The following is a 230,686-nucleotide window of genomic DNA, read 5'->3' as shown; positions in this document are numbered from 1 at the left end:
CGGGTGTTGTCATCGAAGGCAACCTCGTCGGAGGCTACCTCACGCAACTCGCCGATGACGGATTGGTCACTCCGGTCGAGGGCGAGTTCTTGATGGATTGGAAGTCGATGTACGACATCCTAGCGCACCCCGACTACGGCCAACTGAGCGAAGTTCTCCGAATCCCAGCTTTCACCGAGTTCCGTCAGTACCTTCGTAGCAGTCATTCATTGACCGACCGCGAATTCTCTATCGCAATAGATGCGTGGCGAGTCGATGGTGGCGGCGAATTTCAGGGCACCATCACTGGGCCAGTGATGTCAGTTGGCGGCGAAGAGACGCTGATGCGCCCGGCACAATGGAAACTCTTTAACGCCGTGGTCGCGTTTTCACGCCGTGGTGATGAGGACCGCTCTGATTTGGCCAACCGGCAAGGTTGGGGTCAAATTCGCAACCTTGCGCTCGACGGCGGAGCACGACTTGATGACTTTCTCTATCGCTCAGTCGTGTTGAGTCCGGAAAAACTCAATATTGGCCTAAGGCGCTCTGCCGAAGTCGTGGACGACCACGTAGTCGAAATTGAGCCGAGCTTCGATGGTGCGCCTAGCGACTGGCTCGACGCGTTCGACAGGGCCCGCGACATTCGCGACCGCTATGACATAACGACCCAAGACGGAATCGTCCAGGTTCTTGTCACGCCGAAGGTGAAGACTGTCCTACGCGAAATCAAGCGTTTGCCCGGGCGCCGGGTGGCAGGGTCCAGAGCTCAGGCATTTTTGCTCAACCCCTACGCCGCACTCGGCGCGGATGCAATTGATGTCATCGAAGAATCTCAATTCGAACGTGCTCGCGAAGACGCTGGACTTGATTACGAACGCTTTGTACCAACGTTCGAGCGAAACACCGTGGGTTATCCGATGCGCGTCGGTTTGCTTATTGAATCGGCGGTGGAAAGCGGGCCAACTTCCTCGAAGACGCATTGGCTGAACGACGACGAACTTTCCAGATTCGTTGACGCCCTATCTAAATCGATGGCACTTGGCCACCAACTGCTTGCATGGCAGGGCTATGACCTTGCCCTACAGGGAGATTCGGAGCTTCACCTCAATGAGCTATCCGCCGCGTTAGCTCAGCGGCGAACACCTCCGACGCTGGTCTCTTACGCTCAAGTCCACGACTTGGGAGGTTACTCCGCTCGCATAGAATCGATTGGCCTGGAAAAGCCATACCACTCCCCATACATCGCGAAGAAAGATGAGAGCGAAGGATGGTTTCCCGACAACATTTTCCCAGTCATCGTCTATAGGCCAAAGGATGGTGGCGAGCCGGTCGCCGTTCCGACCAACAAACAGGCTATCGAGAAACTAAAGAGTGACGTACAAGTTGCTGAAGCGAGCGGTGCGTTGCAACTCGACGTTTCCTGGCTCGAAAACTCCATTTCACTTACCGATGCGAAAGAAATCGTCTCGACCTTTGAACGCCTCTTTTTAGATTTGGAGTCGGGTAAGCCGTTCGACTCGAATATCGACCATAAGCGGCCTCGTGATGGCAATACCAAAAAGCAGTTGGTTCTGCGCGCAAACATTCAGGCATTGGAATACGAAGAGATGCGTCGCGAAGCGCTTCAGTCAGTGCCGACTCGTCCGAAACTTCCGCAGAGCATTCGCCCTGAGTTCGCATTACTGCCTCACCAACAGGCCGGGCTAGCATGGATGCAACACCTCTTCAGTCTGCAATCCGATTATCAGGTTCGCGGCGCAATCCTCGCGGACGACATGGGTCTAGGCAAAACCTTTCAGTTGCTGACACTCATGGCCTGGTTGCTCGAGACAGACCCCACAATGAATCCCATGCTGGTGGTCGCTCCTGTGTCATTGCTAGAGAACTGGGCCGAGGAAGCTAACAAGTTTTTTCAGCCCGGTGCGTTACCTTTGTTGACAGCATATGGCGACAATCTCGCTGAGTTTCGCGTGCCTCGTAGCCAGATAGACCAGCGACTTCAGACCGAAGATGGCTTGGTCAAGTTTTTGAAACCAAATTGGATAGGAGACGCCAAGGTGGTTTTGACAACGTACGAGACACTGCGAGACCTGGAGTTTTCGTTCGCGGCGCAGAAATGGGCATTAATGGTATGTGATGAGGCCCAACGAATTAAGAACCCAGCGGCGATGGTGACCCGCGCCGCCAAGAAGCAAAATGTGGAGTTCAGAATCGCATGCACCGGCACTCCGGTGGAAAACACCTTGGCCGATATGTGGTGTCTCTTTGACTACGTTCAACCGGGATTGCTTGGCGCGCTGAACGATTTCGGCGAGCGGTACCGGAAACCAATTGAAGCGAAGACGGACGAAGAGAAGGCTCGCGTCGAGGAATTGCGCGCCCGAATCTCGCCGCAGATTCTCCGGCGCCTGAAAACCGAGGTCGACACAGGACTTCCCCCGAAAATCGTGGTCGAAGATTGTCGACGGCTTACGATTTCCAACGCTCAGCGAAACTTCTACGCAAAGGCAGTGGACAGCTTCAAGCGACGCCATGAGCCCGGCCACACGACGCCGTTCAAAAATCACCTCGGCTTGCTGCACTATCTAAGGCTGGTATGTACTGACCCGCGAGCGCATGGCCTAAGTGTTTTCAAACCAGAGCCGTTGGATGAATATCGCTCGAAATCTCCGAAGCTCGATTGGTTGCTCAAACAACTCTTCGAAATCAGAGCGAAAGGCGAGAAGGCAATCGTCTTTTGCGAGTTCCGGGAGATTCAGCGGCTGCTGCAGCACTACATCGAAGCCGAGCTCGGATTCCGTCCAGACATCATTAATGGGGATACGAGTGCATCGTCGACTCACGTTGCCAGTCGACAAAAGAGAATCAAGGCCTTTCAGGACGCACCGGGCTTTGGTGTTCTAGTGCTTTCTCCGGTAGCCGTCGGATTCGGTGTAAACATCCAGGCCGCGAATCACGTTATCCATTACTCGCGCACGTGGAATCCGGCCAAGGAAGACCAGGCCACCGACCGCGCGTACCGAATCAATCAGAAGAAACCTGTCTACGTGTATCACCCAACTGTTTGCGCTGACGATTTTCTGACCTTCGACGTCAAACTCGACCAGTTGCTATCCTACAAAAGAGGGCTGTCAGCGGACATGCTCAACGGCTCAGGAGACGTGGCGCCATCCGACTTTGACCTCACAGACGTAGTACCGCATTCACAGAGCGGCGGTCTGGATGAGCGTATCACGCTGGATACGGCACTACGTATGGGCTGGCAACATTTCGAATGCCTTGTGGGCGCCCTTTGGAGCAAGCGTGGTTACGACTGCTACCGGACACCCGGGACAAATGACAACGGTGTTGACATCGTGGCCATTGACGGAAATCGAGGTCAACTCATTCAGGCCAAGACTAGCGGAATTGAAGGCACAAGACTCGGATGGGATGCTGTTAAGGAGGTCGTGGCCGGCGAGGCGTTTTACCGACGCAGACATCCGAATGTATCGTTTGAAAAGGTCTGCGTAACGAATCAATTCTTTAATTCGCAGGCGCAGGAAAACGCAAATTTGAACTCCGTCGAGCTGCTTGACCAGACACGCCTCGGCGACCTGCTTCAATTACATGAAACAACCATGCTCGAGGTCGAGCGCATGCTCTTTTCTGAATGGGAATCGGCGAACGTTTAGCATCTGAACGCGTCAGTCGCCCCCCCCTCCGGGCTGGTGCGACTAGGGTGCCGGCGCGCTACGAAGCTGACTATTCGACTCACCTGACAGTGGCTCGTGGCGAGTTACCCTCACCACAGAATCGCCAGCTACCTGGGTTCGCTTGCACTAGGAGACTCACTGGCCGGCAGATTGTCCTGCCAAGCCGCATAGGTAATCGTCGTTCCTCTGAGCCGCCACGAATTCCGTCCGTTGTCCGTTCTGCCAAGGACCGTCGCTGAGGCAGCACTCGGGCTGACGAAATTTACGTCCTGAGTGAATACCAGATGTGAGCCATCATGCGACGGTTGCAGTGCTCCATAACTCAGCAAACTCTCTCGCAGCTGCTGGTAGGAGTGAGGTTGCCCCCTCCAATCAAGCCGGGCCTGCGACCGTGCGAGGATGGTGAACGTGCTACTGCTTTTTCGGGCCAATGCAGCGAGGCCGTGCTTGGCGCTTTCGAGCTCGAAGTAAATGCCATCGCTATCGGACGACAACTCGGCCAGTAATTCCTTCGCGATTTCCGACTTACTCTTTCGGTCGTCCAGCCGCCAATGCGTCTCAAACACGTCCATCACTGACGCTTGTTGAGCGTGCATAACATCAATGGTCCACTCCGAATGCCGCAGCACTTGAGTTGTCAAGGCGAAACCGGAGACGCCACCCTTGGTGAAATATGAGTTCTTCTTCCAGGAAAATTCGCGATTGCTAGCGGAGCTATTTTTCTTGCGGCTCAGCAATACCAAGTTACCAAGCCGATGAACCCAGCTCTGATAGAGCTTTGTATCAGGCACCCAAGTCGCCCATTGACTGTTTGGTGCAGGCTGTTGCGGCATCACATGTTCGACCGACACGACAGCGTGCTCATATAACGCGGCACCATCAGAGAGCAATCGGTCCAGGCGCAAAAGCAGTAGTGCGACCGCGCGCGCCGAGTGCGTGTCGTAAAGTGGGCCGTTCAGTACCGAATAAGTGTCGTATTGCTCACCCGGAGTGAGTTGCAGTGGCGACGCCTCAGCAAATAGGTTCTGGTCGTTTTCAACAGCACCCGTTAGCGCGGAAAAGCGCTCAATGCGACCGTTGACTCCAGTTTTTCGCGTAAGCATCGAATACGCGAGACGCTCTAGGTCACGGAAAAATGCGAGCATTAGTGCAGGTTGCTCGGCGTGCCGCACATAAAATGCCAGGGCAGGTGGCAACCAGTCTTTGAACTCGAGCTTGTTAAGCCAACGCAGGTGCTCGTTGACGAGCTCCGCGTGCATCGAACTAGTGTAGTCAGCATCACTCAGAGCTGCCAACGCTTGTGCCATCGGGAGTAGCACAGTGTCAATGAACGCTTGCGGCCTAGTTGCCTGTGTAACGTGCTCTTTGAACTCCTTCAGCAATGTCCCTTGAGGTTTTGCTTTGCGGTACACCATCCGGATATGGCTGAATAGCTCACCGAACTCATCGCGCCCAAGGTCTTCCTCTGCGTCTTCCCATTTTTTCGTGTACGCCTCACGCAGGCCGGGTTCTATCCCGCCGATAATCTCTGCCTTCAGAATATCCGTGGCGCTCAAATCGAGGCCTCGGCTATTGAGAACGCCAAAAATACGATATGCGGAATCGAGGTCCGGTGTTGCAACGGTAACGAGATAGCAACGCGTAATGATGAATTGAACCAATCTTCTCAACTCGGATTCGTCCATTTCCGCCAATCGCTTTGCAAATACCCTGGCATTTTCTCTCAAATGGTCTTGCGCACTGGTGGGCAGTGTCGAATTGAGCTCGATGAGCTTCGAGAATCCATCTTCATGCTGGATGAACTGGCGGAAAAAGTCTCTGTCTCGCTCGCGCAACGACAGGCGATAACTGGCGTCGGTGGCTGAAACAACATCGCCGTGCTCGTATATGCGTTTCGTGATGCCGGCCTGTACTTTACCGTCACGAATTGTGGCTCTAATCGCGGAGAGAAGCAGTGTCAGCGTAGTCAAACGCTGCTGACCATCGACAACCGTCGCCTCCGGCGAAGCTTCGTTCTTTATGAGAACAATGCTGCCGAGAAAATAGGGCACACCGTCTCCGAGTTGCTCCGGAGATGCTTCAAGCGCGCTCAGCAAGTCGTCCAATAGCTCCTGCGCCTGGTCATTGCCCCAAGAATAGGGGCGTTGGTAACCCGGAATCGTAAATACGTATTCATCGCTGAAAATCTTTTGGAGCGTTTGTTCTTTTGCTGTGAGTGTGTGTGGCACGCGAAATCCCCGGCGAATAATTTGAATCTATTTAAGAATGTGAATATACCGTCTTTTGCGGAATCCTATCTGGCATCGAACTCCATCAGGAGGAGTTCGAACGTGGAATTGCGCACCATGTAGAAGGCAGCACAATGGCGTGGTCGAAATTGCTCGTGTATGGCGGAGGTCAACGGACAGTCCTCCCAAAATAGGTGGCCGAGTATGTCAGGCTAAGCCACTGAAAAACTGCTCAGCTCGGCAATACGCCGCAAAGCACCATCCGAATTTAATGGTGGAGTTCTAGTCCATCATTACCATCACTCCTCTCGACCAATAGCCATTCAGCCCAGCCGTAACAGCGTGACAAATGTCGTCCGCGTACCGCCTGCGTCGTCCACACTTTGTGAAAACTGGCAGCAATTAAAGCGATTTTATCTTGCTTCCAGCTCGCAGGAACGCCGCATTGCCCGCCTCGAAGCATTGTCCACTTGGCTTATCAGGCATCGCGACTAATATGGTTTGTACGGAGACGGAGGGCGGTCACTTGGTGGAGGTCAAACGTGAAGCCAGTACCCGAGGATTTTCCAAGAGATGACACCGTTCCGGCGATGCCCGGCTATCAACCAAAATTAGGAGCCCGCCGAATCGACGGAAAATACATCGTTGGGTTGACCGATGATGAACTACACGAGCGCTATGCTGAATGCTCTCGCGTGGTAGACCAACTCGTGGCGTACACCAAACGAAAGGCATCGGAAAATGGCTGGGCAATTGAGAATGCGTTCGAACGCGTTGCTTCGGCAGTCCGGTCCAAAATTGCGTCTCGGGAGTGGGGGCTTACCCATCAAGAGTGCGAATGGGTGCTTCAGAAGGTGAGGCATCAGTTCATCGATGATTCGACGTAACCCCTGAGTTATCTTTGCGACTTTGGGTGCCCACCTGCAAGCCCAAAAGGCGCACGTCATGCCTATGGCGAGTGCCTATACTCTGCTGCAAGACCGTCGCATTACGCGCCGCGCAAAGGGCCGCCGCGTAGATTAGCGAGCGCATCCATTGAAGCGCGTGCGCTGCACGGCCTTGCCGCCCGGGCGGACGAGGTGAGTACCGCCAGCGCCTGGGGGAGACCGGACTCTGGGGGGCAGTTCTGAGAGGTTCGGCGCGCTGGCGAAGGCAGAGGCGTGGAACGAAAGTCTACCGGGCGAGGCCGGCTCCATACCGTAGTATCGAGGATGGCGGCTGAGTGAAGGCTCATCCCAGGCGTCGGCCAGGGAGGGCTGGGCTCAGCCTCACCATCCGTAGCCATACTGTAAGTTGTTCATTTGCTTCTCTGGCTGAGCCCTTCGGTAAACAAAATGGCGATGAACCTACTTCTGGTCCGGTTGGTGCTTTTTACAACTGACAAACAAGGCAACATTCGGGCGAACGTGGGCATTCGACCGTATGCAGACAGACCACCTGGAACATCCCGACGCGGGCAACCGCCGGTGCTTCCCCTCTGCAGAAGAATTTTCCGTTGCAATTCGTCAGAAGCCATTCCTCTGCCCGCGACGTCCAGGAACATCTCGCATCATTACGTCAACGATTGAAGAATTGGCGTTCGAGAGGTGCTGAAGCTCCGTGTGGTATCCGTAAAGTTGACGCAATGCGACAGCAATGGCGCATGAACGCGAGTATCCCCCCTCACAGTGAACGACCACTGATGAGATTTCATCGGGTAGCGCCTCCACGAACGAGCGAATGGAGTTGCGGTGCTCTTCAGAAAATGCGTGGATAAGCTTTCCGCGAGCTCGCTCGGATAGGTTCGGACTGAGGAAATCAACGTCAGCAAAGGTGAGGCGAAGCAACCGCGTGAATCCGTCAAGATTCGCCGGCGGTCGCTCGGGAGCAGTGATGGAGATGACGGCGACCGACGGCAAGCGAGGGAGTTTCTCTGCATCCGCTCTCGATAGAGCGAACACTTGGCGCCCGCCGTCGGTGGGAGGCTTATACAAGCAGTCAATAACTTCTTTCAAGCGTTGCGGCATCTCGTTTCCTCACTATTCCATGAAGCTCGTCGGAATGCACCTTCGGGCATTCCTAGTGACTATCATTGCTCCACATCGCTGACACTCGTAGACATCGTCATCACGATTGACAACGCGCCGCAGGACCTTCGAGATGCAAGCCCCCCAAGTCATGGCAGCGACGAAGCGGGCACAAACAGGTCGTGCCCGGCTCTCGCACCGATAATCGCCAGCCGGCCCAGGTCGGCGATGCGAATCAACCCGCCTCGCATGGCACCATCAGGAAGCTGCTTTGCACCGACCAGCTCAACGCCGTGCAGCAGGCGCGATAGCGCTGACGACTTCGTATCCATCGCGCGAGCCAGGTCTGCGAGCGGTACATACGCTTGTCGGAACGACAACAATTGATGCGGCAGCACGACTCGACAAGGCTGACCACGTCGTTGAATACGTTCTGATGCCAGCAGGCCTTCGTCCACCCAGTTCTGGATGGACTCCCATTTCCACCCAGTCGCTTTGGCCAGTTGCTGAATCGACATACCGGCCTCAAGCAGCGGCGTGCCGAAATATTGCGACACGTCCGACCTCAGGAAAGACATTTCCCCCAGTGTTCGACCATGCCCGACGGCTTTCACCTTACCTCCTGCGATGGCCCGCATCAGCGACTCGATTGCGCGTCGGTCGCCCATGCGCCGGCTCGTCAACTCCGCCCATGTGAGCGTCGAATCCTCGCCCGGAGCAACAGACTGCGTCGACCGCCCCACACACTCGCGTAGGTCCAAGATGGATTGCCGTTCGACTGGGCCGCCCTTAAGCAGGTCTTCACGCCAACGAATATCGGACCGGATTACAGCTGACGTTTTCATCCGCTCAAGCACAACAGGGGAGACGCCCGCCAGCTCACAGGCAACGACGTCGGAAATCCATTCCGAGCGTTGACGCCGAATGCGCTTAACTTCGGTACACGGGATTTCGAACAGCTGACCACGCGTTCCAGTGCGTCGCGCGCGATGCACGCACTCTCCGGCAACCATGGAGTCGTGCAGACGTGAAACGCTGATGCCGATAGTTTTTGCGGCCTGTGGCGCGCGTACGTACCCGGTCGCATCCTCTGCCATTGCTTTGGCCGAATCCATGCCCAGGACACATTCAGAATTCTGGGCAGCAACGTCGATGATGATTTGTAGAAGAGGCTCAAGCATCGTGCCTTGGCAGAGCTTGCGCAGATTGATGTACCACTCACCGAGCAACGTATTCAGCGTTCGGGCGTCCTTGCGGCCTGAGGCGATGCGTTGTTCGACATGCGTCCGAAACCCCACTGGCCAGTCGACCAGTAAGGTTTCGAGCGGCGAAAGAAATTCAACCGCTTCGGAGACAAACTTCGGCAATGCCGCGTTGCGTGGCAATCCGGGTCGAGTCGGGTCAGCATATTGGCAGAGAGTGCGGATGGTCTTCATCAGCACGTGAACGTCAATACCATCTACAGGCGGCTCGACACCGCCAGACTGCTGCCCGTCGCTCGCAATTAGGGTAGAGAGCCACTGCTGTGCCCTTGCCGCCGGCGTGCATGGCAGGCTGCTCAAGTCATGACCGCACGAGCATAATCCAATGTACAACCGTTCTGACGATAGATGCTTCCCACAAGCATTGCACTGGTCGACCAGCAGGATTCGATGCTGCGGACATGCAGTAACGTAGGCGTGTTCCCAGGAGCATCGCAGATAAGGCGATTCAGCGATGCACTTAGGGCACACCGCTTCAGATTGTGCACGGTGCAAACGGCCCCAGCCTCGACAGAGATTTTCCTGATGCCGGGCAAATTCGGTCCACGACCGTTCCAGGCCGAGGTTACGAGCTACGTCGTCCGTTCGTGTGAGGAGGGCACGGCGATTTCGCTCGACGCCTGCCGTACTTGCCAAGTCACGCCAGTTGAAAAGTGCATTGGCGGCGGCCAGACGTCGGTAATAGCCCATCCCGGACTCGTCGTCCTTAGGCGCGTTAGTGAGAACAAGGCTCATTGTTTTGCTCCGATTTTCTTACGAACGGGTACAGATGCCGCATTGCTGCTCAAGACGTGAACGTATGCCTGTTTCAGTGCGGCAGGCTCTACCCCTGCATCGTCAATGCCAGCGTCATCGAATGCCAATCTGTGTGGCGAACCCGCATGACTGACATCCTCGAGCGCCTTCTGGCAGTCCGTGTATGTAATGGCGCGCGGCGCTTCGTACGCCATCAAGCTAGCAAGCTCACGCATGAAGTCCGCGAGTACCCCAATCAATCCCCCCGTCAACAGATAGCTTTGCTGCGTCAACACACGCGCGGGCATGTCGATGGGATAGCCGCCCGCCGCGAACAGGCGGGCGTAATTTGCAACACATGAGTGATAAGCCTTCATTTGGTCACTATCGTTCGCGTCGTACGGCAAAAAGACACGTGCAGGGCAAGCACGGTTGCGCAGTTGTTCATTTGCAGCAAACAGCCGTTCGAGTCGCGGGATGCCGAAGAGAATCAGTGTCATGTCAAGGGTGTCCATCAGCGTCTTTAGCCAATCGCTGGCGGCACGCGGCGGCACGCGCGAGCCTTCCTCAACGAGATGCGATATTTCGTCGAAAACCACGGCTCGTGTACGAGCCAGACGTAACTGCTCCACCATCAGGTCGAACATCGAACCTGCGGTCATGCTGCTGGGAACCTGAATGCCTAACGAGCGAAGCACGCTTTTGGGGAGCAATTTGGCCGTTGCGGATGGAGGCACCTCAACAACTAGGACGGGCACGTGACGCCGCCCATCAATGCGAGTTTCAGGGTAGTCACGCGACAATTTGGCGATGAGCGATGATTTACCGACACGGCTAGGCCCGGGAACACGAACGATTTTTGGCGAAAATCCAGCGAGTGCATCATCTATGCGCCGCTTGAGCGCGGTGAGGTGTTCCACGAACATGAGATGCGGGAGTTCGCATTCCTCAATGTCCTTACGCAATAGTTGGGCTGGCGTCACAGCAGCTTTTCTCCCGTGTTTCTGTTCACTATGTGCATTGACGGCGCGTCGTCATACGAGATAGCACCGGATTGAAACTCTTCCGCTGGCAACGACACCTTGACCGAAGGTGCAGGTCCAAACGGCGCATCTGCAGAAAGCGGGCGGTCGATGGCCCTCTGGACAGCTGAATTGTCTTTGGCGCGGCGTACGGTTTCCTTGTTCTCCTCGCGCCTGCCGCGAGTCTTGGACTTACGACCTTTGGCGGTAGCAATAACTGCCGCGTCCATCTCCAACTCGAATTGGAGCTTCTCGGTTGGTACCGTCCAGTCGTCCATGCCTGAATCAAAGCGTTCTTTGGCTTCGGCAAAGGTCCACGCCGGTGTGGCCGGACGAACGTGGTTGTGCGTCAGCGTGACCAGCGGAAGGTCATCACTCTCGTACACATACACCTGGCGGAAATCATCCGGGTTGTAGAGCACGTGAAGTTCAGCATGGTCGCCATACTTGGCCAGCAGATATGACATCGCCTCGCCGTTGTACCTAAACCCATGCCCAATCGAGATGCCTGTCTTGGCGCTCAGCACACACACCTTGTGTTCGAAAAGCGCTGCCATCCATTCATGGCGCGGCGGTGGCAAAGTAATGGGCTGTCCCATTTCTTCGGTCTGGTAAGTCAGGCGCTCCAGCGGCGTCTTACCCTTGACCGAATCGACCAAAAGTTCATCCCAACGCAATCGGTCGAGCGGATTGTTGGCCCAGTCCTTATAGAGCCACCCGACAATCCATTTTTCGAGTGATTCGACGCTCATCAACTCATCGCCGAGCGCGATAGGGTCACGCACACCGTCCTTGCCTTCGAAGCGAGTGCATCCCGGAAGACGCTGCATCGCCTCTTTGAGAGACCGGTTCAAACGCTCGACGAACGGTTTGCCCTGAGCTTCCTTGGCTTTGCAATGCTTGACGTCCATTCCTAGTCGCTCAAGGCGAACGATTCGAGCGCCCTTCGTCTCCCCACCGTTGTCAAAAATGACCTGTGCGGGCGTGCCGAAAATATTCAGGGCACCCGCGATGCCAAGCTCCGCAAATCGGGCTGCCTTGGCTGGCGTGAGATATGTCTCAAGGCACAACAGTGAATCCATCTCTCGCGGCGAACCGATGACCAGATGCCATCCCACGGGATACCCAGTGCAGACATCAATCGCGAGAACCAGATAAACAGTCCGGGCGATGCCATGACCAGTTTTTACGACGAACGGAAGGTGTAGAGCATCTTGCTCAATTCGAGCGAACGGGAATGCAGCCCGAATGCGCTTTTTCGCGAATGATTTGCCGGCAACCCTATTAAGCGGGTCCATTCGGTCGTATTCCGCATCGACGGTCACGTCGTCAATCCTAGAGCAGATGAACTTGCGACTTATAGCGTGGTCGGCAATATGCAAACCGCTACGACGTGCCTCGCGATTGACGAATTTCGTCAGGTCGAGAACCGTCCATCTGGATTCCGTGACCAGGAATTGCTCGTGGATGACGTCCGTAACGAACTCAACAAGCTCTTTTGAATATCTGGCCGTCGCATTTCCCTTATTCTTATCACCCTTGAGGACCGGCAAGCCCAGTAGTTGATTCGTGTGAGCCCGGTACAGCGTTGCGGGCGACGGAAACGGACAAACGAAGGGCTTATCTGTGCTCTCTGCCTGGTAAGCGTCGCGCGCCAACGGAATCGCTGCGTGAAACGAGAGACCACGTTGGTCCCGGATGGAATCAATGCGACGCAAGATGTCATTCAGCAATCGGACCTTGCTGTGCAACTTCGTATTGTCGTACTGGGCAGCGATGCTGACGCGTGGCATGCCTTTTCGATGAAGGACTAGGCTTCCCTCCGAAATCCGGACGCGAATGTCGTCGTATTTGACGTACTGCGCCACACGTTTCTCGGCGTCAAAGAGTTCGATTGAACCGGCGTGCAGACGACCGTCCAGCACCTCGAAGTAGCTATCGGCTTTGCCGGGCAGCGCCAGCCTGTCGCCAGCGCGCAGGTCGGACATCATGGCAGCAACTCCTCAATCAGAAAGAGGTGGCCCAGGTCGCCAAATGCGGCGGTCAATTCCAGCGCGCCGCTAATATGGTTATGAGCGAGGTCGGCCTGCAAAACGCCCATGGCGAGGAGCGGAGGAATTAGGCCAGTCGAAATCTGGAGTTCGGCGCACAGCCTGCGCTGTAGCACGGGACCAGATTCGCAAAAACGTTCGACGCGGTCGATGAGCTCCCGCGTCAGGTATTCGCGAGCGCGTGCTATCGCCGGCTTCAAGAGCTGGGCGTTGACGATGGCTGGGTGCCGTTCGTCCGCGGGCACGATGACCGTGGATAGCGGATAACAGTACGCGTCCATGATTTCCTTGGCCCGCTCTACCTTTGCCCAGTACTGGGCCTCGCCCTCGAAGCCTTGGCACTTAACCTCGTACGCGCGCTGGAACCCGTCGGCCTGGACGGTGGCAAAGTCCGGTGTGTATTCCATCTCCCCGGCGCGGCCGCCACGCATCCTGCGGGCCTCTAACAGTTCCTCACGTGTGAACAGCAACCGTTCGCCGACCAGGTCGACCGTGAACGGTTGCTGCCGGAACGAGCGTACGCGCGGGTCCACGCACAGCATATGTGCGACCACCCGCTCCGCATCGGATTCGACAGTGATGTGACCGTCAGCTTTTTTGGCATATGTGCCGATGCGGGCCTTGCCATAAGTACGGGCCGTAGGCCGGACGCCTGCGCTCGCAGCGCTCCGGCGGCTGCGGACGCCATATGTCGGCGCGCTCCTCATTTCGCACCTCCGCCGTGTGTCAGCGACTGGCAGCTGGTCAGGCTCGGCGTCCGGAGCTCGGTTGGCTCCCGTGGAGCCGTCAAATTGGGTTGCAGGGGTATGTGCAGCATTCGGTTCTCGCAAAAAAATGGCCTACTGAGAACGTGTAGTGCTGCCGAACCCCATGCCGGTCGTATACGACCGAAAATTCTCATGAGAGAATCGCAACTCCAGAAAAGCGGGCACTCGAACGAGGCCGAAGGGAAATGATGGAAGAGCTGCCACTCAAGCTTGGTCGGCGGTCGGCCGCGCCATACGGGAAGTGGGAAGAAGAAGCGAAGGGATTGATTGAGGAAGAGATGTTGCGCCGCCGCATTCGCTATAAGCAGCTCTCGCGAATGTTGGAGACCCAAGGCGTCTATGAGTCGCCGGACCAGATAAACCGCAAAATCAATCGCAAACGCTTCTCGGCGGCGTTTTTGATTGCTTGCTTGCGCGCCATGGGCGTGACGACTATCACGCTTTTTCAGAGCAATTAGGCACAGAACGTTACGAATTAGGCGACTGACTATCCACTTCGCCCGATTTGCACACCGAAAGACCTTTTCCATCGCCGACTCCGCCATACCCTCTCATAAATAGAGGGCCTGACCTGTCGGGAGGCCAACGCGTCGAAAAAAGCTCGTTCATGCTTGGTACTGCGTACCGGTATTGCGCCGGACTGGATTTACTAACATAGGCAATGCCGCCGGAATCTTCAAGTTGGAAGCGCGTTGCCTAGAGGTGCTTCCTGGCAGGCTGGCCCAACACCATCAGCAATTGGGGCCAATCAAAGCACCGCAGGTAAAATCGGTCTGCCCCAGCTCATTGCGCAATGAGCGATATACGAATTTCTGCTGCACCCACGGATACCAATGAATCATCAGGCCCTTTCTTCATTTATCTGGTCGGTCGCCGACTTGCTGCGTGGCGACTACAAGCAGTCTGAATACGGCAAAGTCATCCTGCCGTTCACAATCCTTCGTCGCCTCGACTGCGTGCTTGAGGCCACGAAGTCAAAGGTCCTTACCGAAGTCGCGTCCATCAGTAAAAGCGGGCTGAATCCCGACCCTTTCTTGCGTCGGATTACCGAGCAGGCGGTATACAACACGTCTCCACTCGACTTAGTGAAACTGCTTGGCGACCAGGACAACATCCGCAAGAACCTGTATGACTATGTCGGGGCGTTCTCGCCCGATGCAAAGGACATCTTTGAGCGCTTTGAATTTCATGCGCAGATTGAACGGCTCGCCAGGGCTGACCTGCTGTATCTCGTAGTCGAGAAATTCGCGAACATCGACCTGCATCCAGAGGCTGTGGATAACACGCAGATGGGGCTGGTCTTTGAGGAACTCATCCGCAAGTTTGCGGAAATCTCGAACGAGACGGCTGGGGAGCATTTCACGCCACGTGAAGTGATTCGCCTGATGGTGAACTTGCTGTTCATCGAGGACGACGAGGTGCTTCAGCCCGGGAACGCGGTCGTGCGCACAATCTATGACCCAACTGCGGGTACCGGTGGCATGCTTTCCGTCGCGGGCGAGTTCCTGCTCGAGCACAATCCTGCCGCGCGCCTGAACATGTTCGGCCAGGAGCTCAATGACGAGTCGTACGCCATCTGCAAGGCCGACATGCTCATCAAGGGGCAGGACGTCGGCAATATCATGGCCGGCAATACTCTGTCCGACGATGGCCATGCTGCGCGCAAGTTTGACTACATGCTTTCGAACCCACCGTTCGGCGTCGAATGGAAGAAGGTTGAAAAGGCCGTGCGCAAGGAGCACGAGGACAAGGGCTTCGATGGCCGCTTCGGTCCTGGCCTGCCGCGGGTTTCGGATGGTTCGATGCTGTTCCTGCTGCACCTCATCTCGAAGATGCGACTCGCTGTTGATGGTGGTTGCCGTTTCGGCATCGTGCTGAACGGCTCACCGTTGTTTACGGGCGGCGCCGGTTCGGGCGAGAGCGAAATCCGACGTTACGTGCTGGAAAATGACCTGGTCGAAGCCATCGTAGGTCTGCCGACCGATATGTTCTACAACACGGGCATCGCTACCTATGTGTGGATTCTGTCGAACAAGAAGTCGACAGCGCGCAAAGGAAAAGTGCAGCTAATCGACGCTTCAAGCTTCTGGCAGAAGATGCGCAAGTCGCTCGGCAGCAAACGCAAGGAGATGTCGGACGCGCAGATTGCAGACGTGACCCGTCTGTTCGGCGGTTTTGTGGAAGCGCAGCTCGCGACTGTGTTCGATACGAGTGGCAGAGAAGTCGCGCGTCATGTTGTGCCGGAGGGTGAGCAGGTTCCCGAGGTCAAGGCCAGTGAGACAGTCAAGCTCGCACCGATATCGCGAATTTTCAAGAACGAGGATTTCGGGTACACGACCATCACGGTCGAGCGGCCGCTGCGTGATGAAAACGGCGAGATTGTGCTCGGCGTAAAAGGCAAACAGAAAGGAAAGCCGCAGGCCTACAGTGCGTTACGCGATACCGAAAACGTGCCACTTTCCGAGGACATCGCAATGTACTTTGAGCGCGTGGTGCTTCCGCATGCGCCGGATGCCTGGATTGACGAGGAAAAGAGCAAGGTCGGCTACGAAATCCCGTTTAACCGGCATTTTTATGTCTTCGAGCCTCCGCGCGACCTGCACACCATTGATGAAGAGCTGAAGGCTGTGTCGGCCAATATCATGAAGATGCTCGAGGAGTTGGCGGAATGAGCTTTCGAAAGTACACACAATACAAGTCCAGCCACGTGGAATGGCTTGGCGAGATACCTGCCCATTGGGACGTCTTTCGCCTGAAAGATATAGCCGAAATTATGAATGGGTATCCTTTTGACTCGAAAAATTTTGAGCCATCAGGCGATTTTCCCCTTCTGAGGATCCGAGATTTGAACTGCGCGGAAAGTGCGATTCGTTACTCAGGTGAATATGTTGCCTCGGCAGAGGTCACGTCTGCCGACGTATTAGTCGGTATGGACGGCGACTTTGAAGTCGGTCGATGGTTTGGAAGAGAACCGGCCCTTCTCAATCAACGGATGTGCTGCGTTCGGACCCCTTGCTCATCGCTTTCAACGATTCTTGAACATGCGTTGCCGACGCCACTGAAAGCTATAAACGAAATAACGTATTCGACGACCGTAAAACACCTATCGTCATTTGACGTGGCAAAAATTCGGATTGCCCTACCTGGGAGCGACGCCGAATTGGAAGCGCTTGCAGTATTCCTCTACGCCGAAACCAGAAAAATTGATGCCCTGATTGCCGAGCAGGAAAAGCTCCTCGAATTGCTTGCTGAAAAGCGTCAGGCGACCATCTTGCATGCCGTTACGCGTGGTCTCAATAGAGACGTGCCGATGAAAGATTCGGGCGCGCAATGGTTGGGGATGGTGCCAAAGCACTGGGAAGTGATTCCGCTCAAATACCTAGTAACCCTGAGAAGCGGTGGCACGCCGAGTAAAGATAATCTCGACTATTGGGATGGCGACGTTCCCTGGGCGTCAGCAAAGGACCTCAAAGTTGAAAAGCTATCGGACACGGCAGACCACATAACCAAATACGCAGTGGAAGCTGGCGCTGCGGCGCTTGTTCCCGCAGGGGCAATATTAGTCGTTGTTAGAGGGATGATACTGGCTCGCACGTTTCCAGTAGTAGAAACCTTAGCGGCTATGGCAATTAACCAAGACCTGAAGGCCGTCATTCCTCGCAAGAATTTATCTGCTCCGTTCCTTGCTTTGCTATTGAGGGGTTCCGAAGGCGAATCGTTGCAGCGACTTGATGAAGCCGGGCACGGGACAAAAGCCTTGCGCATGGATGCGTGGACTTCGATGCAAATGCCAATCCCGCCACTTGATGAGCAAGCTGACATTGCAGAGTTCGTTGCGCAAGAAGTTACGAGGTTAGACGGCATCAAAGCAGAGGCCGCACTAGCTATCGACCTGCTAAAGGAACGTCGCAGCGCCCTGATTTCTGCTGCCATCACCGGCAAAATCGACGTCCGCGAGCACTCATCGGCCCTGGCGGCCGCAGCCTGAAACAGACAAGAACGAAGCAGCCTCGGGGATAGCATGAGCAACCTGCACCAGGAACATCATTTCGAGACAGCCATCTGTGAACATCTGATGCAGCACGGCTGGCTGCATGAGCGAAGTGATGCAACACCGAATTACGACCGGGCCAGTGCACTCTACGTCCCCGACCTGCTCGCATGGATTGAATTTACGCAGCCAGATGCGTGGCAGACTCTGACCAAGAATCATGGCTCGACGCTAGCCACAGTGCTGACCGAGCGCATCCGCAAGAACATGAACGAGCGTGGCACGCTCGATGTGTTGCGCCGCGGTGTCGAGATGCTTGGCCTGAAGCAGCCTCTCTTGCTCATCCAGTTCAAGCCTGCACTAGGCCTGAATCCGGAAATCCAGAAGCTCTACGCCGCCAACAGACTGCGCGTCGTGCGGCAGGTGCGTCACTCCCTGAATAATCCGCACGACGCCATCGACCTCGTGCTATTTGCCAACGGCATCCCGGTCGCGACGGTTGAACTGAAGTCTGACTTCACGCAAAGCGTCCAAGATGCAGTCGACCAATACCGCTTCGACCGCAATCCATATCCGAAGGGCGGTCTCATTGAGCCTCTGCTCGGATTCCCCGGCGGCGCGCTGGTGCATTTTGCCGTCAGCCAGAGCGAAGTGCAGATGACGACGAGGTTAGAAGGCACGAGCACGTACTTTCTGCCATTCAACCGCGGCAACAAGGGCGCCGCCGGCAACGTGCCGAATCCCAATGGCTATGCAACAGCCTACCTGTGGGAAGAAGTGTGGCGGCGGGAGAGCTGGCTCGAAATCCTCGGCCGCTATCTCATCGTCACGCGCGATGACAAGAAACAACCGAAGAGCGTTATCTTCCCTCGCTACCATCAGCTCGACGCCACCCGACAGCTGGTTGCAGACGTTCTGCAGAATGGTCCCGGGCAGCGCTACTTGATTCAACACTCGGCCGGCTCCGGCAAAACGAACTCGATTGCGTGGACCGCACACTTTCTAGCCGACCTGCACGATGCCGAGAACAGAAAACTGTTCGAGAGCGTACTCGTCGTGTCAGACCGCACCGTGCTCGACGCCCAGTTGCAAGAAGCGATTTTCGATTTCTCGCGCACGACTGGCGTAGTCGAAGCCATTACCAACGAGAATGGCAGCAAAAGCGTACTGCTCTCACAAGCGCTGAAGGGTGGCAAGAAAATCATTGTTTGCACCATCCAAACGTTCCCTCACGCATTAAAAGCCGTGCAGCTGTTGGCCGCCACCGAAGGTAAGCGCTTTGCTGTGATTGCCGACGAAGCACACAGCTCGCAGACAGGCGATGCTGCCGCCAAGCTCAAGCAGCTTTTGTCCGCCGAAGAATGGGCGGAGCTGCAGGACGGTGGCGAAATTGATACTGAAGCGCTGCTCGCGGCACAGATGGCTGGGCGGACGGGCAGTTCGGGGCTGACCTACGTTGCGTTCACCGCGACGCCCAAGCCGAAGACGCTGGAGCTATTCGGCCGGCCGGACTCCGATGGCCTTCCCGAACCGTTCCACGTGTACAGCATGCAACAGGCCATCGAGGAAGGCTTTATTCTCGACGTGCTGAAGAACTACACGACCTATAAGCTCGCGTTCAAGCTGGCGAACGACGGCAAGGAATACGACGAGAAGGCGGTCGAGCGTAGTGAGGCCATGAAAGGCATCATGCAGTGGGTTCGGCTCCATCCGTACAACATCAGCCAGAAGGTCCGGATTATCGTCGAGCACTACCGCGAAAACGTCCAGCCGCTGCTAAACGGCAAAGCGAAGGCGATGGTCGTGGTCGCAAGCCGTAAGGAAGCGGTCCGCTGGCAGAAGGCCATTAGGGCCTATATCCAGCAGCAGAACTACCCGCTCGGCGTCCTGGTCGCATTCTCCGGTGAAATCGACGACCCAGAAAGCTATCCGACTCCGGTCACCGAAACAAGCAAAGACTTGAACCCGGGCCTGAATGGCCGCGGTATTCGGGAAGTGTTTGCCAAGCCGGAGTACCAACTGCTTCTGGTTGCCAATAAATTCCAGACGGGATTCGACCAGCCTCTGCTATGTGGCATGTACGTGGACAAGATGCTGGGCGGCATCCAGGCTGTCCAGACACTGTCGCGCCTAAACCGAGCGCATCCGGGCAAAGACACCACATACATCCTCGATTTCGTCAACGATGCTGACGAAATTCTGAAGGCGTTCAAGACGTACTACAAGACGGCCGAGCTGGAAGCGAAAACCGACCCGCATCTGGTCTATGACCTGCGCTCCAAGCTGGACGCCAGTGGCCATTACGACGACTTTGAAGTGGACCGGGTGGCAAAGGTCGAACTCGACCCGCAGGGTACTCAACAACAGCTCAGTGCCGCCATTGCACCCGTGGCCCAACGCCTGCTGACGAAGTACAAGGCCGCCCAACAGACTCGTGCCGCGGCGATTGCGCAGAAAAACGCCGATGCTGAGCAGGCAGCCAAAGACTCGCTTGATGCCTTGGTACTGTTCAAGGGTGACATGAGCGTATTCGTTCGCCTGTACGCCTTCTTGTCTCAGATTTTCGACTACGGCAATACGGACATCGAGAAGCGTTTCCTGTTTTACAAGCGTTTGATTCCGCTATTGGAGTTCGGACGCGAGCGCGATACCGTGGACCTGTCGAAGGTCGTGCTGACCCATCATAGCCTACGCAATTCCGGCAAACGTGCACTCGACCTGAAGCAGGGCGAAACACCGAAGTTGCCTGCGATGGACGGGGTCGGTACGGGCTCTGTCCAGGATAAGGACAAGGCCCTGCTTGACGAAATTATTCAGAAGGTGAACGGGCTGTTCGTCGGTGAATTGACCGATGACGACCAGTTGGTCTACGTCAACGGCGTCATCAAGGGCAAGCTGCTTGAGAACGAAATGTTAGCCCAGCAGGCGGCCAGCAACAGCAAGGAGCAGTTCTCGAATTCTCCCGACCTGGTGAGAGCTATTACGGACGCCATTATTGACGCGTTCGATGCACATACCAAGATGAGCACCCAGGCACTCGGGTCGCAGAGGATTCAGGATGGCATCAAGGATGTGTTACTTGGTCCCGCACAGCTGTACGAGACGCTTCGAGAACGACGCGCTGACCGGCCCGCACCGTGACGCGACGTGAACGGTCATACATGCCGAGTGAGTGGCCATTCACCATCAGTGGAGCGCCGCGCACTCAGGCATCGCATCTGAGAATTGTTGGCATGACGGCGACAAGCCGACCGGTTCTGCTGTGTGCCCGCTTGATTTCATGTCACGCCGAAATTGCTTTAGCTATCTAGTTTTGCTATTTCCTCCAGAGATTTCTCTAGCAATTGTGCCCGCTCCTCGTCCAATTGTTGGATGTGGGCTGTCTTTTCATTTATGTTTTTGAGTGTGCTTTCGGCGAGCTCACGGGCCTGGGCGGAGACGCTTGGTACAGCAAGACCACCGAGGTCGGAAATTCGGATGTTACGTACCGTACTACCCGTCACAATTGACCGAAGCCGCTCAATGCCCGCTGGGCTCTTGAAATAGAGATAAAGCGCATTTGCATCAGCCACGCGATTTGCTCGCAGGACGAGGCAGGAATTTGGCAAGAGTATTGGTTCGTTCGTCGACCACTCGACTAATCCCACTTCGCCCACTGTGCCTTTTGCGACAATAATGATGTCTCCAGCTTCAAGGTGAATTACGACCTCATGTGCCTTAGCGGGCGCGTGCTCGTCGTCCATTAGTTCAACGTACCGAACATAGGGGAACGCTCGGATGATGCCTTCAGTGGTCACTGCAACGCGCGGTCTGCTCGTTCCTACAGGCAACGCAGTGGGGCGAAGAATGCGCGCAACGTCACGCAGCGCCACTCGCCCCTTGTCGTTGCATGCATCCGCTCCAACTTCGCCGAGCAACATCCGGGGCAAAAGAGAGCCCGTATCCAGAATCTGTCCGTAAGTAATTAGACGACTCGTGTCCAGGCCATCAGCACATCTGTCAATTATCCGTGCCGTCACCGCACTACCAGACTCGACTTCCACCCGCCGGCCGCGACCACGCGTGGCTGGGGCTTCTCGCTCAGGCAGATTCATGACGAAAACCGATTCTCCTACGGCGCGACTCCGAGGTGAGCGGAGTACCAAGATGGAGTACTGGTGCGTCGCGAGCGGAGTTGTTCCATTGGGAAGCTCAAGAACCGCTTCAACGAGTCCTTGGTTCAGTAGGTCTCGGCGGAACTCTGCGGCCTTGCCAGTTCGATAGAGCATAGAGCTTGGAACGAGCACGATAAATCGCGCAACGGCGGCTCCGTAGCGACGCATCGTGACTTCCAAATCGTCACTGGCGGCGTATGGCAACTGCTTTGCGTGAGCTCCACCGGAAACGCCAGGAATGAGCGGGAGGGCCGCAATTAGAACGCCGTCTTCAGCGCCCGGTGTCGGCACACGCTCATGAGGCTGCGAATCATCCTCCCCCGGTTCGACGACAGACCAGGCAGGCGCGTTTGCAATTACAGCGCACAGTTTCGGAACCTCAAAGCCTGGGCAAAACTGTTCCACGTGTACACCGGCACTTGCCAGCCTCGCCGCTACAAGGCAAAGCGGGTCCTGCAGAACAATTGCACGCGAATGTTTGCCTTCAATTGCGAGGTGCGCCAAGAGCTGTGCAATGTCGGGGGTAAGCATCGCCTCCCCCCGCCTCCTTGCCGTGTCGGAAAGCGAAATCCAATCAAGAACTTCGACAAGATTGGCTTTCGTAGCTTCGAGCGTCTGCGCACAGTAGGCCTCTGTCAAAGAAAATTGGCTCGACCGTGAAAAGTCGCCATCTTGCGTTTCGGCCAGCAGGGACAGCGCTGTGCGATATGCATCTGGCACGCCCTGACTGCTTAAGGTCGAGACCAAATCTCGAAAAGGATTAATCATGTCCATTACTTCCGCCCACCCTCATTTTCCGAACTTCCCCCCGATGTCTGCGGCCGACTGTCAACCGTAACGTGAATGTCCAGCTTCACTGGCGGGAGACTCGCCGGATTCAAAGTGAACAGCGCCGCTATGACTACCAGGATTGGCCGGCGGTATTGCCGGTGAATGCCGCGGTCGATTTTGGAAGGCTTATTCATGTCGGTCTGTGAAAATGGCTGGCACACAAATCATGACATGAAATTAATGGTGTGTGCAACATTGTTCTACCAACTCGTATCGTTTTGACCATTTCTCAAGGTCAGAAGGGATGTGGTTGCCAACCCACAATTACCATGGGGTAGCAACGGGTTCGGTACGGCGTTGCTGCATGACGCGGCCGTTGCTAGACGAGTGTTCGGTGTTGAACAGCTTCCGACGCCTGCGCAATCTGGGTTAGTTCTGCCGGGTGGAACTCCGGGACTGACCTCATCTATCAACAAAAAGGACCCATAAGTTTCTCAACTTATAGGTCCCTTTTTCTCAGGTTATGCGTCTAGCTACAGACATCATCAAACGTCAATATTCCCGGCGCGCAGCGCGTTGCTTTCGATAAACGCGCGACGCGGTTCGACATCATCACCCATCAACGTTGTGAAGATGCCATCCGCAGCAATCGCGTCTTCGATCTGCACACGCAGCAGGCGGCGCACCGTCGGGTCCATCGTGGTTTCCCACAGCTGTTCCGCGTTCATCTCGCCCAGGCCCTTATAGCGTTGCTTGGAGAGCTTGCTCTCGGCGTCCGCCATCAGCCACTTCATCGCCGACTTGAAGTTCGTCACCGGTTGCGAGCGCTCGCCGCGCTTGATCGTTGCACCTTCGCCGATCAAGCCCTTGAACGTTTCCGCCGTCTTTTGCAGTTGCGCGTAATCCGCCGTCTGCAAGAAATCCGGATCGATCACAGTCACCTTCACGTTGCCGTGATGACGACGGTCCACGCGCAGCGAGACCACCGGGTCGGCGTTCTCGACTTCTTCCGTCACCGCCGTGATCGTGATCTCCGGGGCCAGCGGGTCATTGCTGAGCGCAGCTTCCAGTGCCTTCGCCGACTTCGCCGCCGCTTCCTCAGTGTCCAGATTGATCTCGACGCCTTCGGTCACGGCCGTCAGTACCGACGGCTCGTACAAGCGGCTCAGACGCTCGATCACGCCGTCCGACAGCTGATAGCTGCGCGTCAGCTCGCCCAGCGCGTCGCCCGAGATCGGGGCAGCGCCCGTCGACGGCGTCAGCTCGGCATTGTTCAGCGCCAGCTTCAGCATGTACTGCGCCAGCTCGCTCTCGTCCTTGATGTAACGCTCGTCCTTGTTGTGCTTGACCTTGTACAGCGGCGGCTGCGCGATATACACGTAACCACGCTCGATCAGCTCCGGCACCTGACGGTACAGGAACGTCAGCAACAACGTGCGGATGTGCGCGCCGTCCACGTCAGCATCGGTCATGATGATGATGCGGTGGTAACGCAGCTTGTCGATGTTGTAATCGTCCTTGCCGATACCGCAGCCCAGTGCCGTGATCAGCGTCACGATCTGCTCGCTCGAAATCAGCTTGTCGAAGCGCGCCTTCTCAACGTTCAGCACCTTGCCGCGCAGCGGCAGAATCGCCTGGAACTTACGGTCGCGACCCTGCTTCGCGGAACCACCTGCCGAGTCGCCCTCGACCACGTAGATTTCGCACAGCGCCGGATCCTTCTCCTGGCAGTCCGCCAGCTTGCCCGGCAGACCCACGCCGTCGAGCACGCCCTTACGACGCGTCATTTCACGTGCCTTACGTGCCGCGTCGCGCGCACGCGCCGCTTCCACGATCTTCGTGCAAATGATCTTCGCGTCGTTCGGCGTCTCTTGCAGGAAGTCCTCAAGCGCCTTCGCCACATACTCTTCCACCGGCGCACGCACTTCCGACGACACCAGCTTGTCCTTCGTCTGCGACGAGAACTTCGGCTCCGGTACCTTCACCGACAACACGCAGGTCAGACCCTCGCGCATGTCGTCGCCCGTCGTCTCGACCTTCGCCTTCTTGGCGATTTCGCTCTCGGCGATGTACTTGTTGATCACGCGCGTCATCGCCGCACGCAGACCCGTCAAGTGCGAACCACCGTCACGCTGCGGAATGTTGTTCGTGAAGCACAGCACCGTTTCGTTGTAGCTGTCGTTCCACTGCATGGCGACTTCCACGCCGATACCGTCGCGCTCGCCCATCACGTGGAACACGGTCGGGTGCAGCACCGTCTTCGACTTGTTGATGTACTCGACGAAACCCTTCACGCCGCCACCAAAGGCGAAATCGTCTTCCTTGCCCGTGCGCTGATCCGTCAGACGAATACGAACGCCGTTGTTCAGGAAGGACAGCTCGCGCATGCGCTTGGCGAGAATGTCGTAGTGGAACTCGACCTTGCCGAAGATCGTTTCGTCGGCCAGGAAGTGCACTTCCGTACCACGCTTGTCGGTGTCGCCCAGCAACTTCAGCGGCGACGTCTCAACGCCGTCGACCACTTCAAGTTCGCGGTTCTGCGGGACGCCCCGATGGAACTCCATGAAGTGCTTCTTGCCGTCGCGACGCACGGTGAGCTTCAGATAGGTCGACAGCGCGTTCACGCACGACACGCCCACGCCGTGCAGACCACCCGACACCTTGTAGCTGTTCTGGTCGAACTTGCCGCCCGCGTGCAGTTCCGTCATCACGATTTCCGCCGCGCTACGCTTCGGCTCGTGCTTGTCGTCGAACTTGATGCCCGTGGGAATGCCGCGACCGTTGTCCGTCACGGAAATGGAGTTGTCGGCGTGAATGACGACATGAATGTCGTCGCAGTAACCCGCCAATGCCTCGTCGATCGAGTTGTCCAACACCTCGAAAACCAGGTGATGCAGGCCCGTGCCGTCCGACGTGTCGCCAATGTACATGCCGGGACGCTTGCGTACAGCCTCCAGACCTTCGAGGATCTGGATGGAGGCTGCGCCGTAGCCGTTTTCGGCCTGCTTTTGCTGTTCGCTCATGACAATCTTCCGGTTACTGCGTCATTGCTGACGAATTACTGCTTCATGACCTGCCACCCCCAGCACGCTTTTGGCGCTCCGAAGGCCGCTTATCCCGCAAAAGGATAATTCTCTAGAAACGCCAAAGGGGCGCTCGGCCCCTTCGCGCATGTGTGACGGCGCGTATGGCGGAATATCCGCTCAAATGCGCATCGGCATGACGACGTATTTGAATTCGTCGTTGTCCGGCAGGGTGATCAGTGCGCTCGAATTGGCATCGCCGAGGCTCACCTTCACTTGCTCGACCTTCAGGTTCGACAGCACGTCGAGCAGATACGTCACGTTAAAGCCGATGTCCACCGACTCGCCCGTGTAATCGATCTCGATCTCTTCCTGCGCTTCTTCGTTTTCGGTGTTGTTCGCGCTGATCTTCAACTGGTTTTCGCTCACCAGAAAACGCACACCCTTGAACTTGTCCGACGTGACGATCGCCGCACGTTGCAGCGAACGATGCAGCTCTTCACGGCTGATCACGAAGCTCTTGTTGTAACCCTTCGGGATCACCCGGTTGAAGTCGGGGAATTTGCCCTCGACCAGCTTCGACACCAGCTCGACGTTCGCGAAACGGAACTTGACCTGGCTCGGCGCCACGTCGATCTGCACCGGATCGTCGATGTCTTCGAGCAAACGCTGCAACTCGAGAATCGTCTTGCGCGGGATGATCACTTCCTGACGCGCAAACTTCTCACCGGCAATCGTCGTATTGCAGTACGCCAGACGGTGACCGTCCGTCGCGACCGCTTCGATCTTCTCGCCCTCGACCACCAGCAACATACCGTTCAGGTAGTAACGGATGTCCTGCTGCGCCATCGCAAAATGCACCATGCCCAACAGTTGGCGGAACGCACGCTGCGGAAGCGCGAAGCTCGCGGCGTAGTCATTGGCTTCGGCTACCGTCGGGAAATCTTCAGCCGCCAGCGTCTGCAACTGGAAACGGCTCTTGCCCGCCTGCACCGTCAGACGCTTATCCGACAGCGAGAGCGCCACTTCAGCGTCCGGCATGTTGCGCAGGATGTCGAGCAGCTTGCGCGCAGCCACGGTCGTCGCCACATCATCGGCGCCGGCGCCGCAGTCGGCGGTCGTGGTGATCTGCAACTCAAGGTCGGTCGACAGGAAGGAAATGTCCTGTCCGTGCTTGCGAATCAGCAAATTGGCCAGAATCGGCAACGTGTGGCGACGCTCGACGATGCCACTCACAATTTGCAGCGGCCGCAGCAGATTGTCTCGTTGAGTTTTGACCAATTGCATATTTATCCTTCGTAGTAACTGTTAACGGGTGCCAGTTTCTGCTGAAAACCCGAAGATTCCCTTATCAATCAATCACTTGCAGATGGGATAACAGGGCGGAAAACGCTGTGGACGAGCCAGGGACGCATTGTGCGCCGATCCGCTATTGTGCCCGAAAACACCAGTTTCCCCCAAACCGCTCCCAGCTTATCCACAGGGATGCAGGCAACCCCGCCCGTCCCCCTGCGCCTTCGCTGGCCGTTACCCCTTGAGCGTCTGCTCCAGCACGTGCAACTCGTGATTGAGCTGCGCATCCTTGCCTCGCTCTTCCGCAATCTTGCGTACCGCGTGCAGCACCGTCGTATGGTCGCGGCCACCGAACAGTTCGCCGATTTCCGGCAAGCTCTTCTGCGTCAGTTCCTTCGCCAGATACATGGCAATCTGCCGCGGCCGTGCAATATTGGCAGGCCGCTTTTTCGAATACATGTCGGCGACCTTGATATTGTAAAAATCGGCGACCGTCTTCTGAATATTCTCGACGGAAATCTGACGATTCTGAACCGTCAACAGATCCTTCAGCGCTTCCTTCGTCAGCTCGATCGTGATCTCACGGCCGTGGAACTTCGAGTACGCCAGAATCTTGCGCAGCGCACCTTCCAGTTCACGGACGTTCGAGCGCAGGTGCTTACCGACGAAGAACGCCACGTCCTCCGACAATCCCACGCCTTCGGCCTGCGCCTTCTTGATCAAAATCGCCACGCGCATTTCGAGTTCGGGCGGCTCGATGGCCACCGTCAGCCCCGAATCGAAGCGCGAAATCAGCCGGTCGTCGATGCCGGTGATTTCCTTCGGATACGTGTCGCTCGTGATGATCACCTGCGCACGATTCGCGATCAGCGCCTCGAACGCATAGAAGAATTCTTCCTGCGTACGGCTCTTGCCCGAGAAGAACTGAATATCGTCGATCAGCAGCAGATCGAGCGAATGGTAATAGCGCTTAAATTCGTCAAATGCCTTGCGCTGATACGCCTTCACCACGTCGGATACGTATTGCTCGGCGTGGATGTAACGAATGCGCGGATTCTGCTTCTCGGCCAGCAATTGGTTGCCGATGGCGTGGATCAAGTGGGTCTTACCCAGACCGACGCCACCGTACAGGAACAACGGGTTATACGAAGTCCCCGGGTTATTCGCCACCTGAATGGCGGCAGCGCGGGCGAGCTGGTTCGACTTACCCGTCACGAAGTTGTCGAAGGTCAGCACCGGGTTGAGCTTCGAGCGCTCGTAGATCGACTCGACTTCGCCGACTTGTGCGGGTTCCTGCGGTGTCACGCGCCAGTTGCGACGTACGGCTTCGGCTTCGCTCGCTTCCAGATCGGGACGTTCGCCGTCGAGCGCTGCGGCATCTGCCGCGTGATTGCCGTTCGCGCCGGCCACGGCCGCGTGGGCGGCGGCAGCCGTCGGATTGGCCCGCGCCACAGTCGCGGGTACGGGGGCGGGCGCGGCACTCGGTGCCGACGGCGGGGTCACCGTCGTGGAAGAGGGCACCCGCAAACCGGCCTTCGGATCGAGGACGAACGTCACTTCGATCGGGGCATTCCAATAGTCCGACGCCATACTCTGGATGCGCCCGGAGAATTGGCTCTTCACCCAATCCAGCTTGAAGCGGTTGGGCGCGCCAATCTTGAGCGTGCGCGCCTGTTCGTCGAAATCGAGCGGTGCCAGCGGTTTGATCCAGGTACGGAACTGCTGAGGCGTGAGCTCTTGTTCGAGACGGGTCGCGCAGTGTTGCCAGAAGTCGTTCATGCAGCGTGTATCCAGGTGGCGCGGGGCCCATCCGACTGCTTCGTCTGGCGCTCTTGCCGTCCACTATCCGTTACATCAGATATGGGGGCAGAACGCGCCAAACCAAGCCGGAAATCCGTCCGCCAACGCTTGGGGGACGGGTGACCGGCCGGGATCGAGTCGGACCAGCGGCGCATTGCAGACGTCCGGCATGCGACGAACCACGGCGCGGCGCTCGGGCTTGGTCTCGCGCGTGCTGCCGGTCGCTCCGGCGCGCGCAGACGACAAAACCCGGCGCGCTATCCACATGGCGGCGTCACCGGTACTCTGCTGGGAAAAAAATTGATGGGGGATTTTACCGCCAAAGCGTCCGCAAAGCGAGTTATCCACAGGAATGCCCACAGCACGCGCATCTCCGGGCGGGCGCACCGCGTTAACCCGTCTGACTTCGCGGGATGGTTGCGCAAATGACCGGCAATTGCGACGATTTGCCGCGACCGCCAGAACATCTTCACGATTTCCCATTTATCCACCGGTAAAAAGTGAAGCATCGGACAATTTCCGCCATTATCCACAGCCACAGCCCCACGGGCTGGCGGTTCCGCGACAACGACGGCACCGATCGTGTGCGGATGCCGTCGGGGCGATGGCTAACCTATTGACACACAACGGAAAAGCCGATTAAATAGCGGGTTCGTTAGAAAGATAACCGGATTCCTATCCAACTCCCGACGGCTGGGCCGCGCGTGAAAGTCCTTGAATTTGCAGGTTTTCACGGTGTCCTTGTGGCGTTTTACGATGCTGCTGCGCGGGAATTTTTTCACACAGTGAGTGCATCATGAAACGTACTTTTCAGCCTTCCGTGACGCGCCGCAAGCGCACCCATGGCTTCCTGGTTCGCATGAAGACCCGTGGCGGCCGCAAGGTCATCGCCGCTCGTCGCGCCAAGGGCCGTAAGCGCCTGGCCGTCTAATCGCGGTTCTCGGTCGTACCGCGGTTTGCGCGTTAAATCCGCAAGGCGCGAAGTCCCGGCACTGGGGTTTCCCAAAGCCGCGCGACTTCTCAAAACGGATGAGTTTTCATCCGTTTTTAGTTTGCGCCCTCTGCGTCGCAGCGCGCACTTCGTGTTGTATATGCGCTGGCGCGAAGAAGCGCCGGACACCCCTGCCGATGCCACGCCTCATGAAGGCCGCATCGGCATTGTCGTCGGTAAGAAGCATGCACCGCGCGCGGTCACTCGCAATCTGATCAAACGTCAGGCTCGCGAGATGTTCCGTCAGCGTCGTGAGGCGCTGGCCGGCTGGGACTTCGTACTGCGACTGACCCGGCGATTCGACAAGGGGACGTATACGGCGGCCGCTGCGCCAGTGTTGAACACACTGTGCCAGACCGAGTTCGCGCAGCTCTTCGACGCAGCTGAGAAAGCTGCCCGCAAGCGCCGCGCGTCCGACGACAAGACGGAAGGTAGTTAGTCCCCACACGGTAGCGCCCGACCCCGGGCATGCGCCGCCCACCCGGCCACCCTGTGGCCGGACTGACAGGCGGAATCGAGATGCGAAGCGTGCTGTTGTTGCTCCTGCGCGGTTACAAGCTGGTGATCAGTCCCTGGCTGGGGAACCGTTGCCGCTTTCATCCGAGCTGCTCGGACTACGCACGCGAGGCCATCGTCGAGCACGGTGCCGGTTACGGCACTTATCTCGCGGCCCGGCGTCTATGTCGCTGTCATCCGTTTCATCCCGGCGGTTTCGATCCCGTACCGCCGGCTCGACACGTCTGTAACGTTCCCGACACCCCCGCCGATGGCGCCGACAAGGCCGCCGGAAGCGACACGTCGCGAGCTAAGCAGACGGTCTCGTCCGGGCCCGCGGCCGCATCGGCAGTTACGCGCCGCGCGCCGGGCCATTCCTGAGTTTCGTCCACCACGAGTTACCGCATGGACATCAAACGCACCGTACTCTGGGTCATTTTCGCGCTGTCTGTCGTGATGCTTTTCGACAACTGGCAACGCGCCAATGGCCATTCGTCGTTGTTCTTCCCGACGCCGGAAGCTTCCGCCCCGGCCGCCACGGGTAACAAGACAGCGGGCAACGACCTGCCGCAGGCTGCCAACGCCAACCCGGCGACGAGCAATGCACCGGGTAATGCCCCCGCCGCTGCGACCGCGCAGAACGTCCGCATCAACACCGACGTCTACGAAGCCGACATCAGCACGCAGGGCGGCACGCTGTCGTTCCTCGCGCTCACGAAGTGGCCGGACGCCGACGAGGCCGACAAGCACGTCGTGCTGTTCGACAACACCCCGAGCCATCAGTACTTCGCCCGCACGGGTCTGGTCGACGGCGACTTCCCGAACCACAACGACATCTTCACGATGGTGCCGGGTCCGACCACGATGACGGGCGACACGCTGACCGTGAAGTTCGAGTCGCCGGTCAAGGGCGGTCTGCAGTTGGTGCGTGCTTACACGTTCCATCGCGGCAGCTATGTGATCGACGTGTCGAACACGATCGTCAACAAGACTGACGCCCCCATCAAGCCGACGCTGTACATGGAACTGGTGCGTGACGGCCGTGAAATCAGCGGCGCGAAGTTCTCGCACACGTTCACGGGCCCGACGGTCTACAGCAGTGACGAGAAATTCCAGAAGATCACGTTCAGCGACATCGACAAAGACAAGGCGAAGTACGTCAAGCAGTCGAACGATGGCTGGATCGGCATGGTGCAGCATTACTTCGCCACGGCCTGGATTCCGAAGGAAGGCGCAGAGCGCAAGAACTACGTCCAGAAGCTGGACAACGGTCTGTACCGCGTTGGCGTGCGACAAACGCTCGCCGCTATTCCGGCGAATGGCAGCGAGACGGTCGATGCGCGTCTGTTCGCAGGTCCGCAGGAAGAGCACATGCTCGAGCAGATCGCGCCGGGCCTGGAGCTGACGAAGGACTACGGTTACTTCACGATCCTTGCCAAGCCGCTGTTCTGGCTGCTCTCGAAGCTGCATGCGCTGATCGGCAACTGGGGTTGGGCGATCATCGCCGTGACCGTGATCATCAAGCTGGTGTTCTTCCCGCTGTCGGCAGCAAGCTACAAGTCGATGGCGCGCATGAAGGAAATCACGCCGCGCATGCAAGCGCTGCGCGAGCGCTACAAGAGCGACCCGCAGAAGATGAACGCGGCGCTCATGGAGCTGTACAAGACCGAGAAGGTCAATCCGTTCGGTGGCTGTATCCCGATCGTGATTCAGATTCCGGTGTTCATTGCGCTGTACTGGGTGCTGCTCTCGTCGGTGGAAATGCGCGGCGCGCCGTGGCTGGGCTGGATTCATGACCTCTCGACGCAGGATCCGTATTACATCCTGCCGGTGCTGATGGCCGTGTCGATGTTCATCCAGACGAAGCTGAACCCGACGCCGCCGGATCCGATGCAGGCCAAGATGATGATGTTCATGCCGCTGATTTTCTCGGTCATGTTCCTCTTCCTGCCGTCGGGTCTGGTGCTGTACTACGTGGTCAACAACACGTTGTCGATCGCGCAGCAATGGTCCATCAACCGGATGCTCGGTACCAAAAAGAAGGAAAAGGCGGCCTGACGATTCACGTCCGACCGTCTGACTGACACAGCCGCCCGCGAGTCTCTCGCGGGCGGTTTTGTTTGGTGCATGTCAAAATAAGCCACCGTTTTTCAGCGAATCGTTCCATGAGCGCTACCGTCTCCACCGTTCCGATTGCCGCCATTGCCACCGCCCCCGGACGCGGCGGTATCGGCGTGGTGCGCGTCTCCTTCGGCAAGCATCGCGGCGAGGCGGTGCAGCGCGTCATCGCACGTCTGGTCGGTCAGCCGCTCAAGCCGCGGCACGCGTCGTATCTGGCGTTTCTGGACGGTGCGGGCGACGCGCTCGATCGCGGTATCGCGTTGTACTTCCCCGGTCCGAATTCGTACACCGGTGAGGACGTCCTGGAGCTGCAGGGTCACGGCGGCCCCATCGTGCTGCAATTGCTGTTGCAGCGTTGTATCGACGAAGGGGCTGAGCTAGGCGTGCGTCTTGCGGAACCGGGGGAGTTCACCCATCGCGCGTTTCTGAACGACAAGCTCGATCTGGCGCAAGCCGAGGCGGTGGCCGACCTGATCGAGGCGAGCACCGAGGCGGCGGCACGCTCGGCGAGCCGGTCGCTGGACGGTGCGTTCTCGCGCGAAATTCATTCGCTGGTGGATCTGGTCATTCATCTGCGCATGCTGGTGGAAGCGACGCTCGACTTCCCGGAAGAAGAGATCGATTTTCTGGAAGCCGCCGACGCCTTCGGGCAACTCGAACGCATCCGCGCGCAGTTGGCGCAGGTGCTGTCGCAGGCCAAGCAGGGTGCGTTGCTGCGCGAGGGGATCAACGTCGTGCTGGCGGGTCAGCCGAACGTGGGCAAGTCGTCGTTACTCAATGCACTGGCTGGGGCTGAGCTGGCCATCGTCACGCCGATTGCCGGGACCACGCGCGACAAAGTGCAGCAGACGATTCAGATCGACGGCATTCCTCTGCACATCATCGACACAGCAGGATTGCGGGAGACCGAGGACGAGGTCGAGCGCATCGGCATCGCGCGCAGCTGGAGCGAAATCGCGAAAGCGGATGCTGTGCTGCATCTGCTCGACACCCGCACCGGGATGACGCCGGAAGACGAAGTCATCGCGACGCAATTGCCCAAGCACGTGCCCATCGTGCGTGTGTACAACAAGACGGATCTGGCGGGCGAACCGGCGACGGTCTTGCCGAAGGAAGGCGCCGCGCCGCTGGGTGTTCGCTTGTCGGCGAAGGGCGGGCAGGGGATCGATTTCCTGCGTGCCGAATTACTGAAGATCGCAGGGTGGCAGGCGGGCAACGAAGGTGTGTTCCTGGCGCGGGAGCGTCACCTGTCGGCGTTGCGCGCCGCGCGAGAGCACGTCGAGATGGCGGACGCGCACGCGCGTCAGAACGCCGGTGCCCTCGACCTCTTCGCCGAGGAATTGCGTCTTGCGCAAGAACAACTCAGCACGATTACCGGCGAGTTCACTTCGGACGATTTGTTGGGGGTGATTTTCAGCCGGTTTTGTATCGGGAAGTGACGTCACAACATTGATGCAGCGAGCGCTCCAACCACGCTCGCTGCCTCATACGTCAGATGAAATTCGAATCGTCGTCGTAGTCGCCGGTGTCCATCAGGCCGTCGTCGATGTTCGAGAAGTCCGAGTTCGACGTGTCCAGGAAGTTGTCGCTTCCGTTGCCATTTCCACCACCGCTGCTAATACCGTTTCCGTCTTCATAGATCGTGTTGTTGATGATCGTCTCTGAGGGCATCATGCCGCTGCCCAATCCGCCCATCGCCGGTTGACCGAAGAAGCCGCCGCCGCCGTTGCGGTGGAACAGGCTTTCGATGCCCTGGAAGAGGAAAGCGCCGCCCGCCACGCCAGCGGCTGTCGTTGCGATGCTGCCGAGCGTGCCGCGTGCGCCGTCGCTCAGCCATCCGGAGCGTTGAGCCGGTGCTGCAGGTTGGGGCGGCACCTGCGCCGGTGCCTGCATCTGTGCCGGATACGTCGCCTGCACAGCCGCAGGGCCGCCGCTATAGCCACCTACGCCAGCCGAACCCGCCGCGCCACTTGCGCCCGCAGCATTCCCGCCATTCCCCCACGCATTACCTCCGCCAAGGAACGAATCGTGAGCGCCGCCCTGAGCACCTTGTGACGCCTGCGCAGCCTGCAATTGCGATTGCAGCGTCGCAATCTGCGCGCGCGCCGAGACCAGCGCATGGTCAAGCAGCAACGCGCGCTGCACGAGGAGGTAAGCAGCGTCCGGCTGACGGCGCACGGCGTCGGCAATCAACACCTCGGCTTGCTCGTCCTTGACGCCTGCCTGCGCTTGCGTGAGTTGGGTCAGAAAGTTCTGAAGGGTCTGCATTTCTTGCGGGTTCATGATGGGCCTCTGTGAGCGGCACTTGCGATGCGAGTGGTGTGCGAGTGACGAACCCAGTATGCGAAGCCAAGCTTAAGCGGATCTTAAGATCCTCTCCCCGCGATCACCGCACGTGTAACCACATGTAGCTGCACGCTCGCGGTACACGCTTCGATACACCGTCAACGCCTTCTCCCGCACCGTCGCCCGCCCCCGAAAGGTAATGCTTTGAAACACTTCTAACAGCCATCGTAATTGCTCCGCAGGGGCGTGGGGCCTAGACTCGGAGACGTCAGCTCCAGGGTTCTTCGAGGTCCGTGTCGTGAAACGTCTTCCTGTTGTCCTCGGCTTCGTCGCCGTGGCCGCTGCCATGGCCAGCAGCAGCGCCTTCGCCTGGCATGGCCGCGTGGGCGTCTGGGTCGGTCCCGGCTATTACCCATACCCCTACGCCTATCCGTACGCCGCACCGTCGCCGTATTACGCGCCGCCCCTCGTCGTCGTTCCCAGCCAACCGCAGCAGTACATCGAGCAACCGCAAGCGGGTGCGCAATACGATCAGCCCGGTGCGAATAGCGACACCTGGTACTACTGCGACAAGGCAGGCGCCTACTATCCCTACGTGAAAACGTGTCCGTCCGGTTGGCGAGAAGTGCCCGCGCAACCGGCATCGAACTGATCGGGAGACACGTAATGTCATTCGACTCGCAGCCCCGCCTGAAGCGTCTTGCGGCCCCAGTGGCCATTGTTATCGCAGCAGCAACGCTCGCAGGCTGCGTCGTGGTCCCTAACGGGCCCAGCATGATGGCTCTGCCCGGCACCGGGAAGTCGTTCGATCAGTTCCGGCAAGACGACTTCAACTGCCGCCAATACGCGTCCGGACAAAACGGCGGTGTGGATACCGCCACCGCCGCCAACACCAGCGCCATCGGTAGCGCCGTGCTCGGCACCGCGCTGGGCGCGGCAGCGGGTGCCGCCATTGGCGGCGGATCGGGTGCTGCCATCGGTGCCGGGGCCGGTCTGCTCGCGGGCGGTGCCGTCGGTGCGGGCAGTGCCCAGTCGTCTGCATACCTGACGCAAAGCCGTTATGATCAGGCCTACGTTCAGTGCATGTACGCCTCAGGCAATCGCGTTCCCGTGCGCGGCGACATGGTATCGTCGCAACCGATTCAGCGCTATGCACCGCCGCCGCCTCCGCCCCCGGGCTGGAAGCCGCCGCCCGGCAGCTACTGACCCCTATCGACAATAGCTAGAAGACAGACGTCAGCCGACGTTAGCCCGCCCGGGCACAGACGTCGGCCGTCGTATGTGTTCTCGCACGAGACATCCGATGGCCCACGACTCGACGTCCCGCTTCACCTCCCGCGCACCGAGCGCATCTGTGCTGCAAAAGCCGCTACATAAGTCGCTCCATAAAGCGCTGTGGCTGACGCTGCCTGTGACCATCGCCGCCGCATTGTTCGTCACCCCGCACGCACACGCGCAAAACACGTCAGCGCCTGCCAATAGCGCGGCTCCCGCAGGCGGTTCGTCCGTGTTCAATCCGAGCGCCGATATCTCGCGCGCTGTCTCCCGCGACACCACCGACACTGCGATCCAGAACAACTGGAACAGCATCACGCGTCCACCCGCGCCCAAGGCAGAGGAGAAGCCGCCTGAGACACCGCGCCGCAATCGCCGCGGCATCACGCCGGGCATCTCCACGAACTGATATCGGACGAATCGCACGAGAAGGCCACGTCTCGGGGCGCCGAAACCGGTGAGGCATGCCGCTGGCATTCGCCTGAGCGCCCGCCTACTATGAGAATCATCAGTCGGATCCATTCTCTGGTGTTCCCATGCGACTCTTCCTTGCGCTTTGGCCGGGGCCGGGTGTGCGCGCGCAGCTTCACGATTGGGCCTCGTCGGCACATTCGGAATGCGGCGGACGCGTGCTCCGCGCCCAGACGTTGCATCTGACGCTCGCCTTCCTCGACGAGATCGATCCCGCGCGTCTGCCCATGTTACTCGCGCTCATGCAGCGCACGCCGCTCGAACCGTTCACGCTGACCTTTGATCATCTGGGCTATTGGTCGGACAGGAAGATCGTCTGGGCGGGTGCGCCGAGCGTGCCTGACCATCTCGTCGCCACCCGCAACACGCTGCTCTCTCAATGGCGTGCCACCGGTGCGCGGGTCGTGACGCAGTCCTTCCGTCCCCACGTGTCGCTGCTGCGTCATGCGCGGCGAGCGCCGTCGGATCTCTATCCGCCTCCGCTGATCTGGCATTGCGACGGCTATGTTCTCGTGCATTCGGTGCGCACACCACGCGGGCCGCACTATCGCTTGTTAGCCGAGCACCATAGCGGACAGCCCGGTGGGCAACCGGACGGCTTTTTCGAGACGTCCGCCGAGAAATCGGCAATGCCCGCAACGCAATACGGTATAGTCGGATGACGATGTGTTGGCCGTCCGGTCGGCATGTCGGTTTCTCGTCATTCGCAGGAGGCTCAAGTGCAAGTCGGATCGATCGTCAAATCTAAACACATCGCAGTGCCGCGTGATGCCATTGGCATCGTGATCCGTGTGTTGGGTCATATGGCGATGGTTAGGTGGTATGCCGGCCAGCCCGGTGCATCGCGCGAGCTCAACACTGAACCGTTCGATATCGTCGACCTGATTGAAACAGGTGACGTCATGCCTGTCGGAGGAAGCCCGATCCTGCACTGAACATCGTGCTGCGCCGCGAGGCGCTTGGTAGGCAACGCATGAAAAACGCCGGCCCGTCGAAAGACAGGCCGGCGTTTTTCATGGATTCAATGGATTCGGTGCGACGTCCGGAAGGTGCACCTCAGACATGCCCCGCCCGCTGACGCATGAGTGCATCGAGCCGCGCGGCCATGCGCGCGCGTCGTCTGCGCGACGTGCGATACAGCAGCACCGCCATGCCCAGCAACACCACGCAGGCAATGGCAAACACACCGTACGGCAGCGTATCTCCCCCGAGTCGCAGGCTAACCTGCGCGCGCGTCTCGGCTGTGCAGATGATCGTCCCGGCGCGCATGCCCGTGTAGTGCATGCCGCACACGGCGACCGCCATCACCAGCGCCGCCAGTGCGCGTTGCAGACTCGTTTCCAGATGGAACGCCAGCCACAGCGCCACACTCGCCGCCACAATGGCGATCAGCACGGACAGCGCAATGATCGTGGTGTCCCATTCGAAATACGCTTGCGTGCGCATCGCGCTCATGCCGAGATAATGCATACCGGCCACACCGAGTCCCGCGCCAACGCCCGCAATCGCGCATTGCAGGATGTTGCGATACGACGCACGAGCCACGAACCAGAGCGCCGCCCCGGAGACGACGACTGCAAGCACCAGACTGCCAACGGTCGGCCAGAGGGAATAGGAGACGGGAAACGGCATGCGCTGCGCCGCCATCCCAATGAAATGCATGCCCCAGATGCCGATGCCGCCGAGCGCCAGCGCAGACACCGAAAGATAGCCAAGGCTGATGCGTCCGTCTTCGTCGCGAATGCGCGACGCCGCGACCAGCGCGACATAGGCCCCCAGCGCCGAGATCACGAAGGACAGCAGGACAAGGAATTCGCTGTAATAAAGAGGAACGACGCTACCTGGCTGCATGGGCTTATCCTGTGATTTTGCTGTCGCCGGGACGCCGGTAGGCGGTGGACGAGCGTTTTCTTATTTGAGCCTGCACGACATCGATAAAGCGACGACAGCGCCCTGGGGACTGCGACGTTGCATCGCTAACGTCGAGCGCTACCGGCGATTCAATCCCGCCGCCCGAACGCCGTCAAGGGGCAAAAACGTCTGACGTTCGGCCGCCGCCGGTGAATCGCCGCGCCACCCCCGAACGCCCCGATCCGGGCCGGTCGCAAACCCTTGCAGGGCGCGTGATTCACGCAAGATGAGCTAAATTTCGAGAGAGTTACGAGCGCAATCTGACAATTTAGAGACTCACTTCCAAACCTGCGTCGCACAGCGCGCGGGATGTGCGGCACCATCCGGGGAAGACTTTGGCCGCGATGCCACGGACGCCGGACGCTACTGGGACCAACATCGTCCGGCCATCAATACAGGGAGACGTTTTACATGGCAGACGCCGCCACGGCATCCTCCGCCGCCCCGCCGCAAGGCGCACCGCTCACCGGCGCACGACTGGCGATCCTTACCGTGGGCCTCGCATTGGGCACGTTCATGGAGGTGCTCGACACGTCCATCGCCAACGTTGCCGTGCCGACCATCGCCGGGAGCGTCGGTGTGTCGAACAGTCAGGGCACGTGGGTGATCAGTTCGTACGCGGTGGCTGCCGCCATCGCCGTGCCGCTGACAGGATGGCTCGCGCGGCGGGTGGGCGAAGCGAGGCTCTTCGTCATGTCCGTGGCGGCCTTCACCATCGCATCGATGCTGTGCGGCCTCGCCCCGAACATGGAATCGCTGGTGTTCTTCCGTCTGCTGCAAGGGCTTGTCTCCGGCCCGATGGTGCCGCTCTCGCAAACGATCCTGCTGCGCAGCTTCCCGGAGAAAAAACGCGGTCTCGCGCTGGGCCTGTGGGCCATGACGGTCATCGTCGCGCCGATCTTCGGCCCCGTTGTCGGCGGCTGGATCACCGACAACTACACCTGGCCGTGGATCTTCTACATCAACGTGCCGGTCGGCATTTTCTCCGCCGTATCGTGTTGGATCCTGCTGCGCGGGCATGAAACGAAGACGCAGAAACTGCCTATCGATCTGATCGGTCTCGCGCTGCTGGCCATCGGCGTCGGCTCGTTGCAGATGATGCTCGACCTCGGCAAGGATCGCGACTGGTTCAACAACAGCCTGATCGTCACACTCGCGCTCACCGCCGCGATCTGTCTGTCGTTCCTGATCCTGTGGGAGCTGACGTCCGACAAACCGATTGTCGATCTCACCCTGTTCAAGGATCGAAACTTTGCGCTGGGCGTCGTGGTGATTTCGTTCGGCTTCATGACGTTCTTCGCGTCGGTCGTGATCTTCCCGCTGTGGTTGCAAACGGTGATGGACTACACCGCAGGCAAGGCAGGGCTTGCGACAGCGCCGGTGGGCCTGCTGGCGCTCGTTCTCTCGCCCATCATCGGGCAGAACATGAACCGGCTGAATCTGCGCGCCGTGGCCTCGTTCGCGTTCTTCGTGTTTGCGGGGGTGTCGTTCTGGAACTCGCATTTCGCGCTGAATCTGTCGTTTGCGAAGGTCATCGAGCCGCGACTCGTGCAGGGCATCGGCATCGCGTGCTTCTTCGTGCCGGTCACAACGATCACGCTTTCCAGCATCTCGGACGAGCGTCTCGCGGCGGCTTCGGGCTTGTCGAACTTCTTCCGGACGCTCTCGGGCGCCATCGGCACGGCTATCAGTACGACGATGTGGGAGGATCGGGCGATCTACCATCACGCGCGGCTCGTCGAGCACATCACGCCATACTCCGACGCCACGACGAGCTACCTCGACCAGCTCCGTCAGGGACTCGGTCTCACCAACGGCGCGGACCTCGGGGTGCTCAACGACCTCGTTACGCGGCAATCCTTCATGCTGGCGACGAACGACATCTTCCATCTGTCGGGGTATGTCTTTCTCGCGATGGCGGCGCTGGTTTGGCTGACTAAACCGAAAAAGGGGACGTCGGCGGCGATGGGGCACTGACACCCGGTCGCCCCGTCGCGCCGGGCACTATTGGCTCGATAGGGGCGTGTGTTCCCGGGACATCACGGCCATCGTTCCAGATCCGCAACAATACTTTTCGGCTTCACGGCTTCTGAGCGTCACGGCACAGCGTTAACATGCGGTATCGCGCCCGATTGGACGTATTTGCGTTTTGGTTCCCCCCGTAACGTTTCTCTGCCAACAGGTACCCGGCATGTTGTTCGATCTCATCGCCCGCTTCGGGCTCTGGCTCGTCTTTCTGAATATCTTCGGACAGGCGCTGGGGCTGCCGTTGCCCGCCTATCCCACGCTCATCGTGACGGCCTCGACGTCGCTGTTCCCGCCGCTGTCGATCGTCGCACTGGCGGTCTTTGCCGCACTGCTGGGCGATGCGCTCTGGTTCCTCGCCGGACGCCGCTACGGCCACCACATCCTGCGCCTGATGTGCCGACTGTCGATTTCGCCCGACACGTGCGTGAGCCGCACCGAAGGGGCCATCGGAAGGCACGGTGTGCGGGTGCTGATGTTCGCGCGCTTTGTACCGGGCCTCTCGGCGTTGTCGGTGCCGATGGCTGGCGCGCTCGGTGTCTCGTGGCGCATGTTTCTGATGTACGACGCCATCGGTGCCGTGCTCTGGTCAGGGCTGGCGGTGGCGCTCGGCGTCGGCTTTGCCTCGCACATCGTCGCAGTGCTCGACGCCTTCGATACGCTTGGCCGCGGTGTGCTCTGGCTGGTGGTGCTGATCTTCGCGCTTTACCTGCTCAACCGCTGGCTGAACCGCTACCGGCTGCTGCGCTCGCTGCGCATGGCCCGCATCGGCGTGCAGACGCTCGAATCGTGGATGAAGGACGACATCACGCCAGTCGTGATCGACGTGCGCTCGGCCGCGCGCCGCGCCGTGGACCCATTCACGATTCCGGGCGCACTGGCCATCGAACCGGACGAGATCGCCGCCAAGCTGAAAGACATCCCACGCGACCGCCGGATCGTGGTGTTCTGCGCATGTCCCAACGAAGTGACGGCGGCGAAGCTGGCGCAGGAACTGCGTCGACAGGGATTTTCGGAGGTGCGCCCGCTGCTTGGTGGGCTCGATGCGTGGCGTGACGCCGGCTACACCGTCGAGAAAATCGACGGCATGGAAATGCTCGTGCCGGCGCACTGATTCCTGACAGTGGCGCATTCGATTGCGCACAACTGAATGACGCGCGCTTTTCCGCAAGGAGGCGCGCGTTTTGTTTTGACTACGCGTCGTTGAGGGCGTCGCGCAATTGCAGAAGCAGGTTGCGTAATGTCTTTTGCGCGGTGTCCGACTGTCCCGTTGCCGCCTGCACCTGCGCGGGCACCTGACGTGCCTCACGACGCAGATTCACCCCACGCGGCGTGAGATCGATGAACACCTGACGCTCGTCGATTTCTCCACGACGACGCGTCAAAAGCCCCATGATTTCCAGTCTTTTCAGCAAAGGTGTGAGCGTCCCGGAGTCGAGTCCCAGACGTGCGCCCAACTGGTTGACGGCGATATCGTCCTGCTCCCAGAGCACCACCATCGCGAGATACTGCGAGTAGGTCAGACCAAGTCTGTCGAGCATCGGTTTGTGTGCTTTGGTCATCGCCAGCGATGCGGAGTACAACGCGAAGCCCAATTGATCTTCCAGACGCACGGGCGTTTTTTGTGCGGCCTTTTTGCTCACTGCCATTCGGGTATTACGCTTCGGTTCCAATTCAATTGCGCGCCATTCTATTTCACCGCGTGCAATGTGACCAGCGCGAAGAACGGTCTGGAGATAAGCACGACGGCGCGATCTTGCTCCCGATCAACCGGGCCGGGGAAGCGTCGGGACCGGAGGCGTCGCGAAATCCGGCCTGCCCGCAGGTAACCGTGGCCCTGCCTCGGGAAACGCCCTGAAATCGCCGTCCAAACCGCGTTTGAGCTTCAAAAATTACCTTTATCTGAGTGCGATTCAGAAATGCCCAGACCGAGCGGTAGTCATCGGAATTCACCGAAGCCAAATAGCAGAGGAGGGAGAAATTGACGATCGTGGCGCTACGCTACGGATTCGCTCGATTCGGAGCAAACCGGGCACTGAAAAATGCCTTATCTGAGCAATCCTCATCTTTTCATTTGACCGGCGAAACGCGGCTCGGAAAATGGACGTCTACGGCATCCCGATGGGTGCCAAATCCATCTCGGCGGCGGGGTGGCAAATCACACACTCCAAAATCGCGTCGAAGAAAATGAAGCGTCCGAATTCGATTCGAAAAAATCCGCTTCGGAATCATCCCATCCGAATCTCGCCCGGTTCGCCACAGCGAGCCTCGCCGTACCGCATCCCCGACAAAATTCCCTCCAAAAACTACGTTACCTGAGCAATCCTCAGTTTTTGCGGTAAAAATCACCCGCCGGGCCGTGTGCTTTCAAAAAAAGGCATCGGTCGATACCATGAGGCCCAACTACGACAACAACTGTCTTCTAACCGTGTCAGCAGTGTCCGCCTGGGCCAAATCGCCCGTTGTTGTGTGGGTGCGGCGTCAGTTCGCACCGAACACCCTGCAAATTACGCTGCTGCTCGCTGGCATCGTCGGGCTGCTGGGGGCGCTGGCGACCGTGGCGTTTCGTGAAGCGCTCTCCGGTCTGCAATTTCTCCTTGCAGGTCATCACAGCGGCATGGTCGAGCTGGCGCTGAACTTCAATTGGTGGCAGCGCCTGCTGCTGCCCACCGCAGGCGGCTTAATCGCCGGGCTCATCCTCCAGTACGCCACGCTCTGGGTGCCCAAGAAGGGCTCCGACGACTACATGGAAGCCATTGCCATCGGCACGGGCGTCCTGAGTCTGCGTCAGACGCTCGTCAAAAGCCTGTCGTCGCTGTGTTCGGTGGCGTCCGGGGCGTCGATTGGCCGGGAAGGACCGATGGTGCAGCTCGCCGCGATGTTCGCGTCGCTCGTCGGTCGCATTCTCGCGTTCCCGCCCGAGCGGCTGCGCCTGCTGGTCGCGTGCGGTGCGACGGCCGGTATCACGTCCGCTTACAACGCCCCCATCGCGGGCGCACTGTTCATCTCGGAGATCGTCTACGGCTCGATCTCGACGGCCACACTCGGGCCGCTGGTCGTGGCATCGGTCATCGCCAACATCGTGATCCGCCAGTTCCTCGGTTACGACGCGGTCTACCAGATGCCGCGCTTCGACTTCGTCTCCGGCTGGGAGGTCTTTTTCTACGTCGGTCTCGGCGTGCTGGCCGGTGTGCTCGCGCCGCTGTTCCTGCGCCTGCTCGACACTGCGAAGCAACGCTTCGGCGCCTTGCCCGTCCCGCTGTTCCTGCGTCTCGCGATTGGCGGCCTGATCGTGGGCGTGCTGTCGTTGCAGGTGCCGCAGGTCTGGGGGAACGGCTACAGCGTCGTGAACTCGATCCTGCACACGCACTGGGCGTGGCAGGCGCTCGCGATGGTGCTGATCTTCAAGGTGCTGGCGACGGCTTCGTCCGCCGGTTCGGGCGCGGTGGGCGGGGTCTTCACGCCGACGCTCTTCGTGGGTGCTGCGCTCGGTAGCCTCTACGGGCTGGCGATGAACGCGCTGGCCCCGTCGACGGCATCGGTCGCGAGCAGCTACGCCGTCGTCGGCATGGGAGCGTTTCTGGCGGCCACGACGTACGCGCCGCTGATGTCGATTCTGATGATCTTCGAGATGACGCTGAGCTACCAGGTCGTCTTGCCGCTCATGCTTGCGTGCGTCACGGCCTATCTGACGGCGCACACGCTGCGCGCCGACTCGGTGTACGCCAAGTCGCTGCGCCGCAATCAGGTGGCGGGCCGCTGGCTCTCTATGACGGGTGAGGGCAGCGAGATGCGGTTGTCGTCGCTGGCGGTGGATAACGACGCCGTGGTGAGCGCCGCCGACAGCTCGGACGCCATCGGTGAGCGCTTCGTAGAGACCGGCTACCGCAACCTTGTCGTACGCGCGGAAGACGGTCGCCTGATCGGCACGCTCGACGCCGCAAGCTGGTGGCGTCGACAGGCCACCGGCAAACCGGAACTGTGGACGGAAACCGTCACGCCGTGCAAAGCACTCGACGGCGATATGGCGCTGGTCAGCGCGCTTCGCTCGGTGGGCAAGATGCACGCCGACTGGGTGCCGGTGACAGGTGTAGAAGGGAAGTGGCTGGGCGTGATCTCGCTGCCCGGGCTGATTGAAATCGTGACCGAAGAGCGGAGCGGAGAATGAGCCACCGCCCGGGCACTGGCCCGCTCGTTCCCGCACAGCCGTCGACGACCGACGACGGCACGCCGTATTCGGAGGTGTTCGAGGACGTTTATCACAGCGCCGATGGCGCGTTGGGTCAGGCGCGCTATGTGTTCCTGGAAGGAAACGGCCTGCCCGGGCGCTGGCGCGGCCGCGATCAGTTCGTCGTCGTCGAGACGGGCTTCGGTCTGGGCCTTAACTTTCTGGCGACGTGGGCCGCCTGGCGCGAAGACCCGCAACGTCCCGCGCGGCTGCACTTCGTCTCGCTCGAGAAGTTTCCGTTCCGGCCGCTGGATCTACGCCGCATGCTCGAACCGATGCTCGTGCAGCCGGGCATGACCGAACTCGCGCCGCTGGTGCAGCGCCTATGCGACGTGTGGCCAGCCCCCGTGGCCGGCTGGCACCGGCTGGAACTGGCCCCGGGGGTCGTGCTGAGCGTGGGCTTCGGCGACGTCGCCGATCTGCTGCCGACGCTGCGCGTCGGGGCGGATGCGTTTTATCTCGACGGTTTTTCTCCGGCGAAGAACCCCGATATCTGGACACTTGAGGTCTTTAAGTCGCTCGGGCGTCTTGCGCGCGACCACGCAACACTGGCGACGTACACCACGGAGGAGCAGGTCAGACGCGACCTCGTGGCCACCGGGTTTCAGGTCGTGGAGCATGACGGCGACGGGCCGAAGCGCTCGATGCTCGCCGGGCCGTACGCGCCGCCTTACCGCATGCGACGCTACGATCCGCCGCCCGCACCCGCTTCGCGCGCGCGCGAAGCCATCGTCGTTGGGGCAGGTATGGCGGGCGCTGCCATGGCGCGACGGCTTGTCGCCCGCGGCTGGCGGGTGCGTCTCTTCGAACGCGCGCAGGCCCCGGGCACCGCCGCCTCGGGCAACCCGGCCGGCGTCTTCCATCCGCAATTGTCGGCTGACGACAATGTGCTCTCGCGACTCACGCGCGCCGGTTTTCTCTACGCGCTCTCCCAATGGCGCACGCTGCCCGGCGGTCTGCCCGGACACGCCGACGGGTTGCTTCAGGTCGCCACGTCCGACACGGAAGCGCAAGCCTTGCAGCAACTCATGGATGCGCACGCGTATCCGGAGTCGTATGCGAAATGGGTGGACGTCGAGCAGGCCTCGGCGCTCGCCGGGGAGACGCTCGCGTATGGCGGCGTCTGGTATCCGGAGGGGGGATGGCTTGCGCCGTCGATGCTCTGCCGCGCCGAGCTGGTCGCTGCCGGGCCGTCGCTCGATGCGCGTTACGGAGTGAGCGTCGAGCGGCTTGAGCGCCGTGAGGACGGTCGCTGGACCGCGCTGGACGATTCGGGTCGCGTGCTTGCCGAAGCGGATGTCGTTATCGTGACGGCAGCGGACGTCTCCCAAAGGCTGCTCTCGCCTTTTCTCGCGCCCGAGTTCCTCCCGGTACGTCGGGTGCGCGGGCAACTGACCTTCCTGCCGCCCGATGTCTTGCCCGGCCTGCGCGTGCCGGTCTGTGGAGACGGCTATGTCGCGCCGTCCCCCCTTGGCGGTGCAGGTCCCATCACAGGCGCGACCTACGGATTCGACGATCCGGCCGAGGAAGTGCGTCTGGCCGACCATCAGGCGAACCTGCGACGGCTCGCCGCGCTGCTCCCGGCCCATGCCGACTTGTTCGGGAGCGCGGGCCTCGCCAATGAAAGCACCGCCGCCGAGCTGGGCGGGCGCACGGCGTTTCGCGCGATGGTCCCCGACCGTCTGCCGATGGCGGGGCAGTTGCCGGATCTGAGCGCCATCGAGCCGATGCGGCGGCGTCTGACCGGCGGGCATCTGCGGGATCTGCCACGTCTCGACGGCCTGTACGCGAGCTTCGCTTTCGGGTCACGGGGGCTGGTGTTCGCGTCGTTGTGCGCGGAGCTGGTTGCCAGCCAGATCGAGGGCGAGCCGTGGCCCATCGGCGGCGATCTGGCAGACGCCATCGATCCGGCGCGCTATCTGATGCACGCACTGCGCAAAGCGTGACGGGCGCGACGGCGGCGCGTGGCGGAACGCCTGAATCGTCAGGCAAAACCCGGCGCCAACCGTTATTCGCGCCCTTCGACGCTCGCGAATCCGCGGCGTCATGGGCCGGTTCTCTGAAAGTGCTAAGCGCTCAATAAATCGAATCTGACCCTATGGGGGTTCAACGTCCACCCCATGCGGGGGCGGCGCGCCGTCGGCGCTTGCCCCCGTACGTTCCTGCCTCAGCGCCGATCTCAGGCGTCCGAAGTTAGGTCTGCCTCCCTGCATGCTTCGCAGAAATCCGGCCGCCAATGATGACGTGCCCGGACACGCCCGTGCAGCGGGGCAGTGGCCGTCGAGACGACCGTTTGAAAGCCTAGGAAACCGTCTGTGGCAAAATGACCCCAACCCTTCGGGTCCGTCGCGCATTTGTCCTTTCATCTGCAACCCCGCGCGCGACTTTCTTTCCTTTTCACCACTTGATGCGCCGTCAAGCGGCGCAAAGCGAGCATTAATGACGTCGGAACTGTCCCTTTTTCCGGGCTGGCCGCCGGCGCCCGATCCCGTTTTCTTCGCAGGGCTGGCATTGGTATTCGCCGGTCTCGCGGGGGAAATCTGTTTCCGGAGACTGCGCCTGCCGCGCATCACCGGTTACGCCGTGGTCGGGCTGGTCGGTGGCACCCTGGGTCTTTCCTCGATGCTGGACGCGCAGACCAGCGCGGCCATCCGGCTGCTGATCGACCTGGCGCTGGGCCTGCTGCTGTTCGAATTGGGTAGCCGCCTCAACCTGAAATGGATGCGGGCGAATCCCTGGATCATCGTCACCAGCGCGCTCGAAGCTTTGCTCACCTTCATCGCGGTCTACGTGGTGTTGCGCGTGTTCAGCGTTTCGCCACTCACGGCGGTCCTGATCGCATCCATCAGCATGGCGACTTCGCCAGCGGTGGTCATCCAGCTCAAGAACGAGTTGCGGGCCGAAGGGCAGGTGACGGAGCGTCTGCTGGCGCTGGCCGCCCTGAACAGCGTCTACGCGGTCGTGGCGGTCAAGCTCGTCTACGGCTGGATGCACCAGGCCTACCACTCCAGCTTCTGGGTGGTGCTGTTTCATCCGCTGTATCTGCTGATCGGCTCGATCGTGCTGGCATTCGTGCTGGCCAAGGCCTGCAATCTGGTCTTCCGCAAGTTCGGTAGCCAGGACCATCACGCTTTCGTGATGCTGATCGGTCTGATCATGCTGATGGTGGCGCTGGTGCACATGCTCAAGCTGCCGAACTCGCTCACGCTGCTGCTCGCCGGGATCATTTTCCGGAATCTGGACGAGCGTCCGCAGCTCTGGCCTGCGTACTTCGGCACGGCCGGCTGGTTGCTTGCCGTGGTGCTGTTCGTGCTGACATCGCTGGCGTTCCAGTGGGAATACGTCGTGCTGGGCGGGGTAGCGGCGCTGGCGATCATCGTCGTGCGCGGCGTCGCCAAGGTCGTGGGCACCGTGGCGGTCGCCCATCAGGCCGGGATCAGTTACAAGCAGGCCGTCGCGCTCGGGATGTCGTTGTGCCCGATGGCCAGTCTCGCGTTCGTACTCGTCGCCGACACGTACGACATCTACCCGCAGTTCGATCCGATGCTCAAGGCCGTGGTGATGTGCACCATCGCCTTGCTGCAACTGGCCGGCCCGCTGGTGGTCTATTGGGCATTGGCCCTTGTCGGTGAACGGAAGGATTAAGCCATGTCATTAGAAGAATTCATTCCCTCGAAGCCTTGCACCTTCGGGGTGGAGCTGGAGATGCAGATCGTCAATCGTCACGATTACGATCTGACCAAGGCGGCGTCCGATGTGATGCGGCTCGTTGCCAAGGAGACGCATCCGGGCGAAATCAAGCCTGAGATGACCGAAAGCATGATCGAGCTGTCGACGGACATCTGCCATCACCACAGCGATGCCGTCACGCAGTTGCGCCGCGTGCGCGACGTGCTGGTGGCCGCCAGCGACCAGCTCAATGTCGGCCTGTGCGGCGGCGGCACGCATGCCTTCCAGCGCTGGAGCGAGCGCACGATCTACGACTCGCCGCGCTTTCACTTCCTGTCCGAACTCTACGGTTATCTGGCCAAGCAGTTCACCGTATTCGGTCAGCACGTCCACATCGGTTGTCCGGATCCGGACAGCGCGTTGTACCTTCTGCACGCCATGTCGCGTTACATCCCCCATTTCATCGCTCTGTCGGCCTCGTCGCCGTACGTGCAGGGGGTGGACACAGGTTTCCATTCAGCCCGTCTGAACTCGGTTTTCGCGTTCCCGCTGTCGGGTCGTGCGCCGTTTGTCCTGAAGTGGTCCGACTTTGAGACTTACTTCGACAAGATGGTGAAGACGGGCGTGGTCGAGAGCATGAAGGACTTCTACTGGGATATCCGTCCTAAACCGGGTTTTGGGACGATCGAGGTCCGGGTGATGGATACCCCCTTGTCGGTGGACCGGGCGGCCGCTATCGCCTGTTACATCCAGTCTCTGGCCCATTATTTGCTCAATGAGCGCCCGTTCGATCTCAGCGAGGACGATTACCTGGTCTACACGTTCAATCGCTTCGAGGCTTGCCGTTTCGGTCTGGAAGGCGCTTACGTGGATCCGCAAACGGGTGAACGCTCAATGCTGGGGGACCACATCGCGAAGACCCTGGAGCTTATCAAACCGCATGCAGCGGTTCTGGAAGCCGAAGCGGCCTGCGAGGATATCCGTCAGCTCGTGTCGTCAGGAAAGAACGACGCCGTCTGGTTGCGTGAGATCCATGCTGACGCCAAATCGCTTAACGAGATGGTCCGTCAGCAGTGTCTTCGCTGGGCCGCATGACCTGAAACACTTGTTGCAAGCTCTGTCGGTTGTCTGACGACCGGTTTGACGAAACCCCGCCCTGGCGGGGTTTTTTCTTGCCCGACGGTTTTGCAGTGGGGCTCAGCGGTGGCTTTATGCCTTGCTCAGGGGCAAATCGCGGTGCCATAGCGCTCTACAGGACCCAAATCCGTCGAATAACGCATCGCAAGCGCTGCGCTCTCCACTTTTTCCACTGTTCGGGCCAACAGGCTTTTTCGCCGTTTTCGCGTGGCTCACAGCAAGGTTTTAAGGTTTTAATAGGTTTACTGTATGTATACATAGTAGTAGTTAACAAAGGCAGCCAACTTCTGTGGATAACCACAGTAAACGCTGAGTAAACAGGAAGTTGCCAGAATGAGAACTGGATGGACAAACAGCGGGTATCCGGAGAACAACTCGGAACAGTTTTCGACCCCTGTGGAAAGATTCGCGACTTATCCCGAACCCATGCACAACTAGTCCGATAACTTATCCATAAAGTTATCCACAGGCGCTTAAATATTGTGCAAAGCACCCCCGAAAACACGGTTTTGTGGATAATTTTGACGTTCTCGTATGGGGCGGCTGGTTCGCGGCTACAATCTCGCCACGCCGAATCCCGGACCTGCCGTACGTGGTGTAAGAAGTGAATGATGTTGGTTTTGATGGCCGTAACGAGCGACAGCCTCCTTTTGGCCAAATTTCTCAATTCGCGTGTTCCGCAGCGCTCGCTTGCCGACACGCCGATCGGTTCTTTCCCTTTTTTTTCGCGCAGCACGACCCTCGGCCACTGACGAACGACGGTTGTGTTTCAAATCATTTGCGTTCTGTCCTAAACGCAGGAGGGGGCAGTGCGCGCGCGCCATGACACGGGCAACGCAGCGTTGTCTCGAATATCTAGTGATTTTTGGAGGGGACGTAACAGGGACGCTGCGCACGCGCTGCGCGTCGTTACGGTCTACGAGCCACGTCCGGAGAGGCTTTGCGAGCGAGGTGAGAATTGGTCTGGGGTACGACGTGCTTCGACACGCCCCCGCGCGTTACATCAATTCAGCGAGCGATGTAATTCGCATGGGATGCGAAACGTTTTTTCCGATACGACGCTTCGCTGCACAAGTGCGCAGGACACCAATATTTTGTAAACATCATGAGTAGGATTTGGGAGATCAGTACAAGAACTGATACGCCAAAATTAAACTCAGAACACACAATGGAATCGTGGTGGGGCGGCAGGTTCAACAGCGACTCGCCGTCGAGTATCGACACGGAAGTGGCTTAGGGTTTCCCCCGGGCGGGGCGCCGAAATATACGAAGCAATAGGCAGAGACGTGTGATGCACCGCCCGTGAGTTCATTTGACAAGCTGTTTTATCGACGTATAGTTTTTAGAAATCCTAACGAAAATCATGGCTACCCCGACCCCACTTGATGAACCGCTTTCCAAGCGCGTCACGGCAAGCTTGCTGCGCATGGGAACTGCGTTACGGAGCCACGCCTGGGAAGGCGCGGCACTGTCTGGATTGACGCCGACGCAGGGTGAGATTCTCACGCTCCTGCTCATGCGCGGCGTGCCGATGCGACTGGGCGAAATTGCGGAGGATGCCGCGCTCACATCGGCCACGGTCAGCGAGGCCGTGAGTACGCTTGAGAGCAAAGGCCTGGTCGAGAAACGGCGCGATGCCAACGACGGTCGCGCGCTGGCTTTGCGGCTGACCGCCAAGGGCCGCACTTCCGCCAAACGGGCTTCGCAATGGGCGAGCTTCGTGACGACGGCTGCCGACGTGCTGAGCGAGAAGGACCGGGCACAGCTGTACCGCATGCTCGTCAAGCTCATGTCCACGATGGAGAGCCGCGGGGACATGCCGCAGCAACGCATGTGCCTGACGTGCGAGCACTTCGAAGCCGCGCCGCGCGGCAAGGGCGTGTACCACTGCAACTATTTCAATACGACGTTCGACGATTCGCGTCTTGCGATCGACTGCAATGCGCACCAGGAAGCCGACCTGGCGACGCGCAACAAGGTCTGGAAGCTTTACAGCAAGAGCTGAACGCCGGGCCGGCATTCGCTGCGCTCAGGTGAGATGCCGGAGCCGTGCGAATCAAGGGGGAGAACGTCATCCGCGACCGGGTGACGTTTTTTTTTCGTCGGACGTTGTCACGCACATGACCGTCGCGTGCCTGTACACTGCGCTTTTTTGCATCCACGAAACCTCATCGCATAGAGATGGCAGCCAAGCGCAGAATCGAAGTCAGGAAGTCGGGCGTCCACGGGAAGGGGGTGTATGCGGTCAAGCGCCTCAAGAAGGGGGATCGCGTGATCGAGTACAAGGGCGAGATCATTTCGTGGCGCGAGGCGTTGCGTCGCCATCCGCACGATCCGGATCATCCGACCCATACGTTCTACTTCAGCCTGGAAGACGGTCGCTGCATCGACGGCAAGGTCGACGGGAACAATGCTCGCTGGATCAACCACGCGTGCTCGCCGAACTGCGAAGCGCGCGAGGAAGGGGAGCACGTCTATATTTATGCGATGCGCGATATCGATGCGGGCGAAGAGCTTTTCTACGATTACGGTCTTGTGATCGACGCCCGCTATACCAAGAAACTCAAACGCGAATACGCTTGCCACTGCGGCAGCAAGGCCTGTCGCGGCACGCTGCTCGCGCCGAAGCGCTGAGCGCGTGAGGCAGGGGGAAGGTCAGCGCGACGCGCGGTCGCCGGCGAACTGGTCGATGGCCAGCGCCAGGTCGACGTCGCGTTGCGTCAGACCATCGGCGTCGTGCGTCGAGAGGGTGATGTCCACACGGTTGTAGACGTTGAACCACTCCGGGTGATGGTCCATCTTTTCCGCCTTGAGCGCGACTTGCGTCATGAAGCCGAAGGCCTCGTTGAAGTCGTGAAACGTGAAGCTGCGCTGGATGGCGTCGCGTCCGACCACCTGGTGCCACTCGGGCAGCACTTCGGCCAGGCTGGCGCGTGCCTCGGATGAGAGTCGTGTTGTCATGGCATTCCTTTCAAAACGTGTCTTGCAACCATGAACGGCCGGGGCGCCGGTTCATTCGGCCTATTGTTTCACAGGCGGGCGGCAGACGTGTGTAAGCGATGTCTGAGAGCGCTTGAGTCTGACAGCGCTTGACGGGGGCTTGGGACGAAAGCGCCCGGGTCGCCCCGGGCCGTGCCATCATGCCGGCAGCAGAATCTGGGTGTCTTCCGGGCGGCGTGCGTTGGCTTCGAACGACGGCTGTTCGGCAAACGCCTTGAACAGTGCCGGGAGGTCGGCGCGCATGGCGTCGAACAACTGAGCGAAGTCGTCGATGACGAAGTACGTCTGTTGAAACGTATCGATGCGGTATTGCGTGCGCAGGACGCGCTCAAGCGAAAAGCCGATGCGATTCGGCTCGCCCGAGGTCAGCGAGAACTCCGTTTCACCACGGCTCGACACGATGCCCGCGCCATAGATTCGCAGACCGTCGCCGTCACGCATTAAACCGAATTCAACGGTGTACCAGTACAGACGTGCCAGCAGCGGCAGCGCGCCGAGCGATTGGGCAACCGTGCCCGCTTTTCCGTAGGCCTGCATGAAGTCGGCGAACACGGGATTGGCGAGCAGCGGCACGTGACCGAACACGTCGTGAAAGCAATCGGGTTCCTGAAGGTAGTCGAGCTGGTCCGGACGGCGCATCCACCAAGTCGCCGGGAAACGGCGATTGGCGAGGTGGTCGAAGAAGACTTCGTCCGGCACGAGACCGGGCACCGCCACGACCTGCCAGCCGGTGGCTGCCATCAGTTTTTCGTTCAGCCGTTCGAACTCCGGCACGCGACGCGCGTCCATGTCGAGAGCACGAATGCCTTCCATGAAGGCGTCACAGACGCGGCCGGGCAACATCGCCGTCTGACGTTCGTACAGCTGCTGCCACACCGCGTGATCGACCGCGCCGTATTGCTCGACGGGTTGATCGATGGTGAAGTCGGGGCGGGTCGTGAGACCTGCGTCGAATTGCTCCTGGAGCATGGCAGTAAGGGACATGATGCGAACGACTCAATTAAGCGGTGACAATGATTGAAAGTGTATTGCGCATGGCATGCGAAATGGGCGCATAATGCGCCTGTGGTGAAAGTCGTTTGCATAAATTTCGCATAAAAATGTGATTTATTGCGGAGAATCGTCATGCTTGATCTGGATAGCTTCGATTTGGCCCTTTTGGACGCCTTGCAGAAGGAAGGCCGGGCCACCCATCACCAGTTGGCAGAGCATGTGGCGCTGTCGGCGTCGCAGATCGGTCGACGCCTGCAACGGCTCGAAGCCGCGGGCGTGATCGAGGGGTATCGTGTGGTGTTGCGCCCCGAGGCGTTGGGCCTGGCGGTGACGGCGTTCACGACCCTGCGCTTGCAACATCACGGCGATCAGGTCATCGAACGGTTTCAGGCGGAGATCGATTTGCTGCCCGAAGTGCTGGAGTGCCACGCCGTGGTGGGCGAGGCCGATTACCTGCTGAGGATCGTGGTGCCGGATCTGAATGCCTTGTCGGCGTTCGTGATGAAGCGACTGATGCAGGTGCCGGGCGTGGAGAATGTGCGCTCGAACATCGTGCTGAGCGCTTTCAAGCGCAGCAACGCATTGCCGCTGAGCTATCTGTCGAACAACCGTCCGGCGTCACGCTGATCGCTGCCGGTGTCGGGTTCAATCCTCCGGCATTAGCCACGGCTTCACGTAGCGTCCGTAGATCAATGACTGGATAAGCGCGACGGTGGAGCCCACCAACACTTCGATCACGCGCAGCATGGCGAGGCTGAGCTCTTCGTGCAGTCCTTGCCCCTGTCCGCTGAGCGCCGCCGACATCAGAATCACCACCGTAGCTGGTCCCAGTCGCCAGTTCGCCGGATAGTTCTGTACCAGCATGGCGGCGAGCGTCGCGATCGTAATGCCCACCAGCATCGCCGCCAGACCCGGTCCCATCACCAGCAGCACGATACATGCCACGACCGCCCCGGTGATCGTGTTGATCGAGCGCGCCTTGAAGTTGCTGCGGGCCTGCAACGGATCGGGCTCGGTCACGATGATGAGCGAGATCATCGCCCAGTACGGTTCGGGAAAGCCGGCGGCGCGCAGGCCGAACCAGACGATCAGCGAGCCGGTAAGGATCTTCACGAGATAGACCAGCGCGTTCTTCTTCGGGTGCAGAAAGGCGATGGACATGGGCGGCGCGGGTGACGAATGCGAAAAGCGCCAGTGTGACATAGGCCACTTTCGTCTCTGCCCATCCACAAGACATTCATAAGATTTTCGAAGCGAATTCCGAGCGTGCGTCCAGACGATTCCGATCGGGCCGGGGATCCCATCCTAAATATCGTTTTCCGTCCAAGTTCTGTCGGGAAACGGTTCGATATGCCAAAGACTGCGGGTTAGAATCGCTTCACCAGAACCCGGGAGGAGTCCGGCATGCATAGCCGAACGCAACGCGTCTGGCCGACCGCGCCGTTGGCGTGGGCGGCGCTGAGTCTTGGAATGATCATGGCGTCGCCAGCACAGGCCGCTCGCGTCGTAAGCGTCAGCCCGCAGGGCGAGGTCGCCAGTGTGAACCAGGTCGTCGTCAAATTCGACGAAGCGATGGTGCCCGCAGGCGATCCCCGTGCGACGGCGCCCGCTGCTGTACGGTGTACGGATGCGTCGCTGACCGGTGACGGTCATTGGCTCGAACCCAAGATCTGGGTCTTCGACTTCAAGAGCGATCTGCCGCCAGGCGCGAAGTGTTCCGTCGAGATGCGCAGCGGCCTGTCCGCCGTCTCGGGCACGGCACTCTCCGGCACCACGAAATACGCATTCAACACGGGCGGTCCGGCCGTCTCGTCCATTCGTCCCTCGTACGGTCCTGTCGACGAGAACCAGATTTTCATTCTCACGCTCAACGGGGCGGCAACGCCTGCCAGCGTGCGCCAGAACGCCTGGTGCGAAACCGAAGGCTTGGGCGAGCGTATCGGCGTGAAGTGGATCGAGGGTGATACGCGCACGGCGTTGCTCAAGCGTTTCAATCTCGACAAGCAGTCGGCGCGCGTCGTCATGTTGCAATGCAATCGTACGCTTGCGGCCGGTGCGAAGATGCATCTGGTCTGGGGGGCGGGGATTGCTACGCCGTCCGGGGTGCCGACCAAACAGGCGCGCCGTTTCGAATACGACGTGCGTGAGCCGTTCACGGCGAGCTTCAGCTGCGAGCGCGAGAATGCCAATGCGCCGTGCACACCGTTGCGTCCGCTGCGTCTGACATTCAATTCCCCCGTAGCGCGAGACATGGCCGCGAAAATTCGCGTGCAGGGGGCAGGGGCCGAACGCTCGCCGAAGGCCAGCGATTCGGACCGCTCGTCCAGCGTGACGGACGTCACCTTCGATGCTCCGTTCCCGGAGAAGGCCGAACTGACGATCACGCTGCCCAAAGGCTTTACGGACGACAGTGGTCGCGCGCTCGACAACGCCAGCGAATTTCCGTTGAAGACGAAGACGGCAACGATGCCGCCGTTGGCCAAGTTTGCTGCGGCACCCTTCGGCATCGTTGAGCGATTCGCCGAGCCGGGTATGCCGCCGATGTTGCCGGTGACCTTGCGCAAGGTCGAACCGGCGCTGCAAATCAACGGTCTCGGCGTCGCGGGCGAAGCGGCGAAGGCGGGGGGCGCCGGTGAAGCGGGGCGGACGTTGCAATTACGTGTCGACGACGACGCCGAGGTGCTGACGTGGATGTCGCGCGTGCGTCGCTTCGACGAGACATCGATGACGCGCAAGCAGATCGCGCAGGAAATGCCGTCGATCCTGACGGCACCGGCAGCGAAGGAAGCGTTCGGACCCAACGCGGCGGCAATCGTCGAAGAGAAGGTCACGCGATACGACACCCGCAGTCTGTCCCTGCTCTCAGGGCTGCAGGGGGTTCAGGCCCTGACGCTGCCCGTGCCGAAGGAGAAGGATCCCCGGCCGTTCGAAGTGGTCGGTATTCCGTTCCAGAAGCCGGGCTTCTACGTCGTGGAACTGGCGTCACCCTCGCTCGGGGCGGCGCTGTTGGGCAAGTCGTTGCCGATGTACGTGCGCACCACGGTGCTGGTGACCAATCTGGGCGTGCACTTCAAGATGGGCCGTGAGAATGCTGTCGCATGGGTCACGACGCTCGACAAGGGGCAGCCGGTCGCCAATGCGAAGGTGCGCGTGCTCGACTGTGACGGCAGCGAAGTTGCGACGGCCGTCACCGACAAGACGGGCGTGGCGAAGATCGACAAGGCGCTCGAACGTTACAAGTACTGCCAGAAGACCGGCCGCTCGGGGTACTTCGTGGTGGCCCGCACGCAGGGCAACGATCCCGATATGGCGTTCGTGTCGTCTGATTGGGATCGCGGCATCGAACCGTGGCGCTTCCATGTGCCGACCGACGGCGGCAACAGCCCGACCGTGCGCGCGCAGACGGTGTTCGATCGCATGCTGTTCCGTGTAGGCGAGACGGTATCGATGAAGCACTTCATCCGTCAGGAGACGATGCAGGGGCTGGGATTACCGGCGAGCCTGCCGTCGCAAATGACGATCACGCATGAGGGCTCCGGACAGACGTACACACAGCCCCTCACGTGGCGTAACGGACGGCTGGCCGAGAACACCTTCCAGATTCCGCAGGGCGCGAAACTGGGCGAATACGCGGTGACGCTGGACTACACGGACAACGATTCGCGGCCGAAGACCTATCCGCAGTCGCTCGACGCCGGGCACTTCCGCGTGGAGGCCTTCCGCCTGCCGGTGCTGGCCGGATCGATTGGCGTACGCGATGCAGCGAAGTCGCCGCTGGTCAACAAGACCGAAGCGCCGGTGAATGTGCAGGTGAATTACGTCGCGGGGGGACCGGCGGGCAACCTGCCGGTGCGCGTGTCGGCATTGATGCGCGTGCGCGATCTCACGTTCGACGGATACGACGATTACAGCTTCACGCCTTATCGCCCGCCGTCCGCCCAATCGGGCGGCGACGACGACGATCAGGGCAACGACGAAAGTTCGGGATCGAGCGACCAGAAGCTAGTGGCCGATAAGCAACGGCTCGTGCTCGACCGCAACGGGGCGGGCACGCTGACGCTCAAGGACCTGCCGAAGGTCGACCGTCCGAGCGATCTGGTGCTCGAGGCGAGCTTCGCAGATCCGAACGGCGAGATTCAGACGCTGCGCGGTAACGCCACCTTGTGGCCGGCCAACCTGATCACCGGCGTGCGCAGCGAAAGCTGGGTGTCGGTGACCAATAAGCTGCCGGTCAAGGCGCTGGCGCTGGATTTGCAGGGTAAGCCGAAGTCCGGCGTGGCGATGGAGGTGCGCGCAGAGGCGCGTATCACCACGAGCAGCCGCAAGCGGATGGTGGGCGGCTTCTATGCCTACGATAACCGCACCGAGGTCAAGGATCTCGGCAAGGTGTGCAGCGGCAAGACGGATGAGCGTGGCGAGTTGGCGTGCGACGTATCGCTCTCCCAGCCGGGCGAGATCACGCTGGTCGCGCAGGCGAAAGACGACAAGGGCAACCTGAGCACGTCGACGACCGGTGTGTGGGTCACGGGTCGGGGCGAAGTCTGGTTTGGCGGCGATAACACCGACCGGATGGACGTGCTGCCGGAGCGTCGCGCTTACGAACCCGGCGAGACGGCCAAGTTGCAGGTGCGCATGCCGTTCCGTTCGGCAACGGCGCTGGTAGCCATCGAACGCGAAGGCGTGATGGAGACGCGCACGGTGGAGATTTCGGGCAAGGATCCGAACATCTCCCTGAAGGTCGATCCGACATGGGGACCGAACGTCTATGTCTCGGTGCTCGCGGTACGTGGGCGCATCCACGAAGTGCCCTGGTACTCCTTCTTCCAGTGGGGGTGGAAACAGCCCCTGGAGTGGTTCCGTGCGTTCTGGTACGAGGGGCGCGAATATCAGGCTCCGACCGGTCTGGTCGATCTGGGCAAGCCCGCGTACCGGTTCGGTCTGACCGAGTTGCGTGTGGGGACGGCGGGCCAGCGCCTTGCCGTCGAAGTGAAGCCCGATGCCGCGACCTATCCTGTGCGCGGTCACGCGAAGGTCCGCATCAAGGTCTCGCAGCCGGACGGCAAGCCGGTTGCAGCAGGGTCCGAGGTCGCGGTCGCCGCGGTGGACGAAGCGCTGCTCGAACTCGCACCCAACACAAGCTGGAATCTTCTCGATGCGATGTGGCAGCGTCGCAGCTACACCGTCACGACGGCGACGGCGCAAATGGAGATCATTGGCCGTCGTCACTACGGGCGCAAGGCGGTGCCTGCCGGTGGTGGCGGGGGCAAGAGTCCGACACGGGAGCTGTTCGACACCTTGTTGCTGTGGCAGCCGCGCGTGGTGCTCGACGACAAGGGAGAGGCGACGGTCGACGTGCCGCTCAACGACTCGCTGTCGAGTTTCCGGATCGTGGCGGTGGCGGACGACGGTAAGCCCGGTACGCAGGCGCTTGGCTGGTTCGGTACCGGCTCGGCGACGATCCGCTCGACGCAGGATCTACAACTGATCTCGGGATTGCCGCCGCTGGTTCGCGAAGGCGACAACTACCGTGCGCAGTTCACCGTCCGTAATACGACGCAGCACGCCATGCAGGTGCAGCTGACCGCGCGTGCGACGCAACTCACGCTCGCACCGCAGCGCATCGACGTACCGGCCGGGGAGTCGCGTGAGGTGATGTGGGAGGTCACCGCGCCGACGGGGCTGGCCGACACGCGTGCGCAGCGGGTGCTGTGGGAGGTCAGCGCACAGGCACCGGCAACGGGCGGTGCGCCGGCTGCGAGCGACGCCATCAAGGTGGGGCAGGACATTCAGCCGTCCCTTCCGGCGACAGTGCAGCAGTCGGTGCTTACGCAGGTCGAAGGCAGCCTCACGTTGCCGATGGCGCCGCCCGCAGGGGCGGTGGTGGACAGCACGGGCAAGCTGCGGGGTGGCGTGCGCGTCAACATGCAGCCGCGTCTGTCGCAGGGGCTGCCCGGGGTGAAGCGCTGGTTCGAGCTGTATCCGTATGCGTGTCTGGAGCAGCAGGCATCCAAGGCGCTCGGCTTGCGCGACGTTGCGCAGTGGAAGCGCGTGATGGGCACGTTGCCGTCGTATCTCGACGAAGATGGCCTCGCAAGCTACTTCCCGCCGCAGGAAGGCTTCGCCAATCAGGGCAGCGACACGCTGACGGCCTATCTGCTCGCGATGAGCAACGAGGCGAAAGCGTTGGACCCCGCGTACGGTCTGCCGGACGATGCGCTCGCGCGCATGGAGGACGGACTGACGGCGTTCGTGGAAGGCCGCCTCACGCGACGCTTCTGGGCACCGCGCGACGACCTGACACTGCGTAAGCTCAGTGCGATCGAAGCGCTCTCGCGCTACGGTCGCGCCAGCGCCCGCATGCTCGGTTCGTTGACGATCGCCCCGAACGACTGGCCGACATCGGCCGTGATCGACTGGTACGCGATCCTGCAACGTTTGCCCGATGCGCCGCAACGGGCCGAACGCATGGCGCAGGCCGAGCAGATTCTGCGGGCGCGCTTGTCGTATCAGGGCACGCGGGTGGGCTTCTCGACGCAGGGTACCGACGGTCTTTGGTGGCTCATGGTCGGTCCGGAGACCAACGCGGCGCGGCTGGCGTTGCTGATGAACGCGAACCCGGCATGGAAAGACGATATGCCGCGTCTCGTGATCGGCTTGCTGGGCCTTCAGTCGCGCGGTGCATGGTCGACCACGACGGCTAACGTCTGGGGTGGACTGGCGGTGGACCGCTTCTCGGCGCGCTTCGAACGCGATACGCCGACGGGGCAGACCACGGTCCAGTGGCAGCGCGACAATCAGACGAGTGGCGGGGTGCAGAGCGTCGATTGGGACAAGCTCAAGGCAGGCACCGTGCCACCCACCGTGTCGCTGCCGTGGTTGAGCAACGCGGCCGCCGGGACCGACAACGCGCGCGATGTGTTGCGGCTTGAGCAGACCGGTGCGGGCAAGCCGTGGGCGACGATTCAGAGTGTCGCGGCGGTCCCGCTCAAAGCGCCGTTTGCGGCGGGTTATCGCGTCACGCGCAGCGTTCAGGTGCAGGATGCAGCGGACAAGTCCGGCGACAGCTTCGTGCGGGGTGCCGTGTTGCGCGTACGACTCGATATCGATGCGCAGGCCGACATGCGCTGGGTCGTGGTGAGCGATCCGCTGCCGGGCGGGGCGACCGTACTGGGTGGTGGGCTTGGACGCGACTCGGTCATTGCGACGCAAGGCGAGAAGAGCGAAGGCGCGATGCCCGCGTTCGAAGAGCGCGCGCAGGACGCCTACCGCGCGTACTACGACTATCTGCCGAAGGGGCAGCATCGCATCGAGTACACCGTGCGTCTGAACAACGTCGGCAAGTTCGCCACGCCGCCCACGCGCGTCGAAGCGATGTACGAACCGGCGATGTACGGCGAGACGCCGAATGCGCCGGTGCAAGTCGTGCCGGCCAAGCAATAACGCACGGGAGACCGATTGCAATGACGTCGAACTTCTTTGCGCCTGCGGCGGTGCTGCCGCGCGAGGCACGCCGATTCTGGTGGCTCGCCGCGGTGGCGGGGGCCGCGTATGCCGTCGCGTTGCGTGGTGCGCCGTACGCGGATCAGGCCATCGCAAAGGTGTTCCTGTGTGCGCTGCTGCTATTTGCCGCGCTATATCACCGGGTGCCGCGCGAGCGGGTCTGGCTCTGTGCGGCGCTCATCTTCTCGGGGGCGGGCGATGTGCTGCTCGCGCTCCCGGCACTCGCACAGGGCTTCGTGTTCGGACTGGGGGCGTTTCTGGTGGCGCACCTCGCGTACTTCATGCTGTTCTGGCGCGTGCGTCGGCCGTGGGCGCAGGTGCCGCGCTGGCATCGCGTCGCTATCGTTCTGGTGTGGATTGCGGCGGCGCTTCTGTACGCGCTGTACTGGCCTGGCATGGGAGCGTTGAAGGCACCGGTCGCGTGCTACGTCGTCGTGCTCGCCATGATGGCCTCGGCGGCGCTACTGGCCGACGTGCGAGGCGAATGGGCGCCGGTCGGTGCGTTGCTCTTCACCGTATCGGATGCGCTCATCGGTACCACCCGCTTTGTAGGCTCGGTGCCCGCGCAGGAGTACGCGATCTGGATTCTGTATGCGCTCGCGCAGTTGCTGCTCGTGGCGGGCATCATGGCCATCCGCACGCCCGGGCAGGCATCGTCGCCGTCGAATGAGAAAGGATGAAGCCAATGTGCGCAGTGCCTGAGGGGCGTCGTGGAGGCGTTGCGCGTCGTGTCGTACTGAGTGTCGCGATGGCGCTCGGGCTGCTTCAGGCACCGGTCGTCGCACACGCGGTGCCGTCGTTCGACGAGGTGCGTCAGGATTGGCGTGCGTCCGACTGGATTCTGCTGGACCGTCGTGGCGAGCCGTTGCAGCGTCTGCGCGCCGACATGCAGGCACAGCGCGGCGACTGGGTGACGCTGGCCGACGTGTCGCCCGCGTTCCGTGAGGCGCTGATCGTCTCGGAAGACAAGCGGTTCTACGAGCACAGCGGGGTCGATTGGCGGGGCGTCGCCGCCGCCGCGTGGGGCAATCTCTGGCATTCGCGCACGCGTGGCGCGTCCACGCTGACGATGCAACTGGCGGGCTTGCTCGACGACGATCTGCGCCCCAGTGCACGCAACCGGTCGGTGACGCAGAAGATCGGGCAGGCAGCGACGGCGCTCTGGCTGGAGCAGCGCTGGCGCAAGGACCAGATTCTCGAAGCGTATCTGAATCTCGTGCCGTTTCGCGGCGAACTCGTCGGCATCTCGGCCGTCTCGCAAACGCTGTTCGGCAAGCTGCCCATCGGCCTCGACGCGCGTGAGGCGGCGATTGCCGTCGCGCTGCTGCGTGCCCCCAATGCGCCTGCCGGGCGCGTCTCCCAGCGCGCCTGCGGCATTCTGAAGGACATGGGACAAGGGGCCGATTGCAGCGGGTTGGAAGGTTATACGCAGCTAGTGTTTTCGCGTCCCGCGAGCGTGATGACGACGCGCGACGCCGTCAATCTCGCGCCGCATTTCGCACGTCGCGTTTTCAGCGAAAGCCGTCCGCCAGCGGGCACACGCATTACCAGCACGCTTGACGCGAATCTTCAGCGCATGGCGGTGAATACGCTGGGGCAGACGCTGCGCGAGTTGAGCACTCCGGGACGTGCGCGCAACGTGCAGGACGGCGCGATTGTCGTGATAGACAACGCGAGCGGCGACATCCTTGCGTGGGTCGGATCGTCCGGTGCGTTGTCGTCTGCGGCGCAGGTCGATGGCGTGACGTCGCTGCGTCAGGCGGGCTCCACGCTCAAGCCGTTTCTCTACGCGCAGGCGATTGCCGAGCAGCGTCTGACGGCGGCGTCGCTGCTCGACGATTCGCCCATCGATCTGCCGACGGGCGGCGGTCTGTACATTCCCCAGAACTACGATCGTCACTTCAAGGGATGGGTCAGTGCGCGTACCGCGCTCGGCTCGTCGCTCAACGTGCCCGCCGTGCGCACGCTCGTGATGGTCACGCCGCGCCGGTTTGCGCAGACGCTCGTCTCGCTCGGTTTGCCGCTCACGCAAAGCGGTGATTACTATGGCTTCAGCCTGGCGCTCGGCAGCGCCGATGTGACGTTGCTCTCGCTCACAAACGCGTATCGCGCGCTGGCGAATGGCGGTACGGCGAGCGGCATTCGCCAGCGCATGCCCGAGCGTGTCACATCGACGTCGCGAGCTCGAACGGACGATAAACCGGCGGGTAAGAAAGCTAAGGACGACAACCACACGCACTCGGCGGCAGGCACTCCCGTCTTCTCACCGCAGGTGAGCTTCATTGTGTCCGACATGATCGCGGACCGACAGGCGAGAACGCGCACGTTCGGTCTCGACAGTCCGCTCTCGACACGCTACTGGACCGCTGTGAAGACAGGCACCAGCAAGGATATGCGCGACAACTGGGCGGTCGGATATTCGCGTCGCTATACCGTGGGTGTCTGGGTCGGCAACGCGGACGGCGCGCCGATGTGGGACGTCTCCGGTGTCTCCGGTGCCGCCCCGATCTGGCATCGCGTGATGGATTATCTGCATCGTCGAACCGCCAGCTTGCCGCCCGCGCCGCCACCCGGTGTAGAGCATGTCGCAGTGCAGTATGCGGAGCACGTCGAACCCACACGCGAGGAGTGGTTTTTGCCCGGCACGTCGCAGAGCACGATTGCGTTGTCCGCACTCGCTACGAAGGCGCCGAGCGGACCGCTCTGGCGCATTGCCGGGCCGACGGAAGGGACCATCGTCGCACTAGATCCCGACATCCCGCCTGCCAACCAGCGACTGTGGTTTCAGGTGGCCGCAGCGTGGCCCAAAGGCGCGGCGTGGCGACTCGACGGAAAGCCGCTTTCGGGCACGTCGCGTGTGGGGTGGTTGCCATGGCCGGGACGTCACACGCTTGAGCTGGTCGACGCGTCCGGCACGGTGCGCGACAGTGTTCGCTTCGAGGTACGCGGTGCGACCGTCAACGACGGCAAACGCATGCGCAATGCGAGCCGCTGAGCGCATGTGCGCGATGACGCAGCGACATCGCGACGGTCTGACGCGTCGCGACGACACGAAATGTCACGATTAAATTTTGATGTGGCACACGCGTTCACGCGATGCGCGCTACACTGAAATCAGACTTGGCAAAGCGTGACGCGATGTGACGACGACGAGTGCAAACTCCGCCGCCCGAAGGCGTACGCCCCGAAGCGGAGACAATCGATGATCACGCTGGATGCGCATCAAACCGCGCAGTTGTTGCCCTATCCTCAATTGGCCGACGGCATCGAGGCCATGCTCATGGAGATGCGCTCGGGCACCGCGCGCGCCCCGGAGCGTCTGCATTTTCCCCTGACCGAACCCGAACGCGGCCGCCGCACCGGCGTGCTGCTGGTGATGCCTGCCGTCAATCGGGACGTTGCGATGACCAAGCACATCACCGTGCATCCCGAGAATTGCCGTGCGGGCAAACCGTCGATCATCGGCGAGGTGATGGTGTTCGACCCGCACACTGGCGAGCGCCAGATGCTGCTCGACGGACCGACCATCACCGGGCGTCGTACCGCCGCCGTCACGCTCTTTGCTGCGAGAAAGTTTGCGCCACGTCCGAAGGGGCCGGTGCTGATCGTCGGTGCGGGTGTGCAGGCGAGGGCGCATCTGGAGGCCTTCGCGGCAGGCATGGGCACGCGTCATTTCATGATCTTTTCGCGCAGTCCGGAGCGCGCACATGCGCTGGCCGATCACGCCGCGACGCTCGGTGTAGAAGCGACCGTGGTCGATGCCATCGAGCCCGTACTCAATACCGTCAGCATCGTGATCACGGCGACGACCAGCAGCGAACCGGTGCTGCCGGACAGCGACGTGACGCGCTGGCGCGACGACATTTTCGTTGCGGGCGTGGGCGCGTTTCGCCCGGACATGCGCGAGTTGCCGCCGCAGTTATGCCGCGACGCCGCCGTGCGCGGCACGCTGGTGGTCGATACGTGGGAAGTGAAGCACGAGGCGGGCGATCTGCTGCACGCCGCCATCGACTGGGGACGTGCCGCGCCCTTGATGGACGCCATCATTACCCCCGACCGTTTCCGCTCGAGCGGGCCGGTGCTCTTCAAGAGTGTGGGCTATGCGCTGTGGGATCTCGCGGCGGTGTTGTGCGCCCGCGCGAATCTTGCGAAGGATGGTGTGCCAGCCACCTAAGCCGTTAGGCGGGCAACGCAAACGGCACGCCTGCGGATGCCGCCGTCGGCACCGGGTATCCCGCTGCCGTCCCCGGCGTAATTATATGTACCGGCAGGCCCAGCGTCGTTTCGATCAGATCGGCACGCATCACTTCATGTGGCGTGCCGGTGGCGAGAATGCGTCCGTCGGCAAGCAACGCCATACGGTCGGCGTGACGCGCCGCGAGGTTCACGTCGTGCACGATGGCCATCGCACCGAATCCCCACGACTTTGCCAACGTTCGCGTGAGCGACAGCAGATGATGCTGATGGGCGAGGTCGAGCGCCGCCGTCGGTTCGTCGAGCAACAGGTAGCGCGGCACCGACGGGGCCGACGCGCTCTCGTTCGGACTGTCCGGCCACAACTGCGCGAGCACCCGCGCGAACTGCACGCGTGCCCATTCCCCGCCTGAGAGCGTCATCACGTCGCGATGGATCAGCGACAGCGCACCTGCCTGTTCGAGGGCGAGTGCCGCAATCTCTGTATCGCTACGGCTCGCCTTCGGAAACGGCAGACGCCCCATCGTCACGATCTCCAGCGCACTGAACGGGAACGATAACTGGGCCGTTTGCGGCAGCACGGCGCGCAGACGCGCCAGCGCCGCCGTCGAGTATTGCGAGAGCGGCGCACCGTTGAGCGTGATCGCGCCGCTCATGTGCGTGCGCGGCGGCAACGGCTCGCCCGCCAGCGCCTTGAGCAGGGTGCTTTTACCCGCGCCGTTCCGGCCAAGCAACACAAGCAACTCGCCGGGACGAATGTCGAGCGAAAGGCCGTCGAGCACGGGCGAATCCGAGTGGGCGATGGTGAGGTCGTAGGCACTGAGCATGGCGATGTCCTGATGTTGGCCGGTGTCGTCAGTCGGCAGAGGCTGTGGTCGTGGCGGTGGTCTTCTGGTGAGCGTAAGCGGCCGTCACAGACCGAACTGCCCGCGGCGTCGCCACAGCAGCATGAGGAAGAAGGGCGCGCCGAGCAGCGCCGTCAGAATGCCCAGTGGCAATTCGGCAGGCGCGACCCACGTGCGGGCAACGAGGTCGGCGAGCAGCGTCAGAATCGCGCCGAAGAGGGCTGCCGCAGGCAGCACGGCGCGCGGGTCAGGGCCGACCACCAGACGCACGATGTGCGGCGCAATCAGACCGATAAAACCGATCATGCCGCTCGACGCCACCAACGCACCCACGCACAGCGCGCACGCCACCATCACGCGTCGTTTGACCGATTGCACCGCCACGCCGAGGTGCAGCGCTTCGGCCTCCCCGAGGAGCAACGCATTGAGCGAGCGACACTGCGAGGCGAGGGCGACGATGCCTAGCGCGACCGGCCACACGATCACCGCGAGCATCGACCATTGCGCGCCGCCGAGACTGCCCAGCGTCCAGAAGGTGAGTGTGCGCAATTGCGTATCGTTCGCGAGATACGTCAGCAAGCCGATGGCGGCCCCGGAGACAGCATTGATTGCGATACCTGCGAGCAGGAGCAAGGGCAGAGCGAGACGGCCGCGTCCGGCGGCCAGACGATAGACGAGGGCCGTGACCCCCAGCGCACCCACAAACGCCGCCAGCGGCAGCATCCACAAGCCGAGCGACGCCGCGAGCGTGGCAGGCAGCAACACCGCGCCGAGCACGATCACGCCGGCGGCACCGAGCGCTGCGCCGCTCGCCACGCCGATCAGCCCCGGATCGGCCAGCGGATTGCGAAAGAGCGCTTGCAACGCGGCACCGGCCGCGCCGAAGCCTGCGCCGACCAGCACGCCCAGCACGATGCGCGGCAAACGGATCTGCAACATCACATTGCGCGCCTGATCTTGTGCAAAGTCGCCCGTCGCACCACGGAATAGGGCGGCAATGGCGTCGGCGGGAGCGATGCGATATGCGCCGCCACACAACGCGGCCAGCACGGCGGCGGCGAGCAGGCCGACGAGTACCGTCATGACGATCCAGCGCGGCGGACGCCGACGTGCAGCACCGGCATGGCGCGGGACGTCGGGACGGTCGGTCGAGGCATTGGGCGTCGCGGTCCGGCTGCGGCTGGACGCGCTGGACGAACTTGACGACATGGGCTTCGGAATCGGAGGGGCGGCTGACATGGCAAGGATGACTGGCGAGTGGCTGGCGAATGACGGGTTCGGGGCCGGAGGACGGAGATTGGGGTGACGTCACGAAGTCGCTCGCAACGTCACGCCACGCTCACGCTGATGCCCTCAGGCGCTGTGCACGCGCCTGGCGAGCTCGGCGACCGCTTGCGGCAGACGCGGGCCGAAGCCGAGCAGATACAGGGCGTCGAAACTGACGACGCGTCTGGCGCGACCCGCCGGAGTGTTGGCGAGTCCCGGCTGCGCGAGCAGCGTGGCGGCCGGGTCGGCGGGCGACGGTCCCGTCGTGGTCGTGAGCAGCACGTCGGGCTGCGCAGCGACGGCCGCTTCGGCCGTCAGCGGACGGTAGCCGTTGAACCCGCGCAGCGCGTTCTCGGCACCGGCGTAAGCCAGCATCGCATCGGCGGCGGTGTCCCGCCCCGCGACCATCACCTGATTGCCGGTATGACCGAGGATGAACAGCACGCGCGGACGCTTCTGAATGCCGTACATCTCCTCGACCTTGCCACGCGTCTGAATCCAATCGGACATGAAGCGGCCTGCCAGGTGTACGCCTTCGTCGTTGAGCTTCATCGCGTTCGCGACACCGCGAATGTTGTCGCGCACCAGCTCGGCCGTATAACCGTGCTTGAAGTGCTGCACGGTCACGCCCGCGGCGGCGATCTGCGACAGCACGTTGGGTGGCCCGGCTTCGGCGCCCGCGAGCAACAGATCGGGATGCAGCGAGAGCACACCTTCGGCCGAGAGCGTGCGCAGGTAGCCGATCTTGGGCAGCTTGGTCGCGGCTTCCGGGTACAGGCTCGTCAGATCGTTGGCGATCACGCGATTCTGCGCGCCGAGGGCGTAGACGATTTCCGTCAGCGCGCCACCGGCGACGATCACGCGCTTCGGGCCGTCCTTGGCGACGGACGCATCCGTCGCCGCATGCGCCGCGCCTACGAGGGCATGCGGGAGCAGCGCGCCCAGCCATGCGCCAGCTGCGAGCGTCGCACCACCGCCGAGCAGGGCGCGACGCGAGACGCGGGACGCCCCGCGTGCCCCGGGGGTGTCTACCGGATTGTTCTCGTCGGGCTTGTTCACGCTGACGCCTCCGCAACCCCTTGCGAACCCTCCACACGCGCCAGCGTCGCGCGCCAGTCTTCGCGTTCGGCCTGACCCGGCTTGCGCTCGCCGAAGAACATGGCGATCACCATGCCCGAGGCGTCGAGCAGTTCCAGCGACGAGACGATGCCGTCCGCCGTCGGCTTGCGCACGATCCACGCGGTGTCGACGAGGTCTTCGCGCAGGTGCAGATTGAAGCCCGGGTCGAGGATGTTGACCCACGGACCCATCATGCGAATGTTCTTCACCGGGCCGGTGTGGATCTGGATCATGCCCGCATTGCCGACGAACACCATGATCGGCAGATCGGTACCTGCGGCATCTTCGAGCAGCGTACGGACCGAGGCGGACGACACGCGCTGTGCGTGACCGGCGGGCGCGAGACGCAATGCCTGTGCGCGCGACACACCGTGACGCTTGAGCATGTCGAAGAACTGGTGCGTGTCGGACATCGCAAGCCAGTCGCGCTGGAAGGCGTCGGCGTCGATGTCGGCGTCGGGGGTCTCGGCCTTCGGGGCGTCGGCAGCGACAACATGCTGCCCCGGCGTCTGATCGTCTGCACGGAAGCGAGCGACGAGCGCTTCAAAGGCGCCGACGTCGCTGTGATCGCGCAGGAACATCTTGTGTACGGCGGTGCCAGCCTTGTCGAAGAATTGCAGCGAGCGACGCGGGCCGTTTTCCGTCGGCGTTTCGACGGCGTAACCGTAGGCCCACTGGTGATAGAAGATGCGCAGGTCGAGGTCCTTGCCCAGCCCCAGACCGATGGTGCCCTGATGCGAGAGTTTTTCGTACTGACCGTCCTTCTCGTGGACAGCGGCGTTATTGCGCGTGAGCGCCATGACGCGTCCGAGCGCAGGCAGCGCTTCGACGATCTCGGCGAATTCCGGACGCAGGCGCACGACGTGCTCGCCGACGAATGCCGCGACCGTCTCCCCTTCGGACACACCGAGCGCGGCGGCGGCGTCGCGATCGCGCAGGTTCTGTTCCGTCTTCACTCGTTGGAATTCGCTGCGCAGACGCGTGACGTCGGCGAGCGCGGGGAATGCCGGGCGGGCGGTGGAAGTGGCGTTTTGAGCGTTCATCATGGCGATTCCTTGAATAGCGTGTTTGCTGGCGATAGCGGATGGCTGGCATGCGTCGGCGAGGCGCAGCTCAGACATTGAGCTGCTTGCGCCGGCGCGGTTCTGACGACCGATCTCGACGGATCAGTACTGAAGCTTCAGGCTCACAGCCACGCTGCGGCCCGGCGCCGAATAGGCATCCTTGACGTTGGAGTTGTCGGCGAGGTTGCGAACGTCCGACCAGTTCCAGTACTTGCGGTCGAACACGTTGTAGATCCCGGCGTACACCGTTGCGTGCTTGTTGATGTGATAGCCACCGGACAAGTCGAACACGATGGAGGTCGGCGGTGCCCAGCAGTTCTGGTTTTGTTGCGTGCCGGCCGTGCAGCTCTTCGCGATCTGGCTTTGCGACTTCGCAGCCTGGAACATCAGGTCGGCCTGCGCGAACCACGTGCTGTTCGGCTCGTAGCGCACACCCAGAACCATCGAGAACGGGTTGATGGTGTTGAGCGGCTGGCTCGCAGCGCCGTTGTCTTCGGTCGTGCCGTGCGTGTACGCCATGGCGGTGCGCAACGTGATGCCGCCCTTGAGCGCCCACGTCGCACGGCCTTCCCAACCCTGAATGTTGGCGCGGCTGAAGTTGACGTACTGATAGATGAGCGGATCGTTCGGACGTCCCGAGCCGCTGATGTTCTGCTGCGAGATGAAGTTGCGGTACTTGCCCGCGAACACGGCGGTGCTGTACGTCACGGGGCCGAGCGTGGTCGCCAGACGGCCGCGCAGACCCAGCTCGATGGTGTCGCTCGTCTCGGGCTTGAGGTTCGGGTTCGCGATCGACATGTAGCCGAAGATCGGATTCGAGAAGCCGTTGTTGACCTGATCGGGGGTCGGCGTGCGGAAGCCGCGCGCGTATTGCACGTACGGAATCAGCGATGGCGCGATTTCGTACATCACCGCGATGCGCGGCGAGAAGGCGGAGTCGTTCGACGATGTCGGCTGCACGCGCGCCCCCGATGCCGTCTGCGAGACGTAAAGCGGGTCGTTCTGCTTGGGCGAGAGCCAGTAGGCGTCGTAACGGATACCCGGCGTGACGGTCAGCGCGCCGTAGCGGATTTCGTCCTGAAGGAACGCGCCGAAGAGCGTGTAGTTCGTGTCCGGGAAGGCCTTGTTCGGGAACGATTCACCCACGCCCGGCACGGTGCCGTTACGGTAGCTGGTGATGTAGGCCAGGCTCGCGTCGGTGCCGTACACCAGCTTGTGCGCGAGCGGACCCGTCACAAAGTTGCTCTCGGCTTGCAGCGAGCCGCCCACAGTGCGTTCCTTGTACGTGTTGTCGCGCGTACGGTCGCCCGCCGTGCGTTTTTCGTACGAGTACTGGCTGTTCTTCGCGTCCTGGAAGTACACCAGCGCGTGTGCGTTCTGGATGTAGGCCTGCGAGGCGTCTTTGAAGTCGTAATCAAGGCTGACGCGGTTGCGCTCCAGACGATCGCTGGTATGCAGGCCGAGCGTCGTGGGCGGACTGACGGCGGATAGCACGTCCGAATCCGTGCGACGACGCACGTTCTCGGCGGTGAGCTTGAACGTAGAGAAGGGCGTGGCCTTGAAGACGAGCTTGCCGAGGACGGAGTCGCCGTTGGTGTCCTGCGGGTTCGCCGTCGTACGCGCGGTGCTCGCAGAATTGTTCGAGCCCTTGCCGTCGAGTTCGTGCCCCTTGTTGCCGTCCACGATCAACATGCCTTGCCACTGCTCGCCACCCCACGCGGCCTGCGCGGTCGTGCCGAAGCTGCGGTCCATCGAGTTGTAGTACGGACGCAGCGAGAAGTAGGTGGACTTGCCGAACACGTCGAGCAGGTCCTGCGGATCCTTGGTGAGGAAGTTGGCGACGCCGGTCAGGCCGTCGCTGCCGTACAGCGAAGACGCCGGGCCGCGCAAGATTTCAATGCGGCGCAGCAGATCCATGCCCATGTAGTCGCCACGGCCGGCTTCGAGCGGACCGAACGAGTATGAGGAGGGCATGCGGATACCGTCTTCGAACAGCGCCACGCGGTTGCCTTCAAGACCCCGGATGTTGATGCTCGAATTGCCGTCGCGACCGCCGCCGGCCGCGGCCGAGGCCGGACGATAAGGTGCACGACGCACGGTCACACCGGGCTCGTAGCGCAGCGCTTCCTTAATGTCCTGCGCCTGCTGTTCCTCGATGTCCTGATCGGTGATGACCGAGATCGAGGCCGGCGTACGTTCGCTGGCTGTCGGTGTGCGCGTTGCGGTCACGTTCACCTCTCGCAGATTGGCTTCGGCGAGCTGAATCGGTACGTTCGGCGATGCCTGCGCGAGTTGAATCGTCTGCGCGGACTGGACGGGTTTGGCAGGCTGCGCCGAACCGTCGGTCGGGGCCTGTTGCGCGAAAGCGGCAGGCAGCCAGAACGCGGCAAGCACCGCGCCTGCGAGAGGATGCAGACGCCGGCGTGACTCGGACGCCGGTTGGCGTCGCGAGGCTTTGGTTCGTGCGCCCTGCATGGCGCTGGTTGAACCGTTGGCGCCGTGTTCCCGGCGCATGGACATGACAAAGGCGCGGCCCCCGCCGCTCGACGACTGCTTCACTGCTGGCTCCCAGTGCAAAAAACCCCGTTGCTGGCTGGCAAGCGCTCGTGGCAATCGGCGTGTGAGCGGCGTCTCTCGACGCTTCACTACACGCTGGCAGGCGCGGCTGGCGAAAAAATCTCACGCCACCCGGCCGCAATGTTCGGCCTTGAGACGAAGAGCTTGGATAAAGACTTAAATGAGAATCATTTGCATTTTTAACGAAGATCCTCCGATCCGTCAAGAGGGCATGTTGTGCAATGTCAACGCATGGGAAGTAGCGGAAAGCGTACGAAATCGTCCGAAGTCAGATGGGCAAGCTCGTATCGAACTTGATTTCACGCAGTACAACGCTGGTTTTAACGTTAGAAACCGCAGGAAGACGGAAGATGTGTTCGTGCAGGAAGGCGTCGTACGCCTTGATGTCCGGCGCCACGATCTTGAGGATGTAATCGGCCTCGCCGGTGGTGCTGTAGCACTCGGTGACTTCGGGACAGGTGCGAATCTCGCGTTCGAACTGCTCCGTGCCGCCTTCCGTGTGACGCGTGAGTTGCACGTGGGCGAGGGCGCACACATGCAGGCCGAGCTTTTCCCGGTCGAGCAGCACCGTGTAGCGCTGGATCACGCCACTTTGCTCCATGTCCTTGATGCGTCGCCAGCACGGCGTGGCCGACAGGCCGACGTTTTCAGACAGTTCCTGTGCCGAACGGCGCGAGTCGATCTGCAGCAGACGCAGGATTTGCCGCGCAAAGTTGTCGAGTAATTCCATTTCCCGAAATCGCCTTTTGCGAAATGAACGTTTCTTATTGTGCGCCGAAAGGAGTGAAATAGTAAAAATCTTTCTCGGGCCTCCCCATACACTGCTTGCATAACCGACGTGTTCACGCGCAATACGCAACGCCGTCGAGACGAACAGAACAAATGCCCCCGAAGCACCGCTGGCGCATCGATACCCGATGACGTTGCCAGGCGGACACGGGGTTCAGGAGATACCCGATGAATGCCCCCATGCGCGCCGCTCTTGCGTCGCCCACGGCCAACCCCCTGGCCCATCCCGATTACCAGCTCTCCGACGCGCTTACCGCGCGTAGCGGTCAGATTTTCCTGACCGGTACGCAGGCGCTGGTGCGCATCCTTCTGATGCAACACCAGCTCGACGCCGCTCGCGGCCTGAACACAGCCGGCTTCATCAGCGGCTATCGCGGCTCGCCGCTGGGCGGCGTGGACCAGCAACTGTGGAAGGCGAAGAAGCTGCTCGACGCGGCGAGCGTCAAGTTCCTGCCGGCGATCAACGAGGAACTGGGCGGCACCGCCGTAATGGGCACACAGCGCGTGGAAGCGGACCCGGAGCGCACCGTCGAAGGTGTGTTCGGTATGTGGTACGGCAAGGGCCCGGGCGTAGACCGCGCGGGCGATGCGCTCAAACACGGCAACGCATACGGCGCATCGCGTCATGGCGGCGTGCTCGTGGTAGCGGGTGACGATCACGGTTGCGTGTCGTCGTCGATGCCGCACCAGAGCGACTTCACGATGATGTCGTGGAGCATGCCGGTGCTCAATCCGGCCGATATTGGCGAACTCGTCGAGTTCGGTCTGTACGGTTACGCGCTATCGCGTTTCTCCGGTGCATGGGCGGGCCTCAAGGCCATCTCCGAGACGGTCGAGTCGCGTGGCACGGTCGATCTCGACAAGATCCGCACCGACTGGGCCGAGCCGCTCGATTACGTCGCACCGGCGGGCGGTCTGCACAATCGCTGGCCCGATCTGCCGAGTCTGGCGCTCGAAGCGCGTCTGGCTGACAAGCTCGACGCCGTGCGTGCCTTCTCGCGCGTGAACAGCATCGACAAGTGGATTGCCCCGGCACCCGACGCCGACATCGGCATCGTGACCTGCGGCAAGGCGCATCTGGACCTGATGGAGACGCTGCGCCGTCTGGACATCACCGTCGACGACCTCGCGGCGGCCGGTGTGCGCATCTACAAGGTGGGGTTGTCGTTCCCGCTGGACATGTCGCGTCTGGACACCTTCGTCGCCGGGCTGAAGGAAATCCTCGTCATCGAGGAGAAAGGTCCGGTCGTCGAGCAGCAGATCAAGCAGTACCTGTACAACCGCACCACGGGCACGCGTCCCGTCGTGCTCGGCAAGACCGACGCCGAAGGCCGTACGCTGCTCTCCGCGCTGGGCGAGCTGCGTCCGTCGCGCGTGCTGCCGGTGTTCGCGGACTGGCTGGCGAAGCATCGTCCGATGCTCGACCGTCGTGAGCGCGTAGTCGATCTCGTGGCGCACGACATTCTGTCGAATGCGGCCGATGGCGTGCGCCGCGTGCCGTATTTCTGTTCGGGCTGCCCGCACAACACGTCGACGAAGGTGCCCGAGGGGTCCATCGCGCAGGCGGGCATCGGCTGTCACTTCATGGCGTCGTGGATGGATCGCGACACGACCGGGCTGATTCAGATGGGCGGCGAGGGCGTGGACTGGGCGGCGCATTCGCACTTCACGAAGCGTCCGCACGTTTTCCAGAATCTGGGTGACGGCACGTACTTCCACTCGGGGCTGCTGGCGATTCGTCAGGCGGTCGCGTCCAAGGCGAACATCACCTACAAGATCCTTTACAACGATGCCGTGGCGATGACGGGCGGACAGCCGGTCGACGGCTCAATTTCCGTGCCGCAGATCGCGCGTCAGGTGGAAGCCGAAGGCATCGCCAAGCTGGTCGTGGTGAGCGACGAGCCGGAGAAGTACATCGGCCACGAAGGGCAATTCCCGAAGGGTACGACGTTCCATCACCGCAGCGAACTCGACGCCGTGCAGCGCGAACTGCGCGAGATTCCCGGCGCGACCGTGCTGATCTACGACCAGACGTGTGCCGCCGAGAAGCGTCGCCGTCGCAAGAAAAACGAATTCCCGAATCCGGATCGACGTCTGTTCATCAACGAAGCTGTTTGCGAAGGCTGCGGCGATTGCGGCGTGGCGTCGAACTGTCTGTCGGTCGAGCCGGTAGAGACGGCGATGGGACGCAAGCGTCGCATCGATCAGTCGTCTTGCAACAAGGACTTCTCCTGCGTGAACGGGTTCTGCCCGAGCTTTGTGTCGGTCAAGGGCGCGCAACTGAAGAAGGCGTTGGCGGCGGCATTCGATCAGGCCGCATTCGAAGGACGTCTGAACGCGCTGCCGCAGCCGGTGGCACTCGCAGGCGATGCACCGTTCGACATCATGGTCACGGGCGTGGGCGGCACGGGCGTGGTGACGATCGGCGCGCTCATCACGATGGCCGCGCATCTGGAAGGCAAGAGCGCGTCGGTGCTCGACTTCATGGGTTTCGCGCAGAAGGGCGGCGCCGTGCTGTCGTTTGTACGGTTCGCGAACACGCCGCAAGCGCTCAATCAGGTGCGTATCGACACGCAGCAGGCCGACGTGCTGCTTGCGTGCGACATGGTGGTGGGCGCGAGTGCCGATGCGTTGCAGACGGTGCGCCGCGACCGCACGCGCGTGGTCGTCAACACGCATGCGATTCCGAACGCGACCTTCGTGCAGAACCCGGATGCGAATCTGCACGCCGGTGCGCTGCTGGAGAAGATGCGTCACGCAGCAGGCAACGACAAGCTCGACGCCTGTGACGCGCAAGCGCTCGCACAGCGCTTCCTCGGCGACACGATGGGCTCGAACATCATCATGCTTGGCTACGCATGGCAGTTGGGTCTGGTGCCGGTCTCGCTGCATGCGCTGCAACGCGCCATCGAACTGAACAATGTGGCCGTGCCGATGAATCATCTGGCGCTGGCGATCGGCCGTCTGGCGGCGGGTGACCCGGCTGCGCTCACGGAGACGACCGCCAAGGCGACGCACGCACCGATGCATGCGCCGGTCGCCGACGACATGACGTTCGACGCGCTCGTCGCACATCGTGTGGACTTGCTGACGCAGTACCAGAGCGCGGCCTACGCCTCGCAATTCACGGCGTTCGTGAAGCAGGTGGTCGATGCGGAAACGCGTGTGACCGGTGCGCCGGGACGTCTGTCGCGTGCGGTGGTTCAGCAGCTCTCGCGTCTGATGGCTTACAAGGACGAGTACGAAGTGGCGCGTCTGTACGCTGCCACGACATTCACCGATGCGTTGGGTGAGACGTTCGAAGGCAAGCCGGGCAGCGACTTCCGTCTGGAGTTCCACATGGCGCCGCCGCTCATCGCCCGTGGCAAGGACGGCGGTGTGCCGAAGAAGGTGACGATCGGACCGTGGCTGTGGCCGGTGCTGCGCGGTATGGCGAAGCTGCGTGGTCTGCGTGGCGGTGCGCTCGACGTCTTCGGTTACACGCTGGAGCGTCGCATGGAGCGTCAGTTGATCGCCGACTACCGCACGACGATGGAGCGCGTGCTGGCCGGTCTCTCGGCGGACACGCTGGCCGACGCGATTGCGCTGGCCGAAGCCCCGGCGAAGATTCGTGGCTATGGGCACGTGAAGCTGGCGAACCTGGCGATGGCCAAGCGCGTGGAAGCAACGATTGCGGGCCGTCTGGGCGTGACTCCGGCCACCGGCGACGCCGTCGAACAGGCCCTCGCTCACGCGCGCAGCAGCGGCAAGTCGCTCAAGGGCATTCCGGTGGTGACGTCGCGCTAAGCGTTCAGGCGGGCGGCTGCGCCGCACAGGATGGACCATGCGGGGGCTTCGGCCCCCGTTTTTTATGATGCATCCCTCGTGGGTGTGGCCGCGCCGTCAACGTGTTGCGGGAGGGGTTTCTGTACCGTCATCGGGCCGACGCGCTACCATTCGGAAACGACGCTTGATTACGGAGAGGAAAATGAGTGTTTCGAAGGCGCCTGCGGATCGCAAGGTGATCCTCACGGGTGACCGTCCGACGGGCCCGCTGCATCTGGGCCACTACGTCGGTAGTCTCAAGAACCGTGTTGCGTATCAGCACGAGTACAAGCAATTCATTCTGGTCGCCGACGCTCAGGCGCTGACCGACAACACCGACGACGAAGGCAAGGGCCGAGACAAGGTCCATCGCAATGTCTCCGAGGTGGCGCTCGACTATCTGGCCGTTGGCATCGACCCGGACGTCACGACCATCTGCGTGCAGACCTGGCTGCCCGAACTGACCGAACTCACGTTCTACTACCTGAATCTGGTCACGGTGGCCCGTCTGGAGCGCAACCCGACCGTGAAGCAGGAAATCTCCCTGCGCAACTTCGAGCGCGACATTCCGGCCGGTTTCCTCACCTATCCCGTGAGCCAGGCGGCGGACATCACGGCGTTCCGCGCCACGCTCGTCCCCGTGGGCGAAGACCAGTTGCCGATGATCGAGCAGACGAACGAAATCGTACGTCGCCTCAATCGCATGGCCGGTCGCGAGATCCTCACCGAAGCTCGCGCGCTCGTGCCGCCGATCGGACGTCTGCCGGGCATCGACGGCAAAGCGAAGATGAGCAAGTCGCTCGGCAACGTCATCAACATTTCCTCCTCGCCGGACGAAATCCGCGCGGCCGTGAAGAAGTGCTACACCGACCCGCTGCACCTGAAGGTCGAAGACCCGGGGCATCTGGAGGGCAACGTCGCGTTCGCCTATCTCGATGCCTTCGACGAAGACAAGGAAGGCCTGCAAGCGCTCAAGGACCACTACGTGCGCGGCGGTCTGGCCGACTCGAAGGTGAAGGCGCGTCTGGAAGAGCGTCTGCAGGAAATGCTGCGTCCGATGCGCGAGCGTCGCGAGGAATACGCGAAGAACCCCGACTACGTGTGGGACATGCTGCGCACGGGCACCGAACGCGCCCGCGAGACGGTTTCGCAGACGCTTGACGACGTTCGCTCGGTATTCGTCACGCCGGGCTGGAAGAAGTAAGTCACGCGCTGCGCGTCGATAACTGACGCCTGACGGATCGGCCCCCCGAGGACTGGACATCTCTCCAGCACCCGGGGGGCCGTTTCTTTTTAAGGCGGCGATTCGACGTCCTGTGACGCGTCGCGTGCGATGGTTGTCCCGTAGCTACATCTTGTGCGTGACACCGAGGTCGGCAGGCATGACATTACTTTTCTCCATTAGGATCCGACGCGTCGGCGACAACGGAAGCGTATCCGGCGAGCCTGCGCACCATTGACCAGCGGGATCTGTCACCAACACCGGCTGGCAGCGCTTGATTTCCGCCCGAAAGGTTGCACCGGACGTCGGGCGCGGGCTTTCCGTGTGTGACGAAGCACCTTGGTTCATCAGTTGCTCAGCCTGTGCTTCAAGTCGGTTAAGCAACTGCCACGCGTCGTCCTGACTTGCAAGAAGCTGCCTGACGTAAGCCATTTGCTTCTGCAATTGACTGTTGTGGTACGACAGCGTTCCACGTCTGGCGATCGCGGCCGCTGTCGCGCGAACCGTGCCTGGCAGCGAATACGATGGGTATTGAAGAGGTGGTGGGTTCTGACCGGAAATCTCTCGCATAACGTCGCATATCCAAAAGGTAAAACGGTGAGTGAAACGGATGACAGCGTCGCGATCAAAGTGACGCTGTCATCACGTCGTTGAGGTTATTGAGTTTGCGCATGATGTCGTTGTGCTTGCCCGCGGCAAGCCGAATCTGGGTGCCGCAATCGCTGATCCTTCGACGCAGAATTTCCTCTTCGCGCTCGCACACGGCCTCCTGTTGTTCTCTAATTCGCAAGTTCATCGATCCGTAGAGATTGCGCACTTTCTCGATGCATCTCGACATATCGGCCCAACCCCGATTAAGCGGGTAGGCGACAAGGGTGAAGACGCTGTTGACGAGACTGAGGCCGCTGAGAAGCCCCGACGCGATTTTCAGTGCGACACCGATTATCACGAGTGCCGGAAACATCTGAGGCAGCAATATGGTCGCGACGATGAGCGTGGCCGACAGCATGAAAAGGCCGACAAGAATGGCGATTCTTATCTTCCATCGACGTCGTTCGGGCGGCATGGCGCCCGATGCCTGAAGTAGCGCGTTGTCGATGATCGGTCGCATCTTGTCCAGCGCGCGTCCCGCCCTGCGGGTGGCAACGGCGAATTGTTGCGCTTTGATCAGATCCTCGTCTTTCGGCAGATCGACGGTTGCCGTGTCGTTGCTGTATTGCAGTGGCTCGAACGGAATGGGGGCGCTTCGCGCTTCCACACACCGAACGGCGAGTAATGTCGCCAGGATGTCATTCACGGCATGTTCGAGGTGGTAGAAGACCGTGAAGGCAGCCGTGGCATTGGGGGTGAGCCCATCGCACGCCGGAAGCGTCTTTTGTGAGCCGATTGACCGCCACGAACCCCATGGCGCCTGACGCGAGCGATAGATGCGCGCGATCGCATTTTCCAGACTTCCGATCAAAGGTTCGATGGTGACGAGACCGTCGCCGTAATGGCGTGAGGCCGCGCTCACGCGCTCGACGAGATCGTTGATCGGTGCAAATTCCTTCGACAGCGGTACGTCGTCGGCATCGACCTTCACCATATTTTCGATCTCGTTCCATGCGTTGCTTATCGCACGTAGCCCGTCGGAAATGGACGTTCGGAGCGTCTCCAATGAATGCACTTCACAGGCCTCCTCCAGTGACATGACGTTTTGCTGCGTGACGCTGACGATCCAGTCACCGACGACCGGCCGCGGAGCGTTGCCTCTCGCGCCGGACGTCGAAAGCTGGCGCATGGAGGACGATGATGAGGGCGTCAGAACGATTGTCATGGGGGACCTTGTTCTCTACGTTTATGCGATGAGACTAGTCCTCCGACTTGCGTGCTGCTTTTACTTTTTGCTCGGGTGGTGGGGCTGGCGAGAGCGCGCTCCGAAAGCAAAAACGCCGCGACGTCATGCCCGTCGCGGCGTTTCTTTGTGCTTACGAAGCGGTAATGGGATTACGGTTGCTTCGCGACCTTGCCGTCCTTGAAGACCCAGCGAATAGCCTCGCCCTGACCCGTCAGCACATCGATCGATTCGAGCGGATTCCCATCGACGACCAGCACGTCGGCGAGCGCGCCCGGCGCGATTACGCCCAGCTCACCCTCACGATTCAGAATCTCCGCGCCGATCACCGTCGCCGAACGCAGCGTCTCGGCTGCGCCCAGCACGTCGGCGCGAATCGTCAGTTCGTCGGACTGGTACTTGTGCATGTCGCCGAGCAGATCCGAGCCGAAGCCCATCTTCACGCCAGCTTCGCGGTAGATCGCGAGCGATTCGCGACCGGCGCGTTGCACGCTCTCCACCTTGGCGACGGATTCCGGCGGCAGGCCCAGCGATTCGCCGTCCTTGGCGAGCGCGTCGTAGGTCACGAGCGTCGGCACCACGTAAGCGCCTTTCTCGGCCATGAGCTTCGCCGTCTCGGCGTCGCACAGATTGCCGTGCTCGATGGTACGCACGCCGCAACGCACGGCACGCGCGATGGCCTTCGGCGTGTACGCGTGGGCCATCACATAAGTCTGTGCCGCTTCCGCTTCCGCCACGGCCGCGCGAATTTCATCTTCCGAATACTGCGTGTTGGCGATGGGATCGACCGGCGATGCCACGCCGCCCGAAGCCATCAGCTTGATCTGCGTTGCGCCCTTCTGAATCTCTTCGCGCACGGCGAGACGAATCGGGTCGACGCCGTCGACCACGCGGCCGATGGCGCCCGCACGGAATGCACACGAGCACGGCTCAAGCACGTCGCTGCGCGGGCGGAAGTCGCCGTGACCGCCGGTTTGCGACAGCGCCTTGCCCGACGGGAAAATGCGCGGGCCCGGGATCACGCCTTGTTCGATGGCCTGTTGCAGCGCCCAGTCGGCACCGCCTGCGTCGCGCACGGTGGTGAAGCCGCGGTTGAGCATGCCTTGCATGATCGGCAACGACTTGAGCACGGTCAGCACGTTCGGCTGGCTCGCGTTCGTGCCGAGGTTCGGATGCGAGGCGAGCACGTGCACGTGGCAGTCGATCATGCCGGGCATGACGGTCTTGCCGGTGACGTCGATCACCGTTGCGTCGGCAATATCGAGCGGCGTGGCGCTCACCGCCGTAATGCGATTGCCAACGATGGCCACATCGTGACGTTCGAGCAGGCGGCCAGCGGCCGCGTCGAGCACGTTGCCGCCGCGAAGCAAAGTAACGGTCGTGGAGGACATGGGGGAATTCCTTGATAAAAAGCACAAGGCGCGCCGGGACAGGGCGCGCCTTGTTTAGGAGAAACTCAGACCTTGCCGGTCTTTGGCAGCGGCTTGACGAAGCACGTGCCGACCAGACTGATGGCCGCCGCAACGATCACGTAGATCGCCGGGGCCATGTTGCTGCCCGTGCGGGCAATCAGCCAGGTGATGATCAGCGCAGCGAAGCCGCCGAAGATCGTCACCGCGAAGTTGTACGCCACCGACAGGCCGGTCGAGAGCACCTTCGCCGGGAACAACTCGGAGAACGCGGCGAGAATCGGGCCGGTGTAGCAGGCGATCAGCAGGCCGAACACGATCTGGAACGTGAGCAGCGATTGCAGACCCGGCGACACGTTCAGGTACGTGAACATCGGCCAGGCGAGCACCAGAATCAGCAGTGCCGAACCCGTCAGGAAAGGGCGACGGCCGAGACGGTCCGCCAGACGTCCCACGACCGGGGCGAACACGAGGATCATCGCGCCGCCGACCATGCCAGCGGTGAAGCCGTTAGACGCGGGCAGATGCAGCACGCGTTGGGCATACGTCGGCATGTAGAACAGCAGCACGTAGGTGCAGATCGTCCACAGCACGACCATGGAGAAGCTCGCGAGCGTTTCCTTGGGGTATTGCGAGAAGACGTCGCGCAGCGGCGTGTCGGACTTCTCTGCGCTCTGGAACGTCGGCGTTTCGTCGATCTTGTTACGGATGTAGAAACCGACCGGGCCGATCAGCATGCCGACGATGAACGGCACACGCCAGCCCCACGATTCGAGCGACGCCTTGTCGAGTTCGGTCGTCACGAACGTGCCCACAGCCGCGCCGAGCAGCACGGCAAAGCCGATGCTCGATTGAATCCATGCGGAGTAGTAAGCGCGTTGATTGGGCGGTGCGTATTCCGTCAGGAATGCCGTTGCGCCCCCCATTTCACCACCGGCGGAGAAGCCTTGCAGCAAACGGGCCAGCACGATGATGAGCGGTGCGGCGAGTCCGATCTGGTCGTACGTCGGCGCCAGACCGATCATGGCCGTGCCTGCTGCCATCAACAGGATGGTGAGCGAGAGAGCGGCTTTGCGGCCCACGCGGTCGGAGTAGATGCCGAGCACGATGCCGCCGACCGGGCGCATGAAGAAGCCCACGCCGAAGGTGGCCACGGCTAGCAGGAACGACGAGAGGTCGTCGCCCGTGGGGAAGAACTGCTTCGCGATGATCGCAGCGAAGAAGCTGTAGACGGTGAAGTCGAACCATTCAAGCCCGTTGCCGATCACCGTCGCCACGATCGCGTGACGGCGTTGGCGGGCCAGGTTGTCTTGAGGCACTGCGTAGGTCGCCTGCATCTGGGTCTCCCGGAGGATGGGTGGCGTCCGTTGCGTGTCTTGCTGTCACGTCATGCCGGTAATACGCCTGCTTTTTTGTCGGATCACGTTCGTTCGCAGGCAATGGGAATTCCATGCCGCGACCGGACGTGCGCGGATAAGACAGAAAGTAGTTCAGACAAAATGACAGGCAAAACGATAATTCCGCATGTTGCCATGCGTGTGGCGCATGGCAACTTCTGGAAACTCACGTAACCCCTATGATGGGAAACGAGTTTCCGAGTAAATCCAGTTACGGAAAATTCGTGCTGCGGCATGCTCATGGCGCTCGGCAGGCCATACGAGGTAGTAGCCGCCGCCCAGACTGGCCGATGCATCGCACGCGGGCACGAGCAGACCGGCGTCGAGACACGGGTCGATCATGTGACGCCAGCCCATCACCAGTCCGCCGCCTTCGATGGCCATCTGCACGAGCAGCGGGTAGTAATTGGCGCTCACCAAGCGCGGGAATTTCGGCGCGTTCACGCCTTGCAGCTCGAACCAGTCGGGCCACGACATCCACTTGCGCTGACCGTCTTCGATGAAGAGCAGGGTTTCGCCGACGAGATCGGCCGGGGTGAGTGTGCGTCCGGCGAGATAGCTGGGGGAGCAGACGGGGAAGACTTCCTCGTCGAATAGACGGCGTCCGGCGAAATCGGGCGGCAGGTCGTTACGCACGTAGTACACGCCGAGATCGAATTCGGACGCGGAGAGCGACGTGATGCCGTCCTTCACGATTACGCGAATCTTGATGTCGGGGTGTGCTGCGCGAAAGCGCATGAGTTGCGGCGTCATCCAGAGCACGGCCACGCCGGACGAACACGCGACCGTGAGTTCCAGATCGCCGCGTCGCTTCATGAGGTCGGCCGTGGCTTCAGCGCATTCGCCGAGCAGACGCTGAATCTGCTCGGCGTAACGTTGTCCGGCCACCGTCAGTCGCAGCGTGCGATGTTCGCGTGTGAACAGCGCGCGCCCGAGAAACTCTTCGAGCTGCGCGATCTGCCGACTCACGGCGCTTTGCGTGAGGTTGAGTTCCGCGGCGGCCCGGGTGAAGTTCGCATGCCGCACGGCGGCATCGAACGCAATCAGGCAGTGCAGCGGCGGCAGGGGCGAAATCGGCATGCGCGGTGACGGCTAATGCAGGGTGCGAGTCAGGAAGCTTAACGCTTGCCGACCATTTGCTCCGGGCGAACCCAGGCGTCGAACTGCTCGGCCGTGACGTGGCCCGACGCGAGGGCGGCTGCCTTGAGCGTCGTGCCTTCCTTGTGTGCCTTCTTCGCGATCTGTGCAGCTTTGTCGTAACCGATGTGCGGGTTGAGCGCGGTCACGAGCATGAGCGACTCTTCGAGCAGTGTGCCGATGCGTTCGCGATTCGGCTCGATCCCGATCGCGCAGTTATCGTTGAAGCTGACCGCGCCGTCGGCGAGCACGCGCACGCTTTGCAGGAAGTTGTGGATGAGCATCGGCTTGAACACGTTCAGCTCGAAGTTACCCATCGAACCACCGATGTTGATCGCGACGTCGTTGCCCAGCACCTGGCAGCACAGCATCGTCATGGCTTCGCATTGGGTCGGGTTGACCTTGCCCGGCATGATCGAGCTGCCCGGTTCGTTTTCCGGAATCTGCAACTCGCCGATGCCGCAACGCGGGCCGCTGGCCAGCCAGCGCACGTCGTTGGCGATCTTCATGAAGCTGGCGGCGAGCGTCTTGAGCGTGCCGTGTGCGTTGACGATGGCGTCGTTGGCGGCGAGCGCTTCGAACTTGTTCGGCGCGGTGACGAACGGCAGGCCGGTGTCGCGAGCGAGCGCGTCGGCCACCTTCTTCGCGAATTCGGGGTGCGCGTTCAGACCGGTGCCGACGGCCGTGCCGCCGAGGGCGAGTTCGGCGACGTGGGGCAGGGCGTTGTCGACGTGCTTCAGACCGTGGTCGATTTGCGCCACCCAGCCGGAGATTTCCTGACCGAGCGTGAGCGGCGTGGCGTCCTGCAAGTGCGTGCGGCCGATCTTGACGATGTCGTCATAGGCGCGCGCCTTCGCATGCAGCGTGTCGCGCAACTGGCCCACGCTGGGCTTGAGGTGGTTCACGAGGGCGTCGAGTGCGGCCACGCTCATGGCGGTCGGGAAGACGTCGTTCGACGACTGGCCCTTGTTCACGTCGTCGTTCGGATGCACGAGGCGCTCTTCGCCACGCACGCCGCCGAGCAGTTCGCTGGCGCGGTTCGCGAGCACTTCGTTCATGTTCATGTTCGACTGCGTGCCCGAGCCGGTCTGCCACACGGCGAGCGGGAATTCGTCGTCATGCTTGCCGTCGACGACTTCGTCGGCGGCCTTGATGATCGCGTCGGCCTTCTTTGCGTCCAGCACGCCCAGATCCTTGTTGACCTCGGCGGCCGCGCGCTTCACACGAGCGAGCGCGCGCACGAGTTCACGCGGCATTTTCTCGGTGGAAATCTTGAAGTTTTGCAGCGAGCGCTGGGTTTGTGCACCCCAAAGACGGTCGGCAGGCACGGCAATTTCGCCGAAGGTATCGCGTTCCATTCGCACATCAGACATGATCGACTCCTCGAAGAGAGAATTAAATTCTAGAGCTTTAGAAAGGATCCGGCATGGCAGGTCATCAGGGGACGAGCCATGTCGTGGGAATGAGTTGCGGGGAGATGGGCCTTTTCGAATGTCTTGAGCGTGAAGGCCTGAGCAGGCATGGATTATGCGCCGGAATTGCGATGCGAGGGTGTCGCGAGACGAGGTGAAATGCGTGCGTCCTGGCCCCAAAGTCCACTCAGGCCACTCAGGCCCACACCGCCGTCACCAGTTGCAGCGCAGCGGCAATGGCGGGCTCCTCGCGCCGCGAGGCGAGGGTGACGAACGTGAGTTCCGTGGGCACCGACACGCTGTCGGCGATCACCAGACCGTGCGCACGCGCTTCGCGCAGCGCAATCGAGTCGCGCACCAGCGACAGGCCGATGCCGGACTTCACGAGATCGAGCATCGATGGCTCCTGATCCACTTCCGCCACTTTGACGGGCGACGCCCCGGCTTCGCCGAAGACCGCCGACAGCAGACGGTTGTGCGCCGATTCCGGCGGTGTCCAGATCCACGGGAGGGCGGCGAGTTCGCGCCAGCCGCGCCGGGACACACGCTCGCGCCAGCCAGCGGGTGCCAGCACCTGATAGGAGAACGGGGTGAGGGTAATCGCGTGAAAGCGGGCGGGGTCGGGACTCCCGATATAGAAGCCGACGTCCAGCTCGCTGCGCTCAAGCCGTTGCAGCACGTCGCCCGACATGCTGTGGCGCAGGGCCGTCTCGATCTGTGGATACGACTCCACCAGACGTTTGAGAAACGCCCCCAGACGCGTGAATTCGGGATCGAGGATGGTGCCGATGCGCAGGCGTCCGCGCACGGTGTCGCGCAACGCACCTGCGGCCTGCTGAAGGTCGGTCAGCGCGGCCAGCATGCGCTCGGCGAGCGGCAGCAGCGCCTGGCCGTCGCGCGTGAGCGCCAGCCCCTGCGCCGTGCGCGTGAAGAGGGTGAGCCGCAGCGTCTCCTGCAGGGCCTTCACCTGAAGGCTCACGGCGGGTTGCGTCAGATGCAGACGTTGGGCGGCACGCGTGAGATTGCCCTCACGGGCGATGGCGACGAAGGCGCGAAGATGAGCGAGTTCCATGGACGACGGACTAGAGCAGGCGTTTCACCGGAGCAACATAAGCAAATCTTATATTGCTTTTGATTTTTTCTCATTGGATTGTCGACCGTCGCGACAGTACGCTTGGGGCTACTTGTGGCGCTGAGAAGGGCAACACCAGCGTCGATGCCTTGAAATTCACAGGAAACGAACATGAGCAACGCTGATATTCCGACCGTCCAGCACTTCATCGGTGGCCAACGTGTGGCCGGTGAGGGCGAGCGCTTCGCCGACGTCTTCAATCCGGCCGAGGGGGCCGTGAGCGCCCGCGTGGCCCTGGCCAGCGTCAAGGACGTGAATGCAGCGGTGGCGGCGGCTAAAGCGGCGCTGCCGTCGTGGTCGGAGACGGCCCCGCTCAAGCGCGCCCGCGTGCTGTTCAAGTTCAAGGCGCTGCTCGACGAGCATCAGGACGAACTCGCCCGCATCATCACCCGCGAACACGGCAAGGTGTTCTCCGACGCACGCGGTGAAGTCACGCGCGGCATCGAGATCGTCGAGTACGCCTGTGGCGCACCGAATCTGCTGATGGGCAAGCACAGCGACAACATCGGTGGCGGCATCGACAACTGGCATCTGCGTCAGCCGGTTGGAGTCTGTGCCGGGATCACGCCGTTCAACTTCCCGGTGATGGTGCCGATGTGGATGTTCCCGATTGCGCTCGCCTGTGGCAATACGTTCGTGCTCAAGCCGTCCGAACGCGATCCGTCGGCGAGTCTGCTGATTGCCGATCTGCTGCGCGAAGCCGGGCTGCCGGACGGCGTGTTCAACGTGGTGCAGGGCGACAAGGTCGCCGTGGACGCACTGCTCGATCACCCGGATGTCGAAGCCCTGTCGTTCGTCGGTTCGACGCCGATTGCCGAGTACATCTACACGGAAGGCACGCGACGCGGCAAGCGCGTGCAGGCGCTGGGCGGCGCGAAGAATCATCTCGTGGTGATGCCCGATGCGAATCTCGATCAGGCCGTCGATGCCCTGGTCGGCGCGGCCTACGGCTCGGCTGGCGAGCGCTGCATGGCGATCTCGGTGGCCGTCGCGGTGGGGCAGGTGGCGGATCGTCTGGTCGACGCGCTGGTGCCGCGCGTGAAGGCGCTGCGTGTCGGGCCGGGCGTGGACGACGCTTCGGAGATGGGCCCGGTCGTGACCGCCGCCCACAAGGCGAAGATCGAGGGCTATATTGCGGAAGGTGTGAGTGCCGGGGCGACGCTGCTCGTCGACGGTCGCGGCCTGCAAGTCCCGGGGCACGAGCAAGGGTTCTTCCTCGGCGGCACGCTGTTCGATCACGTGACGACCGAGATGACGATCTATCGCGACGAAATCTTCGGGCCGGTGCTGGCCATCGTGCGCGTGCCCGATCTGGCGTCGGCCATCGAGCTGATCAACGCTCACGAGTTCGGCAACGGCGTATCGTGTTTCACGAGCGACGGCGGCGTGGCACGTGCGTTCTCGCGTCAGGTGAAGATCGGCATGGTGGGCATTAATGTGCCGATTCCGGTGCCGATGGCGTGGCAGTCGTTCGGCGGATGGAAGCGTTCGCTGTTCGGCGACCATCACGCTTATGGCGAAGAGGGCATTCGCTTCTACACGCGCTTCAAGAGCGTGATGCAGCGCTGGCCCGACAGCATCGCCAAGGGGGCGGAGTTCACGATGCCGGTGGCAAAGTAAATCGCGACGCGGCAAGCAACACAACGACAAAAATGAACCCGGTGAGGGTGGCGACAGTCCACCCCACTCGGGTGCCGCACCAGCGTCGGCACCGCACTATGGCGAGTGCCGCGCCAACGACGGAGACATGCGGGAATGAGCAAGCAGACGGACAAGCATAGCGACAAGCAGGAGCGCTTCGATTACATCATCGTCGGGGCCGGGTCAGCGGGCTGTGTGCTGGCGAACCGTCTCACGCAAGACCCGGACGTCACGGTGCTGCTGCTCGAAGCTGGCGGGAAGGACGACTATCACTGGATTCACATCCCCGTCGGCTATCTCTATTGCATCGGCAACCCGCGCACGGACTGGCTGTACCGCACGCAGGAGGAGGCCGGGCTTAACGGTCGTTCACTCGCTTATCCACGCGGGCGGGTGCTGGGCGGCAGTTCGTCGATCAACGGCATGATCTATATGCGCGGCCAGCGCGAAGATTACGATGTCTGGGCCGAGGCGACCGGCGACGACGGCTGGCGCTGGGACAACGTACTGCCGTTGTTCAAGCGCAGCGAAGATCACTACAACGGAAGCTCCGAGTTCCACGGCAGCGGGGGCGAATGGCGCGTCGAGAAGCAGCGGCTGTCATGGCGTGTGCTCGATTCGTTTGCCGACGCGGCCGAGCAGATCGGCATTCCCAAAACCGACGACTTCAATCGCGGCGACAACTTCGGCATCGGTTACTTCGAAGTGAATCAGCGGCGCGGTGTGCGCTGGAGTGCGGCGAAGGGCTTCTTGCGACCGGCGTCGCAACGTCCGAATCTGACGGTGATTACCGGCGCGAGCGTGAGTCGTCTGACCTTCGACGGAACGCGCTGCACGGGTGTGGCATATCGCGGTGGCAACGAAGACTTCGTGGCGCTGGCGAACGTCGAGACGATTCTCGCTGCGGGCGCAGTCAATTCGCCGCATTTGCTCGAAGTGTCCGGCGTTGGCGACGGCGAACGGTTGCGCAATCTCGGCATCGATGTCGTGTCGCATGTGCCCGCTGTCGGCGAGAACTTGCAGGACCATCTGCAATTGCGCACGGTGTACAAACTGCGCGGCGCAAAGACGCTCAACCTCACCGCGAACAGTCTGCTCGGCAAGCTGTCGATCGGCATGCAATACGCCTTCACGCAGCGCGGGCCGATGAGCATGGCACCGTCGCAGCTCGGGGCGTTTGCCCGCAGTCGCGAAGACATGGCGCGTCCCGATCTGGAGTATCACGTACAGCCGCTGTCGCTGGAGAAGTTCGGCGAGCCGCTGCACAAGTTCAACGCGTTCACGGCGTCGGTGTGCAATCTGCGACCGACGTCGCGCGGCCATGTGCATCTGACGTCGCCCGATGTGCGCGTCGCACCGAACATCGCGCCGCACTATCTCTCGACGGAAGCGGACCTACGCGTGGCGGCCGACGCCATCAAACTTACGCGTCGCATCGTGGGCGCACCGGCGTTCGCCCGTTACGAGCCGCGCGAGTATCTGCCGGGACCGTCCTATCAGAGCGACGAAGACCTGAAGCGCGCGGCGGGCGATATCGGCACGACGATCTTCCACCCGGTCGGCACGTGTCGCATGGGGCGTGACGATGACCCCGATGCGGTTGTCGATCCGCAGTTGCGCGTGCGTGGTGTGCAGGGGTTGCGTGTGGTGGATGCGTCCGTCATGCCGACCATCACGTCGGGCAACACCAATTCGCCGACGATCATGATCGCGGAGCGCGCCAGCGACATGATTCGCGCCGCGCGTAAGGTTCGCGTCAGGTAACGACCACGCGCTATTTCCCGCTGTTTTACAAAACTTACGTAGTAATACCTAATGTTGCGCAATCTCGATGAGTGCCCGGTGCGGTATCTCATCGATATTCGCTATCGCCTGCGCATTTGCATGTGCCGCAAAAGCCTTGTCGCACAAGGGCGATGCGTCGTCGCGTCCCATGTGACCGAACGTTCTGCAACGCGTGTGAGCATGCGCGTTTCGACGGGTGCGAAGCTAAGTGCAAATCCCAATGATCGCGTTGCAGCAAACCACACACAATAACGTTTCCCTATGAGTGATCGAACCAAGAATTCGGCGCTTCCTCTGGGACGCGGGGCACTTTGCCGGCGACGCCAACCATAGCGTCACCCGCCTGCCTTGCGGTTGTCACAGACGATGGTGTCTGAAGCGCACACGACGCTTCGCACCGCCAACCAGGAATGTGGCAGGAGACATGGCGAACAACGATTACATTCTCGAAACGCGCGGGCTCACCAAAGAGTTCCGTGGCTTCACCGCCGTGAACGGGGTCGACCTGCGCGTCGCGCGCGGCACCATTCATGCGCTGATCGGGCCGAACGGCGCAGGCAAGACCACCTGCTTCAACTTGCTCACGAAATTCCTCGTGCCCAGTGCAGGCTCCATCACCTTCAACGGGGAAGACATTACCCGTGAAGCGCCCGCGCAAATCGCACGACGCGGCATCATCCGCTCGTTCCAGATCTCTGCCGTGTTTCCGCACCTCACCGTGCTCGAGAACGTGCGCATCGGTCTGCAACGCAATCTCGGCACGGCGTTCCACTTCTGGAGCAGCAGTCGCACACTGCGTCAGCTCGACGCGCGCGCCATGGAGTTGCTCGCGGAGGTCGGCCTCACCGAATTCGCCCATACGCTCACCGTGGAGTTGCCGTACGGCCGCAAACGCGCGCTCGAAATCGCCACCACACTTGCTATGGAACCCGAACTAATGTTGCTCGATGAACCCACGCAAGGCATGGGTCACGAAGACGTCGATCGCGTCACGGCACTCATCAAGAAGGTGTCGGCGGGACGCACGATTCTCATGGTCGAGCACAACATGAACGTGATTGCGGGCATCTCCGACACCATCACCGTGCTTCAGCGCGGCGAGGTGCTCGCCGAAGGGCCGTATCACGAAGTCTCGAAGAATCCGCAGGTGATGGAAGCCTACATGGGAACGGCGGACGGCGAAATGCAGGGAGCCCACGGGTGAGGACGGCTATGTACGGTAACGGCGGCAACAACCAGGGTGGCAAGAACGGTGGCAACGTGCCCGCACTCGAAGTCGAAGGGCTTCAGGCGTGGTACGGCGAGTCGCACATCCTGCACGGCGTGGACCTGACGGTTGGACGTGGCGAAGTCGTCACGCTGCTCGGCCGCAACGGGGCCGGGCGCACCACGACGTTGCGCGCGATCATGGGCCTGACCGGTCAGCGTCAGGGATCGATTCGCATCGCCGGTGAAGAAACGATTCATTTGCCGACGTATAAGGTCGCGCATCACGGCGTGGGGTATTGCCCCGAAGAGCGCGGCATTTTCGCGAGCTTGTCGTGCGAGGAAAACTTGCTGCTACCGCCGTATATCGGCATGAGTGGCAATCGTCGAGAAGACGGCGGGCGCGGCATGTCGCTCGACGAGATCTACGACATGTTCCCGAACCTGAAAGAGCGCCGTCACAGTCAGGGCACGCGCCTGTCGGGTGGCGAACAACAGATGCTCGCGGTGGCGCGCATTCTGCGCACGGGCGCGGATCTGTTGTTGCTCGACGAAATTTCCGAAGGCCTCGCGCCGGTGATCGTGCAGACGCTCGCACGCATGATCACCACGCTCAAAGCGCGTGGCTACACCATCGTGATGGTGGAACAGAATTTCCGTTTTGCGGCTCCGCTGGCCGATCGCTTCTATGTCATGGAGCACGGCAAGATTGTGGAGCGCTTCGGCGCTCCGGAGCTGGAGACGAAGATGCCGGTGCTGCACGAGTTGTTGGGCGTATGAGGTGAGCTACCCGGCGTGCATGCGTGCCGGGCGATGGACCCAGGCGATCAAATCCACGAAGGAGACGAAGATGACGATGCGGATGAAGGCGTTGGCCGTTGCGGCTGCGTTCGGTTTTGCGGCAATGGCCTCGCAGGCCCACGCCGATGGCAACACGGTGAAGATCGGTTTCATTACCGATATGTCGGGTCTGTACACCGACATCGACGGACAGGGCGGCGCAGAAGCCATCAAGATGGCCATCGCCGACTTCGGCGGCAAGGTCCTCGGCAAACCGGTCGAACTGGTCACGGCCGATCACCAGAACAAGGCGGACGTCGCGGCGTCGAAGGCGCGCGAATGGTTCGACCGTGGCGGTGTCGACATGCTCATCGGCGGTACCAACTCGGGCACCGGGCTGGCGATGAACAAGGTCTCCGCCGAGAAGAAGAAGGTCTACATCAACGTGGGCGCAGGCTCCGACGCGCTGACCAACGACCAGTGCCAGCCGTACGGCGTGCACTACGCGTACGACACCGTCGCGCTCGCACGCGGCACGGGCTCGGCCGTGGTGAAGGCGGGCGGCAAGACGTGGTTCTTCCTGACCGCCGACTATGCCTTCGGTCACGCGCTGGAGAAATCCACGTCCGACGTGGTCAAGGCCAACGGCGGCACGGTGGTGGGGCAGGTGCGTCACCCGCTGTCCGCTTCGGACTTCTCGTCGTACCTGCTGCAGGCGCAGGCGTCGAAGGCGCAGGTGCTGGGTCTGGCGAATGCCGGTGGCGACACGATCAATGCGATCAAGGCCGCGAAGGAATTCGGCATCAAGGGCAAGATGCAGATCGCCGGTCTGCTCGTGTTCATCAACGATATTCACTCGCTCGGTCTGGACAACACGGAAGGCATGTACCTGACCGACAGCTGGTACTGGGACAAGGACGCCAAGTCCCGTGAATTCGCCAAGCGCTATTTCAGCAAGATGAAGAAGATGCCGTCGAGCCTGCAGGCCGGCGACTACTCAGCCACGATGACGTACCTCAAGGCCGTACAGGCCGCCGGTACGACGGACGCCGACAAGGTCATGGAGCAGTTGCACAAGATCAAGATCGACGACATGTTCAGCAAGGGCTACATCCGCAAGGACGGCACGATGGTCCACGACATGTACCTGATGCAAGTGAAGTCGAAGAAGGAATCGAAGGAGCCGTGGGACTACTACAAGGTGGTCGCAACCATCCCGGGCGAGAAGGCCTTCACCACCGAAGCCGAATCGACCTGCAAGCTGAAGTAAGCGCAGTACTTCTTTAGTAAGCGATGCACGGATAGCGACGGGACGCGTGTCCCGTCGCGACCTTTCTCCAAGGTTTCACCCAGAGAATCGATTTCGATGGACTTTCTAGGCATCCCCCTGCCGGCGCTGTTGAGCCAACTGCTGCTGGGACTGGTGAACGGCTCGTTCTACGCCATGCTGAGCCTCGGCCTGGCGGTGATTTTCGGTCTGCTCAACGTGATCAACTTCGCTCACGGCGCGTTGTTCATGCTGGGTGCCATGCTCGCCTGGATGGGCGGCAGCTATCTCGGCCTCAATTACTGGGTCATGCTGATCCTCGCCCCCGTTGTGGTGGGCATCATCGGCATCGTGATCGAGCGCACCATGCTGCGCTGGATCTACAAGCTCGATCATCTTTACGGATTGCTACTGACGTTCGGCATCACGCTCGTGCTCGAAGGCGTGTTCCGCTCGATCTACGGCGTGTCCGGTCAGCCGTTCGACGCACCCGACGCGCTGTCCGGCGCGACCAACCTCGGCTTCATGTTCATGCCGAACTATCGCGCGTGGGTGGTGGTGGCATCGCTCGTCGTCTGCTTCGCGACGTGGTTCGTCATCGAGAAGACGAAGATCGGTGCGTATCTGCGTGCCGGTACGGAGAACCCGAAGCTCGTGGAAGCGTTCGGCGTGAACGTGCCGCTCATGATCACGCTGACGTACGGCTTCGGCGTGGCGCTGGCGGCGTTCGCCGGTGTGCTCGCCGCGCCCGTGATTCAGATCTCGCCGCTCATGGGGCAGTCGATGATCATCACCGTGTTCGCGGTGGTCGTGATCGGCGGTATGGGCTCCATCATGGGCTCGATCGTCACCGGGCTGATGCTCGGCGTGATCGAAGGCTTCACCAAGGTGTTCTACCCGGAAGCGTCGGCGACCGTGGTGTTTTTCATCATGGTGATCGTGTTGCTGCTGCGCCCTGCCGGGCTGTTCGGCAAACAAAAGTAAGGGACGAAACCATGCAACAACAGATGCAACAACGCGTGCTGTATTCCCTGCTGCTGTTGGCGCTGATCGTCGCGCCGTTTGTCGGCGCGTATCCGGTCTTCGTCATGAAGGTGCTGTGCTTTGCGCTGTTCGCCGCCGCCTTCAACTTGCTGCTTGGCTTCACGGGCTTGCTGTCGTTCGGCCACGCTGCGTTCTTCGGCAGCGCCGGTTATGTGACGGGCTATGCGATCCGCAACCTCGGCTTTACGCCGGAGATCGGCATTCTCGCGGGCGTGGTTGCGGGGGCGGTGCTGGGGCTGGTGATTGGCTTGCTGGCGATCCGGCGTCAGGGCATCTACTTCGCCATGATCACGCTGGCGCTCGCGCAGATGCTTTACTTCTTCTGCCTGCAAGCGCCGTTCACGGGCGGGGAAGACGGTCTGCAAGGCGTGCCGCGCGGTTCGCTCCTCGGTCTGCTGCCGCTCGACTCGGATCTGACGCTGTACTACGTGGTGCTCGCGATCTGCGCGCTGGGTTTCCTGCTGATCATGCGCATCGTGCATTCGCCGTTCGGTCAGGTGCTGAAAGCGATCAAGGAGAACGAGCCCCGTGCGATCTCGCTGGGGTACGACGTCGACCGCTTCAAGCTGCTGGCGTTCGTGCTGTCGGCCACGCTCGCTGCGCTCGCCGGTTCGACCAAGACGGTGGTGCTGGGCTTCGAGACCCTCACCGACGTGCACTGGACGATGTCGGGCATGGTGATTCTGATGACGCTCGTGGGTGGTCTCGGCACGATGCTCGGGCCGGTGGTGGGCGCGGTGGTGATCATCGTGCTTGAGAACAAGCTGGGCGATATCGGCAACTGGCTCGCGACGGCGACCGGCGTGCCGTGGTTCCAGACGCTCGGCGAATCCGTCACCATCGTGATCGGTGCGATCTTCATCATCTGCGTGCTGGCGTTCCGACGCGGTCTCGTGGGTGAGTTCATTGCGCGCAGCCGGTTCTTCCGGTCGATGTCGCAGGCGTCGTAAGTGGTGTGTGAATTGAGCGATTCGTGGAAGCCGGAATGTCGACGGATGCACCTGTGTGGCGCGTCCGCTCGTCACTCTGGCGCACGAATGTCAGAAAAAACCTAATTCGTAGGGGTAAATGCTGACTTGTGGTGCATTGGGTGCTCCTTTATTCTCTCCCTCAGTTCGCGTCACAGCAGGATATAGGGGCGAGGAACGAGGAGACAACAAGCGCGATAACGCGCACCGCCAAAAAAGAAAGCGCTGTCGGAGAAGACTCCGACAGCGCTTTTTATATTGTGCTTCACCTTCCGCATGGCGTCGCATTGCGCTGTGCCAGGCCTTCGTCAGCCATGCCATATTCAGCGGTCATGACGCTTCCTTGTGCGGCCATCACGCACTGCATTCTGCATTTCACTGGTTTTTCCGCATTTCGTTCGCAGTTTCGGCTGTCTTTACGCCACGTTGCGAGAATTGAACCCGTTTCTACCGCAATAAGTACGCGCAATGCGGAATAAAGACGCTATGCTCGGCGTTTTCGTCTGGCTGGCTTCCAGTCCAGTTGTGCTGCGACTGAGGTGTTGTGTATGGGGAATGTATGTTGATGGGTTGGTCGCTGACCGATTTGCTGATGCTCGCTGGCGGGGCGTTTCTCGCCGGGCTGGTCGATGCCGTGGTCGGTGGCGGCGGCCTGATCTCTGTTCCGACGCTCTTCGCCGCCTTCCCCAATGCGGCACCGCCGCTGCTGTTCGGCACCAACAAGATGGCTGGCATCTGGGGCACGGCCTCGGCGGCGATGCGTTACTCGCGCGGTATCCAGTTGCGCTGGGCGCTTGTGTTGCCCACCACTATCGCAGCGTTCGTCTTCTCATTCTGTGGTGCCTACGCCGTCACCCATGTTCCGGCCGACATCCTGCGCAAAGTGCTGCCATTCGTGCTGGTCGCAGTGGCGATCTATACCCTGCGCAAGAAGGATTTCGGGACGGTCCATGCCCCCGTGAAGGGCGGGGCGGGGGTGACGCTCATGGCGATCGCCGTGGGCGGTGTCATCGGCTTTTACGACGGTTTCTTCGGCCCCGGTGCGGGCAGCTTTCTGGTGTTTCTGTTTGTGCGGCTGTTCGGGCAGGACTTCGTGAATGCGTCGGCGTCCTCGAAGATCGTGAACGTCGCGACGAATCTGGCCGCGCTGCTGCTGTTCGGCATGAGCGGGCATGTACTGTGGCTGGTCGGCGCGGGCATGGCAATCATGAACGTGGTGGGCAGTCTGGTGGGCAGCCGTCTCGCGCTCAAGCACGGTGTTGGTTTCGTGCGGCGCATGTTTCTGGGCGTGCTTGCGGTGCTGATCGTGAAAACGGGCTACGACGCGTTTTTACGCGGCTAGTGGCAAAACCGCTGTGGCAGATGCCACAGGTGGGGAAACCGCACTTTACGAAACGGCATCCGTGCCCGTAAGATGGGCGACAATTTCCCGACTGCGCGGTCGGTTAATGTCAAAAAAATGCGTCAAAAATCGAATTCGAAATTTTTGTGAGGAGACCCAAATGAAACTGAAGTTGCTGTGCATGGCATCGGCCATGATGCTCGTCGCGGGCGTGGCGAACGCTCAGGTGAAGATTGGCGTGTCGCTGTCGGCGACCGGTCCGGCCGCTTCGCTGGGCATTCCCGAGAAGAACACGATCGCTCTGATGCCCAAGACGATTGCTGGCCAGACGGTGCAGTACATCGTGCTCGACGATGCGACCGACACCACGACCGCCGTCAAGAACATGCGCAAGCTGATCAGCGAAGATCACGTCGACGCCGTGCTCGGCTCGACCGTCACGCCGAACTCGCTGGCCATGGTCGACGTCGCAGCCGAAACGCAGACCCCGGTGATCTCGATGGCCGCAGGCGCCGCCATCGTCGAGCCGGTCGACGCGAAGCGCACGTGGGCCTTCAAGACCCCGCAGAATGACATTCTGATGGCCACCGCTATCGCCAAGCACATGGCCGACAACGGTGTGAAGACTGCGGCGTTCATCGGCTTCGCCGATGCGTACGGCGAAGGCTGGTACAAGGAATTCCAGAAGGCTGCCGATCTGAACAAGATCAAGGTCGTGGCGAACGAGCGCTTTAACCGTGCCGACACGTCGGTGACCGGTCAGGCGCTCAAGGTCATGGGCGCGAACCCGGACGCCGTGCTGATCGCCGGTTCGGGCACGCCGGCGGCTCTGCCGCAGCGCACGCTCAAGGAGCGCGGCTACAAGGGCAAGCTGTATCAGACGCACGGCGTGGCGAACAATGACTTCCTGCGTGTTTGCGGCAAGGACTGCGAAGGCACGTATCTGCCGGCCGGCCCGCTGCTCGTCGTCGAGCAACTGCCGAACGACAACCCGGTGAAGAAGTCGGCGGCTGCGTACAAGGCCGCTTATGAAAAGGCTTATGGCGCTGGTTCGATCTCGACCTTCGGCGGCCACGCCTGGGACGGCGGCCTGCTGCTGCAAGCCACGATTCCGGTGGCACTGAAGAAGGCCAAGCCGGGTACGCCGGAGTTCCGCGCAGCCCTGCGCGAAGCGCTGGAGAACGTGAAGGACATGCCGGGCACGGCAGGTATCTTCAACATGAGCAAGAACGACCACAACGGTCTGGATCAGCGCTCGCGTGTGATGGTGCAAATCGTCGACGGCAAGTGGAAATTGGCGAACTGATGCGCATCGGGGCTGCCTATAGCATGCAGGCATGCCCCGCTGTTCCATTGGAAACATCTGCGGTAAAAGCGCCCGGTTCGACCAGCCGGGCCTGAAGAACGGGCGTTCGCGCCCGTTTTTTTTGAGCGTGGTAGTTTCGCGCATCGCAAAGAGACGGCAGGACATGCATTTGCGAGCGGCACATGAGAGGCCGCATTGTCCCAACCTGATCGCCGCAGCCGGGGGGCTGAACGGCCGATCCTTTCGAGCGTAAATCCATGACGGGTGAATTCGAACACCGCAACCTATCCCTGTTGTTGCTGCAATCGCGTGAGGCGGTGATGGGCCTGTTCCGGCCGTTACTCAATTGCTACGACATCACGGAACAACAATGGCGTGTCATACGCGCCGTCAACGATAGCGAATCCGGGGAAATGGAGATCGGGCAGGTGGCGCGCGAGTGCTGCATTCTCAGTCCGAGCCTGTCGGGCATGCTCGAACGCATGGAGGCGTCGGGTCTGATCATGCGCCGTCGAGTGGCGGCAGACCAGCGTCGCGTGATGGTGTCGCTGACGCCGTCGAGCCGGGCGCTGTGCAAGAAGCTCGGCCCGCTGGTCGAGGAGCGCTACCGTTATCTGGAAGACAAAGTGGGACGCGACACGCTCGCCGAGATCTACCGGCTGATGGATGTCGTGCGCGAAGCCCTGCCGCCGGAGGTGCTGGCCGACGCGCCGTCGTTGCCGACCAAGCCCCGCCGTCGTCGAAAAACGGGTTGAGATGTCGTCATCTCAGTAGTCACCCGGGTTTTACCAATGCATAACGGTTTATACAATTCATAATTCGCTGCGCTGCGACACGGGGATCGTGCGGGGTGCGCCGAAGTTGAAGGGGAACGGGGTGGCAGCGCGCTGCACCGTGCATCACACCGGCTGTCTCGCCAGCCGGTTCAAGAAGTACTCAAACGAAGTGAGAGGAGCATGGATCTTTCGATTGCAGCCATCCTGGCGCAGGACGGCATCACCACGGGTGCGATTTATGCCTTGCTGGCATTGGCGCTCGTGTTGGTGTTCTCCGTCACCCGCGTCATCTTCATTCCGCAGGGCGAGTTCGTGTCGTATGGCGCGCTCACGCTCGCGGCTCTCCAGACCCAGAAGTTTCCGCTGACGAGCTGGCTGCTTGTGGCGATGGGCATCTGCACGTTCATTGTGGAGACGGCAAGCGTCTTGCGTCACAGTGAGCGGCGCAAGCTGGCAGGCCGCCTGGTGCCGGTGTTCGCGGGTAAATATCTCGTGTTCCCGATTGCCGTGTTCTTCGTGGTCAAGGCGATCTCGCCGATGACCTTGCCGATGCTCGTGCAAATTGCCGTCACGCTGTTGCTGGTTGTGCCGATGGGGCCGATGCTCTATCGCCTGGCTTATCAGCCGCTGGCGGAGGCGAGTACGCTGTTGCTGCTGATCGTCTCGGTCGGCGTGCACTTCGCGCTCACTGGCCTTGGGCTGGTGATGTTCGGTGCCGAGGGTTCGCGCACGCAGGCGTTCTCGGACGCGAGCTTCAACATTGGCTCGGTGATGGTGTCCGGACAGAGTCTGTGGGTGGTGGGCGTGTCGGTCGTGATGATTCTGGCGCTGTACTTCTACTTCGACCGTTCGCTGTCGGGCAAGGCACTGCGTGCGACGGCCGTGAACCGTCTGGGTGCGCGTCTGGTGGGTATCGGCACGGTGCAGGCTGGCCGGCTGGCGTTCACGCTGGCGGCGGTGCTGGGCGTGCTGTGCGGCATTCTGATTGCACCCATCACGACCATCTATTACGAATCTGGCTTCCTGATCGGCCTGAAGGGCTTCGTGGGCGCGATCATCGGCGGTCTGGTGAGTTACCCGGTCGCGGCGCTCGGCGCCATTCTCGTGGGCCTGCTGGAGTCGTATTCGTCGTTCTGGGCGAGTGCGTATAAGGAGGTCATCGTCTTCACGCTGATTCTTCCGGTGCTGCTGTGGCTGTCGCTCACGAGCAAGCACGTTGAAGAAGACGAGGAATAAGCCGGGGCGGACCACAGAATGAAAAACAAATACTTCCTGATTTTCCTGGTGCTGCTGGCGGTGTTGCCGGTACTGCCAGCGCCGGTGCGTTTGCCTGAATACTGGGTGACGCTGCTCAACTACATCGGCTTGTACAGCATTGTCGCCATCGGTCTCGTGTTGCTCACGGGCGTGGCGGGGATGACCTCGTTCGGACAGGCGGCGTTCGTCGGTCTGGGTGCCTATGCGACTGCGTATCTGACGACGGCTTACGGCGCATCGCCGTGGCTCGGTCTGATCGTCGGCGTGGCGATTACGGCGGGTGCGGCGCTGATCATCGGTGCGATCACGATGCGTCTGTCGGGCCACTTCCTGCCGCTGGGTACGATCGCTTGGGGTCTGGCGCTGTATTACCTGTTCGGCAACCTGGAGTTCCTGGGCAAGTACGACGGCCTGAACGACATTCCGACGATCAACCTGTTCGGTCTGGAGCTGGCGAGCGGGCGTCAGATGTACTACCTGATCTGGATCGTGGTTGTGCTGGCCGTGGTGTCGATCAAGAACCTGCTGGATTCGCGTCCGGGCCGTGCGATTCGCGCGCTCAAGGGGGGCGGCGTGATGGCCGAAGCGATGGGCGTGAACACGGCGTGGATGAAGGTGGTCGTGTTCGTCTACGCGGCGGTACTTGCTGCGATTTCGGGCTGGCTGTACGCGCACTTGCAGCGTGCCGTGAACCCGACGCCGTTCAACCTGAACCATGGCATCGAGTATCTGTTCATGGCGGTGGTCGGTGGCGTGTCCCACGTCTGGGGCGCAGTGCTTGGGGCTGCGATTCTGACGGTGCTCAAGGACTACCTGCAGAACATTCTGCCGGTGCTGCTGGGCGCGAACGGCAACTTCGAAACCATCGTCTTCGGCATCTTGCTGGTGCTGTTGCTGCAATATGCGCGCGATGGCGTGTGGCCGTTCTTCGGCAAGATATTTCCGGCGCGACGTGTCGCGAAAGCGCCTGAGCAGGCCGAGCCATTGGGACACCGTCCCAAGCCAGCGGTGGGTGAGGTAGTGCTCAAGCTTGAGAAGGCGCGCAAGGAGTTCGGCGGCCTGGTCGCGGTGAACGACGTGTCGTTCGAAGTGAAGGCGGGCGAGATCGTTGGCCTGATCGGTCCGAACGGTGCAGGCAAGTCGACGACGTTTAACCTGGTGACCGGTGTGTTGCAGGCGACGCGTGGCGAGATTTCGTTCCTCGGCGAGCGCATCGACCGTCTGCCGTCGCGTGAGATCGTCAAGCGCGGTATCGGCCGGACCTTCCAGCACGTGCGTTTGATGCCGCACATGAGCGTGCTTGAGAACGTCGCTATCGGGGCGTATCTGCGCGACAAGAACGGTCTGCGTCGTCGTCCGCAGGGTGGCGTGTGGTCGAGCGTGCTGCGTCTGGATCGTCACGAAGAAGCGATGCTGCTGCACGAAGCCAAGCAGCAGATCGAGCGTGTGGGCCTTGGGGCGCACATGTATGACGAGGCGGGCAGTCTGGCGCTGGGTCAGCAACGTATTCTGGAAATCGCGCGTGCTCTGGCGTGCGACCCGACGCTGCTGTTGCTCGACGAACCGGCCGCAGGCTTGCGCTACAAGGAAAAGCAGGCGTTGGGCGATCTGCTCAAGAAGCTCAAGGACGAGGGCATGAGCGTGTTGCTGGTCGAGCACGACATGGACTTCGTGATGAATCTGACCGATCACCTGGTGGTGATGGAGTTCGGCACCAAGATCGCCGAGGGGCTGCCGGAAGACGTGCAGAAGAACCCGGCGGTGCTCGAAGCGTACCTGGGAGGAGTGGAGTGATGGCCGACGCAATTCTGGAGGTCAAGGACCTCGCCGTCGCATACGGCAAAGTCGAGGCGGTGCATGGTGCGCATCTTCGGGTCGGGGCGGGGCAGATCGTCACCGTGATCGGACCGAACGGCGCGGGCAAGTCGTCGATGCTCAACGCGATCATGGGCGCGCTGCCGCACAATGGGTCGAGCAAGGGCAGCGTGGCTTATCTTGGTCAGGAGATGTCGGCGCTGACGATTGAAGCCCGTGTGTCACGCGGCATGTGTCTGGTGCCGGAGAAGCGCGAGCTGTTCTCGACGATGACCGTTGAGGACAATTTGCTGCTCGGCGCCTATCGTCGCAAGAAAGCAGGGGAGAAGAACTTCCTCGATCAGATGGAAGTGGTCTATGAGCTTTTCCCGCGTCTGAAGGAGCGTCGTGTGCAACAGGCGGGGACGCTGTCGGGCGGGGAGCGTCAGATGCTTGCGGTGGGCCGTGCGTTGATGGCGAAGCCGCAGTTGCTGATGCTGGACGAGCCCAGTCTGGGCCTGGCGCCGCTGATCGTGAAGGAAATCTTCCACATCATCAACGACTTGCGTAAGACAGGCGTTGCCACGCTGCTGATTGAGCAGAACGCACGCGCGGCGTTGCAGGTCGCCGATTACGCCTACGTGATCGAGACGGGCGAGCTGGCCCTTGAAGGGCCGGCGCAGGAGCTGGCCACCAATCCCAAGGTCATTGAGACGTATCTGGGGCTGGCTAAGAAGGCTGCCTGACAGTCGTTGGCTGTCGGTACTTAGACGTAGGTTGGAAGGCCCGCCAGTTTGGCGGGCCTTTTTCGTTTTTGGTAAGGGCGGTGGGGTGCTCGCTTTCGCCGGTGGCAATCCGAACGGTCGTTCGATAGAACTATCCGTCCCTAATTTTTTAGGCCGTCGCAGGGGCTGCGCGCCAAAGTATGGTAGGTCACTTATTCACAGTTGCTTGTGGATATGTGTGGGTAACTCAAATCTATGGCGCACCGCCGCAATAAGGGGTTGCGAGATTTTCTCGAAATTCTTGTGGAATTCGTTGTTGAGGTTATCCACAGAAAAGCAAATTCCTGCGGCGGATTTTTGTGTTTCGTTCGTGGATGTGGATAACGCAGATAAATGATCGCTGCTGAGACGACGGTGATGTTTGCTTTCAGCTTTGATTGGCTATTTTCGTTTCTTGGTTTCACGTGGAACGAGGGATGGGTTTGTGGTTGCTTTTCTTAACACCACATCCCGATATTACGGTGACGCTCTCTATTACTTCCGGGCAGTGGGGATCGACGGCACTCGGCTGTGCTCCACCTGAAAGTCGCTTCGCCAGAGTACCGTCGATCCCCACCCCTCAAATCTCCGAAACTTTCCTCGCGGTTCGACATTGTTCGGCTAAATGTGGCGAAGTGGGGTGACGCGTGGAGTTGGCTCCATATAAGTGGGATGCATGCTTTTTTGAAAACCATCGGATGCAAGCGCGGCGTTGTTCTCCGTGGCCTCCGGGCAGTGGGGATCGGGGGCACTCGACTGTGCTCCACTTGAAAGTCGCTTCGCCAGAGTGCCCCCGATCCCCACCACTCAAATGCCCTGATCATTCGCCGCCTACGGTTGTCGCTGACGCCAGCTCGGTCGGCGCAAGCTCCGCACTTCCGATCTTCATTTCGTGCTTGCCACCGTTAGACGAACCAGCCGGTGCTATGGCCGTGTCGCGCTCACAGGCTTCCGGGAAGTAGGGATTGGAGGCACTCGGCTGTGCTCCACCTGAAAGTCGCTTCGCCAGAGTGCCTCCAATCCCCACCCCTCAATTGTCCGACTCCACCCTGAGGTACGCATGCGAAGTCGGTTTCACGTGAAACAGTATTGCTTTGGATGCGAGATACCCGTTGTCTGGTTTTAACGCCACTGGGTGATGTCATGCATCAGCCAGCCCTCACAACTTGGAAGCGGGAGAGGGAAGAAGTGCCCGTTCAGCACAGAACCGGGAAGACCCAGGCGTTCGACGTGCCTATTCGTGAAGTGGAATTGGGCAGGGTTGTCCAAAGATCGAAGGTTTCCGCGGAGTGACGAGGTATGGCCCCGTGATCTATGCGATGACGCTTTCTCGACGTTTCACGTGAAACACCCCCGTGAGCTTGCCCGCGGACGAACACGACGGCAGTTCGCCGACACGCAGTCGGGACGTGTGAACGGTCCTCTCAGCACGGGAGGGAAGGGTCGTTCGAGGATCGGCAATTCGGCAATTCGGCAATTCGGCAATTCGGCAATTCGGCAAGCGGGGAAGGGTAGGCCTGAGATATGTCGGCAACCAACACCCCAATGTTTCACGTGAAACCGACACCGTCAGTTCTAAGCTCGGGCTGCCCTGGGCAATTGAGTGGTGGGGAGCGGGGGTACTCTGGCGAAGCGACTTTCAAGTGGAGCACAGCCGAGTGCCTCCGATCCCCACTGCCCGGATGCTTGTGAGAACGACACGATGTTGGCACCGAGTGCATTTGGCTTGCCGCGACGTAACACTCATGTGGAAGAGTTCCGCGAGTGTCCCGTGAGTTTTTCGACGAATCGAAGTTCTTCGGAGTGGTGCGCGTCATGCCTGCACGAACCGCTTCAACGTTTCACGTGAAACAGATATCACAGCCATTCCATGGGCGGCTGGCCCTGTGCGATTGAGTGGTGGGGATTGTGGGGCACTCTGGCGAAGCGACTTTCAAGTGAAGCACAGCCGAGTGTCCCCGATCTCCACCGCCAGGATGTTTATGAGTACGGCGGAGTGCTCGCACAGAAGGGTTTTCGCCGGAAGGTGGGAAGGCACTATCCAACGTGTACGGCAAAAACTCATGCGAACGTCATTCGAGACGCCCTCCGAAAGACGGTCGATGCCACGCCCAAGCATCAAAAAACATCAACGTTCCACGTGAAACATCCAACAAAACTACCACTTTCCCCTGACGTTCCACGTGAAACACGAGTGCAGTTACAAATGATGCATCGCAATACCGCTATAATTCCGCAATTACCGAATCCAGAGAGTTTGCCGTCAGCGGCAATATTGCGATGCTTTATCCGACCGAGTTTGACGTGATCGTGGTGGGTGGCGGCCATGCCGGTACCGAGGCTGCGCTCGCCTCGGCCCGCATGGGCTGTAAGACACTTCTGCTCACCCACAATATCGAGACGCTCGGCCAGATGAGCTGCAATCCCTCCATCGGTGGGATCGGCAAAGGCCACCTCGTCAAAGAGGTGGATGCGCTGGGCGGCGCCATGGCTGCCGCTACCGACGAGGGTGGGATTCAGTTTCGTATCCTGAATTCGTCCAAAGGTCCCGCTGTCCGTGCGACTCGCGCTCAGGCCGACCGGCTTCTCTACAAGCAAGCCATCCGTCATCGCCTTGAGAATCAGCCGAATTTATGGCTCTTCCAACAAGCCGTGGAAGATCTTATTGTCGAAGGCGACCGTGTTGTCGGAGCAATCACGCAGGTCGGACTGCGCTTCCGTGCCCGTGCTGTGGTGCTCACCGCCGGGACTTTCCTCGACGGCAAGATTCACGTCGGACTGAATAACTATGTCGGCGGCCGTGCAGGTGATCCTGCTGCCATTAGCCTTTCCGCGCGTCTGAAAGAGTTGAAGTTGCCGCAAGGTCGGTTGAAGACGGGTACGCCGCCGCGTATTGACGGGCGGTCCATCGATTTCTCCGTCCTCGAAGAACAGCCGGGTGACCTGGATCCGGTGCCGGTTTTCTCGTTCCTCGGACGCCCCGAACAGCACCCGCGCCAAGTGCCGTGCTGGGTTACGCACACCAACGAACGGACACACGACATCATCCGTGGCGGCCTGGACCGCTCGCCGATGTACACGGGCGTCATCGAAGGCGTGGGGCCGCGCTATTGCCCATCCATCGAAGATAAGATCCATCGCTTTGCCGATAAGACGTCCCATCAGATCTATCTCGAACCAGAAGGTCTGACGACCAACGAGTACTACCCGAACGGAATCTCCACCAGCCTGCCTTTCGATGTGCAGCTGGAACTCGTCCGCTCGATGAAGGGGATGGAGAACGCCTATATTCTGCGTCCCGGCTACGCCATCGAGTACGACTACTTCGATCCGCGCGGTCTGCGCAGTTCGCTGGAAACCCGCGTGATTTCGGGGTTGTTCTTTGCCGGACAGATCAATGGAACGACCGGCTACGAAGAAGCCGCCGCACAGGGGCTGCTCGCCGGTATCAACGCCGCACTGCAAGTGCAGGGCCGTGAAGCTTGGTGCCCGCGTCGCGATCAGGCTTACCTTGGTGTGTTGGTCGACGACCTGATCACTCGCGGTGTTTCTGAGCCGTATCGTATGTTCACCAGCCGCGCGGAATATCGCCTGTCGCTGCGTGAAGACAACGCGGATATGCGTCTGACGGAAGTGGGCCGTGAATTGGGCGTTGTCGACGATATTCGTTGGGAAGCGTTCTGCCGCAAGCGCGATGCTGTTTCACGTGAAACAGAACGTCTCAAATCGACGTGGGTAAATCCGAAGACGTTCCCGGCGGAAGATGCGGTGCCGTTGCTTGGTAAAGCGATCGATCACGAGTACTCGCTGGCGGACCTGCTGCGTCGCCCGGAAGTCGGGTACGACGCGCTCATGGCAGTGCAGGGCGGTCGTCTCGCCCCTGAGGCTGCGCTGTCGGATGACGTGCTGCAAGCGAATCAGATCCGCGAGCAGATCGAGATTGCGGTCAAGTATCAGGGTTACATCGACCGTCAGGCCGACGAGATCGTGCGCAAGGAAGCGAACGAGAACACGGTGCTGCCCGCCAGCATCGATTACAACGACGTTCGCGGGCTGTCGATCGAGGTGCGTCAGAAGCTGAACGCACAACGACCGGAAACGTTGGGGCAGGCTTCGCGCATCTCCGGTGTGACGCCCGCTGCGATCTCGCTGTTGATGATCCACCTGAAGAAAGGGCTCGGACGCCGTCGTGCTTCAGGGGAGGTGGGGGAGGCGGCTGCCGACGCGAATGTCGCTGCCGATGGCGACTCCGGCGGTCAGCACGCTGCCTGACACGGAGACCCCATGACTGCTCCGCGTAATGCCGCACAAGGCGGCAACGAACTTGCTGCTTTGTTGGCTGACGGCATCGAACAACTCGGTCTGACGATCGGTACTGAACAACAGGCACGCCTGCTCGACTATCAGATGCTGCTGGCGAAGTGGAACGCTTCGCTGCAAATGACCTCCATCCGCGACCCGCGACAGATGGTCGTCAAGCATCTGCTCGATTCGCTCTCGATTCTGCCGCGACTGGATCGCGAGCCGATTTCACGTGTGCTGGACGTCGGTTCGGGCGGTGGTCTGCCCGGTGTGGTGCTGGCGATTGTGCGTCCGGACTGGCAGGTGACGGTAAACGACATCGTCCATAAGAAGACTGCCTTTCTGACGCAGGCCCGTGCCACGTTCAAGCTGACCAATCTGACGGTCGTGACGGGCCGGGTGGAGTCGCTCGTCGTCGGCAAAGAAGTGCCCGCACCGTTCGATGCCATCGTCTCGCGTGCCTTCGCCGAATTGAACGACTTCGTCACGCTCGGTCGCAACTTGCTGGCCCCCGGTGGTAGCTTCTGGGCGATGAAGGGCGTCGCAGCCGAAAGCGAACTGGCGTTGCTCGACGGCTGCGAGCTGATCGAACGGCTGGCGCTGAAAGTGCCATTTCTCGACGCCGAGCGTCATTTGCTCCGCGTGAAGGTGACGGCATGACCCGCATGACACGTTGGACCGGTGCTGTGATGGTCGGCTTGTCGGTGGTGGCTGCCGTGGCCTGGGCACAATCCGGGCAGGAATCGCTCACGACGCGCGTGCGTCCCGTGCAAAAGATCGATAAGGCGCGCTATGTCGGCACCTGGTACGAAATAGCACGCTATCCGAATTTCTTCGAGCGAAAATGTGTGTCGGATGTGACCGCTGAATACGTGGCGCGTCCGGACGGCAAGATCGAAGTCACCAACAAGTGTCGTAAGGAAGATGGCACCTGGGCGAGCGATACCGGTCTGGCACGCACCGACGGGCAGGGCACCGGCACCGCACGCTTCAAAGTGACGTTCGCGCCGGACTGGTTGCGCTGGATTCCCTGGCTTTGGGCCAACTACTGGGTTATCGTGCTCGACGGTGACTATCAGTATGCCGCTGTCGGAGAGCCGGGCCGCGAGTATCTCTGGATCCTCTCGCGCTCGCCGAAGATCGACGACGACACGCTGAATCAAATGCGTGCCCAGTTGCGCAAGCAGGGCTACGACACCGACAAACTGGTGTTGACGCCGCAAAAGGCCAGCGCCCCTTAAGCCCTTCGCACCTAGGGCACAAGGTGCTTGCCTCTCTGGCGTCGGCCGACTTGCGGCGAATCCGCTGCGTCAGGCAATAACTGAGCTTTGCTCAGATAATCGAATTAGCGGGATGCATCCGCGACGGGCAGCATGAAGCGTTCGCGCCCGGACTTGCATCCCGGCACCATCTGCATCAATCGCATCAACACGGCAGCAATCGGAGGACTACATCGGCATGGCGAAAATATTCTGCGTGGCCAATCAGAAGGGCGGCGTCGGCAAGACGACCACCACGGTGAACCTCGCCGCCGGACTGGCGTCGCACGGGCAGCGTGTCTTGTTGGTCGATCTTGACCCTCAGGGCAACGCGACGATGGGCAGCGGCATCGACAAGGCCGCCCTCGAGACGAGTATCTATGAAGTGCTGGTCGACGGCATCGACGTGAGCACGAGCTGCCAGCGTTCGGAGTCCGGCAATTACGATGTGGTGCCTGCGAACCGTGAACTGGCGGGTGCCGACGTGGAACTCGTCTCGCTGGAAAATCGCGATACGCGTCTGAAGCAGGCGCTGGCGAAGGTCGACGATGCCTACGATTTCGTCCTCATCGACTGCCCGCCGACCCTCTCGCTGCTCACGCTCAACGGCCTGTGCGCTGCGCACGGCGTGATCATTCCAATGCAGTGCGAATATTTCGCGCTCGAAGGGCTGTCCGATCTCGTCAACACGATCAAGCAGGTGCACGCAAATCTGAACCGCGACCTGAAGGTGATCGGCCTTTTGCGCGTAATGTTCGATCCGCGCATCACGCTTCAGCAACAAGTCTCGGAGCAGCTCAAGGAGCACTTCGGCGACAAGGTTTTCAACGCGATCATCCCGCGCAATGTGCGACTCGCCGAAGCGCCGAGTTACGGTATGCCGGGCGTCGTCTTCGATCCCGCTTCGCGTGGCGCGAAGGCGTATCTGCAATTCGGCGCGGAAATGATCGCGCGCATTCAAACTATGTAAGGCGCATTCGCGCAGGAACGCATTGTCATGGCGACCAAGACCAACGCACTGAAAAAAAAGGGCCTGGGCCGCGGCCTCGAAGCGCTGCTGGGCGCTCACGCCGATAACCACAACGGCGCGACCGAGGCGAGTGCCGAAGGCGCGCCGTCGGTGATGGCGCTCGATCGCCTTCAGGCGGGTAAGTATCAACCGCGTACACGCATGGATGAAGGCGCGCTGCAGGAACTCGCCGCGAGCATTCGCGCGCAAGGTCTGATGCAGCCGATTCTGGTGCGTCGTGTCGATGGTGAGAAGTACGAAATTATTGCGGGCGAGCGACGTTTTCGCGCTGCACGTCTTGCAGGCCTTTCCGAAGTGCCGGTGCTCGTGCGCGATGTCCCCGATGAAGCCGCCGCCGCGATGGCGCTCATCGAGAACATTCAACGCGAAGATCTGAATCCGCTCGAAGAAGCGCAGGGCATTCAACGTCTGCTCGGCGAATTCAATTACACGCACGAGCAAGCCGCCGAATCGCTCGGACGTTCGCGCAGCGCAGTGTCGAACCTGCTGCGTCTGCTGAACCTGGCGAATCCCGTGCAGACGATGCTGCTCGCTGGCGATCTCGACATGGGCCATGCGCGCGCGCTGCTCGCCGTCGACGCGGCCACGCAGATCACGCTCGCCAACCAGGTGGTGAACAAGCGTCTGTCGGTGCGCGACACAGAACGCATCGTGAACGCATCGCTCAAGCCGCAGGGTGACGGCATTCGTCGCCGCTCGGCGGAAGAGGGCGGTCGCGATGTGACGCGTCTCGAAGAGGAGCTCTCGGATCTGCTCGCGTCGAACGTCAAGATCAAGGTCGGCCGTAAAGGGGCCGGTCAGCTGACGATCGAGTTCGGCAGTCTCGATGCGCTCGACGGTATCCTCGCGCGCATTCGCGCCGAGTAATTTCGGTATCCTGATTATCATCTCGTGAGCGATCCGGCCGATGATCCGCTAGAGGCGTCGGAGGGGGCGTCGCAGAGGGCGTCGAATGCGGCGACGCACCCGCGTGTCGTATCGGGTGTCATGCGGATCAAGCACGTTTTGCGTGCGACGCTTGAGCGCGTGCGCAGCGATCGCGTACTGCTCATCCTGCTGATCGCTTTCGTCATCCTTCAGATCGCGAAGCCCGCAAGCGCTGGTGAGCTGTTCGTGCGCATCGACCAGCACACGATTCTGACGCTCGCCGGTTTGCTGATGCTCACGCGGGCCATCGATCAGAGCGGGTTTCTCGATTGGCTCGCACAACGATTGCTGCGCGCGTTTCGCACCGAACGTCGTCTTGCGCTGTTGATGGTCACGTTCGCCGCAGCACTCTCGACGCTGTTGACCAACGACGTCGCGCTCTTCGCCGTGGTGCCGCTCGCGCAGTCGCTCGCACGGATCGCCCCCGTGCGCATCGAGCGACTGATCATTTTCCTCGCGCTGGCCGTCAACGCCGGTTCAAGTCTCACGCCGCTCGGCAACCCGCAGAACCTCTTCCTCTGGCAACACAGCGGTATGGGCTTCGGCGCCTACGTCGTCATGATGACGCCCGTGACGCTAGGGCTCATGGCCCTGTTGCTCGTCGTTTGTGCCTTCGCCTTCGATTCGCGCGCGCTGCATTTTCAGCGACGTGGTCCCGCCCACGATGTGCGCTGGCCATTGCTGTGGATCGCTCTCGCGTTATTCGTCGCTTTCGTGGCGATGGCCGATCACGGATTCGCCGCCTGGGCATGCGCGGGCGTTGCGGCGGTGCTGCTGATCGCGCGTCGCAACGCCGTGCTGGGCATCGACTGGCTGCTGCTGGCGATCTTCGTGCTGATGTTCGTGGTGCTGCGCGGCGTCGCTGGTCTGCCGGACGTGCGTGCGGTGCTCGGGCATTTCGATTTCACTGGCAATGCGATGGCCTACGGTGGGGCGGCGGTGTTGTCACAATTCATCAGCAACGTGCCTGCAGCGATTCTGCTCGCCGAATACACGCAGAACTGGCCAGCGCTGGCCCACGGGGTTGCGGTCGGCGGTTTCGGGCTCGCTGTGGGGTCGCTGGCGAACCTGATTGCATTGCGCATGGCGAAATCGCAGAAGATCTGGTGGCACTTTCATTACCTTTCGATACCGTTTTATCTGGCAGCACTGCTTATCGGCTTTGTTGCTCTGAAATGGGTTTGAACGCGCACGGAACGTAGCCTAGTTGCGGGGAATGTGCGGTGTTTGCGCGTAATGTCGCGCTGCACCATGAGGAAAATTGCACTCCGTGAGAGTTGCCGCCAAATCGAAGCATGCACTGTGCAGTTTCGGCGAATTTGTTGCGCGTTTAGATTGACTGGCCTTCGTAATTTCCCGTAAAATCTCGCGGGTTTAACTGCTTGAAGAGCCCATTCGTTTGCACGAGTCGGGCGGGGAGGCTACGAGATGACCGATCAAAACCGGTCGAACTTGGAACCGAAACCGCAAGCGCCGGCGCATGCAACAGAGGCTTGGGACGACGAGCAGGAGCAAGAGACTATCGTTCCGCTCACGCGTGCGCAGGCCGAGCGCCTGTTCGGTCCCGATGTGGGGCGCGCATCCCGTGTGACTCCATTCAGGGTGGTGGGAGCCCAGGTGCTGTTGTCGCTGATAGCGACACTGGCCTGGTGGTTGCTCTCGGCATCGCCACGAGACGCGGCGGTGTCTGCATGGCTGGGCGGAATGATTGGATGGATACCGGGCGCATTGTTTGCGCTGCGGTTAAGAATGTCAGGTGATCGCCTCTCCGTCGGTTCGTTAGTGATGGGGGAAGCGGTCAAGGTAGTAACGACGATCGCGTTGTTGGTGGCAGTAGCGTTCGGTTACCCCGATGTGCATTGGGTAGCGTTCCTGGTCACCTTCGTGCTGACGCTCAAAGCCTATTGGCTGGCGATGGCACTGAAGTAGCGGTGAAAAACCGCTCACGCGTCGACACGCTACCGTGTGCGGATTTTCATAATTGGGTGTTTGATCGCTATGTCAGTAGAAGCCGGCCACGCTCCGAACCCGTCGGAGTACATTTCGCACCACCTGCAGAACCTTGCGAGCTCGACTCAGACTAGCATCGTCGATTTCTCGATCATCAACTGGGACACCATGTTCTGGTCGATCGCGATGGGTGTTCTGGGTTGCTTCATTCTGTGGTTGGCAGCCCGTAAGGCAACCTCGGGCGTGCCGGGCCGTTTCCAGGCTGCGGTCGAAATGCTCGTCGAAATGGTCGAAGACCAGTCGAAGAGCATCGTGCACGGCAATCGTGCCTTCATCGCGCCGCTCGCGCTGACCGTGTTCGTCTGGGTCGCGCTCATGAACTCGCTGGACTTGCTGCCGGTCGATCTGCCGTCGAAGGTGATCGGCTGGGTCGGTCTGGGTTCCATCATCACGCATCACCGCATCGTTCCGACGGCCGACCTTAACGGCACGCTCGGTATCTCGGTCGGCGTGCTCATTCTGATGCTGTTCTACAGCTTCAAGATCAAGGGCGCCGGCGGCTTCATGCACGAGCTGTTCACTGCACCGTTCGGTAACCACTTCCTCCTGTGGATCCCGAACCTGCTGCTCAACATCATCGAATTCTGTGCCAAGACCGTGTCGCTCGGCATGCGACTGTTCGGCAATATGTACGCCGGCGAACTGGTGTTCCTGCTGATCGCTCTGTTGGGCGGTATCTGGAGCTTTGGCGCAGATGCGTCGGTGCTGGGTTTTGTCGGTCACATCATTGCCGGCACCGCATGGGCGATTTTCCACATCCTGATCGTGTTGCTCCAGGCGTTCATCATGATGATGTTGACGTTGGTGTATATCGGCCAGGCGCACGACCATCACTGATCGGTCGATGCGGTAGTTACGAGTTTTCCAAGTTTAGTTTTTCAAATTTTCAAGTTTTAAGTCTCTATCCATAAGGAGTAATCATGCAAGCTTTCATCGCCAACATCCAGGGTCTGACCGCTATCGGTATCGGTATCATCATCGGTCTGGGTGCTATCGGTGCCTGCCTGGGTATCGCACTGATGGGCGGCAAGTACATCGAAGCATGCGCACGTCAGCCTGAACTGATGAACCCGCTGCAAACGAAGATGTTCCTGCTGGCCGGCCTGATCGACGCTGCATTCCTGATCGGCGTGGGCGTTGCCATGCTGTTCGCCTTCGCGAACCCGCTGCTGTCGAAGCTCGCTTAAGTTACTTTCGGCCGGTCGCGCATGACCCGCGCGGCCAACTGGACATGAACGGCGCGCCCAAGCCAGCAGGCATAATGGGGCGCGCTGTTTTGCCAATCGATTCGCATCACCGAAAGGAAACACCGTGAACATTAACGCAACTCTGTTCGCGCAAACCGTCGTGTTTCTGATCCTGGCGTGGTTCACGATGAAGTTCGTGTGGCCGCCGCTGATCAAGGCTATCGACGAACGCGCGAAGAAAATCGCTGACGGTCTGGCCGCTGCCGATAAGGGCAAGGCTGAACTGGAAGCCGCCAACAAGCGCTCCACGCAAGCCCTCGCGGAAGCCCGCGACGAAGGCGCGAAGCGTATTGCCGACGCCGAGAAGCGCGCTCAGGCCGTGGCCGAAGAGATCAAGACGCAGGCGCAAGCCGAAGCGGCTCGTATCATCGCCAACGCCAAAGCAGAAGCCGAGAATCAGGCCGTCAAGGTCCGTGAATCGCTGCGCGAAGACGTGGCTGGTCTGGCAGTGAAGGGCGCCGAGCAGATCCTGAAGCGTGAAGTCGACGCCAAGGCACACGCCGACCTGCTGAACCAACTCAAGGCAGAGCTCTGATCATGGCCGAACTCGCAACCATCGCTCGTCCGTATGCCGAAGCGTTGTTCCGCGTGGCCAAGTCCGGCGATCTGAATCGCTGGGCGCAGCTCGTGCGTGAACTGTCGCAAGTGGCAGCGCTGCCCGAAGTGGCCAACCTGGCCGACGATCCGAAAGTGACGCCGTCGCAAGTTGTCGACGTGCTGACCGCTGCCGTGAAATCGACCGACGCCGAAGTGCGCAACTTCGTCGCCGCTGTGGTCGAAAACGGTCGTCTGGTTGCCATGCCGGAAATCGCCGAACAGTTCGAAGCGTTGAAGAACGCTGCTGCCGGTTCGGCAGACGCCACGATCGAAAGCGCCTTCCCGCTCGAAGGTGAGCAATTGACCTCGCTGGTCAAGGGCCTCGAGCACAAGTTCGGCTGCAAGCTCAACCCGAGCGTGACGGTAGACCCGTCGCTCATCGGCGGCGTGCGTGTGGTGGTTGGCGACGAGGTGCTGGACACTTCGGTGCGCGCCCGCCTGGCGGCTATGCGGACGTCGCTGACGGCCTGAGGCCGGCGCGAAACGCCTGCGAAGAATTGAATATCAGGAGCACATATGCAACTCAATCCCTCTGAAATCAGCGAACTGATCAAGAGCCGGATTCAAGGTCTCGATAGCGGCGCCGAAGTCCGTAACGAAGGCACCGTGATCTCGGTGACTGACGGCATCTGCCGCATCCATGGCCTGTCGGACGTGATGCAGGGCGAAATGCTGGAATTCCCGGGCAATACGTTCGGTCTGGCACTGAACCTTGAGCGCGACTCCGTCGGCGCTGTGATTTTGGGCGAATACGAACACATCTCGGAAGGCGACACCGTCAAGTGCACGGGCCGCATTCTGGAAGTGCCGGTCGGCCCGGAACTGAAGGGCCGCGTCGTTGACGCACTGGGCCTGCCGATCGACGGCAAGGGTCCGATCAACGCGAAGGAAACCGACGCAATCGAAAAGATTGCCCCGGGCGTGATCTGGCGTAAGTCGGTCTCGCAACCGCTGCAGACCGGTACGAAGGCTATCGACGCCATGGTGCCGATCGGCCGCGGCCAACGTGAGCTGATCATTGGTGACCGTCAGACGGGTAAGACCGCTGTCGCCATCGACACGATCATTTCGCAGAAGGGCAAGGGCGTGACCTGCGTCTACGTTGCGATCGGCCAGAAGGCTTCGTCGATCATGAACGTGGTGCGTAAGCTCGAAGAGCACGGCGCGATGGAATACACGATCATCGTGACCGCCACCGCTTCGGACTCGGCCGCCATGCAGTTCATCGCACCGTACGCCGGTTGCACGATGGGCGAATACTTCCGCGATCGTGGCGAAGATGCGCTGATCATTTATGACGACTTGACCAAGCAAGCCTGGGCCTATCGTCAGATCTCGCTGTTGCTGCGCCGCCCGCCGGGCCGCGAAGCTTACCCGGGTGACGTGTTCTATCTCCACTCGCGTCTGCTTGAGCGTGCTGCCCGCGTCTCGGAAGAGTACGTCGAGAAGTTCACGAACGGCGCAGTCAAGGGCCAGAGCGGCTCGCTGACGGCACTGCCGATCATTGAAACGCAAGCCGGTGACGTGACCGCATTCGTTCCGACGAACGTGATCTCGATTACCGACGGCCAGATCTTCCTGGAAACCGACCTGTTCAACGCCGGTATCCGCCCCGCAATCAACGCCGGTATCTCGGTGTCGCGTGTGGGTGGTGCAGCTCAGACGAAGGTCATCAAGAAGCTGTCGGGCGGTATCCGTACCGACCTCGCACAGTACCGTGAGCTGGCTGCGTTCGCGCAGTTCGCATCGGATCTGGACGAAGCTACCCGCAAGCAGCTCGAGCGCGGCCGCCGCGTGACGGAACTGCTCAAGCAGCCGCAATACGCGCCGCTGCAAGTGTGGGAACTGGCTGTGTCGCTGTTCGCCGCCAACAACGGCTATCTGGACGATCTCGACATCGCTCAGGTTCTGCCGTTCGAAAAGGGTCTGCGCGAAGTTCTGAAGACGAGCCATGGCGCGCTCATCGGCCGTATCGAAGAGACCAAAGATCTCTCGAAGGACGATGACGCTGCTTTGCACGCTGCGATCAAGGACTTCAAGAAGACCGGCGCTTACTAATCCGGTTGAATCGGCAACTATTCAACGGACCCGGGAAGGCGCGATGTTCAGGCAGCAACGAACGTCGCGCCGAGACAAGGAGTAAGCAATGGCTGGAATGAAGGAAATTCGCGGCAAGATCAAGAGCGTGCAAAACACGCGCAAGATCACCAAGGCCATGGAAATGGTGGCCGCGTCGAAGATGCGCAAGGCGCAGGAACGCATGCGTCATGCCCGGCCGTACGCTGACAAGGTGCGCCAGATCGCCGCGCATATGGGCCAGGCGAATCCGGAATACCACCACCCGTTCATGGTGAAGCATGCGGACGCGAAAGCGGCCGGCATCATCGTGGTGACGACGGACAAGGGCCTGTGCGGCGGCTTGAACACCAACGTGCTGCGTGCCGTGGTGGCCAAGATGAAGGAAATCGAAGCACAGGGCCTGAAGATCGAGGCCACCGCTATCGGCGGCAAGGGCTTCGGTTTCATGAACCGTATCGGCGCGAAGGTGGTATCGCACGTTGTGCAACTGGGCGACACCCCGCATCTGGACAAGCTGATTGGTGCTGTGAAGCTGCAGCTCGACGCGTATGCCGAAGGCAAGCTCGACGCCGTTTATCTGGCTTACAACCGCTTCGTCAACACGATGAAGCAGGAAGCCGTGGTCGAACAGCTGCTGCCGCTGCCGGAGAAGTTCGAAGGCGAGTCGGACGACGCGAGCGCCGTGCCGGCGCAGCACTCGTGGGACTACATCTACGAACCGGATGCGAAAACGGTCGTCGATGCCCTGTTGGTGCGTTACGTCGAAGCTGTCGTGTATCAGGCAGTCGCAGAGAACATGGCGTCGGAACAGTCCGCCCGCATGGTGGCCATGAAGGCCGCATCGGACAATGCAAAGACCGTGATCGGTGAATTGCAGATGGTCTACAACAAGGGCCGTCAAGCAGCGATTACGAAGGAACTGTCCGAAATCGTGGGTGGCGCCGCCGCAGTTTAAGCGGTGGCACGGGCCGATGCGCCGCAAGGCGAAATGAATTTGAGTATCTAAAGGAAAAGCGATGAGTACTGCTTTGATTGAAGGCAAAATCGTACAGTGCATCGGCGCCGTTATCGACGTGGAATTCCCGCGCGAAAGCATGCCGAAGATCTACGATGCGCTCACCATGGAAGGTTCGGAACTGACGCTCGAAGTCCAGCAACAGCTGGGCGACGGTGTGGTTCGCACCATCTGTCTGGGTTCCTCCGAAGGCCTGCGCCGCGGTATGACGGTGCAAAACTCGGGTCTGCCGATCACGGTGCCGGTCGGTAAGCCGACGCTGGGCCGCATTATGGACGTGCTGGGCCGTCCGATCGACGAAGCCGGTCCGATCGCCAAGGAACACACCCGCTCGATTCACCAGAAGGCTCCGGCATTCGACGAGCTGTCGCCGTCGACGGAACTGCTCGAAACCGGTATCAAGGTTATCGATTTGATCTGCCCGTTCGCCAAGGGCGGTAAGGTGGGTCTGTTCGGTGGCGCCGGTGTGGGCAAGACCGTGAACATGATGGAACTCATCAATAACATCGCCAAGGAACACGGCGGTTATTCGGTGTTTGCCGGCGTGGGCGAGCGTACCCGTGAAGGGAACGACTTCTACCACGAAATGAAGGACTCGAACGTTCTGGACAAGGTCGCACTGGTCTACGGCCAGATGAACGAGCCGCCGGGCAACCGTCTGCGCGTCGCACTGACCGGTCTGACGATGGCCGAGCACTTCCGTGACGAAGGTCGCGACGTGCTGTTCTTCGTGGACAACATCTACCGTTTCACGCTGGCCGGTACCGAAGTGTCGGCACTGCTCGGCCGTATGCCGTCGGCCGTGGGCTATCAGCCGACGCTGGCTGAAGAAATGGGTAAGCTGCAAGAGCGTATTACGTCGACCAAGACCGGCTCGATCACGTCGGTGCAAGCCGTGTACGTGCCTGCCGATGACTTGACCGACCCGTCGCCGGCAACCACCTTCGGTCACTTGGACGCCACCGTCGTTCTGTCGCGTGACATCGCCTCGCTGGGTATCTACCCGGCAGTCGACCCGCTCGACTCGACCTCGCGTCAGATCGACCCGAACGTGATTGGCGAAGAGCACTACACGGTCACCCGTCGTGTGCAATCGACGCTGCAGCGTTACAAGGAACTGCGCGACATTATCGCAATTCTGGGTATGGACGAACTGTCGCCGGACGATAAGCTGGCCGTGGCCCGCGCTCGTAAGATCCAGCGTTTCCTGTCGCAGCCGTTCCACGTGGCAGAAGTGTTCACGGGTTCGCCGGGCAAGTACGTCCCGCTCAAGGAAACGATCCGCGGCTTCAAGATGATCGTCGACGGCGAATGTGACCACCTGCCGGAACAAGCGTTCTACATGGTTGGCACGATCGACGAAGCGTTCGAGAAAGCCAAGAAGATGCAGTAAACGGTTGAGTGCCGGGCGACGGCGGTGTCTCGCAAGAGGCGTCACCGCAGCTCGGCAGGTGACTGTTGCGGGGCGGGGTAGCGAAGCGAGGACGACAACGTCCGGACTGGCGCGCCTGCCGCTTCATCACACTCAACGGGAGCGATTATGGCAACCATTCACGTAGACGTCGTCAGCGCGGAAGAGCAGATCTTCTCGGGTAAGGCGAAGTTTGTCGCGCTGCCCGGCGAAGCCGGCGAGCTCGGCATTCTGCCGGGCCACACGCCGCTGATCACGCGCATCAAGCCGGGTGCGGTTCGCATCGAGGACGAAGCAGGCAACGAAGACTTCGTCTTCGTCGCAGGCGGCATTCTCGAAGTGCAACCGGGCACGGTGACTGTGCTCGCCGACACCGCGATTCGCGGCAAGGATCTGGACGAAGCGAAGGCTAACGAAGCCAAGCGTCGTGCAGAAGAAGCAATGTCGAACAAGGATTCGAACATCGAGTACGCAACTGCCCAGGCCGAACTGGCCGAAGCGATTGCGCAACTCGCTGCAATCCAGAAGCTGCGTCGCACGAAGTAACACCGGCGTTGCGCTGGCCTCGCGCCGCGCAATGTCTGCGAAAGCCCCATACATGCGAATGTGTGGGGCTTTTGTTTTGCCGTCTCCTTCTCAGGGCCATCCCCACTCGATCCGTCACGCGAATTACGTTAACGTAAACGTCAACCTAGCGTGACGCGCTATTGTTATATGAAGCCGCTCATCGTCGCGCGACAGCATTCACCACTTCAGCATTGCTTCAGGAGACAAAAGCATGGAAAGCCGGGAAGGTGCGGGCGTTGTACCTCGTAATGGACTGTCGTATGTGAAGGGTGAGACCACGGTACCGCTTTCGACGCTGACGGTATTCGGACTGCTTGCCGAGACGGCAGCGAAGTTTCCCGAGCGGCAGGCAGTCGTGTTCCGCGAACAGGGCGTCGACTGGACGTGGCGTGAGTTCATCGCGCACGTCGACACCTTTGCCGCCGGACTCATCGCGCTCGGGTTGAAGAAGGGCGACCGGGTGGGCATCTGGTCGCCGAATCGCGTGGAATGGCTGGTCACGCAGTTCGCCACCGCACGTGCGGGCCTGATTCTCGTGAACATCAATCCGGCGTATCGGCTGGCTGAGTTGGAGTACGCGCTCAACAAGGTCGGTTGCAAGGCGCTGGTCGCGGCCGAATCGTTCAAGACGTCGCGCTATCTCGACATGCTCAACGTGCTGGCCCCCGAGCTGGCCACGTGCGCCCCCGGCCAGTTGAAGTCGGAAAAATTCCCGACGCTGCGCACCATCATCCGCATGGGCATGGAGCACACGCCAGGCATGATGAACTTCAGCGACGTGGTGACGCTCGGCGCAGACGCCGACCTCGCCACACTGCGTCAGATCTCCGATGCGCTCGACTGCTTCGACCCCATCAACATCCAGTTCACGAGCGGCACGACCGGCAACCCGAAGGGGGCGACGCTCACGCACCACAACATCGTCAACAACGGCCGCTACATCGCCATGGCGATGCGCTTCTCCGAGCACGACAGCCTGTGCATTCCGGTGCCGTTCTACCACTGCTTTGGCATGGTGTTGGCGGTGCTCGCCTGCGTGTCGACGGGCGCGACCATGGTGTTCCCCGGTGAAGCGTTCGATCCGAAGGCGACGATGGCGGCCGTCTCGGAAGAAAGCTGCACCGCGTTGCACGGTGTGCCGACGATGTTCATTGCGCAGCTCGATCATCCGGACTTCGGCAACTATCACTTCGACACACTGCGCACCGGCATCATGGCGGGCTCGCCATGCCCCATCGAGACGATGAAGCGCGTGATCGACCAGATGCATATGAGCGAAGTGACGATCGCCTATGGCATGACCGAGACGAGCCCGGTGTCGTTCCAGACCACCACGACCGACCCGCTGGATAAGCGCGTGACGACCGTCGGCCGCGTTCAGCCGCACCTCGAAGTGAAGCTGGTCGACGCCGCTGGCGAGATCGTGCCGGTTGGCGAGAAGGGCGAACTGTGCACCAAGGGCTACTCGGTAATGCAGGGCTACTGGGACGACGAGCCGCGCACGCGCGAAGCAATTCGCGACGGCTGGATGCACACTGGCGACCTCGCGACGCTCGATGAGGACGGCTATTGCAACATCGTCGGGCGCGTGAAGGACATGCTCATTCGTGGCGGCGAAAACATCTACCCGCGCGAAATCGAGGAGTTCCTGTTCCGTCACCCGAAGGTGCAAGCGGTACAGGTGTTTGGTGTCCCCGATGCGAAGTACGGTGAGGAGGTCTGCGCGTGGATTGTCCTCAAACCGGGGCAGAGCGCGACTGAGGACGACATCCGCGCCTTCTGCAAGGATCAGATCGCGCACTACAAGATCCCGCGCTACATTCGTTTTGTGGATGAAATGCCGATGACCGTGACGGGCAAGGTGCAGAAGTTCGTCATGCGCGAGAAGATGGTCGAATCGCTGGGGCTGCAGGAAGAGAAGACGGCCTGACAGCATCGCTACCGAACGCAGGCATCGGGGCAGGGGATCGATCGGACGATATCCCTGCCCAATTTTTAAGCGAACTCGGGGCGAATGCCGTATCATTCGGGATTACCCTAGGTCTCACCCAATGTCCGCTGCCACGGCGTCCGCGCCCTCCCACATCTTCCGTACCGTTTTCATCCTCGGCATTCTGTCGGCCATCGGCTCGCTGTCGATCGACATGTATTTGCCTGCGCTGCCGAGCATCGCGCGCGAATTGAACACGACGGATGCAGCGGCGCAATTCTCCCTGGCATCGTTCTTCATCGGGCTTGGCCTCGGCCAGTTGCTGCACGGCCCGCTCGCCGACCGGTACGGACGCAAGCGTCCGCTCTACGCCGGACTGGCGCTGTACACGCTGGCGTCCGCCGGATGCGCGCTCGCGCCCAACATCGAAACGTTGATTGTCAGCCGTTTTATTCAGGCGATTGGTGGATGTGCCTGCTTCGTGATCGCCCGCGCCATGGCGCGCGACCTGTTCGATACGGCGACGGTGGCGCGTGTGCTCTCGCGCATGACGCTCATCATGGGCGCGGCCCCCATCCTCGCCCCGTTGATCGGCGGGCAGGTGCTGATGTTCGTGGGCTGGCGCTGGATCTTCTGGGGGCTGACGGTCTTTGGCGCGATGTGCTTCGGCATGGCCGTCTACTGGCTGCCGGAGACGCGTCAGGCCGCGAAGCAGGCGCGCAACTGGCTGACGACGGCGTGGCACAACTACGGTGCATTGCTGCGCGACCGCGAATTCATGGGCAATGCGCTGGCGGGCGGTGTGTCGCAGGCGGGTATGTTCGCGTACATCACCGGCTCGCCATTCGTCTTCATCAATCTGTACGGTGTCGATCCGGCCCATTACGGCTGGCTGTTCGGGCTGAACGCCTGCGGGATCATCGGTGGTTCGCAGATCAACGCGTATTTGCTGCGCACGCGGCGTCCGGCCGACGTGTTGCGTCGTACCAACAATCTGGTCGCGATTCTCGGTTTGCTGATGCTCGCCGTGGCGGTGCTCGGGCTTGGCGGGCTGATCGGGTTGATGGTGCCGTTGTTCGCCTTCGTCACGAGCCTCGGCTTCTCGCAGCCGAACGCCATTGCTGAGGCACTCAATCGGCAGCACCAGCGTGCCGGGGCGGCGTCTGCCTTGCTAGGCGCGCTGCAATTCCTCGCGGCCGCCAGCGCCGGCGCAGCCGTTGGCCTGCTGCACGCTCGCTCGGCCGTGCCGATGGCAGCGGTCATGGCGGTGTGCGGTGTGCTGTCTTGGGGCTTCCACACGCTGCTCATCCGTCGCGCGAGGCCCGCACTGCCGCCCGCTGCAGACGCGGCATAAGCCCGTCAAACCCAACCCGAAGTTTCGCTCAACGTAACGTCAAGCCCGAGCGTGGGGAACGCTGCCTGGATTCTGGCGTCTGTTTGAAATTGCCTGTCGAAACGACAATAGCGAGACAGTGTCGACAGGAAGGATTTGTAAGATGTTGCTTCGCGATTCCGGCAAAACGGCGGGAACCGGCATCGGAACAATGCTTCCAAACCTGGAATTCGGCAAGCGGCTCTACATCTGTAACACTTTGTAATTGCTCTGTTCCAGTGTGCGCTCGATAGGCAAAGTACGATCCAGACATCCCTTGCATAAGCCCCCTGAAATTTTTTGCAAGGGTGCCTAAAGTTCGGCAAAAGTCCGCCGAAATACAGTCAAGTAGTAGAGCGCAGCTTCGTGACACTTTCATGAAGCCGTCACAGTCTGTCTCATCGAACGTTCCCCCCGAGCGCGTCGTAGGGTCCCTGCGCGCCGCTCATGTAGGAAAAATTCCTACAATAAACTTCCGCTTTTCTCGCCCCTTTCTGTAGTTTTTCTCCGATTTCTTTATCTTTCGCCCTTGTCCACAATGCGGGGGAATAGACAGTAGTACCGCCAGATTCATCCATTGCGCCGGGGGGCCGCATGCGAAACAGCGAAACACTGAACGAGATTCGTGAGTTGAATCTCTCCTACCTAGTCCTGGCTCAGCGCCTGATCCGTGAGGATCGCGCGGCGGCAATGTTCCGCCTGGGCATCAGCGACCAGCTTGCCGACGTGCTCGGCAGTCTCACACTGGCTCAACTCGTTAAGTTCGCGGGGTCGAACCAGCTTCTGTGCCGATTTCGATTCGACGACCACGTGATTCTTTCGAGCCTCACGCACGGTGCGAAAGATGTGGGTATGCAGCAGTCGCACGCTTCGATTCTGCTCGCGGGTCAGCCCGTCGAGCAGATCGGCTGAGCGTACGACACACGCGACGCACGCCACGCGCAGCCTGATGTCATTGGGGCCGCGCTTGGCGTGATTTGCCAGGAAGCCTGTATATGCGTACCAAAAGCGTCGTCCTCGAGGCCCGTGAAATTCAGCTGGCCATCGAGCTGATCGAACTCGGCGCCCGCCTCCAGTTGCTGGAAGCGGAGACGAGCCTGAGCCGTGATCGGCTCATCAAACTCTACAAAGAGCTCAAAGGCGCTTCGCCGCCCAAGGGCATGCTGCCGTTCTCGACCGACTGGTTCGTGACGTGGCTGCCGAACATCCACTCGTCGCTTTTCCACAACATCTACCGCCACCTCGTGCAGTACGGCGGATGTCAGGGCATCGAAGCCATCGTCAAGGCTTACCGACTGTACCTGGAGCATGTGGAGTTGCACGGTTGGGAAGCCGTGCTCGGATTCACGCGCGCATGGACGCTCGTTCGCTTCTTCGACAGCAAGATGCTGCAGATGACGCCGTGCACCCGCTGCGGCGGCCACTTCGTCACGCACGCGCACGAGCCGCATGGCCAGTACGTTTGCGGGCTGTGCGCCCCCCCGTCGCGCGCCGGAAAGACTCGGAAAGCGAAGCACGCACATGCCGCCGATCTCGCGCCCGCCGTGGCGTCGGGTGAGCCGGATGCTGCGATTTCGCCTTTAGCGGCCTGATCGGAGCCCTTCTCACCGAGCGTATCGAGGTAATCCCGCCCCTACAGTTTCCCTGCGTGTCTGCCGTTAAGCCCTCTGAACAGGAAGGACAATTTTCCGTAGACGTATTTTTGCGAGAGGTATCCGGCAGTGCTTGTCGTCATTGGTTACATCATCGTTCTGGCATCGGTCTTTGGCGGCTTCGTCATTGGCGGGGGCCACTTGGGCGCGCTGTTTCAGCCGACCGAGCTGCTGATCATCGGTGGCGCGGGCGTCGGCTCGTTCGTGGTGGGCAACAACAGCAAGGCGATCAAGGCGACGATGAAAGCGCTGCCTATGCTGTTCAAGGGCTCGAAATACACCAAAGAGCTGTACATGGAGCTGATGGCGCTCCTGTACGTGCTGCTCGCCAAAGCGCGTAAGGACGGCATGCTTGCCATCGAGGGAGACGTCGAAGATCCGGCATCGAGCCCGGTGTTCTCGCAGTACCCGCGCATTCTCGGCGAGCCACGCATTATGGAATTCCTCACCGACTATCTGCGACTGATGGTCAGCGGCAACATGAACGCGTTCGAGATCGAGAACCTGATGGATCACGAAATCGAAACATACCGTCACGAAGGCGAAGTGCCCGCGCACTGTCTGCAAAAGACGGGTGACGCCATGCCGGCCTTCGGTATCGTGGCGGCCGTGATGGGCGTGGTGCACACGATGGCCTCGGCCGACCAGCCGCCGGCCGTGCTCGGTGCCCTCATCGCACAGGCCCTCGTGGGGACCTTCCTCGGCATTTTGCTCGCCTACGGCTTTATCTCGCCGCTGGCACAGCTCATCGAACACCGCATCAACGAATCGGTGAAGCTCTACGAGTGCATCAAGGTCACGCTGCTCGCCAGCCTGAACGGTTACGCGCCGGCCCTCTCGGTCGAGTTCGGCCGCAAGGTGCTTTACTCCACCGTACGTCCGTCGTTTGCCGAGCTCGAAGAGCACGTGCGACAGGTCAAGGCACGTTGACGGACGCGAGAAATGAGCGAGAAAGACGAGCGGCCCATTATCGTCAAGCGCCGCAAAGCCGGCGGGCACGGCCACCACGGTGGTGCGTGGAAGATTGCCTACGCCGACTTCATGACGGCCATGATGGCGTTCTTCCTGCTGATGTGGTTGCTGAGTTCGGTGAGCAGCAAGGAACTGACGGGGATCGCGGAATACTTCCGCACGCCGCTCAAGGTGGCGCTCACCGGCGGACGTAACGCTGCCGACAACAGCGGCGTGATTCCCGGCGGCGGCACCGATACCACACGTACCGATGGTCAGAAGTCGCGCGGCGACCAGACGCGCTCGCGTCAGGCGACCACCGCCGAGATGGCCGAGCGTGCAGATGCACAACGTTTGCGCGATCTCAAAGCGCGCATCGAGAAAGCGATCGAAAGTAACCCCACGCTCAAACAGTTCCGCAAGCAACTGCTGATCGACGTGACGACCGAAGGGCTGCGCATCCAGATCGTGGACGATCAGAACCGGCCGATGTTCGCCAATGCGAGTGCGCAGGTGCAGCCGTACATGCGCGACATCCTGCGCGAAATCGGTAAGTCGCTCAACGGCGTACCCAACAGCATCAGCTTGTCCGGTCACACCGACGCCACGGCATACGCGCAGGGCGATAAGAGCTATAGCAACTGGGAGCTGTCGGCGGACCGCGCGAACGCGTCGCGCCGTGAACTGATCGCGGGCGGGCTCGATGGCGAGAAGGTGCTGCGTGTGGTGGGTCTGGCCTCCACGGTGCCGCTCGATCGCGACGACGCTTACAACCCGATCAACCGTCGCATCAGCATCATCGTGCTCAACCGCCGCGCAGAGCAGTCGGTCAAGCACGAGGTGGATCAGCCGACTATCGACGCCGCGAACGCACGCGGCGCAGGCAGCAACGCGGTGAGTGCCGCCATGAGCGGCGAGATGTCTGGCGGGCCGGCCTTGCCGGGATTGCCCCCACTGCCAGCACCTCCGGCGGCCCCGACGGCGCCCGGCGCGTCGCGATAACCGACAAGAGGAGACGCATGCAGGCCCTTCGCAACACGATTCTCGCCGTCGACGATTCCGCGTCGATGCGTCAGATCCTGGCTGCCACGCTCGATGAAGCCGGCTACGCCGTGACGACCGCCCGCGACGGGCAGGAAGCGCTGACGCTGGCCACGAACGCGGTCTTCGATCTGGTGCTGACCGATCAGCACATGCCCGGCATGGACGGTCTGTCGCTCATTCGCGCGCTGCGCGAACTCGACGCGTTTGCCGAGACCCCCATTCTGGTGCTGACGACGGAAGTCGACGGCGCGTACAAGACGGCTGCCCGCGAAGCGGGCGCCAGCGGCTGGCTGATCAAGCCGGTCGACCCCGAAGCACTGGTCGACGTGGTCGCATCGCTCGTCGGCGAAGGCGCATGACGATGAAGTCGTCGGCGTCGATGGCACAACCAAGTTAGGACGAGGAAATCGGTGGATATCACCCAGTTCTACCAGACCTTTTTCGACGAAGCGGAAGAGTTGCTCGCAGAGATGGAGCACCTCCTGCTTGCGCTCGACGTAAGTGCGCCCGATAACGAGCAACTCAACGCGATCTTCCGGGCCGCTCATTCGATCAAGGGCGGCGCCGCGACGTTCGGCTTCACCGCGCTTACCGAGACCACGCACCTGCTGGAAAACCTGCTCGACCGCGCCCGTCGCGGCGAATTGCAGTTGCGCACCGAGATGGTCGACACCTTCCTGGAAACCAAAGACGTGTTGCATCAACAGTTGAATGCCTACCGCGCCTCCAGTGAACCCGATGCCGAGGCCATGAAGCGCATCTGCGCCGTGCTCCAGCAACTCGCCGCCGAAGGCGACGGTGCGCCGGTGTCCGCCGCGCCGACCTCGCCCTTCGCACCGCCCCCGGCGGCGGCGCCTGCTCCCGCACCCGCGGCTGCTGCAGCGGAAGCGGCCCCCGCCGTCGACGCCAGCGGTGCGCCGACCAGTGACATCCCGCCGGGTCAGAAGCGTCTGAAAGTCACGCTCTCGGGTGTGGGCGAAAAAGATCAGGCGTTGCTCGCCGAAGAGCTAGGCAACCTCGGCGCCGTCGCCGGTCGCAATACCGTGGGCGACGCGCTTCACCTGTGGCTCGACACCACCTGCGACGCCGACGACATCCTGGCCGTGTGCTGCTTCGTGATCGAACCGTCGCAGATTGACGTACAGGATGCGTCCGCCGTTGCTGCCGCACCCGCCGCGCCTGCTGCGCCAGCGGTTGCACCGGCTGCTCCAGCTCAAACCGTCGAAATCTTCGAACCGGCACCCGCTCCGGCACCGGCTGCTTCGGCACCGATCGAAATCCCGGCCGCAGCCGCACCGGCAGCGCCGCAAGCCGTCGTGCCGCCGGCCGCCGCCGAGCCGATCGTTGTTCCGCCTGCCGCTCCGCAAGCCGCTTCAGGCGGTGGCGGCGCGCAGCATCCGCCGGAGAAGCGTGCCGCAGCACCCGCCGCAGGCGGCGCTGCCGGTCACGAGAACAGCTCGATTCGTGTGGGCGTGGAGAAGGTCGACCAGCTCATCAACCTCGTGGGCGAACTGGTGATTACGCAGGCCATGCTCGCGCAGACCGCAAGCAGCCTCGACCCGATGCTTCACGACCGCCTGTTCAACGGCATGGGTCAGCTGGAGCGCAACGCGCGCGATCTGCAAGAAGCGGTGATGTCCATCCGCATGATGCCGATGGACTACGTGTTCTCGCGCTTCCCGCGTCTGGTGCGCGATCTCGCGACCAAGCTCGGCAAACAGATCGAACTCGTGACGTTCGGTCAGGCGACCGAACTCGACAAGAGCCTGATCGAGCGCATCATCGATCCGCTCACGCACCTGGTGCGTAACAGTCTCGATCACGGCATCGAAACGACGGAACAGCGTCTGGCCTCGGGTAAAGACCCGGTCGGTCAGCTGGTGCTGTCGGCCGCGCATCAGGGCGGCAACATCGTCATCGAAGTGAGTGACGACGGCGCGGGCCTGCGTCGCGAGAAGATTCTCGCCAAGGCGCTGCAGCAAGGCATGAACGTGTCCGAGTCGATGGCGGACGAGGAAGTGTGGCAACTGATCTTCGCGCCGGGCTTCTCTACCGCCGAAGCCGTGACCGACGTGTCGGGCCGTGGCGTGGGTATGGACGTCGTGAAGCGAAACATCCAGCAGATGGGCGGCCACGTGGAGATTCTATCCACGCGCGGCAAGGGCACCACGATCCGCATCGTGCTGCCGCTCACGCTCGCGATTCTCGATGGCATGTCCGTCAAGGTCGGCCCCGAGATCTTCATCTTGCCGCTGAACTTCGTCATGGAGTCGCTGCAACCGCGTCGCGACGACATCCGCGCGGTGACCGGCGAAGGTCAGGTCGTGCTGGTGCGCGGCGAGTATCTGCCGCTCGTCGAGCTGTACCGCACGTTCGAAGTGCCCGAAGCGCGCCTCGATCCGACGCAGGGCATCATCGTGATCCTTCAGGCCGAAGGCCGCCGCTTCGCGTTGCTCGTCGACGAACTGGTCGGTCAGCAGCAAGTTGTGGTGAAGAACCTCGAAACCAATTACCGCCGTATTCACGGTATTTCCGCCGCCACCATCATGGGTGACGGCAGTGTGGCATTGATCGTCGATGTGGCGGCGCTCCAGCGCGGCCAGCGCTCGGCCGCTGCCACCATCTTCAACTGAAGTCGGAGACGCGTTAGATGGACAACCTTTCGCAAGAGCAGGCCGTGTCGCGCCACGCAGGCGCCATGCAGACCGATGGCGACGGCCAGGAATTTCTCGTCTTCACGCTGGGTGAAGAGGAATACGGCATCGACATTCTGAAGGTACAGGAAATTCGCGGCTACGACGCTGTCACCCGGATCGCGAACGCGCCCGAGTTCATCAAGGGCGTGATCAACCTGCGCGGCATCATCGTGCCGATCGTGGACATGCGTATCAAGTTCCGTCTGGGCCGCGTGGAGTACGACACGCAGACGGTCGTGATCATTCTGAACGTGGCGGGCCGCGTGGTCGGCATGGTGGTCGACGGCGTGTCCGACGTGCTCACGCTCGCACGCGGCGAGATCAAGCCCGCACCGGAGTTCGGCGCACAACTGGCGACCGAGTACATCACAGGTCTGGGCACGGTCGAAGGCCGCATGCTGATCCTGATGGATATCGAAAAGCTGATGACCAGCGACGACATGGCGCTCATCGAGCGTCTGGGGAGCTAAGTCCGGCTGCGACATTGCCGACGTCGCCCATGTCGGCAGCGTGATCAATGTACTAACCGCAGGCGGGGCCGAGACACCCGCCGCGTCACCCTTACAGACATAACCCACTCACCCAGTCCACGGAGACCGAGCACGTGCGCGATAACCAGCCCGTTACCCAGAACGAATTCGTCATCGGCGAGCATCAGTATCTGATCTCTCGGACGGATCTCAAGGGGCGGATCACGTATGCCAATCCCGCCTTCGTGGAGGTGAGCGGCTATTCGCGTGATGAACTGCTGGGGTCTCCGCACAACATCGTTCGCCATCCCGACATGCCCTCCGAGGCATTCGGCGATCTGTGGGAGACGATCAAGCGCGGCGACACTTGGACCGGGCTGGTCAAGAACCGCCGCAAGAACGGCGACTTCTACTGGGTGCTGGCCACCGTCACGCCGACGCTCGAAAACAACGCCGTCGTCGGCTACACGTCGGTGCGGGTGCGTCCGAGCGCAGGTGCTACGGCGCAGGCCGAAGCGATCTACGCTCGCTTCCGTAATGGACAGGCAGGCAATCTGCGCATTCGCGGCGGCCAGGTCGAGCGCGGTGGCATTGCGGCGCTCGCGCGCCGTGTGCGTCTCGACACGCTGCGCGCCCGTCTGACGGGCATCATCGTGCTCGGTGCGATCCTGCTGGCCATCGTCGGTGGCCTGGGGCTGTGGGGCGTGTCGAGCAGCAACGACAAGTTGTTGAAGGTGTACCGGAACGGCATGGTGCCGGTGAGCACGCTCGGCGTCATCGGTCAGAAGCTCGACCGCGACGTGTTGCTGGTGGCCGAAGCCGTCGGCAGCCCGAATCTCGACGCGATGAAGCGCGCCGGTGACGAAATCGCGGGCAGCCTCGACGAAATCAACCGCCAGTGGGCGGAGTACATGAAGACGGTCGACGACAGCACGCGTGCGCAAGCCGAGCGCTTCGATGTGATCCGTCAGCGCTTTACGTCCGATGGCTTGTTGCAGACGGTCGAGATGCTGCGTGTCGGTTCGGCCGAAGGCGCACAACAGACGTACCTCGAAAAAGTGAAGCCGGCCTACGGGCCGATGCGCGACGAGCTCAATGCGCTGACGCGCCTCGAACTCACGCAGGCGACCGATCTGTATCAGCAGTCGCAAAAAGAACACACGATTGTGCGTGCGGCGACGGTCATCGCGGTGCTCGGTGGCATCGTCGTGCTGTTCCTGCTCGGCAGCATCCTGCGTCGCGCGATCAACCATCCGCTGCGCGTGGCGTTGGGCATGTCGAAGCAGATCGCGGCGGGCGATCTTACCGGCAAGGCAGAAGGCGTGGGCCGTGACGAAATCGGCCAGTTGCTGTTCGGCCTGTCGGTCATGAAGAACAGCCTGCTGTCCATCGTCTCCGATGTGCGTGAAGGCATCGAATCGATCAACATCGCCTCGCGTGAAATCGCCGCAGGTAATACGGATCTGTCGGCGCGTACCGAACAACAGGCGGCGTCGCTGGAGCAGACGGCATCGTCGATGGAACAGCTGACGGCCACCGTCAAGCAGAACGCCGACAACGCCCGTCAAGCGAGCGCGATGGCCGTGAACGCCTCGGAGATCGCTGCACGCGGCGGTCAGGTGGTGGGCAACGTCGTCGACACGATGCAGGGTATTTCGACGAGTTCGCACAAGATCGTCGACATCATCAGCGTGATCGAAGGCATTGCGTTCCAGACCAACATCCTGGCGCTGAACGCCGCCGTGGAAGCGGCGCGTGCAGGGGAACAAGGCCGCGGCTTCGCGGTCGTGGCGGGCGAAGTGCGCACGCTGGCGCAGCGTAGCGCGGCCGCCGCGAAGGAAATCAAGGTGCTCATCGAAGATTCGGTGGGACGCGTGGAAAACGGCTCGGCCCTCGTGGCGCAAGCCGGTCACACGATGGACGAGATCGTGCAGGCCGTACAGCGCGTCACCGACATCATGGGCGAGATCTCTGCCGCATCGGCCGAGCAGTCGAGCGGCATCGAACAGGTCAACCGCGCTGTGACGCAGATGGACGAGGTCACCCAGCAGAACGCGGCACTCGTGGAAGAAGCGGCGGCGGCGGCGGGCTCGCTGGAAGATCAGGCGCATCGTCTGCGCGACGCCGTGTCCGTCTTCCGTGTGGGCGACGCGCTCCAGGCTACTGGCTCACCCACGGTGCGGCGAGTGGCGAACGGTGCAGGGCAGCAAGCGCAGCAAACGCAAGCTACGGCCGCCGTGCGCCAAGCGGCCTCGAAGCCGGTGGCAGCAGCGGCAACGGTAGCGGCACAGAACACCGCCTCCGCCGCGCCTGCTCGCGCAAGCGCTGGCGGCGCTGCCACGCGAACGGCCACGCGCCGCCCGCAGGCCAGCGCACCGGCAGCCAACGCACAAGAAGATGCGCAGGTGCTGCAACTGGCGGCGCGCCGGGGCAAGGCACAGCCCGATGGTGCGACGGGGTCGTCTTCGACTACGAAGTCGAGCAATGCGGCGAGCGACCCGGGCGATTGGGAAGAGTTTTGACGGTTTGTTGGTGCAAAGAGACGAGATTGTTGTGATGGATCAACCGGCTACGGGCCGGTCTTCACGGGGTAGAGGTCGTTATGTTTAAGAATGTCACCATCCGGGCGCGGCTTACGCTGGCGCTGGGACTCTTCATGGTGCTGCTGGTCGTGGGCGCTGCGGTGGGTCTCGTCTCGCTGCGACAGAGCAATGCGTCGCTGCAAGAGATCTACACGAACGACATGGCATCGGCGCGATCGCTGGCACAGACCACGATCTCGACGTTGGGCGCACGCGTGACGCTCTCGCGCATCGAGTTCATCGCCGATCCGACCGAGATCAAGTCGGCGATCGACAGCGTGCGGGCCAACCTCAAGAAGGCCGACGATTCGTGGGCAAGCTACGCCGCTCTGCCGATGAGCGACGGCGAGAAGGCACTCGCCGACGCTGTCATCGCGGCACGCGGCAAGGTCAACAACGATGGCATCCTCCCCGCGCTTAAGGCCATCGAGTCGGGCGACATTCCTGACTTCCACGCCAAGACGGTGATGGACGTGCCGCGCCTGTTCGCCGACTACACGAAGGCGATGACCGCGCTGGCCGACATGCAGGTCAAGAACGCCGAAGATCGCTATCTGGCAGCACAGGCCCGTTACACGATGGTGATGTGGATGGTCGGCATCGGTCTGGGCCTTGGCCTGATCGTCGGCATCATCACGCAGATCACGCTCACGCGCGCCATCGTCGGCCCGATCGACGACGCGATCCGTCACTTCGAGAAGATCGCCGGGGGCGACCTCACGCAACGCATCGACGTGTGGAACGAGACCGAGACGGGACGTCTGTTCAAGGGCGTGAAGCACATGCAGGACAGTCTTGTGCGCACCGTGGCGGAAGTTCGCTCGGGCACCGAGTCGATCACGTCGGCGGCACAGCAGATTGCCGCAGGCAACACCGATCTGTCGGCGCGCACCGAACAGCAGGCCGCATCGCTGGAAGAAACCGCGTCGTCGATGGAACAGCTCACGGCGACCGTGCGCCAGAACGCCGATAACGCCCGTCAGGCCAGCCAGTTGGCGGTGAACGCCTCGGAAATCGCCACGCGCGGCGGTCAGGTCTCCGGCCAGGTCGGTGAGACGATGGACGGCATTTCGACCAGCTCGAACAAGATCGTCGACATCATCAGCGTGATCGACGGCATTGCCTTCCAGACGAACATCCTCGCCCTGAACGCCGCCGTGGAAGCGGCGCGTGCAGGGGAACAAGGCCGCGGCTTTGCTGTGGTCGCAGGCGAAGTGCGCACGCTGGCGCAGCGCAGCGCGGCCGCCGCGAAGGAAATCAAGGCGCTGATCGAAGACTCGTCGCGTCGCGTGCAGGACGGCACGGCGCTCGTCGCACAGCAAGGCCACACGATGAACGAGATCGTGCAGGCGGTGAAGCGCGTGACGGACATCATGGGCGAGATCTCGGCGGCGTCGGCCGAACAGTCGAGCGGTATCGAGCAGGTCAACCGCGCGATCACGCAGATGGACGAAGTGACGCAGCAGAACGCGGCGCTGGTGGAAGAAGCGGCAGCGGCCGCCGGTTCGCTGGAAGAGCAGGCCAATCGTCTGAAGACGACGGTCTCGGTGTTCCGCGTGGACGCGAGCCAGGTCGCGACGGGCTACGCAGCCCCGGCGCTGGCGGTGCTTCCGACGGCAGCACCTGCCGCACGCCCGACTCCGGCGAAGAAGAAGGTCGCAGCCCCCGCCGCATCGGCAGCACCGGCATCGGCGGCTACACCGAAGGCGGCGCCTGCACCGGCCCCGCTTCGCAAGCCTGCACCGGCAGCGGCAGCACCGGCCGCTTCGCGCACGGGCACGGATGATGCAAACGGCGATTGGGAAACCTTCTGATCGTATGACGTAATGGTTGCCGTCGTGCCGCAATGCACGAGGCAACAAAGCAGTACCTATAGGAACGGTGCACGCACCTCGCCCGGCGACTCAGTACCGCCGGGCACCCGAGGGGCGTGTCGGCAAGTGGCAACAATCGGCAAGACAAAAGCCGTCGTGCGCGCCGCATTTCATGCGGCGCCACGGCAGGCGGGTAGTGGAGGTCACATCATGATGCAGTTGAGTCTCAAAGCAAAACTCTGGTCGGCGCTTGCGCTCATGTGGCTGGGGCTTTTGATTCTCGGTGGCTGGGCTGCCTTTCACGAGCGCAGCACGATGATGTCGGAGCGGCGCGCGGCAGTGGAAAATGTCGTCACGAGCGCCGACGGCATTCTGCGCGACTACGCGGCGCAGGCAGCGGCAGGCAAAATCACCGTCGAAGAGGCGAAACAACAGGCCATGGCGCGACTGAAAGTCATGCGCTATGGCGAAGGCGGCAGCGGCTATGTGGTGATCTTCAACACCACGCCGGTCGTCCTCATGCATCCGACACTCGCCGATCTGGTGAACAGAGACGTCTCCAACTACAAGGATACGAACGGCAAGCTGATCTTCGTCGAAATGGCCCGTGTGGCCAAGGATAAGGGCACCGGTTTCGTCGACTACTACGGTCGTATCGCGGGCAGCGACAAGCGGATGGCCAAGGTCTCGTTCGTGAAGTACTTCGCGCCCTGGGACTGGGGCCTGATGAGCGGCGTGTATGTGCAGGACGTCGACGAGGCGTTCTACGCCACGCTCATTCGCTTCGGCATTGCACTTCTGCTGATCGGCGGCATTGTGACGGCCGCGATGGTCGCGATCATCCGCAACGTGCAGCGCAGCCTCGGCGGCGAGCCGGAGTACGCGGCGGGCATCGCGCATCGCATCGCAAGCGGCGACCTGCACAGCCACGTGAACGTCGCCCCGGGCGACACGCACAGTCTGCTCTACGCCATGCAACGCATGCAGCACACGCTGGCCGAGACCATCTCGCAGATTCGTCAGGGTACCGAGTCGATCACCACGGCCGCGCATGAGATCGCGGCGGGTAACACCGATCTGTCGGCCCGTACCGAACAGCAGGCGGCGTCGCTCGAAGAAACCGCCTCGTCGATGGAGCAGCTCACGGCAACCGTGCGCCAGAACGCCGACAACGCGCGTCAGGCGAGCCAACTGGCGGTGAATGCGTCGGAAATCGCCATGCGCGGCGGCGAAGTCTCGGGGCAGGTCGGGGCGACGATGGACGGCATCTCCACCAGCTCGAACAAGATCGTCGACATCATCGCCGTGATCGACGGCATCGCTTTCCAGACGAACATCCTCGCGCTGAACGCTGCCGTGGAAGCGGCGCGTGCGGGCGAACAGGGGCGCGGTTTCGCCGTGGTCGCGGGCGAAGTGCGCACGCTGGCCCAGCGCAGTGCGGCGGCCGCGAAGGAAATCAAGGCGCTCATCGAAGACTCGTCGCGCCGCGTTCAGGACGGCACGGCGCTCGTGACGCGTCAGCGTCAGACCATGGAAGAGATCGTGCAGGCGGTCAAACGCGTGACGGACATCATGGGCGAGATCTCGGCGGCGTCTGCCGAACAGTCGAGCGGCATCGAGCAGGTCAATCGTGCGGTGACGCAGATGGATGAGGTGACGCAGCAGAACGCGGCGCTCGTGGAAGAGGCGGCGGCTGCCGCCGGCGCGATGGAGTCGCAAGCGCAGGAGCTGCGCGCGGCCGTGTCCGTCTTCCAGACGGGGGGGGCGGCAGGTGCGGGGAGCGTGCATGCGATTGGCGCGTCCCGGCGCGAGCCGGCGGCCCAGCCGTTGGCCCGTGCGGCATAAGACATAAGCACTGTCCGACGTAATTCGACGCAACCGAGACATCATGACCGATTCGCGCAACACCTCGCATCTGACGCGTCGCGGCGGCTCCGGCCCCGATGGCGACGCGGGTTCGCGCAGCGCGGATTTCGCGCGCGCCAGTGGCGCAGCCCTGTCGGGCGAGCGCGACTTTGCGTTCTCGCTGGCCGACTTCAGCCGCATTCGTAATTTGATCTACCAGCGCGCCGGGATCGCGCTGGCCGAGCACAAGCGCGAGATGGTCTACAGCCGCATCGCGCGACGTCTGCGTGCGCTGGGCATGACAAGCTTCACCGAATACCTCGACATGCTCGAAGCCGACACCGGCGACAGCGAGTGGGAGTCGTTCACCAACGCCCTGACGACGAACCTCACGTCGTTCTTCCGCGAGTCGCACCATTTCCCGCTGCTCGCCGACTTCGTGCGCAATCGCCCCAAGCCGATCTCGGTGTGGTGCTGCGCGGCGTCGACCGGCGAAGAGCCGTATTCGATTGCGATGACGCTGGTCGACACGCTCGGCTCGCGCCCCAACGCCACGGTGCTGGCGACCGACGTGGACACGCAGGTACTCGCGCGTGCTTCGGCTGCCGTCTACAACGGCGAGCAGACCGGCAAGATCTCGCAGGAGCAACTGCGCAAGCATTTCCTGCGCGGCACGGGCGCGAACTCGGGGAAGATCAAGGTGCGTCCCGAATTGCAGCAACTGGTGACGTTCGAGCCGCTCAACCTGCTCGCGCCGTCGTGGCAGATCGGCGGGCCGTTCGACGTGATCTTCTGCCGCAACGTGATGATCTATTTCGACAAGGCCACGCAGGCGCGCATTCTCGAGCGCTTCGTCCCTTTGCTCAAACCGGACGGCCTGCTGTTCGCCGGGCATTCGGAGAACTTCACCTATGTGAGCCGGGCGTTCCGTCTGCGTGGGCAGACGGTGTATGAACTGGCCGGCGCCGGAGCACGGGGAGCCTGACATGGCAGCACAGCCATTGGCCGAAGCACTCGCGACCAACCACTACTTCGACAATGCGTTCAATACGCAGGCGGTGAAGCTGCTGCCGTCGGAGTATTTCGTCACGACCGAAGACATCATGCTCGTGACGGTGCTCGGTTCGTGCGTGGCCGCCTGCGTGCGCGACAGCGTCACCGGTATCGGCGGCATGAACCACTTCATGCTGCCGGACGATGGCGAGAGCGAGCGCGATCGGCTACTCTCTGCGTCCATGCGCTACGGCGCATACGCGATGGAAATGCTCATCAACGAGCTGATCAAGCTCGGCGCACGGCGCGAGCGTCTGGAGGCGAAGGTCTTCGGCGGCGGCGCGGTGCTCGCGGGCATGACCACCCTGAATATCGGCGATCGCAACGCGAACTTCGTGTTGCGCTATCTCGAGATGGAGCAGATTCGCGTGACTGCGCAGGATCTGCTCGGACCGCATCCGCGCAAGGTGTGCTTTTTGCCGCGCACCGGGCGGGTGATGGTCAAGAAGCTGGGCGACCGGGGCGATCCGGCCATCGTCCAGCGGGAACAGGCGTACGCGCAGCGACTGCGCGCACGCGAAGTACGGGGCTCCGTAGAACTCTTTGCGCCACCGGCCAGAAATGCCAAGCCTCGGCCGGGGCCTGACAACCGAAAAATGGAGGAGGCTTGAGCGAACCAATTAAAGTCCTGTGCGTGGACGATTCCGCACTTGTGCGCAGCCTGATGACGGAGATCATCAATGCGCATCCGGACATGACCGTAGTGGCGACCGCACCCGACCCGCTCGTGGCGCGCGATCTGATCAAGCAGCACAACCCGGACGTGCTCACGCTCGACGTCGAAATGCCGCGCATGGACGGGCTGGACTTCCTTGAGAAGCTCATGCGCCTGCGTCCGATGCCCGTGCTCATGGTGTCGTCGCTGACCGAGCGTGGCTCGGAAGTCACGATGCGTGCGCTCGAACTCGGTGCGGTCGATTTCGTGACGAAGCCGCGTCTGGGTATTCGTGACGGCATGCTCGAATACGGCGAGATGATCGCCGACAAGATTCGTGCTGCCGCCCGCGCTCGTGTGCGCAGTGCCCCGCCCAAGAGCGCGGCCCCGGTCGCGGTGGAAGCCGCGCCGATGCTACGCAACCCGCTCGTATCGACGGAAAAGCTGATTATCATCGGCGCGTCGACGGGCGGCACCGAAGCGATTCGCGAAGTGCTCGTGCCAATGCCGCCCGACGCTCCGGCGATTCTCATCACGCAGCACATGCCGGCGGGCTTCACCAAGTCGTTTGCGCAACGCCTGAACGGGCTGTGCCGCATTACGGTGAAGGAAGCCGAGCACGGCGAGCGTGTGTTGCCGGGCCATGCCTACATTGCACCGGGCGGCGACACCCACCTGCAACTCTCGCGCAGCGGCGCAAACTACGTGGCAGTGCTCGATCCGGCGCCGCCGGTGAATCGACATCGTCCGTCGGTCGATGTATTGTTTCGCTCCGCGGCCGTGCATGCCGGACGTAACGCCATCGGCGTGATTCTCACGGGCATGGGCCGCGACGGTGCGGCCGGTCTGGTCGAGATGCGCCGTGCCGGTGCGCACACGTTCGCGCAGGACGAAGCGAGCTGCATCGTGTTCGGCATGCCGCGCGAAGCCATTGCCATGGGCGGCGCGGAGGAAGTGGTGCCGCTGCACGAGATGGCCCGAAAAGTGCTTCATCAGGTCGCGAAATTCGGCGAACGCACGCAACGGGTATAGTTCGGCTTTTGGCGTTGTTTTTGGCTTGTTTTCGCCGTATGGTCCGCAACGATTTGCGTTCACACTCAGGGCACTGAGTGATGGCGGAACTTGCCCCTGAATATTGTCGGCCCCCCAAAGGGGGACCGACAGAATTGGAGTGATGATGGTAGACAAGAACATGAAATTCCTGGTCGTCGACGATTTTCCGACGATGCGCCGCATTGTGCGAAACCTGCTCAAGGAGCTGGGTTTCTCCAATGTCGACGAAGCGGAAGACGGTGTGGCGGCGCTGGCCAAGCTGCGCGGCGGTAGCTTCGAATTCGTGGTGTCCGACTGGAACATGCCGAACATGGACGGCCTGACGATGCTCCAGACGATCCGTGCCGACCCGAACCTGGCCAAGCTGCCGGTGCTGATGGTCACGGCCGAAGCCAAGAAGGAAAACATCATCGCCGCCGCCCAGGCCGGTGCGAGCGGGTATGTGGTCAAGCCGTTCACGGCCGCGACCCTCGATGAGAAGCTGGGCAAGATCTTCGAAAAAATGGAAAAAACGGGGGCCTGAACGTGACCCACGAGTCGAGCACTGAATGGCCGGGTGAGCCGGGCGGCGCTTACGTGACCGGCGAGGCAGATCCGGCCGAGCGCATGCTGATGCGCATCGGGCAATTGACGCGCATGCTGCGCGACAATCTGCGCGAACTCGGTCTGGACAAGCAGCTGGAGCAGGCGGCCGAGGCGATTCCCGACGCCCGCGACCGGCTGAACTACGTCGCGACCATGACGGAACAGGCGGCCGTGCGGGCGCTGACGGCCATCGAACTGGCCAGGCCCATTCAGGACCGTCTCGAAGCGGACGCCAATGCGCTCGACGCGCGCTGGGCCAAGTGGTTCGACCAGCCGCTGGAACTCGACGACGCGCGTCAACTCGTCACCGAGACCCGCACCTACCTGCGTCGCGTGCCGGACGACACCCGCGCGACCAACAACCATCTGATGGAAATCATGATGGCGCAGGACTTCCAGGATCTGACCGGGCAGGTCATCAAGAAGATCATGGAAGTGGTGCAGGAGATCGAGAGCCATCTGCTCCAGACGCTGCTCGATAACATGCCGCCCGAGAAGCGCAAGGAAGCCGAAGACTCGTTGCTCAACGGGCCGCAGATCAAGAAGGAAGGTCGCACCGACATCGTGGCCGATCAGGGACAGGTCGACGACCTGCTCGCCAGCCTCGGTTTCTGACCCCGCCGCCAGCCGCGCCCCGGCTGGCGGAATCGCGCTTGCGCGAAATACCGCCCAATCCCGCCTCTATTCCCCCCTTTGTGACTTGACGGTTACGGCCATAATCGGTCGCGATAGGGTGGGTTCGTCCGCCCGCTGTGGATAGGGCATGGCTGAGGAAAGCGATCTCGAAAAGTCGGAATCACCCACTCCCCGGCGTCTGGAGAAGGCGCGCGAGGAAGGGCAGGTCGCGCGTTCGCGCGAGCTTTCGACGTTCGCCCTGCTGGCCGCCGGTGTCGCTGGAATGTGGATGACGGCCGACCGTATCTCGCAGGGCTTCGCCCAGTTGATGCGCCACGGCATGCAGTTCGAGCCGGGCACGGCGATGGACACGCGCCGCATGCTCTCGTACGCAGCGCACTCGGGCGCGGACGCTCTCATGGTCATCGCGCCGCTCTTCGTCGCCCTCGTGATCGCGGCCATCGTCGCACCGATGGCGCTGGGCGGCTGGCTGTTCACCACCAAATCGCTCGCTCCCAACTTCGGCCGCCTGAACCCGCTCAAGGGGCTGGGCCGCATGTTCTCGACGCAGGGGCTGGTCGAGCTGGTCAAGGCCGTGGCCAAGACCGTGCTCGTGGGCGGCGTGGCGTACTGGGCCATCGCCCGCGACAAAGACGCCGTGATGGGCCTGATGACGCAGTCGCCGCGTGTGGCGCTGCCGTACGTGGGCGAGATGATCGTGGTGTGCTGCGCGTTTATCGTGGCGTCGCTGCTGCTGGTGGCGGCCATCGATATCCCGTTCCAGCTGTGGCAGCACTACAAGAAGCTGCGCATGACCAAAGAGGAAGTGCGTCAGGAAAACAAGGAAACCGAGGGCGATCCGCACGTCAAGGCGCAGATCCGTCAGTTGCAGCGTCAGGCCGCGCGCCGCCGGATGATGCAGGACGTGCCCAAGGCCGACGTGATCGTGACGAACCCGACGCACTTTGCCGTCGCCCTCGAATATAAGGACAACATGCGCGCGCCGCGTGTGCTCGCCAAGGGCACCGATCTGGTTGCGCAGCGTATCCGTGAGATGGGGGCAGAGCACCGCATCCCGATCCTCGAAGCCCCGCCGTTGGCCCGTGCGCTGCATCGTCACGTGGAAATCGGTCACGAAATCCCGGCCACGCTGTACACGGCCGTGGCCGAAGTGCTGGCGTGGGTCTTCCAGCTTCGCCGCTGGCGTGCCGAGGGGGGCATCGAGCCGCTGACCCCGTCGGATCTGCCGGTGCCGACCGAGCTCGACGCGCCCCGGCGCCTCGGGTCGAAACGAGTGTAACGAATGAACCTCAACCCTCGCGCGAACCAGCTATTGCGTGCGTCGCAACTGCTCCTCGGCGGCAACTTGAAGTCGCTCGCCGCGCCGGTGCTGATCATCATGATTCTGGGCATGATGATCCTCCCGCTGCCGCCGTTCATCCTGGATCTGTTGTTCACGTTCAACATCGCCCTCGCGGTGATGGTGCTGCTGGTGTCCATGTACACGCAAAAGCCGCTCGACTTCGCGGCATTCCCGAGCGTGTTGCTGTTCTCCACGCTGCTGCGTCTGTCGCTGAACGTGGCGTCCACGCGCGTGGTGCTGCTCGAAGGCCACACCGGCCCGGACGCTGCCGGTAAGGTGATCGAAGCGTTCGGCCACTTCCTGGTGGGCGGCAACTACGCCGTCGGTATCGTGGTGTTCATCATCCTCGTGGTCATCAACTTCATGGTGATCACGAAGGGCGCGGGGCGTATCGCCGAAGTGGGTGCGCGTTTTACCCTCGACGCCATGCCTGGCAAGCAGATGGCCATCGACGCCGACCTGAACGCCGGTCTGATCGGGGAAGAGGAAGCACGCAGCCGCCGTAAGGTGATTGCGCAGGAAGCCGATTTTTACGGCTCGATGGACGGTGCGTCCAAGTTCGTGCGCGGCGACGCGGTCGCCGGTCTGTTGATCATGCTGATCAACATCATCGGCGGGCTGATCGTCGGCGTGGTTCAGCACAATCTGGATCTCGCGACCGCCGCCAAGAACTACACGCTGCTGACCATCGGTGACGGTCTCGTCGCGCAGATCCCGGCGCTGGTGATCTCGACGGCCGCCGGTGTGGTGGTGTCGCGTGTGGCGACCGACGAAGACGTCGGACAACAGGTCGTCTCGCAGCTTTTCAACAATCCGCAGGTACTGGGCATCACGGCCGCGATTCTGGGCTTGATGGGCCTGATCCCGGGCATGCCGCACTTTGCCTTCCTGCTGCTCGCGCTGGGTCTGGGCGCGCTGGCCCGCTGGCAATTCCGCAAGGCCGCCGCCGCCAAGGTGCAGGCGACGCGTCCGACGCCGGTCGCGGCGACCGCCGCCCCCGAAGTGGCCGAAGCGTCATGGGACGACGTGGCGCTGGTCGACCCGCTGGGGCTGGAAGTCGGCTATCGCCTGATCCCCCTCGTCGACCGCAATCAGGATGGCGAACTGCTCAAGCGTATCAAAGGCATTCGGAAGAAGTTCGCGCAGGAGATCGGTTTCCTGGCACCCGTGGTGCACATCCGCGACAATCTGGAGCTGCGCCCGAACCAGTACCGCATCACGCTCAAGGGCGTGATCATCGGCGAAGGCGAGGCGTACCCGGGCCAACTGCTGGCCATCGACCCGGGGCAGGTCAGTGCGCCGCTGCAAGGCACGCCGACGCGCGATCCTGCCTTCGGTCTGCCCGCGACGTGGATCGACGTCGGCCAGCGCGATCAGGCGCAGGCGTACGGCTACACCGTGGTCGATGCCGGTACGGTCGTGGCGACCCACCTGAATCACCTGATCAACGCGCACGCTCACGAATTGCTGGGACGTCAGGAAGTGCAGCAGCTCATCGAGCGTATCGGCAAGGACGCGCCGAAGCTGATCGAAGACCTGGTGCCGAAGACCATCGCGCTCACCACGTTGCAGAAGGTGCTGCAGAACCTGCTCGAGGAGCAGGTGCCGATTCGCGACATGCGTACCATCATCGATACCATCGCCGAGCATGGCGCACGCGTGCAGGATCCGTACGATCTCACGGCGCTGGTGCGACTGTCGCTGGGCCGCGCGATCACGCAGAGCGTGTTCCCGGGCAGTGGCGATCTGGAAGTGGTGGGGCTCGACGCCAATCTCGAACGAATTCTCACGCAGGCGTTGTCGGCCGGCGGTGGCACCGGTCTGGAGCCGGGCCTCGCCGATACGCTGTTGCGTGAAACCCAGGCAGCCGTGACGCGTCAGGAGCGTCAGGGTCTGCCGTCGGTATTGCTGGTTCAACATCCGCTGCGTTCGCTGCTCTCGCGCTTCCTGCGCCGCAGCCTGCCGCAGCTCAAGGTTTTGTCGTATGCGGAAGTGCCAGACACCCGTAACGTGAAAATGACGGCACTCATCGGAGGTCAAGCGTGAAGATTCGGAAATTCTTTGCGGGCACGTGCCGCGACGCACTGCGCCAGATTCGCGAGGAAATCGGACCCGACGCGGTCGTATTGTCCAATCGCTCGGTCGCCAACGGCGTCGAGATCGTGGCGTTGGCGGAAGAGGATCTGGACGCGCTCGCCGGTGGCGACATGCCGACGCATCGTCCGCGTCTCCGTCCTGCCGCACCGGCCCCGGCGCCCGTGGCGAGTTCTGCCGCAGCCGCGAACGACATCGCCGCGACCAGCGCCTTCGCGCAGTCGATGATGGGCGAGTTGCAAAGCATGCGCGGGTTGCTCGAAGAGCAGGTCGCAGGTCTTGTGTGGAACGACAAACAGCGTCGTTCGCCGGCACAGGGCGAGATTCTGCGCACGTTGCTCGCAGCGGGCTTCTCGGCGCAGCTCGGGCGGGCGTTGCTGGAGCATCTGCCGGAAGGAAGCGACCGCGAGAACGGTCTGGACTGGGTGAAGAATGCGCTCAAGCGCAATCTGCCCATCATGCCGAACGAAGACGAATTGATGGACCGCGGCGGCGTGTATGCGCTCATGGGGCCGACCGGCGTAGGCAAGACCACGACCACGGCAAAGCTCGCGGCGCGTTGCGTGATGCGTCACGGCGCGGAGAAGCTCGCGCTGCTCACGACCGACAGCTATCGTATCGGCGGTCATGAGCAGTTGCGCATCTACGGCAAGATTCTTGGCGTGACGGTGCATGCGGTGAAGGACGCGACGGATCTGCGTCTGGCGCTGACCGAACTGCGCAACAAACACATGGTGCTGATCGACACGGTCGGTATGAGCCAGCGCGACCGCACGGTGCCGGAGCAGGTGGCGATGCTGTGCGGGGCAGAGACGCCAGTGCAGCGTCTGCTGTTGCTCAACGCCACGAGCCACGGCGACACGCTCAATGAAGTAGTGCACGCGTATCGCAGCGCGAGCGCCGAGGGTGGTGGCGATCTGGCCGGGTGTATTCTGACGAAACTCGACGAGACGACCAACCTGGGTTCGGTGCTCGACACGGTGATTCGTCACCGTCTGCCGGTGCATTACGTCTCGACGGGGCAGCGCGTACCGGAGAATCTGCACGTGGCGGACCGGCAGTTCCTGATCGACACGGCGTTGTCTGCGCCGGTGACGGGTTCGCCGTTCGTGCCGTCCGAGGAAGATTTGCCGGCAGTGGTGCGCGGGGTCGATCCCAACTACAGCGGGCTGTTCGCGCCCGCACAACCTTCAGGCGAGGCCTGCTTTGGTTAAACTCGTACTCGATCAAGCTGAGGGGCTGCGCCGACTGGTGGCGCGCCATACCACGCGCATCGTCGCGGTGGTAGGAAGTGCGCCTGAAGCCGGTCAGACGAGTGTTGCGTTGAATCTGGCCAGCGCGCTGGCTCATCACGGTCAGGATGTCGTGCTGGCCGACGAGAGCGGCCATGCAGCGCCGGCACTCGGTCTGCCGTTGCGTGGCGACATCCACGATGTGCTGGCGGGACGCATTTCGCCCGACGCAGTGCGTGTGCAGACGCGCGACAACGTGGTGCTGGTGCCGGTGGCGCACCGTCATCCCGAGCGCATCGATCCGCAGCGTGCGCTGCCGGTGTTGACCGTTGGCGAGCCGGACGTCGTGATCGTCGACTGCACGCACGCCGGTGGCGTGCTGAGTCCGTTGGCGGCGCATGCGCATGACGTGCTGGTGGTGCTCGGGTGTGAACCGGCGTCGATTACGGGCGCGTACTCATGGATCAAACAGGCGCATTACGAATATGCGCTGGCGCAGTTCCGGGTGTTGGTGAACCGGGCGGAGGATATGGAGGCACGCGTCGTGTGCCGCAATCTGGCCACGACAGCGAGTCGTTATCTGGCGGTGTCGCTGGAGTTGGCCGGGCATGTGCCGTCGGACCGTCAGGTCGTGCGAGCGCGGCATCTGACGCGCACCGTGGTCGATGCGTTTCCGATGGCGCCGGCGGCGGTGGCTTACCGCCAGTTGGCGGCGCAGGTGATGCATTGGCCGTTGGCCATTCGGGACACGGAACCGGCGGCGTTGGGTGCCGGGATCGGTCAGGTGGGCGATTGCGGCGGCGATCGCGGTGCCGAGATGACGCTTGGCGTGGGCGCGGTGAGCGCGCACACGGCCTGAGCGTCACGGCACGCGTCGAGAGGAAGCGGAGGGAAACATGTATACCGCGCGCGGGAAGGTCGACACGAACGACACGCTGACCCAATACGCGCCGTTGGTGCGCCGCCTGGCGCTGCAATTGATGGCGAAGCTGCCGGCGAGCGTGGAATTGGAAGATCTGATTCAGGCTGGCATGCTGGGGCTGCTCGATGCGGCGAACCGGTATCAGGAGACGCAGGGCGCGCAGTTCGAAACGTATGCAAGCCAGCGCATTCGCGGGGCGATGCTCGACGAGTTGCGCGAACTGGACTGGGCATCGCGCGGCATTCGCAAGACGGCGCGCGAGATCGAGAAAGCGGTGCAGCGACTGGAGCAGCGGCTGGGACGGGGTCCGTCCGAGAGCGAGATTGCGGGCGAGATGTCGATCGGGCTGACCGAGTATCAGCAGATGCTGCAGGATGTGCACGGCTGCCAGCTGATCTATTACGAAGATTTCGAATCGGCGGACGAAGAGCCGTTCATCGACCGCATTTGCGCGGACCCGGGTGCAGATCCGCTGACGATGCTGCTCGACGAAGGTTTGCGCGGCGGCGTGGTGGACGCCATCGATCGTCTGCCCGAGCGCGAGAAGTTGCTGATGAGCCTGTATTACGAGCAGGGTCTGAACCTGCGCGAAATCGGCGCAGTGCTCGAAGTCAGCGAGTCCCGCGTGTGCCAGTTGCACAGTCAGGCGATCTCGCGCTTGCGCGCGACGTTGCGTGAGAAGGCTTGGACTTCGGCGAATTAGGCTATCGATAGATCCGCTTAGGAAAACTGTCTCAACAAAAACCCCGGTGGCGCACAAGCGGCCGGGGTTTTTTGTTGCCTGCAGTTCGACGCAATTACGCACGCGGCCAGTAAAGTTCAACGGAAAATTCCCAAGCTCGCTCCGACCATAGCCGCGTTATTCTGCCGCTAACGGCATGTGTTCAAGAGCTTCGGATTCTGAAACCCCTGTATGGAATCAGGCGCTATTAGATTCATTTGGTGGTGACGCGCGAGCTTCATTCGAACCCGGGCAGACAATGCCGGATCGCTATCGAAATCAGGCGGATAGGGAAACTGCGTGCTCGTATCACTGGAACGGCAATGTCCACACATATCATTACTTCAAGGACGCCAGATAAACGTGACCCCATGCGACGTACGATAGACACCGGGGCGGCGATTCTCACCTGATGTCTAAGAGCGGACATGATAAATGGCGTCTGATGGTCGGTGTGGCGACGTCTGCCGCATTGCATATCGCACTTCTTCTCTGGTTCTTATCCTGGGGAGGTACCTCAGCGAAGCGGGTGCCGCCCCAGGCTCTCATCGTCACCTTCGTCGAACTGCCTCATTTTTCGATTGAACCTGCAACTAAACCGTCGCAATCACTGGAACCGTCGCACCGTGCGAGGAGGAACTCAGCCAATGCTCTCTCGAAGGCACCGGCGGCGGTTAGGCGTCCGCGAACAAATCCTTCAGCGATTGAGCGGACAGTTGTGACGGAGCGAGAGGAAACGTCGTTAAGCGATTGGCGGCAGTCAGTCCAAAGCGCTGTCCGCTCGCAGCAGAATCAAAATGAAGTGGATGCGGCAAAACGTGCCGTGAGAGATCAATCGAGCGTCGCTGACGAAAGAGTGATGGGCAAGAGTCACGCAATCACAGATCCCGTCGCTCAGGCTTTTGAATCGGCGCTCGGGAAAGGCTGGGAGTCGGGGACTGTCTCTAGTGAGATTCGGCCAGATGGATCAAGAGTTGAGAGAATCCGTTCATCTCATGGGACCTATTGCGTTCGCATACCCAACCAAGCTGCCGGTATCGATCCATTTGTGAAACAAGAACGCCCGCTTATTGCGGTGAAATGCTGAACAACTTCGCCCCAGTCTCAGGCACACCGAAATGATGGATTGCTGCTATAGATACCAGTATCAAGTTAAGTACTCGGCAGAAGATGGCGAGTACGTCGGACTTTGCGTCGAGTTTCAGTCGATGTCGTGGCTCGACGTGACGTCCGAACGCGCGTTCGAGAGAATCCAAGCGGTTGTACGAAATGTCGTTTCAGACATGCAGGCTAACGGCGAAGCCGTGCCTGAGCCGGAACTACCGGTGGCCTGAGGTGTTAAGCCGTAACACTCCCCCCGCTTGAGCGCGGGGTGGTGCGGCCGTCGGGGCCGTAGAGGGGGGTGTTGTTGCCCGGGCCGTAGAGGACGGTCAGGGCTTGTTGGGTGTACGTCAGGCGGGTGTTGATGAGCAGGCCGTTCGTGTCGTTCGCGCGCTTCGCTTCGGCGGCGGTGGCGAGCAGGGCCTTCCACGCAGCGTCGACCTTGGGATCGGCGGCAGCCGCTGCCGTCGCACCTGCTTCGTCAGGCGAGTAGCCCAACGCTTTCAACTGCGCATCGCGCTCACGACCGAGAGCGGTCAGCTCCGCTACAGCGCGCGTCTTGCGTTCTGTCAGATCCGGCAACGCGTCGAGCGTGCCGTTGACCAATGCCTGCTGTTCTTCCCCAAGCAATGTCGAAAACGTGCCGATCGCGGCAGTCTCAGCAGTCAGGGCGTTCAGCAGGGCATCGTTGGTCATGACTTCGATTGCGCAGAGAGCAAATCGCGTGCGGTCGAGATCAGACCGTCCGCAATCTTGGAGGTATCAATAGCCAGCTGGCCGTTAGCGATCGCCGTCTTGATCGCCGCAACCTTCGCAACGTCGATGTCGGCCGTGCCGGTCGCTGCCAGTGCTTCCTGCAAGGCACGCATCTCCGACGACAAGGCGCTCGTGCTCACGTTGGCACCGCCAGCGCTCGCAGCAGGGGCCGCAGCAGCGTCGGTGTTCACAGCACCGGAAGTCGTACGATCTGCCGTTGCCTTGCTGCCGCCAACCTCGTTCAACGACGTGGCGGGTAGTTGGATTTTCATGTGCTTTCCCCAGAAACCTGCCTGTGTAACGGCATTATCCGCCATAACTTTAGGCAAGTAACATCCTGTTACCAGTTCAAGTGCCCGGGTGATTTCAGCGAATACTTAACGTAAGTAAGCGATTACTTCCATCGCTCTCTTCCTGTTTCTTACAGTGCAACTTCGACTTCGACGTTGCCATTTTTTCCGGACTTCACGGTGCCGCTGACGACTTGTCCGGCACGCGTGCGCACCTGCACGGGATCGCCCGCGCTGGCACGTGTGAGCACCTGACCTTCCGTGCTCACTTCAAAACCCGAACCCCGCGAGACCACGCGCACGGTTTGTCCCTGCTGGACGGCAATCGCACTGCGCAGCAGGTCGGAGCGGATCGGCAGCCCCGAGGTAATCCGGTTCACGGCCACCGTACCGACGATCTGACCGGCATCGGTCGCGACCGTGCGCGGCAGCAGCGTGAGATCGCCCTGACGCGGCGACAGATCCGTCGGCCCGATGGTCTCGCCCGGATTGATCTGACGTGCGGCGACGAAATACGTGGCGTTGATGCTCACGCGCGCTTGCAGATACAGCGTCCAAGGACGCTCCCCGGCACATCGCACGCCGACGCTGGTCGTGCCCCAAAGGCGCGCACCCGGCGGCAGGAACGGCTCAAGCGCCGAGCACGCAGGCATGCGGTCCGAGACCGATTCGCCCACGGTGATGTTGACCTGACCAGGCAGGCCGGTGGTCTGCTCACGCAGGAATCGCTCGGCAGTCTGCCGGATCACCTGCGTGTTCTGGAATTGGGATGCCTGGGCTTGCGGCTGAGGTTGCACTGGCGCAGCCGTCGCGACCGGTGCCTGCTGCGTCTGAACGGATGCATTCGCCGTTGCGGTCGCTGGACGCACCATATTTGGCACGTTCGACGCGACACCGCCTGCGGCGGCATTGTTGCCGGGGATGACGATGGCGCTCGGACCGAGCGTGTTGCCAAGATTTTGAGCGGCGGGATCAGTAGCGACGCCGGGGTTCGCACCCGTCGCGGCCTGCGCGGACGTCACGAGTCCGGCCATACCGAGCGTTGCGAGCATCGCGGCCATCAGGCCACGTCGGGCACTCGTAAGTATTTGAAAGTTCAGGGGCATTTTTGCGGACGAGCGCTGGCCGAGCCGCTGCACGTCATACGTGCGCGGGGCATTGGCGAGTCGGTCGCCGAATTTGCCTGCCATGCTCACTCTCCTTGCGGTCGTCGCCCGGCGTACCGACACATCACGACGATGCATCACGATTCCGGTGGCGTACGACGCTGAAACCCTTTCGACCTGCCTGAACAACAACTTTGCGGCTTGCGCGTTGCGAAGCCGACGACACCGGGCAGTGTCCCTGTGCCTGGGGGGCGAACCCCGCCCGATGCCGTCAGGAAGCCATTCTAGAGATGTCGCGTCACAGGGCATGGCTCGAAATGGCGGTCAATCTCCTTCCTATTCGTCCGATTGAATCCCGGGGGGGGCGCATACGATGCGAAGCATGCCAAAAGGTCCCTATTTTTTCCGGACCGGGCAGGACACCCCGTCTGCGCATCGCGCGATGGCCGCCAGTCAGCGCAGCAAACGACTGAGCAGGCCCCGGACGCAGCACGGGCAAGTTTCTTGAGCATTACCCAAGTACCCAGCATCAAGGCAAGCATCGGGCGAGACGAGATCATGGACAAACTGGACGCGGCATTGCGATTCTCCCAGCAGGCGCTGGCTATGCGCGCCTACCGTCAGGAGGTGATCTCGTCGAATATCGCCAACGCGGACACGCCGGGGTACAAGTCGCGCGACGTCGATTTCAATAACGCGTTGAATCAGGCCGTCGAGCGCGGCGCGCAGCAGCAGCTCGCCACCGAGTCGAGCGTGTCGCTCTCGCGCACGTCCTCGCGCCACATCGCCGGGCGCGGTGTGACGACGGCCCCGCCGATGGGCGGCCCGGAGCTGCTCTATCGCGTGCCGTATCAGCAAAGCGTCGACGGCAACACCGTCGAACTCGATGCCGAGCGTGTGAACTTCGCCGACAACGCCGTGCATTATCAGACGGGCCTCACAGTCCTGAGCAGCCAGATCAAGACGATGCTGGCCGCCATCACCAGCCAAGGGTAAGCGCCATGCCACTCATGAGCATCTTCGACGTTGCCGGCTCGGCCATGACTGCACAGTCGCAGCGCATGAACGTGACGGCCAGCAACCTGGCCAACGCCGAATCGGTGACTGGCCCGGACGGCCAGCCGTACCGCGCCAAGCAGGTCGTGTTTCAGGTCAATCCGGTCACGGGCACCGATGTCGGTGGCGTGAAGGTCGCCGGCGTGGTGGAAGACCCGTCGCCGCTCAAGACCGTGTACGACCCGAAGAACCCGGCTGCGAACGCACAGGGCTACGTCACCATGCCCAACGTGAATCCGGTGGAAGAGATGGTCAACATGATTTCCGCCTCCCGCTCGTACCAAGCCAACGTCGAAGCGCTCAACACCGCCAAGACACTCATGCTCAAAACCCTCACGGTCGGCCAGTAAGGGGCCGCGCGGAGACCAGAAGAAATGGCCAGCATCAATACGTCGAACGCCGCGAACTTTTCGCAGAACTTCCTCGACTCGATCAACGGCACTGCCAGCAACAGTTCGAGTTCGAAGTCGTCGGCCGGTAGCGCGGACGATCTGCAAAACAGCTTCCTGAAGTTGCTCGTCGCTCAGATGAACAACCAGGATCCGCTCAACCCGATGGACAACTCGCAGGTCACGTCGCAGCTCGCGCAGATCAGCACGGTCTCGGGCATCACGCAGCTCAACACCACGCTCTCGTCGGTGACCTCGCAATTGAACTCGACCCAGAGCCTGCAAGCCGCAGCGCTGGTCGGCAAGGGCGTGCTGATCCCCGGCACCAACATCGGTGTGGGCAGCACCACGGCCACCGACGGCACCGTCACCAAGACGGCGACGCCGTTCGGTTTCGAACTGCCGAGCGATGCAGACACCGTCAAGATCGAGATCAAGGACAGCACCGGCAAGACGATCCGCACCGTCAACGCGGGCGCTTTGGATGCTGGCGTGCAAGCCCTGACGTGGGACGCCAAGGACGACGCCGGTAACGCGGTGGCAGACGGCAAGTACACCCTGAGCGTGACGGCGACGGCCAACGGCAAGGCCGTGACGCCGACGCTGCTCTCCTACGCGCAGGTGCAAAGCGTTGTCGCCAGCACGACCGGTTCGCCGCTGCTCAACGTGGGCACGGGCTCGAACATCAAGCTCTCCGACGTTCGCGAAATTCTCTGATCCGTAGCTCTGATTCGTAAGCGCTTAACTCTTTTCGAACCGTATTCGTCGCGATACCCGTCGTCGACAACCGAATTTCAGGAGTAACACCATGGCCTTTTCGACCGGATTGAGCGGCCTGAACGCCGCCTCCAAAGACCTGGACGTCATCGGCAACAACGTTGCCAACGCGGCCACCGTCGGCTTCAAGCAGGGTCAGGCGCAGTTCGCCGACATCTACGCCAACTCGCTGTTCGGCGCAGGTAATAACACCGTCGGTATCGGTACGCGTGTGGCCGCCATTGCGCAGCAGTTCACGCAGGGCGACATCACGGTCACGAACCGTCAGCTCGATCTGGCGATCTCCGGCAACGGCTTCTTCCGCGTGTCGAACAACGGCACCATCGCCTACACGCGTAACGGCCAGTTCTCGCTCGACAAGAACGGTTACATCGTCGACTCGAACGGCGATCACCTGACCGGCTATCTGGCCGGCCCGAACGGCATCATCAACAGCGTCTCGCCGGTCGATCTGCAGATCCCGACAGGCGATCTGGCCCCGACGGCCACCCAGAAGATCACGGGTCAGTTCAACCTCGACTCGCGCAGCGCCGTGAACACCACGCCGTTCTCGATCACCGACCCGAATTCGTACACCAACGCCACGTCGCTCAAGGTCTACGACTCGCTGGGCAATTCGCACGACGTCAACCTGTACTTCAAGAAGACGAGTGTCGACACCACGACCAACAACGCCACGTGGACCGTGTACGCCTCAGTCGACGGCACGACGCAAGTCGGCACCGGCCCGATCGGCACGATGACGTTCAACTCGTCGGGCAGCCTTGTCGCGCAAACGGACTCGACCGGCGCGGCCGTGACCGGCCCGATCACGCTGCCGACGATTACCTACGGCAACGGCGCAGCCGCCGGCAACCTCACGCTGAACCTGACCGGCACCACGCAGTTCGGTAACAGCTACACACCGAACACGCTGACGCAGGACGGTTATTCGTCGGGTCGTCTGACCGGCTTCACGTTCAACGCCGACGGCACCATCGTCGGTACGTACTCGAACACGCAATCGATGGTGCTCGGCCAGGTCGCGCTCGCGAACTTCAACAACGTGAACGGCCTGATCCCGCTGGGTAACAACCTCTGGTCGGAATCGGCCGCATCGGGCATCCCCATCGTGGGCGTGCCGGGCGGCACGAACCTCGGCAAGCTGCAGGCCGGCGCAGTCGAAGCGTCGAACGTCGACCTGACGGCCGAACTGGTCCACATGATCACCGCGCAACGCAACTATCAGGCGAACGCGCAGACGATCAAGACGGAAGACCAGTTGATGCAGACGATGGTCAACCTGTAAGCACGGAGCGGCGCGTATGCGTAACTTGCAGGAGGGGCGTCGATGGATCGTCTGATCTATATCGCCATGACCGGCGCAAAGCAGGCGATGGAGCAGCAATCGACCACCGCCAACAATCTGGCGAACGTCTCGACGCCGGGCTTTCGCGCCCAGCTCTCGGCGTTCCGTCAGGCGCCGGTGCGCGGGGCCGACGGCTCGACCGGCACGCGCACGTTCGTGACGACGTCCACGCCGGGCACCGACTTCACGCCCGGTGCCATGCAGCAGACGGGCCGCGCGCTCGACGTGGCCATTCAGGGACAGGGCTGGCTGGCGGTGCGCGACGCGCAGGGCCGCGAAGCCTACACCCGCGGCGGCAACCTCGAAATGACGGCCGATGGCCAGATCACGTTGCATGGCCTGCCGGTCATGACCGATGCCGGTCCGGCCGCCGTGCCGCCGGGCGCTGCCGTGACCGTGGGCACAGACGGCACGATCTCGGCACTGGGGCAGGGCGATCCGCCCAACTCCATCGCCGTGATGGGCCAGTTGAAGCTGGTCAATCCGCCCGAGGGCAACCTCGTGCGTGGTGACGACGGACTGTTTCGCATGGGCAATAACGCACCGGCGCAGGTCGATCCGAATGTCGTGGTGGTCGCGGGCTCGATCGAGACCAGCAACGTCAATCCGGTCAGCGGTCTGGTGAACATGATTTCGCAGTCGCGGGCCTTCGAAATGCAGATGAAGATGCTGCAGACGGCCGACACCAACGAACAATCCGCCAACCAGTTGCTGAACTTCAGCTAACGGACGGCCAGTCGCCAGACGACGCCAGCCACCGTACACGGGGAGAAATATCAAATGATCCGTTCGCTCTACATCGCTGCCACTGGCATGAACGCCCAGCAGACGAACATGGACGTGATTTCGAACAACCTCGCCAACACCAGCACGAACGGCTTCAAGAAAGGCCGCGCGGTGTTCGAGGATCTGCTGTATCAGACGATCCGCCAGCCGGGTGCTCAGTCGTCGCAGCAAACGCTGCTGCCCTCGGGCCTGCAACTGGGCACGGGTGTGCGCCCGGCCGCAACCGAGCGCATCTTCACGCAGGGCAACCTGACGTCGACGGCGAATGCGAAGGACGTGGCCATCAACGGCGACGGCTTCTTCCAGGTGCTGATGCCGGACGGCACGACCGCTTACACGCGCGACGGCTCGTTCCAGGTCGATAACAACGGCCAGCTCGTAACGGCTTCGGGCTACCCGATCCAACCGGCGATCACGATCCCGGCCAACGCGCTGTCGCTGACCATCGCGCGCGACGGTACGGTCTCGGTCACGCAGCCGGGTAATACGGCCAACGTGCAGATCGGTACGTTCCAGCTCGCCACGTTCATCAACAACGCCGGCCTGCAAAGCATGGGTGAGAACCTGTACGCCGAGACGGCCGCCTCGGGCGCGCCGAACGTTGCACAGCCGGGCACCAACGGCGCAGGCGTGCTCAACCAGAACTACGTCGAAACGTCGAACGTGAACGTGGTGGAAGAGCTGGTGAACATGATTTCGGCGCAGCGCGCCTATGAAATCAACTCGAAGGCCGTGACGGCGTCCGATCAGATGTTGCAACGTCTGACGCAGATGTAATCGGGGCCCACTACCGAACCTGCACCGAACGCACACCGAACGTACTCAGCACTTAGGAAATGAACGTCGATATGTCCGCAAGCACGACCGCTTCTCAACGCAAGCCACGCAGCGCGGGCCTCGCTCGGTTCCTCGCGCTCGCGGCCGCCGTGGCGTTGACCGGTCTGGCGGGCTGCGCCTACGTGCCGCAGGAGCCGGTCGTCACCGGACCGACGACCACGCGTCCGCCGCCCCCGCCCGTGTCTGCCGACCCGGAAGGTTCGATCTACCGTCCGCTGTACTCGAACCGGCCGCTGTTTGAAGACCGCCGTCCGCGCAACGTTGGCGACATCCTCACGATCGTCATCAACGAAAACACGGCGGCGAGCAAGAACTCCGCCGCGAACACCACGCGCGCGGGCAGCGGCAATCTGACACTGAACCAGACGCCGGGGGTGATCGGCGGCGTGCTCAATAATCAGGCACTGGACGCGAGCGGCGCGAACAAGTTCGACGCCAAGGGCGCGGCCAACGCCAACAACGTGTTCTCGGGGCAGATCACCGTCACCGTGATGGATGTGCTCTCCAACGGCAACCTCGCGGTCGCCGGGGAGAAGCAGATCGCGATCAACCAGGGCACGGAGTACATCAAGTTTTCGGGCATCGTCAGCCCGCAGACCATTTCGGGCGCGAACACCGTGCCTTCGACGCAGGTGGCCGATGCGCGCATCGAATACCGTGGCAAGGGCTACATCAACGAAGCCGAAACCATGGGCTGGCTGCAGCGCTTCTTCCTTAACGTTTCGCCCTTCTGATGTCGATCATGTCGTTCCTGTCGCGCCGCGCGCCTAACACGGGCTCCTCCGGCCCCATCCGCCACCTCCGTCGCACCACTTCCACGCTGGCCGTGGCAGCGGCGATGAGCGTCGCGGGCGGCGCTGTGCTGCTCGCACCGGGCGTGGCGCACGCCGAGCGTCTCAAGGAACTGGCGTCGATTCAGGGCGTGCGCGACAACCAGCTGATCGGCTACGGCCTCGTGGCCGGTCTCGACAACTCGGGCGACCAGACGACCCAGACGCCGTTCACCGTGCAGAGTATGACCAACATGCTCTCGCAACTGGGCATCACGGTCGCACCGGGCACCAACATGCAGTTGAAGAACGTGGCCGCCGTGATGGTGACGGCCACGCTGCCGGCGTTCACGCGTCCCGGTCAGGCCATCGACGTGGTGGTCTCGTCGATGGGTAACGCCAAGAGTCTGCGCGGCGGCACGCTGCTAATGACCCCGCTCAAGGGGCCGGACGGTCAGGTCTACGCGCTGGCGCAGGGCAACCTGCTGATCGGCGGCGCGGGCGCGGCCGCCAACGGGTCGAGCGTGACCATCAACCAGCTAGCCTCGGGCCGGATTCCGAGCGGCGCCATCGTCGAGCGCGCCGTGCCGACCGCCATGGGCGGTCAGCCGGGCACCGTGCAGATGGAACTGAACGCCACCGATTTCTCGACCGCGCAGCGCGTGGTCGACGCCGTGAACCGTCGCTTCGGCTACGGCACAGCACAGGCGCTCGACGGCCGCGTGATTCTGCTGCGCACGCCGACCGACCCGTCCTCGCGCGTGCAATTCCTCGCGCAGCTCGAAAGCCTGGAAGTGCGCCCGGACAACACGGCCGCACGCGTGATCATCAACGCCCGTACGGGGTCGGTGGTGATGAACCAGAACGTGACGATCCAGCAATGCGCTGTCGCGCACGGCAACCTGTCGGTCGTCATCGACACGCAAAACAATGTGAGCCAGCCGGCGCCGTTCTCGGGCGGTCAGACGGTCGTGGCCCCGAATTCGCAAATCTCCGTTCAACAGGAGAACAACGCGCTCAAGATGGTGAAAGCGGGCGCCAACCTCGCCGACGTCGTCAAGGCGCTGAACTCGCTCGGTGCGAGTCCGGCAGACCTGATGTCGATTCTGCAGGCCATGAAGGCCTCGGGCGCCCTGCGCGCCGACCTGGAGATCATCTGATATGGCCGACAGCAATCGTCTCACGGGGGCTGCGGGCACCAACCTGCCCGACCTGACGCAGCGCGCGTCCTACGAAATGCAGGGCCTTACGGCGCTGCGCGCAGCCGCCCATCAGCAAACGCCGCAGGCCACGCAGCAGGCAGCCAAGCAGTTCGAAGCCGTCTTCACGCAGATGATGGTCAAGAGCATGCGCGACGCCACCATGTCCGGCGGTTTGCTCGGCAGCGACCAGGAAAAGATGTTCAACGGCATGCTGGACGACCAGCTCGCCCAACAACTGGCGTCGAACAAAGGCATCGGGCTGGCCGATCTCATGCTCAAGCAACTGGCCAAGACCGGCACCACGCTGCCGCCGGCGGCCATGGGCCGTCAGCAGCCGTTGGCCGGACGTGCGTATAACTCGGCGGATGCTATCGGTGTGGCGGACAACGCCCCGGCCGCCGCCGGCGAATTCGTCGACCGGATGGCCACGGCCGCCCAGAACGCCAGCGCCAACAGCGGCATTCCGGCGCGCTTCATGCTGAGTCAGGCGGCGCTGGAGTCGGGCTGGGGCAAGCGCGAGATCCGCCGCGCGGACGGCAGCACGAGCCACAACGTGTTCGGCATCAAGGCGGGCAAGAACTGGAATGGCCCGACCGTGGAAGTGGCGACGACCGAGTACGTGAACGGTCAGCCGCGCAAGGTCATGGCCAAGTTCCGTGCCTACGGCTCGTACGACGAGGCTTTCGCCGATTACGCCAAGCTGATTTCGAACAATCCGCGCTATTCGTCGGTCGTGGCGAGCGCCAATGACGCCGCGAGCTTTGCCAACAATCTGCAACGCGCCGGTTACGCGACCGACCCGCAGTACGCCAGCAAGCTCATGAAAGTGATGAAGCACTTCACCTGACGTCACGGGATTCCTCAGATTCAAGCGTGTCCGGGCCTCAATTTTGTCGCCGGACTGCCGTAAACACATCGGTAACGGTGCGCGAGCGGGCTTTTCACCGCGGGGCGTGCCTCTAACTCAAGCCGCGAGATCATGAGCCTAATCAATACTGGCATGAGCGGGCTGAACGCCGCCCAGTTCGCCCTCAGCACCACCGGCAATAACGTCGCCAATGCAGGCACGGCCGGTTACAACCGTCAGATCGTCGACTATTCGCAGGCCGCGAGCCAGTATTCGGGCGCGGGCTACATCGGCACAGGCGTGCTGGTGAACGACGTCTCGCGCGTGTATAGCCAGTTCCTGTCAAACCAGACGAACCAGGCGCAGACTCAGTACAGCCAGCTCAACACGTACTACCAGCAGATCTCGCAGATCAACAACGCGCTGGGCAGCTCGACGACCGGCCTGTCGGCCACTATGTCGCAGTTCTTCACGAACCTGCAGAACATCGTTTCGGCCCCGGCCAACTCGGCAACGCGCGCGACCGTCGTGTCGTCGGCGCAAACGCTGGCCAGCATGTTCCAGTCGCTCTCGGGCACGCTGTCCACGTTGCGCTCCAGCACGAATGCCAGCATTTCCCAGTCGACCGACCAGATCAACGTCTACGCCAAGCAGATCGCGCAACTGAACGACGCCATCGTGCAGGCGCAGGCCAATGGCGGCGGCGCTTCGCCGAACGACCTGCTCGACCAGCGCGATCAGGCAGTCGCCAGCCTGAACGCCATCATCCAGACCAATGTCGTCAAGGCGCAGGACGGGACGTACAACGTCTACGTCGGCAACGGCCAGTCGCTCGTGACGGGCAACTCGGCGTACCAGCTCACGACCATGGCGTCGACCAACGACCCGTCGGAACTGACGATCGCCTACGTGACGCCCAACGGCACCAAGGTGCCGGTGCCGGAATCGTCGATCACGGGCGGCTCGCTCGCCGGTCTTCTGTCGTTCCGTAGCGGCGCGCTGACGCAAGCCCAGAATTCGCTCGGTCAGATCGCCCTGTCGCTCGCGGGCACGATGAACGCGCAGAACCAGCTCGGTCTGGACCTGTACGGCCAGCTCGGCGGCAACCTGTTCACCGTACCGAACCCGACCATCGTCGCCAACACGAAGAACTCGAACGGCGCGGTGCTCAATTCGACGATTACCGACGCTTCGAAGATCACGGCCAGCGACTACAACGTCACGTTCGACGGCACGAACTACACGATGACCCGTTCGTCGGACGGCGCGAAGTGGACGGCCCCGGTGCCGGGCACCCCTGGCGCTCCGCTGGCGTTCACGGACAGCAGCGGCAACGCGTTCAACGACGGTTTCAACGTCACCGTCGGCAACAACGTCGCTGGCGACAGCTTCACGATTCAGCCCACGCGCAATGCCGCTGGCAACATCGGTGTGGCGATCACCGATCCGGGCAAGATCGCCCTGGCCGCGCCGATCCTCGCGTCCACGCCGACGACCAACACCGGTTCGCTCAAGACCGATCAGGGTTCCGTTGACGCGAACTACCTGTCGAACGTGCTGACCGCGCCGGTCTCGTTCACGTTCAGCAAGAACGCCACGACCGGCGCGATCACGCTGGTCGCGCCGTCGCCGATGACTGTGACGGTCAACGGCACGACGACCACGTATGCGGCTGGCGACACCGTGCCGTACGACGCCACCAACGGCGCGAAGATCACGATGAACGGCATGACCGTGAACGTGAGCGGCACCCCGGCCGACGGCGACAAGCTGACGATCTCTCCGAACGCTGCGGGCGCAACAACGGATAACCGTAACGGTCTCGCACTCTCCGCATTGCAGAACGACAAGACCAAGGTCGGCGGCAAGGACAGCTATGCGTCCGCATACGCCAATCTGGTCTCGTACGTCGGCTCGACCACGAACACTTACAAGGCGACGAGCGCTGCGCAGCAAACGCTTCTCACGCAGGCGCAGAGCGCCCAGCAGTCCAATTCCGGCGTCAGCCTCGACGAAGAGGCCGCCAACCTGATCAAGTTCCAGCAGCTCTATCAGGCCAACTCAAAGGTCATCCAGACCGCGTCGCAGCTGTTCGACACGATTCTGCAGATGGTCAACTAAGGCTGAGGAGACGGAAAAATGCGCATCAGCACCAGCATGATTTTCGATCAGGGGTCGTCGGCCATGAGCCGTAACGTCTCCGATCTGCTCAACACGCAGGCACAGCTCTCGTCGGGCAAGCGCGTGACCACGCCGAGCGACGACCCGCTCGCGTCGGCACAGGCCGTGGCTGTGTCGCAAGCCCAGGACATGAACAAGCAGTACGCGACGAACCGTGGTTCGGCGACGACGGCGCTTCAGCTCGAAGACCAGACGTTCGGCAGCATCGTCAACACGCTGCAACACGTGATGTCGCAAGTGATCGCAGCGGGCAGCCCGTCGCTTAACGACAACGATCGCTCGGCCATCGCCACCGATCTGCAATCTAGCTACCAGCAGCTGCTCTCGCTCGCCAATACGACCGACGCGAACGGCCAGTACCTGTTCTCCGGCTTCATGGGCAGTTCGGCCGCCTATGTCGCGACGCCGACGGGTGCCAGCTACGCAGGCGACACTGGTCTTCGTTACGTGCAGGTGAGCAGCGGACGTCAGATTCCGATCAACGACATCGGCTCGAACATCTTCCAGGCGATTCAGCCTGCCACCGCCAGCACGGTGATCAGCGGCAGCCTGTCGAACACCGGCACGGCCACGTTCACGCCGGTCTCGACGACCGATGCCAGCAACGCGGCGGCCAATCACCAGTTCTCGATCAGCTTCGCCATCGATAACACGACCACGCCGCCGACCACGAATTACACGGTCAAGGATCTGACGGACACGACCGCAGCGGATGTGACGGGCGCGTACACGTCGGGCCAACCGATCACGTTCGCAGGCAAGTCGGTGACGTTTACCGGCGCTCCAGCCACGGGCGACACCTACAACGTGAACCCCGCGGGCAAGTCCAGCACGAACGTGTTCGACAATCTGCAGGCGCTCATCAATACGCTCAAGACGCCGATCTCGGCGCAAGGTCAGGCCGGTTCGGCCAACCTGAGCAACGCGCTGACCACGTTCAACCAGATGTTCAGCAACACCTACGACAACGTGACGACGGTGCGCACGACGGTCGGCTCGCGCATGAACGAGATCTCGACGCTCAACGACATCGGCAGCGCCAACGATCTCGCTTACACGTCGCAAATGCAGGATCTGCTGGACGTGGACATCATCTCGGCGACGAGCCAGTTCGCGCAGCAGCAAGCCGCACTGCAAGCGTCGCAGCAGACCTTCATTCAGACGCAAAAGCTCTCGCTGTTCAGCCTGCTCTGATCGCAGAACGCCGAAACGAAACGGGCCACCTTCGGGTGGCCCGTTTTGCTTTGGGCGGCGGAGATTGTCGGGTGTCGGTGGAGCCGAGGCGCTAGGCTTTCGGCACGAACGCGGCGGTGGCGCGCATCATCATGTCGATGCCGATGGACACGAAGTGGTCCATCACCGGTGCGAGGCGCGGCATCATCAATTCGAGCACCACGAGACCGACGCCGAGCGTGAGCGGAAAGCCCACGGCGAAGATGTTCAGTTGCGGTGCGGCGCGGTTCAGAATGCCAAGTGCCAGGTTACAGATCAGCAAAGCGGCGACGAGCGGCAGCGACAACATCAGCGCCAGCGTGAACAATTGCCCGCCGAGCATAGCGAGGTAATGCCAGCCCATGACCGAGATCGGCGTGCCGGAGATCGGCAGCACCGTGAAGCTTTGCACCAGCGTGGCGTACATCACCAGATGCCCGTTCGTCGCCAGAAAGACCAGCATGATCACGACGTTGAGCAGCATGCCGAGCACGGCGGTGCTGCCGTCGGCGTTGGGATTGAGCAGTGTGGCGAAGGACAGGCCCATTTGCAGGCCGACGAAGTCGCCCGCCATGCTCACGGCGGAAAACACGAGCTGCATGCACCAGCCGAGCGCCGCGCCGATCATCATCTGCTGCGCGAGAATCCAGAGACCTTCCCACGAGAACGGCGAGACCGACGGTGCCGGACCGATGACCGGAGCGAGCGTGAGCGCGACGATGCCCGCCAGGCCGATCTTCACGGTGCCGGGCACGCGCGAGTCGCCGAAGATCGGCGCAGTCATGGACAGCGAGAGCAGGCGGACGAACGGAAACAGGAACGTCGCAATGACGCCCGAGAGCTGGTCGTAAGTGAAGCTGATCAAGGCTGGCCGATGCCCGATGCCCCGGCTTACCCGACGAGGCCGGGAATGCCGGTGAGCAACTGGCGCATGTAGTCGACCATCAGGTTTAGCATCCACGGACCTGCGACCACGAGCGTGATGAACACGGCGAGCAGCTTGGGGATGAACGACAGCGTCATTTCGTTGATCTGCGTGGCCGCCTGAAACAGGCTCACGAGCAGACCGGAGACGAGAGCGACGATCAGCAGCGGGGCGGCGAGCAGCAGGCAGACCTGCATGGCCTGATGGGCCAGCGCCATCACGGTTTCCGGAGTCATCTCGTTGGCCTCCCCGCTACGTCGTGAAGCTCTGGGCCAGCGAGCCCAGCAGCAGTTGCCAGCCGTCGACCACCACGAACAGCATCAGCTTGAACGGCAGCGACACGGTGGACGGCGAGACCATCATCATGCCCATGGCCATCAGCACGCTGGCGACGACCAGGTCGATGATCAGGAACGGGATGAAGATCGTGAAGCCGATCTGGAACGCCGTCTTCAGTTCGCTGGTGGCGAAGGCGGGCACGAGAATACGCATCGGCACATCTTCGGGGCCGTTCATCGGCGGTGTCTTGGCGAGCTTGGCGAACAGGGCCAGATCCGCTTCACGCGTCTGCTTGAGCATGAACGAGTGGAAGGGCTTCGCGCCGGTGTCGATAGCCTGTTCGAAGCTGATCTTGTTCGCCGCGAACGGCTGGTAGGCGTTCGTGTAGACCTGATCGAACACAGGCGACATGACGAAGAAGGTCAGGAACAGCGCGAGGCCGATCAGGATCTGGTTCGGCGGCGAGGTCGTCACACCGATGGCATGGCGCAGCAGCGAGAGCACGATGATGATGCGCGTGAAGGCGGTCATCATCAGCAACATCGCGGGCAGAAAGCCCAGCGACGTGAGCAGCAGCATCGTCTGCACGGACAGCGAGTAGGTCTGTCCGCCGCCCGGTGCGGGCGTCGTCGTGAAGGCGGGCAGGGTGGCCTGCGCGAAAGCGGAGACGGGCAGGGTCAGCCCGATCAGGCAAAGCAGGCACGCGAACAAGGCGAGTGCGAGACCCGGCTTCGAACCGGCCGTCGGACGGGAAATACGCGCCGGGCCCGGTGCTTGTCCGGCCAGCAACACGCCGCGTGACATCAGGTGTCCTTTTTCATCGTTTCGCGCAGCTTTTGCGCAAAGGCTTGCGCGGCGCGGTTGGCTTGCGCACCCGGATGGGTGACGGTGGGGGCTGGTGAATCAGCGACGTGATCGGCAACGCGATCGGCGTCGATCACATGAAGGCTGCGGACCTGACCCGGCGCAACGCCGAGCACGACCCAGTCGCCCGCCACTTCCACGACGACGACACGTTCGCGCTGTCCGACGGCCGCGCTGCCCACGATGCGCACGTTGCCGCCGCCGAGCGGGCGTTGCAGCCCGAAGCGCTTCGCGAGCCACGCCAGCCCGAAGAGCAGTGCCAGCACGAGCACGAGGCCGAAGCCCGTCTGCACGATGCCTGCGCCGCCGAGGCTCGGCACGGCCGCCGCTTGCGAAGCGGTGCCTTGAGCGTGAGCCATCGAGACGGGAAGGAGGGCGAGACCTGCAATACCGGCGATGCCCTTGATGGCGGGCAGACCGGTCGGAAGGGAGAGCGGGCGCGCCAGCTTCTGAAGGGCGCGCATCACACGATTCGTGGACGTCGGCCCGGCGGCGCCTGCCGCAGCGCGCCGCACGGGCGTGCCGCGGACTTTCATTGCAATCATCGGTTGAGCTTACGGATGCGTTCGGATGGCGTGATGATATCAGTCAGGCGGATGCCGAACTTGTCGTTCACGACCACCACTTCGCCCTGGGCGATGAGGCAACCGTTGACCAGCACGTCCATCGGCTCGCCGGCCATGCCGTCGAGTTCCACCACGGAGCCCTGTGCGAGTTGCAGCAGGTTCTTGATGGCGATTTTGGTGCGGCCCAGCTCCACGGTCATCTGGACCGGGATGTCGAGGATCAGATCGATGTCGTTGTGCGCGGCACCGGCCGGATTACCGGCGGTCGCAGCGAGCGGCTGGAACACGGGGGCTGCCGCAGGTTGGGGTGCAGCGGCAGGCGCCGGCTCCGAGGCGGTCTGCTCGGCCATGGCACTGGCCCACTCGTCCGCCATGGCCTGGGCGTCTTCACCGGGCGTTTGAGGGGTATCGCTCATCACTCGTTGTCCTTGCTGTAATCGCTGTGCGAATGGTTGATCATCTGGTTCACGCGCAGCGCGTATTGACCATTGAAGACGCCGTAATTGCAGTGCATCACGGGCACGCCGTCGACCTTGGCTTCGAGCACCTCAGGCACGTCGAGCGGAATCACGTCGCCGACGCGCATGTTGAGCAACTGCGAGAGCGTCATGTCGAACTGGGCGAGGTTCGTCACGATTTCCACGTCAGCCGCCTGCACCTGCTGCGAGAGCAGACGCACCCAGCGCTTGTCGACTTCGAGGGTCTCGCCTTGCAGCGGGCTCGAGAGCTGGTCGCGCATCGGCTCGATCATCGAGTACGGCATGCAGATGTGGAATTCGCCGCCCACCGAGCCGAACTCGATGTCGAACGTGGTCGTGACGACGACTTCGTTAGGCGTGGCGACGTTGGCGAACTGCGTATGCATTTCGGCGCGCACGTATTCGAACTCGACCGGGTACACCGGCTTCCACGACGCCCCGTAGTTCTCGAAGACGAGGTCGAGCAGACGCGCGATGATGCGTTGCTCGGTCTGCGTGAAATCGCGACCTTCGACGCGCGTATGGAACCGACCGTCGCCGCCGAACAGGTTGTCCACCACGAGGAACACGAGGTTCGGATCGAACACGAACAGCGCCGTGCCGCGCAGCGGCTTGATGTGGACCAGGTTGAGGTTGGTCGGGACAGGCAGGTTGCGAATGAACTCGCTGTACTTCTGCACGCGCACCGGGCTGACCGAAATTTCGGCGCTGCGGCGCATGAAGTTGAACAGCGCAATGCGGAACAGTCGCGAGAAGCGGTCGTTGATGATTTCGAGCGTGGGCATGCGCCCGCGCACGATGCGCTCTTGCGTCGCGATGTTGTATGGCCGAATGCCGGAATGATCTTCCGACTCCGACCGTTCATCCTGTTCGCCGGTGACACCCTTCAGAAGGGCATCGACTTCTTCCTGCGACAGGAACTCCTCATGCGCCATGAATCACTCACTGAATTACAAACGCGGTGAACAGGACGTCGCCCACGGCTTGCTGCGGCATGTTGGCTGCGAACGGCTGTGCGACCAACGCACGAATTTCGCTTGCCAGACGGCGTTTGCCGTCGATCGTCGCGAGATCCTGCGGCTGCTTCGACGACAGCAACAACAACACTCGGCTACGGACTTCGGGCATATGTTGCGTGATGCGGGCCTGCGTTTCGGCATCTGCCACCTTGAGCGAGAGGCCGATGTGCAGGTAACGCTCGCCGTCTTCGCCCGAGAGATTCACCGTGAACGGATCCATGCCGACAAACACGGGCGGCGGCGGGGGCGGCGGTGCTTTGGCCGCTTCGCTACGTCCGGTCAGCAAATACACGGCCGTTGCCGCGCCGGCCGCTGCCATGAGCGCTACCGCCACGATCAACAGAATCCATTTGCGCATGCCCCCTCCGGAGGGAGCCGCGGCTTGCGTCGGTGCGGGATTTGCCATGTATTCGCCTGCTATTGGGTAGTGATTGTCGGCTAACCCGACAAGGGGTGATCGGCCGAAAAGAAGGGACAATCGCGTCTAACTCGCGTCTTTGTCTTAACGGCAGAAAAACCCGCTTGCTTTAGGGTACTTTGCCGCCACACTGCGGCGCTGCTTCACTCCGTCGCACTTGTGGCGATGGCTGGCAGCCCGCATGGCATGGCGATTTGCGCCGACTTCTGCGCCTGTTGTGGGACCGACGGCAGTCTCAGGAAAACTTACGCGAAGGTGTCAACAAAGCCGTTGCTCGCGCGCACCGGGACGTTCACGGTCGTGGCGATCGGGGCGTCGTCTGCCGTCTGGCCGAAGCCCGGCGTGCCGCGTCCGTTGCCATTGCCGCTACCGTTGCCGCCGCCATTGCCGTTCGCACCCTGCTGCGCGAAGGCCTGCTGCTGCGAGCTGTCGCTGCTCACGGTCGCGTTGCCGAGCGCGATGCCATTGTTGGCAAGGCTGTCGCGCAACTGCGGGAGCGCGGCCTGAACCGCGTCGCGCACGGCGGCGTGTTGCGAGACGAACATGGCCTGCGCCGAGTCGTTGGCCACGTTCAGGACCACGTGCAGCGGACCGAGGTCGGGCGGGTTCAGGCTCAGTTGGGCCGTCTGCGCATGGGCGCTGGAGAGCCACACGACTTGCTGCGAGAGCTGGTTGTTCCAGTCCTGCGTGCCGACACGTGCGTTCAGCGCAAGGGCGGCGGGCAGGTTGGCCTGCGCTTGCAACTGCGGCTGGGCGTCGACGGCCGGGGTGGCGCTTTGGGCGGCTTGCACGGCGGCTTGCGTCGCGGCGGTGGCGGTCTGCGAGGCGGCGTCGCGATTGCCCTGAGCCTGTGCCAGCGCGTCGGCCACGCGTTGTTGTGCCTGCGCATCGGTACCGGCGACCGGCGTGGCGGCCTTCGCGTCCGTCGCGGCGGGCTGGGCGGTCGTTGCCGAGTGTGCGGTAGTGGCGTTCTTCGCCAGCGTGTCGAGCGAGATGCCGCCCGTCGGGCTGGTCGTCGATGCCGCCGGGGTGACGGTGCCCTTGACCGGTGTGCCGGTGTTGGCGGCCGTGGTCACCGGTTTGGCGTCGGCATCGGTGCCTGCTGGCGGCTGGCCGGTCAGTTGTGCGGCGCCGGCGGCTTGCATCGCACCGGCGACGGCGGCCGTGATGGCCGCACCGGTGCCCTGCTTGCCGTCGGTGGCCGTGGCGACTGCGTCGCCCGTCGGCGTTGCCGGGACAGGCGCGGCGGTTTGCAGCGGCGCGTTGTTCATCGCGGCGAGCGCGACAGCCAGTGCTGCGGCGGGATCGCCCGGGGCAGCGGTGGCCGTTTGCGTGTCGTCTTCGTCGTCCTTGCCATCGTCGGCATTCGACGATTTCGAGGGCTTGTTCGAAGCGTTCGTTTGCCCGGTCTGTCCCGACTGTGCCGTTTGACCGGTTTGTCCGGAAGACGTGTTGTCGGTCGACTTGGCGCTGTTCGACGAATCGCTGGATGACGCATTCGTCTGCTTGGTCTGCCCGGCCTGCGCGGCATTGTTGTTCGCGTTGCTGGCCGAGGGCTGGACGGTCTGACGAGTTTGCTGCGAGAGCACCGTGGAGAACGGCAGCACGCCCGCATCGTCGCTGTTCGACGAACCGGCGCGGTTCACGGCTTGCCGGGCAGCACCGGCGGCATCGGTCAGGAAGCTCAGAATCGACATGGTGGGCTCCTCTATTCCTTCAAATTGGCGATTCGGCACGACGGCGCAGACTGCGCGCGGCGTACTCGTCGTTTTCCTTCTGCTCACGACGGGCCACGCGCACAGCGGTGCGGGCTTCTTCGCGCGAGGCGAGCGTGCCGAAGGAGTTCAGGCGGCGTTGCTGTGCCTGCCATTCCCGGCGCGCGACGGTGAGACGCTCTTCCGCTTGCTGGAGCAGCATGGCTTGCTGTCCGATGGCGGTGTCGAGCGTATCGATGAATTGCTGGAAGTTGCGCCAGTCGCATCCCGCCATGCCTTGAATCGTTGCCGTCTGCATGCGCGTGCGGTACTCGTGACGGTACTGACGCAGCGCTTCGAGCTGACGCTCGACTTCGGCGCGTTGCGTCTGACGCTCGCCAAGCAGGCGCGCGGCTTCGTCCACGTCCTTCTGGGCGAGTTCGATGAGCAACTTGAGGGGCAGGGTGGAATTCATGGCCGCCTCCAATTAGTGGAACAGTCCGCGCAACTGCTGCACGGCGTCCGGATAACTGGCCCGCTCGCGCATTCCCTGTTGCAGGAAGCCTTCGAGGCGGGGATACAGCTCGATCGCCTGATCGAGCATCGGGTCGCTGCCCGGGGCGTACGCACCCACGTTGATGAGGTCGCGGTTGCGCTGGTAGCGCGAAAGCATCTGCTTGAAGCGCCGCACCGTATCGAACTGCGCATCGTCGATGAGTGCGGCCATCGCCCGGCTGATCGACTGTTCGATGTCGATGGCGGGGTAGTGACCCGATTCCGCGAGCTGACGCGAGAGCACGATGTGCCCGTCGAGAATGGCTCGGGCCGAGTCGGCGATGGGGTCCTGCTGATCATCGCCTTCGGTCAGCACGGTGTAGAACGCGGTGATGGATCCGCCGCCGTCCGGACCGTTACCGGCACGTTCGACCAGCGCGGGAAGCTTGGCAAACACCGAGGGCGGGTAGCCCTTCGTCGCAGGCGGCTCGCCAATGGCCAGCGCGATCTCGCGCTGCGCCATCGCGTAACGGGTAAGCGAATCCATGATCAGCAGCACATCTTTGCCCTGATCGCGGAAGTACTCGGCCAGCGTAGTGGCATAGGCCGCGCCTTGCAGGCGCAGCAGCGGCGAGACGTCCGCAGGTGCGGCCACGACGACCGAGCGCGCCAGACCGTCCGGCCCGAGAATGTTCTCGATGAAGTCCTTCACTTCGCGTCCGCGTTCGCCGATCAGGCCGACGACGATCACTTCAGCCTGCGTGAAGCGGGCCATCATGCCGAGTAGCACGCTCTTGCCAACGCCCGAACCTGCGAAGAGGCCCATGCGCTGACCGCGTCCCACGGTGAGCAGCGAGTTGATGGCGCGTACGCCGACATCCAGCACCGACTCGATGGGCGCGCGGCCCAGCGGATTGATCGGCACCGACGCGAGCGAGGCGCTGTCGGTCATGCCGAGCGGGCCGAAGTCGTCCAGCGGGCGGCCGGCGGCGTCGACCACACGGCCGAGCAGGGCTTCGCCCACGGGCAGACGTTTGCCGTTGTGACGTTGCGATGGCAGCGGGCCGTCGGCGGCGGGTTCCATCGGGAACACGCGCGCACCGGGCAGCAGTCCGGCGACTTCCGTTTGCGGCATGAGGAACAGGCGGTCGCCACCGAACCCGACGACTTCGGCTTCGGCCGTGGCGGGTTCGCGCGAGGCGTCGTGCACGGGCAACTCGATCAGGCAGCCTGCGCCGACCGGCAACCGCAGGCCGACGGCTTCGAGCACCAGACCGGCGGCGCGCGTGAGGCGACCGCAGCGGCGCGTCGGCTCGACGGCGTGCACGTGCGCGATGCGCTCGCGCAACGTGTTCTGCCAGCGGCGCAGGTGCGCATCACGCGCGAGTTCGCGGGCGTTCAGCGCGTTGTGCGGCTGTTGTGTTGCGGCGGCCGACGTGTTGACGTCTGTCGAAGGCGTTGCTTGGGCTGAGGTGTCGTCGCTGGCTTGCGCGGCAGATTCGCCGTCGGCCTCAGCGTCGTGATCGTCAGCGTGATCTTCGGGCTGCAACGCACCGGCTTGCACCGTGTGCGTGTCGATCTCATCCCACAACCGCACGGAAGGCGTGGTGCTGTCGTTCGCCGGGGCGGGCGTGGACGGCGTCGCCTCGTCATGCAGATTCTCGGTGCTGGGCAGCACCGGCGCATGCGCGGAGAGTGGGGTGAGTTCGGCATTCACCATGGCAGATCCTTGCCCAGTGCGGCCATGACGCGTTGCCAGCGGGTCGCGATGGTGGCGTCGACTTCGCCGCTCGCGGCTTCAGCCTTGCAGCCGCCGCGTTCGATGGCGGGATCGGGGCGCACGGTCCAGCCGGCGGCACGGAGTTCTGCACCGACGTGCGACTCGACGAGTTCGACGTCTTCCGGGTTGAGGAGCAGACGCGGCGAGCCCGTCAGCGGATCGTTGGCCAGCAGATCGCGCACGATCGGCAGCAGCGTTTCCGGGCGAACGGCCAGCGTCTGGTGCAATGCCTGACGCGCGATGTCGAGCGCCAGTCCAAGCAACGGCTCGGCCACTTCACGGTCGATGGCGTTCACGGCGTTGCCGAAGCCATGCGCGATATCCGCGAGTTGCGCGGCGCGCGTGTCGACTTCGTGCTTTCCGTCTGCCTGACCTGCGGCATAACCTTGCGCGTGACCGGCGGCATAGCCTTCGGCGTGACCTGCGGCGCGTGCTTCTTCGCGCCACGCGGCGATCTGTTCGACGAGCGCGGGATCGTCCAGCGGGCTGGGCGGTTGCGGCGGCGGTGGGGCTGGGGGCGGCGGCGGGTCGAACGACGCCATCTCCCAGCGCTGCCAGGCAGAGAGGCGTTCCTTCGGGATGATGGTCGACATGCGCGCGGGCCCCGTTTCGTTACACGTACGCGTCGTCGCCGCGGCCGCCGATCATGATGGCGCCCTGATCGGCCAGGCGCCGCACGACTTGCAGCACCTTCTTCTGTTCCGCTTCGACTTCCGAGACACGCACCGGACCGCGCGATTCCAGATCTTCGCGCAACAGTTCGGCCGCACGGGCCGACATGTTCTTGAAGAATTTCTCGCGCAGCTCGGCCGGCGCGCCCTTGAGCGCGATGATGAGCGACTCGGACTCGATTTCCTTGAGCAGCACCTGAATGCTGCGGTCTTCCACGTCGAGCAGGTTTTCGAACACGAACATCTCTTCGACGATCTTCGCCGCGAGGTCCGAGTCGTAGTTGCGCACGGCTTCGATGACCGACTCTTCGTGCACGCCGCCCAGATAGTTGAGGATTTCCGCCGCAGTGCGCACGCCGCCCATCGGGCTGCGCTTGATGTTTTCGCTGCCCGAGAGCAGTTTGGTCAGCACGTCGTTCAGTTCGCGCAGTGCGGCGGGCTGAATGCCGTCGAGCGTGGCGATACGCAGCACCACGTCGTTACGCAGACGTTCCGTGAAGAGCGCGAGGACTTCCGAGGCCTGATCGCGGTCGAGGTGCACCAGAATCGTCGCAATGATCTGCGGGTGCTCGTGGCGGATCAGTTCGGCCACGGCCGTCGAGTCCATCCACTTCAGCCCTTCGATACCGCTCGTGTCGCCGCCCTGCAGAATGCGTTCGATCAGGCCCGCAGCCTTGTCGTTACCCAGCGCCTTGTTGAGCACCGAGCGAATGTATTCGGACGAATCGAGCGACAGCGCCGAGTGCTGTTCCGCTTCGAGCACGAAGTCCTGCAGCACGTCGGCGATTTGATCGCGCGTGACCTGTCGAAGCTGAGCCATCGCTGCGCCGAGCTTCTGCACTTCACGCGGCGCGAGGTACTTGAAGACCTCCGCCGCTTCATCTTCGCCCAGCGACATCAGGAGGATGGCGCTGCGTTGGAGTCCCTCAGCCGCGCTCATCGCCACCACCCACCCATGCTTTGACTACCGTTGCCACGATCTTCGGATCCTGTCGCGCCACCTGACGCGCGTACTGCAAGTTACGTTCGTAAGCGCTGAGTTCACCGCGCTTGCCGGGTTCGCCGTCGGCGCCTTCGCCTTCACCGCCCTCGGCGCCTGCTGCGCCGCCCGCACCGGCTGCGCCTGCCATCGTCGGCTCGGCCGGCGGCGGCGGGGTCAGGTGCTTGCGGATGGCCGGACGAATCACGCCGAACCACAGATAGAGACCGATCAGACCGATCAGCACCCACTTGCCGACTTGCTTGGCCAGTTCGATGTTCTGACGCTGACGCCACCACGGCAGGTTCGCTTCCGGATCTTCTTCGACCGTGAACGCGCTGTTGACGATGTTGATCGTGTCGCCGCGCTGGCCGGAGAAGCCGATGGCTTCCTTCGACAGATTCTGGATCTGGTCGAGCTGGGCTTGCGTGAGCGCCACCATCGCGGGCTTGCCCTTGGCATCCGTGCCCGGACGGTAGTTCACGACAATCGCCGCCGACAAACGCTTGAGGCCGCCGGTCGCCTGCTGCACGTGACGAATCGTGCGGTCGACTTCGTAATTGGTCGTTGCGTCCTTGCGGTCGCTGCGCGGGCCTTGCGGGGCGCTGGCGGCGCTTGCCGGGTTGGCACCTTGCTGGGCGAACTGCTGTTGTTGTTGCTGCTGCGTGATCGGCGCGGTGGCCTGACCCGGCGGCTGGTTCGACAGTGCGCCCGGCACGCCGCCGGCCGCGTTCGCGCCGATCTGCGAGGCTTCGCTGCTTTGCTGGCTACGAACGGCCTGCTCGCCCGAGTTCGGCTTGTAGTTTTCGGACGTTTGCTCGACCTGATTGAAGTCGACGTCTGCCGTCACTTGCGCATGCACGTTGCCCGGCCCGACGATCGGGTTCAGGATCGCCTCGATGCGGCGTGCGTAGGACTGTTCGAGTTCGCGGACGTACTTGAGCTGGCTGGCGTCCAGACCCAGCGCATTACCGCTTTGAGCGGAGAGCAGATTGCCGTTCTGGTCGAGCACCGTCACGTTCTTGACGGGCAACTCCGGCACGCTCGACGCCACCATGTGCACGATGGCGCTGACTTGCGCGTCGTCGAGCACGCGGCCCGGATAGAGCGTAACCAGCACCGAGGCGCTCGGTTTTTGCTGTTCGCGCACGAACACCGACGGTTTCGGGATGGCGAGGTGCACGCGGGCCGCCGACACGGCGGAGAGCGATTCGACCGAGCGCGCGAGTTCGCCTTCGAGGGCGCGCTGGTAATTGACTTGTTCGGCGAACTGGCTGATACCGAACTTTTGGTTATCCATCAGTTCGAAGCCGACCAGACCGCCCTTGGGCAGACCCTGCGAGGCCAGACGCAGACGGACGTCGTGCACCTGCTCGGACGGCACCAGAATGGCCCCGCCGCCCTCGGCGAACTTGTACGGCACGTTCATCTGCTGGAGCGACGTGATGATGGCCCCGCCGTCACGATCGCTCAGGTTGCTGTACAGCACCTTGTAATCGGGGGCGCGGCTCCACAGGAAGACGGCGATCAGCAATGCGACGATGGCCGCGCCGCCGATGAGCAACGGCAGGCGCTCACGCGAGCGTAGCTGCGCGAGCAGGGGCGGCTTGGCGGCGACGTCAGCCGTCTGGGTGGCGGCGTTCATGCGCGGCTCCACGCCAGGGGCGTTGTGATGACGGTCATCGCGGTGGAAGTGCTCACTAACATGCGACAGAATTCTCCGGGTACGCGTGGCATCGGGCGCACATCCTCAAGTGGCTAAGGATTGGAAAGAAACTTGGTACAGGTGCGCACGATGCCGATGGTCCTGATTATTCGTTGGCGAATGTGGAATCGTTCTGAGGATTAGGCGGGTCTTTTCCCGTTAATTAAGCTATTGAGGGCTTGCCAAGGGGTGGTAAGCTCCGACGTGACTGATAAAAGGCAATTCGGTGTGAACTGCGGGTGTTTCGCGGGGTGCCGGATTGTTCTATCGACGCATCGACATAAGCAAGGACAAGCAAAATGGCCATTCCGGGGATCGAATCGGTATTGCAGAAGCTGGGCGGCGTAGCGTCGCAGGCGGCGGGCTCGATCATGGGCACGTCCAGTGCCGGCGCGGGTGCCGCGTCGAAGACGGGCGGTTTTGCGTCTGAGCTTGAGGCATCGCTCAAGCGCGTGTCGGCATCTCAGAACGGTGCCGAAGCGCAGGCCAAGGCCTTCGAAATGGGCGAGCCGGGTGTGGCGCTGAACGACGTGATGGTCGACCTGCAAAAAGCCAACATCGGCTTCCAGATGAGCCTGCAAGTGCGCAACAAGCTCGTTTCGGCCTACACAACTGTGATGAATATGCAGGTTTGATGGTTGGCTGAATGACTGCTGAAAGAGCCCCGTTTGCGACGGGGCTTTTTATTTGATATTAGGACTCGACAGCCGATTTCATACGGTCTCGGCCTCGACCGTGTTTGGCATGATTCGCTTAAGAAACTCGTGGAAGCGCGGTACGGTGAACGCGGCATCCCCAAGCGGGGCGGTGTAGAGCATGCCCTTGGTGACGAGATCGTTGCGTACGGGTTCCAGAACCTCCGAAGGTAGCCCCATCGCCTTCGCGACACGGCGGGAGTCGTGAGGCCCCTCACCAAGTTCTGCCATTGCACGCAAGTAGCTTCTCTCCGGCTGAGTCAGGCGTTCAAAGCGGAATCCATAAAAACCGTCATCCAATGCAGCGATGGCGGCATCCGAGACGTTATCGACATGATCTGGTGTGATCGGGCTTACGCTTGCCGCTCGCCAAGTGAGCTTTCCCCACTGTTGCAGGAAATATGGGTAAGCCCCCGACTGTTCGACGATGGCGTCAAGTGCGGCTGGCTGTATCGTGACGCCCGCCTGAGCGGCAGGCTCGGTGATCGCATCTCGAGCGGCTTCCAGCGTAAGCGGTCCAAGGCGATGGACATCGAACATCCGCTCGGCGTAGGACTTGGCGTCGCCAATGTGCTTGATCATTGGTGGAAGGCCTGCGCCGATAAGAATGACCGGTAGCTGAAGCTGGGTGCATCGATGGAGCGCGTAAAGCAGCGAAGACAATTCATGCTGCGGCATTCCTTGAAACTCGTCGATGAAGATCGCGAGTACCGTGTGTGCGGCGCGTGCGGCACGCCCCGCTTCAACCAACAATGCGCAAAGATCCAACTCCAGATCGCCACAGTCGGCCAGTCCGGGCTCCGGAGGGTAATCCATCCCGACTTCGATATCGCCGAACGATACTTTCAGTCCTATCACGAAGCCTGCGAGTGCTCGCAGCCCCCGAGTGACGGCTTCTCTTGCGCTCTGCATTCTGTTCATGCGAAGCAAAGCGACGCGTAGCGCCGGAGCGAGCGACGCAGGCAACGATTTGAATTCTGGCGCTTCGAGCCGAAGCGTAATCGAGTCACGTTGCTCGGCCTCGTACAGCAATCGTTCAAGCAAAACGGTCTTGCCAACGCCGCGAAGTCCGACCAGCAATTGACCATTGGCATGCCGCCCGATACGAAGGCGTTCGATACAAATTCGAACTTCCTCACGGATGTCATCGCGACCGGTCAAGGCGGGCGGGGCTGCGCCAGCGCCGGGATTAAAGGGGCTTAAGATGCCGTCCATTGTGATGTGATGGGGTCCAAAAAAGGGAAGCAAAGAGTCGTGTTCGGCCGGTATAGCCGTTGCACGTGCAGTCAATGCTATTGAGGTCCCTTGCGATCCGAGGACGACGGTGTGCGGACCGACGAGCGAATATTCCGCTGACGCCTTTGATGGCGGGCCTTGAGGTCCAATCGGAGGAATCGCCGTAGAGGATGCAATTCGGACGCTTCACGCCACACACGCATCAAACGTGCATGGCGTGACCTAGCGCCCGCGGTGTCAGGCGGACGGGGGGGAGGTGGGGAGTGATGGCGGGTTTTCGGCCGATGCGTCGGCCGGGATTTCCGGGGGCTGGATGCCCGGAGGGAGCGGGGGTGGTTTGCCGCCACGTCCGGCTTCCAGCTTGTAGAGCCATGCCAGCAGTTCGGCCACGGCCTGATACAACTGTGCAGGAATTCGCTGGTCGAGGTCGACCTGCATCAGCAGACTCACCAACTCCGGCGACTCGTGCACGTACAAGCCGTGCTCGCGTGCCGTGCGCACGATGGTCTCGGCCAGCAGGCCGTAACCCTTCGCGACGACACGCGGGGCCGAATCCTTCGCGCCGTAAGCCAGGGCGACTGCAGTGCGGCGTTCCGGTGGCAACGTCATGCTTCACCTCCGGTTTGCGGCGGGGTATCCGTCACGGGAACGGGCAGTTCTGCGGCTTCGACAACGGCGGGTGACACGCTGGACACAGTGGTAGCCCCCTGCGACGTCACATCATCGGCGTCGTCCAGCGCACCGAACGACAACTGACTCGCGATCAGGCCGACGGCCGCCAGCCGGTGGCGCAGGTCTTCGCCTTCGTTCGACAGCACATCCGTCGACGCCGTCGAATCGGTGAGCAAGCGCGCTTGCAACTGCTGACCCGACAAGCCCAGCGTGACGTCGATGGTCCCTAGCGATGGCAGCGTCAGGCGCAAATGCGTGTGCCACGTCGATGGCGCAGTGGCTTCGCCCGGCGCTGGCTGAGCGGGACGCTCTTCTACGCGCCACTCCATCGGCGCGCCAGGCCATGCCATGCCGTTCCATTGAAACTGCGGATTGACCAGCATGTCGAGTTGCTGACGGACCAGCGTCACGCTCTCGGCCGGTGTATTCGCGACAGCCGCAATCGCGCCCGCCGCCCCGTGCTGTTGCGCGTTCGCCGACGTGCCGCCGACCGCCTGCGCAGCGTCGCCGCCGTCATGTCCCGTTGGCAACACGCTGCTGGTCGTCTGCGCCACGCTTGCAGCATGTGCAAGCGCGGTCGCCGTGTTCGGAAGATTCGCACTGGCGCGCAGTCCGCCGTCGCCGGTATCACCCTGAGCGGGGGCCGTGCCGGTGCCAGGCTGTGCCGACGTGGGATTCGGTGTGGCCGACGGCAACGTGGAAGTCAGTGCGGACGGACTCAACGTCGGCCAGCCGGTGGCCAGCGCAGCCTCGCCGCCCGCCGGGCCGAGCAGGCGCGTCAACGGCCCGGGTCCGGGCAATGTGGCATCGGCACCGGCCGCACGCAATTGCGCTGCAAGATTGGCGGACGCTGGCCAACGCAACTGCGGCTCGGCCTGCAACTGCTCGAACGAACGGCTGCCCGAGGCCCATTGCGACAGATGCGATTCGTAGAAAAGCCCGCTCGCCGACAGCGCTTCCTTCAGTGCGGCGGCGACCAGCGGTGCCAGCGCGGGAGCGCCCGTGCCGGGTGCCGCAGGCCACACCGGCGCGCTCGCCTGGACGGGGCCGGGCGAGTCGGGCGCAAGACGCAGAATGGTGTCGATGGTACGCGCAGCGGCGGAGAGCGTTGCCTGCTGAACCGGCGTGGGGACACGAGCGGCCGTCTGTGACGTCGCATTGCCCAGCGCGACGGCGGTGGGTGAGGTCTTGGTGGCGAGGTCGCCAAGCGCGGAAGTGGCGTCGCCCGTCGGCTGTGAGCCGGCGATGGCGTTGGGCGCGGTCGTCGAAGACACCCCCACGCCGAGCAGCGAGTCGAGCCGCCGTGCGAGTGTCGTGGCCAGAACCGAGTCGAGACCGGCCATGCCTTACTCCGAAATGCGGGCGATGTGACGCGCTGCGCGCGTCAGGCGCCCAGGTTCAGGCCGTAAACTTCGTGCAGGGCACGTTGACGGCGCGTGCTGTTAATCATGGCGTCCAGGTGCGCCAGATGGGGCACCGCGAGATCGCGAATGGCGGCATCGTCGGCCAGAATGCGGCGAATGATGGCGTGCTTGCGCGTGCGCTCGTCGTCGGACAAAGGCAGATCGGCGTCGAGCTGTTTGATCGAGTCGACCTGTGCACGATACTGCGTCTCGAGATCGATGAGGGCATCCCAGTCGCCATCGCGCGCCACACCGAGCATGCGCTCCGTGAGACCGGCAATACTTTCGTAGCAGTTCAGCAAAGTCGTGGCTTCATTCATAGCGCACTCCGGTGCCCGCCTGAGCGGCGGGGGCACCCGTGCCGGTGTTCGGTGCGATCGCTCGCCAGGCCGATGCAATTGTCTCGAGCAGGGTGTCGACTTCTTGAATCTTGGCCACGTCGTTCTCGAGGTTGGCTTCGAGAAGACGTCGCCCCATGTAGTCGTAGAGATCACGCAAATTGCGCGACAGTTCCCCACCGACTTCCATATTCAAACCATCGCGCAGACCGCCGATGATCTCGATGGCTTTCGAGATGGCTTGCCCGCGCTCGACGATATGGCCAGCTTCGAAGTGAATGCGGGCTTTGGTGAGCGCAGCCTTGGCGCCGTCGAACAGCATCACGATGAGCTGGTGCGGGCTCGCGGCGACGACGCCGGTTTCGAGCCCGACTTTGCGATACGCATTGGCGGCGTTCTGACCGTACATGACTCTTTGCCCCGCTTACTTCGAAGACGAGGAAGAAGAACCGCCGAGCACCTGCTTGAGGTAGTCGCTGGTGTTCTGGAGCTTGGCCATCGTCGCGTCGAGCGCCGTGAACTGAGCCAGATAACGGTTCTGCATCTGCGTCATCTGGTCTTGCCAGTCGGTTTCCTGCTGCTTGATCTGCTTGATCGACGTATTCAGGTTGTTCGTCGCGCTCGTCACCGCGCCCTTGGCGCTCAGGAAGTCGCCCACCTGTGTGTTCAGGAGCGACGCGAAGCCCTGCGAGAAGCCGATGTTGCCGCGATTGCCCGTGGCCGTGCCCGACACCGTGATCTTGAGGCCGTCGATCGGCGTGCCTGCGGCGCCGGTGAGCGTCTGACCGCTACCCACTGCGGTGAAACCGCCGATGGTTCCGACGACGTCCAGCCCGGTCGTCGTGTTGTTGCCGTTGAACAGCTGGTTGTAAGCCGAGCCGCCCGTGACGATCACTTTCGACGCCGAGCCGTAACGGTTCGACGTAATCGTCAGGATGCCGTTGTTCGATGCGACCGACACGCCCGACTGGGCGGTGGTGAACTTGTTGTTGCCGTTGATCGCCGCCTGAATGGCAGAGGCCAACTTGTCCTGCGTATAGGTACCCGGCGGAATCAGCACGCTGGCGATGTTGCCGTCGAGCGAGATCTGGAGTTCGTTGCTGCCGGCCGCAATCGTGGTCGTCGCACCCAGCGTGATCGCACCGGTGGTGGTGCCTTGCGTGGCCGCCTGCGAAATGTTGATGCCGTACTGGCCCGGCTGCGTCGCGTTCGTCGAGCTGGTGAAGCTCACCAGACTGTCGGTCGTCTGACCGTTGGTTGCGAACAACGAGGCCAGCGCGTTGAAGCCGTTCGTCGAGTTCATCGCCTTGTTCAGGGCGGTGGTGTCGACGGACAGCGTGCCGTCTTTATTGAAACCGACGCCGACCTGCGCGAGCGACGCGAGGCCTGTCGAACCGACGCCCGGCAGCTTGCCGTTCAGAATCTGGGTCAGGCGGTTCTGCACGAGCTGAACCGTCGAGTCGCCGATCAGCGGACCGTTGTTCGCGCCGTTGCCTGCCGAGTCGAACGCGGTGAGTTTGCCGATCGTCGATTGCAGCGTGTTGTAGGCCGAGGCGAACGACTGCACGGCTTGCGTGACGGCCGCAGAGTTGCGGCTGGTCGTCACCGTGGTCGAGCCGACCTTCGTCAGATTGAGCGTGACGCCGGTGACCGATTTGGTCACGGTGTTCGTGGCGCTGGTGACCGCCAGACCGTTGATGGTCAGGTTGGCGTTTTGCGCCGCGCTCGTTTGCGTCAGATTCTGCGTGCCGGTCGGGTCGTTGGCCAGCAGGTTGGTGACCGTGGGATCGCCGCCGGCGGCCACATCGATCTTCATGCTCATGTTCTGGCCCGTCGTCTTCGAGGTGAGCACGAGACGATAAGGCGTGCCGCTGCCATCGTTGACGATCGTCGCCACGGCGTCGCCGTTCTGGGCGTTGATCGCGTCGCGAATGCCGGTCAGCGAGTTGTTGCTGCTGTCGATCGTGAGGTTGATCGGTGAGGAGCTGGCGTTGGCCGCAAAGCTCGCGCCCGAATATTTGCCGTCGGTCAGCGTGCCGCCCGTGATCGTGCCAAGGGTAATCGTCACCTTGGTGGACGTGCCCGTACCGATCGTGCTCGTCTGGCTCGAAAAGCCCGATGTGGTCAGACTTTGCGCCTGGGCGAGCTGCGAGACGGCGATGGACCACTGGCTGACGTTTGCCGTCGAGTCGGCGGTAGCTGCCAGGATCGTGTTGTCGCCGACTGCCGCTGCGACTTGCAGAAACTGCGAAGCGCTGGAGAGCGTGCTGAGCGAGGTCTGGAACGCAGACAACGCCGATTGCAGCTGGCCGATGGCGGAAAGCTTCGTGTTGTACGCCGCTTCCTGGTTTTGCAGCAGAGTGAGCTTGTTCGTGGCAGGCGTCATCAGACTCTTGACGAGTGCATTGACGTCCAGGCCTGACCCGATCCCTGGGGAGGAAATTGTGCCCGGTCCGTTAGAAGTTGCCATGATGTGCTCTCACTCCGTTGAATTGATCGTTGCTACCCGGACCGTCCAAAACGCGATGGCCCGTAAAACACGCGGCGGCGGCACCGTTTCGCAGTGACGCCGCCGTCGACCCGGCGAGCTTGCGCCCACCGGGTGTGTCAAGCACTACTCCGGTATTACTGGAGGAGCTTGAGCACTTGCTGCGGCAGCTGGTTAGCTTGCGACAGCATCGAGATACCAGCTTGTTGCAGGATCTGCGAGCGGGTCATGTTAGCCGTTTCCGCTGCGTAGTCCGTGTCCTGAACGCCCGAACGTGCCGAGGTCAGGTTTTGCGTCGTTGCCGACAGGTTGCTCACAGCCGACTGGAAGCGGTTTTGAATTGCGCCCAGCGTTGCGTTGAACGAGTCAGCCGTGCCGATGGCTGCGTCGATCTGAGCAACCAGCTTCGTTGCCGAGTCGACCGTCAGTGCGTTAGCCGTCGAGAGGCTGCCGCTGACTGCCGAGCTGCCTGCTGCCACGCCGATTTGCGTCAGCTTGGCGGCCGTGCCACCCACCGTGAAGTTCTGGCTCGAGACCAGGTTCAGCTTGCCGGTCGAGTCGACGAATGCCGTCACGCCGCTGCCGCTGGCGCTGATGGCGTCAGCCAGTTCGCCCACGGTCTTGAACGTGCCGGTGATCGACGTAGCCGTTGCCGAGCCAGCCGCTTGCAGCGTCAGGTCGTTGCCCGTCAGGGTCAGCGGCGACAGAGCCGTCTTCACGCCGGTCGACGAACCCGTACCCGTCGTAGCGGCCAGGGTTGCCGGGACGGTGACGCCGGTCAGGCCGGTCGTCGTCATGTTGATCGCAGCAGCGGTCGTGTTGGTGAAGTCGATTTCACCCGTCGTCGCGTTAGCGGCGGCGATGTTCGTGCCAGCGGCCGTGTTGATTGCGGCGGCCAGGTCGGCTGCCGTGTTGTACGTGCCGTTCGCGACTGCCGTGCCACCGACCGAGATCGAGTTGGCGGCGTCGAGCGTGATCGAACCGAACTTGGCAGCCGTCGTTGCCGTTGCCAGCGCAACACCACCGATCGAGCCAGCGCCCATGTTCTGGCTCAGCGAGACCGAGATCGACTGGCCGGCGTTGGCGCCAACCTGGAAGTTCGCCGTGCCCATCGTGCCGTTGAGCACCGACAGACCGTTGAACTGCGTTTGTTGTGCCGTGCGGGTGATTTCCGACAGACGTTGCTGAACTTCCTGGTCGATAGCGGCGCGGTCCGAAGCCGAGTTCGTGGCGTTCGTTGCTTGCACTGCCAGCGTACGGATACGTTGCAGGTTGTCCGAGATCGACGACAGGCCGCCAGCAGCGGTCTGCACCAGCGAGATGCCGTCGTTGGCATTGCGCTGAGCTTGCGTCAGACCGTTGATCTGCGACGTCATACGGTCGGTAATGGCCAGACCGGCGGCATCGTCAGCGGCGCTGTTGATGCGCAGACCCGACGACAGACGCGTGATCGACGTTTGCAGGCTGGATTGCGACGTGCTCAGGTTGCGCTGGGCGATCGTCGAGAAGATGTTGGTATTGATGACAGATGACATTTAGCCACTCCTTTCCCAAAATTTTTTGGCTCCGGCTTAAGCGCCGTAACTTTGGCTCACCAGCCAATCGCCGAAAGCCGCCGTTGTAGGGGATATCGGACGCGCTTTGGGAAAATTTAGGGTGGCTTTGCAAAATGCTTCACCGGCCCCCATCGACCTGGCGGGTCGATGTCGGAAAAACGCTAGTGAGCCAGTCTACAAATTTCCTCCACGATTGATCCGTCAAGGAAAGGGGCAATGTGCCGCCTATTCATGTCCTGTAAGGCTCGGAGAGGTGGTGGATGCGTCGGGAGAGGAGGTGGCGGCGAGGGCAATTCTCAAGTGCCGGGATCCGTATTCGGCAGGCCGAAAAAATTTTCGCGATGCTATGAAAATTTCTTGGAAGCTTGAAAAATGTGTGCCAGAAACGAAAGCGGCCCGCTGGTGCGGGCCGCGAAGTGAGTACTTAGTTCTGAAAATTCGGCGGGAATCTTGTAGGAATTGTGGCGTTACTGCCAGCCAGATTTCGCCAGTGATCGCCGCGATCAGGCACAGACGGGTCCCATCTCCGCGCTGACAAGGCCGTGTTGCATCACGTAATAGGTGAGCTCGGCGTTATTGTTCAGGCGCATCTTCTCTAATAGACGGGTGCGGTACACGCTCACGGTCTTGACCGAGAGCGACAGCGCGTTGGCGATGTCGGTGAGGCGCTTGCCCGAGCCGATCATGCACAGCGTCTGGTATTCGCGATCCGACAGGCGTTCGTGCGGCGGCTGGTCGGCGTCCGGTCCGAGATAGTCGGCGAGCGTTTCTGCGACCATCGGGCTCACGTACTTGCGACCGGCGGCGACTTGTCGCACGGCCGAGACCAGTTGCTGGGCGTTCGAGCGTTTGCTCAGGTAACCGGCGGCACCCGCCTTGAGCGCGCGCAGCGCAAACTGACCTTCGCCGTACATGCTGAAGATCATGATCGGCAGACGCGGGTGTTTGCGTCGCAGGGTCTTGAGAATCTCAAGACCATTGGTGTCGGGCAGCGAGATATCTAGCAGGACGATGTCCCACTGCGCTGCGTCGGTCATCTCCAGCGCTTCTGCGCCGCAGTCGGCTTCGCCAATGACGGCGATGCTCCCGCTATCGGAGAGCAATTGCCGGACGCCCTGGCGCACGATGGCGTGGTCGTCGACGATGAGCACTCTAAGCGTCATGATGCGTATCCGTGAAGAGCAAGCGATTCCGGGCCGTGCTGGCCGGTCGGGGCAGGCAGGATCTGATGCCAGGGAAGCCGTGCGCTGACGAGCGTCCCCGATCCTTGAACACTGCCGATACGTAGCGTGCCGCCGAGCGCCGTACAGCGCTCGCGCATGCCAACCAATCCGAAATGTCCCTGCTTGCGACGCGAGCCGCGGGCCAGCCCGCAACCGTCGTCGGAAATCGTGAGTTTGAGTGAACGGTGGCTGCCATCGAGCGCCACGACCACGCGCGTGGCGCGGGCGTGACGGGCAACGTTGGTCAGCGCTTCCTGAGCGATGCGATACAACGCCAGCACCGCGTCGGGAGTGAGGTTCGCAACGCGCTCGCGCGTCACGTCGTCGCAGCGCCAGATGCACGTGAGACCGCTTTGCTCACTGACGCCGCGCAGCCAGACGCGCAGCGAAGTGACGAGGCCCGCGTCGAGCGCGGGCGGGCGGTTGCGTCCAACGAGTTCGTCGGCCGCGTCTTGTGCAGCGTTCGCTACGTTTTGAATCTGGGTGCAGAAGGATTGCCATTCGGCGGCGTCTGCGGGCGCGTGCGTCGCAAGACGGGCGACGACCAGTTGCAAGGCCGTGAGGTGAGCGCCAAGCCCGTCGTGCATTTCCTGCGCGAGTCGCGTGCGCTCGGCTTCGCGTGCTGCGTCGATCTTGCGTGCGACGGATTGCGCGAGCGGCCGGGGCGATGCCTTCGAGGTGGCACGCGCTGCGCGCGAGGCGGGCTCCACGGGCAGTGCGCTGTCACATGTGGGTTGTACGGGGTGTGCAGGCTGATCCGTCACCGTCTGCGGCGTCGTGGCGCGCGTGTGCAACGCGTCGTCAATCGACACGCGACGTCTCGCAGCCTGTGCGGCAGGATCGACGAGAAACGGCATGGAGGCAAATCCCTGAGAGAAAAAGTCCCGTGCCGCAACCCACGCGGCGAGACCCACATTCAATTTAACAAACTTTACATTTCGTCACAATTACACGCGGCGGGCACCCGCATGGTTGACAGCGATGCGTAACTATTTGATTTGGATCAAGAAGTTTTCGCTTGCTTGAGGGGATTTCTGCGAAGACCCCGAATATATCAGGGTTTGTCCTAGCGCATCCAGTCGAGCGTATGTTTCAAACGACATTCTCAGTCCAAAACGGTCATAACGCCTGAATTGACGACGTTATTTCATACGATTGTTATTTTCTTTCAGACGAGGGCGCGGGTATACCACGCGCCCCATCGGTGAACCGCCTCACGTGGCGTTCCTTATAGGACGTTGCGTTCGGTCTCCGAATCTAAGGGGAGCGTCACGCTGACGATCAGTCCGATGCCGTGCGCGCCTGGCGACAGCGTCACCGTGCCATGGCTGGCCGCCACGATTTCTTTTACGATGGCCAGCCCCAGACCCGTGCCGGGCTGACCCGGCGGCGCGTTACGGTAGAAACGTTCGAATACACGCTGACGTGCCTCGGCCTGAATGCCGGGTCCATCGTCGATGACGCGCAGGCGGGCGGTGCTGTCCGGACAGTCGATCGCGACGGTCACGCGTCCACCCTCGTGGATATAGCGGATCGCATTGTCGACAAGATTCATGACCATCGCATGAAACAGCTCGCCATTACCTGATACCCACACATGCGCCTCGGCCGTCTCCAGCCCGAGATCGATGTTGCGCCGCTGCGCCAACCCGACCAGTTCTTCCAGCACCCCGGCCGCCACTGTCACCAGATCCACCCGCGAACGCGAGAACGCCGGCGTGTCCGCCGCCTCGGCCTGCGAGAGCAGCAACAGCTTGTTCGTCAGATCGGCGAGGCCCCGGCTGCTCGTCTGCATGGCGGCCAGCACATCGGCGAGCGCGGCGCGGTCGTCGAGCTGCGCGGCGAACTGCAACTGCGTGTCGAGCAGCGTGAGCGGCGTGCGCAACTGATGGGCGGCATCGGCGACAAAGCGACGCTGTTGCTGCGCCTGTGCCGAGAGCCGCTGAATACACAGGTTGATCGCGTCGACGATGGGACGCAGTTCCGTTTGCAATTGCCCGGCGCGGATCGGCACCAGTTCCTGCGGCGCGCGTCCGGCCACTTCGTCCTTGAGCCGGATGAGTGGATGCAACTCGACCGTCAAGCCGATGAGGACCAGCACGGCGGCCAGCGCGGCCATGGCGATTTGCCGGTGGAGAGACGGCTCCCACAACTGCGCCAGCATCTGGTCGTAGGCGTGCATCGTCTCTGCGACCACGACCGCCACCCGATACGGTTTGCCCGAGTCGTACATCGTGCGCACGAAGCTGATCGCGCGCAGCGGCTCACCGTTTACTGTGACGTTCGAATACGTGGGGACGGTCGCGGGAAACAGCGGTGGATGGGGGAAATCGGGCGGCCCGGCGAGCAATCGTCCGTCTTCCGTGATGACCTGATAAAACACCCGGTCGCGCGCGGGCGACGCGAACAGCTCCAGTGCAGAGGGTGGCACGCTCGCGCGCAGCGCACCGTCGACCCAGGTGAGTTCGCCCGCAATGACCTGGGCGGATGTGAGCAAGGCCCGATCTTGCACGAGTTCGGCTGTGTCATGTGCGCTGCGATAAGCGAGCCACGCGCTCGCGCCGATATACAGCGAGAGCGGAAGCATCAGCCACATCAGCAGCCGGACGCGCAGACTAAGCATCTTTCTCGCGCAGCAGATAACCGAGACCGCGCAGGGTCATGATGGCTGCCCGGCTCGTTTCGAGTTTCTTGCGAAGCCGGTGGATGTAGATCTCGATAGCGTCGGCGCTGGGTTCGTCGTCCAGTCCGAATACGCCATCGACTAGCGCGCTCTTCGCCACGGTCTTGCCCTGCTTGCGCATGAGGATTTCGAGCACGGCGTGCTCGCGCGACGGCAACGCCAGCGGCGCACCGGCAATCGTGAATTGCCGCGTGCCGGCGTGATAGCTCAGATCGGCGCACACGAGATCGGCGCTTTGCTCCGGTGCGTGACGACGCGCCAGCGCCTTCACGCGGGCGATCAGTTCGCGCACTTCGAAGGGTTTGACGAGATAGTCGTCGGCCCCGGCCCCCAGGCAATCGACCTTTTCGTCGACCGAACCGCTGGCCGTCAGGATGATGACGGGCACGTTATTGCGCCGCTCGCGCAGCCGCCGCAAGACATGCTTGCCGCCGAGCTTGGGCAGCATCAGATCGAGTAGCACCACGTCATACGTTTCCGTTTGCAGCAGACGGTCGGCGGCGTCGCCATCGCGCGCGGCGTCGACAGTGAAGTTGTCGTCGCGCAGCATGCGGGCGAGCCAGTGGGCCAGAGTCTCATTATCTTCGATCAGCAGCAGTTTCATGACGGCGAATGCAGAATGCGACGGCGAGTGTGCCCGTGGAACGTGGGCGCGCCAACAGCGGGTAAACACCCATGAGCATTGGGCGAAAACCTGCATGGGGCGAAAGCTTGATGAAAGCTTCGGTTTTCTACAATTTGCTTCAAGGCAGAGGATACGCATCAGAGGACCGCTGCCCGGGCCCAGTGACAGAGATATCACGACGGGCCGGCCGGCACCACAATCGGTTCGGGCCATTATCCCTAAAAACGATGGAGACACCACAATGCGAGCAAGCCTTGGCGTGCGTGCGCCGAAAGCCTTCGTGAAACCTGTTCTGGCCGCCGTTTTCGGTGTGTCGATGGCGCTGGCCGCCGCACCGGGTTTCGCTGCCGATAGCGGCAAGATCACGATCATGGTCGGTGGCATCACCAAGATGGTCTATCTGCCGGCCAAGCTCGCCGAGCAGCTCGGCTACTTCAAGGAAGAAGGCCTGAACGTCGAACTGCTGTCGCAGCCGGCCGGTGTGGACGCCGAAAACGAATTGCTCGCCGGTGCCGTGCAGGCCGTGGTCGGCTTCTACGATCACTCGATCGATTTGCAGAGCAAGGGCAAAGAGATCCAGGCCATTGTCGTGTTCGGCCAGGTGCCGGGCGAAGTGGAACTGGTCAACGCCAAGAGCAAAGACACCATCAAGAGCATGGCCGACGTAAAGGGCAAGACCCTTGGCGTGACCGGTCTGGGCTCGTCGACGAACTTCCTCACGCAGTATCTGGCCGCCAAGCACGGTCTGACTTCGGCGCAGTACTCGGTGTTGCCGGTGGGCGCGGACAACACGTTCATCGCGGCCATCAAGCAAAACCGTATCGACGCTGGCATGACCACCGAGCCGACCGCCTCGCAATTGCTCAAGACTGGCGACGCTGCCGTGCTCGTCGACATGCGCACGATGGAAGGCACCGTCGCTGCGCTGGGCGGCGCTTACCCGGCATCGAGCCTGTACGTGCAGCGCGCGTGGCTCGACAAGCACAAGCCGGAAGCTCAGAAGCTCGCCCGCGCCTTCGTGAAGACGCTCAAGTTCATCAACACGCACTCGGCGGCCGAGATCACCGAGAAGATGCCGAAGGATTACTACGGCAACAACAAGGCGCTGTACGTGCAGGCCTTGCAGAATTCGCTGCCCATGTACTCGCCGGACGGCCGCATGCCGAAGGACGGTCCGGAGACCGTGCTGAAGGTGCTCTCCGCGTTCAACCCGAACGTCAAGGGCAAACACATCGATCTGTCGAAGACGTACACCAACGAGTTCGTCGATCAGGCCAAGTAAGTCTGTTCGCAACGACTTGCATCGGTTGACCCTGTAGTACCGGCGCGCGGTCCCCACGACGCGCAGCCCTTACCCGTAAAACGCCAGGCCGCCCGCACCCGACCCATGTCAGGTGTGCGGACCGGCTCAGCCCTCGCAAACGCAATAACAGTGCTTAACACCGTTCCGACGTTATTCAGGAGCCGGGCATGACCCAGACCATTACCCCTACGGCACCGGCGCGCGCGGCAAGCGCCGTGTCACGCGACACGCCTGCCATCGAGTTCGACAATGTGTCGTGCCGCTTCATCTCGCCGGACGGCAAAGCCACCATTGCGCTGCGCAACTTCAGCATGTCGGTGGCGCGTGGCGAATTCGTCGCCATCGTCGGCCCGACCGGTTGCGGCAAGTCGACCACGCTGTCGATGATCACCGGCCTGCTGCGCCCGACCGCCGGCAGCGTGCGTGTGATGGGCCAGCCGGTCAACGGCATCGACCCGCGCATCGGCTTTGTCTTCCAGAACGACGCAGTTTTCCCGTGGCGCAGCGTGCGCGATAACGTGGCCGCCGGTCCGCTGTTTCGCGGTCAGTCGAAGGATGCCGCTTATGCGCAGGCCGACGAATGGATCAAACGCGTCGGGCTGGACAAGTTCGGTAGTCACTATCCGCACCAGCTCTCGGGCGGGATGCGCAAGCGCGTGGCTCTCGCGCAGACCTTCATCAACAACCCCGAAATCCTGTTGATGGACGAACCTTTCTCGGCGCTCGACATGCAAACGCGCACGCTCATGCAAGACGAGCTGCTGCAACTTTGGTCGTCGACGTCGGGCTCGGTGGTGTTCGTCACGCACGATCTCGAAGAAGCGATTGCGCTGGCCGACCGGGTATTTGTGCTCACGGCTCGCCCGGCGACGTTGAAGAACACGTACACGATCGATCTGCCGCGTCCGCGCGTGATGTCCGAGATTCGCTACGAACAGCGCTTCATCGACATCTCCCGCGAGATCTGGGCGGATCTGCGTGAAGAAGTGAAGATCGGTTGAGTCGCACGGAGCGCACGGAGGATATGAACATGAGTGAACAAGCTATGCAGGCGGCGATGCCCGCCGGACTCGGCGACGCCGATCTGGCACGCGAGGAAGCGGTGGCGCAACGCCGTATCAAACAACGTCGCGCGCTGGTGGTGTTTCTGCGCGTGGCGATTCTGGTGGTCGGGCTGGGCGGCTGGGAAGTGGCGGCGCGCATCGGCTGGATCGATCCGTTCTTCTTCTCGCAGCCGACGCTGATCGTTCAGCAGATTTACGACTGGTGCGTGGAAGGCACGTCGCAGGGACCGCTCTGGACGCAGGTACTCGTCACGCTCGAAGAGACCGTGCTGGGCTTTCTGATCGGTGGTGTGGCGGGGGTGATCTGCGGCATCGTGCTAGGTCGCAACAAGCTGCTCTCGGACGTCTTCAGTCTCTACATCCAGATCGCCAACTCGATTCCGCGTGTAGTGCTCGGTTCGATCTTCGTGATCGCATTCGGTCTGGGCATGGCGTCGAAGGTGGCGCTCGCTGTGGTGATGGTGTTCTTCGTGGTGTTTGCGAACGCCTTCCAGGGCGTACGTGAGGCCGACCGCTACATGATTGCGAATGCACAGATTCTCGGCGCGTCGCGCCGTCAGGTGACGATGTCGGTCGTGATTCCGTCGGCGCTGTCGTGGATTCTCGCGAGCTTGCACGTGAGCTTCGGCTTCGCGCTCGTGGGTGCAGTCGTTGGCGAATTCCTCGGGTCGAAGCAGGGCATCGGTCTGCTGATCTCGACCGCACAGGGGGCATTCAACGCCAGCGGCGTGTTCGCGGCGATGATCGTGCTGGCCGTGGTCGCGCTGGGAGCGGACTGGTTGCTGACGTCGCTGGAGAAGCGGCTGTTGAAGTGGCGTCCGGCGGCGTTCTCCAACGAGTAATCTTCGCGTACGGTAAAAAACAAAGCGGCGTCACTTCTGCAAGTGACGCCGCTTTTCCTTTGGAGATACTGATGACCGTAGTGCGTCAGATCTTCAGCTTGGTGACCTTCGTCCCTTCGATGTTCAGGTTGGCCATGAGACCGGCGTTGGTCATCACGATCACTTCCACCGGCGAGGTCGCGGTGTTGAGGTCGACCGCACCGTTCGCACCGATCTTCACGACAGCCACCGAGGCGTCGGCACCGGCCGTCCAGCCGTCCGTGCGCTGGAATTTGTCGAGGGCGTCCTGCGTCATGAACAGGAAGATGACGGCCTTAGATTGCGCGCCGATCTGAAGACCGAACGACGCCGTCACCGTATTGTAGTAACCCTGCGTCCTGCCGCCCACGCGCAGCGCACCTTCGCCGTATTCGCCGCCCACCACGAAGCCCGCTTGCAGCACCGACGGGAAGACGAGCACGCCGCGCGCCTTGCTCACCAGTTCGCGTGAGCCCTTCACCGAGGCGTACATCTTGTCGAGCGCGCCGTTCACCGACGCGTCGATCTCCTGACGCTTGCTGGCGTTGGCAGACGGTGAGCTGTCGCTCTGGCTGGACTGAGTCGGGGTCGTTGTCGTGCAGCCTGCAAGCGCAAAGGCGGCAGCGGCGACAGCGACGGAAGTTTTCATCAGGAATTCGCGTTTTTGCATTTTCTCCCTCCGGAAAGCATGTGCCGTGCGCAGAGCGTAGCGGCGTGGATGTGGATTAAACGTCAGGCCGATGGGAACGTGCCTTTCGGCACCGGTCCCCGCAGCATTGAAGCGGGTGATGAGGACGATCGTTTGGCATCCGACGGATGCCGATGGTGACGGTTGATCGGCCAGAGAGCGTAGCGTGATGTCCGTTTCACGGTGTCGCGAAGGCGGAAATCGTTGCATCGGCGTGACGTCGATTATGCGGTCTCTGACGGTATTGTCAAGAAAATTGCGCGACAAGTTCCGCTAACGTGTTGCTATCTTTCGCTAACTTGTAGGTGTCCGCCTACGTACACTCGCGCATGTATTGCTCTTTGAGTGCTTTGCGCGGGTTTGTGCGTGTAGGAATGTCGACGCGATTGCCTGCAGGCGAATCGACGCGTTGATCGCGGGTGTACACCGGCTTGTCCGGCGTGTTGGCGATCTTGTCGGCGAGCGTCTTGCAGTAGTCGCGTTTGCTCGGCGCGGCAGCGGCGGAAGATGCCTCCTGTGCGGCGGCCTGATTGCGGGCGGCCTGCGAGCATTGCTCCGGCGGTAACGCGCGACCGACGCTATCGAAGCATACCGGCGTTTGCGCAAAGACAAAGCCGCTCGCGCCGAGTAACAGGGACGCGGCAGTGATCTTCAGCAGGCAGTGGATCGATCTGACGGACGACGGTGCGTCGCCAAACTCGGCAGTGCCAACGATTGTCGATGCGCGGTGTGTGGCAGGGGAAGCGGTGCTCAGGAACATCGGGGACAGCGTGGCGGTGCGGCGTGGCATCGACATTCTCCTCAATGAATCCCGCTTGGGCAGCGGGTGCGCCTATTCTGGCACCGCCCCGGCCGGGTTGTCGATAGCCGCGACGCCGGGTCGCACCGTCGGCATGGTCAACGAGACGGACGCGGCCGGGATGTCCGTGCGCAACTCCAGCCGGTAACCCACGCCGTAGATCGAGCGCACGATCTCCTCGTCCGGCCGGATTGCCTGCAACTTGCGACGCAGATTCTTGATGTGGCTGTCCACCGTGCGGTCGGCGACCACGCGGTGATCGTCGTACATCCGGTCGAGCAGATGCGCGCGCGGGAACGTCTTGTCGGGATGGCTGGCGAGCGTGGCGAGCAGTCGCAGCTCGACCGGTGTTAGCGGCAGTTCATGCCCATCGAGCTTCGCGTGATGACGCACCGCATCAATCACGAGCGCCGGCGTTGGCGCAGCGGTGGGCGTCGGCATTGCGGTGCCAGCGCTGGCCATCGCACCGCCGCGCACGCGTCGCAGGATCGCCTTGACGCGCGCGACCACTTCACGCGGGCTGAAGGGCTTGCAGATGTAGTCGTCGGCACCGAGTTCGAGTCCGAGCAGGCGGTCGGTTTCCGCCGCGCGCGCAGTCAGCATCACGATAGGTACTTCGGAAATCTCGCGCACGGCGCGGCAGACTTCGAGGCCATCCATGCCCGGCAGCATCAGGTCGAGGAGCACCAGACGCGGTTGCGTTACGCGCACGGCCGGCAGCACGTCGCGCCCGTCCGTCAGGATGCGACACGGCATGCCGGCCACGCGCAGATACTCGGCGAGCAGCGCGGCGAGTTTCGGCTCGTCTTCGACGATCAGAATCGGCGCAGCGTCCGAGAGCGCCACGGCGGCGGGCGTCGAGACGATGGACGAATGCGCTGGCAGCGTGGGCGTGAGGGAGGAAAGGCTTGAAGCGCTTTGCAGGGATGTCGACGAGTGCGTGTGCATAAAGGGCAGGCTCAACTCAGGGTCGTCAGGGCTTGGGTGCCAAAACAGCTGGCGGCCGCGCTCAGTGCGCAGGCCGTCGATGTCGATGCGGCAGCGCCGGTCGCGGCCGGGTTCTGACGCGGGAGGGTGATTGCCAGCGCCAGACCGCCCAGCGGCGAGTGTCGCGCGGCGATCTGACCGCCGTGCGCTTCGACAATATGTTTGCAAAGTGCGAGTCCGAGGCCCGCACCGCCGCTGCGTCGGCTGCGCGACGCTTCGACCCGGAACAGGCGCTCGAACAGGCGGGGCAGGGCGTCGTCCGGTACGCCGGGCGCGGAGTCTTCGATCTCCAGACGCAATTGTGTCTCGGTCGCCGACAGATAGACACGCACTGCGCCGCCACCGTCGGTATAGCGCAACGAATTCTCAAACAGGTTGCCGATGAGCTGCGTGAGACGGTGCAGGTCGCCGTCGACCGTGAGCGTGTCGTTCGGGAGGTGCACGTTCAGCGCAATGCCCTTGGCTTCGAACCAGTCGCCGAAGGCGGCGACCGATGTCGCGACGCGCTCGGTCATGTCGACCGGCGCGAACTCGTAGGTCAGCGCGCCCACATCGGAAAGCGACAGTTCGTACAGGTCGTCGATCAGCTTGGAGAGCAACGAGATCTCAACCCGCAGCGAGGCGAGCGCGTCCTGCGTGAGCGGTCGCACTCCGTCTTCCATCGCTTCGATTTCGCCGCGCAGGATCGACAGCGGTGTGCGCAGTTCGTGGGAAATATCGGCGAGCAGATTGCGGCGCAGGCGGTCGTTCTGCGCCAGCGTGTCGGCCAGACGGTTCAGGTCGACGGCGAGCCGCGCGAGCTCGTCTGCCCCGGCGGTGGGGGCACGCACGCTGTAGTCGCCCATCGCCATGCGGTGCGTGGCTTCGAGCAGAGGCGTGACGGGCACGAGCAGACGCTGGGCGAGCCGCAGCGCGACAGCGCCGAGCAGGGCGATGCCGAGAATCGCCAGATACATCAGGTTGTCGCCGCGTAACCAACTGTGTCCGCCCACGGCGGCACGCACGATGGCCGTCGTGGCCGCCATGGTGACCAGACCCGTCGCGAAGATCGCGAGGAACAGCTTGCGAGTGATGCCTGAATTCATGCGCTCGGGTGTTCTGACGAAGTTAGCGGCTGAAATTGACTGCTGCGTTGTTGACGACCGGGCAACCGAGTGCGGCCCTCCCATGGTCGGCGCGCCATTCTCTCAGCTTCGGGACGCCGCGCGTCGTGCCTCCACAAATTTTCCTCTATTTGTGCGCAGTGACTGCACGCGCGGTTCTTACTATCCGGCAAGAAGATGGCCGCTGTGCTGTCTTCGTCTGGCGGGGGCCGTGCCGCCTGCCAACCGTTCACCACTTTCGAAAGACATCCGGATACGGCATCCGGGATCGGCGCGGGGGCGCCTCACCATGTCGAAACTGTCGATGCTACCGAGCGCGGCAACGCGCATTCTGACCCGTACGCTGGCCTGGCTGGCGGTGCTCGCGAGCGCAAGTGTTGCGCTCAGCGGTTGTTCGGGCCCGCAGGTCACGGCAACGCCGATGGCGGTCATGCCGATGCCGCGCGTCGCCAACGTCCAGACCGGCGGTTCCATCTACCAGTCCACCACGGCGACGAACTGGTTCGAAACGCCGGTGGCGCACCGCATCGGGGACTTGCTGACGATTGCCGTCTCGGAAAACTCCACGGGCACCAGCAAATCGCAGAGCGACACGTCGCGCAACGCGAGCATGACGGCCAAGAGCGCCAAGGCGGACGGGGCCGATTCGGTGCTGGAGCGTTGGTTCAACATCGGCCAGCAGGCGAGCAGCTTCAAGGGTAACGGCACGAATACGTCGAGTTCCGCGATGACCGGGACGATTGCGGTGGCGATCGTGGAGGTGCTGCCCAATGGCGCTTACGTGGTCGGCGGGGAAAAGCAGGTCATGCAGGGGCGCAATATGGAAACGTTCCGCTTCACCGGCGTGGTCAACAAGTTCGATATCTCGCCCGCCAACGTGGTGGCGTCGAGCAAGGTTGGGCAGGCCAAGGTGGCACGTGTGGACGATGGCCAGGTCGCAGACGGCAGCAACGGCGGCTGGTTGCAGACGATTCTCCTTGGCGTTTCACCGTTCTGATGAAGCGCCTCGCGATGGCGCTGGCGTTGGCGGCGACGGCCAGCGCGACGCTTAACGGTTGTCTTTTCACCACGCCTGCGCCGATCCTCGCGGCGCAGGTGGCGGCGAGTGTCGTGTCGACGGGCGTGGTGCTCTCGGACCAGTTGCCTTCAGTCTCGCCGCCGACGCAGCCAGCGGCCCCCGAATTGCTCTCGCGCAACATGTGCATTGAGCTGGCACCGGATGGCATTTCCGATTTGCTGCCTGCGATTCAGGGGCGTTTGCGGGCCTACGGGATCATCAGCACGATCTACAGCCCGGGCACCTGGCCGACGGGCTGCGTCGTGCTGAACTACACGGTGCGCCGCGCGTGGCGTAATTCCTTGTGGGGCAACACACCGAGCGAGTACCTCGCCTACGCGACGCTGACCCTGAGTCAGGACGGCTCGGTCATCAATACGGTGTACTTCGACGGACGGTCGTCGACGGTGGAATCGTGGTCGGCGTCGAATTCCCGGATGGCGCAACTGGTGGATCGGCTGGTGGTGTTTTAAGTCGAGCGGGGAGAGGGAGCCGGAGAGAGCAGAACGAGGGCGTCCAACGGGAAAGGCAAACGGCAGATTGGTGCGCCCGACTGGAATCGAACCAGTGACCCTCGGCTTCGGAGGCCGATACTCTATCCCCTGAGCTACGGGCGCTGTGCTGACCACCGGGGAAGAAGGCGCGAACGCGCGTACCGGCAGGCAAAGAGGTAGAAGCATAGCGGTTTTGCCGCGTGGCGTCCATGCCCCGTGCATTCTCTCGCCTCACAATGCGGCGATTCTCTACCGGACGCCCATCCCGCGCGGATTTGATGTGCATGCAACCTGCCCGCACTTTGCGCACGAACTACGCGGAACACCGCTTTTGCTTTCGCGTAAGTTAGGGAAAATACGGGACTTTTGCGGCGTCTGCGCACTGCCTTGGCACGTCATCGGGCGAGGGTTTGTTGCTACAATGGTTCGTTATTTTGACTGGATGGTGCCCGCGGCCGATGCGAGCTATCCGGTGTGATGCACTCGGTTTCCACAAAAACTATTGAGAGATCCCGCATGAGTGAAGCACATAACGAGCACGAGTCCCTGATTAAAACACCCAAGCAGCTCATCGCCGCAGTCATTGCCGGTTTTCTCGTCCCGATCGTCATTATCGTTTTGCTGGTCAATTACGTGGGCAACAACGCCCTGACCGGTGCCGGTAGTTCCGCCATGACCGAAAAAGCCATTGCCGAGCGCATCGCGCCCGTGGCGCATGTCGAGGTCAAAGACGCCAACGCACCGCGCGTCTATCAAACCGGCGAACAACTCTACAAGGCCGTTTGCGCCGCTTGCCATGCCTCCGGTGTAGCAGGCGCGCCGAAAGTTGGCTCCACCGAAGACTGGGCCCCGCGCATCAAGCCCGGTTACGACGACATGCTCAAGATCGCGTTGGCGGGCAAAGGTGGCATGCCCGCGCGCGGGGGCACCAACCCCGACGACGTGACGGACTACGAAATCGGCCGCGCCATCGTCTATATGGCGAACGCGTCGGGCGGCAAGTTGCAGGAGCCTGCTGAACCGGCGGCACCCGCGTCCGGGGCAGCGGCCGCATCGGGTGCTGCGGCACCAGCCGCCGCTTCGGGCGCCGACGCAGGTTCGGCCGCAGCGGCTGCCGCCGCAATGGCGTCGCTCAAGACAGCCGCCCCGGCCGCCGCCAGTGCAGGGGGCAACGTCGACGCAGGCAAGAAGCTCTACGACACCGTGTGTATGGCTTGCCACGCGGCCGGTGTGGCAGGTGCGCCGAAGTTCGGCGACAAGGCCGCATGGGCACCGCGTATTGCGACCGGCATCGAGACGCTGCACAACGCGGCACTCAAGGGCCTGAACGCCATGCCGCCGAAGGGCGGGGCAGCCAACGCGTCGGACGACGACGTCAAGGCCGCAGTCGACTATATGGTGAGCGCGGCGAAGTAAGCGCGTCGCGTTTGCGCAAGCCGCAACGAAAAATCCCCGCTTCGGCGGGGATTTTTGTTTCTGCGTTCGCGCGAGACCGGCGTTTCAGACCCGTCGCGTCACACACGCACAATCATTTGCGGATCGAAGGCCGGATTCTCGACACGCCCCTCGAAGCAGTAACCGCGCGGATTGCACAACACGCGCGTGTGACCAACGCGATAGTCGAACGAATCGTGCGTATGGCCGTGGATCCACAAAGCGGCGTCGGATTGCTCGATAAGCGAGGTCAGATCCGAAATGAACGCAGGATTGACGAGGGAGCCCGCGAAGCGCGGGTGAATGCTCTGCGGCGTTGGCGCGTGATGTGTGACGGCCACAGTCGGGCCATCGTGGGGCGCGGCGAAGGTGCGCGCGAGCCAGGCCACGTTCTCGCGACACAGCGCTGCACAGTCGTCCGGCGAAAAGAAAGGCAGGTCGGACCACGGCGCGGCGGGATCGCCGACGCGAATGCGCGTGAAGTCGCGCACGAACTTCTGCGACTCTTCGACCGCTGCGTCGTGTTTGCCCTCGGCGTCGTAAAGCGCGAAGTCCGTCCACAACGTTGTGCCGACGAAGCGCACGCCGCCGATGACGACCGCACCGCGTTCGAGCAGATGCACGTTGGTGCCAACCGTCAGACGTCGCAATTCGGCCAGCGTGCCGGCGAGCGTCGCGCCGTAGAACTCGTGATTACCGGGAACGTAGATGACGGGGCGCGGCAATTGCGTCGCCCATTCGATGGCTTGCGCCGGGCGGCTGATGTCGCCCGCGAGGATCGTGACGTCGGCATCGACGTCGGGGATGGCCAACGGCGCCACTGACAAATGCAGGTCGGACAGAATATGCAGTCTCACGCACTACGCTCCACAAAAACTGGGGATCGGCGCCGCACACGCGCGACCGCGGTGCCCGTCAAACGTATGGCATGCCTGACAAAAAAGCGCCTGACGAAGATGCGGAGAGTGTGGGCATTGGATCGAAATCGACGCAACTTGCGTATCGTTTCGCCCGTTTTTTACCGACTATCACCCGGCCCGCGTCGATGGTCAAGATATCTTTGTCTTCGAAAGGATGCGCTCCTATAGTGAAACTTCACCTGACGAGAGGAGGCGAGCCTATGCGAAAACTGATGGTTGCAGTCCTGCTTTGTTTGACCGGTCTGGCGGGTGTGGTCGTGGCAACGAGCCCGGCTGCCGCATGTGACCAAACGTCTTCGGGTAGTGGCAAGTAGCGGTAAGCATCGCGTTCCCGGCGTGCCTGCCGCCGCCGACAGCCTCGGTAAGGACGTCGTCGTATGTCGCCGTATGGCCTGCAGTTTGGCCGTGTCCTGGTCCAGCCCCCGCTCGCGGGGGCTATTCGTTTGTGGAGGACGCGCGACGCTTAAGCGCCCTAGGTCGACGGCGTCTTGTTCGCGCCGCCAGCGAGCATCGCCTTGAGGCTGGCGAGTCGGTCCTTGGGCGACATGGGCGCGTCTTCGGGGGGCGGGGGCGGCGCTTCGTCCAGTTGCATTTCGGGCACAAAACGCGAGACCTCACAGGTGTACGTCTCACGGGCGCGCTTGCGCTTCTTGCACCACGACAGTTGCAACGTGCGCTGCGCGCGGGTGATACCGACGTACATCAACCGGCGCTCTTCTTCGATCTTCTCGGCGGTCACTTCCTCGTCTTCGCGGATGTGCGGCAGGATGCCTTCTTCCACGCCGACGAGAAACACGTGCGGATACTCCAACCCCTTCGACGCGTGCAGCGTCGACAGACGCACGGCGTCCGGATCGTCGCCGTCGCGGCCTTCGAGCATCGACATCAGCGCGATCGTCTGCGTGAGTTCCATGAGGCTCTTGGCATCGTCGTCCTGATCTTCCAGCGAGTCGAGACCTTCTGCGGTCGCCGACGTCTCGCTTCGCGTGCCCTTGCGCTTCATCCATTCGAGGAATTCGAGCACGGTGGTCCAGCGCGATTGCGCCTGACGCTCGTCGAACGTGTCGTACAGATACGCCTCGTAGTGAATGCCTTCCATGAGGTCGTCGATGACCTCGTTGGCCGGATCGCGGGCGGCTCGCGCTGCGATGCGCTGAATGAAATCGCAGAACGCGCGCAGCGGGTCGAGCTGACGCGGTTGCAGGCGCGCTTCGACAGCGCCCATATAGACCGCTTCGAACAGCGACACCTTCGCCTGACCCGCAAAGCTGCCCAGCACTTCAAGCGTGGTGCTGCCCACGCCCCGGCGCGGTGTGGTCACGGCGCGGATGAACGCGGGATCGTCGTCGGGATTCGCGAGCAGTCGCAGATATGCGCAGAGATCCTTGATTTCCGCTTTATCGAAAAACGACTGACCGCCTGAGAGCACGTACGGAATGCGCTCGCGGCGTAGCACCTGTTCGAAGATGCGGGCCTGATGATTACCGCGATAAAGGATGGCGTAGTCGCGAAATTCCGCGCGGCGCTCGAACTTGTGCGCGGACAGACGGAAGACGACCGACTCCGCTTCGTGCTCCTCGTCGTTCATCGCGGTGACGGTGATGGGATCGCCCAGACCGTGCTCACTCCAGAGCTTCTTCTCGAAGATTTTCGGATTCTTCGCGATGACGTTGTTCGCCGCCGTCAGGATGCGCGACGTCGAGCGGTAATTCTGTTCGAGCTTGATGACCTTGAGCGTCGGGAAGTCGACTTGCAGCTGCTTGAGGTTTTCCAGCGTCGCGCCGCGCCAGCCGTAGATCGCCTGATCGTCGTCGCCCACGGCGGTGAACGCGGCGCGCGGCCCGGCGAGCAGCTTGAGCAGCAGGTACTGACAGGTGTTGGTGTCCTGATACTCGTCGATGAGCAGATAGCGCAGCTTGTTTTGCCAGCGCTCGCGCACTTCCTCGTCGCGCTCGAAGAGTTCGGCGGGCAGGCGGATCAGATCGTCGAAGTCGACCGCCTGATACGCCTGCAACGTCGCCATGTAATTGCGATACACGACGGCGGCCTGATGTTCATCGGCCGTCTCGGCGGCGGCGAGCGCCACTTCCGGTGTGACGAGGCCGTTCTTCCACAGGGAGATGGCGGTTTGCACGCCGCGAATCATCGCCTTGTCGGTCGTGCCGAGCTGTTCCTGAATCAGACCGAAGCAGTCGTCGGCGTCGAGAATCGAGAACTGCGGTTTGAGGCCGACGTTTTCCGCTTCGCGTCGCAGGATCTGCACGCCCAGCGAGTGAAACGTACAGATGGTGAGCTGATTGACGGGCACCTTGCGTCCGACCTTGCCCGGCGTGGTGAGCGTCTTGCCTTCGAGCTGCTTCGCCACCCGCTCGCGCATTTCGGCGGCCGCTTTGTTCGTGAAGGTCACGGCGGCAATGTGCTTCGGCTCGAATCCCTTGGCTTCGATGAGCCATGCGATCTTCTGCGTGATGACGCGCGTCTTGCCGCTGCCTGCGCCAGCCAGCACGAGGCACGGGCCGTCGAAATAGTGCGTGGCTTCGTTCTGGGCAGGATTGAGCGGAAAGGACGACATGGTGTGAAGCGATGGGGACGAAGATTGAAAGCGCTGGCCGCGTGCGGCATGCCTGATAGAGGTTTCGCGATTCGGTCGGAACGGGCACGCGCCGGGTGGTGGGCAAGTCTATCACGCAGGATGCACACCGCCGTGACACCCGGAGCGCGATGCCGACTGTGGGGCCGACGCGACGGGCGGCGGCAAGCAGAAGGCGTCACGCTGGCGTCGACGCCGACCGGGTGCCTATAATAAAAAACGTTGCCATCGTGGTGAGGTCGCCGTGCAATGTCCAACCTGTGGGACGAACAATGCGACGCGTGCACTGCACTGTGCGAAGTGCGGCGCAACACTCGCAGATGCCGAACCTGGATTCCGGGATGACGGGCTGAGCGCTGCCGACGTCGGCATGGCCGGTGTGGTCGGCGCGGGTGCCGTGGGCGCCTTGGGGGCGATGCCCGAGATGAGCACGCCGGGTGTCTCGTCTCCCGGTGCGCCTGACGAAACTGAACCTGCGCTGTCAGGTGCCTCGTCTCATTCTCGGAGGCCCACGCGTCGTGAGCGCCGTGCGCGTGGTGAAGAGCCCGGCTGGCTCAACAGCGCGCTCGTGATCGGCACGGCCGTATTCGCCGCCATCGCACTGCTTGGCATCTGGTGGAATCTGCGCGCGCCGTTTGTCGATCCGGTGCCGAAACCGCCCGGCGGAATCGCCGTCACCCCTTTCAATTCCGGTAACGACGCGCCGGTGGCGTCGAGCCCCGTGGCTGGTGCGGCGAGCGAAGCGTCGGCTGCCCTGGCGCGTGCACAGGCGCTGGCTGCAGTGGATGCGGCGGCGTCGGGCGCGGCGGCCGAGATTGCCGCGACCACAGCGGGCGGCGGCGCGCCATTGACCGCGTCTGCGGCCACGGCGGCGCTGACGGCGGCTGCGACATCGCCGTCGGCCGTATCCCCGAGCAACGCCCCGGACCCGATGATGCAATTGCTCAGCCGGAGCGGAGCAGGGGCTGGGACCAGTGCGCCACCCCGGGCGGCGGCCAACGCCGATCTGCCCGCCCATTACGACGACGATGACATCGGCGCGATTGCTGCCGCGCAGCAGGCGCAAGGGCACTCAGAGCTGGCCTCTGCTGCAGTGGCGTCTGCACCCACGGCGCAAACGGCAGCGGCAGCGATTGCCGCAGCGCTCGCGCAATGCGACCGCTATCGCTGGTTCGAAGTGATTCCGAAGCAGCGCTGCATCTGGGCGGTATGCAACGGACGATGGGGACGGGACGGGTGTCCGGCGGGCACGAATCCGGGAGAATCGCGCTAAATCGACATCGAATCGGCATTGAAATTGCACGGAGCGCGCACGGCACGTCGAGCCGTTTTTGGCCCAAATTGACAGCCCCCGGCTTTCCCCGTAAAGTGCGCGAGCGTGGTCGGGAGAGCGCGCCGGGAAGCACATGCCGGCGCCGCCGAAGGGGTAATACCCACAAACTCTCAGGCATCAAGGACCGGCCGCGCCGAAGGCATCGCCTTCGATCTCTGGAGAGCGGTTGCAGCGTGCACGGCACGCGGGCAATCCACCGAAGGGGCCGGTCATCAAATGAACCGGGCAATCTCTCAGGTACCAAGGACAGAGGGGTCATCTCGCCAACTGGCATTGCGCCGGGCTAGTGCACAGGCACGCGCCCCGCGCGACAAGTGCCGGTCGTCGAGATGACCCCTTTTTGCATTTTCGGACGGCGAGATCGGCGAATGACGCACGCGCCACACGTCGTCCGGAATTCATGAACCTTGGAGCCTTACGGACAGACGCCCCGATGACCGAACTCAAACGTACTCCGCTCAACGAGACGCACCGCGCAGCCGGTGCCCGCATGGTCGATTTCGGCGGCTGGGACATGCCGGTGAACTACGGCTCCCAAATCGAAGAGCACAACGCTGTGCGCACCGACGCAGGCATGTTCGACGTCTCGCATATGTGCGTGGTCGACCTGCACGGCCCGAGCTGCCGCGAATTTCTGCGCTTCGCCGTCGCCAACAACGTCGACAAGCTCCAATCCCCGGGCAAGGCGCTCTACACCTGCATGCTCAACCCGAGCGGCGGCGTGATCGACGACCTCATCATCTATTACATCGCCGAAGACTGGTTCCGCATCGTCGTGAACGCCGGTACCGCCGACAAGGACCTCGCGTGGATCGGTCAGCTCAACGCCCACGGCGATTACAGCCTGACGATCACCCCGCGTCGCGATCTGTCGATCGTGGCCGTGCAGGGCCCGAACGCCCGCGCCAAGGTGTGGCAGGCCGTGCCGGGCAGCCAGGCAGTCAGCGAAACCCTCAAGCCGTTCAACGCCGCGTTCGCCAAAGACACTGCCTTCGGCGAGCTGATGATCGCGCGCACCGGCTACACGGGTGAAGACGGCTTCGAAGTCGTTGTGAACTCGGATCACGTGGCGGCGCTGTGGAAGGCGCTGGTCGCCGCTGGCGTGCGTCCGGCAGGGCTCGGCGCGCGCGACACGCTGCGTCTCGAAGCGGGCATGAATCTCTACGGTCAGGATATGGACGACAACGTGTCGCCGCTCGACGCCGGTCTGGGCTGGACCGTCGAGAAGGAAAGTGACCGTACGTTCGTCGGCAAGGATTCTCTGATCTCGCGTGGCCAGACGTGGCGCTTCGCCGGTCTCGTGCTCGACGGCAAGGGCGGCGTGCTGCGCGCCCATCAGGTCGTGATGACGGACGCGGGTGATGGTGAAATCACCAGCGGCACGTTCAGCCCGAGTCTCCAGCAATCGATCGCTTTTGCCCGCCTGCCGAAGGGCGTGCCGGACGGTGCCATCGTCCATGTGCAAATTCGTGACAAGCAATTGCCCGCACGTGTGGTCAAATTACCGTTCGTGCGTCACGGCAAGGCCGTGGTGGCCTGAGCAGGAACCCACTACGGCACGGCGACACGAAGTACCGAAAACCGAATACCCCAAACACTGAATTCCGGAGCGTCAACATGGCGAACATCCCCGATAACCTGAAGTACACCGAATCCGACGAATGGGCGCGTCTCGAAGCCGATGGCACCGTGACGGTCGGCATTACCGACTTTGCACAGGAATCCCTGGGCGACATCGTGTTCGTCGAGCTGCCGGATGTCGGCCGCACGGTGGCCGCTGACGAAGCCTCGACCGTGATCGAATCGGTCAAGGCGGCTGCGGACGTCCACTCGCCGGTCAGCGGCGAGATCCTCGAAGTGAACGAAGAAGTGCCGGGCTCGCCCGACCTGATCAACGGCGACGCCTACGGCAACTGGCTGTTCCGCGTGAAGCCGTCGAACGTGGCCGAGCTGGACAAGCTGCTCGACGCCGGCGCTTACGCCAAGAAGATCGGCGCGTAACCTGCGACCGGTCTGACGACTGAGTCCTGTCAGTGGACGGCGTTGCGTGGCTTCGGCTCGCGCTGCGCTGTTCACACGACATGACTTCGTCGAACTGACTTCGTCGAACTGAATCAAGCAATACCTCCTACGCCGTCACTTGCCGTGATCGAACGAGAGATTTGACCCATGAATGCTTTGACCGACCTGCAGGCCGCGCGCCGCTCGCTTGCCGAGCTTGAGCAGCGCGACAACTTCTCCGCGCGCCACATCGGCCCGGATACTCCCGAACAACAGGCCATGCTCTCCGAGCTTGGCTACGCCTCGCGCGCCGCACTGATCGACGCCGTCGTGCCCGACTCGATCCGCCGCGACAGCGCGCGCTTTGCCACGTCGCTCGGTCAGTTCGCCGCACCGCAAACCGAAGCGCAGGCGCTGGCGCAACTGCGCGCGCTGGCTGACCAGAATCAGGTCTTCAAGTCGTTCATCGGTCAGGGCTACTTCAACACGCTCACGCCGGGCGTGATTCTGCGCAACGTGCTCGAGAACCCCGCCTGGTACACCGCCTACACGCCGTACCAGCCGGAAATCTCGCAGGGCCGCCTCGAAGCGCTGCTCAACTACCAGCAGATGATCATCGACATGACGGGGCTAGCGATTGCCAACGCGTCGATGCTCGACGAGGCGACCGCTGCCGCCGAGGCGATGACGCTGGTCAAACGCACGGGCAAGTCGAAGTCGAATACGTTCTTCGTGGCCGACGACGTACTGCCGCAAACCATCGAAGTCGTGCAGACGCGCGCCAAGCCGCTGGGCATCGAAGTGCAGGTCGGCCCGGTCGCCGCTGCTACGGAAATCGACGCGTTCGGCGTGCTGGTCCAATACCCGGGCGTGGGCGGTGACGTGCGAGACTACCGTGCGCTGGCCGACGCGATCCATGCCAAGGGCGGCATGCTGATTGCAGCGGCCGACCTGCTTTCGCTTACGTTGCTCACGCCGCCGGGCGAGTGGGGCGCCGACGTCGCTGTCGGTAACAGCCAGCGTTTCGGCGTGCCGATGGGCTTCGGCGGCCCGCACGCTGCCTATCTGGCTACGCGCGATGAACTCAAGCGCTCGATGCCGGGCCGTCTGGTCGGCGTGTCGGTCGATTCGCAAGGCAAGCCTGCCCTGCGTCTGGCGCTGCAAACGCGCGAGCAGCACATCCGTCGCGAGAAGGCGACGTCGAACATCTGTACCGCACAGGCGCTGCTCGCCATCATGGCCAGCATGTACGCCGCATATCACGGCCCGCAGGGGCTGCGCGTGATCGCCGAGCGCGTGCACCGTCTGACGGCCACGCTGGCCGCCGGTCTCGCAACGCTGGGTGCTGCCCCGCGTAACGCGACGTTCTTCGACACGCTGACGGTGCCCGTCGCAGGTCGTGCGGACACCGTCCACACCGTGGCTGCGGCCCGCCGCTTCAACCTGCGTCGCGAAGATGCCGACACCGTGGGCATCTCGCTCGACGAGACCAGCACGCGTGCCGATGTGATCGCGCTGTGGGAAGTCGTCGCCGAAGGTCTGGGCAAGAGCGCAGTGTCGCTGGACTTCGACGCCATCGAAGCCACCGTCGTCAACGGTTTCCCGGCGTCGCTCTCGCGTCAGAGCGCGTACCTCACGCACCCGGTGTTCAACCGCTATCACTCCGAGCACGAAATGCTGCGCTACCTGCGCAGCCTGTCGGACAAGGATCTCGCGCTCGATCGCACGATGATCCCGCTCGGCTCGTGCACGATGAAGCTCAACGCGACGTCCGAAATGCTGCCGGTGACGTGGCCGGAGTTTGGTCAGATTCACCCGTTCGCACCGACCGAGCAGACCGTCGGCTATCGCACGATGATCGACCAGTTGGAGCAAATGCTCGTCGCCGCGACCGGCTACGCCGCCGTCTCGCTGCAACCGAACGCCGGTTCGCAAGGCGAGTACGCAGGCCTGCTGATCATTCAGGCGTATCACGCATCGCGCGGTGAAGCGCATCGCGACATCTGCCTGATACCGGCGTCGGCCCACGGCACAAACCCGGCATCGGCACAGATGGCCGGTATGCAGGTTGTAGTCGTCGCGTGCGATGCGAACGGCAACGTCGATCTGGCCGATCTGCAAGCGAAGGCCGAGCAGCATCGCGACCGTCTGGCCGCGATCATGATGACGTACCCGTCCACGCACGGCGTGTTCGAAGCGGGTGCGCGTCAGATTTGCGAGATCGTGCACGCCAACGGCGGTCAGGTGTATGTCGACGGCGCGAACATGAACGCGATGGTCGGCCTGTGCGCACCGGGCGAGTTCGGTGGTGACGTGTCGCACCTGAACCTGCACAAGACGTTCTGCATTCCGCACGGCGGTGGCGGCCCAGGCGTCGGCCCGGTGGCGGTGGGCGCGCATCTGGCGCAGTTCCTGCCGAACCAGCGCTCGACGGGCTACTCGCGCGATGCCGATGGCATCGGTGCGGTGTCGGCGGCGCCTTACGGTTCGGCATCGATTCTGCCGATCTCGTGGATGTACGTTGCCATGATGGGGGCACAGGGCCTGACGGCTGCGACCGAGACGGCCATCCTCAACGCCAACTACCTCGCCAAGAAGCTCGCGCCGCACTATCCGGTGCTGTACACGGGCCCGGGCGGTCTGGTGGCGCACGAGTGCATTCTGGATCTGCGTCCCCTCAAGGACACCAGCGGCATTAGCGTCGACGATGTGGCCAAGCGCCTGATGGACTTCGGCTTCCACGCCCCGACGATGAGCTTCCCGGTGCCGGGCACGCTGATGGTCGAGCCGACCGAATCGGAGTCGAAGCACGAGCTGGATCGCTTCATCGAGGCGATGGTGACGATTCGCGAGGAAATTCGCGCGGTGGAAGAAGGCCGTGCCGACCGCGAAGACAACCCGCTCAAGCACGCACCGCACACGGCGGATGTCGTGACGGCCGACGAATGGACGCACGCCTATGCCCGTAGTCAGGCAGCGTATCCGGTGAAGGCTTTGCGCGAGCGCAAGTACTGGCCGCCGGTCGGACGTGCCGATAACGTCTACGGCGACCGGAACCTGTTCTGCGCCTGTGTACCGATGAGCGACTACGAGTAAAACGTCGCGATAATTCGACAAACGGGGGCCGGCAGAAACATTGCTGGCCCCTTTTTGTCTCTATAGATGTAACTCGGAAGCGCCAGACTGGCGGTATCCGTCGAGTCACAAACACGTTTCAGAACTTCAGGAAAGCCTCATGGCCGTTTCAGTTTTCGATTTGTTCAAGATCGGTATCGGACCGTCGAGTTCGCATACCGTGGGGCCCATGCGCGCGGCGCTGATGTTCGTGCAGGGATTGGACCGCGACGGGCTTCTGTCGCAGGTAGCGTCGGTACGCGCAGAGTTGTACGGTTCGTTGGGCGCGACCGGCAAGGGTCACGGCACCGACAAGGGCGTGCTGCTGGGTTTTATGGGAGAAGCGCCCGATACGGTCGATCCGTCGGCGATTGCTGCGCGTCTGGCCACCCTGCGCAAAGCGAAGGTATTGTCGATCCTCGGTAAGCACGACGTGCCTTTCGTCGAGAAGGAGCACATGGTGTTCTACCGCCGCGAGGCAATGGCGGAGCACCCGAACGGCATGAAATTCCATGCCTTCGATGGCTCGGGTAACAAGCTGCGCGAAGGACGCTATCTGTCGGTCGGCGGTGGCTTCGTGGTGACGGCCGGTGCGTCGAACGCGCAAGTGCTCTCCGCGCACGATCAATTGCCGTATCCGTTCCGCACGGGCAAGGAACTGCTGGAGATGTGCCGGGCCAGCGGCAAGTCCATCGCCCAACTGATGTGGGAGAACGAGAAGGTCTGGCATCACGGCGAGAACGCGGAAGAGGACATTCGTCGCGGATTGCTCAACATCTGGAACGTGATGCAATCGTGCGTGACGCGCGGATGCGGCATCGGTAACGCCGAGGCCGACGGCGAGTTGCCGGGGCCGCTGCACGTGCGACGCCGCGCGCCGGAGCTGTATCGTCAGTTGACGCAACGTGCAGAGCGCACACTGTCCGATCCTCTGTCGGTGATGGACTGGGTGAACCTCTACGCGATTGCGGTCAACGAGGAGAACGCAGCGGGCGGTCGTGTCGTGACGGCGCCGACCAACGGTGCTGCGGGCATCATCCCGTCGGTGCTGCATTACTACGACCGCTTCGTGCACGGCGCGAACGAACAGGGCGTGATCGACTTCCTGCTCACGGCGGGAGCCATTGGCATTCTGTACAAACTCAACGCGTCGATTTCAGGCGCGGAAGTGGGCTGTCAGGGTGAAGTCGGCGTGGCGTGTTCGATGGCGGCGGGTGCGCTTGCCGCGGTGCTTGGCGGCACGGTCGAGCAAGTCGAGAACGCCGCCGAGATCGGCATGGAGCACAACCTGGGTCTGACGTGCGACCCGGTCGGCGGCCTCGTGCAGATTCCGTGCATCGAGCGCAATGCGATGGCGTCCGTGAAAGCGGTGAATGCCGCACGCATGGCCCTGCGCGGTGACGGTGCGCACTATGTGTCGCTCGACTCCGTCATCAAGACGATGCGCGAAACCGGTGCCGATATGAAGACGAAGTACAAGGAAACGGCACGTGGCGGATTGGCGGTGAATATCGTCGAGTGTTAGGCGTGGTCGCTGGCATGTTGCGAACGCAGGGCATGTCAGCGAATGGAATTGGGAGGCGGTAAGGTCTGTCGTCTCCGAATAGGCCGCACGGTAAGTACCGTGCGGCATTTTTCTTTTTGGGTAATCGCTTTCGTTTTCGGACATCCCCGATGCCGAATTTCAGGGGTTCCCTGATTTTCGGGGGGCACGTCCGCTCGCATAATGTCCGATTTTTTGACGACTTTGCTGTCACGCGCCATATGGCGCAATGCAGTATCGTCTGAGGAGGTGCGATGCGGAAGAGACAATCGGGTGTCTTCTTGATTTCTGCGGCGGTGGCCGTCGCTGTCGTTGGGGTATTGATTTCGTTCTGGGGGGTCAATCAATCGAGGCATATGCGTATCGAGAAAGCCGAGCGTGTGGGGGAGGCGTTAAAGGAGGTTGGTGGCCGGGTGGAGAGCTTTGTCGTAGCGCATCACCATGAAATCGACGCGCTTCTGAGCGACTCGAAACGAACCTTCGAAGTCAACGGCGTCACGTTCGTTCAGAAAAGCGACGCGTTAGGCCGTTTCGTCGGCAATCTGGATGCGACGACGCTCATCAAGGCGACCGGAGCAGTCGGTATGGGAACGACGCCGCCGGGTAACGTTGGCGAGTACGCTATTCGCGTGTATCCCGCGTGTGACGCGAAAGGTACCTGCAATGTCGAGACATTGACCTACATCAGTAAGCCCATGTTGAAACGCTACTCTTCGGAACCGGATCTCGATGCAGCGATCGTTGCCGCACGCAAGATCGGTGCGTTGGGCGGCGTGTCTTCAGACGAGGGCAAGAAGGAATTCAGGTTCCTGGATTCTGGCGGAAGTACCGGTCGTGTTTTCAATCCGGTCGGTGCGGCAGGACTGGTTGCCATCAGAGGGGGGTACGCCACAAGTGCCCTGAGCGTTTTCGTGCGACGCGATGGTTCCAAAATGACAGGGCCGCTGGATTTTGAGGAGCGTGACAAGAATGGCAAAACGGTTGCGCGACACAACATCGTTGGTGTTGGCGAAGTTAGGGCGAACACCATTGTTGCCGACAAAAAAATAGAAGCGAAGCAGATCGAGATCACGGGCAGTGCGAACATCAAAGGTGAACTCGACCTGAGCGATCGGGGCACGAATCACAGTATCGTTGGCGCGAAAGACATTACGGGTACGGGCACCCTTCAAGTCGGGCAGGCCAACGTAACCGGCACCGCTAACGTCGGGAATCTGCATGCGTCGGAAGGTGCCACGCTGGGTGGGGCATTGAAGATGCAGGGCAAGAACATCGATGAGGCTGGCGACGTAACGGCCAAGAACTTGCTCACGGAGTCGTTTTTGGCGGAGTCCGGTGTCGTGCAGTTGAAGCAGGGTAAAAGAGCTGGCACGACCTGTGGTGTGTGGGGCCTGACGCGAGATGACGACGGCAAACTGCTTTCGTGCCAACGGAGGTCGCCGGGCAGCAACGATTGGGTGTGGAAACTCGCCAGCACCCCGGGCAGTGTCAAGGAGGTGCCGAAGGAAATCATCAAGGAGATCGAAAAAGCAATTCTGGTCGACCAGCAGTGGAGGGTCTCGCGGTTTTCTCTTACGCCCAGCCCGGAGGGAAAGAAGCATGGAGAGGCACTGTATTTCTACGTTTCGTCTCGTCGAGACGCCAAAGTCCTGGCGTGCACGATCGTCAATGGAAACGGTCGGGGCGCGGAGTTGCGGGCTGCGAAAGATCAGGGAAATTTTATTGTCACGCAGTCCCCGAGTGGACGTGAGCAATTGATCTGCCTGTCCAAGGGCTCCGGTACACCGAACGTGGACGAAAACGCCTGGTATTGGTGGGGATGGCCGACCTTCGATGAGCATGGAGGCTATTTGGAAAGTGGACGCAAATCCACGAGGTGGAACTATTGGCGAACCTACAGCACGATGCCGCCAATTCATGAGGCGTCGGTCAAACCGATCAGTGTGGTCGCCGACAAGGATGTGCGGAAGTTCAACGAGGAATTGCAGGTACTCTTTCGCACGTTCGGATTGGAGAGTACGCGATCTCAGTTGAACTACAACATTGCGATGGTAACCACAACCGTCAACGGATCGTCCATGGGCAATTCATGGTGGCTTTTTTCGAGGCCTGCAAATATGGCTTCATGCAAGATCAGGGCAGATTTTAATGGAAGGCTCTCCGGCGACGATGCTTCAATCACTTACGAACCGGGCGGTATCTGGTTCCATCGACGTGCTGCCTACGGCGCAACTATCGTCCTGCAATGCTCGATAGCGAGACAAGCTGCCAGGCCGAGAAGTATGAGCGAATGCACTTTCTCAACTTGCCCTTTGCGTTGAATTGCCGCCTACCGATCCCCCTCCCCACCGCAAGTCCTTCCGCGCGTCACACCCTCGACATATTCCCCTGTTAATCTACGCACCGATGTCTCCTTGCCTTGTCTTTGAGCCGCCCGGTGAATGCCGAGCGGCTTTTTTATTGCCCGCGCGCCGGACATGACGTTCCCAAGCGCGTCAACGCCTAGGAATAAACGCAAAGTGCAGCGGCAAAGTGTCGAATTGAGCGAAATCTTGCGATTCTCCTGCCTCACGCCCCGATTTCCCAGGGGACGACAGGCGGTTACGAAAGGAGACGCGATCAATGGAAAGTTGGCTCAATTCGGTGGTCGACGCGATTGGCGGGGTGCTATCCGGTTACCCGCTGGTCATTGCCCTGCTCGGCGCAGGCTTGTACTTCACCTTGCGGTTCGGTGGCATCCAGATTCGTGCGTTTGCGCATAGCGTCAACTTGCTGCGCACTTCAGGCAGCACCACCGGCATTTCACCGTTTCAGGCATTTGCGACGGGGCTTGCGAGCCGAGTCGGTACGGGGAACATTGCAGGTGTCGCGGTCGCGCTGACCATCGGCGGTCCGGGCGCAATATTCTGGATGTGGATGACGGCGCTGCTCGGCATGGCCTCGGCGTTCGTCGAGTCGACCCTCGCACAGATCTTCAAGATCCCGCATCGCGACAACACCTTCCGTGGCGGACCGGCGTATTACATCCAACTCGGACTCGGTTCGCGCAAGTTTGCCATCGCCTTTGCTGTCGTGCTGCTTTACACGTTCGGCTTCGCACTCAATTCCGTTCAGGCGAATTCGATTGCCCAGGCACTCGAAGCGTCGTTCGGCTGGGAGCCGCAGTGGACCGGTATCTCGCTGGTTCTGCTCACTGCACCGATCATCTATGGCGGCGTACGACGTGTTGCACGCTTCGCGCAATGGATCGTGCCGGTCATGGCGATTGCGTATCTGAGCCTTGCGGCGTACGTCTGCATCGTCAATATCGAACACATCCCCGGCATGATCGCGATGATCTGGCGCCACGCGTTCGGACTTGAGCCTGCGGCGGGTGGCATTGTCGGCTATGCGGTCGGTCAGGCCGTGCTGATGGGCGTGAAGCGTGGCCTCTTCTCGAACGAGGCGGGCATGGGCAGTGCGCCCAATGCGGCGGCGGTGGCCACGACGAAGCATCCGGTGCAGCAAGGACTGATGCAGATGCTCGGCGTGTTCTTCGACACCATTGTCGTGTGTTCTGCAACGGCGTTCATGATCCTGCTCTCGGGGCAGTTCATTCCCGGTGCAGCGCCCGAAGGCACCGTGCTGACGCAACGCGCGCTCGGTGTGCACTTCGGTGACTGGGCAGTAGTCTTCACCGGCATTACGGTGTTCTTCCTCGCGTACTCCAGCGTGCTCGGCAACTACGCGTATGCGGAAGTGAACATGGATTTCCTGACGCAGCGTCCATGGTTCCTCAACATCTTCCGTGCGTTCGTTTTGCTGGCCGTGATGCTCGGGTCCGTTGCGAGCTTGCCGTTGGTGTGGAGCTTTGCCGATGTGGGTACGGCCCTGATGGCGTTTATCAATCTCGTGGCCATTGGCCTATTGATGCGTTACGCCCTGGTGGCATGGCGCGATTATCAGACGCAGCGCGAGGCGGGTGTCGCTGAGCCTGTCTTCGCACGCGACGCGTTGCCGCCCGAGTTGCGCGCGAAGTTGCCAGCGGATGTCTGGCCCGCGACGCGCGAGTCGAAGACTGCTGGCGATAAGGCGGCCGGTCGACGTGGCGACGACGCCGAAGATGCAATAACGCCGAACGCTGTCTGATCGAACGGGGCATTCCGGAGCCGCCCCAGTATCCGGGGTGCGTTACAAAGCACAAGGGCCGGTGAGTCATGCACACCGGCCCTTGTCGTTTGACTTCGATGCCTTGCGCACTGAATGTCAGCGCTCAGGCAAGTCGACGGCTTACTTGCCGCCGACGGTTTCCAGCACGGTCCACTTGCCGTCGACCACCTTGTACAGCGTGATCGAGCCGTACTTCAGGTCGCCCACGTTGTCGTAAGCCAGCTCACGCGTGGTCACGCCGGGCATGCTCGTCTTCGCCAGTACCGGCAGGTACTTGGCCGGGTCCGTCGAGTTGGCCTTCTTCATGGCCGACATCATGGCCATTGCGCCGTCATAAGCGTAGGGCGAGTAAGTTTCCGGGCCTGCGCCGAACTTGGCCTTGTAACGCGACTCGTAAGCGGCGCCACCGGGCATCTTGTCGAGCGGCAGACCGGCGAGCGAGACGACCGAGCCATTGGCGGAGTCACCGGCGATCTTCAGGAAAGCGTCCGACTTGACCATTTCGCCCGCCATCAGCGTGGCCTTGATGCCGAGTTCGCGCATTTGCTTGGCGAGCGGACCGGCCTGTGCGTCGGCACCGCCGTAGAACACCACGTCGGGGTTCGAACGCTTCAGGTTCGTGAGAATGGCGCGGAAGTCAACGGCCTTGTCGTTGGCGAATTCGCGACGCACGATCTTGCCGCCGGCAGCCTTGGCGGCCTTCTCGAACTCGTCCGCCAGACCCTGACCGTAAGCGGTGCGGTCATCGACGATGGCGATGTTCTTGAAGCCCAGCTTCTTGACGGCAAACGTGCCGACGACCGAACCCTGCTGGATGTCGGACGTCATCATGCGGAACGTCGTCTTGAAGCCCTGCTTGGTGTATTCCGGGGCCGTGGCCATGGCGATTTCAGGAATACCGGCCGACGCGTAGATGCGCGATGCGGGAATGGTTGTGCCAGAGTTGAAGTGGCCGAGCATGCCCTTGATGCCGTTGTCGACCAGCTTCTGTGCAACGAGCGCGCCTTGACGCGGGTCGGCCGCATCGTCTTCGGATTGCAGCACGAACTTCACCGGCTTGCCCTCGACGGTCGGCTTGGTGGCGTTGTACTCGTCGATGGCCAGCTGAATGCCGTTCTGCATGTCCTTGCCGTAGTGGGCCTGAGCGCCCGTGAGCGGTGCGGCAAAACCCAGCTTCACTTCCTGCGCCTGTTGCGCGTTAGCCGCGCCAAACGCGAGCAGCCCCGCGACTGCGACGGCGCTAGCCGTAAGCTTCGATTGCATCAACCCTCTCCTTGCATGTGTGTGTCGTTGAGTGGCGTGTCTGCGGGATCGCCGCGGCACGCCTTTCTTGAAACGCCGTCAACATCGGGCCGGTTGACCCGTGGCGGCATCAATCGCAATCAAACGCAAAATGCGTCCGACGCGGCAGTATTGGATGGCTGCTCGCGCCGGTCAAGAGGGAGAAATTCCGATAGAAGGTGCTACCGCCTTATGGCGAAGGTTGCGCCACCGGTGCGTCGGTGCCACCGCCGATGACTTCGCCCGTCGATTTGCCTTCGCGGATGTCCTTCAGAATTGTTTCGGCGGCGGCGTAACGGACCAGTACCTCGGCGCTCGGCGCACGATCCAGTCGGCTGACGACATACAGCGCCAGACCACCAAGCGCGAAGCCCGGCACGATCTCGTACAGGTCGAACCAGCCGAACTGCTTCCAGATCAGGACCGTGGCCGCCCCGACCACGATGCCCGCCAAGGCCCCATTGCGGGTGACACGCGGCCACAGCACGGTGGCCAGCACCAGCGGACCGAAGGCCGCCCCGAAACCTGCCCAGGCATAGCTGACCATGCCAAGGACCCGGCTCTCCGGATCCATCGCGAGCAGCACGGCCACGACGGCCACGGCCAGCACCATGGCGCGGCCAATCCACACGAGACGCTTCTGGCTCACCGGTCCGCGCGCAAAGGTCTTGTAAAGGTCTTCCGTGAGCGCGCTGGAGCACACCAGCAACTGGCACGACAGCGTGCTCATGACGGCAGCGAGAATCGCGGCCAGCAACACACCTGCAAGCCACGGCGTGAAGAGTTGCGTCGTGAGCGCCATGAAGATGGTTTCGGCGTTCGCCTGCACGCCCGCACCCAACTCGGGACGCGCGCTATAGAACGCCAGTCCGAAGAAGCCCACGGCCACCGCGCCCGCCAGGCACAGCACCATCCACGTCATGCAGATGCGACGTGCCTGCGGAATCGCCGCCGCCGAGCGCGCGGCCATGAAGCGCACCAGAATGTGCGGCTGGCCGAAATAACCGAGGCCCCAGGCGAGCATCGAGATCACACCGATGGGCGCGAGATCGCCGAACCAGTCGGTGTGTGCGGGATGCACGGCGGTGACGGCCGTGACCGCTGCGACCGGTCCGCCGTCGATGGTAATGACGGCAATCGGCGTGACGACCAGCGCCGCGAACATCAGCGAGGCCTGCACCGTGTCCGTCCAGCTCACGGCAAGGAAGCCACCGATGAAGACGTAAGCGATCGTCGCGACCGCGCCGATCCACAAGGCGGTGTGATAGTCGAGGCCGAACATCGTCTCGAACAGACGTGCGCCAGCCACCACGCCCGAGGCGCAATAGATCGTGAAGAACGTGAGAATCACGAGCGCCGTGACGATGCGCAACACGTGACTGCGGTCGCCGAAGCGTTGCGTCAGGTATTCGGGCAGCGTCAGCGCGTTGCCGCAGACTTCCGTGTGCACCCGCAGCCGTGCCGCCACGAGACGCCAGTTGGCCCACGCGCCGATGGCCAGACCGATGGCGATCCAGACGCCGGACAGGCCGCCGACGTAAATCGCGCCGGGCAAGCCGAGCAGCAGCCAGCCGCTCATGTCGGAGGCGCCCGCGGACAACGCGGTGACGAAGCTGCCGAGACGGCGTCCGCCCAGAATGTAGTCCGAGAGGTTGTTGGTCGATCGGTAACCGAGCCAGCCGATCACCAGCATCAACAGCAAATAGACGGTGAACGAGACCGCCGTGGGATTCCAAAGGGACATGTTGCCTCCTTGTACGGCTCAGGAGCGCGCCGTGCCTATCTTCCGGCATGACGAAAGGGGCAAACGCGTGCCGAAGACCGCAATGGCCGACGATACGTGTCGTCGGCACGGGTTGACCGCTCGAAGGCGGTGAGACGCGTTATATGTCGGGGGCGGGCGCGACGATACCCCGTTTTCGCTCAAATTGCGCATGTACGCAGTTAGCGGCGCGACGACGGCGCAAGTGAGACGGCGGTCGTGCGCAGGGCTTGCGAAAGGTGTTGCGGAGGCTGCGGCGAGCGAGGGGGACGGTCTCGTGTGAGACGTGTGTGGCGGGTGTTGCTGTGACGATGCATCCCGGATTCGGGATGAAACCGGTGCGTGAGTGGGGATATGTCGGGGTGACTGCAGCAAACGGCACCGCCAGATTTAGGACGAATCCGGGAGGAGACGTCGCTAAATCCGGCGGGATGACATCGATGGATCGAAAGATCAGCCGATGGTCATGAGGTTGGCGTTACCACCGGCAGCGGCCGTGTTGACCGACACCGAGCGTTCGCACAACAGACGTTCCAGCGCGTAGTCGTCGCCAGCCGCCAGTGCCTCGGGGGCGAGACCCTGCATCGACAGAATCGGACCGTTGCGCGTGGCGATGCGGCGGTTCAGGGCACGCAACTCGTCGCTGTCCCCCTCGAACAGCACCGCAGCCAGCGCCGCTTCGCTCGCAGCATCCGTACCGGCCGCCAGCACCGATGCACGTCCCTTGAGCGTCGCAGGCAACGCACCCACGAGTTCGCGGGCGGCGGCGCTGTCAGTGAAGACGGCGTTGTTGCCTGTGGCCAGTACGGCCGCGAGTTGCGTGCGTGCACCGAGTGTCGTCGCCGCGACGCACAGCACCGGGCCACGGGGTTCCAGACCGTACGTATTGCGCTCGCCGGTCGGACCGGGCAGCACGGCGGTGGCGTCGAGTGCGGACGTTGCCAGATAGCGGTCGACGCGATCGATGGCGGGGGCGCTGTCCGCTTGCTGACGCAGCCAGTCGCGGTAGTTCACCAGCGGCGAGAGTGCGGCTTCGTTGCGGTTCAGCTCCGGTGCGAGGGCGGCGGGACGCGTCGCCAGCAGTCGCGGCAGATACATCGGACCGCCTGCTTTCGGACCCGTCCCAGACAAACCTTCGCCGCCGAACGGCTGCACGCCGACCACAGCGCCGATCACGTTACGGTTCACATAGACGTTGCCGACGTGCGCACGCTCGGTCACGTAAGCGATGGTCTCGTCGATACGCGTATGCACACCGAACGTCAGGCCGTAGCCCGTGCCGTTGATCTGGTCGAGCAGCTTGTCGAGTTGCGCGCGCTTGAAGCGAATCACGTGCAGCACCGGGCCGAAGACTTCGCGTTGCAGCGCCTTAAGGTCGGTCAGTTCGATGAGCGTCGGCGGCACGAAGGTGCCGTGACGGGTGGCGTCCGGCAGCGTGAGTTGTTCGACCGGGAAGCCCTTGGCGCGCATCTGCTCGATGTGACGGGTGATGCCGTTCTGCGCTTCGGCGTCGATCACCGGGCCGACGTCGATGGACAGGCGATCGGGGTTGCCGATGGCAAGCTCCTGCATCGCGCCCTTGAGCATGTGCAGCGTCTTGTCGGCGATGTCGTCCTGCAAGCACAACACGCGCAGGGCCGAGCAGCGTTGACCGGCCGAGTCGAAGGCCGAAGCGAGCACGTCGTACACGACCTGTTCGGGCAGTGCCGACGAGTCGACGATCATGGCGTTCTGACCACCGGTCTCGGCGATCAGCGGGATCGGGCGGCCGTTTGCGTCCAGACGATCGGCCAGCGTGCGCGCAATGATGCGGGCGACTTCGGTCGAACCGGTGAACATGACAGCCTTCGTGCGGGCGTCGGCCACGAGCGCAGCACCGACGGTCTCGCCCGTGCCCGGCAGCAGTTGCAGTGCGCCGGAAGGCACACCGGCGGCTTGCATCAGACGCACGGCTTCGGCGGCGATGAGCGGGGTTTGCTCGGCAGGCTTGGCGATGACCGGGTTACCGGCCGCCAGCGCCGCAGCGACCTGACCGACGAAGATGGCGAGCGGGAAGTTCCACGGGCTGATACACAGGACCGGGCCCAGCGGACGGTGCGTGTCGTTCGAGAAGCCCTGACGGATCTGTGCAGCGTAGTAACGCAGGAAGTCGACAGCTTCGCGGACTTCGGCAACGGCGTTCGGCAGCGACTTGCCCGCTTCACGCACGCACAGGCCCATGAGCGTGGGCATGTGTGCTTCGAGCAGGTCGGCCGAGCGCATCAGGCAGTCGGCACGCTCTTCGACCGGCGTGGCTTGCCAGATCGGGGCCGCCGCCACGGCGTGCGTCAGCGCGGCTTCCACGTCGGCGGACGTCGCTTCGATCACCTGACCCACGATGTCGCGCAGGTCGGCCGGGTTGCGTACAGCGCGCGGCGTGCCAGCTGTGCGTTCGCCGTCACCCAGCATCGGGGCGGCGCGCCACGGCGTGCCAGCACTGGCGAGCAGGGCCGACGACAAGGAAGCCAGACGGTGTTCGTTCGAGAGGTCGAAGCCCGACGAGTTCGCGCGCGACGTGCCGTACAGATCTCGCGGCAGCGGAATCTTCGCGTGCGGTGCGCCGAGCGGTTGCACCTTCTCGGCTTCGGTAATCGGGTCGGCGATCAGTTCGTCGACGCTGACGGTTTCGTCCGCAATGCGGTTGACGAACGACGTGTTTGCGCCGTTTTCCAGCAGACGGCGTACGAGATACGCGAGCAGCGTTTCGTGCGTGCCGACCGGCGCGTACACACGGCACGGACGTGCCAGTTTGCCCGCAGCGATGGCCCCGACGACTTCCTCGTACAGCGGCTCGCCCATGCCATGCAGGCACTGGAACTCGTACTGGCCGGGGTAGTAGTTGTTGCCCGCAAGGTGATAGATCGCCGACAGCGTATACGCGTTGTGCGTTGCGAATTGCGGATAGATGGCATCCGGCACCGCGAGCAGCTTCTTCGCGCAGGCGAGGTACGACACGTCCGTATAGATCTTGCGGGTGTAGACCGGATAGCCTTCGAGGCCGTCGACCTGCGCGCGCTTGATTTCGGTGTCCCAGTACGCACCCTTGACCAGACGCACCATGATGCGGTGACGGCTGCGGCGAGCCAGATCGATGATGAAGTCGATCACGAACGGGCAGCGCTTCTGATACGCCTGCACCACGAAGCCGATGCCGTTCCAGCCAGCCAGTTCCGGATCGAAGCACAGTGCTTCGAGCAGATCGAGCGAGATTTCGAGACGATCGGCTTCTTCGGCGTCGATGTTCAGGCCGATGTCGTACGAGCGGGCCAGCTTGGCCAGCGCCTGCACGCGCGGCAGCAGCTCACTGACCGTGCGCTCGTGCTGGCTGCGCGAATAGCGCGGATGCAGGGCCGAGAGCTTGATCGAGATACCCGGGCCTTCGTAGATGCCGCGTCCGGCCGACGCCTTGCCGATGGCGTGAATCGCCTGCTCGTAGCTGGCGTAGTAACGCTGCGCGTCTTCTTCCGTCGTCGCAGCTTCACCGAGCATGTCGTACGAGTAGCGGAAGCCTTGCGCTTCGTACTTGCGGCTGTTGGCGAGGGCTTCGGAGATGGTCTCGCCGGTGACGAACTGCTCGCCCATCAGACGCATGGCGATGTCGACGCCCTTGCGGATGAGCGGTTCGCCGCCGCGTCCGATCAGGCGCGTGAGGGCTTTGGTCAGACCCGCCTCGCTCGTCGTGGTGACGAGCTTGCCCGTGATCATCAGGCCCCAGGTCGCGGCGTTGACGAACATCGACGGTGAGTTGCCCATATGGGCGTGCCAGTCGCCCTTGCTGATCTTGTCGCGGATGAGCGCATCGCGCGTCGCCTTGTCGGGAATGCGCAGCAGTGCCTCAGCCAGACACATCAGCGCTACGCCTTCCTGGCTCGATAGCGAGAATTCGTGGATCAGGCCTTCGACGCCGCCGCCGGTGCTCTTGCCACGCAGGGCGACGACGAGCTTGCGGGCGAGATCGGAGGCGAGCGTGGCCGTGGCCGGTGGCAGCTTGGCCTGACCGACGAGCACGGGCACGCACTCGGGTTCTGGACGGCGGTACGCAGCGGTGATGGCCGCACGCAGCACCGATTGCGGTTGCACGTTCTGCGCGAATTCCAGGAACGGATGCGGCACGGTGTCGTCGCCGGCATGGCCGTCGATCACCTCGGTGCCCGACTGGGTTGCACCGCTTAGCTCGGGCGGGAGCGCGCCGCTTTCGATGCGCTCCAGATAGGCGAAGATCGCCTGTTTGATGAGCCAGTGAGGGGTGCGCTCGATTTGCTGGGCGGCCGTCTTGAGACGGGTGCGCAGGATATCGTCGACCTTGACGCCGAGAGTGGTATTAGCCATGAGAAGGGACCCTGATGACGCGAAAACGCAAAAATGCGTGACACCCATAGCGGGTGAATTGCGGCATCGTAACCGGGTTTCGAAAGAGGTGCAACCAGAGTCAAAATTAGGGTTGCACCCCAGTGCTGCTCACAGGTTAACCAACGGCGAGTTACTTCTGGTCGGTGCCGTAAGTCTTGCCCAGATACTCGGAGATCAGCTTGACCTGATCTTCGGGAATCGGCGCGCCATAGACTTTCACCATCTTGGTCACTTCCGCGTGCCAGAACGCGGACGGCATGGGCGGCTGCGAATTGATGTAGTCGATGGAGTGGCACATCACGCACCACGCGCTGGCCGCCTGATGACCCGCGAGCGTCGACGCTTTGAGTTGCGACGTCTCCTGCGGCAACTTGATGTCGAGGGCATGGGCGGGGCCCGCGGCCGTCAGGCCGAAGACACCGAACAGGCCGCAAAGGCTAGACAGGAGGGCGGTGCCGCGCATCAGTTTCGAGAAGTTCATGATCGTCCCCCGCCTTAAGCCGCGACCACGCGCACGGTTTCTACCCCGTTGCGCAGATAGCCAGCCGGATTCCACAACGATTGCAGCGGTTGCGTGACCCCCGCGCGATTCGTCGCCCGAACTTTCAGAACATACTCACCGGCTTGCGGCGGCGTGAACGACGCCGTCCATTCGCGGAAGGAGTACTTCGACAACTCGTTGCCGAGTTTTGCGGCCTGCCATGTCTGGCCACCGTCGGTCGAGAACTGTACGTCGCGAATGCCTTCGCCGCCGTCGAACGCAATGCCGCGCACGCGCATGGGTTTGCCCGCCGCCACTTGCTGGCCGTCACTGTGACTGGTGACGAACGAGCGCACCGTGAAGCGTCCGATCGGTTTGGTCTTCTCCGGTGCCTTGCCCGGTTCGACACAGTTGCAGTCGTTGTCGGGAATGCGGTACGCGGTGGCCATCCAGAAGCCGTCGAATACCTTGTCTACGACGTTGATGTCCGCCAGGTGCTTGACCCAGTACGTGCCGTAGTAGCCCGGCACGACGAGTCGCACCGGAAAGCCGTTGAGCATCGGCAGGTCCTTGCCGTTCATCGCGAATGCGACCATCACTTCGCCGTCCATCGCGTGATCGAGGTCGAGCGCTTTCACGAATTCGGGCGTGGCCGGGACGATCGGGCGGTCGAGGCCTTCGAACGTCACTTGTTTCGCGTCGGCGGAAACGCCCGCGCGCTCAAGAATGCGCTTGAGCGGAATGCCGCGCCAGCGCGCGTTGCCCATCGCACCGTTGGCAATCTGGCCACCACCCACACGAGGCTCGAAGAACCCCCGGCTGTTGCCCGAGCATTGATGTACGGCGACGAGTTCGACCGGTGCGCCGAAATCTTTCTTGAGCGACGCAAGCGAGATGTCGAGTGGCTTCGCGACGCTGCCGCCGACACGAATCCGATGCTTGGCCGGATCGATGTCGGTCGGAATACCGGCAAGGTGGTAGCGCACGAAGAATGCATCGTTCGGCGTGATCAGGCCGTCGTTGAATACTTCGAACGGTGTTTCCAACTGCGGCGGACGCGCCGTGAGCCGGATCAGCGGCCGCTTCTGCGGATACGCGACAAGTTCGCGCTCGCCGTTCGCGAACGGCAGCGTCACCGTCTGCGGCGCAGTCGTGGCGGCGAGTACATCGAGCGCGCGGCCCGCGAGGCTCGCCCCGACACCGAGCGCACCGGCACGCCGCAAAAATCGACGGCGCGACACCTCCGCCACAACGGACTCGGCGGGTGATTCGGAGAAGGCGTATTCGGGAGGAACGAGAGGGGATGCGGCTTGCGGCGCCGTGGGGGCGGCGCTCCGGTCGTGCGACTTCATCGGATGTCTCCTGTAGGGACTTCTTATGTGCAGATGACGTGAACCGTTCGACGTGCAGCGTTCTTATGGCCGCATCGTCGGAGATTCTTCCGATATTGTCAAATTTCCGGAACGCTATATACCGATTTATATTTCGAGAGGGTCAACTTCGAGATGCCAGCGAACGGGTGCTTTCAACGCACGCAGCTCGCTCATCCAGTGGGTGAGAAAGCGTTGGAGTGCACCCCGGTGCGGGCTCTCGACCACGAGTTGCGCCCGGTCGGTGCCGGCGATGCGGACCATCGTCATGGGGACGGGGTCCCACAAGGAGATGCGCGGGTCGTTCAGCGCCGGGGTGGCGGCGATTTCGCGGGCCTGCTTCAGGAACGCCATGGCGTCGTCGAGCTTGCGAGCTTCGGCGCGCAGGAGGGCCTGATGGGTGTACGGGGGCAAAAGCGCGACGCGGCGTTCTTCGAGTTGCTGCGCGGCAAAGCCCGCGTAGTCGTGGCGCATGAGCGACGCGAAGAGCGGATGCGACGCGTAGCGCGTCTGAATCAGCACGTCGCCGGGGCCGTCGGCCCGCGCGGCGCGCCCGGCACGGCCCGCCACCTGCATCAGTTGAGCGAAGAGCCGTTCGGCTGCCCGGAAGTCATGGGAGAAGAGGGCGCTGTCCGCGTTGACCACACCCACCAGCGTGACGTTACGGAAATCGTGCCCTTTGGCCACCATTTGCGTGCCGATCAAGATGTCGACCTCGCCCGCATGCACCTGCGCGAACAGGGCCTGTGCGCTGCCTTTGCGACGCGTGCTGTCAGCGTCGATCCGAGCCAGCCGGGCCTCCGGGAAGTGTTCGGCGAGCGCTTCTTCGATCCGCTGCGTGCCGCGTCCGAGCGGCGCCAGATCGAGATTGCCGCAGTCGGGACACGCATGCGGAATACGCGATTCGGCCCCGCAATGGTGGCAACGCAGCCGACGCTCAGGTTTGTGCAGCACCATGTGCGCGCTGCATCGGCGGCAATCGCTGATCCATCCGCAGGCATCGCAGTTGAGCACGGGCGCGTAACCGCGACGATTGAGGAACAGCAGGCTTTGCTCGCCTGCTTCCAGTCGCGCACGAATGGCCGCGAGAAGCGGCTGCGACAGCCCCTCGTGGACGACACGCTGACGCTTGCGCTCGATCTCCATGTCGATGAGCGACACGCGCGGCAGTACGGCGTCAGGGGTGGCGCGCTCGGGCATGGCCAGACGCACGTAACGCCCTTGTTCTGCGCGGTTCCAGCTATCGAGCGACGGCGTGGCCGAGCCGAGCACGACCGGAATACGCAGGCGGTTCGCCCGCCAGATGGCGAGGTCGCGCGCGGAGTACCGGAGGCCTTCCTGCTGTTTGTAGGACGGATCGTGTTCTTCGTCGACGACGATCAGTCGCAGGTGGGGCAACGAGGCCATCACCGCCAGACGCGTGCCCAGCACGATGCGCGCTTCGCCACGATGGGCGGCGAGCCAGTGCCGGGCGCGCTCGCCCTCGGCCAGTCCGCTGTGCAGGGTGACGAGTGTTTCGTCAGGGAAGCGCGCGCGGAACACGCCTTCGAGTTGCGGCGTCAGGTTGATTTCCGGGACGAGAACGAGCACCTGGGCATCGCGCACGTCCCGCGTGTGCAACGCTTCGGCGACCGCACGCAAATAGACTTCGGTCTTGCCGCTACCGGTGACGCCGTAGAGCAGAAAGGGCGGGCATGCGGGGGTGTCGTCGGTGGTCGGTGTCTTATCAAGACGCTGTGCGCCCGCGGCGATCAGGGCGTCGTGGATGGCACCTATTGCATCCGCTTGTCCGACGGTGAGCGTCTTGGTACCGAGCGGGCTGGCGCTGTCGGTGGCATCGTGGAGCACATCGGCGAGAGCGACGGACGACGCGTCACCGACGTCGGTAGGTTCGGCGTCCTCTATATCCTCGGCATGGCGCACCGTTTCATGGAGCGGCACGGTCTCGACGACGACCCATCCGGCGGCGGCCCACTGCTTGAGCACATCCGCGGCCTTTGAACACAATGTCTTTGCTTCGTCGGCATCGAGCGTGCCCGCCTGCGCAAGCCCTTCGGCGAGCCGTCGCTGCGCGCGCAGTCGCGCCGGGACGTTCTCCATCAGGGTGGACAGCGCGCCGTCGGCGATGCGAAAACGTTGTACGCCGCGCTGAGCGAGCAGACGCGGCCAGCGCATCGGTGTGCGCAGGTGGCCGGGGATCGCTGGCAGTGCGACTTCCCCGATACCGCGCTGGTAGTAACGCGACGCGAACTGCATCAGGTCGCGCCAGTCGCCGCCGAGCGGCGGCAATTCGTGCCAAACAGATGTCACTTCGCGCAGCTTCGCGGGCGCAACTTCGCTGCGCTGCGTCAATTCCCAGACAACGCCCACGACCTGTCGTCGTCCGAACGGAACCTGCACCAACTGACCGGGGCTCGCCGCCTGATCCAGACGGTAATCGAACAGCGTGATCAGCGGCGTATCGAGCGCAACGCGAGCGATGGCGGGCGTACCCGCTCGGAGCGGGGCTGCCGGAGCGAGTGCATCGTCGTGCGATGCGACGCTCGGTTCGGAAAGGTCGTCGGCGCGGGTCAAACTTAAAGTGAATCCTGAGAAGTCTCGGTAAACCCCGGATTTGAGTCGGCTTTCCGGTAGCTTCGAAACGCTTGTGGATAACTATGTTGAGAACTGTGGGGATTATGGGTCGCCAGCCTCGCTGCGTGGCCCTCGCGTCGCTAGGTCCCCCGACTTTGCTTGAATCAAAATTGCTTTTTGATCAATAGCTTATGAATGGCGTCGACGGTGCCTTGTCGAGGTCTCTCACTTGCGGCGGCGCAGCGAGAATTTGTGCATAAGTCTTCGGGACAACTCCGCAAATTGGAGGGGTTCTTCGACCGCTTTTCCCTTGACATTCCCCACTTGAAACGGTGGTTGGGTTTGCAGGGCGAAATGCCCCGCGAACCCGCGTCCTCGCTTGCGCGTGTTTTTGATCACGCCGTCTGACGGACCTTTCGGCTATAGCTATGCACTTCGTCCACGAGCGCCGCGACGTGCTCGGGGTTGGTGAATTGCGAGATGCCGTGTCCGAGGTTGAAGACGTGGCCTGGTGCATTGCCGTACGCGTCGAGCAGTCGGCGCACCTCGGTGCGGATGGCGTCGGGCGCGGCAAACAGGGCGGTCGGGTCGAAATTGCCTTGCAGTGCACAACGCTCGCCCACGCGACGACGGGCCGCCGCCAGATCGACGGTCCAGTCCAGACCGATGGCATCCGGGCCGGTGTCGGCGATGGCTTCGAGCCACTGACCGCCGCCCTTGGTAAAGACGATGTGCGGAATGCGAGCACCGTTCCATTTGCGGTGCACGCCTTCGAGCGCCTTCTTCATATAGGCCAGCGAGAAGCGCTGATACAGGCCGTCGGCCAGCGCGCCGCCCCAGGTGTCGAACACCATGATGGCTTGCGCGCCCGCTTCGATCTGGGCGTTGAGATAGGCAGCGACGGCGCGCGCGTTGGTCTCGAGGATGTGCGTCATCAGATCGGGACGCTCGTACATCATCGTTTTGACGGTGCGGAAGTCGGCCGAGCCTTGCCCTTCGACCATGTAGCACGCGAGCGTCCACGGGCTGCCCGAGAAGCCGATGAGGGGCACGCGGCCGTTCAGGGCGCGGCGGATTTCGCTGACCGCGTCGAACACGTAGCGCAGGCTATCCAGATCCGGGGCCTGAAGTCGGCGCACGTCGGCTTCAAGGCGCAACGGATGCGCGAAGCGCGGGCCTTCGCCAGCTTCGAATGACAGACCGAGGCCCATGGCATCGGGGATGGTCAGAATGTCCGAGAACAGGATCGCGGCGTCGAGCGGGAAGCGCTCAAGCGGCTGAAGCGTGACCTCGGTGGCGTAGGCCGGGTTCTTGGCCAGCGCGAGGAAGCTGCCGGCCTTGGCACGGGTCGCGTTGTATTCGGGCAGGTACCGGCCCGCCTGACGCATCAGCCAGATCGGCGTGTACTCGGTCGGCTGGCGCAGCAGGGCGCGCAGGAAAGTATCGTTTTGCAGAGCTTGGGACACGTCGCTGGGAGGGTCGGTTGGTTTTGGGCAAGCGGCCATTTTACTCGGGTATCCGGGGGCGGGTCGCGGGCCGGGCCGTTATGCCGCAGATAAGTGCTTGGGAGGGACGTACGCTGTAACGTCTTTTTTTTGCGCGGGTTGGCGGCGTCACGTCCGAACCCGTAGTATGGAAAGCCCACGCGCCGCCACAGACGGCGCGGGAAACGTGTGCGTCACAACGCCAGTAAAACAATACGGAGACAAGCATGACAGTCATGAAGACGGCCGCCCGCGCGGCCTTCATGGCAGGGACGGCGCTCGCCGTCACCCTCGCCACCGGTTTCCCCTCAGCCACCCTCGCTCAGGCGCAGTCCGCTTCGCCACAGCCTTCCGCCGTCCACTCCCGGCTCGACGACATCGTGAAGTCGGGCACCCTTCGCGCGTGCGCGACGGGCGACTACAAGCCCTATTCGTTCCGTCGCCCGGACGGTCAGTTCGAAGGCATCGACGTGGATCTGGTCGCCTCGCTGGCGAAGTCGCTCGGCGTGAAGCCGGTGATCGTTCCCACGACGTGGAAGACGCTGATGGACGATTTCACCGCCGGGAAGTGCGATATCGCCGTCGGTGGTATTTCGGTGACGCTCGATCGCGCCGCACGCGCCTATTACAGCAAGGTGGTCATGATCGACGGCAAGTCGCCGATCGTTCGCTGTGCCGACGTGGCGAAGTACCAGACGCTTGCCGATCTGAATAAACCCAGCACGCGGGCCATCGCCAACCCCGGCGGCACCAACGAACGCTTCGCCCGTCAGTATCTCCCGAACGCCACGCTCACCATCTACCCGGATAACGTCACGATCTTCCAACAGATCGCCGACGGGAAAGCCGACGTCATGGTTACGGACTCCTCCGAGACGCTGCTCCAGCACAAGCTCAATCCTGCTTTGTGTCCCGTCAATCCCGATAAGCCGCTTCAGTTCGGCGAGAAAGCCTACCTTCTGCCGCGCGGTGACGACGTCTTTAAACACTACGTCGACCAGTGGCTCAACCTCGCCCAGAAAACCGGTGAGTATCAAGCCGTTGTCGATAAGTGGCTGAAGTGAGCCGCTAACTCCAACGCCTTACCCTGCCCACATCGCAGCGACACCGAAACAAGGGGGCGCTCCCCTCCGTTCCACTACCTTTAAGTCACTGCGGTGAGCGCCCCCTTGTTCCGGCCTGCCTTGCCCAGGGCCAGAAAACCCTCCGGTCTTCTGGTCCTGCTGTCTTTTTATCCCAGCCACTCGCGCAGTCGCTGCGCGGCGTCGTGCATCACCATCCTCGCCTGCGGCACAAACGGCTGCAATCTCGCAAAGCTATGGGTGAGGCCCGAGGCTTCAATGATTTCCGCCCTTGCGCCCGTCCGTGCGACGAACTGCGCATATTCCACCGCCTCGTCATGCAACGGGTCGTACTCTGCGGCAATCACCAGACTGTTCGGCAACGGATGACGCGGCGCTTGCGCCATCAAATTCACCCGGACATCGCTCTCCGCCGGTTCTGCGTCACCCAGAAATTCCTTCCAGTACCAACGCATTTCGTCACGCGTTAAGCCCACGCCGTCCGCCAGCCGCTCGTAGCTCGGCGTGTCGAATCGATACTGCACCACCGGATAAATGAGCAACTGAGCGCCCACCATTCCGGGATGCTTGTCGTTGAACCACGCCGCCGCCTGTGCCGCCAGATGACCGCCCGCACTGTCGCCTGCGACGGCCAGCCGGTCAAGACTCACGCCTAGTCGCGCTCGCTGCTCCGCCGCCCAGGCAAGCGCTTCTCGCGCATCGTCGACCGGCGTCGGGAACGGGTGCTCCGGCGCCAGACGGTAGTCGACGCTCAACACCGCCACGTCGGCATCCTGCGCGAGCAGGGCCGCCACGGTGCCATGCGTGTCGACATCGCCGACGACCCAGCCACCCCCGTGGAAGTACACGACCAGCGGGACGGTACGACCCACGGGGCGATACAGGCGCGCACGCAGGTTGCGGCCCGGCAAAGGAATGTCGAACGTCTCGCTGCGCAAACCCGCCGGTAACGGGCGCAAGGCCTCGACCGCGACGGTCGCGAATTTGGCCCGGACTTCCTGTGGGCTCGGTGCGGGCGCGTTTTCAGGGGTGGGGTACTTGCGCGCCATCAGGTCGTAGTAGGCGAGCAAATCGGCATCGATGGTCATGGCAGCAATAGGTTGGCGTTTTAGGAGGAGCGGAGGACGTCGGAATTTCTTGTTTTTCGGGACGTGGCGATGCGACATTTCGTCGGTCGCCGACCTGCTTTGGCTGACTCGGCTAACCACCGCCCTGCATCAGCCAACGTTGATGTTCGATCTTCACGCAGCGATCCATCACGACATCCAGCCCCGCCGCCAGCGCTACGGCAGCCGCTTCGTCGTTCTCGATACCCAACTGCATCCAGAGACTTGTCGCACCGATCTCCACAGCTTCCTGCGCGATGGGCGGAATGTCCGCACTGCGCCGAAAACAGTCGACCATCTGAATGCGCACGCCCTCGGCCCGCAAGGCGTCAGCCGCCTCGCTCAGGCTCGCGTAAACGGTTTCGCCCAGTATCGTTTCGCCCGAATCCGCCGCCTGCGGATTGACCGGCACGATCCGGTAGCCGTGCTGCTGCATATAGCGCGATGTGGTGAAACTCGGCCGGTCCGGCCGCGGCGACAATCCCACGACAGCGATCACCCGATCCCGCGCCAGAATCTGCCCCAGTCGTTCAATGGTTTCCATTGGTCATTTTGTTGCCACGCACAAAGATTGAAAGTAGCACATTGCAACCGACGACGTGCGAGACGTGACTCCTCGCGGAGGTAAGCCCGGGTAGAGCAATAGCGGACGATTGTCGGGCTTGAGTGCGGATGAATTCCGAGATGTTGGTAAGGCGCCAACGAGGTGACGACGAGATGCTTTATCCGGCGAGTTATTCAGGATGACGAACAAAAATGGGTAATTTGTGTCTCATCTGAAGTCCTTGCCGGACAAGGCTTTCAGGGTGGCGCTGAGACGATGTAACGCCCAAGGTGTTACAACCTGAAACACTTTGTTACCCCTCCGGCCAAACCTTTCCACCACAATGCATTTCAACGCTGAAGTGCTTATCCCCCGGTAACACAGCAGCGCGACTGTATCGGCAAGAAGCGTCCCCCGGCGCGAATTGCAAGTGGTTCGATGCAGTGCTCCGAATCTGGTCTCCTCGCGCTAACCCCGTAGCGTGTGGTTTTGGCGGGCCCGTGTGTCCCGCCATTTTTTTTGCCTGCTTCGTCCTACATCTTTCCTAAGACTTTCTCCGACGTTTCTCGACGTTCGCCCGACGATTGTTTCGACATCCGATTTATTTTTCGGAAATCGATTCACGCCTGCGTAAAACGTCGTCGCGTGAAGTTGTGTCCCGCCGAGTGATCCGATCAATCAATCCCAAGCCTCTGTCGGGATTGGTGACAAGTTACGCCCTGACAGACGTCAGCGCGACGCAGTCGCTCTGAGCCATGGCTTGAGCCAGCCCAGTCCCGCACGGGTTTCGCCCTGCGGGCGGTACTCGCACCCCACCCATCCCGCGTACCCCAACTCATCCAGCAACCGGAACAGGAACGGGTAGTTCACCTCGCCCGTGTCGGGTTCGTGCCGTGCAGGCACCCCGGCGACCTGCACATGGCCGATGTCGCCGATGTACTGACGCAGCTTCATTGCCAGATCGCCTTCGACGATCTGACAGTGGTAGGCGTCGAACTGGACTTTGAGATTGCCTGCGCCGACTTCCGAGCGGATGGCATGCGCCTGATCCTGGCGCGTCAGGAAATAGCGCGGAAAGTCGCGCGGATTGATCGGTTCGATCATGACGGTGACGCCATGCGCCGCGGCCTGCCCCGTCGCATACGCGAGGTTCTCGACAAACGTGGCCCGGCAACGCTCGGGTGACTCGGTGGCATCGGGGCAGCCTGCCATGACGTGCAACTGGCGGCAGCCGAGCGCATCGGCATAGTCGAGGGCGAGTTCGATGCCGTCGCGAAACTGCGCTTCGCGTCCGGGCAGCGCTGCGAGGCCGCGCTCGCCACTTGCCCAGTCGCCCGCCGGCGCATTGAACAACACCTGCGTGAGGTCGGTATCGTTCAGACGAGTCCGGATTTCCCGCGCCGGATGCTCGTACGGAAACAGAAATTCGACGCCCCGGAAGCCATCGCTCGCCGCTTCGCGGAAACGGTCGAGAAACGGCACTTCCTGATAAAGCAGGGTGAGGTTTCCAGCAAATCGCGGCATGGGAGTCTCCGTCGCCAACTGAGGGCGGGGCAGGGTGGGCGGATGACCCTCACGATATCACTGCCCGTCGATCTGGGGCGCCGCCACGCTGCGCAACTGGAACCGTCCGTCGTTATTGAAGAGCCACGTCTCGACGGCACGCACACGGCCGCTGCTGTCGACCAACGCCCGGCTCGGCGCCGGGAGCGGACTCGCCCGTCGCAGGCTCGCGATGGCAATGCGCTCGGCTTCGTGATCGTCGTTGCTGCGATACAGCGCCACGCCGGTCACATTGCCATTGCGATCTACCCAGTATTCGAGCGACACCACGGAGCGCAACATCGGTTGTGGATTGCCCGGAGTGATTTCGCGCGCGTTGACTTCGGCGATGCGTCGGGCCGCCGCGATCTTGTATTGATCGAGACCCGTGAGCGGGGCCTGACCCGACGGGAAGTTCAGGATGAGCGGTTTCTTGGGTTCGAAGTCCGGGTTGGCACAGCCTGTCACCAGCAGAGCGCAGGCAACGGCGGTGCAAGCGATGCGACCAGTACGCGGCAAATGCCCGTACCGGGAAAGTTGCGTATTCATGACTTGTCTCCCGCAACGATCGCGACACTTTTCTTGTTTTGGCTACCGGTGCTGCACGAACGGCCTCCGCGCCCGGCGCATGGCGCGGGCCGGACACCGTCCGGAATTGCCGAGGCTACCGAGGTTACCCGGCGCGTGTGCCGAACGACCAGTTCGGCATCAGCGCGTTGGACGCCAGATTCTCGTCCTGCAACTTGCGCGCGGTCTCAACGCCCGCGACCGGTAACCCCTTCGGGTCGAGCAGACCGATCTGCACCAGCACGCTCGCCTGATCCCAATATATGTGTTCGTGCTCCAGTTTGTCTCCCCGGAATCTCACTATGGCGACCAGCGGAATCTCGACCCGACGTCCGGTCGGCTCGACCCCCGGCAGCATCCAGTCGACCGGTGTCGTATGCGTGAAGCAAAAGAGCAGTTCGTCGACCAGTTGCGTCGCGCCGATGGTCCGTGAGATCGGAATCAATTTGGTATCGGGCGGATTGCTGTTGACGAAGTGATTCCGGTAGAAGTGCGCCAGTTGCTGGTGACCCACGCCGCCGGTCATCGTCGGAATGTGATTGACGTAAGGCTCCGCCACCATCGTCTTCATGAGCGGATCGATCTCGCGAATGGCGAACTCGTACGCACAATGCGTTTCCCAGAGCGACGCAAAGTCGAAGTGCGGTCCAACGACGTTGCGGATCGCGGTGATGGTGCGCTGGTGCGCAAGTTGCGTGGCCGCACGGTTGAAGTGATCACCGGGACGCGCGAACGCGTGATCGGCGTCCGGATAGCTGTAGAGGGTGACGTTGGGATGCTTGCCGAGATGTTCTGTCAGCGCGTCGCGCACTTCTGCGGGTGCGTATTTGTCGAGTTCGGCAATGTGCAATACGAGGGGCGGATGCTCGCCCGCGAGTTCTTCGAGATGCTGCTCCAGCCCCACGCCGTAGTACCCGACCGCGACGTCTGCACTCGTTCGCGTCACCGACAGCGCGGCCAGCTTGCCTCCCAGGCAGTACCCGACCACGCCCACGCCGCCGACGCATTCGGGCAGCGCCCGCAGCGTGTCGACAGTGGCGCCGACGTCTTCCATCCCGAGATCGACGTCGAAGCTCTGGAACAACGCGAACGCGCGCTGCCAGTCGCCGGGTGTGTACCCGAGCTCGATACCCGGCTCGATGCGCCAGAACAGATCGGGGGCCAGCACGACATAACCCTCTTCGGCGTAACGATCGGCGAGTTCGCGGATGTAGGCGTTCACCCCAAAGATTTCCTGACACAACACCAGTCCCGGACCTTTGCCTCCGCTGGCACCCTTGTTGTCGGGCGTCGCCAGATAGGCCTGGAAGGTCTTGCCGTCGCGTGACTTGATGCTGATGAAGCGTCCTGCCATGTCGTCTTTCTCCTGTATGTCTTAGGAATGCGGTGGGGAATCAGGCAATGAAATCGGGCTAACTTCGGGACCGGCGCTGCGCGGCCAGATGTCCGTGAGTAGCGGCTTCCGACGATACCATGCATACTCGGAGCGCACGTTCCAGGCGTGACCTGCTGCGGTTTACTGCACGTTGCAGCGTCGTGCCGGACGCTTTCCGAACGCACTGGAGTGACCATGATTACCGTCTACCACAACCCGCGCTGCTCGAAGTCGCGCGAAGCGCTGGCTCTTGTCGAAGGCTCCCCGGCGGGCCACGACCTGCAAATCGTCGAGTATCTGAAGACGCCGCCGACGCTTGCCGAACTTAAGCGTCTGCATCAACTGCTGGGCATGCCCGTGCGCGAGATGATTCGCAGCAACGAGACGGAATTCGCAGAACTGGGACTGGGCGATACGGCGCTGAGCGACGATGCACTGCTGGCTGCGGTGGCCAGGCATCCGAAGCTATTGCAGCGCCCCATCGTCGTGAACGGCAACAAGGCGGTGATCGCACGGCCGCCGGAGCTGGTTAGCAGCGTGCTGTAAAAACGCGTAGGAACGGCGGCGGCAGCAGGGCAGGGACTGGATGCCCGCCCTGCGCGCGCAAGACTAGCGATGCGCGGTGCTGTCCTTGCCGGGGCCGGTGGCCGGGGATTCGGCGTCGTCGGCGGATCCCGCTGCCTCGGCTGACTCGGCTTGCACCGCCGCTTTCGCTGCGGCCGAGCCGAACACCGGCGCGTCGGCATTGGCGGTCAGGCCTGCGCCATGCCAGCCGGGTAACTCGGCGAGGGTCTTTTGCTGTTCGCGCAGTTCCGCGAGCATGTTGCAGAAGAGCGCGCCTTGCTCCAGGGCGTCGTCCAGCGCCACGTGCGTATGCGGCAGCGGGTCGAGCCAGACCTGCGGCAGACGCGGCTTGATGCACTTGCGGTACGGCATGCCCGTCATCGCAAATGCGAGCGTCTTGATATCCAGCGCCGACCACGAGAACGGGCAACGGCCGACGAATCGCATCATGTACCAGAACATGAACGTGAAATCGAAGCCTGCTGGATACGCCACGAATACCGGCTTGCCGGGTAGCTTCTCCACCCACTTCACATAGGCCTTGAGGGCCTTGGCCGGGTCTTCCGGATCCA

Annotated in this window: 183 protein-coding genes, 1 tRNA gene, 2 pseudogenes and 2 riboswitches (2 of these 188 only partly in view); of the genes and pseudogenes, 109 read left to right on the top strand and 77 right to left on the bottom strand. The window is 62.2% G+C overall.

The window, feature by feature from the left end:
• A protein-coding gene (locus tag PAN31117_RS11440) for an SNF2-related protein (RefSeq protein ID WP_150738267.1) crosses the window boundary here: on the top strand, window positions 1-3,653 show its 3' portion. The gene continues 100 nt to the left of window position 1, outside the view; 3,653 of the gene's 3,753 nt are visible here — the last part of the coding sequence; its start codon lies off the left edge, out of view; it ends in the stop codon at window positions 3,651-3,653.
• Window positions 3,654-3,781: 128 nt separating this feature from the next.
• On the opposite strand, the gene PAN31117_RS11435 is transcribed toward PAN31117_RS11440, so the two are convergent.
• Window positions 3,782-5,902 carry a DUF4357 domain-containing protein gene (locus PAN31117_RS11435; protein WP_150738266.1) on the bottom strand — a complete coding sequence of 707 codons (2,121 nt, stop codon included), beginning with the start codon at window positions 5,900-5,902 and terminating at the stop codon, window positions 3,782-3,784.
• A 542-nt stretch (window positions 5,903-6,444) separates the two neighbouring features.
• On the opposite strand from PAN31117_RS11435, the gene PAN31117_RS11430 reads away from it, so the two are divergent.
• A complete protein-coding gene (locus PAN31117_RS11430; protein WP_150738265.1) occupies window positions 6,445-6,789 on the top strand; it encodes a hypothetical protein in 345 nt (114 codons plus the stop codon).
• A gap of 618 nt (window positions 6,790-7,407) precedes the next feature.
• Here PAN31117_RS11430 and PAN31117_RS11425 read toward each other — a convergent pair.
• From PAN31117_RS11425 to PAN31117_RS11405, 5 genes are all read right to left on the bottom strand, one after another.
• A complete protein-coding gene (locus PAN31117_RS11425; RefSeq protein WP_150738264.1) occupies window positions 7,408-7,908 on the bottom strand; it encodes a hypothetical protein in 501 nt (166 codons plus the stop codon).
• Window positions 7,909-8,057: 149 nt separating this feature from the next.
• The gene (locus PAN31117_RS11420; RefSeq protein ID WP_150738263.1) at window positions 8,058-9,905 is read right to left on the bottom strand and encodes a TniQ family protein; all 1,848 of its coding nucleotides are present in this window, start codon (window positions 9,903-9,905) and stop codon (window positions 8,058-8,060) included.
• The gene (locus PAN31117_RS11415) at window positions 9,902-10,888 is read right to left on the bottom strand and encodes a TniB family NTP-binding protein (RefSeq protein WP_246189032.1); all 987 of its coding nucleotides are present in this window, start codon (window positions 10,886-10,888) and stop codon (window positions 9,902-9,904) included. The genes PAN31117_RS11420 and PAN31117_RS11415 overlap by 4 nt, the downstream gene beginning before the upstream one ends.
• The gene (locus tag PAN31117_RS11410; RefSeq protein ID WP_150738262.1) at window positions 10,885-12,918 is read right to left on the bottom strand and encodes a TnsB C-terminal domain-containing protein; all 2,034 of its coding nucleotides are present in this window, start codon (window positions 12,916-12,918) and stop codon (window positions 10,885-10,887) included. The genes PAN31117_RS11415 and PAN31117_RS11410 overlap by 4 nt, the downstream gene beginning before the upstream one ends.
• Window positions 12,915-13,685 carry a hypothetical protein gene (locus tag PAN31117_RS11405; RefSeq protein ID WP_150738261.1) on the bottom strand — a complete coding sequence of 257 codons (771 nt, stop codon included), beginning with the start codon at window positions 13,683-13,685 and terminating at the stop codon, window positions 12,915-12,917. The genes PAN31117_RS11410 and PAN31117_RS11405 overlap by 4 nt, the downstream gene beginning before the upstream one ends.
• Window positions 13,686-13,930: 245 nt before the next feature.
• On the opposite strand from PAN31117_RS11405, the gene PAN31117_RS11400 reads away from it, so the two are divergent.
• The 4 genes from PAN31117_RS11400 (at window position 13,931) to PAN31117_RS11385 (ending at window position 20,877) form a co-directional block, all read left to right on the top strand.
• Window positions 13,931-14,203 (top strand): DUF6471 domain-containing protein, encoded by a 273-nt coding sequence (locus PAN31117_RS11400; protein ID WP_246189031.1) that lies wholly within the window; start codon window positions 13,931-13,933, stop codon window positions 14,201-14,203.
• Window positions 14,204-14,578: 375 nt separating this feature from the next.
• Entirely contained in the window at window positions 14,579-16,417 is a 1,839-nt protein-coding gene (locus PAN31117_RS11395; RefSeq protein WP_150738260.1) for a type I restriction-modification system subunit M, read from the top strand.
• Window positions 16,414-17,733, top strand: a complete 1,320-nt coding sequence (locus PAN31117_RS11390; protein ID WP_150738259.1) for a restriction endonuclease subunit S — start codon at window positions 16,414-16,416, stop codon at window positions 17,731-17,733. Before PAN31117_RS11395 ends, PAN31117_RS11390 begins: the two co-directional genes overlap by 4 nt.
• A gap of 33 nt (window positions 17,734-17,766) precedes the next feature.
• On the top strand, window positions 17,767-20,877 hold the full coding sequence (locus tag PAN31117_RS11385; RefSeq protein ID WP_150738258.1) for a type I restriction endonuclease subunit R: 3,111 nt from the start codon (window positions 17,767-17,769) through the stop codon (window positions 20,875-20,877).
• Window positions 20,878-21,035: 158 nt separating this feature from the next.
• Here PAN31117_RS11385 and PAN31117_RS11380 read toward each other — a convergent pair whose 3' ends face one another.
• The 5 genes from PAN31117_RS11380 to PAN31117_RS11360 form a co-directional block, all read right to left on the bottom strand.
• Window positions 21,036-22,664, bottom strand: coding sequence for a type I restriction-modification system subunit M/S (locus PAN31117_RS11380; protein WP_150738257.1), 1,629 nt, complete (start codon window positions 22,662-22,664; stop codon window positions 21,036-21,038).
• A 542-nt stretch (window positions 22,665-23,206) separates the two neighbouring features.
• Window positions 23,207-25,684, bottom strand: a complete 2,478-nt coding sequence (gene gyrB / locus PAN31117_RS11375; protein ID WP_150738256.1) for a DNA topoisomerase (ATP-hydrolyzing) subunit B — start codon at window positions 25,682-25,684, stop codon at window positions 23,207-23,209.
• A 180-nt stretch (window positions 25,685-25,864) separates the two neighbouring features.
• Window positions 25,865-26,971, bottom strand: coding sequence for a DNA polymerase III subunit beta (dnaN, locus tag PAN31117_RS11370; RefSeq protein WP_046290265.1), 1,107 nt, complete (start codon window positions 26,969-26,971; stop codon window positions 25,865-25,867).
• A gap of 240 nt (window positions 26,972-27,211) precedes the next feature.
• On the bottom strand, window positions 27,212-28,756 hold the full coding sequence (dnaA, locus tag PAN31117_RS11365; protein ID WP_150738255.1) for a chromosomal replication initiator protein DnaA: 1,545 nt from the start codon (window positions 28,754-28,756) through the stop codon (window positions 27,212-27,214).
• A 75-nt stretch (window positions 28,757-28,831) separates the two neighbouring features.
• Window positions 28,832-29,260: a hypothetical protein gene (locus PAN31117_RS11360; protein ID WP_150738254.1), complete on the bottom strand. Its 429-nt coding sequence runs from the start codon at window positions 29,258-29,260 to the stop codon at window positions 28,832-28,834.
• A gap of 313 nt (window positions 29,261-29,573) precedes the next feature.
• On the opposite strand from PAN31117_RS11360, the gene rpmH reads away from it, so the two are divergent.
• The 5 genes from rpmH to mnmE all read left to right on the top strand — a co-directional run bounded on the left by rpmH (window position 29,574) and on the right by mnmE (window position 33,823).
• Window positions 29,574-29,708 (top strand): 50S ribosomal protein L34, encoded by a 135-nt coding sequence (gene rpmH, locus PAN31117_RS11355; protein WP_010806664.1) that lies wholly within the window; start codon window positions 29,574-29,576, stop codon window positions 29,706-29,708.
• Window positions 29,709-29,769: 61 nt separating this feature from the next.
• Window positions 29,770-30,207, top strand: a complete 438-nt coding sequence (gene rnpA / locus PAN31117_RS11350; RefSeq protein WP_174555937.1) for a ribonuclease P protein component — start codon at window positions 29,770-29,772, stop codon at window positions 30,205-30,207.
• 80 nt (window positions 30,208-30,287) lie between these two features.
• The gene (gene yidD, locus PAN31117_RS11345; protein ID WP_084104123.1) at window positions 30,288-30,644 is read left to right on the top strand and encodes a membrane protein insertion efficiency factor YidD; all 357 of its coding nucleotides are present in this window, start codon (window positions 30,288-30,290) and stop codon (window positions 30,642-30,644) included.
• 24 nt (window positions 30,645-30,668) lie between these two features.
• On the top strand, window positions 30,669-32,321 hold the full coding sequence (gene yidC / locus PAN31117_RS11340) for a membrane protein insertase YidC (RefSeq protein WP_150738253.1): 1,653 nt from the start codon (window positions 30,669-30,671) through the stop codon (window positions 32,319-32,321).
• Window positions 32,322-32,428: 107 nt separating this feature from the next.
• Window positions 32,429-33,823: a tRNA uridine-5-carboxymethylaminomethyl(34) synthesis GTPase MnmE gene (gene mnmE / locus PAN31117_RS11335; protein ID WP_150738252.1), complete on the top strand. Its 1,395-nt coding sequence runs from the start codon at window positions 32,429-32,431 to the stop codon at window positions 33,821-33,823.
• A gap of 52 nt (window positions 33,824-33,875) precedes the next feature.
• On the opposite strand, the gene PAN31117_RS11330 is transcribed toward mnmE, so the two are convergent.
• Window positions 33,876-34,667: a DUF2076 domain-containing protein gene (locus PAN31117_RS11330; protein ID WP_150738251.1), complete on the bottom strand. Its 792-nt coding sequence runs from the start codon at window positions 34,665-34,667 to the stop codon at window positions 33,876-33,878.
• 301 nt (window positions 34,668-34,968) lie between these two features.
• Here PAN31117_RS11330 and PAN31117_RS11325 point away from each other — a divergent pair, with 301 nt between their 5' ends.
• The 5 genes from PAN31117_RS11325 to PAN31117_RS11305 all read left to right on the top strand — a co-directional run bounded on the left by PAN31117_RS11325 (window position 34,969) and on the right by PAN31117_RS11305 (window position 37,351).
• The gene (locus PAN31117_RS11325) at window positions 34,969-35,322 is read left to right on the top strand and encodes a hypothetical protein (protein ID WP_150738250.1); all 354 of its coding nucleotides are present in this window, start codon (window positions 34,969-34,971) and stop codon (window positions 35,320-35,322) included.
• A 14-nt stretch (window positions 35,323-35,336) separates the two neighbouring features.
• Window positions 35,337-35,876, top strand: a complete 540-nt coding sequence (locus tag PAN31117_RS11320) for a hypothetical protein (RefSeq protein WP_150738249.1) — start codon at window positions 35,337-35,339, stop codon at window positions 35,874-35,876.
• A 97-nt stretch (window positions 35,877-35,973) separates the two neighbouring features.
• Window positions 35,974-36,354: a hypothetical protein gene (locus PAN31117_RS11315; RefSeq protein ID WP_150738248.1), complete on the top strand. Its 381-nt coding sequence runs from the start codon at window positions 35,974-35,976 to the stop codon at window positions 36,352-36,354.
• A gap of 127 nt (window positions 36,355-36,481) precedes the next feature.
• On the top strand, window positions 36,482-37,078 hold the full coding sequence (thpR, locus tag PAN31117_RS11310; RefSeq protein WP_150738247.1) for an RNA 2',3'-cyclic phosphodiesterase: 597 nt from the start codon (window positions 36,482-36,484) through the stop codon (window positions 37,076-37,078).
• Between the two features lie 57 nt (window positions 37,079-37,135).
• Window positions 37,136-37,351, top strand: coding sequence for a hypothetical protein (locus tag PAN31117_RS11305; RefSeq protein WP_150738246.1), 216 nt, complete (start codon window positions 37,136-37,138; stop codon window positions 37,349-37,351).
• Between the two features lie 121 nt (window positions 37,352-37,472).
• Here the strand turns inward: PAN31117_RS11305 and PAN31117_RS11300 are convergent, their stop codons facing one another.
• On the bottom strand, window positions 37,473-38,267 hold the full coding sequence (locus PAN31117_RS11300; RefSeq protein WP_150738245.1) for an MHYT domain-containing protein: 795 nt from the start codon (window positions 38,265-38,267) through the stop codon (window positions 37,473-37,475).
• A gap of 471 nt (window positions 38,268-38,738) precedes the next feature.
• Between PAN31117_RS11300 and PAN31117_RS11295 the strand changes: the two genes are divergently transcribed.
• On the top strand, window positions 38,739-40,304 hold the full coding sequence (locus PAN31117_RS11295; protein WP_150738244.1) for a DHA2 family efflux MFS transporter permease subunit: 1,566 nt from the start codon (window positions 38,739-38,741) through the stop codon (window positions 40,302-40,304).
• Between the two features lie 214 nt (window positions 40,305-40,518).
• Window positions 40,519-41,466 carry a DedA family protein/thiosulfate sulfurtransferase GlpE gene (locus PAN31117_RS11290; protein WP_150738243.1) on the top strand — a complete coding sequence of 316 codons (948 nt, stop codon included), beginning with the start codon at window positions 40,519-40,521 and terminating at the stop codon, window positions 41,464-41,466.
• Between the two features lie 79 nt (window positions 41,467-41,545).
• Here the strand turns inward: PAN31117_RS11290 and PAN31117_RS11285 are convergent, their stop codons facing one another.
• Window positions 41,546-42,001 carry a MarR family winged helix-turn-helix transcriptional regulator gene (locus tag PAN31117_RS11285; RefSeq protein WP_150738242.1) on the bottom strand — a complete coding sequence of 152 codons (456 nt, stop codon included), beginning with the start codon at window positions 41,999-42,001 and terminating at the stop codon, window positions 41,546-41,548.
• Window positions 42,002-42,744: 743 nt separating this feature from the next.
• Between PAN31117_RS11285 and PAN31117_RS11280 the strand changes: the two genes are divergently transcribed.
• The 6 genes from PAN31117_RS11280 (at window position 42,745) to PAN31117_RS11255 (ending at window position 52,020) form a co-directional block, all read left to right on the top strand.
• A complete protein-coding gene (locus PAN31117_RS11280; protein WP_306440190.1) occupies window positions 42,745-44,520 on the top strand; it encodes a ClcB-like voltage-gated chloride channel protein in 1,776 nt (591 codons plus the stop codon).
• Entirely contained in the window at window positions 44,517-46,526 is a 2,010-nt protein-coding gene (mnmC, locus tag PAN31117_RS11275) for a bifunctional tRNA (5-methylaminomethyl-2-thiouridine)(34)-methyltransferase MnmC2/FAD-dependent 5-carboxymethylaminomethyl-2-thiouridine(34) oxidoreductase MnmC1 (protein ID WP_150738241.1), read from the top strand. The genes PAN31117_RS11280 and mnmC overlap by 4 nt, the downstream gene beginning before the upstream one ends.
• Window positions 46,527-47,019: 493 nt before the next feature.
• Window positions 47,020-48,225: a cation:proton antiporter gene (locus tag PAN31117_RS11270; RefSeq protein WP_150738240.1), complete on the top strand. Its 1,206-nt coding sequence runs from the start codon at window positions 47,020-47,022 to the stop codon at window positions 48,223-48,225.
• A gap of 3 nt (window positions 48,226-48,228) precedes the next feature.
• Entirely contained in the window at window positions 48,229-49,344 is a 1,116-nt protein-coding gene (locus tag PAN31117_RS11265) for a YbdK family carboxylate-amine ligase (RefSeq protein WP_150663727.1), read from the top strand.
• Window positions 49,345-50,749: 1,405 nt separating this feature from the next.
• Window positions 50,750-51,391 carry a MarR family winged helix-turn-helix transcriptional regulator gene (locus tag PAN31117_RS11260; RefSeq protein WP_174990914.1) on the top strand — a complete coding sequence of 214 codons (642 nt, stop codon included), beginning with the start codon at window positions 50,750-50,752 and terminating at the stop codon, window positions 51,389-51,391.
• 176 nt (window positions 51,392-51,567) lie between these two features.
• The gene (locus PAN31117_RS11255; protein WP_046290246.1) at window positions 51,568-52,020 is read left to right on the top strand and encodes an SET domain-containing protein; all 453 of its coding nucleotides are present in this window, start codon (window positions 51,568-51,570) and stop codon (window positions 52,018-52,020) included.
• Between the two features lie 21 nt (window positions 52,021-52,041).
• Here the strand turns inward: PAN31117_RS11255 and PAN31117_RS11250 are convergent.
• Together PAN31117_RS11250 and phhA are read right to left on the bottom strand one after the other, a co-directional pair.
• Window positions 52,042-52,359, bottom strand: a pseudogene (locus tag PAN31117_RS11250) (4a-hydroxytetrahydrobiopterin dehydratase); the annotation flags it as partial.
• Between the two features lie 165 nt (window positions 52,360-52,524).
• On the bottom strand, window positions 52,525-53,370 hold the full coding sequence (gene phhA / locus PAN31117_RS11245; RefSeq protein WP_150738239.1) for a phenylalanine 4-monooxygenase: 846 nt from the start codon (window positions 53,368-53,370) through the stop codon (window positions 52,525-52,527).
• Between the two features lie 141 nt (window positions 53,371-53,511).
• On the opposite strand from phhA, the gene PAN31117_RS11240 reads away from it, so the two are divergent.
• Window positions 53,512-54,006, top strand: a complete 495-nt coding sequence (locus PAN31117_RS11240) for an Lrp/AsnC family transcriptional regulator (protein WP_039394205.1) — start codon at window positions 53,512-53,514, stop codon at window positions 54,004-54,006.
• Window positions 54,007-54,024: 18 nt separating this feature from the next.
• Here the strand turns inward: PAN31117_RS11240 and PAN31117_RS11235 are convergent, their stop codons facing one another.
• Window positions 54,025-54,540: an FUSC family protein gene (locus PAN31117_RS11235; RefSeq protein ID WP_150738238.1), complete on the bottom strand. Its 516-nt coding sequence runs from the start codon at window positions 54,538-54,540 to the stop codon at window positions 54,025-54,027.
• A 243-nt stretch (window positions 54,541-54,783) separates the two neighbouring features.
• Here PAN31117_RS11235 and PAN31117_RS11230 point away from each other — a divergent pair, with 243 nt between their 5' ends.
• From PAN31117_RS11230 to PAN31117_RS11215, 4 genes are all read left to right on the top strand, one after another.
• Window positions 54,784-60,819, top strand: coding sequence for an Ig-like domain-containing alpha-2-macroglobulin family protein (locus PAN31117_RS11230; RefSeq protein ID WP_150738237.1), 6,036 nt, complete (start codon window positions 54,784-54,786; stop codon window positions 60,817-60,819).
• Between the two features lie 20 nt (window positions 60,820-60,839).
• Complete coding sequence (locus PAN31117_RS11225) at window positions 60,840-61,559, top strand: lysoplasmalogenase (RefSeq protein ID WP_150738236.1); 720 nt, start codon at window positions 60,840-60,842, stop codon at window positions 61,557-61,559.
• A 5-nt stretch (window positions 61,560-61,564) separates the two neighbouring features.
• A complete protein-coding gene (pbpC, locus tag PAN31117_RS11220) occupies window positions 61,565-63,874 on the top strand; it encodes a penicillin-binding protein 1C (RefSeq protein WP_150738235.1) in 2,310 nt (769 codons plus the stop codon).
• A gap of 207 nt (window positions 63,875-64,081) precedes the next feature.
• The gene (locus PAN31117_RS11215) at window positions 64,082-65,053 is read left to right on the top strand and encodes a delta(1)-pyrroline-2-carboxylate reductase family protein (protein WP_150738234.1); all 972 of its coding nucleotides are present in this window, start codon (window positions 64,082-64,084) and stop codon (window positions 65,051-65,053) included.
• 4 nt (window positions 65,054-65,057) lie between these two features.
• Here PAN31117_RS11215 and PAN31117_RS11210 read toward each other — a convergent pair whose 3' ends face one another.
• From PAN31117_RS11210 to PAN31117_RS11185, 6 genes are all read right to left on the bottom strand, one after another.
• A complete protein-coding gene (locus PAN31117_RS11210; protein ID WP_150738233.1) occupies window positions 65,058-65,900 on the bottom strand; it encodes a heme ABC transporter ATP-binding protein in 843 nt (280 codons plus the stop codon).
• Window positions 65,901-65,984: 84 nt separating this feature from the next.
• The gene (locus tag PAN31117_RS11205) at window positions 65,985-67,127 is read right to left on the bottom strand and encodes a FecCD family ABC transporter permease (RefSeq protein ID WP_174990913.1); all 1,143 of its coding nucleotides are present in this window, start codon (window positions 67,125-67,127) and stop codon (window positions 65,985-65,987) included.
• Between the two features lie 144 nt (window positions 67,128-67,271).
• The gene (locus PAN31117_RS11200; protein WP_174990919.1) at window positions 67,272-68,168 is read right to left on the bottom strand and encodes a heme/hemin ABC transporter substrate-binding protein; all 897 of its coding nucleotides are present in this window, start codon (window positions 68,166-68,168) and stop codon (window positions 67,272-67,274) included.
• A 71-nt stretch (window positions 68,169-68,239) separates the two neighbouring features.
• Window positions 68,240-69,349, bottom strand: coding sequence for a hemin-degrading factor (locus PAN31117_RS11195; protein WP_150738231.1), 1,110 nt, complete (start codon window positions 69,347-69,349; stop codon window positions 68,240-68,242).
• A gap of 120 nt (window positions 69,350-69,469) precedes the next feature.
• Entirely contained in the window at window positions 69,470-71,887 is a 2,418-nt protein-coding gene (locus PAN31117_RS11190; RefSeq protein WP_370855748.1) for a TonB-dependent hemoglobin/transferrin/lactoferrin family receptor, read from the bottom strand.
• 325 nt (window positions 71,888-72,212) lie between these two features.
• Complete coding sequence (locus PAN31117_RS11185; protein WP_039394177.1) at window positions 72,213-72,674, bottom strand: Lrp/AsnC family transcriptional regulator; 462 nt, start codon at window positions 72,672-72,674, stop codon at window positions 72,213-72,215.
• Window positions 72,675-72,901: 227 nt separating this feature from the next.
• Here PAN31117_RS11185 and PAN31117_RS11180 point away from each other — a divergent pair, with 227 nt between their 5' ends.
• Entirely contained in the window at window positions 72,902-76,519 is a 3,618-nt protein-coding gene (locus tag PAN31117_RS11180; protein WP_150738230.1) for an indolepyruvate ferredoxin oxidoreductase family protein, read from the top strand.
• Between the two features lie 181 nt (window positions 76,520-76,700).
• The gene (gene trpS / locus PAN31117_RS11175) at window positions 76,701-77,741 is read left to right on the top strand and encodes a tryptophan--tRNA ligase (RefSeq protein WP_150738229.1); all 1,041 of its coding nucleotides are present in this window, start codon (window positions 76,701-76,703) and stop codon (window positions 77,739-77,741) included.
• 144 nt (window positions 77,742-77,885) lie between these two features.
• On the opposite strand, the gene PAN31117_RS11170 is transcribed toward trpS, so the two are convergent.
• The 7 genes from PAN31117_RS11170 to PAN31117_RS11140 form a co-directional block, all read right to left on the bottom strand.
• Complete coding sequence (locus PAN31117_RS11170) at window positions 77,886-78,329, bottom strand: hypothetical protein (protein WP_150738228.1); 444 nt, start codon at window positions 78,327-78,329, stop codon at window positions 77,886-77,888.
• 55 nt (window positions 78,330-78,384) lie between these two features.
• Window positions 78,385-79,575 (bottom strand): hypothetical protein, encoded by a 1,191-nt coding sequence (locus tag PAN31117_RS11165; RefSeq protein WP_150738227.1) that lies wholly within the window; start codon window positions 79,573-79,575, stop codon window positions 78,385-78,387.
• 170 nt (window positions 79,576-79,745) lie between these two features.
• Complete coding sequence (locus PAN31117_RS11160) at window positions 79,746-80,984, bottom strand: metal-dependent hydrolase family protein (protein ID WP_150738226.1); 1,239 nt, start codon at window positions 80,982-80,984, stop codon at window positions 79,746-79,748.
• A gap of 65 nt (window positions 80,985-81,049) precedes the next feature.
• Window positions 81,050-82,339: an MFS transporter gene (locus PAN31117_RS11155; RefSeq protein WP_150738225.1), complete on the bottom strand. Its 1,290-nt coding sequence runs from the start codon at window positions 82,337-82,339 to the stop codon at window positions 81,050-81,052.
• Between the two features lie 237 nt (window positions 82,340-82,576).
• A complete protein-coding gene (locus PAN31117_RS11150; protein ID WP_150738224.1) occupies window positions 82,577-83,479 on the bottom strand; it encodes a LysR substrate-binding domain-containing protein in 903 nt (300 codons plus the stop codon).
• 38 nt (window positions 83,480-83,517) lie between these two features.
• Window positions 83,518-84,912: a class II fumarate hydratase gene (gene fumC, locus PAN31117_RS11145; protein ID WP_150738296.1), complete on the bottom strand. Its 1,395-nt coding sequence runs from the start codon at window positions 84,910-84,912 to the stop codon at window positions 83,518-83,520.
• A 232-nt stretch (window positions 84,913-85,144) separates the two neighbouring features.
• Window positions 85,145-86,020 (bottom strand): LysR family transcriptional regulator, encoded by an 876-nt coding sequence (locus tag PAN31117_RS11140; RefSeq protein WP_150738223.1) that lies wholly within the window; start codon window positions 86,018-86,020, stop codon window positions 85,145-85,147.
• Window positions 86,021-86,191: 171 nt separating this feature from the next.
• On the opposite strand from PAN31117_RS11140, the gene PAN31117_RS11135 reads away from it, so the two are divergent.
• The 51 genes and pseudogenes from PAN31117_RS11135 (at window position 86,192) to dynB (ending at window position 145,464) form a co-directional block, all read left to right on the top strand.
• Window positions 86,192-87,700 carry a CoA-acylating methylmalonate-semialdehyde dehydrogenase gene (locus PAN31117_RS11135; protein ID WP_150738222.1) on the top strand — a complete coding sequence of 503 codons (1,509 nt, stop codon included), beginning with the start codon at window positions 86,192-86,194 and terminating at the stop codon, window positions 87,698-87,700.
• A gap of 135 nt (window positions 87,701-87,835) precedes the next feature.
• On the top strand, window positions 87,836-89,485 hold the full coding sequence (locus tag PAN31117_RS11130) for a GMC family oxidoreductase (protein WP_150738221.1): 1,650 nt from the start codon (window positions 87,836-87,838) through the stop codon (window positions 89,483-89,485).
• 445 nt (window positions 89,486-89,930) lie between these two features.
• On the top strand, window positions 89,931-90,710 hold the full coding sequence (locus PAN31117_RS11125) for an ABC transporter ATP-binding protein (protein ID WP_046290222.1): 780 nt from the start codon (window positions 89,931-89,933) through the stop codon (window positions 90,708-90,710).
• Window positions 90,711-90,718: 8 nt separating this feature from the next.
• Window positions 90,719-91,492 (top strand): ABC transporter ATP-binding protein, encoded by a 774-nt coding sequence (locus PAN31117_RS11120; protein WP_150738220.1) that lies wholly within the window; start codon window positions 90,719-90,721, stop codon window positions 91,490-91,492.
• 76 nt (window positions 91,493-91,568) lie between these two features.
• Window positions 91,569-92,762: an ABC transporter substrate-binding protein gene (locus tag PAN31117_RS11115; RefSeq protein ID WP_150738295.1), complete on the top strand. Its 1,194-nt coding sequence runs from the start codon at window positions 91,569-91,571 to the stop codon at window positions 92,760-92,762.
• A gap of 96 nt (window positions 92,763-92,858) precedes the next feature.
• A complete protein-coding gene (locus PAN31117_RS11110) occupies window positions 92,859-93,743 on the top strand; it encodes a branched-chain amino acid ABC transporter permease (RefSeq protein WP_150738219.1) in 885 nt (294 codons plus the stop codon).
• Between the two features lie 11 nt (window positions 93,744-93,754).
• Complete coding sequence (locus PAN31117_RS11105; protein WP_150738218.1) at window positions 93,755-94,753, top strand: branched-chain amino acid ABC transporter permease; 999 nt, start codon at window positions 93,755-93,757, stop codon at window positions 94,751-94,753.
• Window positions 94,754-95,330: 577 nt separating this feature from the next.
• Window positions 95,331-96,113 carry a sulfite exporter TauE/SafE family protein gene (locus tag PAN31117_RS11100; RefSeq protein WP_150738217.1) on the top strand — a complete coding sequence of 261 codons (783 nt, stop codon included), beginning with the start codon at window positions 95,331-95,333 and terminating at the stop codon, window positions 96,111-96,113.
• 160 nt (window positions 96,114-96,273) lie between these two features.
• Window positions 96,274-97,419 (top strand): ABC transporter substrate-binding protein, encoded by a 1,146-nt coding sequence (locus PAN31117_RS11095; RefSeq protein ID WP_150574935.1) that lies wholly within the window; start codon window positions 96,274-96,276, stop codon window positions 97,417-97,419.
• A 257-nt stretch (window positions 97,420-97,676) separates the two neighbouring features.
• Window positions 97,677-98,174 carry a homoprotocatechuate degradation operon regulator HpaR gene (gene hpaR / locus PAN31117_RS11090; RefSeq protein WP_039394138.1) on the top strand — a complete coding sequence of 166 codons (498 nt, stop codon included), beginning with the start codon at window positions 97,677-97,679 and terminating at the stop codon, window positions 98,172-98,174.
• A 201-nt stretch (window positions 98,175-98,375) separates the two neighbouring features.
• Window positions 98,376-99,431: a branched-chain amino acid ABC transporter permease gene (locus tag PAN31117_RS11085; RefSeq protein WP_150738216.1), complete on the top strand. Its 1,056-nt coding sequence runs from the start codon at window positions 98,376-98,378 to the stop codon at window positions 99,429-99,431.
• A gap of 18 nt (window positions 99,432-99,449) precedes the next feature.
• Entirely contained in the window at window positions 99,450-101,246 is a 1,797-nt protein-coding gene (locus PAN31117_RS11080) for a branched-chain amino acid ABC transporter ATP-binding protein/permease (RefSeq protein WP_150660744.1), read from the top strand.
• Window positions 101,246-101,992, top strand: a complete 747-nt coding sequence (locus PAN31117_RS11075) for an ABC transporter ATP-binding protein (protein ID WP_046290218.1) — start codon at window positions 101,246-101,248, stop codon at window positions 101,990-101,992. The genes PAN31117_RS11080 and PAN31117_RS11075 overlap by 1 nt, the downstream gene beginning before the upstream one ends.
• A gap of 2,298 nt (window positions 101,993-104,290) precedes the next feature.
• On the top strand, window positions 104,291-106,282 hold the full coding sequence (mnmG, locus tag PAN31117_RS11070) for a tRNA uridine-5-carboxymethylaminomethyl(34) synthesis enzyme MnmG (protein WP_150738215.1): 1,992 nt from the start codon (window positions 104,291-104,293) through the stop codon (window positions 106,280-106,282).
• A 12-nt stretch (window positions 106,283-106,294) separates the two neighbouring features.
• Window positions 106,295-106,972, top strand: a complete 678-nt coding sequence (rsmG, locus tag PAN31117_RS11065) for a 16S rRNA (guanine(527)-N(7))-methyltransferase RsmG (RefSeq protein WP_150738214.1) — start codon at window positions 106,295-106,297, stop codon at window positions 106,970-106,972.
• Window positions 106,973-106,977: 5 nt separating this feature from the next.
• On the top strand, window positions 106,978-107,553 hold the full coding sequence (locus PAN31117_RS11060) for a lipocalin family protein (protein WP_246189030.1): 576 nt from the start codon (window positions 106,978-106,980) through the stop codon (window positions 107,551-107,553).
• A 217-nt stretch (window positions 107,554-107,770) separates the two neighbouring features.
• Complete coding sequence (locus PAN31117_RS11055; RefSeq protein WP_046290214.1) at window positions 107,771-108,541, top strand: ParA family protein; 771 nt, start codon at window positions 107,771-107,773, stop codon at window positions 108,539-108,541.
• A 27-nt stretch (window positions 108,542-108,568) separates the two neighbouring features.
• Window positions 108,569-109,468 carry a ParB/RepB/Spo0J family partition protein gene (locus tag PAN31117_RS11050; protein ID WP_150663696.1) on the top strand — a complete coding sequence of 300 codons (900 nt, stop codon included), beginning with the start codon at window positions 108,569-108,571 and terminating at the stop codon, window positions 109,466-109,468.
• A gap of 120 nt (window positions 109,469-109,588) precedes the next feature.
• The gene (locus tag PAN31117_RS11045; RefSeq protein ID WP_150738294.1) at window positions 109,589-110,713 is read left to right on the top strand and encodes an SLC13 family permease; all 1,125 of its coding nucleotides are present in this window, start codon (window positions 109,589-109,591) and stop codon (window positions 110,711-110,713) included.
• A 243-nt stretch (window positions 110,714-110,956) separates the two neighbouring features.
• Entirely contained in the window at window positions 110,957-111,457 is a 501-nt protein-coding gene (locus PAN31117_RS11040; protein ID WP_150738212.1) for an ATP synthase subunit I, read from the top strand.
• Between the two features lie 69 nt (window positions 111,458-111,526).
• Window positions 111,527-112,375 carry a F0F1 ATP synthase subunit A gene (gene atpB, locus PAN31117_RS11035; protein WP_150738211.1) on the top strand — a complete coding sequence of 283 codons (849 nt, stop codon included), beginning with the start codon at window positions 111,527-111,529 and terminating at the stop codon, window positions 112,373-112,375.
• A gap of 83 nt (window positions 112,376-112,458) precedes the next feature.
• On the top strand, window positions 112,459-112,725 hold the full coding sequence (gene atpE, locus PAN31117_RS11030) for a F0F1 ATP synthase subunit C (RefSeq protein ID WP_010807762.1): 267 nt from the start codon (window positions 112,459-112,461) through the stop codon (window positions 112,723-112,725).
• 124 nt (window positions 112,726-112,849) lie between these two features.
• The gene (locus PAN31117_RS11025; protein WP_039394107.1) at window positions 112,850-113,320 is read left to right on the top strand and encodes a F0F1 ATP synthase subunit B; all 471 of its coding nucleotides are present in this window, start codon (window positions 112,850-112,852) and stop codon (window positions 113,318-113,320) included.
• 2 nt (window positions 113,321-113,322) lie between these two features.
• On the top strand, window positions 113,323-113,853 hold the full coding sequence (locus PAN31117_RS11020; protein ID WP_039394104.1) for a F0F1 ATP synthase subunit delta: 531 nt from the start codon (window positions 113,323-113,325) through the stop codon (window positions 113,851-113,853).
• Between the two features lie 45 nt (window positions 113,854-113,898).
• Complete coding sequence (gene atpA, locus PAN31117_RS11015; protein ID WP_039394102.1) at window positions 113,899-115,440, top strand: F0F1 ATP synthase subunit alpha; 1,542 nt, start codon at window positions 113,899-113,901, stop codon at window positions 115,438-115,440.
• 88 nt (window positions 115,441-115,528) lie between these two features.
• Window positions 115,529-116,416: a F0F1 ATP synthase subunit gamma gene (atpG, locus tag PAN31117_RS11010; RefSeq protein WP_150738210.1), complete on the top strand. Its 888-nt coding sequence runs from the start codon at window positions 115,529-115,531 to the stop codon at window positions 116,414-116,416.
• A 61-nt stretch (window positions 116,417-116,477) separates the two neighbouring features.
• Window positions 116,478-117,869, top strand: coding sequence for a F0F1 ATP synthase subunit beta (atpD, locus tag PAN31117_RS11005; RefSeq protein WP_039394096.1), 1,392 nt, complete (start codon window positions 116,478-116,480; stop codon window positions 117,867-117,869).
• A gap of 147 nt (window positions 117,870-118,016) precedes the next feature.
• Window positions 118,017-118,433 carry a F0F1 ATP synthase subunit epsilon gene (locus tag PAN31117_RS11000; protein ID WP_039394093.1) on the top strand — a complete coding sequence of 139 codons (417 nt, stop codon included), beginning with the start codon at window positions 118,017-118,019 and terminating at the stop codon, window positions 118,431-118,433.
• Between the two features lie 232 nt (window positions 118,434-118,665).
• Entirely contained in the window at window positions 118,666-120,384 is a 1,719-nt protein-coding gene (locus PAN31117_RS10995; protein WP_150738209.1) for an AMP-binding protein, read from the top strand.
• A gap of 121 nt (window positions 120,385-120,505) precedes the next feature.
• On the top strand, window positions 120,506-121,738 hold the full coding sequence (locus PAN31117_RS10990; protein ID WP_150738208.1) for a Bcr/CflA family multidrug efflux MFS transporter: 1,233 nt from the start codon (window positions 120,506-120,508) through the stop codon (window positions 121,736-121,738).
• A gap of 612 nt (window positions 121,739-122,350) precedes the next feature.
• Window positions 122,351-122,668 carry a flagellar transcriptional regulator FlhD gene (gene flhD, locus PAN31117_RS10985; RefSeq protein WP_023598340.1) on the top strand — a complete coding sequence of 106 codons (318 nt, stop codon included), beginning with the start codon at window positions 122,351-122,353 and terminating at the stop codon, window positions 122,666-122,668.
• 83 nt (window positions 122,669-122,751) lie between these two features.
• Complete coding sequence (gene flhC / locus PAN31117_RS10980; protein WP_150663688.1) at window positions 122,752-123,348, top strand: flagellar transcriptional regulator FlhC; 597 nt, start codon at window positions 122,752-122,754, stop codon at window positions 123,346-123,348.
• Window positions 123,349-123,477: 129 nt separating this feature from the next.
• Complete coding sequence (gene motA, locus PAN31117_RS10975) at window positions 123,478-124,338, top strand: flagellar motor stator protein MotA (RefSeq protein ID WP_023598342.1); 861 nt, start codon at window positions 123,478-123,480, stop codon at window positions 124,336-124,338.
• A 12-nt stretch (window positions 124,339-124,350) separates the two neighbouring features.
• The gene (gene motB, locus PAN31117_RS10970; protein ID WP_150738207.1) at window positions 124,351-125,361 is read left to right on the top strand and encodes a flagellar motor protein MotB; all 1,011 of its coding nucleotides are present in this window, start codon (window positions 124,351-124,353) and stop codon (window positions 125,359-125,361) included.
• A 17-nt stretch (window positions 125,362-125,378) separates the two neighbouring features.
• A complete protein-coding gene (locus PAN31117_RS10965) occupies window positions 125,379-125,762 on the top strand; it encodes a response regulator (RefSeq protein WP_039394084.1) in 384 nt (127 codons plus the stop codon).
• 51 nt (window positions 125,763-125,813) lie between these two features.
• Window positions 125,814-128,036 (top strand): chemotaxis protein CheA, encoded by a 2,223-nt coding sequence (gene cheA, locus PAN31117_RS10960; protein ID WP_150738206.1) that lies wholly within the window; start codon window positions 125,814-125,816, stop codon window positions 128,034-128,036.
• A 17-nt stretch (window positions 128,037-128,053) separates the two neighbouring features.
• Entirely contained in the window at window positions 128,054-128,569 is a 516-nt protein-coding gene (locus PAN31117_RS10955) for a chemotaxis protein CheW (protein ID WP_039394078.1), read from the top strand.
• A 134-nt stretch (window positions 128,570-128,703) separates the two neighbouring features.
• On the top strand, window positions 128,704-131,091 hold the full coding sequence (locus PAN31117_RS27720) for a methyl-accepting chemotaxis protein (RefSeq protein ID WP_150738205.1): 2,388 nt from the start codon (window positions 128,704-128,706) through the stop codon (window positions 131,089-131,091).
• An 80-nt stretch (window positions 131,092-131,171) separates the two neighbouring features.
• On the top strand, window positions 131,172-132,965 hold the full coding sequence (locus tag PAN31117_RS10945; RefSeq protein ID WP_150738204.1) for a methyl-accepting chemotaxis protein: 1,794 nt from the start codon (window positions 131,172-131,174) through the stop codon (window positions 132,963-132,965).
• Window positions 132,966-133,175: 210 nt separating this feature from the next.
• A complete protein-coding gene (locus tag PAN31117_RS10940) occupies window positions 133,176-134,810 on the top strand; it encodes a methyl-accepting chemotaxis protein (protein WP_150738203.1) in 1,635 nt (544 codons plus the stop codon).
• 43 nt (window positions 134,811-134,853) lie between these two features.
• Window positions 134,854-135,795: a CheR family methyltransferase gene (locus PAN31117_RS10935; RefSeq protein ID WP_150663682.1), complete on the top strand. Its 942-nt coding sequence runs from the start codon at window positions 134,854-134,856 to the stop codon at window positions 135,793-135,795.
• A 1-nt stretch (window position 135,796) separates the two neighbouring features.
• Window positions 135,797-136,474 carry a chemoreceptor glutamine deamidase CheD gene (cheD, locus tag PAN31117_RS10930; protein ID WP_046290196.1) on the top strand — a complete coding sequence of 226 codons (678 nt, stop codon included), beginning with the start codon at window positions 135,797-135,799 and terminating at the stop codon, window positions 136,472-136,474.
• Complete coding sequence (locus tag PAN31117_RS10925) at window positions 136,471-137,550, top strand: protein-glutamate methylesterase/protein-glutamine glutaminase (protein ID WP_150578070.1); 1,080 nt, start codon at window positions 136,471-136,473, stop codon at window positions 137,548-137,550. The genes cheD and PAN31117_RS10925 overlap by 4 nt, the downstream gene beginning before the upstream one ends.
• Before the next feature lie 145 nt (window positions 137,551-137,695).
• Entirely contained in the window at window positions 137,696-138,094 is a 399-nt protein-coding gene (cheY, locus tag PAN31117_RS10920) for a chemotaxis response regulator CheY (protein ID WP_039401766.1), read from the top strand.
• Between the two features lie 53 nt (window positions 138,095-138,147).
• Window positions 138,148-138,771, top strand: coding sequence for a protein phosphatase CheZ (cheZ, locus tag PAN31117_RS10915; RefSeq protein ID WP_281349166.1), 624 nt, complete (start codon window positions 138,148-138,150; stop codon window positions 138,769-138,771).
• 148 nt (window positions 138,772-138,919) lie between these two features.
• Window positions 138,920-140,071 carry a flagellar biosynthesis protein FlhB gene (flhB, locus tag PAN31117_RS10910; protein WP_150738201.1) on the top strand — a complete coding sequence of 384 codons (1,152 nt, stop codon included), beginning with the start codon at window positions 138,920-138,922 and terminating at the stop codon, window positions 140,069-140,071.
• Between the two features lie 3 nt (window positions 140,072-140,074).
• Complete coding sequence (gene flhA / locus PAN31117_RS10905; RefSeq protein WP_150738200.1) at window positions 140,075-142,180, top strand: flagellar biosynthesis protein FlhA; 2,106 nt, start codon at window positions 140,075-140,077, stop codon at window positions 142,178-142,180.
• Between the two features lie 20 nt (window positions 142,181-142,200).
• Window positions 142,201-143,442: pseudogene (gene flhF, locus PAN31117_RS10900) on the top strand (flagellar biosynthesis GTPase FlhF); the annotation flags it as partial.
• Window positions 143,435-144,319: a MinD/ParA family ATP-binding protein gene (locus tag PAN31117_RS10895; protein ID WP_150738198.1), complete on the top strand. Its 885-nt coding sequence runs from the start codon at window positions 143,435-143,437 to the stop codon at window positions 144,317-144,319. The pseudogene flhF and the gene PAN31117_RS10895, both read left to right, overlap by 8 nt.
• A 37-nt stretch (window positions 144,320-144,356) precedes the next feature.
• Window positions 144,357-145,085 carry an RNA polymerase sigma factor FliA gene (locus tag PAN31117_RS10890; RefSeq protein WP_150663677.1) on the top strand — a complete coding sequence of 243 codons (729 nt, stop codon included), beginning with the start codon at window positions 144,357-144,359 and terminating at the stop codon, window positions 145,083-145,085.
• Between the two features lie 175 nt (window positions 145,086-145,260).
• The gene (gene dynB / locus PAN31117_RS27805) at window positions 145,261-145,464 is read left to right on the top strand and encodes a dynobactin A family peptide antibiotic (RefSeq protein ID WP_370855746.1); all 204 of its coding nucleotides are present in this window, start codon (window positions 145,261-145,263) and stop codon (window positions 145,462-145,464) included.
• A 977-nt stretch (window positions 145,465-146,441) separates the two neighbouring features.
• On the opposite strand, the gene PAN31117_RS10880 is transcribed toward dynB, so the two are convergent.
• From PAN31117_RS10880 to flgA, 3 genes are all read right to left on the bottom strand, one after another.
• Window positions 146,442-146,900 carry a flagella synthesis protein FlgN gene (locus PAN31117_RS10880; protein WP_150738196.1) on the bottom strand — a complete coding sequence of 153 codons (459 nt, stop codon included), beginning with the start codon at window positions 146,898-146,900 and terminating at the stop codon, window positions 146,442-146,444.
• Window positions 146,897-147,232 carry a flagellar biosynthesis anti-sigma factor FlgM gene (gene flgM, locus PAN31117_RS10875; protein ID WP_150738195.1) on the bottom strand — a complete coding sequence of 112 codons (336 nt, stop codon included), beginning with the start codon at window positions 147,230-147,232 and terminating at the stop codon, window positions 146,897-146,899. The genes PAN31117_RS10880 and flgM overlap by 4 nt, the downstream gene beginning before the upstream one ends.
• 149 nt (window positions 147,233-147,381) lie before the next feature.
• A complete protein-coding gene (gene flgA / locus PAN31117_RS10870; protein ID WP_174990912.1) occupies window positions 147,382-148,440 on the bottom strand; it encodes a flagellar basal body P-ring formation chaperone FlgA in 1,059 nt (352 codons plus the stop codon).
• Window positions 148,441-148,911: 471 nt separating this feature from the next.
• On the opposite strand from flgA, the gene flgB reads away from it, so the two are divergent.
• The 11 genes from flgB to flgL all read left to right on the top strand — a co-directional run bounded on the left by flgB (window position 148,912) and on the right by flgL (window position 159,743).
• Window positions 148,912-149,352, top strand: coding sequence for a flagellar basal body rod protein FlgB (gene flgB, locus PAN31117_RS10865; protein ID WP_150578058.1), 441 nt, complete (start codon window positions 148,912-148,914; stop codon window positions 149,350-149,352).
• Between the two features lie 5 nt (window positions 149,353-149,357).
• Complete coding sequence (gene flgC, locus PAN31117_RS10860) at window positions 149,358-149,762, top strand: flagellar basal body rod protein FlgC (RefSeq protein ID WP_039394038.1); 405 nt, start codon at window positions 149,358-149,360, stop codon at window positions 149,760-149,762.
• Window positions 149,763-149,786: 24 nt separating this feature from the next.
• The gene (gene flgD / locus PAN31117_RS10855) at window positions 149,787-150,518 is read left to right on the top strand and encodes a flagellar hook assembly protein FlgD (RefSeq protein ID WP_150738193.1); all 732 of its coding nucleotides are present in this window, start codon (window positions 149,787-149,789) and stop codon (window positions 150,516-150,518) included.
• Between the two features lie 91 nt (window positions 150,519-150,609).
• Window positions 150,610-151,866 (top strand): flagellar hook protein FlgE, encoded by a 1,257-nt coding sequence (flgE, locus tag PAN31117_RS10850; RefSeq protein ID WP_150738192.1) that lies wholly within the window; start codon window positions 150,610-150,612, stop codon window positions 151,864-151,866.
• A gap of 42 nt (window positions 151,867-151,908) precedes the next feature.
• Window positions 151,909-152,652 (top strand): flagellar basal body rod protein FlgF, encoded by a 744-nt coding sequence (locus tag PAN31117_RS10845; protein ID WP_046290182.1) that lies wholly within the window; start codon window positions 151,909-151,911, stop codon window positions 152,650-152,652.
• A 54-nt stretch (window positions 152,653-152,706) separates the two neighbouring features.
• Complete coding sequence (gene flgG / locus PAN31117_RS10840; RefSeq protein WP_039394029.1) at window positions 152,707-153,489, top strand: flagellar basal-body rod protein FlgG; 783 nt, start codon at window positions 152,707-152,709, stop codon at window positions 153,487-153,489.
• A 71-nt stretch (window positions 153,490-153,560) separates the two neighbouring features.
• Complete coding sequence (locus tag PAN31117_RS10835; RefSeq protein WP_217426147.1) at window positions 153,561-154,283, top strand: flagellar basal body L-ring protein FlgH; 723 nt, start codon at window positions 153,561-153,563, stop codon at window positions 154,281-154,283.
• A gap of 104 nt (window positions 154,284-154,387) precedes the next feature.
• Window positions 154,388-155,479, top strand: coding sequence for a flagellar basal body P-ring protein FlgI (locus PAN31117_RS10830; RefSeq protein WP_052253141.1), 1,092 nt, complete (start codon window positions 154,388-154,390; stop codon window positions 155,477-155,479).
• 1 nt (window position 155,480) lies between these two features.
• Entirely contained in the window at window positions 155,481-156,368 is an 888-nt protein-coding gene (flgJ, locus tag PAN31117_RS10825) for a flagellar assembly peptidoglycan hydrolase FlgJ (protein ID WP_150738190.1), read from the top strand.
• Window positions 156,369-156,500: 132 nt separating this feature from the next.
• Window positions 156,501-158,489 carry a flagellar hook-associated protein FlgK gene (gene flgK / locus PAN31117_RS10820; RefSeq protein WP_150738189.1) on the top strand — a complete coding sequence of 663 codons (1,989 nt, stop codon included), beginning with the start codon at window positions 156,501-156,503 and terminating at the stop codon, window positions 158,487-158,489.
• Window positions 158,490-158,507: 18 nt separating this feature from the next.
• Window positions 158,508-159,743 (top strand): flagellar hook-associated protein FlgL, encoded by a 1,236-nt coding sequence (flgL, locus tag PAN31117_RS10815; RefSeq protein WP_150738188.1) that lies wholly within the window; start codon window positions 158,508-158,510, stop codon window positions 159,741-159,743.
• A 91-nt stretch (window positions 159,744-159,834) separates the two neighbouring features.
• On the opposite strand, the gene fliR is transcribed toward flgL, so the two are convergent.
• The 13 genes from fliR to fliF form a co-directional block, all read right to left on the bottom strand.
• Window positions 159,835-160,626, bottom strand: a complete 792-nt coding sequence (fliR, locus tag PAN31117_RS10810; RefSeq protein WP_150663665.1) for a flagellar biosynthetic protein FliR — start codon at window positions 160,624-160,626, stop codon at window positions 159,835-159,837.
• A 26-nt stretch (window positions 160,627-160,652) separates the two neighbouring features.
• Window positions 160,653-160,922 (bottom strand): flagellar biosynthesis protein FliQ, encoded by a 270-nt coding sequence (gene fliQ / locus PAN31117_RS10805; protein WP_039394013.1) that lies wholly within the window; start codon window positions 160,920-160,922, stop codon window positions 160,653-160,655.
• A 16-nt stretch (window positions 160,923-160,938) separates the two neighbouring features.
• Window positions 160,939-161,769 carry a flagellar type III secretion system pore protein FliP gene (gene fliP, locus PAN31117_RS10800; RefSeq protein WP_246189028.1) on the bottom strand — a complete coding sequence of 277 codons (831 nt, stop codon included), beginning with the start codon at window positions 161,767-161,769 and terminating at the stop codon, window positions 160,939-160,941.
• Entirely contained in the window at window positions 161,769-162,365 is a 597-nt protein-coding gene (fliO, locus tag PAN31117_RS10795; RefSeq protein ID WP_246189027.1) for a flagellar biosynthetic protein FliO, read from the bottom strand. The genes fliP and fliO overlap by 1 nt, the downstream gene beginning before the upstream one ends.
• Before the next feature lie 5 nt (window positions 162,366-162,370).
• Window positions 162,371-162,811, bottom strand: coding sequence for a flagellar motor switch protein FliN (fliN, locus tag PAN31117_RS10790; RefSeq protein WP_039394006.1), 441 nt, complete (start codon window positions 162,809-162,811; stop codon window positions 162,371-162,373).
• The gene (gene fliM / locus PAN31117_RS10785; protein ID WP_039394002.1) at window positions 162,811-163,809 is read right to left on the bottom strand and encodes a flagellar motor switch protein FliM; all 999 of its coding nucleotides are present in this window, start codon (window positions 163,807-163,809) and stop codon (window positions 162,811-162,813) included. Before fliM ends, fliN begins: the two co-directional genes overlap by 1 nt.
• A gap of 7 nt (window positions 163,810-163,816) precedes the next feature.
• Entirely contained in the window at window positions 163,817-164,251 is a 435-nt protein-coding gene (gene fliL / locus PAN31117_RS10780; RefSeq protein ID WP_231965115.1) for a flagellar basal body-associated protein FliL, read from the bottom strand.
• 305 nt (window positions 164,252-164,556) lie between these two features.
• A complete protein-coding gene (locus PAN31117_RS10775; protein ID WP_150738187.1) occupies window positions 164,557-166,008 on the bottom strand; it encodes a flagellar hook-length control protein FliK in 1,452 nt (483 codons plus the stop codon).
• A gap of 19 nt (window positions 166,009-166,027) precedes the next feature.
• Entirely contained in the window at window positions 166,028-166,480 is a 453-nt protein-coding gene (fliJ, locus tag PAN31117_RS10770) for a flagellar export protein FliJ (protein WP_039401735.1), read from the bottom strand.
• A 12-nt stretch (window positions 166,481-166,492) separates the two neighbouring features.
• On the bottom strand, window positions 166,493-168,220 hold the full coding sequence (fliI, locus tag PAN31117_RS10765; RefSeq protein ID WP_246189026.1) for a flagellar protein export ATPase FliI: 1,728 nt from the start codon (window positions 168,218-168,220) through the stop codon (window positions 166,493-166,495).
• Entirely contained in the window at window positions 168,214-168,873 is a 660-nt protein-coding gene (fliH, locus tag PAN31117_RS10760) for a flagellar assembly protein FliH (protein ID WP_150738186.1), read from the bottom strand. Before fliH ends, fliI begins: the two co-directional genes overlap by 7 nt.
• Window positions 168,874-168,892: 19 nt before the next feature.
• The gene (gene fliG, locus PAN31117_RS10755; RefSeq protein ID WP_150663659.1) at window positions 168,893-169,891 is read right to left on the bottom strand and encodes a flagellar motor switch protein FliG; all 999 of its coding nucleotides are present in this window, start codon (window positions 169,889-169,891) and stop codon (window positions 168,893-168,895) included.
• A complete protein-coding gene (fliF, locus tag PAN31117_RS10750; RefSeq protein ID WP_039393992.1) occupies window positions 169,878-171,575 on the bottom strand; it encodes a flagellar basal-body MS-ring/collar protein FliF in 1,698 nt (565 codons plus the stop codon). The genes fliG and fliF overlap by 14 nt, the downstream gene beginning before the upstream one ends.
• A gap of 359 nt (window positions 171,576-171,934) precedes the next feature.
• Here fliF and fliE point away from each other — a divergent pair, with 359 nt between their 5' ends.
• Window positions 171,935-172,270 (top strand): flagellar hook-basal body complex protein FliE, encoded by a 336-nt coding sequence (fliE, locus tag PAN31117_RS10745; RefSeq protein WP_150738185.1) that lies wholly within the window; start codon window positions 171,935-171,937, stop codon window positions 172,268-172,270.
• A 78-nt stretch (window positions 172,271-172,348) separates the two neighbouring features.
• Here the strand turns inward: fliE and PAN31117_RS10740 are convergent, their stop codons facing one another.
• The 11 genes from PAN31117_RS10740 to PAN31117_RS10690 all read right to left on the bottom strand — a co-directional run bounded on the left by PAN31117_RS10740 (window position 172,349) and on the right by PAN31117_RS10690 (window position 184,533).
• On the bottom strand, window positions 172,349-173,545 hold the full coding sequence (locus tag PAN31117_RS10740) for an ATP-binding protein (protein WP_150738184.1): 1,197 nt from the start codon (window positions 173,543-173,545) through the stop codon (window positions 172,349-172,351).
• Window positions 173,546-173,803: 258 nt separating this feature from the next.
• Window positions 173,804-174,175: an EscU/YscU/HrcU family type III secretion system export apparatus switch protein gene (locus PAN31117_RS10735; protein ID WP_150738183.1), complete on the bottom strand. Its 372-nt coding sequence runs from the start codon at window positions 174,173-174,175 to the stop codon at window positions 173,804-173,806.
• Complete coding sequence (gene fliK / locus PAN31117_RS10730) at window positions 174,172-175,581, bottom strand: flagellar hook-length control protein FliK (RefSeq protein WP_150738182.1); 1,410 nt, start codon at window positions 175,579-175,581, stop codon at window positions 174,172-174,174. The genes PAN31117_RS10735 and fliK overlap by 4 nt, the downstream gene beginning before the upstream one ends.
• Window positions 175,582-175,622: 41 nt before the next feature.
• Window positions 175,623-175,961, bottom strand: a complete 339-nt coding sequence (locus tag PAN31117_RS10725) for a flagellar protein FliT (RefSeq protein WP_150578041.1) — start codon at window positions 175,959-175,961, stop codon at window positions 175,623-175,625.
• On the bottom strand, window positions 175,954-176,388 hold the full coding sequence (gene fliS, locus PAN31117_RS10720) for a flagellar export chaperone FliS (RefSeq protein ID WP_150738181.1): 435 nt from the start codon (window positions 176,386-176,388) through the stop codon (window positions 175,954-175,956). Before fliS ends, PAN31117_RS10725 begins: the two co-directional genes overlap by 8 nt.
• A gap of 15 nt (window positions 176,389-176,403) precedes the next feature.
• Window positions 176,404-178,449 carry a flagellar filament capping protein FliD gene (gene fliD / locus PAN31117_RS10715; protein WP_150738180.1) on the bottom strand — a complete coding sequence of 682 codons (2,046 nt, stop codon included), beginning with the start codon at window positions 178,447-178,449 and terminating at the stop codon, window positions 176,404-176,406.
• A gap of 155 nt (window positions 178,450-178,604) precedes the next feature.
• The gene (locus PAN31117_RS10710; protein ID WP_150738179.1) at window positions 178,605-180,002 is read right to left on the bottom strand and encodes a flagellin N-terminal helical domain-containing protein; all 1,398 of its coding nucleotides are present in this window, start codon (window positions 180,000-180,002) and stop codon (window positions 178,605-178,607) included.
• Window positions 180,003-180,526: 524 nt separating this feature from the next.
• The gene (locus tag PAN31117_RS10705; RefSeq protein ID WP_010807699.1) at window positions 180,527-181,186 is read right to left on the bottom strand and encodes a response regulator; all 660 of its coding nucleotides are present in this window, start codon (window positions 181,184-181,186) and stop codon (window positions 180,527-180,529) included.
• Window positions 181,183-182,103, bottom strand: coding sequence for a sensor histidine kinase (locus PAN31117_RS10700; RefSeq protein WP_150738178.1), 921 nt, complete (start codon window positions 182,101-182,103; stop codon window positions 181,183-181,185). Before PAN31117_RS10700 ends, PAN31117_RS10705 begins: the two co-directional genes overlap by 4 nt.
• Window positions 182,104-182,474: 371 nt before the next feature.
• Window positions 182,475-183,869, bottom strand: a complete 1,395-nt coding sequence (locus tag PAN31117_RS10695; protein WP_246189025.1) for a sensor histidine kinase — start codon at window positions 183,867-183,869, stop codon at window positions 182,475-182,477.
• Window positions 183,862-184,533 (bottom strand): response regulator transcription factor, encoded by a 672-nt coding sequence (locus PAN31117_RS10690; RefSeq protein WP_046290162.1) that lies wholly within the window; start codon window positions 184,531-184,533, stop codon window positions 183,862-183,864. The genes PAN31117_RS10695 and PAN31117_RS10690 overlap by 8 nt, the downstream gene beginning before the upstream one ends.
• A 262-nt stretch (window positions 184,534-184,795) precedes the next feature.
• On the opposite strand from PAN31117_RS10690, the gene PAN31117_RS10685 reads away from it, so the two are divergent.
• The 3 genes from PAN31117_RS10685 to PAN31117_RS10675 all read left to right on the top strand — a co-directional run bounded on the left by PAN31117_RS10685 (window position 184,796) and on the right by PAN31117_RS10675 (window position 187,763).
• On the top strand, window positions 184,796-185,836 hold the full coding sequence (locus tag PAN31117_RS10685) for an ABC transporter substrate-binding protein (RefSeq protein ID WP_370855745.1): 1,041 nt from the start codon (window positions 184,796-184,798) through the stop codon (window positions 185,834-185,836).
• 188 nt (window positions 185,837-186,024) lie between these two features.
• Window positions 186,025-186,858: an ABC transporter ATP-binding protein gene (locus PAN31117_RS10680; RefSeq protein WP_150738177.1), complete on the top strand. Its 834-nt coding sequence runs from the start codon at window positions 186,025-186,027 to the stop codon at window positions 186,856-186,858.
• 23 nt (window positions 186,859-186,881) lie between these two features.
• A complete protein-coding gene (locus tag PAN31117_RS10675; RefSeq protein ID WP_150738176.1) occupies window positions 186,882-187,763 on the top strand; it encodes an ABC transporter permease in 882 nt (293 codons plus the stop codon).
• Between the two features lie 85 nt (window positions 187,764-187,848).
• On the opposite strand, the gene PAN31117_RS10670 is transcribed toward PAN31117_RS10675, so the two are convergent.
• From PAN31117_RS10670 to PAN31117_RS10655, 4 genes are all read right to left on the bottom strand, one after another.
• Window positions 187,849-188,451, bottom strand: coding sequence for a BPSL1445 family SYLF domain-containing lipoprotein (locus PAN31117_RS10670; protein ID WP_150738175.1), 603 nt, complete (start codon window positions 188,449-188,451; stop codon window positions 187,849-187,851).
• Window positions 188,452-188,782: 331 nt separating this feature from the next.
• Entirely contained in the window at window positions 188,783-189,259 is a 477-nt protein-coding gene (locus PAN31117_RS10665; protein WP_150738174.1) for a hypothetical protein, read from the bottom strand.
• Between the two features lie 42 nt (window positions 189,260-189,301).
• Window positions 189,302-190,114: a response regulator gene (locus tag PAN31117_RS10660; protein ID WP_246189035.1), complete on the bottom strand. Its 813-nt coding sequence runs from the start codon at window positions 190,112-190,114 to the stop codon at window positions 189,302-189,304.
• Window positions 190,115-190,227: 113 nt separating this feature from the next.
• On the bottom strand, window positions 190,228-191,340 hold the full coding sequence (locus tag PAN31117_RS10655; RefSeq protein WP_246189024.1) for an ATP-binding protein: 1,113 nt from the start codon (window positions 191,338-191,340) through the stop codon (window positions 190,228-190,230).
• A gap of 307 nt (window positions 191,341-191,647) precedes the next feature.
• Here PAN31117_RS10655 and PAN31117_RS27110 point away from each other — a divergent pair, with 307 nt between their 5' ends.
• Together PAN31117_RS27110 and PAN31117_RS10645 are read left to right on the top strand one after the other, a co-directional pair.
• Entirely contained in the window at window positions 191,648-192,355 is a 708-nt protein-coding gene (locus tag PAN31117_RS27110) for a flagellar basal body L-ring protein FlgH (RefSeq protein ID WP_174990911.1), read from the top strand.
• Entirely contained in the window at window positions 192,355-192,888 is a 534-nt protein-coding gene (locus PAN31117_RS10645) for a hypothetical protein (RefSeq protein ID WP_150738171.1), read from the top strand. The genes PAN31117_RS27110 and PAN31117_RS10645 overlap by 1 nt, the downstream gene beginning before the upstream one ends.
• Window positions 192,889-192,956: 68 nt before the next feature.
• Here the strand turns inward: PAN31117_RS10645 and PAN31117_RS10640 are convergent.
• Window positions 192,957-193,032: transfer RNA gene (locus PAN31117_RS10640), tRNA-Arg, on the bottom strand.
• A gap of 393 nt (window positions 193,033-193,425) precedes the next feature.
• Here PAN31117_RS10640 and PAN31117_RS10635 point away from each other — a divergent pair.
• Window positions 193,426-194,325, top strand: a complete 900-nt coding sequence (locus PAN31117_RS10635) for a c-type cytochrome (protein ID WP_150738170.1) — start codon at window positions 193,426-193,428, stop codon at window positions 194,323-194,325.
• Between the two features lie 98 nt (window positions 194,326-194,423).
• Here the strand turns inward: PAN31117_RS10635 and PAN31117_RS10630 are convergent, their stop codons facing one another.
• Window positions 194,424-195,200: a metallophosphoesterase gene (locus tag PAN31117_RS10630; RefSeq protein WP_150738169.1), complete on the bottom strand. Its 777-nt coding sequence runs from the start codon at window positions 195,198-195,200 to the stop codon at window positions 194,424-194,426.
• Window positions 195,201-195,735: 535 nt separating this feature from the next.
• Entirely contained in the window at window positions 195,736-197,835 is a 2,100-nt protein-coding gene (locus PAN31117_RS10625; protein WP_150738168.1) for a UvrD-helicase domain-containing protein, read from the bottom strand.
• A 262-nt stretch (window positions 197,836-198,097) separates the two neighbouring features.
• Here PAN31117_RS10625 and PAN31117_RS10620 point away from each other — a divergent pair, with 262 nt between their 5' ends.
• The 7 genes from PAN31117_RS10620 to PAN31117_RS10590 all read left to right on the top strand — a co-directional run bounded on the left by PAN31117_RS10620 (window position 198,098) and on the right by PAN31117_RS10590 (window position 209,972).
• Complete coding sequence (locus PAN31117_RS10620) at window positions 198,098-199,126, top strand: hypothetical protein (protein ID WP_150738167.1); 1,029 nt, start codon at window positions 198,098-198,100, stop codon at window positions 199,124-199,126.
• A 100-nt stretch (window positions 199,127-199,226) separates the two neighbouring features.
• Window positions 199,227-199,323: riboswitch (glycine riboswitch) on the top strand.
• Between the two features lie 8 nt (window positions 199,324-199,331).
• A riboswitch (glycine riboswitch) is annotated at window positions 199,332-199,446 on the top strand.
• 173 nt (window positions 199,447-199,619) lie between these two features.
• The gene (gene gcvT, locus PAN31117_RS10615; protein WP_150738166.1) at window positions 199,620-200,726 is read left to right on the top strand and encodes a glycine cleavage system aminomethyltransferase GcvT; all 1,107 of its coding nucleotides are present in this window, start codon (window positions 199,620-199,622) and stop codon (window positions 200,724-200,726) included.
• Between the two features lie 77 nt (window positions 200,727-200,803).
• Window positions 200,804-201,187 carry a glycine cleavage system protein GcvH gene (gene gcvH, locus PAN31117_RS10610; RefSeq protein ID WP_039393944.1) on the top strand — a complete coding sequence of 128 codons (384 nt, stop codon included), beginning with the start codon at window positions 200,804-200,806 and terminating at the stop codon, window positions 201,185-201,187.
• A 168-nt stretch (window positions 201,188-201,355) separates the two neighbouring features.
• A complete protein-coding gene (gene gcvP, locus PAN31117_RS10605) occupies window positions 201,356-204,283 on the top strand; it encodes an aminomethyl-transferring glycine dehydrogenase (RefSeq protein WP_150738165.1) in 2,928 nt (975 codons plus the stop codon).
• 139 nt (window positions 204,284-204,422) lie between these two features.
• Window positions 204,423-205,826, top strand: coding sequence for an L-serine ammonia-lyase (locus PAN31117_RS10600; RefSeq protein ID WP_150738164.1), 1,404 nt, complete (start codon window positions 204,423-204,425; stop codon window positions 205,824-205,826).
• A gap of 272 nt (window positions 205,827-206,098) precedes the next feature.
• Window positions 206,099-208,165, top strand: coding sequence for a hypothetical protein (locus PAN31117_RS10595; RefSeq protein WP_150738163.1), 2,067 nt, complete (start codon window positions 206,099-206,101; stop codon window positions 208,163-208,165).
• Window positions 208,166-208,466: 301 nt separating this feature from the next.
• Entirely contained in the window at window positions 208,467-209,972 is a 1,506-nt protein-coding gene (locus PAN31117_RS10590; RefSeq protein WP_150738162.1) for an alanine/glycine:cation symporter family protein, read from the top strand.
• 141 nt (window positions 209,973-210,113) lie between these two features.
• Here the strand turns inward: PAN31117_RS10590 and PAN31117_RS10585 are convergent, their stop codons facing one another.
• The 7 genes from PAN31117_RS10585 to hemE form a co-directional block, all read right to left on the bottom strand.
• Window positions 210,114-211,256, bottom strand: coding sequence for a branched-chain amino acid ABC transporter substrate-binding protein (locus PAN31117_RS10585; protein WP_150738161.1), 1,143 nt, complete (start codon window positions 211,254-211,256; stop codon window positions 210,114-210,116).
• A 208-nt stretch (window positions 211,257-211,464) separates the two neighbouring features.
• Window positions 211,465-213,018, bottom strand: coding sequence for a sodium/proline symporter PutP (putP, locus tag PAN31117_RS10580; RefSeq protein WP_150738160.1), 1,554 nt, complete (start codon window positions 213,016-213,018; stop codon window positions 211,465-211,467).
• A gap of 471 nt (window positions 213,019-213,489) precedes the next feature.
• Complete coding sequence (putA, locus tag PAN31117_RS10575; protein ID WP_150738159.1) at window positions 213,490-217,404, bottom strand: trifunctional transcriptional regulator/proline dehydrogenase/L-glutamate gamma-semialdehyde dehydrogenase; 3,915 nt, start codon at window positions 217,402-217,404, stop codon at window positions 213,490-213,492.
• 151 nt (window positions 217,405-217,555) lie between these two features.
• Window positions 217,556-217,906 (bottom strand): SorB family sulfite dehydrogenase c-type cytochrome subunit, encoded by a 351-nt coding sequence (gene sorB / locus PAN31117_RS10570; protein WP_246189023.1) that lies wholly within the window; start codon window positions 217,904-217,906, stop codon window positions 217,556-217,558.
• Between the two features lie 14 nt (window positions 217,907-217,920).
• Window positions 217,921-219,258, bottom strand: coding sequence for a SorA family sulfite dehydrogenase catalytic subunit (gene sorA, locus PAN31117_RS10565; protein ID WP_246189022.1), 1,338 nt, complete (start codon window positions 219,256-219,258; stop codon window positions 217,921-217,923).
• Window positions 219,259-219,384: 126 nt separating this feature from the next.
• Window positions 219,385-221,850 carry a primosomal protein N' gene (locus PAN31117_RS10560; RefSeq protein WP_150738158.1) on the bottom strand — a complete coding sequence of 822 codons (2,466 nt, stop codon included), beginning with the start codon at window positions 221,848-221,850 and terminating at the stop codon, window positions 219,385-219,387.
• 395 nt (window positions 221,851-222,245) lie between these two features.
• A complete protein-coding gene (gene hemE, locus PAN31117_RS10555) occupies window positions 222,246-223,316 on the bottom strand; it encodes a uroporphyrinogen decarboxylase (RefSeq protein ID WP_281349165.1) in 1,071 nt (356 codons plus the stop codon).
• Between the two features lie 281 nt (window positions 223,317-223,597).
• On the opposite strand from hemE, the gene PAN31117_RS10550 reads away from it, so the two are divergent.
• On the top strand, window positions 223,598-224,398 hold the full coding sequence (locus PAN31117_RS10550) for a transporter substrate-binding domain-containing protein (RefSeq protein ID WP_174990916.1): 801 nt from the start codon (window positions 223,598-223,600) through the stop codon (window positions 224,396-224,398).
• Between the two features lie 167 nt (window positions 224,399-224,565).
• Here PAN31117_RS10550 and PAN31117_RS10545 read toward each other — a convergent pair whose 3' ends face one another.
• From PAN31117_RS10545 to PAN31117_RS10525, 5 genes are all read right to left on the bottom strand, one after another.
• Window positions 224,566-225,504, bottom strand: a complete 939-nt coding sequence (locus tag PAN31117_RS10545) for an alpha/beta hydrolase (protein WP_150738155.1) — start codon at window positions 225,502-225,504, stop codon at window positions 224,566-224,568.
• Window positions 225,505-225,616: 112 nt separating this feature from the next.
• Window positions 225,617-226,066, bottom strand: coding sequence for a CoA-binding protein (locus PAN31117_RS10540; RefSeq protein WP_150738154.1), 450 nt, complete (start codon window positions 226,064-226,066; stop codon window positions 225,617-225,619).
• A gap of 729 nt (window positions 226,067-226,795) precedes the next feature.
• Complete coding sequence (gene otnI / locus PAN31117_RS10535) at window positions 226,796-227,590, bottom strand: 2-oxo-tetronate isomerase (protein ID WP_150738153.1); 795 nt, start codon at window positions 227,588-227,590, stop codon at window positions 226,796-226,798.
• Between the two features lie 57 nt (window positions 227,591-227,647).
• A complete protein-coding gene (locus PAN31117_RS10530; protein ID WP_150738152.1) occupies window positions 227,648-228,157 on the bottom strand; it encodes an energy transducer TonB family protein in 510 nt (169 codons plus the stop codon).
• Window positions 228,158-228,281: 124 nt separating this feature from the next.
• Entirely contained in the window at window positions 228,282-229,529 is a 1,248-nt protein-coding gene (locus PAN31117_RS10525; protein ID WP_150738151.1) for a dienelactone hydrolase family protein, read from the bottom strand.
• 216 nt (window positions 229,530-229,745) lie between these two features.
• Between PAN31117_RS10525 and arsC the strand changes: the two genes are divergently transcribed.
• Window positions 229,746-230,096: an arsenate reductase (glutaredoxin) gene (gene arsC / locus PAN31117_RS10520; protein ID WP_150738150.1), complete on the top strand. Its 351-nt coding sequence runs from the start codon at window positions 229,746-229,748 to the stop codon at window positions 230,094-230,096.
• A gap of 63 nt (window positions 230,097-230,159) precedes the next feature.
• On the opposite strand, the gene PAN31117_RS10515 is transcribed toward arsC, so the two are convergent.
• Window positions 230,160-230,686, bottom strand: the 3' portion of a protein-coding gene (locus PAN31117_RS10515) for a 3'-5' exonuclease family protein (protein WP_150738285.1). 247 nt of this gene lie beyond the right edge of the window; only the last 527 of its 774 coding nucleotides appear in the window; its start codon lies off the right edge, out of view — the gene reads right to left on this strand; the stop codon is at window positions 230,160-230,162.

Source organism: Pandoraea anapnoica, assembly GCF_902459765.1.
GTDB lineage: Bacteria > Pseudomonadota > Gammaproteobacteria > Burkholderiales > Burkholderiaceae > Pandoraea > Pandoraea anapnoica.
The sequence above is the reverse complement of the archived record's forward strand: the minus strand, read 5'-3'. Positions and strand labels throughout refer to the sequence as shown.

Coding starts and splice junctions, on each gene's coding strand:
- PAN31117_RS11425 (WP_150738264.1), bottom strand. CDS start 7,908: ATGCCGCAACGCTTGAAAGAAGTTATTGACTGCTTGTATAAGCCTCCC.
- PAN31117_RS11420 (WP_150738263.1), bottom strand. CDS start 9,905: ATGAGCCTTGTTCTCACTAACGCGCCTAAGGACGACGAGTCCGGGATG.
- PAN31117_RS11410 (WP_150738262.1), bottom strand. CDS start 12,918: ATGATGTCCGACCTGCGCGCTGGCGACAGGCTGGCGCTGCCCGGCAAA.
- PAN31117_RS11405 (WP_150738261.1), bottom strand. CDS start 13,685: ATGAGGAGCGCGCCGACATATGGCGTCCGCAGCCGCCGGAGCGCTGCG.
- PAN31117_RS11400 (WP_246189031.1), top strand. CDS start 13,931: ATGATGGAAGAGCTGCCACTCAAGCTTGGTCGGCGGTCGGCCGCGCCA.
- PAN31117_RS11395 (WP_150738260.1), top strand. CDS start 14,579: ATGAATCATCAGGCCCTTTCTTCATTTATCTGGTCGGTCGCCGACTTG.
- PAN31117_RS11390 (WP_150738259.1), top strand. CDS start 16,414: ATGAGCTTTCGAAAGTACACACAATACAAGTCCAGCCACGTGGAATGG.
- PAN31117_RS11385 (WP_150738258.1), top strand. CDS start 17,767: ATGAGCAACCTGCACCAGGAACATCATTTCGAGACAGCCATCTGTGAA.
- PAN31117_RS11380 (WP_150738257.1), bottom strand. CDS start 22,664: ATGGACATGATTAATCCTTTTCGAGATTTGGTCTCGACCTTAAGCAGT.
- gyrB (WP_150738256.1), bottom strand. CDS start 25,684: ATGAGCGAACAGCAAAAGCAGGCCGAAAACGGCTACGGCGCAGCCTCC.
- dnaN (WP_046290265.1), bottom strand. CDS start 26,971: ATGCAATTGGTCAAAACTCAACGAGACAATCTGCTGCGGCCGCTGCAA.
- dnaA (WP_150738255.1), bottom strand. CDS start 28,756: ATGAACGACTTCTGGCAACACTGCGCGACCCGTCTCGAACAAGAGCTC.
- PAN31117_RS11360 (WP_150738254.1), bottom strand. CDS start 29,260: ATGGGAAATCGTGAAGATGTTCTGGCGGTCGCGGCAAATCGTCGCAAT.
- rpmH (WP_010806664.1), top strand. CDS start 29,574: ATGAAACGTACTTTTCAGCCTTCCGTGACGCGCCGCAAGCGCACCCAT.
- yidD (WP_084104123.1), top strand. CDS start 30,288: ATGCGAAGCGTGCTGTTGTTGCTCCTGCGCGGTTACAAGCTGGTGATC.
- yidC (WP_150738253.1), top strand. CDS start 30,669: ATGGACATCAAACGCACCGTACTCTGGGTCATTTTCGCGCTGTCTGTC.
- mnmE (WP_150738252.1), top strand. CDS start 32,429: ATGAGCGCTACCGTCTCCACCGTTCCGATTGCCGCCATTGCCACCGCC.
- PAN31117_RS11330 (WP_150738251.1), bottom strand. CDS start 34,667: ATGAACCCGCAAGAAATGCAGACCCTTCAGAACTTTCTGACCCAACTC.
- PAN31117_RS11320 (WP_150738249.1), top strand. CDS start 35,337: ATGTCATTCGACTCGCAGCCCCGCCTGAAGCGTCTTGCGGCCCCAGTG.
- PAN31117_RS11315 (WP_150738248.1), top strand. CDS start 35,974: ATGGCCCACGACTCGACGTCCCGCTTCACCTCCCGCGCACCGAGCGCA.
- thpR (WP_150738247.1), top strand. CDS start 36,482: ATGCGACTCTTCCTTGCGCTTTGGCCGGGGCCGGGTGTGCGCGCGCAG.
- PAN31117_RS11300 (WP_150738245.1), bottom strand. CDS start 38,267: ATGCAGCCAGGTAGCGTCGTTCCTCTTTATTACAGCGAATTCCTTGTC.
- PAN31117_RS11295 (WP_150738244.1), top strand. CDS start 38,739: ATGGCAGACGCCGCCACGGCATCCTCCGCCGCCCCGCCGCAAGGCGCA.
- PAN31117_RS11290 (WP_150738243.1), top strand. CDS start 40,519: ATGTTGTTCGATCTCATCGCCCGCTTCGGGCTCTGGCTCGTCTTTCTG.
- PAN31117_RS11285 (WP_150738242.1), bottom strand. CDS start 42,001: ATGGCAGTGAGCAAAAAGGCCGCACAAAAAACGCCCGTGCGTCTGGAA.
- PAN31117_RS11280 (WP_306440190.1), top strand. CDS start 42,745: ATGAGGCCCAACTACGACAACAACTGTCTTCTAACCGTGTCAGCAGTG.
- mnmC (WP_150738241.1), top strand. CDS start 44,517: ATGAGCCACCGCCCGGGCACTGGCCCGCTCGTTCCCGCACAGCCGTCG.
- PAN31117_RS11270 (WP_150738240.1), top strand. CDS start 47,020: ATGACGTCGGAACTGTCCCTTTTTCCGGGCTGGCCGCCGGCGCCCGAT.
- PAN31117_RS11265 (WP_150663727.1), top strand. CDS start 48,229: ATGTCATTAGAAGAATTCATTCCCTCGAAGCCTTGCACCTTCGGGGTG.
- PAN31117_RS11260 (WP_174990914.1), top strand. CDS start 50,750: ATGGCTACCCCGACCCCACTTGATGAACCGCTTTCCAAGCGCGTCACG.
- PAN31117_RS11255 (WP_046290246.1), top strand. CDS start 51,568: ATGGCAGCCAAGCGCAGAATCGAAGTCAGGAAGTCGGGCGTCCACGGG.
- phhA (WP_150738239.1), bottom strand. CDS start 53,370: ATGTCCCTTACTGCCATGCTCCAGGAGCAATTCGACGCAGGTCTCACG.
- PAN31117_RS11240 (WP_039394205.1), top strand. CDS start 53,512: ATGCTTGATCTGGATAGCTTCGATTTGGCCCTTTTGGACGCCTTGCAG.
- PAN31117_RS11235 (WP_150738238.1), bottom strand. CDS start 54,540: ATGTCCATCGCCTTTCTGCACCCGAAGAAGAACGCGCTGGTCTATCTC.
- PAN31117_RS11230 (WP_150738237.1), top strand. CDS start 54,784: ATGCATAGCCGAACGCAACGCGTCTGGCCGACCGCGCCGTTGGCGTGG.
- PAN31117_RS11225 (WP_150738236.1), top strand. CDS start 60,840: ATGACGTCGAACTTCTTTGCGCCTGCGGCGGTGCTGCCGCGCGAGGCA.
- pbpC (WP_150738235.1), top strand. CDS start 61,565: ATGTGCGCAGTGCCTGAGGGGCGTCGTGGAGGCGTTGCGCGTCGTGTC.
- PAN31117_RS11215 (WP_150738234.1), top strand. CDS start 64,082: ATGATCACGCTGGATGCGCATCAAACCGCGCAGTTGTTGCCCTATCCT.
- PAN31117_RS11210 (WP_150738233.1), bottom strand. CDS start 65,900: ATGCTCAGTGCCTACGACCTCACCATCGCCCACTCGGATTCGCCCGTG.
- PAN31117_RS11205 (WP_174990913.1), bottom strand. CDS start 67,127: ATGTCGTCAAGTTCGTCCAGCGCGTCCAGCCGCAGCCGGACCGCGACG.
- PAN31117_RS11195 (WP_150738231.1), bottom strand. CDS start 69,349: ATGATGAACGCTCAAAACGCCACTTCCACCGCCCGCCCGGCATTCCCC.
- PAN31117_RS11190 (WP_370855748.1), bottom strand. CDS start 71,887: ATGTCCATGCGCCGGGAACACGGCGCCAACGGTTCAACCAGCGCCATG.
- PAN31117_RS11185 (WP_039394177.1), bottom strand. CDS start 72,674: ATGGAATTACTCGACAACTTTGCGCGGCAAATCCTGCGTCTGCTGCAG.
- PAN31117_RS11180 (WP_150738230.1), top strand. CDS start 72,902: ATGAATGCCCCCATGCGCGCCGCTCTTGCGTCGCCCACGGCCAACCCC.
- trpS (WP_150738229.1), top strand. CDS start 76,701: ATGAGTGTTTCGAAGGCGCCTGCGGATCGCAAGGTGATCCTCACGGGT.
- PAN31117_RS11170 (WP_150738228.1), bottom strand. CDS start 78,329: ATGCGAGAGATTTCCGGTCAGAACCCACCACCTCTTCAATACCCATCG.
- PAN31117_RS11165 (WP_150738227.1), bottom strand. CDS start 79,575: ATGACAATCGTTCTGACGCCCTCATCATCGTCCTCCATGCGCCAGCTT.
- PAN31117_RS11160 (WP_150738226.1), bottom strand. CDS start 80,984: ATGTCCTCCACGACCGTTACTTTGCTTCGCGGCGGCAACGTGCTCGAC.
- PAN31117_RS11155 (WP_150738225.1), bottom strand. CDS start 82,339: ATGCAGGCGACCTACGCAGTGCCTCAAGACAACCTGGCCCGCCAACGC.
- PAN31117_RS11150 (WP_150738224.1), bottom strand. CDS start 83,479: ATGCCGATTTCGCCCCTGCCGCCGCTGCACTGCCTGATTGCGTTCGAT.
- PAN31117_RS11140 (WP_150738223.1), bottom strand. CDS start 86,020: ATGGAACTCGCTCATCTTCGCGCCTTCGTCGCCATCGCCCGTGAGGGC.
- PAN31117_RS11135 (WP_150738222.1), top strand. CDS start 86,192: ATGAGCAACGCTGATATTCCGACCGTCCAGCACTTCATCGGTGGCCAA.
- PAN31117_RS11130 (WP_150738221.1), top strand. CDS start 87,836: ATGAGCAAGCAGACGGACAAGCATAGCGACAAGCAGGAGCGCTTCGAT.
- PAN31117_RS11125 (WP_046290222.1), top strand. CDS start 89,931: ATGGCGAACAACGATTACATTCTCGAAACGCGCGGGCTCACCAAAGAG.
- PAN31117_RS11120 (WP_150738220.1), top strand. CDS start 90,719: ATGTACGGTAACGGCGGCAACAACCAGGGTGGCAAGAACGGTGGCAAC.
- PAN31117_RS11115 (WP_150738295.1), top strand. CDS start 91,569: ATGCGGATGAAGGCGTTGGCCGTTGCGGCTGCGTTCGGTTTTGCGGCA.
- PAN31117_RS11110 (WP_150738219.1), top strand. CDS start 92,859: ATGGACTTTCTAGGCATCCCCCTGCCGGCGCTGTTGAGCCAACTGCTG.
- PAN31117_RS11105 (WP_150738218.1), top strand. CDS start 93,755: ATGCAACAACAGATGCAACAACGCGTGCTGTATTCCCTGCTGCTGTTG.
- PAN31117_RS11100 (WP_150738217.1), top strand. CDS start 95,331: ATGTTGATGGGTTGGTCGCTGACCGATTTGCTGATGCTCGCTGGCGGG.
- PAN31117_RS11095 (WP_150574935.1), top strand. CDS start 96,274: ATGAAACTGAAGTTGCTGTGCATGGCATCGGCCATGATGCTCGTCGCG.
- hpaR (WP_039394138.1), top strand. CDS start 97,677: ATGACGGGTGAATTCGAACACCGCAACCTATCCCTGTTGTTGCTGCAA.
- PAN31117_RS11085 (WP_150738216.1), top strand. CDS start 98,376: ATGGATCTTTCGATTGCAGCCATCCTGGCGCAGGACGGCATCACCACG.
- PAN31117_RS11080 (WP_150660744.1), top strand. CDS start 99,450: ATGAAAAACAAATACTTCCTGATTTTCCTGGTGCTGCTGGCGGTGTTG.
- PAN31117_RS11075 (WP_046290218.1), top strand. CDS start 101,246: ATGGCCGACGCAATTCTGGAGGTCAAGGACCTCGCCGTCGCATACGGC.
- mnmG (WP_150738215.1), top strand. CDS start 104,291: ATGCTTTATCCGACCGAGTTTGACGTGATCGTGGTGGGTGGCGGCCAT.
- rsmG (WP_150738214.1), top strand. CDS start 106,295: ATGACTGCTCCGCGTAATGCCGCACAAGGCGGCAACGAACTTGCTGCT.
- PAN31117_RS11060 (WP_246189030.1), top strand. CDS start 106,978: ATGACACGTTGGACCGGTGCTGTGATGGTCGGCTTGTCGGTGGTGGCT.
- PAN31117_RS11055 (WP_046290214.1), top strand. CDS start 107,771: ATGGCGAAAATATTCTGCGTGGCCAATCAGAAGGGCGGCGTCGGCAAG.
- PAN31117_RS11050 (WP_150663696.1), top strand. CDS start 108,569: ATGGCGACCAAGACCAACGCACTGAAAAAAAAGGGCCTGGGCCGCGGC.
- PAN31117_RS11045 (WP_150738294.1), top strand. CDS start 109,589: ATGCGGATCAAGCACGTTTTGCGTGCGACGCTTGAGCGCGTGCGCAGC.
- PAN31117_RS11040 (WP_150738212.1), top strand. CDS start 110,957: ATGACCGATCAAAACCGGTCGAACTTGGAACCGAAACCGCAAGCGCCG.
- atpB (WP_150738211.1), top strand. CDS start 111,527: ATGTCAGTAGAAGCCGGCCACGCTCCGAACCCGTCGGAGTACATTTCG.
- atpE (WP_010807762.1), top strand. CDS start 112,459: ATGCAAGCTTTCATCGCCAACATCCAGGGTCTGACCGCTATCGGTATC.
- PAN31117_RS11020 (WP_039394104.1), top strand. CDS start 113,323: ATGGCCGAACTCGCAACCATCGCTCGTCCGTATGCCGAAGCGTTGTTC.
- atpA (WP_039394102.1), top strand. CDS start 113,899: ATGCAACTCAATCCCTCTGAAATCAGCGAACTGATCAAGAGCCGGATT.
- atpG (WP_150738210.1), top strand. CDS start 115,529: ATGGCTGGAATGAAGGAAATTCGCGGCAAGATCAAGAGCGTGCAAAAC.
- atpD (WP_039394096.1), top strand. CDS start 116,478: ATGAGTACTGCTTTGATTGAAGGCAAAATCGTACAGTGCATCGGCGCC.
- PAN31117_RS11000 (WP_039394093.1), top strand. CDS start 118,017: ATGGCAACCATTCACGTAGACGTCGTCAGCGCGGAAGAGCAGATCTTC.
- PAN31117_RS10995 (WP_150738209.1), top strand. CDS start 118,666: ATGGAAAGCCGGGAAGGTGCGGGCGTTGTACCTCGTAATGGACTGTCG.
- PAN31117_RS10990 (WP_150738208.1), top strand. CDS start 120,506: ATGTCCGCTGCCACGGCGTCCGCGCCCTCCCACATCTTCCGTACCGTT.
- flhD (WP_023598340.1), top strand. CDS start 122,351: ATGCGAAACAGCGAAACACTGAACGAGATTCGTGAGTTGAATCTCTCC.
- flhC (WP_150663688.1), top strand. CDS start 122,752: ATGCGTACCAAAAGCGTCGTCCTCGAGGCCCGTGAAATTCAGCTGGCC.
- motB (WP_150738207.1), top strand. CDS start 124,351: ATGAGCGAGAAAGACGAGCGGCCCATTATCGTCAAGCGCCGCAAAGCC.
- PAN31117_RS10965 (WP_039394084.1), top strand. CDS start 125,379: ATGCAGGCCCTTCGCAACACGATTCTCGCCGTCGACGATTCCGCGTCG.
- PAN31117_RS10955 (WP_039394078.1), top strand. CDS start 128,054: ATGGACAACCTTTCGCAAGAGCAGGCCGTGTCGCGCCACGCAGGCGCC.
- PAN31117_RS10945 (WP_150738204.1), top strand. CDS start 131,172: ATGTTTAAGAATGTCACCATCCGGGCGCGGCTTACGCTGGCGCTGGGA.
- PAN31117_RS10940 (WP_150738203.1), top strand. CDS start 133,176: ATGATGCAGTTGAGTCTCAAAGCAAAACTCTGGTCGGCGCTTGCGCTC.
- PAN31117_RS10935 (WP_150663682.1), top strand. CDS start 134,854: ATGACCGATTCGCGCAACACCTCGCATCTGACGCGTCGCGGCGGCTCC.
- cheD (WP_046290196.1), top strand. CDS start 135,797: ATGGCAGCACAGCCATTGGCCGAAGCACTCGCGACCAACCACTACTTC.
- cheY (WP_039401766.1), top strand. CDS start 137,696: ATGGTAGACAAGAACATGAAATTCCTGGTCGTCGACGATTTTCCGACG.
- flhB (WP_150738201.1), top strand. CDS start 138,920: ATGGCTGAGGAAAGCGATCTCGAAAAGTCGGAATCACCCACTCCCCGG.
- flhA (WP_150738200.1), top strand. CDS start 140,075: ATGAACCTCAACCCTCGCGCGAACCAGCTATTGCGTGCGTCGCAACTG.
- PAN31117_RS10890 (WP_150663677.1), top strand. CDS start 144,357: ATGTATACCGCGCGCGGGAAGGTCGACACGAACGACACGCTGACCCAA.
- dynB (WP_370855746.1), top strand. CDS start 145,261: ATGTGTTCAAGAGCTTCGGATTCTGAAACCCCTGTATGGAATCAGGCG.
- PAN31117_RS10880 (WP_150738196.1), bottom strand. CDS start 146,900: ATGACCAACGATGCCCTGCTGAACGCCCTGACTGCTGAGACTGCCGCG.
- flgM (WP_150738195.1), bottom strand. CDS start 147,232: ATGAAAATCCAACTACCCGCCACGTCGTTGAACGAGGTTGGCGGCAGC.
- flgA (WP_174990912.1), bottom strand. CDS start 148,440: ATGGCAGGCAAATTCGGCGACCGACTCGCCAATGCCCCGCGCACGTAT.
- flgC (WP_039394038.1), top strand. CDS start 149,358: ATGCCACTCATGAGCATCTTCGACGTTGCCGGCTCGGCCATGACTGCA.
- flgD (WP_150738193.1), top strand. CDS start 149,787: ATGGCCAGCATCAATACGTCGAACGCCGCGAACTTTTCGCAGAACTTC.
- flgE (WP_150738192.1), top strand. CDS start 150,610: ATGGCCTTTTCGACCGGATTGAGCGGCCTGAACGCCGCCTCCAAAGAC.
- PAN31117_RS10845 (WP_046290182.1), top strand. CDS start 151,909: ATGGATCGTCTGATCTATATCGCCATGACCGGCGCAAAGCAGGCGATG.
- flgG (WP_039394029.1), top strand. CDS start 152,707: ATGATCCGTTCGCTCTACATCGCTGCCACTGGCATGAACGCCCAGCAG.
- PAN31117_RS10835 (WP_217426147.1), top strand. CDS start 153,561: ATGTCCGCAAGCACGACCGCTTCTCAACGCAAGCCACGCAGCGCGGGC.
- PAN31117_RS10830 (WP_052253141.1), top strand. CDS start 154,388: ATGAGCGTCGCGGGCGGCGCTGTGCTGCTCGCACCGGGCGTGGCGCAC.
- flgJ (WP_150738190.1), top strand. CDS start 155,481: ATGGCCGACAGCAATCGTCTCACGGGGGCTGCGGGCACCAACCTGCCC.
- flgK (WP_150738189.1), top strand. CDS start 156,501: ATGAGCCTAATCAATACTGGCATGAGCGGGCTGAACGCCGCCCAGTTC.
- flgL (WP_150738188.1), top strand. CDS start 158,508: ATGCGCATCAGCACCAGCATGATTTTCGATCAGGGGTCGTCGGCCATG.
- fliQ (WP_039394013.1), bottom strand. CDS start 160,922: ATGACTCCGGAAACCGTGATGGCGCTGGCCCATCAGGCCATGCAGGTC.
- fliP (WP_246189028.1), bottom strand. CDS start 161,769: ATGTCACGCGGCGTGTTGCTGGCCGGACAAGCACCGGGCCCGGCGCGT.
- fliO (WP_246189027.1), bottom strand. CDS start 162,365: ATGAAAGTCCGCGGCACGCCCGTGCGGCGCGCTGCGGCAGGCGCCGCC.
- fliN (WP_039394006.1), bottom strand. CDS start 162,811: ATGAGCGATACCCCTCAAACGCCCGGTGAAGACGCCCAGGCCATGGCG.
- fliM (WP_039394002.1), bottom strand. CDS start 163,809: ATGGCGCATGAGGAGTTCCTGTCGCAGGAAGAAGTCGATGCCCTTCTG.
- fliL (WP_231965115.1), bottom strand. CDS start 164,251: ATGCGCAAATGGATTCTGTTGATCGTGGCGGTAGCGCTCATGGCAGCG.
- PAN31117_RS10775 (WP_150738187.1), bottom strand. CDS start 166,008: ATGTCGATTCTGAGCTTCCTGACCGATGCCGCCGGTGCTGCCCGGCAA.
- fliJ (WP_039401735.1), bottom strand. CDS start 166,480: ATGAATTCCACCCTGCCCCTCAAGTTGCTCATCGAACTCGCCCAGAAG.
- fliI (WP_246189026.1), bottom strand. CDS start 168,220: ATGGTGAATGCCGAACTCACCCCACTCTCCGCGCATGCGCCGGTGCTG.
- fliH (WP_150738186.1), bottom strand. CDS start 168,873: ATGTCGACCATCATCCCGAAGGAACGCCTCTCTGCCTGGCAGCGCTGG.
- fliG (WP_150663659.1), bottom strand. CDS start 169,891: ATGAGCGCGGCTGAGGGACTCCAACGCAGCGCCATCCTCCTGATGTCG.
- fliF (WP_039393992.1), bottom strand. CDS start 171,575: ATGAACGCCGCCACCCAGACGGCTGACGTCGCCGCCAAGCCGCCCCTG.
- fliE (WP_150738185.1), top strand. CDS start 171,935: ATGGCCATTCCGGGGATCGAATCGGTATTGCAGAAGCTGGGCGGCGTA.
- PAN31117_RS10740 (WP_150738184.1), bottom strand. CDS start 173,545: ATGGACGGCATCTTAAGCCCCTTTAATCCCGGCGCTGGCGCAGCCCCG.
- PAN31117_RS10735 (WP_150738183.1), bottom strand. CDS start 174,175: ATGACGTTGCCACCGGAACGCCGCACTGCAGTCGCCCTGGCTTACGGC.
- fliK (WP_150738182.1), bottom strand. CDS start 175,581: ATGGCCGGTCTCGACTCGGTTCTGGCCACGACACTCGCACGGCGGCTC.
- PAN31117_RS10725 (WP_150578041.1), bottom strand. CDS start 175,961: ATGAATGAAGCCACGACTTTGCTGAACTGCTACGAAAGTATTGCCGGT.
- fliS (WP_150738181.1), bottom strand. CDS start 176,388: ATGTACGGTCAGAACGCCGCCAATGCGTATCGCAAAGTCGGGCTCGAA.
- fliD (WP_150738180.1), bottom strand. CDS start 178,449: ATGGCAACTTCTAACGGACCGGGCACAATTTCCTCCCCAGGGATCGGG.
- PAN31117_RS10710 (WP_150738179.1), bottom strand. CDS start 180,002: ATGTCATCTGTCATCAATACCAACATCTTCTCGACGATCGCCCAGCGC.
- PAN31117_RS10705 (WP_010807699.1), bottom strand. CDS start 181,186: ATGACGCTTAGAGTGCTCATCGTCGACGACCACGCCATCGTGCGCCAG.
- PAN31117_RS10700 (WP_150738178.1), bottom strand. CDS start 182,103: ATGCCGTTTCTCGTCGATCCTGCCGCACAGGCTGCGAGACGTCGCGTG.
- PAN31117_RS10695 (WP_246189025.1), bottom strand. CDS start 183,869: ATGCTTAGTCTGCGCGTCCGGCTGCTGATGTGGCTGATGCTTCCGCTC.
- PAN31117_RS10690 (WP_046290162.1), bottom strand. CDS start 184,533: ATGAAACTGCTGCTGATCGAAGATAATGAGACTCTGGCCCACTGGCTC.
- PAN31117_RS10685 (WP_370855745.1), top strand. CDS start 184,796: ATGCGAGCAAGCCTTGGCGTGCGTGCGCCGAAAGCCTTCGTGAAACCT.
- PAN31117_RS10680 (WP_150738177.1), top strand. CDS start 186,025: ATGACCCAGACCATTACCCCTACGGCACCGGCGCGCGCGGCAAGCGCC.
- PAN31117_RS10675 (WP_150738176.1), top strand. CDS start 186,882: ATGAACATGAGTGAACAAGCTATGCAGGCGGCGATGCCCGCCGGACTC.
- PAN31117_RS10670 (WP_150738175.1), bottom strand. CDS start 188,451: ATGCAAAAACGCGAATTCCTGATGAAAACTTCCGTCGCTGTCGCCGCT.
- PAN31117_RS10665 (WP_150738174.1), bottom strand. CDS start 189,259: ATGCCACGCCGCACCGCCACGCTGTCCCCGATGTTCCTGAGCACCGCT.
- PAN31117_RS10655 (WP_246189024.1), bottom strand. CDS start 191,340: ATGAATTCAGGCATCACTCGCAAGCTGTTCCTCGCGATCTTCGCGACG.
- PAN31117_RS27110 (WP_174990911.1), top strand. CDS start 191,648: ATGTCGAAACTGTCGATGCTACCGAGCGCGGCAACGCGCATTCTGACC.
- PAN31117_RS10645 (WP_150738171.1), top strand. CDS start 192,355: ATGAAGCGCCTCGCGATGGCGCTGGCGTTGGCGGCGACGGCCAGCGCG.
- PAN31117_RS10635 (WP_150738170.1), top strand. CDS start 193,426: ATGAGTGAAGCACATAACGAGCACGAGTCCCTGATTAAAACACCCAAG.
- PAN31117_RS10625 (WP_150738168.1), bottom strand. CDS start 197,835: ATGTCGTCCTTTCCGCTCAATCCTGCCCAGAACGAAGCCACGCACTAT.
- gcvT (WP_150738166.1), top strand. CDS start 199,620: ATGACCGAACTCAAACGTACTCCGCTCAACGAGACGCACCGCGCAGCC.
- gcvH (WP_039393944.1), top strand. CDS start 200,804: ATGGCGAACATCCCCGATAACCTGAAGTACACCGAATCCGACGAATGG.
- gcvP (WP_150738165.1), top strand. CDS start 201,356: ATGAATGCTTTGACCGACCTGCAGGCCGCGCGCCGCTCGCTTGCCGAG.
- PAN31117_RS10600 (WP_150738164.1), top strand. CDS start 204,423: ATGGCCGTTTCAGTTTTCGATTTGTTCAAGATCGGTATCGGACCGTCG.
- PAN31117_RS10595 (WP_150738163.1), top strand. CDS start 206,099: ATGCGGAAGAGACAATCGGGTGTCTTCTTGATTTCTGCGGCGGTGGCC.
- PAN31117_RS10590 (WP_150738162.1), top strand. CDS start 208,467: ATGGAAAGTTGGCTCAATTCGGTGGTCGACGCGATTGGCGGGGTGCTA.
- PAN31117_RS10585 (WP_150738161.1), bottom strand. CDS start 211,256: ATGCAATCGAAGCTTACGGCTAGCGCCGTCGCAGTCGCGGGGCTGCTC.
- putP (WP_150738160.1), bottom strand. CDS start 213,018: ATGTCCCTTTGGAATCCCACGGCGGTCTCGTTCACCGTCTATTTGCTG.
- putA (WP_150738159.1), bottom strand. CDS start 217,404: ATGGCTAATACCACTCTCGGCGTCAAGGTCGACGATATCCTGCGCACC.
- sorB (WP_246189023.1), bottom strand. CDS start 217,906: ATGAACTTCTCGAAACTGATGCGCGGCACCGCCCTCCTGTCTAGCCTT.
- sorA (WP_246189022.1), bottom strand. CDS start 219,258: ATGAAGTCGCACGACCGGAGCGCCGCCCCCACGGCGCCGCAAGCCGCA.
- PAN31117_RS10550 (WP_174990916.1), top strand. CDS start 223,598: ATGGCAGGGACGGCGCTCGCCGTCACCCTCGCCACCGGTTTCCCCTCA.
- PAN31117_RS10545 (WP_150738155.1), bottom strand. CDS start 225,504: ATGACCATCGATGCCGATTTGCTCGCCTACTACGACCTGATGGCGCGC.
- PAN31117_RS10540 (WP_150738154.1), bottom strand. CDS start 226,066: ATGGAAACCATTGAACGACTGGGGCAGATTCTGGCGCGGGATCGGGTG.
- otnI (WP_150738153.1), bottom strand. CDS start 227,590: ATGCCGCGATTTGCTGGAAACCTCACCCTGCTTTATCAGGAAGTGCCG.
- PAN31117_RS10530 (WP_150738152.1), bottom strand. CDS start 228,157: ATGAATACGCAACTTTCCCGGTACGGGCATTTGCCGCGTACTGGTCGC.
- PAN31117_RS10525 (WP_150738151.1), bottom strand. CDS start 229,529: ATGGCAGGACGCTTCATCAGCATCAAGTCACGCGACGGCAAGACCTTC.
- arsC (WP_150738150.1), top strand. CDS start 229,746: ATGATTACCGTCTACCACAACCCGCGCTGCTCGAAGTCGCGCGAAGCG.